Here is a 224,154-nt window from a genome sequence, read left to right on the forward strand (position 1 = left end):
CACATGGACCCGATCCTCCAGCCCTTCCACACCGCCATCAACACCCTCACCTACGCGCCACCAACGATCCCGATCATCTCCACCCGCACCGGACACGGATGTCGCGGGCCGACGCGAGCGGGTCCGGGTTGCCGTTCGGGCCCTCGGGGTTGACGTAGATGAGGCCCATCTGGACCGCGGCGAGGGGGGTTTCGAGATCGCGATCGCCGGTGTAGCGCTCGTCGCCGAGCCACGTGGTCTCGGGGCCCCAGTAGACGTCCTCGTCAGGCTCCCAGACGTCCGCACGGCCGCCGGCGTAGCCGAAGGTCGTGAAGCCCATCGACTCCAGGGCGACGTTGCCGGCCAGGATCATCAGGTCGGCCCACGAGATCTTCTGGCCGTACTTCTTCTTGACCGGCCACAGCAGACGGCGCGCCTTGTCCAGGTTGCCGTTGTCGGGCCAGCTGTTGAGGGGGGCGAAGCGCTGCTGCCCGGCGCCGGCGCCGCCGCGGCCGTCGCTGATCCGGTACGTGCCGGCGCTGTGCCAGGCCATCCGGATGATGAACGGGCCGTAGTGCCCGAAGTCGGCCGGCCACCAGTCCTGCGAGGTCGTGAGCACCTGCGCGATGTCCTGCTTCACGGCCGGAAGGTCAAGGGTCTTGAACGCCTCGGCGTAGTCGAAGCCCTCGCCGAGCGGGTTGGCCACGGCGGGGTTCTTGGCGAGGATCTTGACGTTGAGCCGCTCCGGCCACCATGTGCGGTTTCCGCCACCCTGCGTCGGATGCGGGGCGCGCTGGTGCGCCACCGGGCAGCCGCCTTCGCCCTCCGGCTTCGGGTCGGTGACGATCGCGTCATGGTTTTCAGACATGTAAATCCTTCCGGACTGTGTGATCGGGTCGTTCACGAGCTGCGGGCGAGGGAACAGCCGGGGCACAGGCCCCAGTAGATGACCTCGGCCTCTTCGATCGAGAAGCCGTGGTCGTCGGACGCGGTCAGGCAGGGCGCGTGGCCGACCGCGCAGTCGATGTCGGCGACGGCTCCGCACGAACGGCACACGGCGTGGTGGTGGTTGTCCCCGATGCGCCCCTCGAACCGGGCCGGGCTGCCGGCCGGTTCGATGCGCCGGACGAGTCCCGCCGCGGTGAGTGCGTGCAGGGCCTCGTACATGGCCTGCAGGGAGATGTGGCCGACACGGTCGCGCACCCCGGAGGTGATCGCCTCGACGTCGAGGTGGTCGCCGCCCCGGACGGTTTCGAGCAGCGCCACGCGGGCGGCCGTCACCCGCAGGCCGGCACCGCGCAACTCCTCGGCGGGGGTCGGGGTCCTGGCTGCGGTCATGCGTCGAACCTACCGCTAAACACGAACAGTACAAGATATTGAATGGCCCAAGTTCAAGGGGCGGTGGGCGACATCGTCCTGGTGGCCCGAGTGGGGCCGGTGGGACGCCTGGACACCTCTGTCGGTACTTTTGTGAGCTTTATCCAGAAATCTGTGAGGTGTGTAGGGTGCGGCGGTCCAGGTGGATGGTGGGTGGCGTGATGACGGGATGCCTGCTGGCAGGCTGTTCCGCCCTGCCCGGCCTGGGCGCGAAGGAAGCGCCGGTGCCCGCCGCGAGCAGCACGCCGAAGCCGTCGCCTCCTGTCTCCGCCCAGGAGACCGCATCGGTGATCGAGGACTACATCGAGCGCAACAACGTGGCCAACGCGGCCATGAGCGACAAGCTGCTGGCGGGCTACGAGGGCGGCTCCAGCCTCGCCATCGACAAGGCGTCCTACGCCTCCGGCCGGAAGCTGGGCGAGGACCCCGGCAGGGGTCGGAGCGCAACTACGTCTTCCAGCAGGACAACGGGTTGCTGCCCGGCAAGTACTACAAGTCCATGAAGGTCGCCGAGTTGATCCAGGTGGCGGCGCACATCCCGCCGAAGGACGCCGAGCTCGCACAGATCAAGGTGCTGGGCTCGTACAGCGGCATCACCGCCGGCAGCGGTCGCTGACGCGGCGCCGCTCGCGCGCGGCCTGGGAGGATTCGCGCATGACGATGGATGGCGGGCGGCGGTTCGTTCAGTTCGATGCGGAGTTGGCCGGTCTGGCCGGTGCGGTCTTCGGCAAGGGGAGGCGGCTCGTCGCCGTGGATCGGCTGCGGGGTGGTTCGAAGAAGGGCGTCTATCGGCTGGCGTTCGAGGACGGGTTCAGCGCCGTGCTGTACGCCTGGAACGACGAAGAGGACTTCTGGCCCGCCGACTCCCACGGGAGCGCGGACGACCCGTTCGGCCACGCCAGCGGGTTGCGCCTGTTCGAGGCGAGTCATACCCGTCTGAGCGCTCTCGGGGTCCGAGTCCCCGCGATCTACCATCTCGACCCGGACGCGGACCTCGTGCTGATCGAGGACGTTCGCGGCGCGAACCTGGAGACGCTGCTCCAGGACGACCCGGCGCGCGGTGAGCAAGTGCTGGAGCGGCTCGCGGTCGTCCTGGAGGCGATGGCCGGGCACCGGGCCCCACTGCTCGGCAGGGTCGCCGACGCCGGGGTGCGGCGGCCGGCCGTTGACGTGGTGCTGGAGCGGGCGCTGGCGGATCTCGCCGAGGCGGCGGTGCGGGTCGAGCGCATCGGGCACGTCCGCGACGGATTCGAGGCCGCCCTCAGGGAGCTGGCCGCCCTGGTGGAGCCGCGCGGCGACTACGGGCTCATCCATGGGGAGCTCGGGCCTGATCACGTGCTGGTGGGCGCGGACGGCGAGCCCGTGCTCATCGACATCGAAGGGACGATGTTCTTCGACGTCGAGTGGGAGCACGTCTTCCTGGGGCTGCGGTTCGCCGCGCGGCACTACGCGCGGTTGCGGCCGGCCGGGCTGGACGAGCGCCGGATGCGGCTGTACCGGCTGGCCCAGCATCTGTCGCTCGTCGCGGGTCCGCTGCGGCTGCTGGATGGCGACTTCCCGGATCGGAGGTTCATGATGGAGATCGCCACGACGCACACGGAGCGCGCGCTGCGGTTCCTGCGGGAGGGGCCCTTGCGTTGATCGGGGAAATCGTCAACTCTTAGTAAGGTTTCCTATTAATAAGGGAGTGAGGCGGGTGCGCGGAAGACAGGCCCTGACGGCGCTGATCCTCCTGTTATGCGCCGCCTGCGGGACGGCCGCGTCGCAGCAGATCCCGGTCAACGCCGACGACGTGATGTTCGTGCAGATGATGATGCAGCACCACCGGCAGGGCATCGAGATCGCCAGGGTCGGCACGGCCCGCGCGACCACGCCGCAAATCAAGACGCTGACGGCGGCCATCGAGAGCACGCAGCAGACCGAGGTCGAGATGATGTTGCGCTGGCTGCACTCCTGGGATCAGCCGCTCACCCCGGCCACGGCCGCGCACGACCACCACGGCGGCATGCCGGAGACCGACCTCAAGCAGATCCAGGCGTTGCGGGAGTCCAAGGCGTTCGAGCGCGACCTGCTCACCCTGCTGATCGCGCATCAGGACGACGCCATGCAGATGGCCGGGATGGAGGTCTTCAACGGGGCCAACCCGACGGTCAAGGAGTGGGCCGGTCAGGTCAAGGTCTCGCGCAAGGGGCAGATCGACATGATGAGCGACCTGCTCAAGCGCTGACGCGGGTGACGAAGGCGCGCAGTGCCTGCTCGTACCGGCCGGTGTCGACGTTCCACGAGCCCACGTGGCCGCCGCGCGTGCGTACGAGCGTGGCGTCGGTGTCGTCGGCGAACAGCAGGATCGGCTGCTTGAACTCCCGGTGGTGGCGCACGTGATCCACGTCGTCCAGCGAGATCCCCGTGCGCCGCTCGACCACGAACGTGCCGACGGAGGCCAGCCAGAGCGGCACACCCTGCTGCCGGGCGCCCTGCTCGATGGGGCCGTGCCAGTCCAGGACGGGGCTGTCCAGGATCAGGCCCTTGATCGGCTCGCCGGGCAGGTGGCGGGCCGCCATCGGCACGATGCCGCCGCCCATCGAGAAGCCGTAGAGGATCACCCCGGTCGCGCCCTGGCCACGGGCGTAGGCGATGGCGCCGGCCACCTCCTCCCACTCGGAGGCGCCGAGGTGGAACAGGCCGTCCTGGGACGCCGGAGCTCCCTTGTCGTTACGGTAGCTGATCGCCAGCACGGGCATCCCCATCGAGTGGAGCAGCGGCATGAAGCGCAGCGCCTCCGACGGGTTCGCGTTGCGGCCGTGTACGGCGATCACCCACGTCTTGGAGGTGCCGGGGGTCAGCCAGGCGGGGAAGTCGCCTAAGGCGTCCCTGATCGACACCGCCGAGTACGGCAGGCCGAGGGCGGAGCGCGGGTCCTCGTGTCCCCACATCCACCGGTCGAAGTAGGCGCGGGTCCCGGGGGTGAGCGTGCCGCGCCGTACCTTGTCCACCTTGCGCGTGACGACGGCGGTGACCCGGGCCGGCACACGTTTCATGTCGCGAAAAATACACTCCTCATGGACGCCCATGGGATTAAGTGATTAGATCACTTGATATGTCCGAGGTAACGCGCCCCTCGCTTTCCGACGCTCTGACCGAGCGGATGCTGGAGCTCATCCGTACGGGAGGACACCGGCCGGGCGACAGGCTCCCCTCGACCAGGGAGCTCTCCCAGCGCTTCGCCGTCACCACCCCGACACTGCGTGAGGCGCTCCGCAGGCTGGAGGCCACCGGGGCCATCGAGATGCGGCACGGCTCCGGCATCTACGTCGGAGCCGACATCGAGCGGCTGGTCCTGCCCAACCCGAACATGCGCGACATCCACGCCGCCCAGCTCCTGGAGCTGCTCGGCGCGCGCATCGTGATCGAGCCGCCGCTGGCCGCGCTGGCCGCCCAGCACGCCGGCCGCGAGGAGCTGACCACGCTCAGGCGGGTGCTCGACGAGGCGGGCCGGCACCTGCGCGGCGAGGACGCCGAGCTGCACGACGCCAACATGACCTTCCATCGGGCGACCGCCCGGATGGCCGGCAACAGCGTGCTGCACGAGGTCGTCGACTCGCTGCTCACGGTGCACGGGCCCGAGCAGCGGGAGATCCTGCAGATCTTCGACGACCGGCGCCGCGACTACGACGAGCACCTGGCGATTCTGCAGGCCATCGAAGCACGTGACGCGGCGCAGGCCGAGGAGCGCATGCGGGCCCACCTGGTGGATGTGAAGACGGTAATAGAGCACAGGTCGCAAACCCCCCGATGAGAACCGAGGAGGCCGGTCCATGTTCCGGTCACGTGTGGCCACGCTCGGCGTGGTGGCGCTGGTCCTGACCGCTTGCGGCGGCAACGGCGCCGAGGCGCCGCAGAAGAAGACCGAGCTGACGCTGTACAACGACAAGGGCGCGTGGTCGAAGTACTTCGACGAGATGGGCGCCCTGTCCAAGCAGCGGATCGGCCTGGGCATGAAGCCGACGGGATACACGGACTCGGCGCAGTACCAGGCGTTCGTCAAAGCCTCGTTCCGCACCGACGTCAAGCCTGACCTGTTCACCTGGCAGACCGGGGGGATGCTGGCGGAGATCGTCAAGCAGAAACAGGTGGCCGACACCTCGGCCGTCTGGCAGGAGGCGATCAAGGCGGGCGACCTGTCGCAGGATCTCCTGCCTTATTACACGGTCGGCGGCAAGCAGTACTGCGTGCCGATGAACGTCGCCTACTGGGGCATGTTCTACAACAAGCAGATCTTCGACAAGTACGGACTGCGGCCCCCGGCCACGTGGGACGACCTGGTCACCACCGCCGGCACCCTGAAGAAGAACGGTGTGCAGGCCTTCTACCAGACCAGCGTGTTGTTCTCCTTCGTCTGGTTCGAGCAGCTCATGGCGGGCACCGACCCCGACCTGTACGACCGCCTGTCCACCGGCAAGGCGAAGTACACCGATCCGGGTGTGGTCCAGGTGATGGAGAAGTGGAAGCAGCTCATCGACGCCGGATATTTCATCAATCCTGGTGACAAGACGGATCCCGGGGACGTGCTGAAGAACGGCAAGGCGGCGATGGTCTCCTTCGGCACCTGGTTCAACACCAGCATGGCCTCGCGCAGCATGAAGCCGGGCACCGACTACGGCTTCTTCGTCATCCCCAACGTCAACGCCGCGCTCCCCAAGACGTCGATGATCTTCGAGAGCGGGCCGCTCTGCTCCCTCGCCAAGGCGGCCGACCCCGACGCCAGCATGAAGTACCTCAAGTGGTGGACCACCGCCGAGGCCCAGGAGAAGTGGGCCACGAGCAGGGGCGACGTGAGCGCCAACCCGAAGGTGGCCATCAAGGACGAGGCGCTCGGCGCGGTCACCAAGGACGCGGGCAGCGGGAAGTACCGCCTGGTCAACCGCTACTTCGAGGCCACGCCGCCGCCGATCCTGACGGCCGCACTCGACGGGTTCAGCAAGTTCGTCACCGAGCCGGCCACGTACAAGGAGGTTCTGGAGACCATCCAGCAGGCCGCCGACGAGTACTGGAGCACGCATCAGTGACGCGAGGGAGCGCCGTCGCCTGGAGGAGCGGCGGGAGCGAAGCGACCAGAGCGGGGGAAGGCGGCGGCGTTGGGCGACCGAGCCCGCCTCACGGAGTGAGGCCATGAGCACGCTCGGGCGGTTCAGGCACGGATACGTGGCTCCCGCAGCCTTGCTGGTCGCGGGTCTTCTATACGCGCCGTTCCTGTGGACGGCCTACCTGAGCCTCACCCGGTATGACGGCCTGGAGCCGGCGGCCTGGATCGGGCTGGGGAACTTCGGCAAGCTCGCCGAGGACCCGGCGCTGCTCACCTCGATCCGCAACACGCTGATCTGGGTGATCGGCACGATGGTGCTGCCGGTCGGGCTCGGCCTGCTGGTGGCGGTGTTGTCCTATGACATCAGGGGCGGCGCCTGGTACCGGTTGCCGTTCATGTTGCCGTACGCGCTGAGCGGCGCCGGCCTGGCCATGGTGTGGAGCCCGATCCTGTCGCACGACGGCATCGCCAATCTGCTGCTCGGCGTGGACACCGCGTTCCTGCAGAAGGCGCCGCACAACACCCTGGCCATGTTGCTCGTCTGGACCTGGCAGCAGCTCGGCGTGAACACGTTGTTGTTCGTGGTCGGGCTGCAGTCCATCCCGAAGGAGCCGATCGAGGCGGCCAGGATCGACGGGGCCTCGGGATGGGGGCTGTTCCGGCACGTGATCTGGCCGCTGATGAGGCCGCTGACGGCGGTCGTGGTGGGGCTCGCGCTGGTGGCCGGCCTGAAGACGTTCGACATCGTGTGGGTGCTGACGCAGGGCGGGCCGGGGCGCAACTCCGAGACGCTGGCGGTGACGATGTACAAGGAGACGTTCGTGGCCAGCGACTACGGCTACGGCTCGGCCGTCGCGGTGTTGCTGACCGTGGTCACGGGGCTGGCCTCCTACCTCTATCTCCGGAGGCAGGTGAGCTCCGCGTGATCCGGCGTGCCGTGCTGATCGTGCTCGGGCTGATCTGGCTCGGGCCGACTTACCTGCTGCTCGTCAACGCCGCGCGGCCCGCCGACGCCTACGATCCCTCCGGCGCGTGGGTGCCCTCGGGCGACTTCGCGCTGCTGGAGAACTTCGGGCGGGCCCTCGACAGCGCCGACCTGACGCGGAGCCTGGCCAGCACCGCGCTCTACAGCCTCCTCTCGCCGCTGCTCGGCGTGCTGATCGGGGCGCTGGCCGGCTACACGATCGTGGTGTTGCGGTTGCGGCACGGGTTCTGGTGGTTCCTGCTGATCTTCGGGGGCACGATCTTCCCCTCGCAGATGTTGCTCGTGCCGCTCTTCGTCGGCTACAGCGACGCCGGCCTGTACGACAGCCGCCTCGGCCTGATCCTCATCTACACGGCGATCAACGTGCCGCTGGCCGCGTTCGTGTTGCGGAACTTCTACTCCGGGGTGGCGTTCTCGATCTTCGAGGCCGCCCGGATGGACGGCGCCTCCACCTGGCGCATCTTCTGGCGCATCTACCTGCCGATCTCGTTCAGCGCGCTGACGGCCGTCTACATCCTGGAGTTCACCTTCATCTGGAACGACCTCGTCTTCGGCCTGACCTTGAGCCAGACGGAGGAGGTGCGCCCCGTGATGACCGCCATCGCCGGCCTCATGACCGACGTGTACGCCGGCACCCCGGTCCCCGTCGGCCTGGCCGCCGGCCTGGTGGTCTCGCTGCCGACCGTCGTGTTGTTCCTCGCCACCCAGCGCCTGTTCGCCAGGGGCCTGTCACTAGGGAGTGTTCAATGACCAGCCGGTTGCTCCAGCGCAGCCTGGGGAGCCCTGACTACGACGGCATCAGGCAGGCGTTGCGCGACGACACCTCGACGCCGGTCATCAGCGCCCGGGGGCTGGACGTGCGGGTCGCGGTGTTGCCGCTGTTCACCCATGACGGCCGTCAGGCGGTCAGGGTGTCCAGCACCGTGCCGCTGACGCACGTGCTGGTGGGCGTCGACAGCGCGACGGGCGCCGACGTGACGCTGCTGGTCCCCGAGGTGGACGAGCCGCGCGTGCTCACGCTGGAGTGCCGCGACGACGCCGGCGTGGTCGGCGTCGCGCAGATCACGGTGACTCCGCAGCGCAAGTGGCGCGTGTTCGTCGTGCACCACTCGCACCTGGACATCGGCTACACCGATCCGCAGGGCACCGTGCTCCGCCACCACCTCGACTACCTCGACGCGGCGGTGCGGCTGGCGGAGGAGACCGCGTCCTGGCCGGACGACGCCAAATTCCGCTGGTCGGTCGAGTCGTCGATGCCCGCGCTGAAGTGGCTCGACGCGCGGCCCGCCGAGCTGGTCGAGTCGTTCGCGCGGCGCGCCCGCGAGGGCGTGATCGAGGTGACCGCGCTGCCGTTCCAGCTGCACACGGAGGCGTGCTCGACCGAGGAGTTGCACCGGCAGCTCCGCTTCACCTCCCAGCTGCGGCAGCGGTACGGTTTCGCCACCAAGTCCGCCATGCACACCGACGTCCCCGGCGCGGTCGTCGGCCTGGTGGACGCGCTCGACGCGGCCGGCGTGCGCTACCTGGCCGCGGCCCACAACTGGGCCGGGCGGTCGGTGCCCTACCTGCACGGCGGCGACAAGCTGACCAGGCCGTTCCGCTGGCGGGCGCCGAGCGGGAACGAGTTGCTCGTGTGGTTCACCGACACGCCGCACGGGATGGCGTACATGGAGGGGAACACGGTCGGCCTGACCGACTCCTACGAGCTGGCCGGCGACCTGCTGCCGCGTTACCTGTCGGCGCTGGCCACGCGCGGGTATCCGTACGGGCCGGGGACCTTCGGCTGGCAGGGGCCGGACGCGCCGCGGGAGCCGTACGAGCTGGATGTGCTGCACCTGCGGGTGCAGGGCGCGCACGCCGACAACGCGGGGCCGTCGATCGTGCCCGCGTCGATCGCCCGCCGGTGGAACGAGGAGTGGGCCTATCCGCGCCTGCGCTCGGCGGTCAACAGCGACTTCTTCGAGCACGTCGAGGAGCACTATCTCGACCGGCTGGCCGTGCACGAGGGCGACTGGACCGACTGGTGGGCCGACGGGCTCGGCTCGGGGGCGCGCCCGCTCGGCTACGTCCGCAGGGCGCAGTCGGCGCTGCGGGTGGCCGAGACGTTGCACACGATCGCCGGGGTGGACGCCACCGAGCGGATCGACGCGGCCTACGACAAGGTCGCGCTCTTCAACGAGCACACCTGGGGCGCGGCCAACCCGTGGGAGGACGCCGAGGAGGCGGGCGACTCGGGCGGCCTGCAGTGGACGCGCAAGTCGTCCGGCGCCTACTCCGCTCAGGACGACGCGGCGGACCTGCTGCACGCAGGGGCCCGCAGGTTCGCCGCGGCCCTGTCGGAGTCGGGCACCGAGGGCGGCGCGCTGGCCTCCTTCGCGGTCTTCAATCCCGGCACCGGGACGCGGACCGACGTCGTGCGCGCGTTCCTGCCCCGGGACGTGGTGGGGGTGGACGTGCCGATCGTGCTGGTGGACTCGCGGACCGGGGCGACGTTGCGGCACCACGAGGAGTTCGTGGACCCGGTGGACTGGCCGACGCGGCCGATCGGCCGGCATCTGCACGCCATCGTGCCGGATATTTCGGGATACAGCTATGTCCGGGTCGACGTCGTCCCCGGCCGGAGCGCGGCCCCCGGGCCGGTCGAGCCCGACCTGCCCGGCGTGATCGAGAACGAGTTCTACCGGGTTGCCTACGACGTGCGCGAAGGTTACATCGGCTCGATCTTCGACAAGCGGGCGGGCCGCGAGCTGGTCAACGGGGACGCCGCGGCGGGCTTCGGCCAGTACGTCTACGACCAGTACGCGACCGCCCCCCACTTCAACCACCTGTCGGGACACATCGGGGCGCAGGACCGCACCCTCCTCGGTGACCGCGCCATCGGCACGAACGCCACCGTCGTCACGGCCGAGCGCACGGCCGTCGGCGAGAAGCTGGTCGTGGAGCTGCGCGGCAAGGGCGTCGACTGGCTGCGCACCACGATCGAGCTGCACGACGGCGTGCCCCGGCTGGACCTGACCTACCGGCTCGCCAAGCAGGGCACCCCGGCCAAGGAGGCCGTCTTCCTGGCCTTCCCGTTCGCCGCCGGCCAGCCCGCCGCCTGGGAGCTGACCGGCGGAGTCGGCGGGCCCGGCGTGCCCCGGGTGCCCGGCTCGGCCGAGTACATGTTGCCGATCAGGCACTGGATCGCCTTCGAGGACCCCGAGCTGACCATCGCCTGGGCCACCCTGGAGGCGCCGCTGGTGCAGCTCGGCACCATCCACATGCCGTACGCGCCGTTCCCGCCGACCCTCGACCAGGAGGACGGCACGGTGTACTCGTGGGCGCTCAACAACATCTGGGACACCAACTTCCCCTCGCAGCAGCAGGGCGAGACCACGTTCCGCTACGCGGTCATGTCGGAGGCGGGTGTGCCCGGCAGGCGGCTGGGCGCGGCGGCCGCCGCCGGGCTGACCGAGCCGTTCGTCGGCGCGCTGATCACCGACAGCCCGGCCGCCACCGAGTCGTACGCGTCCGTCGACCATCCCGACGTGCTGATCACCTCGATCGGCCGGTCGGGCGACGAGCGCGTGGTGCGGCTGCAGTCGCTGGCCGCCGAGCCGGTCGAGGTTACGGTGGGCCTGCCGGGCCTGCGTGCGGCCCGTGGGCTGGACGTGGTGGACGAGACGGTCAAGGTCCGGCTGCCCGCCTGCGGAGTCGCCGTCGTTTGGGGGACGTGCTCGTGAAGATCGTTGACATCAGGGCCACGACGGTCGCCGTGCCCCTGGAAGCGCCGCTGCGGCACAGCAACGGCGCCCACTGGGGCCGGTTCGTCCGCACGATCGTCGAGGTCGAGGCCGACAACGGGCTGGTCGGCCTGGGGGAGATGGGGGGCGGGGGCGAGAGCGCCGAGTCGGCCTTCCGCGCGCTGACGCCGTACCTGCTGGGTCATGATCCCTTTCAGCTGGAGGCGCTGCGCTTCAAGATCGCCAATCCGACGGCCTCGCTCTACAACAACAGGACGCAACTCCTGGCCGCCGTCGAGTTCGCCTGCCTGGACCTGGTCGGGCAGCACCTCGGCGTGCCGGTCTGCGACCTGCTCGGCGGGCGGGTCCGCGACGCCGTGCCGTTCGCCTCCTACCTGTTCTTCCGCTACGCCTCCGACGGGTACGCCGAGATCCGCACGCCAGGGCAGCTCGTCGAGCACGCCGCGGAGCTCAAGGCGGCGCACGGGTTCACCGTGCACAAGCTCAAGGGCGGCGTCTTCCCGCCCGACTACGAGCTGGAGTGTTACCGGGCGCTGGCGGAGGCGTTCCCGGACGACCGGCTCAGGTACGACCCGAACGCCGTGTTGTCGGTGGCCGAGGGTCTGCGTTTCGGCCGGGCCATCGAGCACCTGAACAACGACTACCTGGAGGACCCCGTCTGGGGGCTCGAAGGGCTCCGGCTGGTGCGCGAGCAGGTGCGGGTGCCGCTGGCGACGAACACCGTCGTGGTCAACTTCGAGCAGCTCGCCTCCAACGTCCTGCGCAGGGGCGCCGACGTGGTGCTGCTGGACACGACGTTCTGGGGCGGCATCAGGCCGTGCCTGAAGGCGGCGGCGGTGTGCGAGACGTTCCAGCTCGGGGTGGCGGTGCACTCGTCGGGGGAGCTGGGCATCCAGCTCGCGACCATGCTGCATCTCGGGGCGGTGCTGCCCAACCTCACCTACGCCGCCGACGCGCACTACCACCAGCTCAGGGACGACGTGATCGAGGGCGGCAAGATGCTGTACGCGGGGGGCGCCATCGCCGTGCCGACCGGCCCGGGGCTGGGCGTGCGCCTGGACCCGAAGAAGGTCGCCCACTACGCCGACTTTTATCGCGAAATAGGCGGCTATCCCTACGATCGCGACCCCGGGCGGCCCGGCTGGTACGCCACCGTGCCCAACGAGCGCTTCGCCGACCCCACCGTGTCGCTCGATGTCACGCCATAATCGGGCGATATGTCTGAAGTTACACAATCTGCCCCACCCGCCGACCACCTCGTCACCACGTCGCACAAGCTGCCGGACGGCCAGGCGTACACCGCCGTCACCGGCACGATGGTGCTGCGCGAAGAGGGCTTCACGGACGGGAAGTTCGACGGCCTGCGCCCGAAGGCCGAGATGTTCATCACCTCCTACACCCTCGACGGGGCCGACCCGCGCGGCAGGCCGGTCACCTTCGCCTTCAACGGCGGGCCAGGATCGTCGAGCGTGTGGCTGCACCTGGGCGTGCTCGGGCCGCGCCGGGTCGTGATGGGGGACGCGGGCGCCCTGCTGCCGCCCCCGTACGACCTGATCGACAACGAGGAGAGCCTGCTGGCCGTGAGCGACCTGGTCTTCATCGACCCGGTCTCGACCGGTTTCTCGCGGGCGGCCGAGGGGGAGCAGGCGGAGCCGTTCCACGGCTTCACCGGCGACCTGGAGTCGGTCGGCGAGATCGTCCGGCTGTGGACCACGCGGAACGGGCGGTGGATGTCGCCGAAGTTCCTGGCGGGGGAGTCGTACGGGACGGTCAGGGCGGCCGGGCTGGCCGATCACCTGCAGTCGCGGTACGGCATGTACCTCAACGGCGTGATGCTGATCTCCTCGGTGCTCGACTTCATCACCGGTGAGTTCAACGAGGGCAACGACCTGGCCTACGCCCTCTATCTGCCGACATATGCGGCCATCGCGCATTATCACGGCTTGCATGGCGACCGGCCGCTGGCCGAGGTGCTGCGGGAGGCGGAGCAGTTCGCCGAGCGCGACTACCTGTGGGCACTGGCCCGCGGCAACCGCCTCAGCGCCGCCGACCGCGCGGCCGCGGTCGCCAGGATCGCCGCGCTGTCGGGGCTGAGCGAGGACTACGTCGACCGGGTGAACCTGCGGATCGAGCACGTGCGGTTCTTCACCGAGCTGCTGCGCTCGCGCCGCCTGACGGTGGGCCGTCTGGACGGCCGGTTCACCGGCTGGGACCCGGACGCCGGGCGCGAGCACTTCTCCGCCGACCCCAGCATGAACGCGATCATGGGGCCCTACAGCTCCGCGCTCAACCATTACCTGCGCGCCGAGCTGGGCTACGCCAACGACCTGCCGTACGAGGTGCTCACCGGCCGCGTGCAGCCGTGGTCGTACAAGGAGTTCGAGGGCGCGCACGTCACGGTGGTCGACAAGCTGAGCGCCGCCATGCGGGCCAACCCGCACCTGCGCGTGCACGTGGCCTGCGGGTACCACGACGGCGCGACGCCCTACTACGCCGCCGAGCACACGCTGGCCCACCTGCCCGTGCCGGCCGAGCTGGCCCGCAACGTCGAGTTCCGGTACTACGAGGCCGGGCACATGATGTACGTGCACGAGCCCAGCAGGTTGCGCCAGTCAGCGGACCTGGCCGCCTTCGTGCTGGCCGAGCAGACGTGAGGCGCGGCGCAGGCGTTGCTGGAGGTTGACGCGCAGGGCGTCGAAGCGCTCGGAGTTGTCGCGGATGACGGCCCGCTGCAGCTCCGCGTCGGCCGCGTACCAGGCGGCGATCAGGCCCGACGACCACTTGCACACCGTGTCGGCGGTCGCGATCTGCTTCTCCTCCTCGCTCACGGCCGGCTTGTCCAGGTCCCAGCGGTTGTCGGCGATGGCCGCCTCGGGAGCCGGATAGGAGTGACCCGCCTGGCTCATGCAGGACCGCCAGCGCTCGATGGCGCCGGTGACGGCCGGATGTTTGGCCGCCTGCTCCAGCGTGAGGGAGTCCTGAAGGCCCAGCCAGGGCCAGTCCGCCTTGCGCGCGCCCTTGTCCAGGGCCAGCGTCGCGCGGTCCAGGCAGCCCCGGTCGGCGGCGCTGCCGTACAGGCGGTGGCGGGCGGGTTTGGGCAGCTTGCCCGCCCAGGCGCCGGTGGTGTCGGGCGCGGGCGGCTGAGCCAGGTGATAGCCGTACCGGCCCGCCGACGCGGTGTCGGCGACGCCGTAGCGGCGGGTGTTGCCGGGATCGATCGCGGCGATGGCGGTCGCTTCCTCGGCGGGCGGGCGGACGGTGATGCCCAGCTTGCGCATGCACCGTACGACGAGGTGGTTGTGGGCGTTGCCCAGGACGGCCCGCTGCTCGGGAGTGGTCTTGTACGCGTCGAACGGCAGCACCAGGTGGGACACCGAGGTGATGCCCGGGGTCTGGCGCGCAGGCTCTTCCGCGGCGCAGGCGGCGGCGGACATCAGCAGCAGCGCGCCCGCGAGCAGTCCGCGACAGCCGGTTTCCGGCGGCCAAGCCCGGAAACCGGCACTCCCGTTAATGCTCAGTGGCACCAGATGTCGATCGCGCTGGTGCGGTTGTTGCCGACAGCGTTGTTGGTCAGGAAACCGTCGTTCGAGTTGTGCGTGAACGTGCTGTGGGCGCCGGTGTAACCGGGGTGCTGCCAGAGGGTCGCGCTGCAGCCGACCCTGTTCCTGACCGAGCTGGTCTCGTTGTTCATGCTGTGCCAGGAGTTGCTGAAGTCCCAGTTCAGCCAGTTGTTGTCCGCCAGGTTGGAGTCGTCGGCGACGAAGTCGCGCCAGTGGTCGACCTGGCCGCGGTTGTAGTCGAAGCCGGCGTACAGGCAGACCCGGCCGCCGTAGCACGTCGAGCGGGGGCTGGCCGCCGCGGCGGCGGCGGGGACGACCACGCAGAACATCGCGGCCGCGGCGACGAAGCCGGCGGCCTTCTTGGATAGCCTCACTGTCTCTCCTCGATCGGTGAGTCGTTTTCGACCTCGTAACTTAGCGTGCCGAATCGAACACGAGTCGTTATGACTCGCCGATCCCCGAGGGGGCTGCGCGCCCGGAGCGGGTCGCGTGCCCGGCACGCCGCACCCACTGCTATCAGGGTCGCGAGGAGAGTCTTCGTGGCATTGACGCAACTGTTGCCAGCCTTGGAACCGGCCAGAGGAACTTGTGGGCTACTCGGGAAGTACGGCGGGGTTGCGCGCCAGCAGACCGCCGTCCACGCGGTGCTCCGCGCCGGTGATGAACGACGAGCGCGGCCCCGCCAGGAACGCCACCATCTCGGCCACCTCCTCGGGCCGTCCGACCCGCCCCAGCGGATGCGCGCGGCCCCACTGCCGGACCTGCTCCTCCTGGGTCAGGTCGCCCCGCCACAGGTCCGCCGCCCAGCGCAACATCGGCGTGTCCACCGAGCCCGGGCACACCACGTTGACCCGGATGCCGTCGGCGGCGTGGTCGAGGGCCATGGCCCTGGTCAGGCCGTTGAGCGCGGCCTTGCTCGCGGTGTAGGCGGCCACCTGCGCCTGTGAGGAGAACGCCTGCACCGACGACATGACCACGATCGAGCCGCCGCCGCGGGCCTTGAGCCGCGGGATGGCCGCCTTGCAGGTGAGGTAGACGCCCTTGAGGTTGACGTCGAGCACCTCGTCCCAGACCTCCTCGGGGGTGTCCACGACGGTTCCGTACCGCTGCACGCCCGCGCAGGTCACCACGACGTCGAGCCCGCCGTGCCGGGCCACGGCCAGGTCCACCAGGTCGCGCATGTCGCCTGCCCGGCGCACGTCGGCGACCACCCCCGTGACGTGCTCGCTGTCGAACGCCGCGTCCTGGCCGACCCCGCAGAACACCACGGACGCCCCGGCGCCGGCCAGCCGGTCCACCACCGCCCGCCCGATGCCCATCGAGCCGCCCGTGACCAGCGCCACCTTGCCGCTGAACTCACTCACGCCAGCACCTCCGCGCGCAACCTCGACACCTTCGTCTCATGCGGGCCCAGGACGAGGGCCGTGCCGTTGGGGACCGCGGCCGCGGGCCCGTCGGTCGTGACGTGCCGCAGGCGAGCCGCCCAGTTGCGCCTCACCGGAAGGTCACGTCCAGAAATCTCGGCCGGTAGATGGAGACGTCGCGGTAGTGGTCGGTGTTGACGAAGCTGTTGACGTTGTAGGAGACCACCAGCCCGTCGCCCGAGATGTCGGGATGGGCGTGCGCGTTGTAGGTGAAGATGTTCCCGCCGGTCTCGGGGGTCGTGTAGACGTGCTGCCTGCCGGTGAACGGGCCGGTCGGCGAGCACGAGGAGTAGGCCACGATGTTCGCGCTGAGCGCCTCGGTCGTGTCATGCGTGATCAGGACATATCCGGATCCGATCTTGCTGACGCTGTACTCGTTCGCCACCCCGCTCATCACCCGCGCCGAGTCGGCCTCGTTCCGCGACCAGGTGCCGTCGGCCGTGCGGAACTCCCAGGCGCCCAGCAGGCTCTGTCCCTTGATCCGGGCGATGTGCATGTACTTGGGCGAGCCGAGGTCCTCGACGCCGTAGACGTAGGTGTAGCCGCCGTCCTTGAGGAGGCCCGAGGCCCAGGCGACGCCGTGCCCCGACGGCAGCTCCCGCACGCTGATCGGCCGCTCCAGCCGCCCGGGGGCGAACCTGGCGACCACGTTCCGGTGCCAGCGCCAGTCCCAGGCGCCGGTGCCGTACCGCTCGTACTCCTGGTAGGTGACCTCGACGATCCCGCCGGCCAGCGTCGCGTCGCCGGCCCAGTACCAGTGGTTGCCGTCACGCGGCGGCATGACGGCGGTGGGCTTCGCGGCGGTGCCGTCGTGGATCGTGGACAGCCGGCCGTCGCGCTCGACGGCGAAGGAGTTGTTCAGGAAGACCGTCGTGCCGCCCTCCTCGACGACGGGCGGCCGCGAGCCGTCGGGGTTGACCCGGCCGAGGAAGGTGTCGGAGAACACCCACAACTCCCGCCCGCTGGGCAGCTTGATCGAGTAGGTGCCGTCGGCGCCCGTCCAGTCGTCCAGCTTGCCGTTGTCGTTGCCGTAGGCGGTGAACAGGCCGGTGAGCCGGGCGTCCGTGGTCGCGCCCGCGACCGCCGGCGCGCAGGCGGAGGCCGCGCCGGCCTGTTTTTCCTGCGGCGCCGCCGTCGGGACGGGCTTCGGCGGGGCCGCCCAGGCGGGCTGTGGCACGGCCGTGAGACCGAGCAACGCGATGGCGAGGGGTGCGAGTGCGGAGCTGAATCGCGTCATCACCTGGTCCTAAGGGAGGGATTCCCTACAGTTCTAGTCATTAGATCACTTGCTGTCCAGGGCCGCCGAGCCCGCCTCCGGCCCGGATATTGGGATGCCGTTCCAGGAACGCGGCAGATACCCTGCCCAGATGGGCCACGTCGAAGTAGGACATCTCACGTACGTGCTGCCCGACGGGCGGCCGCTGCTCAACGACGTGTCCTTCAGGGTCGGCGAGGGCGTCAAGGCCGCGCTCGTCGGGCCCAACGGCGCGGGCAAGACCACGCTCATGCGCCTGATCGCCGGTGACGTCCAGGCCACCGACGGCAGCGTGACGAGCTCCGGCGGGCTGGGCGTGATGCGGCAGTTCGTCGGCAGTGTGCGCGACGACAGCACCGTGCGCGACCTGCTGCTGAGCGTCGCCCCGCCCGCCGTGCGGCAGGCGGCCGAGCGGCTGGACGCGGCTGAGCTGATCATGATGGAGCGCGACGACGAGAAGACGCAGCTCCGATACGCGCAGGCCATCAGCGACTACACCGACGCCGGCGGCTACGACATCGAGGTGCTCTGGGACACCTGTACGGTCGCCGCGCTCGGCGTGTCCTACGACAGGCTGAAATATCGGGAAGTGTCGACGCTGTCGGGCGGCGAGCAGAAGCGGCTCGTCCTGGAGGCCCTGCTCCGCGGCCCCGACCAGACCCTGCTGCTCGACGAGCCCGACAACTACCTCGACGTGCCCGGCAAGGAGTGGCTGGAGCAGCAGCTCAGGGAGACGCCCAAGACCGTCCTGCTGGTCAGCCACGACCGCCAGCTCCTCGCCAACTCCGCCGACCGCATCGTCACCGTCGAGTCGGGCGGCATCTGGATCCACGGCGCCGGGTTCGCCACCTACGCCGAGGCCCGCAGGGCCCGCAACGAGCGCCTCGACGAGCTGCGCCGGCGCTGGGACGAGGAGCACGCCAAGATCAAGACCCTGGTCAACATGCTGAAGAACAAGGCCAGGTACAACGACGGCATGGCCGCCCCCTACCACGCGGCCCAGACGCGGCTGCGCAAGTTCGAGGAGGCCGGGCCGCCCGAGGTGGCTCCGAGCGAGCAGAACATCAAGATGCGCCTGCGCGGCGGGCGCACCGGCAAGCGCGCGGTCATCTGCGAGGCGCTGGAGCTCAGCGGCCTCATGCGCCCCTTCGACCTGGAGGTCTGGTACGCCGAGCGCGTCGCGGTGCTCGGCTCCAACGGCTCGGGCAAGTCCCACTTCCTGCGCCTGCTGGCCGGCGAGCCGGTCGCCCACGAGGGCGTCGCCAGGCTGGGCGCCCGCGTCGTCCCCGGGCACTTCGCCCAGACCCACGCCCGGCCCGACCTGCTCGGCCGCACCCCGGTCGAGATCGTCATGTCCGAGCACGCCCGGCTCAAGAACGAGGCGATGAAGACGCTGGCCCGCTACGAGCTGGCCGGGCTGATCGCCGAGCAGCGCTTCGACACGCTCTCGGGCGGTCAGCAGGCCCGCCTGCAGATCCTGCTGCTGGAGTTGTCGGGGGCCACGCTGCTGCTGCTCGACGAGCCGACCGACAACCTCGACCTGGCCAGCGCGGAGGCGCTGCAGGTGGGCCTCGACGCGTTCGACGGCACGGTGGTGGCGGTCACCCACGATCGCTGGTTCGCCGCTGACTTCGACCGCTACCTCGTCTTCGGCTCCGACGGCACGGTCTACGAGTCGCCGGAGCCCGTCTGGGACGAGACCAGGGTGGCGCGCCCCCGTTAAAGAATTGGTACGCCTGGCGCGTGTCCCCTGCCAGTCGTGCCCATGCACGGGTTATCACGGCAAAGTGATCCCGCGTAGCCGAACCGTCAGCCTCCTCGCACTCGGGGCGATCTGCCTCTCCGGGTGCGCGAGCGAGGAACAGCCCGTCCAAGAGCTCAAGCCTCTCGCTCTCAAGGAGCAGGTCTCTCATATCGTCAAATCAACCGACGGGTACGCCGTCAGTTGGGCCGGCGTGCTCGCCAACGCCAACCCGTGGCACTTCGGCGAGCACGTGGTGGCCACCATCGTGGGCCGTGACGCCAAGGGCACCGAGGTGGTGCGGATGGACCAGCCGCTCGACGCCGTGCCGCCGGGCGGCTCGCTGGCCTTCACCGGCCAGGCCAGCGCCGCCGAGAAGCCGGCCAAGGTGACGATCCAGTACCGTCCGGCGCGCTGGCGTCCCGCGGCCCGCATCGCCTCGGCCTTCCAGACCTTTCCCATCACGCGTGTGCAGACGCTGCGCCAGAAAGATGGCTCGTACCTTATTACTGGTTATGTGGGGAATCCGTATCAATTGTCGGCCAGTAGTCTCGTCGTGAACGCGTTGCTGCGTGACAAGGCCGGCAAGTTGCTCGGCGGTGGCAGCACGTTCGTGGACGACGTCAAGGCGGGCAGCCCGCCGCGGTTCATCCTGACCGTGGGCGGGCTGCCCGCGGGCGCGCAGGTGGCCAGGACCGAGGTCACGGGCCGGACCTGGGGCTCGACCGGCCGACCGTTCGAGGATCTGGCGCTCGGCGGGGCGCTGCCGATGCACACGGTCAAGCCGACGACCGATCCGTTCGCGGTGGACCGCAGCACTCAGATCGTTTCCGAGCATAAAGAGTAATACGCCAGCCTGAACCTCGAAAAAGTGGGTTTTGGGGGAGGATTTCGTGGCTTGTCGGTACGATATTCGAGCCGCCTGGCAGACAAGCGAGAGCATCAGCCGAGAATAGGTAGAACTACAAGTTACCGATCCATTACGCTCGGTCACATGGATGACCGCATGCTGGTGGAAGCACTCCGCGCCCGTGACCCAGGCGCCCTGGCCGCGCTCTACGACGCGTACGCGGAGAACGTCTACCGCTACTGCTGGTCCCTGCTCCTGAGCGCCGACGGCGCCCAGGTGGCGCTCCGCGACACGCTGATCGCCGCCGAGGCCCACGCGAGCGCGCTCGTAGACCCCGACCGCCTGGGCGCCTGGCTCTACGCGCTGGCCCGCGTCGAGTGCCTGCGCCGCAGGGCCGCCGCGGCGCCCGGCGCCGCGGAGGCCCTGGCGGAGGCGCCGCCGCTCGGCGAGCCCGCCGACGCCGACCTGCGGATCATGGCGTGGAACGCCGTGCGGAGCCTGCCCCTCGCCGACCGGGAGGTCCTGGAGCTGACCCACCGGCACGACCTGCCGGGCCCCGAGCTGTCCCAGGTGCTCGGCGTCCCCGCGCGCCAGGTGGAGCAGGCGCTGGAGGAGGCGCGCGAGCGCCTGGGTCACGCGATCACCGCCGAGGTCCTGGCCAGGAAGGGCCCCTACGACTGCCCGCGCCGGGCCCGCATCCTGGCCGGGTTCTCCGGCGAGCTGACCCAGGAGATGCGCGAGCACCTGGTCAGGCACCTGCCGGGCTGTGAGGTCTGCGCGCCGCACCGCGACCGCGAGGTGTCGCCGGCCAAGGTCTTCGAGCTGCTGCCGGCGGCGGTGCTGCCCGACTCGTTGCGGATCAGGGTGATGAGCTGCTTCATCGATCCCGAGCTGATGCCCTACCGCCGCTATGTCGCCCGGCGCACGGGCACTCTGGGAGCCGCCGGGTTTCCCGTTCCCACCGGTAAGGGCCTTCAGAAGTGGCCTCAGGCGCTGGCGGGCGCGCTGGCGGCGGTCGCGACCGTGGTGGCGATAGCGGTGATCTTCCAGCAGTTCGGAAAGGAGGGCGGTGGCGTGTCGGCGGTCGCGACGGCCGCGTTCCCCGCGACGGGGGAGCCTCCCGGCTTCCGGTTGCCCTGGCAGCCGGAGCCCGAGGACGTTCCGCTGACCGTGGAGCCCGTCCTGGACAGCACGGTCATCCAGCCCATCGGGGTGACGGGGGTGCCGACGCAGGCGCCGCCGCTCCTGGTGCCCGCCCACCTTCCCGTCCGGACCGGGCCGGCCGGCCGCCCGGGGCTGTCGCGCGGGCCCTCGTCACCGGCGGAGCCACCGGTCTGGCCCCCGAACGAGCCCACGCCCGCCGACCCGCCCGGCGAGGAGCCGGGCCCCGGCCCCGAGCCGCAGCCCGCCCCCATCACGCCCCCGCCGCGTCCCACTCCCACTCCGACGCCCGCCCCGCCGCCACCGCAGACGCCCTCGCCGACGGCCACGCCGACCCAGACCGCCACGCCGACCCCGACCGAGGAGCCCTCCGCCACACCGGCGGAAACCACCTGACCGGCACCTTCCGCCACACCGGCGGAGACCTGACCTGCCTCGATCACGTTACGTAAGCGAATTGCCGGGAACTGTGTGCATAGAGTTACCATCTGTTGCCAGGGGGACCAATGCGCACAATACGGGCCGGTCTGCTCGCGTGCTGCCTGATCGTCGCCCTGTGCCCGCCGGTCGGGGCCGACCCCCGCCACCCGTCCTCGCGGGACGTGGAACGGGCCCGCCAGGCCGCGCGCGAACGTTCGAAGGAGCTCGCGGTGACGACCACGCGGCTGGTCACCGCCCAGTCGCGGCTGGACGAGCTGGCGGCCGAGGTGGAGCGGCTGGTGGAGGCATACAACGGCGAGCTCGTCCGGCTCCGGCACGCCCAGCAGGCGCATGAGCAGGCCAGGACCCGACTGGCGGCGGCCGACGCCGAGGCCGAGCGGGCCCGGCAGGACGTCGCGCTGGTGGCGGCCGAGACCTACGGCGGATCGATGCTGGTGGACCCGATCATCGGGATGCTCATCGACCAGGGCGACGATGAGGGCTTCCTGCATCGGGCCGGCGTGCTCGGGCAACTCGGCGGGGAACGCGCGGCGATCCTCGGCAAGATGCGGGACGCTCAGCAGGTGGCGGCCATCCTGCGGACGCAGGCGGTCAACGCGTACGCGGCCCGGCAGGCGGTCTCCGAACGAGCCGAGCGGGCCAAGGCCGCCGCCGAGGCCGCCGTGGCCAGGCAGCGCGGCGACACCAGGCAGCTCAGGGCCCGCAAGGTGAGCCTCCAGCACCGGGTGGACGCGGCGCGGACCCGGGTGGAGCTGCTGGCCAGGCGGCGGGCGGCGGCGGCCGCGGTCGCCGGGCTCATCTCGGCGGGTTCCACGATGGGGGACGTCGCGGCCAACTGGGCGCTCACCCAGCTCGGCAAGCCGTACGTGTGGGCGGCCGCCGGGCCGGGCACCTACGACTGCTCGGGCCTGACGATGCGGGCCTGGGAGAAGGTGGGCGTACAGATGGACCACTGGACCGGCACGCAGTGGACGGCGGGCCCCCACGTGCCGACGGACCAGCTGCGCCGCGGCGACCTGCTCTTCTTCGGCCACGTCAGCAGCGACCCCGGCACCATCCACCACGTCGGCATCTACGTCGGCCGGGGGCAGATGGTGCACGCGCCGCAGACCGGCGACGTGGTGCGGGTCGCCTCGATCTGGCGGGGGGACCTGGTGGGCGCCACCAGGCCCCGATGACGGTCAGCGCTGATGGTGTCAGTGCTGGTAGTAGCCCTCGTCCTTGGCCCGCCTGAAGGAGCGCTCGATCTCGGCCTCGGCCTCGATGCGCCCCACCCAGTTGGCGCCCTCGACGGACTTGCCGGGCTCCAGATCCTTGTAGACCTCGAAGAAGTGCTGGATCTCCAGCCGGTCGAACTCCGACACGTGATGGATGTCCTGAATGTGGTGCATCCGCGGGTCCGTGGACGGCACGCAGAGGACCTTGTCGTCCCCGCCCTTCTCATCGGTCATCCGGAACATGCCCACCGCCCGGCACGTGATGTAACAACCCGGGAACGTCGGCTCCTGCAGCAACACCAGCGCGTCCAGCGGGTCTCCGTCTTCACCGAGGGTGTGCTCGATGAAGCCGTAGTCGGCGGGGTACTGCGTGGAGGTGAACAACAGCCGGTCAAGCCTGATCTTCCCGGTCTCATGGTCCACTTCGTACTTGTTCCGTTGTCCCTTGGGAATCTCAACGACAACGTCGAACTCCACCGCGGTTCCTCCGCTCACGCCCCCGGGCACCCCGGTCTGGCGTTAATGTCTCGTAGGCGAACACAGCAGAGAGGGCAGGCGACGTGGCGCGGCACGATCGGTTGGTGATGCTGACCACGCTCGCCGTGCTCCAGGTGCTGACGGTCGTCATCGGCGTATACGCGATGACCACCGGCTTCAGCCTGGGCGCGTTGACAAGCGGGCCTGCACCGACCGAGCCGGCGGCGTCCCGGCCGGAAGGATCTCCCTCCGCCTCCGTGGTCACCGCAGGACCAGTGCTGGCCCAGCTTGCGGCGAAGTCAGAAGACGGACCTCTCCCTACCAAGGGTACTTTGACGCAGCAGCTCACCCGCGCCCTGGGTGACGATGCGCTCGGCGATCGGGTGGGCGCGGTCGTGCTCGACACGGTCACCGGCGAACGCGTCTTCGCCTCCAACGCCGACACCCCCATCGTCCCGGCCTCCACGACGAAGATCGTCACCTGCGCCGCGGCCCTGGCCTCACTCGGCCCTGACACCCGCCTGTCCACCAGGGTCGTCCAGGGCACGCAGCCCGGCGGCGTGGTCCTCGTGGGTGGCGGCGACCCGTTCCTGGCGGGCCCGTCGGCCCGGCAGGGATACCCGAAGCAGGCCAGCCTCACCACGCTGGCCGCCCGCACGGCGGCCGCGCTGAAGGCCAAGGGCGTGAAGAAAGTCACCCTTTCCTACGACGCCTCGCTCTTCGCCGGCACCCCGATCGCGCCGGGCTGGAAGCCGAACTACATCCCCGACGGCGAGGTCGCCCCCACCTATGCCCTGACCATGGACGAGGGCCGCCAGAACCCGCGCTACAACGCGCCCCGCGTCGCCAACCCGCCCCAGCACGCCGCCACCGCCTTCGCCGGACTCCTCGCCAAGCAGGGCATCGCCGTGTCGAGGTCCGTCCGCGCGGCCAAGGCCCCCGCGGGCGCCGCCGAGCTGGCCAGGGTCGACTCGGCCCCCCTCTACGCCCTGGTCGAGCACACGCTGACCCGCAGCGACAACGACCTCGCCGAGGCCCTGGCCAGGCACGTCGCCATCAAGGAGGGCCAGGAGGCGTCGTACGCCGGATGGTCCAAGGCGGTCACCGGGGTGCTCCAGCGGCTCGGCGCCGCCCAGGGCGTCGCGCTCTCCGACGGCAGCGGCCTGTCCCCCCGCAACCGCATCAGCCCCAGCGCCCTGGCCAAGCTCATCGCCATGTCCGGCTCCGCCGACCACCCCGGCCTGCACGCCATCGCCTCCGGCATGCCGGTCGCGGGCTTCTCCGGCACGCTCGGCAACGGCCGGCGCTTCACCGCGAGCGACAGCAGGGGGCAGGTGGGCCTCGTCCGCGCCAAGACCGGCACCCTGAACAACGTCAACACGCTGGCGGGCATGGCCACGACGAAGGACGGGCGGCTGGTCACGTTCGCGTTCATGGCCGACCACGTGCCCGGCACCGCCGAGCCCGTGCTCGACCGGCTCGCGGCCCTCGTCGCGCGGTCCTGATCGTGCTTCTTCGCAGCCTCGACCAGAACCACGTACGGTGGACGGTATGCAGGTGATCGACTGGGATCTGGCCGTCACGACCGGTACGCGCCTGGTGCGCCCCGGTCCTCAGGTGAGCCGGGAGGAGGCCAGGCAGGCCGTCACCGAGCTCCGCACCCTGTCGCGTGAGGCCGAGGGCCACGTGCGCGAGTTCACGAAAATCCATACAGAGGCGGCGCCGCAGCCCGCGAGCATCGTCGACCGGCCGGGCTGGATCAAGGCCAACGTCGAGGGCTTCCGCGTGGTGCTGGAGCCGCTGACGCAGCGCATAGGCAGTGGCCCCAACCAGCCGCCGGCCATCGTCACGGCCGTGGGCTCCCGCATCACGGGCGTGGAGGTCGGGGCGGTCCTGGCCTTCCTGTCCTCGCGGGTGCTGGGGCAGTACGAGCTGTTCCTCCCGCCCGACCCGACGGGTCAGGAGGCGGCCGGCCGGCTGACCCTCGTGGCCCCCAACATCGTCCACGCCGAGCGCGAGATGGGCGTCGACCCGCACGACTTCCGCCTGTGGGTCTGCCTCCACGAGGAGACGCACCGGGTGCAGTTCACCGGGGTGCCGTGGTTGCGCGAATACGTGCGCTCGCAGATGACCGAGTTCCTGCTCGCCTCCGACCTCGACCTGCCCACCCTGCTCGAACGCCTTCGCACCGCCGCCGACACGGTGGCCGAGGTGGTGCGCGGCGGCGAGGGCAGCCTGATCGACGCCATCCAGTCGCCGCAGCAGAAGGAGATCCTCGACCGCCTGACGGCCGTGATGACCCTCGTGGAAGGCCACGGCGACTACGTCATGGACGCGGTGGGCCCGTCGGTGGTGCCCTCGGTGGCCGACATCCGCGCCAAGTTCGCCCACCGGCGCGAGGGCGGCTCCCGGCTCGACCGCACGGTGCGGCGGCTGCTGGGGATCGAGGTCAAGATGAAGCAGTACGCCGAGGGCTCCGCCTTCGTGCGCACCGTGGTCGAGCGGGTGGGGATGGACGGCTTCAACAAGATCTGGACCTCTCCCGAGTCGTTGCCCACGATCTCGGAGATCGCCGACCCGGACGCCTGGATCAGCCGCGTCATCGGCACCCCGGCGCTCCCGGCCTGACCCTTCCGAGCGCCCGCCACCTGGGCGCTCTCCCGCCGCCCCGGCCGGGCGCGCCCAGAAAGGGCCGCCCGTCGGGGGCGCTGGCCGCGCGAGCGGCGGGGACCCGCGACAATGGCATCCGTGGGCCCACATCCAGCCGTAGCCGACGTCCGCCGGGCAGTGCGCGAAGCCCTGGGGGACCTGGACCACGACGCGCTGGTCCTGGCCGCCTGCAGCGGCGGAGCCGACTCCCTGGCCCTGGCGGCGGCCCTGGCGTTCGTGGCCCCCAGGATGGGACTGCGCGCCGGCCTGCTCACCGTGGACCACCGGCTCCAGCCCGGCTCGGCCGGCCGGGCGGGCACGGTGCTCGCCCAGGCGTCCGGACTCGGCCTCACCCCGGCGGAGATCCTCACCGTCACGGTCGGCACGGCGGGCGGCCCGGAAGCCGCGGCGAGAGACGCCAGATACGCCGCACTGGCGCAGGCCGCCGACCGGCTCCAGGCGGTCACGGTCCTCCTCGGCCACACCAGGGACGACCAGGCCGAGACGGTCCTCCTCGGCCTGGCCCGAGGCAGCGGCCCCCGTTCGCTCTCCGGCATGGCCGCGCGGGCCGGCCGCTACCGCCGCCCGTTCCTCGCCATCCCCAGGTCCACCACGGTCCAGGTCTGCGAGGCGCTCGGCCTCACGCCCTGGGACGACCCGCACAACGCGGACCCCCGCTACACGCGGGTCCGCGTGCGCGGCAGGGTCCTGCCCGTCCTGGAGGAGGAGCTCGGCCCGGGGGTGGCGCAGGCGCTCGCGAGGACCGCGGGGATGGCCCGCGAGGATGCCGACGCCCTCGATCAGTGGGCCGAATCGGCATTCCAGGATTGCGCTCTTAGCGATATCGACGGCCCGACGACCCTCGCCGTACCGGAGCTGGAGAAGCTGCCCGACGCCGTCAGGCGGCGGGTGCTGCGGCGAGCCGCCATCGCCGCCGGAGCCCCGTCCGGAGCCCTCTCGGCCACGCACGTGCTGGCCGTGGATCGGCTGGTCACGCGGTGGCACGGGCAGAAGGCGGTCGACCTGCCGGGGGGTCTGACCGCTGTCCGGCGGTATGGCACCCTGATACTCGCCATCAGTCCTATCGCGTAAGGAACCACACGTGGACGCTGCCGACATGGGCAAGGACCTTGAGCGGGTTCTCATTCCGGAGGACGAGCTCCAGGCCAAGATCAAAGAGCTTGCCGGGCGGATCGACGAGGATTACGCGGGCCAGGACGTCCTGCTCGTGGGCGTGTTGAAGGGCGCCGTCATGGTGATGGCCGACATGGCCAGGGCCTTGCACGTGCCTGTGCAGATGGACTGGATGGCGGTGTCGTCCTACGGCGCGGGCACCAAGTCCTCCGGCGTGGTGCGCGTGCTGAAAGACCTGGACACCGACATCCTCAACCGCCACGTGCTGATCGTCGAGGACATCATCGATTCGGGCCTGACGCTGCACTGGCTGCTGGAAAACCTGAAGTCCCGCAATCCGGCCTCGCTGGAGATCTGCACCGCGCTCCGCAAACCCGACGCGCTCAAGGTGCCGATCGAGGTGAAATACGTCGGGTTCGACATTCCCAACGAGTTCGTCATCGGTTACGGGCTCGACTACGCGGAGCGATACCGCAACCTGCCGTTCATCGGCACTCTCGCGCCGCACGTATATAAGTAGCGTTTCCGGGCTGGCCGGGAACATCGCCCTACGTGACGTACGTTGATAGGGCAAGACCGGTGTAGCGGGCGGGTCCCTCCGTCTCCTGTGCCGGTGTACCTTCAGACTTCGGGAGGGTGACCTAGCGTCCCCTTCGGGTAGTCAGAAGTCGCGGTGTCGGATGCCGCGGCCCCGGGGTTTCCCGGGGTTTCCAGGCCATGGTCAGGAAGGGACGGGCCCGCAAGGGGTTCCGCATCGGATGGATCTCAAGCGATTTACACGTGGGCCACTGCTGTGGATCCTGGGCATCGTCGTGCTGCTCCTGCTCGTCACTCAGCTCTGGAGTGGTGGCGGCAATTACAAGCAGGCCGACACGTCCCTGGTTCTTCAGCAGATTCGCGCCGGAAATGTCAGCAACGCCGTGGTCACGGACAAGGACAACCGGATCCAGTTGACGCTCGTCAACCCGGTCACGGTCAAGCCCGGTGACACGCCGACCAAGATGATCCAGTCTGATTGGGTCACCGGTTATGGCAGCAAGCTGACCGATGAGCTGCAGGCACAGGTCGAGGCAGGCAAGACCAAGAGCTTCAACACCGAGGTGCCGAAGGAAAACTTCCTGGTCAGCATCCTGATCAGCTTCCTTCCCATCGTCATCATCGTCCTCATCTTCCTGTTCATCATGAACCAGATGCAGGGCGGCGGCTCCCGGGTGATGAACTTCGGCAAGTCGAAGGCCAAACTCATCACCAAGGACACCCCCAAGACGACGTTCGCCGACGTCGCGGGCGCTGACGAGGCCATCGAGGAGCTCCAGGAGATCAAGGAGTTCCTGCAGGCCCCGGCCAAGTTCCAGGCGATCGGCGCCAAGATCCCCAAGGGCGTGCTGCTGTACGGCCCGCCCGGCACCGGCAAGACCCTGCTGGCCCGCGCGGTCGCGGGTGAGGCCGGCGTGCCGTTCTACTCGATCTCCGGTTCCGACTTCGTCGAGATGTTCGTCGGCGTCGGCGCCTCGCGGGTCCGCGACCTGTTCGAGCAGGCGAAGGCCAACGCTCCGGCGATCATCTTCATCGACGAGATCGACGCCGTCGGCCGTCACCGCGGCGCCGGCCTGGGCGGCGGTCACGACGAGCGTGAGCAGACCCTCAACCAGCTCCTCGTCGAGATGGACGGCTTCGACGTCAAGGGCGGCGTGATCCTCATCGCCGCGACCAACCGGCCCGACATCCTCGACCCGGCGCTGCTGCGTCCGGGCCGGTTCGACCGGCAGGTCACCGTCGACCGTCCCGACCTGGAGGGCCGTAAGGGCATCCTCAAGGTCCACGGCCGCGGCAAGCCGTTCGCGCCCGACGTCGACCTCGACGTCATCGCGCGCCGGACCCCTGGGTTCACCGGCGCCGACCTGGCCAACGTGATCAACGAGGCCGCCCTGCTCACCGCGCGGGCCGACCAGAAGCTGATCTCGATGGAGCTCCTCGAGGAGTCGATCGACCGTGTCATGGCCGGGCCCGAGCGCAAGTCGCGGGTCATGTCGGACAAGGAAAAGAAGATGATCGCCTACCACGAGGGCGGTCACGCGCTGGTGGCGCACGCGCTGCCCAACTCCGACCCGGTTCACAAGATCACGATCCTGTCCCGCGGCCGCGCCCTCGGTTACACGATGACGTTGCCGATGGAGGACAAGTTCCTGGCCACCAGGTCGGAGATGATGGACCAGCTCGCGATGTTGCTCGGCGGCCGCGCGGCGGAGGAGCTCGTCTTCCACGAGCCCACCACCGGCGCCTCCAACGACATCGAGAAGGCCACGGCCGTCGCCCGCCGCATGGTGGTCGAATACGGCATGAGCGAGCAGCTGGGCGCGCGCAAGTTCGGCAGCGGCAACGCCGAGGTGTTCCTGGGCCGTGAGATGGGCCACGAGCGCGACTACTCCGAGAAGATCGCCTCCACGATCGACGAGGAGGTCCGCCGGATGATCGAGACGGCGCACGACCAGGCGTGGGACATCCTGGTCGAATACCGCGACGTGCTCGACAACCTGGTCCTGGAGCTCATGGAGAAGGAGACCCTCTCCCGCGACCAGGTGCTGGGCATCTTCGAGCCCGTGGTGATCAGGGCGCACCGCCCGTCCTACGCGGGTTACGGCAAGCGCCTCCCCTCCGACCGCCCGCCCATCCTGACCCCGAAGGAGCAGTCGGCCAACGGCTCGCTCGGCATGGGACATCAGGACGCTCTTCCCTCGGGGGACCCTGCGTGACGCATTACGACGTGGATTCGGGACGGATCGAGAAGGCCGTGCGCGAGATCCTCTACGCCATCGGCGAGGATCCCGACCGCGACGGCCTCCTCGACACGCCCTCCCGCGTCGCCAGGGCGATGGCCGAGCAGTTCTCCGGGCTCGGCCAGACCCCTGAAGACGTGCTCAACAAGGTGTTCGACGTCGATCACGACGAGATGGTGCTGATCAGGGACATCGAGGTCTACTCGACCTGCGAGCACCACCTGGTCCCGTTCCACGGGGTGGCCCACGTCGGCTACATCCCCAACGAGCGCGGCCAGGTGACGGGTCTGTCCAAGCTGGCCCGCCTGGTCGACGTGTTCGCCCGCCGGCCCCAGGTCCAGGAGCGCATGACGTCCCAGATCGCGGACGCGCTCATGCGGGTGCTGGAGCCGCGCGGGGTGATCGTGGTGGTCGAGGCCGAGCATCTGTGCATGACGATGCGGGGCGTCCGCAAACCGGGCGCCAAGACCGTGACCTCGGCGGTCCGCGGCGACTTCCGGACCAGCGACAAGACCCGCTCCGAGGCGATGGCGCTGATCATCCGCCGGTGAGGATCGTTATCTCCAACTGGGGACCCGAGATGTCAGCAGGTGTGGGGGAGCGCCTAGGCTTGGCCCATGACTAGCGTGCCCATCAACGTGCCGGGTGGTGCGGAGCGGTGCCTTGTCATGGGTGTGGTCAATGTGACCCCGGACTCGTTCTCCGACGGCGGCCTGTGGTTCGACGAGGCGGCCGCGATCAGGCATGGCCTCGCGCTCGTCGAGGAGGGCGCCGACATCGTCGACGTGGGCGGTGAGTCCACCCGCCCCGGCTCGGCCCGCGTGTCGCTGGAGGAGGAGCTGGCCCGGGTCGTCCCGGTGATCGCGGCGCTCGACGCCGAGGGCGTGGCGGTCAGCGTCGACACGATGCGGGCCGAGGTCGCCAAGGCGGCGGTCGAGGCGGGAGCCCGGCTGGTCAACGACGTGAGCGGCGGCTTGGCCGACCCCGAGATGCCGCGCGTGGTCGCGGCCACCGGCGTCCGTTATGTGGTCATGCACTGGCGGGGCCACAGCCATGACATGTATTCCCGCGCGGTCTACGCCGACGTGGTCACCGAGGTGCGCGAGGAGCTGGGCAAACGCGTCGATCTGGTGCTGGCCGAAGGCGTCACGGAGGAGCAGATCGTGCTCGACCCGGGCCTCGGCTTCGCCAAGAACGCCGAGCACAACTGGGCGCTGCTGGCCGGGATCCCGCAGCTCACCGAGATGGGCTTCCCGTTGCTCATCGGGGCGTCGCGCAAGCGGTTCCTGGGGCGGCTGCTGGCCGATCCCGACGGCACACCACGGCCGTTCAGCCGCAGCGACGACGCCACGCTGGCCGTGACCGCGCTGGCCGCGCACGCGGGGGCCTGGTGCGTGCGCGTCCACGAGGTAGGTCCCAACGCCGATGCCGTGCGCGTGGCGGCCGCATGGAAAAGAGCCGGAGCCAACACATGAGCGTCGACACGTCCGCGATCGAGACGGTCAACCAGGAGTTCTACACGGCGATAGAGAACGCCAATCTCGACAAGATGACCGAGATCTGGGCCGAGGACGCCGCCGACGAGCAGGTGAGCTGCGTACATCCGGGCTGGACGCTGCTGACGGGCCGGTCGGAGGTGTTGCGGTCGTGGGCGCTGATCATGGCCAACACCACCTACATCCAGTTCGTGCTGACCGACGTCAACACGACCGTGCTGGGCGACGTGGCCGTCCTCACCTGTGTGGAGAACATCCTCACGGCCGGCGAGGAGGGTGAGTCCAGCTTCGCCGCGGGCAAGGTGGTGGCCAGCAACGTCTACCTCCGCACGTCGCAGGGCTGGCGGTTGTGGATGCACCACGGCTCGCCGGTGCTCCAGGGAGACGACGACGAGGAGGAGGAAGGCGAGCTTGAGCACTGATCGCATCGTCCTCAAGGGCCTGCGGGCCAGGGGGAGACACGGTGTGCTCGCGGCCGAGCGGGAGCTCGGGCAGGAGTTCGTGGTGGACGCGACGCTTTACCTCGACACCGCGCCGGCGGCGGCCACCGACGACCTCTCCAAGACCGTGCACTACGGCGAGCTGGCGCAGGCGCTGGCCGACGTGGTCGCGGGCGAGCCCGTGGAGCTGATCGAGACGCTCGCGCAGCGCCTGGCCGACGTGTGCCTGGCCAGCGAGCTGGTGCGCAAGGCCGAGGTGAGCGTGCACAAACCGGCGGCGCCCATCCCGCTGCCGTTCGACGACGTGGTCGTGACTATCGAGCGGAGCCGCGCATGAAGGTCGTCCTCGCTCTGGGCAGCAATCTCGGGCAACGGTTCCAGACGCTGCAGGGCGCCGTGGACACGCTGTTCGACGCGCCCGGGCTGGAGTTCGTCAAGGCGTCCCCCGTCTATGAGACCGATCCGGTCGGCGGGCCCCCCGGCCAGGACCCCTATCTGAACGCGGTCGTGATCGCCGAGTCCGCCCTCCCCCCGCGCACGCTGCTGGAGCGGGCCCTGAGCGTCGAGAACGCCTTCGGGCGGGTCCGCGCCGAGTTGTGGGGGCCGCGCACCCTCGACGTCGACCTGATCGTCGTGGGCGACACCTTCTGCACCGACCTCGACCTGACGCTGCCGCATCCGCGCGCGCACGAACGCGCCTTCGTGCTCGTGCCGTGGTCAGACGTCGATCCCGAGGGCGCGGTACCCGGTCGCGGCGTGGTCACCGAGCTGCTCGAAGGGCTCGACAGGCACGGCGTGCGCCGCCGCGACGACCTGAGACTGCAGAGGCCCGATTGAGGCCCACCCACCCCGGCCGCCTGGCCGGCATCCTCGTCATCGTCGCGCTGCTGACGTGGGCGCTGCTCACGCGCGTCTACTCCGACCTGCCGCTCATGCCGTGGACCGCGATCCCGACCGTGCTGCTGCTGGCCATCGGCGAGGGCTACAGCGCCTGGGCGACCAAGGCCAGGATCGCCAGAAAGCCGGACACCAAGCCGGTGGAGCCGCTGGCCGTGGCCCGGCTGGCGGCCCTGGCGAAGGCGTCGGCCTACGCGGGGGCGGCGTTCGGCGGGGTGTTCGCCGGATTCGCCCTCTACACGGTGCAGATCCTCGACCGGGAGACGCCACGGCAGGAGTTCTTCATCGCGACGGGCTCCTTCGTGTCCTGCGTGGTGCTGATCTGCGCCGCCCTCTACCTGGAGAACGCCTGCCGCATCCCGAAGGACCCCGACGAGCCCCGGTCCGACTAGCCGCGCTCCGAAGCCGCCGGCTCGGGCGTCCGGCGCCGGCCGAAGAGGTAGATGACCGGCAGGGTGCAGATCAGCGGGCCGACGATGGCGATGGGCCGCTCCAGCCACCAGGTGAGGTCCGGCGGGATCTTGGTGTCCAGTGAGCCCAGCAGCCACCACGACAACCCCAGGGCGATGGCCATGCCGGTGGTGTGGAAGAGGAACAACGGCAGCGCGTACCGGTTGATGAAGGCGTTCACCCGGCGCCAGCGGGGCCGCTCCAGCACCCGCTCCATCGACGGGCGCAGCACCTCCACCAGCCCGATCTGGAACAGCAGCAGGGCCACGATCACGAACGTGGGCGGCGCCATGTTGGACCACTTGTCGCCGGGCACGCCCACCATCGAGCCCGGGTAGACGCCGGAGTAGACCAGCCCGAACAGCGCGAACAGGCCGGTCCAGAGCAGGGCGACGTCATAGCGCCTGGGCAGGATGACGACCCGCTCGTAGAAGAAGCCGGCCTGGTGGGCCAGGCCCCAGATGAGGATCATGTTGAGCCAGCCCGCCCCGTCGAGCCCGTACCGGAAGCGCAGGACGTCGACCACCAGGGACGCGCCGCCGAGCCAGATCAGGGCCAGGACGTCGTAGCGCCGGTGCAGCCACAGGGCCACCGGCAGCAGCGCGATCAGCACCAGGTAGACGCCGAGGAACCAGAGCGGGCTGAGGACGAGCAGCACGACCCGCCACATCCAGTCGACGCCGGACACGTACGTGACCACGGCCCCGATGGCGACCCACACGCCGGACAGGAAGAGCGCGGGTAACGACAACGCGCGGATGCGCCGCCAGACGAACGCCCCGATGCCGACCCCGCGCTGCTTGGCCCGGTGCCAGGACAGCAGGTGCACGTGGCCGCCGACGTAGAAGAACAGCGGCAGCACCTGCAGCAGCCAGGTGAGGATCCACAGGCCCGAGGTGAAGCCCAGCGGGCTGGTGGGCTCGGGGCCGTGGTCCTTCCACTCCAGGATCGTGAACGCCCAGTGCCAGACGACCACGACGATCAGGCTCAGGGCGCGGAGCCAGTCGACGTACTTGTCGCGTTCGGCGGTCACTTGTCGATGTCACCCACGACGAAGAACATCGAGCCGAGGATGGCCACCATGTCGGCGACCAGATGGCCGGGCAACATCTCGCGCAGCACCTGGATGTTGTTGTAGGAGGCCGAGCGGAGCTTGAGCCGCCACGGGGTCTTGTCGCCCTTGGAGACGAGGTAGTAGCCGTTGATGCCGAGCGGGTTCTCGGTCCACGCGTACGTGTGCCCCTCGGGCACCTTGAGCACCTTCGGCAACCGCTGGTTGATCGGCCCAGGAGGCAGCGAGCGCAGGCGTTCGACGCAGGCGTCGGCCAGGTCGAGCGAGACCTTGAGCTGCTCCATGAGCACCTCGAAGCGGGAATGGCAGTCGCCGGCGCTCCGGGTGACGACCCTGACCGGCAACTCGGAGTAGGCGAGGTAGGGGTCGTCGCGGCGCAGGTCGAAGTCGACGCCGGAGGCACGGGCGATGGGGCCGCTGGCGCCGTACTGCATGATCTGCTCGCGGGAGAGCACGCCCACGCCCTTCGTCCTGGCGACGAAGATCTCGTTGTGCAGGATGAGGTTCTCGATGTCGGGCACGCGGCGGCGGGTCTCCGCGACCGCCTCCGCCACCCGGTCGAGCCAGCCCAGCGGCAGGTCCTCCTTGAGCCCCCCGACGCGGTTGAACATGTAGTGCATGCGCCCGCCGGAGATCTCCTCCATGACGGCCTGGATGCGCTCACGCTCGTTGAAGGAGTAGAACAGCGGCGTGATCGCGCCCAGCTCCAGGGGATAGGAGCCGAGGAACATCAGGTGGTTGAGCACCCGGTTGAGCTCGGCCAGCAGCGTACGCGCCCACACGGCCCGCACCGGCGGCTCCATGCCCAGCAGACGCTCGGCGGCCAGCACCACGCCCAGCTCGTTCGCGAACCCCGACAACCAGTCGTGCCGGTTGGCCAGCATGATGATCTGACGGTAGTCGCGGACCTCGAACAACTTCTCCGCGCCGCGGTGCATGTAGCCGATGATCGGCTCCGCACTGGCGATGCGCTCGCCGTCGAGGGTCAGCCGGAGCCGCAGCACGCCGTGCGTCGACGGGTGTTGCGGGCCGATGTTGAGGATCATGTCCTCGGTGGCCAGCTCTTTCGCGCCCGCCCCGATTCCGACCACACGTTCCGTCATAGCGGCCATGCTGCCACCGTCGCGGGTGGTGATCCAGTACGGGGCATGGTCAAGGAATGTTATGGCAGCGCATCCCGAAGCCGGACAGGGGGAGGAATACCTGGAACGGGGGGAGAAAACACCATGAAGAGAGTTCTGTTTGATATCGCGGCCCTGATCGCGCGAATCGTGACAGGCGTGATCTTCGTTGCGCACGGCTGGCAGAAGTGGCAGGGCGGTCTGGGGGCCACGACGCAGGGGTTCAGGGAGATGGGGATCCCGATGCCCGAGCTCGCCGCCGGGTTCGCGACCGTGGTCGAGACCGTCGGCGGCATCTTCTTGATCCTCGGGCTGCTGGTCCGGCCGGTGGCCTTGCTGCTGCTGATCAACATGCTCGGGGCGATCGCGTTCGTGCACTGGGGGCACGGCTTGCTGGCCGCTGACAACGGCTGGGAGTTCCCCGGCGCGCTGGCGGCGCTCAGCCTGCTGTTCCTGGCGCTCGGCGGCGGACGGATCGGGCTCGACGGCCTCTTCCGCTCGGTCTTCCGGCGGCGCGCCGAGCGCAGGGCGGCCGAGGAGGACCTGGCCGCCCACGCGCCACGCACGTCGGCGCACACCGGCGGTCCCATGACGCCGGCGCGGCCGGCCACGGCGGAGGCGACACCGGAGGTGCCGAGGCAGCCGACGGAGCCCAGGTCGTCCGGCAAGCTCAACGACGAGGACATGCGGGACATCGACGCCCTGGTGTCCGACGAGCCGCAGAAGCCTCCGAAGCCGCCGAACCGCTGATAAAAGCTCGGGCTCAGCGGGCGACGAGGTCGCGCAGTGCCTCGATCAGCCGGTCCACGTGCTCCTGCGTGCTCCCGATGCCGATCGAGGCCCGGACCGCGGAGGCGGTGTCGTCCTCGCAACCCCCATCGCTCTCACCGAGCAGGTGCCGGACGAACGGATGCGCGCAGAACTTCCCGTCCCGCACGCCGATGCCGTACTCGCCGGACAACACCTCGGCCACCGCGCGGGCCGAGTGCCCGTCCACCGTGAACGAGACGATGCCGACCCGCGGATGGTCGTCCCCCCACAACGACAGCTCGTGCACACCCTCGATCGAGGCCAGCCCTGACCGCAGCCGGGCGATCAGCCGCTCCTCCTCGCGCACCAGCTCGGTCCAGCCGGTGGCGGTGAGGGCGTCGCAGGCGGCGGCCAGCGCGATGGCGCCCAGGACGTTCGGGGTGCCCGCCTCGTGCCGCGGCTCGGGGTCGTCGTGCCACTCGACGGTGTCGGTCACGGCCCGCACGGCGCCGCCGCCCTTGAGGTACGGCTCGCCGTCGGCCAGCCAGTCCCGCCGCCCGATCAGCACTCCCGCCCCGAAGGGCGCGTACAGCTTGTGGCCGGAGAAGGCCACGTAGTCGAGGTCGAGCGCGGTCAGGTTGAGCCGCCGGTGCGGTACGAGCTGCGCGGCGTCCACCAGGATCCTGGCCCCGTGCCGATGCGCGATGTGGGCCAGGGCGGCGATGGGCCACAACTCGCCGGTGACGTTGGAGGCGGCGGTGACCACGAGCAGCTTCGGCCCGTCGATCCCGGCCAGCGCCTCGTCGGCGGCGCGCACGGCCTCGCCGGGGAAGGCGGGCGGCGCCAGGCGCACGGACGTGCCCCAGGGCAGCAGCGAGGCATGGTGCTCGGTGTCGAAGACCACGGCCGTCGTGCCCTCGGGCAGGCAGCGGGCCAGGAGGTTCGTGGCGTCGGTGGTGTTGCGGGTGAAGATGACGGCGTCGTCGGGGCGGGCGCCGACGAAGGCCCTGACCGTGTGGCGGGCCTGCTCGTACCGGGCGGTGGTGAGCTGGGAGGCGTAGCCCGCGCCGCGGTGGACGCTGGAGTAGGCCGGGAGCGCGGCGGCGACGGCGGCGCTGACCGGCTCCAGACAGGGGGCGCTGGCGGCGTAGTCGAGGTTGGCGTAGCCGACCAGCCTGCCGCCCTTGACCGGGACCTCCAGGTCGGCGCCGAGCACGGCCGGGATCGGCCGGCTCGTGACGGCGGAGGTCTCTTCCGCGGCCTGGGCGGGAGCGGAGCTGAAGATCGTCAGAGTGGACACGGCGCATCTCCTCGGGGGTCATCGGACCCCTGGTGCAGCCATGGGCCCGCGCTTGCCCGCCGCATCGCACGACGGACCAGGTCCTCACCCGGGGCACCCCGCCGCGGACGCGAGGGTTGCCGGCCAGCTAGCCGGGGCTTGTCGCTGGCACTCATGACCTACGACGGCACTATAACCCGACGTCTGGGACAAAAAGCAAGTCGGCGAACTTATGTGTCTTCTGGCTCGTTGCTACCGGGAAACCGCCCGGCCACATGTCATGGAGGTACGCAGATGCTGGATTGGGTGACCGACCCACAGATCTGGATCGGTTTCTTCACCCTGGTCGCCCTGGAGATCGTGCTGGGGATCGACAACATCATCTTCATCTCCATCCTGGCCGGGAAGCTCCCTCCAGAGCAGCGGGACAGGGCCCGCGTCATGGGACTGGCCGCCGCGCTCGTCAGCCGGCTGCTCCTGCTGCTCGCCCTGTCGTGGGTGGTGCGGCTCACCGAGCCCCTCTTCGGGGTCTTCGGCCACGAGATATCGGGACGCGACCTGATCCTGCTGCTCGGCGGCCTGTTCCTGCTGGCCAAGAGCGTCACGGAGATCGGCCACAGCATGGACGCCCCGCAGGGCAAGGACGGCGCGAAGGCCGCCGCCGCCTCGTTCGTCTCGGTGATCCTGCAGATCATGGTGCTGGACGTCGTCTTCTCGCTCGACTCGGTCATCACCGCCGTGGGCATGGTGGACGAGCTCGGCGTGATGATCGCGGCCGTCGTGGTGGCGGTCGTGGTGATGTTGTTCGCCTCCGGCCCGATCAGCAGGTTCGTGGACGCGCATCCGAGCATCAAGATGCTGGCGCTGGCGTTCCTGGTGCTGATCGGCGTGGTCCTCATCGCCGAGGGCCTGGACCAGCACATCCCCAAGGGCTACATCTACTTCGCGATGGCCTTCTCGGTCATCGTGGAGCTGCTGAACATCCGGATGCGCGGCAGGCATGCCCAACCACAGGATGACCCTCCTACTATGAAATAGTGCGCTTCGACCCCTGGAATCCGGATTTTGCTGCTCACCCGTACCGGATCTATGACGAGTTGCGGCGCGAGGCGCCGGTTAGCTACTTCGAGCCGTCGAACCAGTGGCTGATCTCGCGCCACGCCGACGTGAACGCCCTGCTCAGGGACCGCCGCCTGGGCAGGTCCTACCTGCACGTGGCCACCCACGAGGAGTTCGGCCGGGAGCCTGAGCCGGACTTCCAGGAGCCGTTCTGGCGGGTGAGCAGGACGGGCATGCTCGACGTCGAGCCGCCCCTGCACACCAGGCTGCGCAGGCTGGTCTCCAAGGCCTTCACGCCGCGCATGGTCGAGTCGCTTCGCCCGCGCGTGCGCGCCATCGCCGAGGGCCTGATCGACGCGTACGTCGAGAAGGGCGGCGGCGACCTCATCGCCGAGGTCGCCGAGCCGCTGCCGGTGACGGTGATCGCCGAGATGCTCGGCATCCCCGACCAGGACCGCCATCTGCTGCGCCCCTGGTCGGCGGACATGTGCGGCATGTACGAGCTCAACCCGCCCCTGGAGGCCCAGCACAAGGCGGTCCGCGCGGCCTCGGAGTTCTCCGACTACCTCAAGGTCCTGGCCAGGGAGCGGGCCGCGAGCCCGGGCGAGGACCTGATCAGCGCGCTGACCCAGATCGACGAGCTGACCGAGGACGAGCTGTCGGGCACCTGCGTGCTGCTGCTCAACGCCGGCCACGAGGCCACTGTGAACGTGACGGGCAACGGCTGGTGGGGCCTGCTCAGGAACCCCGCCGAGCTCGCCCGGCTGCGCGCGGACCGCTCGCTGCTGCCGACGGCGATCGAGGAGCTGATGCGCTGGGACACGCCGCTGCAGATGTTCGAGCGCTGGGTGCTGGAGGACATCGAGGTCCACGGCGTGCCGATCCCGCGTGGCTCGGAGGTGGCGCTGCTGTTCGGCTCGGCAAACCGGGACCCGGCGGCCTTCGACGACCCGGACCGGCTCGACGTGGGCCGGGCCGACAATCCGCACATCTCCTTCGGAGCCGGCATTCACTTCTGCCTCGGGGCGCCGCTGGCCAGGATCGAGCTCATGGAGTCGTTCGGCGCGCTGCTGGACCGGGCGCCCAAGCTGGAGCTCCGGCAGCAGCCCGCCTGGAAGCCCAACTACGTCATCCGGGGCCTGCAGGCGCTGGAGCTCACCGTCGCTGGCTGAGCCAGCCGAAGCCGCCGAGCCCCGCCGGATCGATCAGCTCGCCCTCCTCCGAGGCTCGGGCGAGGGCCCGCAGATAGCCCCGCGGATCGGTGCGCGCCAGCTCGATGGGCGGGCGCGCGCCGAAGAGCCCCAGAGCCCGGAGCGCGTCACGCTGTGTGGACAAGGTTGTGGATATCGCACCGGCCCGCCGCCCGGCCTCCGCGCACGCGTCGAGCGCCACATGAGCGGTGATGTCGCAGGTCCCGTCGGGTACGGCGGCGACGACCGACCCGTCGCGGTATCCGGTGACCGTCCCGTGGCGCGGCCGGTTATCCACAGGGTGTGCATAATCCACGGCGATCGCCCGCCCCCTGGTGAGGCGGCCGAGGACCGAGGCCCACGCCTCGTCGCGCGGCCGGCCGATCTCCGCGCGCGAGCCCACGCAGGACAGCGGCCACCACCGGTCGAGCCAGGCCCGGTCGCCCGGCCGTGGCGGCTCGCCGAGGCGCTCCGCGCCCGTGCGGGCGTCGACCATCACCAGCCGGGGCCCGTCGGGCGTCTGCTCCACCACGTCGAGCGGCACGTTGTCGAGCCACTCGTTGGCGATGGCCAGCCCGGTGATCTCGGCGGGCAGGCTCGCCGTCCAGTCGATCCGCTCGGGCAGCCCCTCGGGCCTGGGGGAGAGGTCCACGGCGGTGACGCGCAGCCGCTCGCGCAGCGCGGGCGCGGCGGCGGCCAGCACCTGGGCGATCAGCAGGCCGTCGCCCGCGCCGATGTCGACCAGGTCGAGCGTCTCGGGACCGCCGAGCTCGGCGTCCACCTCCGCCAGCAGCGCCAGGACCGCGCCGGCGAACGCGGACGAGGCGCTGACCGAGGTCCTGAAGTGGCCTGACGGGCGTTCGCGAAGGTAGAAACCGGTCTCGCCGTACAGCGCGCGCTCCGTCGCGGCGCGCCAGGTGAGCCACATCCCAGGACTATCTCACGTCTCCGGACGGGCACGCACCGTCATCGCTTGGCTACTCTTTGTCGTCAACATGGGATAACGTTGACTCAGTGTCATCGACTGGTCGCTTTCCGCCAACCCCCAAGTAGCGGACCCCGATCAAGCCGAGCACCTGCGACAACAAGGTCGCACACACGGAGAGGAGCCCCTCGTGCTCAAGAAGGCCATGGTCATCACCGGAGCCGTCGCCATGCTCGCGCTGGCCGCCCCTGCTCACGCCGACATCACCAGCGGCAACGGAAGCATCGCGGGCGGCAACCAGGTCCACGTCCCCGTCAACCTCCCGGTCAACGCCTGCGGCGTCGGCGTCGGCGTCATCGGCGCCGGTGTGGCCGGCTGCCGGGGCGGTGCCAGCGTTTACGCGCCCAGCCACCACTGACGTGATTGAGCCCGGGCCGACGCAGGTCGGCCCGGGCTCGGATCCCGGCTGGTCAGACGGCGGCTGACCGGCCTGCGCACCTCCAAGAGGTCACACTCGGTGCGGGCGTCGGGTCCTGGCGGAGAACTCGGCGCCCGCTTCGATGCGGTGAACCCCTCTCCTCATCTCTCCGACAGGGGGTGCACGATTTGTATGCCCTTGTCGGTTTTGTCGTTAACTCAACGCGCGGCAAAACACCGGTCACATATGCAACCCTGAGAGGCCGTTACGCTGGTCGACGGGGTGAGACGTCATGGACGCAGGTGATCGCCCGGCACGCCTGACTGTCGGCGTGCTCGGGTCCGGCAAGGTCGGTTCGGCTCTCGGCGCGGCGCTGGCGCAGGCCGGGCACCGGATCGTGGCCGCGAGCGGCGTGTCGGACGACTCGCGGCGCTGGGCGGCCGAGCGGCTCCGGGTGACGCCGGCACGGCCCGACGAAGTGGTCTCGGCGGCCGAGCTCATCCTGCTCACCGTGCCCGACGACGCGCTGCCCGACCTCGTCAACGGGCTGGCCACCACCGGTGCCGACCTCCAGGGCAAGCTGCTGGTGCACACCAGCGGGGCATACGGGCTGTCCGTGCTCGATCCGGCGGCCAAGGCGGGCGCGCTGCCACTCGCCCTGCACCCCGTGATGACCTTCACCGGCCGGGACGACGACCTCAACAAGCTCACCGGCATCTCCTACGGCGTGACCTCGCCCGAGGGCCTGCGGCCGATCGCCGAGGCCCTGGTGATCGAGATGGGCGGCGAGCCGGTCTGGATCGCCGAAGCCGACCGCGCGCTCTACCACGCGGCGCTGGCCGGGGCGGCCAACCACATGGTGACCCTCATCGCCGAGTCCTCCGACCTGCTGGGGCGCATCGGCGTCGAGCATCCGGGCCGGATGCTGGGGCCGCTGCTCGGGGCCGCGCTCGACAACGTGTTGCGGCTGGGTATCGCCGGTCTCACCGGCCCCGTCGTCCGCGGTGACGCGGGCACCGTGCGCAAACACGTCGACGCGCTGATCCTGGCGGCTCCCGAGGCGGCCGACGCCTACATCGCGCTGGCCAGGCTCACGGCCGACCGCGCGCTGGCGGCCGGGTTGCTCAAACCGGAGGAGGCGGAGCGGCTGCTCGACGCGCTGGGGGGCAATATATGGACCTGACCGTCGCGTTCGGAGGGCAGTTATGGAGTTGATCGTCGCCAGGAGCCGGGAAGACCTGGTCAAGGCGCATCGGGGTGGCGAGGTGGCGCTGGTGCCGACCATGGGCGCGCTGCACGAGGGCCACCGGTCGCTGATCAGGCAGGCCCGTGCCCGCGCCGATCAGGTCGTGGTCAGCATCTTCGTCAACCCCCTGCAGTTCGGGCCTGATGAGGATTTTTCGCGCTATCCCCGGACCTTTGATGCCGACCTGGACGTGTGCCGGGCCGAGGGCGCGGACGTCGTCTTCCATCCCGCCGTCGAGGACATGTATCCCCCCGACCGCCAGGTGAGCGTCTCAGCGGGAGCGATGGGCACCCTGGCCGAGGGCGCCTTCAGGCCGGGACACTTCGACGGCATGCTCACCGTCGTGCTCAAGCTCTTCAACCTGGTCCGGCCGGATCTCGCGGTCTTCGGGCAGAAGGACGCCCAGCAACTCGCCCTCATCCGCCGCATGGTCGCCGACCTCGACCTGCCGATCGAGATCCTGGGCGCGCCCACCGTGCGCGAGCCCGACGGCCTGGCCCTGTCGAGCCGCAACCGCTACCTGTCGGAGGACGACCGGCGGGTGGCGCTGGCTTTGTCGCGCGCCCTGCGGGCCGGCGCGGCCGAGCCGACCCCGTCCGGGATCAGGGCCGCCGCGCGGGCGGTGCTCGACGCGGCGGGCCCGCAGCTCGAAGTGGACTATCTCGCCCTGGTCGACCCGGCCACGTTCGCGGAGGCGAGCGAGTCGTACACGGGGCCGGCGGTGCTCGCGGTGGCCGCCAGGGTGGGCCGGACGCGGCTGATCGACAACGTCATCCTCACCGTCAGCCCTGCCTGAGACGCGCGCACCCGGATAAACCGAACCCGGGGCATGCGCACTCCGCGCGGAGCGTTATCGTCATACTGACGAAATCACCTCAGCGAGGAGATCCCCATGAGCGCACCGGCCCTTCCCCTGCGGCTGACCGCTCCCGACCCCGGCTGGACCGTCGAAGCGGACGTGGTGGTCGTGGGCTCGGGCATCGCGGGCCTGACCGTGGCCCTGAGGTACGCCGAGCTGGAGCCGGCGGCCAAGGTCCTGGTCGTCACCAAGGACGTGTTGTCCTCGGGCTCCACCCGCTGGGCGCAAGGGGGCATCGCGGCCGTGCTCGATCCCCACGACACCCCCGAGGAGCACCTGAGCGACACCCTGCTGGCGGGGGTCGGCCTGTGCGACGTGCGGGCCGTGCGCACGCTGGTGACCGAGGGGCCGGGCGCGCTGCGGCGGCTCATGGACCGCGGCGCCCGCTTCGACCGCACGCCCGACGGGCAACTCCAGCTCACCAGGGAGGGCGGGCACCGGCGGCACCGCATCGTGCACGCCGGCGGCGACGCCACGGGAGCCGAGGTGCAGCGGGCGCTCGTCGAGGCGGTCCACGCCTCCTCGATCGAGGTGATCGAGCACGCGCTGGTGCTCGACCTGCTCAAGGACGCCGGCGGCCGGGCCACCGGCGTGACGCTGCACGTCATGGGCGAGGGCGCGCGTGACGGGGTCGGCGCCGTGCGCGCCAGGGCGGTGGTGCTGGCGACCGGCGGCATGGGCCAGGTCTACGCCGCCACCACCAACCCGGTCGTCTCCACCGGCGACGGGGTCGCGCTGGCCCTGCGCGCCGGGGCCGTGGTGCGCGACATCGAGTTCGTGCAGTTCCACCCGACCGTGCTCTGGCTGGGCGGCGACTCGACGGGCCAGCAGCCGCTGATCTCCGAGGCGGTCAGGGGCGAGGGCGCGTTCCTCACCGACCACGAGGACAACAGGTTCATGACGGGCGTGCACGAGCTGGCCGACCTGGCGCCGAGGGACGTCGTCGCCAAGGCGATCATGCGGACGATGCGCGAGACCGGCCGCGACCACGTCTACCTCGACGGCCGCCACTTCGGCCGGGAGAAGTGGGAGACCCGCTTCCCCACGATCTACGCCGTCTGCCGCGAGCACGGCATCGACCCGGCGACCGAGCCGATCCCGGTGTCGCCCGCCGCCCACTACGCCAGCGGCGGCGTACAGGCCGACCTGCGCGGCCGTACCTCGATCGAGGGCCTGTACGCCTGCGGCGAGGTCGCCTGCACGGGCGTGCACGGCGCGAACCGGCTCGCCTCCAACTCCCTGCTCGAAGGTCTCGTCTTCGCCGAGCGCATCGCCGGGGACGTGCACGCGGCGGCCCCCAGGCCCGGCGCGCCGGTCACCGGCCAGACCCCGGCCGGTCTGGTGGACCCGAGGGCGCGGTCGCGGATCCAGGCCCACATGAGCGCCGGAGCGAGCGTGCTGCGCAGCCGCGACTCGCTGCGCGCCACGGCCAAGGCGCTGCTCGACGCCCGCTGGACGCCCGTGCCGGTGCCCGCGTGCACCGAGTCCTGGGAGGCCGCGAACCTGCTCACCGTCGCCACCGTGCTCACCGGCGCGGCGGCGGCCCGGCTGGAGACCCGCGGCTCACACTGGCGCGAGGACCACGACGCCCGCGACGACAACGATTGGCTGGGCCACCTCGACGTGACCCTGACCGAGGAGGGCCTCCACATGACGTACACGCCCCATGGTGACGCCACGCCCCCGCGTCTGGCGCAGGAGCTGGCCGCGGCCGGGCTCGATCCGGCCGAGGTGGACGCCGTGATCGACCGCGCGCTGGCCGAGGACCTGCAGGAGGCGGGCGACGTGACGAGCCTGGCGACCATCCCGGCCGGGCAGCGCTCCGTGGCGGACGTGGTGGCGCGCAAGGACGGCGTCGTGGCGGGGCTGGCCGTGGCCGAGGCGGTGTTCGTCCGGCTGGGCGCCGGCCGTACCGAGCGGCGGGCCAAGGACGGCGAGCGCGTCCGGGCGGGGGACGTGCTGATGGTCGTCGAAGGGCCGACGCGGGATCTGCTGACGGCGGAGCGCACCGCGCTCAACCTGCTCACGCACCTGTCCGGGGTGGCCACGCTGACCGGCAGGTGGGTCGAGGCGCTCAGCGGCACGACGGCGCGGGTGCGTGACAGCCGCAAGACGCTGCCGGGGCTGCGGGCGCTGGAGAAGTACGCGGTGCGCTGCGGCGGCGGCGTCAACCACCGGATGTCGTTGTCGGACGCCGCGCTGATCAAGGACAACCACGTGGTCGCCGCCGGGGGTGTGGCCGAGGCGTTCAGGGCGGTGCGTGAGCGTTACCCGGAGCTGCCGATCGAGGTGGAGATCGACCGGCTCGACCAGCTGGACGCCGTGCTCGACGAGGGGGCCGAGGAGATCCTGCTGGACAACTTCACCATCGAGGACACCGCTCGTGCCGTACAAATCATTAAAAAGCGGGCGAAAAACAGGGTTGCGCTTGAGGCCAGCGGGGGATTGACCTTGGAATCGGCCCGTGATGTGGCCGAAACTGGCGTTGACTACCTTGCGGTGGGAGCCCTAACGCACTCTGCGCCGGCCCTGGACATCGCACTGGATCTGCGGGGGTAATTGATGCTGCTCACGATCGACGTCGGCAATACGCACACGGTGCTGGGCCTGTTCGAGGGCGAGGACGTCATCGAGCACTGGCGGCTGGCCACGGACGCCCGCCGCACCGCCGACGAGATCGCGGTCGTCCTGCAGGGGCTGCTGGCTCAGTCGCCGCTGCTCAAGGGGGCCGACGTCGACGGCATCGCCATTTGCTCCACGGTTCCGAGCGTGCTCAACGAGATGCGCGAGATGTGCCGCCGCTACTACGGCGACGTGACCGCGGTGATCGTGGAGCCGGGCATCCGCACCGGCGTGCCCGTCCGCATGGACAACCCCAAGGAGGTCGGCAGCGACCGCATCGTGAACGCGCTGGCGGCCATCGACCAGTACGGCGGCCCGTGCGTGATCGTCGACTTCGGCACCGCGACCTCGTTCGACGCGGTGTCGGCCAAGGGTGAGTACGTCGGGGCGGTGACCGCGCCCGGCATCGAGATCTCGGTGGACGCGCTGGCCGCCGCCGGAGCGCAACTGCACAAGGTCGAGCTGGTCAGGCCGCGCTCGGTGATCGCCAAGAACACCGTCGAAGCCCTGCAGGCCGGCATCATCTACGGCTTCGCCGGCCAGGTGGACGGCATCGTCGAGCGCATGGTGGCGGAGCTGGCCGACGACCCCGACGAGGTGACCGTGGTGGCCACCGGCGGGCACGCGGCCCTGGTCGTGGGGGAGTCGCGCTCGATCGACGTGCACGAGCCGTGGCTCACCCTCATCGGCCTGCGCCTGATCTACCACCGCAACGTCACATAGAACAAGCGGCCCCCGCCAGGTCAGGGGGCCGCTCGCGTGTAAGGGAGGTCCTGCCGGAGTTACTCGCTCTCGGCGGTGTAGAGGTACTGCCAAGGGCCGCACTTCGTCGGGTAGTTGCTGTGCTGGCCGATCTGGCACACCTTGGCCCGCACGCTGTACACGTCGTGCTCCTCGAAGTGGAACTTCTTGTAGCCGGGGTAGCCGCAGTACTTCTTGGCGTAGGCCGGCGACCAGTCGTGGTCGAAGTCACTGGTCTGGAACTTCACGTACGCGCACTTGCCGCCCTCGTCGTAGCTGCGGTTGTCCAGGTCGTAGAGCCGGCCGCTGACGTGGACCTCGTTGGACTCGCCGTCGTGGTCCCAGTTGACGGCGATGTGGCCCTGGGCCTTGGCGAGGTGATGCTTGGCGTAGACGGGGCCCCAGTACTCGGAGTAGTCGTCGTAGTCCGGGGCGGCGGCGTTGGCGGCGGTGGGGACCGACATGGCCAGCGCGGTGGTCGCGGCGACGGTGATGAAACCGATCGCGATCTTCTTGAGCATCTTCTCTCCTTGAGCTCCCCTTGGGCCGGCTCCCTGCCGACTCCCCCCTGAGCTCGTGAGATATTGGTAACGGAGAGTTCTTGCAGCACCCCTTCAGCGGGCCGACGAGTGCTTGCAGTTCGCCATATCCCCTACTCTTCTATGTTGTGAGCGACGAACTTCCCGAGCAGATGCGCATCCGGAGGGACAAGCTCGACCGCCTTCGCAGCGACGGCGTCGATCCTTACCCGGTGACCTTCCCCCGTACGGCGACCAACGCCGAGGTCAGGGAGAAATACCAGGGGCTGGAGCCCGACACCGCCACCGGCGACACGGTCGGTGTGGCGGGGCGCGTCATGCTCAACCGCGTGGGCGGCAAGCTCTGCTTCGCCACGCTGCGCGACGGCGGCGGCGACCTGCAGGTCATGATCTCGCTCGACAAGGTGGGCGAGGAGTCGCTGGCCGCGTGGAAGCACGACGTCGACCTGGGCGACCACGTCGGGGTGACCGGCGAGGTCATCACCTCGCGCCGCGGCGAGTTGTCGATCCTCGCCACCGAGTGGCAGATCACCGCCAAGTGCCTGCGCCCGCTGCCGGAGAAGCACGTCGGCCTCACCGACCCCGAGGCGCGGGTGCGCCAGCGTTACGTCGACCTGATCGTCAACGACGACGCCAGGAAGATGGCCCGCGTCCGCAGCGACACGGTGCGCGCGGTGCGCGAGTTCTGGCACGAGGAGGGCTACCTCGAGGTCGAGACGCCGATGTTGCAGCCCATTCACGGCGGCGCCGCGGCCAGGCCCTTCAAGACCCACATCAACGCCTACGACATGGACCTCTACCTCCGCATCGCGATCGAGCTCTACCTCAAGCGGCTCGTGGTCGGCGGCATCGAGAAGGTCTTCGAGATCAACCGCAACTTCCGCAACGAGGGCGCCGACTCCACGCACAACCCCGAGTTCACGATGCTCGAGGCCTACGGCACCTATCTCGACTACAACGGCATAGCCGACCTGACCCAGCGGATGTACCAGAAGGCCGTCCACGCCGCCCTGGGCACCTCCGTGGTCGTGCACGACGGCGTCGAGATCGACCTCGGCATCCCGGAGTGGCCGCGCGTCAGGCTGTACGACGCCGTCTCCAAGGCCGTCGGGGAGGAGATCACCACCGCCACCACGCTGGAGGAGGTGCGTAAGATCGCCGATCGGCGGGAGATCCACTGGGATCCCAAGTGGGGTGTGGGCAAGCTCGTCCAGGAGCTCTTCGAGGAGCTCGTGGAGCACACGATCGTCCAGCCCACCTTCGTCATGGACTATCCGCTGGAGACCTCGCCGCTGGCCCGCAACCACCGCGACGACCCGCTGGTGACGGAGAAGTGGGACCTGATCGGCTTCGGCACCGAGCTCGGCACGGGCTACTCGGAGCTGAACGACCCGATCGAGCAGCGGCGCCGGCTGGTGGAGCAGTCGCTGCTGGCGGCCGGCGGCGACCTGGAGGCCATGCAGCTCGACGAGGACTTCCTGCAGTCGCTGGAGTACGCCATGCCGCCCACGGGCGGCATGGGCGCCGGGATCGACCGGATGATCATGGCCTTCACCGGCAAGAACATCCGGGAGACCATCCTGTTCCCGCTGGTCAAGCCCACCAACTGAGCTCGCGGCCGGGCCCCCTGCGGGCCCGGCCCGTCAGGGCTTGAGCCGCACGGGCAGCTCGGCCAGTCCGCGCAGCACGACGTTCCCCTTGTACGCCGGCTCCGCCCCATCGGCGAACGACAACTCCGGAGCCGCCGCGGCGAGCGCGGACAGCGCGATCTCCCCTTCCATCCGGGCCAGCGTGGCACCCAGGCAGAAGTGCACACCGAGCCCGAAGGCGACATGCCGCCCGGGATCCCGGGTCACGTCGAAACGATCGGGATCGTCGAAGACCGCCGGGTCGCGATTGGCCGCGCCTATCAGCACGAGCACGGCCGACCCCTTGGGCACCGCCACGCCCCCCAGCTCCGTGTCCGCCAGCGCCACCCTGGAGGTGAGCTGCACCGGCGGATCGAAGCGCAGCACCTCCTCCACGACCTGCCGCGGCCGTAACGCGGCCTGTCGCCACACCCCGTGCCGGACGAGGTTGAGCACCCCGTTGCCGATCAGGTTGACGGTCGTCTCGTGCCCCGCCACGAGCAGCAGCACGCAGGTCGCCAGCAGCTCGGCCTCGGTCAGCTCCTCGACGAGCGCCAGCGCGCTCAGGAGGTCCGTTCCTGGCCGCGCGCGCCGGAGCACCAGGAGCTCCCGGAAGTAGGCGCGAAACTCACTTCTGGCCCGCTCGGTTTCCGATACGAGGTCATCTGTAAGCATCGGGTCAAGGCTGCGAGCGAGCGTCTCGCTCCACCCGCGGAAACGTTCATAGTCCTCAGGCGGCACGCCGAGCAACTCCGTGATGACCATGACCGGCAGCGGATAGGCGAAACCGGAAATGAGGTCGGCCTCCTCCGGCAGCGAGCCGATCAGCTCGGCGGTGATCGCCTCGATGCGCGGGCGGAGGCGTTCGAGCATGCGCGGGGTGAAGGCCCTGCTGACCAGGGCACGCAGCCTGGTGTGGTCGGGCGGGTCCATGAAGAGGAACGATTCCACCGGTTGACCAGCGCTTCTGTCGGCTATTGGGACCGTTCCATGGCCGAAGCGGGGGTCGCGGAGCACCGCCGTACACAGTTCGTGGGTGGTGACGGCGAGGAGCCCGCCGCGCGTAGGGAAGATGGGGCCGCGCGCGCTCATCTCGCGGTAGCGGGCGTAAGGATCACGCAGAAAATGCGGATTGAACGGATCGAAACCCAGAACGTCGGTGGCGCTCATTGGCGGCGGTTCCGGCGCGGGAGGAGCACCGTTGAGATCGTTCATCGCAGGCTTGGGTGTCCGGGCATATGGCGAGTACGTCATATATAAGGGATCATGTCAATAGCCCTCGTCAAGGGCGCAGATTGTCATGCTTGACGACCTTTCCACGATGCGTTTACCGTCTGCGAGGAGCGGCTTTGGCCCGGCGGAGAGGTCCAGGTCTTGCTGTTGGGGGGGAGGGCTCCCGATGGATGTGCTCACTGAAGGCGTTGATCTGAGCCATGCGGATTTGGCGTTGCTGGCGGAGCTGGCCAAGGGAGTGACGGTCGATCGGGTGGGCAGACGTCTGGATATCAGCGGCCGCACGGTACGCCGGCGCTTACGGGGCATCTGTGACCGTATCGGTGTCGCCACCGCCATCGAGGCCGTGGCGTGGGCGGCGCGCCGCCAGCTCATCTAGAGCGCCGGCCCATCCAAGGCCGGCCTTTCGGGGCCGGCTCATCCGGGGCCGGCTCACTCAGGGCCGGCGGCTCGCATGGCCCCTGCCTGGTGCCGGTGGCCGTCAGTCGGCGATGCGCACGGCGCCGGCGAACGGCCGCCTGTCCAGGGACGCGATGCGGACGACGTCACCCGTCTGAGGAGCGTGCACCATCATGCCGCCACCGATGTAGATGCCGACGTGGTGCAGGTCGCCGTAGAAGAACACCAGGTCGCCCGGCCGCATCTCCGCGCGCGAGATGTGCCGGCCCGCGGTCCACTGGTCGCCGGTGTAGTGCGGCAGTGAGATGCCCACTCGCTGGTAGGCGGCCATCACCAGGCCCGAGCAGTCGAAGGAGCTCGGGCCTTCGGCGCCCCAGACGTACGGCTTGAGCTGCTGGGTGAGGGCCCACCTCGCGGCCTGCGCGGCCTTGCCGGTGCCGATGATCGGCAGGTTGACCCGGACGGCCCGGGTGCCCGGCTGGCCGGCCTCGCCGATGGCCCGTCTGAACAGGTTGCTCTCGACCTTGGTGACCAGCTTGGTGATCTTGTCGCGCTTGGACTCGAGTTCGGTGACGAGCCCCTGGACCTCGTCGATGCGCGCCTTGGCTCCGGCGCGGGCGCGGGTGGCGGCGTCCATGGCCTTGGTGACCTGGTTGACCTCCTCGCCCTGCTGCTGCTCGATCGCGTACGTCGTCGCGGCGCGGTCGAGGAAACGCGCGGGGTCGTCGGTCGTGGCGAACGCCAGAGCCCGGTCCAGGCCGCCCGACATGTAGGCGTCCTGCGCGAGGAGGACGGCTTTGGCACGCTTGGTGGCGAGATCGGCCTCGCTGGCCGTCAGCGTCTTCTGTGCGGCCTCTGAGGACTTCTTGGCGGTCTTGAGCTTCTCCCGCTGGCCGTTGTACTGCTCGCTCAGCGTCTCGATCTCGGTGTGCATCTTCTCGACCTGGTTGGCGAGATCCTTCAGCGAGGGCTTCGGATCCGCGGACGCCGGGGCGAAAGGGATGGCGAACAGCAGCGTGGCGATGGTGATACTCACCACACCGAGGCGGTGCGACCGCCGCGCGCGTTCCGGAGGGCGGGCATGCCTGCCCGCGGACCTGCCCTCGCCGCTGAGCGTGCGCTTCACCAACCAGCTCCTCTCGTCGAACGCCTACCGGGTTAGCTGACGGGTTCGGGCCGGAGCAGCCCTACCGAGAGACTCGGATTCACCCCAATGGCGGCGCTGGCTGCGCCACCGGCGGTTCCCCGGCTTCCCTTGCGGGAATTGGGCGTGTTCCTCGCGCGACACGCGGGGAACATCGTCGCTGGACACTAATGCACTCCGGGTTCGTGCTCAACCAGAACTGCCGGATCTGTAGAGGTTTCACAACTGAAGGGTCACAAGGTGATCTCGTGATCACCTGTGCGGAAGGGGCTTTATGTCCTCTTTGTCGGCGGTTCCGCCGGAGGTCTGGGCCAGGTGCGGGTCCTGTGCTCGTCTGGCGACGAGATGTAACAGGATGGGCCGAGAGATGGGAGTTAGGGCTGAGCCGTAATGACATCTGTACCCTGGAGTGCCATGGAGCAGGTGGCCGAATCGATAGTGCCGGAGACCGCGGTGGTGGTCAGGCGTGCCCGCACGCCCGATGTGCGGGCGGTCAGGCGGCTGGTCGACACCTATGCGGGCGCGGGCCCGCGGCTTCTCGAGAAAGCGACGGTGACGCTGTACGAGGACGTACAGGAGTTCTGGGTGGCCGATCTGGGCGGGCAGGTGGTCGGCTGCGGCGCGCTCCACGTGTTGTGGGAGGATCTCGCCGAGGTCCGTACCGTGGCCGTGGACCCCGAGAGCCGGGGCATGGGCGTCGGCCACCGGATCGTCTCGGCTCTGATACAGCAGGCGAAAGATCTGGGTCTGCGGCGTGTATTCTGTCTGACTTTTGAGGTCGACTTCTTCGCGAGGCACGGGTTCCGGCCCATCCAGGGCACCCCGGTGTCCCCCGAGGTCTACGCCGAACTTCTGGCCTCGTACGACGAGGGTGTGGCGGAGTTCCTCGACCTGGAGCACGTCAAGCCGAACACCCTGGGCAACACCCGCATGCTGCTCCATCTGACATCGGGTGACGCAGACCTTGACCATCTGGAAAGGTGATTGTTGATACCTATGTCGATACGTTGGGCAGCACAGGCATGTGTCCTGACACGTGCCACATGCGCACTCGAAGCGAGGTGACACGGTGAGCACCGGACAGCCGCCGTATCCACAGGACGAATCCGGCGAGAATTCTGCACCTGGCACACCCCAATACGGGCAGCAGAACGCGGGCCGCCATCCCGGCGAGCCCGACCCCGATGTGACTGTGGTCGGCTACCGAACGGACGACGCCTACGGGCAGCAGCCCCAGTACGGCCAGCAGCAGGGCTACGGCCAGCAGCAGCAGTACGGGCAGCAGCCTCAGCAGGGCTATGGCCAGCAGCCCCAGCAGGGCTACGGCCAGCAGCAGCCCCAGTACGGGCAGCAGCCCCAATATGGCCAGCAGCAGGGCTACGGGCAGCAACAGCAGGCCCAGCCCGACTATGGCCAGCAGTACGGCCAGCAGCCGCAGTCCCAGCCGGACTACGGTCAGCAGCAGCAGTACAACCAGGGCCAGCAGGGCTACGGCCAGCAGCCGGCCTCCGGGCAGCAGTACGGTCAGCAGCAGCAGCCTGACTACGGCCAGCAGCAGGCGCAGCCTGACTACGGCCAGCAGCAGCAGTACGGGCAGCAGCCGGGCTACGGTCAGCAGCCGCAGTCGGGCCAGCAGGGCTACGGCCAGCAGCCGGCCTCCGGCCAGCAGTACGGTCAGCAGCCGCAGTCCCAGCCCGACTACGGGCAGCAGCAGGGCTACGGTCAGCAGCCGGGTTACGGGCAGCAGCAGCAGTCCCAGCCCGGTTACGCCCAGCCCGGCTACGGCCAGCAGCAGTACGGCGACCAGCAGCAGTACGGTCAGGCGTACGGGCAGCCGCAGCAGGCCTACGGTCAGCCCGGCTACGGGCAGCCTTACGGCAAGCCGGTCGGCGTGCAGCCGCCCGGCGCGCCGGCTCCGCTGGCGGAGTGGTGGCAGCGGCTGGTGGCTAGGCTCATCGATGGAGTCATCCTCTTCATCGTGAACCTCGTCATCGGCATCATCATGGTGGCGATCTTCGTGGCCAGCTACAACTCGCTGGACGGCAGCAGCAGCGGTCTGTTCTCGACGCTGGTGGTGGGCGTGATCACGTCCATCATCGTGACGATCCTCTGGGTGGCCTACGACTTCTTCCTGCTGAAGATGAACGGCCAGACCGTCGGCAAGATGGTCATGGGCATCAAGGTGGTCCCGGTCGGGCAGGGCATGCCTCCCAAGGGCCTGCCGACCGACCTGGCACTCAAGCGCGCCGGGGTGACCTGGGGCGGCTGGGTGCTCAACGCCCTCCCGTTCGGCTTCCTCAGCACACTGCTGGCGTACGCGGCAGTGGGCGTCAACGGCGCTTCCCAGCTCTGGGACAAGCCGCTGCAGCAGACGTTCGCGGACAAGTTCGCGGGCACCGTGGTGGTCAAGATCAAGTAGTCTGCGTCACCGCGAAACAGGGGTCGGCTTCCCGCCGGCCTCTGTTTTTGTGTGCGGGGGTCGTACCAAAATGGGAGGATCCGTGCTCCCGATTGGGTCCGCCGAAGATGTGAGGTGCAGGTTATGGCCGGGACGCCGCCGCGGACGGGCACGTTGCCCGCGGAATGGTGGGAACGGCTGGCCGCCCGCCTGATTGAGGGGCTCGTCTTCGGCGTCTTCTATTACATTCTGTTCATCGCCCTGTGGGGCGTCTTCCGGACTGTCGGGATGCTGGGGGCGTTCGACGGGCGCTTGCCGGGCGTGTTCGCCTGGCTGGCGGCCGGGCTGGCTTATGCGGCCTATGACTGGTGGGCGCATTCCCGGCAGGGCCGGACGTTCGGCAAAGCGATCATGAGGATTCGCCTGGCGCCGGGGGACGTGCGGCCGCGGGCGCTGCTGAAACGGGCCCTGGTCTATCCCGGCCCGATCATGCTGATGGGCATTCCGGTGGTCAATCTGCTAGCCGGAATGTTGCTGTTCGGCGTCGGCCTGCTCATCCTGATGGACAAGCCGCTGGAGCGGGGGCCGCATGACAGGCTCGCCGGAACGCGTGTGGTAAAAGATCTTCGTTGAGCCATCCGCACCTGCATGGATGTCTTTTCGCGAAATTTTCCCTTGATCCGGTAAGGAGTCTGGAGAGACTGGCATTAGGCTATGGGGCGTCCGGGTTGCCGGATGTTGGGGCCCCTGTGACACGCAGGGCATGTGTGTGCCGCTATGGTCGGGTGCGGGTGGTTGTGGCCTTGCACCTCCATGAGGGGCGCTGTGCTCCGCTCCCCCGGTCGCGCTGGTTCTGCGAAAAGCGCCCCCGAAACCCCGTCAGCCGTGGAGGCGAGGACGAATGGAAGCCGTAACAGACGTATTGTCAGCGCTCATCCCCCCCGTGGTGGTGGCCGGCGCCTTCATCTTTGGCGTAGTGAAGTTGGTCCGATCCGAGGCCGTGGGGGGCCGTCGAAACCGCGAGGATCCGGTCGAGCCGCAGAACTGATCGACCAGTCAGGCGAATCCCCGCACGCTGAATTGTCTCAGCGCCTTTCCGGGTATATGTTTGGGCAGGCGAATGAAACAATGCTCCGGGAAAGGATTGCGTAGATGGCCAAGCAGATCCAGGAGATTCTCATCGATGACCTCGATGGGGGCGAGGCCAATGAGACGGTCAGCTTCGCTATTGACGGCTCCTCCTATGAGATTGACCTCAGCGACCTTAACGCGAAGAAGCTGCGGGACGCGCTCACGCCTTTCGTGCAGCACGCACGCAGGGCGGGTGCGGTGTCCGCGCGCCGTCGTGGTCGCGGCGGCAACCGTGCGATGAGCCGCGAGAAGAGCTCGGAGATCCGGCAGTGGGCCAAGGCCCACGGCATGCCGGTCAGCGAGCGAGGCCGTATCGCCTCCACCGTCGTGGAGAAGTACGAAGCGGCTCACTGAGAGAGCCATCTCCTGACCATGCGCTTATGCCGTTCGCCTAGGACCCCGGCGGACGCCATAAGCGCATGATCGTTTTCTGGGGACCCCGAATGCCGGGCGCCCGGAGTGATGATCTTTCAACCACCCATATGTGGGCATTTTGGCCACCCCGCCGACGCTGATTCACCGGCGGGGTGTCCGTATATGCGGGGGTGCGGCGCGCCACGTGTCAATGCCGTGGCGGGCCACATACCTCATTCAACGTACGCTGCCGACCACGGGATTGCCTCGGGGTGGTCGGCATTAGCCCTTCCGGCGGCGGAACCGCAGGGTCTGGAACGGGCCATCGCGCAAATCGCCGCCCTGTGGCCCCGTAAAACCCGTAGCCGGTCTTCGGGATCCCGGGTTTTACGGAGATCTCCACTCGCGGGGGGCGGGCATAACCGGACTCGGGGGAGCGGGCATAACCGGGCCCGGCGCGCCGATGCGCACGCGTACCTTATGTCCGCCAGCTCATCCCATCGGGGCGGCCTAAACCTGGCGTGCGCCTCCCCTCAAGGGGCATATGCATCCGCAAGATCAGGGGAGCCGGTTTAAGCGTCGGCGAGGTTCCTTGGAGCCGGCATAACCGTCCGTGTGGGATCACGAGCACCTAGGCATAAGCCGTCTTCACGGGGATCTCAGGCGTTGCGCAAAACCCGGCCCCGGAGGGGAAGGGGGTCGTCCGCATAACGGTGGCGGCCCCATGTGAGGCGTACGCATATCGGTGGGTGTGGCGATGCGGGGCGTACGCATATCGGTGGGCTCGCGGCGATGCGGGCCCGTGGGCATATCGGTGGGCTCCCGTGATGCGGGGCGTACGCATAACGGTGGGCTCGCGGCGATGCGGACCCGTGGGCATATCGGTGGGCACCCGGCGATGGGGGCGTGCGCATATCGGTGAGCCCGGCGATGCGGGGCATGGGCATAACTGGGGGCCCTGCCATGCCGGCCGCACGCATAACAGTGGCCGCGGTGATGCGAACCGTGCGCATAACCCCCGGGCGAACCTGAGCAAGGGTCGCCCAATCTCACGTCCGCCGGCAAGTCCGCACAATGCGGTCTCTACGCAAGTGCGGTGCGGGCGCGGAATCCCGGCCGAAGACGTCGTCTCATCAGACGAGATGGATGGGTAACCGAGGTGACCGGAAGGCACTTTGCGGGGTCCGTGAGCCGGAGTGAGTGGCATGAGCGGTGTGTGCCGCGTTGTGCTCAGGGCGTAGCGCTCGCGCTTGGCCAAGCTTTGCTGCGCGACATAGGATGATTGCGTAACAGATACGGACGCGGCATCTGAGATGCGCGGACGAGGGGGCACCCCAGCGCCCGGTTCCATCCAACCGTCCGGTGGCCGATCCGTGTTGATCTGCCACGCCGCAGGCGGCATTTACTGCCGTCTCCCCGAGGCCGCCTAAACATCGTTCGCTTGCGGCGTATCGGGAACACGTCACCCCCGAACAGTAGTTGGATGGAGGGTGAACGCCCTGCTCTCGGGGAACGTCTCTGCTATAGAGCGTGTCAGCGGCAGTGGGCACGGTTCGCCGAGCCAGGGCTAACATGCGGGAGGACGGGACCGGATTTACCGGCCTGACTGACCGCTCTGTGAGGAGCGACGAGATGTTCGAGAGGTTCACCGACCGAGCGAGGCGTGTTGTCGTCTTGGCCCAAGAAGAGGCCAGGATGCTCAACCACAACTACATCGGCACTGAGCACATTCTTCTTGGTTTGATCCACGAAGGTGAAGGCGTAGCCGCCAAGGCTCTGGAGAGCCTCGGCATCAGCCTTGAGGGTGTGCGCCAGCAGGTCGAGGAGATCATCGGCCAGGGCCAGTCGGCTCCGTCGGGGCACATTCCGTTCACCCCGCGGGCCAAGAAGGTCCTCGAGCTGTCGCTCCGTGAGGCTTTGCAACTGGGTCACAACTACATCGGGACCGAGCACATCCTGCTCGGGCTCATCCGTGAGGGTGAGGGTGTGGCAGCCCAGGTGCTGGTCAAGCTTGGAGCTGATCTCAACCGTGTCAGGCAGCAGGTCATCCAGTTGCTCCACGGTTATCAGGGCAAGGAGCCGGCCGCGGCGGGCGGCCCGCAGGAGTCGGCCCCCTCGACTTCCCTGGTGCTCGACCAGTTCGGCCGCAACCTGACCCAGGCAGCCCGCGAGGGCAAGCTGGATCCGGTCATCGGCCGTGAGAAGGAGATCGAGCGGGTCATGCAGGTCCTCTCCAGGAGGACCAAGAACAACCCCGTTCTCATCGGCGAGCCCGGCGTCGGCAAGACCGCCGTCGTCGAGGGCCTGTCGCAGAAGATCGTCAGGGGCGAGGTGCCCGAGACGCTGAAGGACAAGCAGCTCTACACGCTTGACCTCGGCGCTTTGGTCGCCGGTTCGCGTTACCGCGGTGACTTCGAGGAGCGCCTGAAGAAGGTGCTCAAGGAGATCCGCACGCGCGGCGACATCATCCTGTTCATCGACGAGCTGCACACGCTCGTCGGCGCGGGTGCCGCGGAGGGCGCGATCGACGCCGCCAGCATCCTCAAGCCGATGCTGGCCCGCGGTGAGCTGCAGACGATCGGCGCGACCACGCTCGACGAGTACCGCAAGTACTTGGAGAAGGACGCGGCTCTGGAGCGGCGTTTCCAGCCGATCCAGGTGGCCGAGCCCTCGCTCAGCCACACGATCGAGATCCTCAAGGGTCTGCGCGACCGCTACGAGGCGCACCACCGCGTGTCCATCACCGACGACGCACTGGTGGCCGCGGCGCAGCTCGCCGACCGTTACATCAGCGACCGCTACCTGCCCGACAAGGCGATCGACCTCATCGACGAGGCCGGTTCCCGGATGCGCATCCGCAGGATGACCGCTCCGCCGGACCTGCGCGAGTATGACGAGAAGATCGCCAACGTCCGTCGCGACAAGGAGTCCGCGATCGACGCGCAGGACTTCGAGAAGGCGGCTGCCCTCCGCGACCAGGAGAAGCAGCTCCAGCTCAAGCGCGAGCGGCGGGAGAAGGAGTGGAAGGCCGGCGACATGGACGTCGTGGCCGAGGTCACTCAGGAGCTCATCGCCGAGGTCCTGGCGACCGCCACCGGCATCCCGGTCTTCAAGCTGACCGAGGAGGAGTCGCAGCGCCTGCTCCGCATGGAGGACGAGCTCCACAAGCGGATCATCGGCCAGGACGACGCCATCAAGGGTCTGTCGCGGTCCATCCGGCGTACCCGCGCCGGTCTGAAGGACCCGCGCCGTCCCGGCGGCTCGTTCATCTTCGCGGGTCCCTCCGGTGTCGGTAAGACGGAGCTGTCCAAGGCTCTGGCGGAGTTCCTCTTCGGTGACGAGGACGCGCTGATCAGCCTGGACATGTCGGAGTTCATGGAGAAGCACACCGTCTCCAGGCTGTTCGGCTCGCCTCCCGGCTATGTCGGCTACGAGGAGGGCGGCCAGCTCACGGAGAAGGTCCGGCGCAAGCCGTTCTCCGTGGTCTTGTTCGACGAGATCGAGAAGGCCCACCCCGACATCTTCAACTCGCTGCTGCAGATCCTGGAGGACGGTCGCCTGACCGACGCCCAGGGCCGGGTGGTCGACTTCAAGAACACGGTCATCATCATGACCACCAACCTCGGCACCCGGGACATCTCCAAGGGCATCGGGGTCGGGTTCGCGAAGTCCAACGACGCCGACTCCAACTACGACCGGATGAAGTCCAAGGTGCAGGAGGAGCTCAAGCAGCACTTCCGGCCCGAGTTCCTCAACCGCGTCGATGACATCGTGGTCTTCCACCAGCTCACCCGGGCCGAGATCATCAAGATCGTGGATCTGATGCTCGCCCAGGTCGACTCCAGGCTGAAGGACCGCGACATGGGGCTCGACGTCTCGACCGAGGCCAAGCAGTTGCTCGCCGAGCGCGGTTACGACCCGGTCATGGGCGCTCGGCCGCTGCGGCGGACGATCCAGCGCGAGCTGGAGGACTCCCTGTCGGAGAAGATCCTTTACGGTGAGCTCCGGCCGGGGCAGGTCGTGAAGGTGACGATCGAGGGCGAAGGCGAAAACGCCAAGTTCCTGTTCAAGGGCGAGTCGATCGACAAGGTGCCGGACTCGGCGGCTGAGATCGCCGCACCGATCCAGCACTGACGGATCACCGAAAAACCCCGCGTGGATGACCACGCGGGGTTTTTTCATGCGCCGGCTCTTGTTCGTGGGGTACGCCGGGCGGTCTGGTGGGGCGGCCATCCTGAGGCCGCCTGGCTGGGCAGCCACCCTTCTGAGGTGACCTGGTGGGGCAGGCGCTCTGGGGTGGTCTGGTAAATGGAGGGGTCGCCAGTCCACGTGTCCGTCAGTGGTCGGTCACTCCCGCTCCTGGTTACCCGTGATTCCGGGGCGTGGGAACGTGACATGCCGTGGAATGAGGCGCTGGATGTCGTGGTCGTTGCCGGATTGTTGGGTATGTGGGTATACCGCCACCGCGAGTAGTACTACACTGCGTAGAGCTTCGCCAGTTACATCCAAGTGAGCCACAAGAACGTGTTCCTAGGTTGGGCGCTGCTCCCTGGGGAGTAGCGCGAGATCAACTCGGGGCGGACGCGCGCGCCACCTGCGAGCAGTCATGCTCACAGGGCTCGCACGTCCCAAGGCGGGCGACGGGAACACCATCAAGCAAGCCGTGGAGGAAACCGATGCGCCTGCGTCACGATGACGGAACGCTCGTTCACCTCGCCTACAACGCAGGCGTCCACCCCGCTGAAGATCTGGAGAACTTGATCGCCCACCTGACCCGTTACGCCGTCCCCGTGCGCAAGCGCCTGGGCGTCGAGCGGATGGGCATCGGGCTGTGGCTCGCGCCGACTGTCGCCGACCACCTCACGGCCGACCGCATCGAGCTCGTACGCCTGCGCCGCTCCCTTGAGGAGCGCGGCCTGGAGGTCGTGAGCCTCAACGGCACCGGCGGGCGCAACCAGGAGGTGCCCGGCCCCGACTGGGCCAAGCCCGAGCGCTACCGCTACACCATGGCGCTGGCCAAGATCCTGGCGTTCCTGCTGCCGGAGGACGTACGGTTCGGCAGCATCTCGACCATTCCGATCGGCTGGCGCCGCGACTGGCCCGCCGACCTCCACTCCATCGCCACCCGCCGCCTCGAACGCCTGGCGCGCGAGCTGCGCGGCATCTACAGCGTGACCGGAAAGACGATCAGGGTCGGATTCGAGCCGTGGCCCGGATGCGTGCTGGAGACGACCGAGCAGGCGCTGGAGCGGGTGTGCGGCATCGACTCCGAGCACCTGGGCGTGTGCCTGGACGCCTGTCACCTCGCCTGCGGGGACGAGGAGACCGGCGCGGCCCTGAGGGGACTGGCCGCGGCCGGTGCGCCGGTGGTCAAGCTGGGGCACGTGCACAACCACACGGGGGAGACGTCGAGCACGGGTGCGGTGCTGCACGACACGCTGACGGCGATGTTGTCGGGAGCGGTGAGCGGCAGCGCGCACATCGAGGTCGAGACGCACAACCTGACCGTGCCCGGCCGGGCCAAGGGTCCTGGCGCGCTGGTGTCGCTGCTGGCCGAGGAGTTGGACTGGGCGCGTACGAACCTGACCAGCCTGGGCCTGCAACTGGCGGCCTGAGCCCGTTCGCTGGCTCAAGCGCGACCTCCGCCTCCGCCGTCCGCCGCCACCTCCTGCGTCCGCCGCCGCAGTCCGCAGTCCGCCTCTGCCGTCCGCCTCTGTCTCTACCTCCGCCGTCCGCCTCGGCCTCTGCCTCGCGCTTTCCGCGCTGCGTGTCTTGGTTGTAGCCCTGCTGGGGCCTCCGATCGCGGGTTGAGGCTTTGGCCGGCGTGCCGTCGGGGGGTTTGTCCCGGCGGCCGGACGTCCGCCGGGGCTCCGCGTCCGCGGGTCAGAGCGTGCCGAACCAGCCGGGGATGTCGAGCCGCCAGGGATTGGCCGGGGTCATTCTGCGCAGGTCCGCCTCCAGGGCGCGCAGGCGGTCCGCGCCCAGCTCCGCGGCCCAGCGGGCGCGCAGGTCGTCGAAGATGTGGGCCGAGCGGATCAGGGCGTCCACGCCGTGCGGGGTGAGCCGGACGAGCTTGCGTCTCGTGTCGTGGGGGTCGGCGGTGCGTTCCACGTAGCCGCAGCGTTCCAGGGTGTCGATGGTCTTGCCCGCGGCCTGTTTGGAGACGCCGAGCGTACGGCCGAGCTCGACGGCCGTGGTGCCGTTCTGGCCGATCGCCTGCATGACGAACCCGTGCATAGGGCGCATCTCCGGATGGCCTTGCCGCGCGAGCTCCACGTGGAGCTCGTCGATCAGCGTTCTGAACGCGAGCAGGAGGCGTAGCGGCAGTTCGAAGCCCGGGGCATCGCTTGACAAGATAGACAACCTGGTTCACTATATCGACAACGTAGTTGCCTATCTTAGGGGGTGCAGGGCGTGACTGTCATCCGTGACGCCGAGGCGCGGCGATCGGAGACTCCGACCGGGGTCATGACGACGTTCGCCTCGCCGACGCAGGGCGGGGCCACGCGGGCCCTGTGGCGGGTCGATGCGAAGCCGGGCGCCGAGGGGCCCGTGCACGACTTCGACAGCGAGCAGGTGTGGAGCTGGGTCGCCGGAGCGGCGACCGTGGAGCTGGGCGATCAGACGTACACGGTGGGCGCCGGCGACACCGTCGTCATGCCCGCGGGCGTGGTGCGGCGGGTGCTGGCCGATTCCGGGAGTGGGTACACCGCCGTCGTCACGGCTCCGGCCGGGGCGCGGGCGCTGGCCGTGGACGGTGGCGACTACGGCGTTCCGCCGTGGATCGCGTGATCGCGAGATGAGAAAGGGAATGCGGAGATGAGTGTTGTGTTGTCAGCCGATGCCCGTAAGACCGAGACACCCAACGGCGTGTTCACCACGCTGGCCTCTCCGACGCAGGGGGAGGCGGGGCAGGCCATGTGGCGGGTCGACGCCAAGCCGGGCATGGTGGGGCCGGTGCACGCGTTCGATGCCGAGCTGGTGTGGACGTGGCTCGACGGGGCCGCCGTGGTGGAGTTGGGCGGGCGGCGGTACGAGGTCGCGGCGGGGGACACCATGGTGCTGCCCGCGGATGTGAGCCGGCAGATGGTCGCCGATTCGGTGCGCGGGTTCGTCTCGATCGTGGTCGCGCCTTCGGGGACTGAGGTGTACAACCCGGGTGGTGTGTCGGAGCCTGACGCATGCGACCTGGCGCCCAAGGACGCGGAGCGCACTGTGCCACTTTGGGTCAGGTAGTAGCGCCGAGCCGAGGCCCTTCGTCGCGATTACTTTCTGTTGACTTCACATTACACAGAGTAGATAACTGGAGGTAGAGCCCCCCACTCGAGGGTGCCCCCCAACAAGGAGCACACCATGAAAACGGTCACGCGAGCGCTCAAGGCCGGCCTCTGTGCCCTGGCTGCCGGAGGAGTCCTCCTGGCCTCGGCTCCCGCCGCGTCGGCGGAGTCCTGGCACTGGCACTCACGCCACGACACCTTTGTGGGCTGCCACACCTACGCCCTCGTCACCTTCCCAAGCTGGCAAGCGGACCGGCTGAAGTGCGAGATCGAAGGCACCTGGCACCCGTTCCAGACCTACGCCCTCTACCTCTACTACTGACCTCACCCGCGGCCACGGGCCTGGCCCGTGGCCGCGCACGTCCCGCGGGCTGTGACCTCACCCTCAGATGACCCGGCTGTTGCGGCGGTGCGCGCGCAGGGCCCGGCGGCGAGATGTCGATCCATCCCTGCCCGGCGCCCCGACTTCACCTCCAGCGCTGTATTCGATCATCATGCCGTCACCGTCGGGCCATCAACATCCAGGATCTTGATGTTCGACCGTATTCCCCCGTTCCAGAGGTAGCACCCCAATGACCGGAAGACCGGATCGGCCGACGGCCCTCACATCAGCACCCATTGCCCTGCTGTTCGCTCTCACGACGGTGCTGCTTCCCCAGGCCGCCTCCGCGGCTTCTGCCGGAAGCTTGGCCGCCGCCCACAAGAGTCCGTTCACCTGCGGCAAGACTTTCAACGCCAACAACTGGTCCCCCGGGCACAACCCGTCGGGTTCCATCGACTGGCAGAACTATGGGAGCGATGGCACCAACGGTGAGACCGTTCGTGCCACCGCCGGCGGCACCGCGTACTTCCACGACGAGGGAAGCAAGAGCTACGGCAAGTGGGTGGAGGTCCGTCACGGTGATGGGACCAGAACCCGCTACGCCCACCTCGCGACCATGGTGCGGGCGGCCGGCGGGTCGTTGAGCGTCGGCCAGGGCACCACGATCGGGACGGTCGGTTCCACCGGCGGCTCCGAGGCTCCGCACCTGCACTACGAGCAGCGGACCTCCAGCGGAGCGATGGACACCAGCCCCACCGTGGAGGGCGTGACCGTGTCCTTGGGCCAGAAGAAGGCCGTCAGGAGCACCAACGGTTGCGGCGGCAGCAGCAGCAACCCCAACACGGCCACGCAGGTCTGCGGCTCCGGTTACGCGGTCATCGACTCGGCCGCCCTGACCGGCGGTCGCGCCTATCTGCTCTACAACTCGGGCAACGGCTTCAACTGCGTCGCGACGCTGAAGACGACGAACCTCGGGAAGGCGTCGCCGGTGTCGGCCTTCCTCGAACCGCAAGGGGCAAGCAGGACGACGAACTCAGGAGGTTTCAGCTACTACGCCGGGCCTGTCAAGCGGGCTGCGTCTGGCAAATGCGTCAAGTGGGGCGGCTCTGTCGGGAGCAGCTCGTACACCAGCCCCTTCGAACACTGCGGTTAGTGAGAACACTGCCCCCAGCGTGGGGGCAGCGGCTCGCGCCGTCATCCGCTCTGCTCCAGCGGGTGCTCCCGGGTCACCTTGCCGTCGGCGACCTCGATCACCCGGTCGGCACACCGCGTCGTCAGACGCTCGTCGCGCGTCACCATGAGCAGCGTCTGGCCGATCTGGCCTAGGTCGATCAGCAGGCCCATCACCTGCTCGCCGGAGCGGCTGTCCAGGGCCACATCGTCCAGCGCGGGTGGTGGTCCGGATCACGTGGCCGTTCTCCGAGTCGGTGGTGTCCTGGATCGGGGTGCCGTTCTCAAGGTCAGGTGGGTAGCCGGTATGTGCCGTCGTCGAGGGATTCGGCCAGGCCGTCGGCGATCAGGCCGTCCAGGGCGCGCTCGCGCTGCTCCGCCTCGTCCCACACCACGTCGAGTGCGGCCTTGGGCACCGGGCCGTGGGCCGAGCGCAGCACCTCCAGCAGGCGGCCCCGGCACTGGCGGTCCGTGCCCGCGTACGTCTGGCCCTTGCGCGCGGGGCCCGCGTGCGGTGGCTTGCCCGCCAGGCGCCAGGCGCATTGACGGGTGATCGGGCAGTCGGCGCAGCGCGGGGACCGGGCCGTGCAGACCAGGGCGCCCAGCTCCATCACGGCCACGCCCCAGCGGGCGGCGCCCAGCTCGGGCAGGAGGGTCTCCGCCAGCCGGCGCTCGGCCGCGGAGGTGGCCGTCGGAGGATACTCCTCGGCGCGCACCGCCCTGGCGAACACCCGGCGGACGTTGGTGTCGAGCACGGCGTGGCGTCCGCCGTAGGCGAAGCTGGCCACCGCGGCGGCGGTGTATTCGCCGATGCCGGGCAACTCCAGCAGGGTCGCGTGGTCGGACGGCACCTCGCCGCCGTGCTCGTCGGTGATGGCTCTGGCGCACGCGTGCAGGCGCAGTGCTCTGCGGGGGTAGCCGAGCCGGCCCCAGTGGCGTACGGCCTCGCCGGGTTGCTCGGCGGCCAGCGCTTCGGGGGTGGGCCAGCGTTCCATCCACTCGTGCCAGATGGGCAGGACGCGGATGACCGGGGTCTGCTGGAGCATGATCTCGCTGACGAGGACACCCCAGGGTGTCGCGTCGTCGGTGCGCCACGGGAGATCTCGGGCATTGTCCTCGTACCAGGCCAGAACGGCGGCGTGCAGGAGGTGGGGTTCAACCACGCGGTCAAGGGTATGCCTAGATTCCACATCCCGGCGTGTCATCACTCTTCGGCGCGCCGCGATTCCCATGCTGAGCGTATGGACCCGGATACGATGCGTGGGGACGGCGCGGACGTTTACTGGCGGCGGCGGATGAGCGTGCTGGTAGCGGTGCTCGTCGTGGTGGCCGTGGTGGCGTGGGCGTGCTCCACCGGGGGCAGCGGGCCTGAACGCACGTCGAGCGCGCAGGTCTCACCGAGCGCTACGCCTGCCGCAGATCCGCTGCTGGCAGGGCTGCGTACGCTGGCCATGGGCACTGCGAGCCCGTCCCCCACCCCCACCACCGCCAAAACGTCGCCGGCCGCGCAGCCGAAGCGGCCCGGCGGCCCTTGCACCGAGACAGACCTGGTGCTCAGCCTGCAGGGGGGCAAGGAGGAGATCTACGCGGGGGACTCGCGGCCTGCCTTCATGGTCACGCTGGTGAACACCGGCCCCGTGATGTGCACGGCCGACGTGGGCCCGCGCGCCATGGAGATCCGCATCACCTCGGGGGCGGACCGCATCTGGTCCACCGCCGACTGCGTGAGCGGGCCGGGCTCGGATGTCGAGCAACTGCAGCGTGGGGTGCCGTACGTGCGGTCGCTGGAATGGGATCGGCGCCGCTCCAGCACCGACTGCCGCGCCTCACCGGCGGCCGCGCTGCCGGGGACGTACGTGGCCACGGTGCGCATGGGCACGCTCCGCAGCGTCAAGGGCGTCTTCCACCTCCGCTGACGCCCGCCTGTCCGGGCCCGTTGCCGCGGCGCTGGGCCGACATCTGCGGAGCGGTGGTGGCTGGTCTACACGTAGCGTTCGAGGATGGAGGACTCGGCGAGGCGGGAGAGGCCCTCGCGGACGCTGCGGGCGCGGGACTCGCCGACGCCTCCGACCTCCTGGAGGTCGTCGATGCTGGCGGCCAGCAGCTTCTGCAGGCCGCCGAAGTGGTTGACCAGGCGGTCCACCACCGTGGCCGGCAGCCGGGGGACCTTGGCGAGCAGGCGGAAACCGCGCGGGCTGACGGGGCTGTCGAGCTTGTCGGACCCGTTGTGGCCCAGGACGTGGGACACCGTCGACAGGTCGAGGAGCTCGCTGCCCGACAGCTTGTCCAGGTCGTGCATGGCCTCGGCCAGGCGTCGCTGCCGGCGGCCGGCCGGCGCGGGGAGGTAGTCGCGGACGACCAGCTCGCGCTCCGAGTCGACGCCCGCGACCAGCTCGTCGAGCTGCAACGACAGCAGGCGGCCGTCCGTGCCGAGCTCCACCACGTAGCCCTTGATCTCGTCGGAGATGCGGCGGACCATCTCCAGGCGCTGCGCCACGGCCGCGACGTCTCTGACCGTGACCAGATCCTCGATCTCCAGGGCCGAGAGCGTGCCCGAGACCTCGTCGAGGCGGTGTTTGTAACGTTCGAGGGTGGCCAGGGCCTGGTTGGCCTTGGACAGGATCGCGGCGGACTCCTCCAGGACGTAGCGGATGCCGTCGAGGTAGAGGGCGATGATGCGCATCGACTTGCTGATCGCGATGATCGGCAGGCCCGTCTGCCTGGCCACGCGCTGGGCGGTGCGATGGCGGGTGCCGGACTCGTCGGTGACGATGGAGGGATCGGGCACCAGATGCACGGCGGCGCGGATGATCTTATGGTCGCCGCTCACCACGATGGCGCCGTCCATCTTGGCCAGCTCGCGCAGCCTGGTGGCCGAGAAGTCGACGTCGAGCTCGAACCCGCCGCTGCAGACCTCCTCGACGGCCCTGTTGTGGCCGAGCACGATCAGCCCGCCGGTCTGCCCGCGCAGGATCCGCTCAAGGCCGTCGCGCAGTGGTGTGCCCGGTGCCACAGCGGCCAGGGCTTCGCGACGGCGATCGTCAAGACTCCTGTCCACCTGACCCCCGTGTCGATCGGTCACGCTCAGCTTAGCCGTGCTATGTGACGTGTGTGAGTGCGTCCCATACGTTCTCCGCCTGGAACACTTCGAACCCGGCCGCGAACGCCACCGGGCCCACCGGCACCAGGGCACGCTGCCCGTCACGCCGTCGCCCGGCTTCTTCGAGGCTGCCGGCCGGCACGAGGGCCCGCTTGAAACCGAGCCTGGCGGCCTCGGTCAGCCGCCGGCGTACGTCCTTGACCGGGCGCAACTCGCCGGCCAGCCCGACCTCGCCGAGCGCCACCAGGCCGGGGGGCAGCGGCTTGTCGCCGGCCGCGCTGGCCACCGCGAGCATGACCGACAGGTCGACGGCCGGATCGGCCAGCTTGAGCCCTCCGACGGTCGCGGTGAAGACGTCGCAGCCGCCGAGGCGGGCGTTGAGCCGGCGCTCCAGGACCGCGAGGATCATCTGCACGCGGTAGGTGTCGAGCCCTGATGAGGTGCGTCTGGGCTGCTGGGCCTCGGTGCGGGCCACCAGCGCCTGGACCTCGGCGGGCAGCGGGCGGGTGCCCTCGACCGTGACCGTGACGCAGGTGCCGGGCACCGGCTCGCTGCGCCGGGAGACGAACAGGCCGCTCGGGTCGCTGATGCCCTCGATGCCCCGCTCGTGCAGATCGAAGCAGCCGATCTCGTCGGTGGGGCCGAACCGGTTTTTGATCGCGCGCACCATGCGCAGCCTGGAGTGGCGGTCGCCCTCGAAGCTGAGCACCACGTCGACCAGGTGCTCCAGCGTGCGGGGGCCGGCGATCGAGCCCTCCTTGGTGACGTGACCGACCAGCACGGTGGCCATGTTGCGCTCTTTGGCCAGGCGGACGAGGTTGGCCGCCACCTCGCGCACCTGCGTCACCCCGCCGGGCACGCCTGTGGTCTGCGCGGAGCCGATCGTCTGGACCGAGTCGACCACCAGGAGCTTGGGCTGCACCTTCTCCACGTGGGCCACCAGGGCCGACAGGTCGGTCTCGGCGGCGAGATAGAGCTGGTCCTGGATGGCGTCGATGCGGTCGGCCCGCAGGCGCACCTGGGCCGCCGACTCCTCGCCTGTCACGTAGAGGACCATGTCGCGCTCGGCGATGCGGGCCGCCGCCTGCAGCAGCAGCGTGGACTTGCCGATGCCCGGCTCGCCCGCCAGCAGCACGACCGCGCCCGGCACCAGACCGCCGCCCAGGACGCGGTCGAGCTCGGCCACGCCCGTCGTGCGCGCGGCCGCCACCTCGGCCCTGACCTGGCCGATCGGGACCGCCGGGGTGGTGGTGGCACCGGCCTGGACGACGTTGACGCCGCCCCGCGCGCCCTCCTCGTCGACCGTGCCCCACGCCTGGCACTCGCCGCACCGGCCCACCCACTTCGTGGTGCGCCAGCCGCACTCGGCACAGCGGTATCCGGGCTTCTGGGCAGTCTTGGCCATGCGGAGCAGGCTAGCGGTAGGAACCGACAATCTGGGACTACGCCAGGCCCAGCTCCGAGACGAGCATGCGCTTGGGCTTGGCGCCCACGATCTGCTTGACGGGCTCGCCGTTCTCGAACAACAACATCGTCGGCACGGCCATGACGCCGTAGCGGGCCATGATCTCCGGGTTCTCGTCGGTGTTGAGCTTGCCGATGGTCAGGCCGTGCTCGGCCTCGATCTGCTCCAGCACGGGACCCACCATGCGGCACGGCCCGCACCACTCGGCCCAGAACTCGACCAGCACCGGCTTGTCGTTCTTGAGCACCTGCTCCTCGTAGTTGGCGGTGGTCAGTGTGATCATCTTCATCCCCTCACGAAGCAACCCGGGCACGACTGCGCGAGCTGGGCGGCGACCTCGGCGCGGCGGGCGAGCAGGACGCGGATCTCCGCGTCGATCTCGGTGAGCTTGCGCTCGTAGACCTCGACCGACTCGGCGCACGATCCGCCTGTGCTGTGCCCCTTGCGCAGGCAGTCGACGAACGGCCGGGTGTCCTCCAGCGTGAACCCGACGCTCAGCAGGGCCCGGATCTCGGACACCAGCTTGACGTCGGCCTCGTCGTAGTCCCGGTAACCGTTGGAGCTGCGCCGGGCGTCGAGCAGCCCGGCCTGCTCGTAGTAGCGGAGTGAGCGGGTGCTCACCCCGGTCCGTTCCGCCAGCTCCCCGATGCGCATGCCACCACCGTAAACCTTGACACTTACGTCAATGTCAAGCCTCAGTAGTGGCGCCAGCGCAGCACGTTCGGATAGAAGAGCTCCAGGCCCGGCGTCTCGGCGATGGCCTGCTCGGCCACCTCGGGCGTGAACTCGATGCGCAGCACCGCCTCCAGGTCGGCCCGCCGCTCGAAGGCCATGCGGAGGTCGAGCGGGCGCCGCTGCCAGCCCTGGCGGTCCCAGAACGCCTCGACCTCCCGCGCGGAGTAGGACGGCACCGTGCGGGAGAACCAGCGGCCGAAGGATCCCCGTGTGGCGTCGAGGTCGACGACGAAGGCCGTGCCGCCGCGGCGGACGACCCGGGACAACTCGCGCAGTCCGGGTTCGCACCCGGGCCCGAAGAAGTACGCCCAGCGCGCCATCGCCACGTCCACACTCGCGCCGGGCAGCGGCAGCTCCTGGGCCGCGGCCGCGTGCACGCTCACGTTGGCCAGTCCCGCGCAGCGGCGGCGGGCCAGCACGGCCAGGTCGCCGTGCGGCTCCACGCCGATCACCTGGGACGCCTCACGGGCGAGCACCGGCAGGTGGTAGCCGGTGCCGCAGCCGATGTCGAGCACGGCGGCGCCGTCCCAGGACCGGAGCTCGCGCATCGCCGCGTCGGCCGCGCCCTCGGGGTCGGCGGCGCGGTTCTCCAGCTCGTAGATCTGGGGGGTGTTCCAGATATTCGGGCTCGGGATCGCACCTTTCGCTATCCGTGGCATGCCCTAACGGTAGGTGCGGCGAACCGCCGGACGCGACGCACCCTGGGGGGCTCGCGCGCCAGATCCGCTTCACCGGCTTAGGCTGGCAACGTGGCTGATGTCATCCGCGTGCCCAATGCGAAGATCGCATTGTCCACCGCTTCGGTATATCCGGAACGCACTCCTGACGCGTTCGAGCTGGCAGCGCGCCTGGGTTATGACGGCGTGGAGATCATGGTGGGCGCCGATCCGGTGAGTCAGGACATCGACGTGATCGAGCGGCTCTCCGAGCACTACGAGGTTCCCGTCCTGGCCATCCACGCGCCCTGCCTGCTGGTCACGCAGCGCGTCTGGGGTCGCGATCCCTGGGCCAAACTGGTCAAGGCGCAGAAGGCGGCCGAACGGCTCGGCGCCTCCACGGTCGTGGTCCATCCGCCGTTCCGCTGGCAGCGCGACTACGCCCGCGACTTCGAGACCGGGCTGGCCAGGATGCGGGAGGAGACGAATGTCCTGTTCGCGGTCGAGAACATGTTCCCGCTGCGCGCCCGGGCCAACGACGTGGTCCCCTACTCGCCCGACTGGAATCCGATCGACTACGACTTCCCGCACGTCACGCTGGACCTGTCGCACACCGCCGTCTCCGGCTCCGACGCCATGGAGATGGCCGTCAAGCTCGGCGACAGGCTCTCCCACCTGCACCTGGCCGACGGCATGGGGGTGACCAACAAGGACGAGCACCTGGTGCCGGGCCGGGGCAACCAGCCGTGCGCCCAGATGCTGGAGCGCCTGGCGGGCACCGGCTACACCAAACTGGTGGTGCTGGAGATCAACACCCGCAAGGCGGCCAGCCGCACGGAGCGGATCGACGATCTGGCCGAGGGGCTGGCCTTCGCCAGGCTGCACCTGGCGGCGTCCACATGAACATAGGACCGATCAGGGATCTCGGCAGGGTGTTCGACAGCGTGGCGGACGCCTACGACGCGGGCCGGCCCGCCTATCCCGACGAGATGTACCGCGCGCTGACGGAGGTGTCGGGCGTCGACCTCGACGGCGCCACGACGGTCGACGTCGGCGCCGGCACGGGCATCCTGACGCACGCGCTGAGGGCGCGCGGCTCGCAGGTGATCGCGGTCGATCCGGGCGTGGAGATGCTGGCCCGCCTGATCTCCAGGTCCGACGACGGCCCGCCGGTCGTCGCCGCCGTGCTGGCGGACGGCAACGCGCTGCCGCTGGCCGACGACGTGGCCGATCTCGTGACGTACGCCCAGTCGTGGCACTGGCTCGACCCCGTGGTCTCGATCGCCGAGGCCCGGCGGGTGTTGCGCCCGGAGGGCGCGATCGTGGGCTGCTGGAACCTGCACCACGCCGCGCAGGCCGAATGGCTGGCCGCCTACGAGTCCCGCCTGGCCGAGGCGGTGCCGGCCTACTGGGGCCCGGCGGTGGAGCAGTGGTCGGTGCCGCCGATCGCCGCCGCCTTCGAGGTGATCGAGGAGCGCTGGATCCCCTGGACGCGCCTGGTCGGCATCGACGACTTCCTGCTCGACCTGCGCTCGCACTCCTACATGGCGGCGCTGTCGCCCGGGGCGGCCGACCGGCTCGTCGAGTGGCAGCGGTCGGAGCTGCGCGCGGAGTTCCCCGAGGGCGTGCTCTCGGTGCCGATGCGCGTCTACCTGGCGGTGGGCCGGTGACGCATCCAGGCGAGCGGGCCGCCGCACGGAGTGAGGCCGTGAGCGCGAAGCGCCGCCCCGGCCGCCGGCCGGGCTCGGCCGACACGCGCGGGGAGATCCTCACGGCGGCCAGGAAGGTGTTCGCCGAGAAGGGCTTCGACAAGGCCACCGTGCGCGGCATCGCCAGGGAGGCCCAGGTCGACCCCGCGCTGGTGCACCACTATTTCGACACCAAGGAAGGCATGTTCGCGGCGGCCATGCAGTTGCCGATCACGCCGGAAGCGGTCATCCCGCTGCTGCTCGACGGGCCTCGGGAGGAGATCGGGGAGCGGCTGGTGCGCATGATCCTGCGGGTCACGTCGGAGCCGGAGACCCGCGAGCCGATGGTGGCGCTGATCCGCTCGGCGATGACCAACGACCAGGCGGTCACGATGTTCCGTGAGTTCATCTCCAACGCGCTGCTCTTCCAGGTGGCCGACCGGCTCGAAGTGCCGCATCTGCGGATCGAGGCGGCGTTCGCGCAGATGTTCGGCGTGATCATGGGGCGTTATGTGATCAAACTGGAGCCGCTGGCCAGCGCCGGTCACGATGAGCTGGTGGAGCTGCTCGCGCCGACGATTCAGCGTTACTTCACGGGGTAGAGCATTGTTCTGTAATAGGCGGTGACCTTAGGGTATGTCGCGTACGCCAGTGATGTTACTCGTTAGTAGGATCAACAACGTACGCTGGCAGCCGACGTCTTGGGAGGGACCCCGTGCTCTGGGTAGCCATCATCGGGCTTGTCATGACCGTCGCGGCCGTGGCCGTGGCCGGTCGCAGGACGCAGTTCCTGTACAAGCTCGCGACCGTGGGGCCTCCGGCGCCCGAACGCGTCGAATACGCCAGGACGCATGCGGCCGATGAGGTGAAAGCGCAGATCGTCGAGGTGTTCGGGCAGAAGAAGCTGCTCAAGTGGACACCGTCGGGCGTCGCGCACTTCTTCGTCATGTGGGCGTTCTTCATCCTGCTGACCGTCTACATCGAGGCGTACGGCGCGATCGTCCAGGGGGCGATCACCGGCACTCCCGACTTCCACATCCCGCTCATCGGGACGTGGGGGGTGCTCGGCCTCCTGCAGGACTTCATCGCGGTGGCCTGCGTGCTCGGCCTGATCGCCTTCGCGGTCATCCGGATCAAGAACTCGCCGGACAAGCTCGGCCGCCGCTCCCGCTTCTCGGGCTCGCACCTCGGCGGCGCGTGGCTCGTCCTGTTCATGATCTTCAACATCATCTGGACGCTCTTCCTCGCCCGCGGCGCCGCCGCCGCCAACGGCAACTTCCCGTACTCCTCCGGCGCCTTCGTCTCCCTCGCGATCGGCGACGCGCTGCCCGCCAGCTCGCTGCTGGAGGAGATCGCGCTGCTCCTGCACATCGGCTTCATGCTGGTGTTCCTGGTCATCGTGGTGCACTCCAAGCACCTGCACATCTTCACCGCGCCGCTCAACGTGCTCTTCTCGCGCCGCCCCGACGGCCTCGGCGCCGCGCCGGAGATGCGGGTGGACGGCAAGCCGGTCGACTTCGAGGACGAGGACCTCGACCCTGAGCGGCTCGGGCGCGGCAAGATCGGTGACACGACCTGGAAGGGCTTCCTCGACTTCTACTCCTGCACGGAGTGCGGCCGCTGCCAGTCGCAGTGCCCGGCGTGGAACACCGACAAGCCCCTGTCGCCGAAGATGCTCATCCTCGACCAGCGCGACCACGCCTTCAAGGTGGCCCCGTACCTGATGGCGGCCGCGGGCGGCGTGGAGCACACGGACACCGACGTGCTCGCGCTGCTGGAGAAGCCGCTCGTGGGCGAGGACGGCGTGATCCACCCCGACGTGCTCTGGTCCTGCACCAACTGCGGAGCCTGCGTCGAGCAGTGCCCCGTGGACATCGAGCACATCGACCACATCCTCGACATGCGCCGCTACCAGGTGATGGTGGAGTCGTCGTTCCCGTCCGAGGCGGGAGTGATGGTGAAGAACCTGGAGAACAAGGGCAACCCGTGGGGCATGGCCGAGACGAAGCGGGCCGACTGGATCGAGGAGCTCGACTTCGAGGTCGAGATCGTCGAGGAGAAGATGCCCGAGGACGCCGAATACCTCTTCTGGGTCGGCTGCGCGGGCGCGCTCGAAGACCGGGCCAAGAAGACCACCAAGGCCGTGGCCGAGCTGTTGCACATCGCGGGCGTGAAGTTCGCGGTGCTCGGCCCGATGGAGGCGTGCACCGGTGACCCGGCCCGCCGCCTGGGCATGGAATACCTGTTCAACATGCTCGCCCAGCAGAACATCGAGACGCTGAACGAGGCCGGCGTCAAGAAGATCGTCGCCACCTGCCCGCACTGCTTCAACACGCTCGCCAACGAATATCCGCAACTCGGCGGCACCTTCGAGGTCGTGCACCACACGCAGTTGTTGTCGAAGCTGGTCGACGAGGGGCTGCTCACCCCGATCACCCCGATCGAGGAGAAGATCACCTATCACGACCCGTGCTTCCTCGGCCGCCACAACAAGGTCTACTCCCAGCCCCGCGACATCATGTCCAAGGTGCCCGGCGTGCAGACCCAGGAGATGCACCGCCACAAGGACCGCGGCTTCTGCTGCGGGGCCGGCGGCGCGCGCATGTGGATGGAGGAGCGCATCGGCAAGCGCATCAACACCGAGCGCGTGGACGAGGCGCTGACCACCGATCCCGACACCGTCTCCACCGCGTGCCCGTTCTGCATGGTGATGCTCGGTGACGCCATCAACGAGAAGAAGAACAGCGGAGAGGCCAAGGAGTCGCTCGAAGTCGTGGACGTGGCGCAGCTCTTGATCAAATCAGTCAAAGGTGCTACCTGACCGCTGAAAGTCGGACTCCTCCACACAAGATGTGGAGGAGTTCCGCATGTCAACGGATGTGGTCGCAAGAAATCTGGCATCCACATAACGGGAAAATCACGGTAACCTCAACGTCGCATGGCTCTATTCGACGGGGAGGGGGGTCGTGATGGGCGTCGTTGTCACGGACGCCGAGGTCACCCTGGCCGACGTGCTCTCCCTACGACTCGCCATCGACGAACCACTGGAATCCGGCACCGAGCTCGTGCTGCGGCACCGCACGACGGGTGTCGAACGTGACGTGCTGCTCGGCACGCCGGGCGCCAGGTCCCGCGAGGCCTCGCTGACGGTGTCGCTGGCGCCGCTGGAGCTCACCGCCGGGCGCTGGGACGCCTACCTGCGCCGTGACGGCAGGCGCAGCAGGCTGATCAGCGTCGATCCGGGCTTCTCCCTCGACCACCTCGACGCGTACGCCCTGTGCAAGCGCACCCTCGCCTACCGCTCCTACCGCACCCGCAACGGCTTCCTCGCGCTGAAGATCTCCGACGCGGAGCCGGCCGCCGAGGTGCGCTCCGTCTGGTTCAGGGAGGGCCGCTTCGAGGTGATGGGGCTGCTGGCCTTCACCGGGCTGGAGGACGACGACTCCCGGCACGAGGCCCAGCTCACCCTCGACCGCAGGCAGATCAGCGCCCGCGTGTCGGTCACGGCCACCGTCCAGGGCGTGCGTTTCCACGCCGCCGTGTCGCTGGTCGACGTGGTCGCGGCCGACCCCGACACGACGGGCGTCTGGGAGCCCGCGCTGGAGGTCGAGGGCGTGCCCACGGCGCTCAAGCTGGGCGCCAGGCTCGACGACGTCGACGGCAAGCGCCGCAGGCTGCACTATCCCTCGTTCAAGGTGGACGGCGTGCCCATCAGGCCCTGTTACACCGCCGACGACGAGCTCAGGATCGAGGTGGGCGGATGAAGGTCAGCCTCCTTCTCACCTCCGCCTACGGCATGCGGGGCGACGCCCGCGCCACGCTCAACCTCGCCACCGCTCTGTCGGAGCGGCATGACGTCGAGGTGATCAGCGTCAGGCGGCAGCGGGAGAAGCCGTTCTTCCCCGTCGGCCCCAAGGTGGCCCTGCGCAGCGTGGTCGACGCCAGGCCGGGGGTGCGGCACCTGCTCCCGCGCGGGCAGGTGCGCACCGAGGTGGCGCTCTGGCGGGTGCTGCGCAACCTCAAGTCGGACGTGCTGATCACCACCAGGCCGGGGCTCGGCGTCCAGGCCGCCAGGCACGCGCCGCGCGAAACTCTGAAGATCGCCAGGGAGTGGGGCCGGCCGGCCGTGCCGGGCCCGGTCAAACGTTTCTATCCGCGCCTGAGCGCCGTCGTGACGGCCACGGAGTCCGCTCAGGAGGAGTGGGCCAGGCTCCTGGGCGGCGAGCCCGTCGTGCACTCCGTGCTGGACGCGCTGCCGGGCGGCCCCTGGCCGCGCTCGCGGATGGACAACAGGATCGTGGCCGCCGGCGGGCGCTGGGTGCCGACCAAGGCCTACGACCGGCTGATCGAGGCGTTCGCGCTCGTCGCGGACAAGCGCCCCGACTGGCGGCTGAGACTGTACGGCGGCGGCCCCGAGGAGCGGCGGCTGCGCTCGCTGGTGCGCGAGCTCGATCTGCACAACCACGTCTACTTCATGGGCACGACGCCGGACCTGGCGGGCGAGTTCGCCAAGGCGTCGATCGTGGCCACCACCTCGCGCACCGAGGACCTGGGGATGACGGTGCTGGAGGCCATGGGCTGCGGGGTGCCCGTGGTGGCCTTCGACGGGGCCAGGGGGCCGAGGGAGTTCGTGGCGACGGGCTACAACGGGGTGCTGGTGCCGGAGACGGACGACGACCTGCGGCTCTTCGCGGCGGCGCTGCTGGCGCTGATCGACGACGAGCGCAGGCGGCGCTCCCTCGCGGCCGGGGCGCGGGACACGGCGGTGCGCCATTCGGCCGGCGAGGTGGCCGAGCAGTGGGAGAAGCTCATCGCCGGCCTCCGCTGATCGCGCTGTGTGCGGGGCTCCCTATACGGGTTACGGGTACCGTAGAAGCATGCATGGGTACAGCGGAGACAAGCAGGCCTATCTGACGCGCCTCAGGCGAATCGAAGGACAGATCCGGGGCCTGCAGCGCATGGTCGAGGACGACGCCTACTGCATCGACGTGCTCACCCAGGTCTCCGCGGCCACGCGCGCGTTGCAGGCGGTGGCGCTGGGGCTGCTGGAGGAGCACATCTCGCACTGCGTCGCCGAGGCGATCAACACGGGCGGGCCGGAGGCCGAGGCGAAGGTCAAGGAGGCGTCGGCGGCCATCGCGCGCCTCGTCCGCTCATAGCGGTAGCCGGTGCGCATTGACTAGTTATGTGAAACCCCGGAAACCGTCGTTCCTGACCCCTTTGGAGTCGGGAACTAGGTCCCCGGGGCTAGTAATCGTTGATGGTCTTCAGCGGCTCGCCGAAGTCCGCAATCCGAGCGCGTCGTCGAGTTCGTCCAAGGTCAGCCGCCGCTCGCTGACAGCCACGGCCGTGAGCACCTCGGCGTAGAGCGCAATCTCGTCCAACGCGACACGGTCGTGGACCCGAGAGTCCAGGTCGTCGTGCCCCACCGCGTCGTCCTTCCTTCCGCAGCCCACACCCTCTACGAGGTTACGGCGCAGGGCCCTTCCGGCGACATGGCCCATCGGAGTCATTCCTTTCCGCGCCCCAGGGCCCCAGTGGGATCATTTCCCGAATCCGAGATCACAATTCAGCGAATTTGCAGTCGCTCGCCGATTGGAACGATATGGGAGGGGTTATGGTGAAATAGAGGTATTAGTGCGTTAGGTGTGCCATGTGTGGTCATCGTCGCGTTCATGGACGATCTTGCGGACGAGCGCCGACTGTCCCGCCAGCCCCCGTTCCGGCACCTTCGCCCCCGTCAGGCGACCCCATGCCAGACCCATGGCGTACGCGGCGCCCAGCACCGCCGCGGCCCCGCCCCGATCCGGCGGCTCCAGCACCGGTGTGGCAGCCGCGGGCGCCTCATCCGGACGAGCCTGTACGGGAAAGCCCTCCGGCTGCGTCGACTCGGCCGCCGAGGTGCCGGTCAGCCCCGCCCGCTCCAGCTCCGCGTAGACCGGCCGCAGCCGGTGGTCGAGCCGGCCGGGCAACGTCTTCCTGGAGTCGGACAGATCGGCCAGGAACGTGGCCGCCGCCCGCCGCGGATCGGGCGTGAAGGCCAGCGCCTCGACCAGGTCGTAGACGGAGTGGGCGAAATGCGCCTCGGGGTCGTTCTCCACGAGCAGGGCCCGGCACAGGCGCGACGGGCAGCGCGCCAGCCACGTCCGGCGCATCGCCTCGTCGTCCTGGTGCGCTTCGCCGAGCTCCGGGCGGCGTAGCACGGGCTCGACCATCGTAAGCAGCGCGAGCGCCCGTGGCCTGAAGCGGATGTCGGACATCAGGATCTGCGCGGTGTCCGCCATCACGGCGGCGAGCCTGAGCGCCTGGCGCGTCTGACCGGCCCGCGAGCGCTCGGCCACGAGCGTGACGAGGTCGAGCAGCGGCGGCGCGGGCAGCCAGCGCACCCATTCGTCGCCGGGCAGCGAGCGGCGCAGGTATTCGCCGAAGATGGTGATCATCCGCTCGTTGCCGTCGAAGGCGGGCGCGTACGCGCACCACATGATCGTCCCCCACATGGCGGCCACCGTGCTCGGGACGTCGGAGGCGAAGATCTGGTCGAAGGCGGTCAGCGGATAGTCCAGCTCCGACTTGCGCCCGGCGGCCCGCAGCGACACTCTGAGCCGCTCGGTGAGTGCCTCGGAGACGTCGGGGCCGATGAACGCCTGGGTGGAGCCGGGCTCGGCGTGGAAGTCGAAGCCGTCCGGCACCACGGCGTCGGGGAGCGCGGCCGCGGCGTGCCGGCCCTGGCGCGCCCGCGTCCCCCTCGGCGGCGGCGCCAGATGCCAGCGGCCGTCGGCGGGATCGTGCAGGTGCCAGCGCGCGTGCGCGCCGAAGAGCCACCGATCGCCGTCGGAGGTCACGAGCATTCTGGCGGCCAGGACGTGGGCGCGATCGGGCACGGAGAGGCCCTGCCACCGCGGGTCCGCGACCATCGCGCGGACCTCCGCCTCGGTGGCGGTGAACGCATCCCAGGGTCGCACGGCCGTCATCGTACTGGGCGTATTCGGATCATCCATCGGCATTTCACGGCAGAATGACCGCTATGAGGGCGAAGGTAGCAGGGACGTTGGCGGTCGTAAGCGTGCTCGCCGGGTGCGGCACGACTACGGCGGCACCACCCTCTCCCACGGGAGCGGGCGTGCTCACCCTCGCCAACGCCACGCCGCCAAGGCCGGGCGGTGAGGTCGGCGCGGCCTCGACCGAGTTCGCCGAGACGACCGACCTGTCCATGTGGACCAAGCTCAGCAAGACCGAGAAGGACGTCGACAGGCTCAGCAAGTACGACGTGAACAAGACCGCCAAGGGCTCGATGTACCTGGAGCCCAACACGTCGGCGTGGTTCGACGGCTTCCGGGGGCCCTTCGTGTATCAGGAGCTGGCCGGCGACATCGTCATGCACGCGCGGGTCAAGGTCGAGGGCAAGAAGGGCGGCCTGCCCAAGCGGAAGTTCTCCCTGGGCGGGCTGATGGCCAGGCAGCCCGGCTCGTACGCCAAGCCCAACTGGGTGTCGGTCACCACCGGCACCGCGGAGAAGAGCGGCCAGGTCGAGGCCAAGTACACCGCGGACGGCAGCTCCAAACCGGTGGAGCTGGCCGTCAAGGCCGGCTGGGTGGACCTCGTCCTGGCCAGGGTGGGCCGCGTCTTCGTCGCGCTGTACAAGGAGGACGACGGAATGTGGAAGGTCGCCCAGCGCTGGCCCTCGACCCTGCCCGACGTTCTGCAATGGGGTGTCACCGCCTATTCCGATTGGGAGAGCTACAACGCCCTCGCGAAGGACGCGACGAAGGGCAACGCCAAGCAGGTCAAGGGCCGGCCCGACGTCAAGCTGACCGTCGACTTCGTCCGTTTCCTGCGGCCGGAGCTGCCGGAGTACGCCGATCCGCTCAACAACGCCTCGGTGTCGGACGAGGTCCTGATCAAAGCGATGACGCCTGCCGGTGCCTGAGCGCCTTGGCCTGGTAGGTGTCCGGCGTGCGGGCGAAGGAGGCCCGGTCGTCGTCGGTGAGCTCGCGCACGATCTTCCCGGGCACGCCGGCGACCAGCACGCCGGACGGGATCTTCTTGCCCGGGCCGACGAGCGCGCCGGCCGCCACCAGCGTGCCGGCTCCGACGCGGGCGCCGCCGAGCACGATCGCGCCGATGCCGATCAACGCGCCGGACTCCACATGGGCGCCGTGCACCATGGCCTTGTGGCCCAGGCTGACCCGGTCCTCCAGGGTCGCCGGCTCGCCGGCGTCGGCGTGCAGGCAGCACAGATCCTGTACGTTGCACTCCTCGCCGACCTCGATCCGCTCATCGTCCCCCCGGAGAACGGAGCCGTACCAGATGCTGGACGCCCGGCCCACGCGTACGTCGCCGACGACGACGGCGGTCGGCGCGATGTACGACTCGGGATGTATGTCGGGGACTGCTCCGTTGTCCAACGCTGCTATGTACATTCGAGACATCGTAATTCCCGGTCCGGGTATGGCGTTCGGGTTGCGGACGTGGGCAGATGGCAGGAAAGTCGTTTCCTGACGTCTCGCTGTCAGACCCTCACAACCCGCAGCTTTCCCCCGCCGCACGCAAACCACCTTTAGGTAACCCCCATGACAAACCAGCACGAGAGCATTCCCGATCTGATGCAAGAGGACACCTTCGAAGTCGTGATGCGCGGCTACAACCGCCGCCAGGTCCACGACTACATGATCCGGACCCGTAACCAAGTGAGAGATCTGGAAGAGCGGCTGGCACGGGCGATCGACCAGGCGGAGCAGGGCCGCGTCGAGCTGGCCGAGGCCAGGCGGCGCATGGTCGAGACGCCGCAGAGCTACGAGGACCTCAGCCCCAGGCTCGCCCAGATCCTGCGCCTCGGCGAGGAGGAGGCCACGGCCAACAGGGAGGACGCGGTGGCCGAGGCCGCCAGCGTGCGCGAGGCGGCCAAGACGGAGGCCGAGCGGCTCGTGTCGTCCTCCCGTGAGACCTCCGACAAGATCCTCACCTCCGCGCAGTCGGAGGCCGAGCGGCGGGTCGGCGAGGCGACGCAGGCGGCGGAGCGGATGCTGGCCCAGGCCGGCGCGGACGCGGAGGAGCAGCTCACCTCCGCCCGCACCGAGGCGGAGGACGTCCTGCGCGAGTCGCGGACCGAGGCCGAGCGGGTCTTCGCGGCCGCGCAGTCGGAGTCGGAGCAGCTCCTGCAGGGCGCTCACACGCAGGCCGAGCAGCTCGTGTCGCAGGCTTCAGCGGAGGCCGAGTCGATGCTCACCAACGCGCGCCAGCGCACCGCCGTGCTCGACGAGCAGGCCGGCCGCAGGGTCGACTACCTGAGCAACACGCACACCGAGGTCGTGCGGCGGCTGACGGAGATCGGCTCGGTGCTCGGCGACCTCATGCGCACCGAGTCGGCGGCCGGGTCGCTGGTCCCCGACTCCGCCATGCCCCCGGTCGCGCCCCAGGAGGACGTGCGGGTCATCCTCGACGAGGACGACCGGCCGCGGCACGCCCCGGACGCCTCCGGCGACGCGCCCGAGCAGACGCGCGGCCAGTCCGAGGACGCGCCCACCCAGGGATTCGAGAACACGCCCGATCAGGGACTTGAAGACGCGCCCACCCAGAGACTTGGGGACGCGCCCGCTGAGGGACTTGGGGACGCGCCCGCCCAGGACCCTGAGGACGCGCCCGCTCAGGGACGTGAGGACGCGCCCCCGCAGGGACGGAGCCTGTCCGACGACACCGACGTGACCCTCGTCCGGCTGTCCGAGATTCGCAAGTAACTCACGCACGAAAGAGCCTTCGCCGCCGGCGGGGGCTCTTTCGTGTCCCGGCCGCCAGATAGATCTGGCCTCGTGGTGAGTGAGACGCGATGGCCGGTGCTGACCGTCAGGCCGGGCTGAGCCCGCCGGCAGGACGTCCAGGAGGGACGCACGATCGAGTGACCGGCCGCGACGGCGTGGGTTTCCGTCACGTCCGGGCACCGCCGCCGCGATCACGCGACCGTTCGGGGCGGAAGCCCCCGCCCCCGATAGGGTCGGAGGCTTCCGCGATCGTGGCCCCTCCTGCTTGGGGGCCCGGTACCGGGGCCGCCGAGACGCTGGACCCGGCACCGGGCTGCTTGGGGGACGCCTGCCGCGGAACACGCCCACGGCCTGCGTCACGACGGTGCGGGACCGGCGCGCCACTGGTGCTGCTCGCCGGCCCTTCTCTCCTGGTCCCGGAGATGGTCGCGCAGACCGTCCGGGTCGTCCGCATCGATGGTCATCGCACATCCGGCGTCGCGCTGCGCCGCGCTCAGCGGATGGTGCCGCGTGGCCCACCAGCGGCCCGCGTCGCTCCGCCAGATGGTCCACTGGGGGTACTCCCGGGCGATCTCGGCAAGATGCCGATCAAAGGACATCGCTGTCCACCTTTCCCGGGCCCCCAGGCGAGGTTCCATCTCCTTCGACGATGCGGTACCTCTCTAGAGAATTCAATGATCGTGATGGACAGGTCAACCTATCGCTTGACAGATCGGGTTGAACTACGCGTCGAAGTCGTACTGGAGTACGTATGCGGCCGAGTCCAGCACCATCTCGTTGACCTCGATCGGCATCCCGCCCGCCGTGTACGCGGTCCGCGCGATGACGATCACCGGTGTACCGCCCGGCAGATCGAGCAGCGCGCTCTCGCGCGGCCCGGGCATGCGGGCCCGCACCTCCTCGGTGAAGTGGGCCGGGGGCAGCCCCAGGTCGCCGAGCCTGGCGTAGACGCCGCCGGGCCCGGTGTCGGCGAGGGTGATCGCGCTGCCCTCCACCAGGTGGGCGGGGAAGTAGGACGTGGCCAGTTGCACGGGTCTGGCGTCCACCGAGTAGCGGCGCCGGCGCACCCAGACCTCACCGCTGTCGAGCACCGCGGCCACGTCCTCGGTGGCTCGCTCCAGCACCACCTCCATCCGGTCCACCGTGAAGGGCCTGCCGCGCGTGTCGGCGTCCCAGATGGCCCGCCCCTGACCCCACTGCTCTCGTGACAGGCGGCGCGAGCCGTGCCTGCGTATCGGTTTGAACAGCCGCACATAAACCCCCGAACCTCGTTTGGGTACCGCCAGCCCTTCATTGATCAGTACGGCAAGCGCCTGCCTGGCGGTGGCTCGTGCGATTGCGTAGTCGGCCATCAGTGCGTTCTCGCCCGGTAGTCGGTCCCCGTCGCGCAGTTCGCCGGAGAGAATCCGGGCGCGGAGGCCGTCGGCGATGCGTCGATAGATAGGGGGTTCATGGGGTACCGGGGATTCAGACACGTTATGATCACCCTCTGTCACCAACCAGGTTCTGGCGTCTCCAGAGAACTTGCCCCGTCTTGTCCACGATCGCACAGATACAGGCGATGGTCGCGGGCAGATTTTGAGCGGATCGTGCCTATGTGGTGAATTCCGCAGTGTTTTAGCGGGCCGTTACCGTGGAACGGTCCTGGCCGGTACCCGACCGGCCCACCAGCGGCGAGTAACCAGACCGGCGAGCGCCGCCCCCGCTGTGTTGAGGATGACGTCGTCGACGGAGGAGAGACGGCCCAGGTGCAGGGCGTGCTGGAGCACTTCGACCAGGACCGAAAAGGCCGCCGCGATGGCCGCAACGCGGGCGGTGGAGGACAAGCGGGCACTGCGTACCGGCAGCAGCGCCCCGAGCGCGGCGAACACCAGCAGGTTGCCTCCCACCTGCACCGACACCTCCTGCCATGGCGCCCAGAGCAGGTCCGCGAGATCGCTGAACGGAACGAGAACGACTCCGCTCTGACCGCTGGACGGCGTCAGGATCATCCAGATCCACGGAGCGGTCCCGGCCACGATGCCGATGTCGGCGATCGAGGTGCGCAGAGGCGCGGGATGGCCGCCGCGAGAGCGGTGGCGGAAGAGGAGCACGATGGCCGGCCAGGCCAGGGGGAGCGCAAAGGTACCAGCAATAATGACGTTTCCCCACAATTCCCACGTCCGCGCCATAAGACGATGATGGCGTTGATCTAGGGGTACCGGAAGCTGTCCATTCGGACAGGTCTCCAGGGGGCGCGCGGGGTCACGGGCGGACGGGCAGATGCTCGTCCAGGAAGCCGAGCGCCACCTGCCAGGCACGCTCCGCCGCCCCCGGCTCATGGAACATCGGTGACTCGCTGTTGTGGAAGGCGTGCCCGGCCGCCTCCTCGACGTGCGTGACCACGTTCGGCCTGGACCGGGCGGCCTGCTCGACGACGGCCACCCGGTCGCGCGGGATGTAGGGGTCGCTGCCGCCGAAGACCAGCAGGAGCGGCGCCGAGATGCGCTCCATGAGGCCCGTCGCGTCCGGTACGGCGGAGCCGTAGAAGGACAACACCGCGCCCAGCTCGACCTGGGTGGCGAGCATGTAGCCGAGGGAGCCGCCCAGGCAGAATCCGAGGGCGCCGGCACCGCCGCGCACCTGAGGCAGGGCGCTCAGATGGGCGACGGTGAGCGCGCAGTCGGCCACGCCCTGCGCGAAGTCGAAGCCGTCGGCCAGGGCGATCGCCGCCGCCGTGCCCTCCGGGGTGTGCTCGCCCAGCCAGCGCGGGCGCAGCCGCCAGAACAGGTCGGGCGCGGCCACCACGTAACCGCGCGCGGCCAGCTCCACCGCGACCTTCTCGATGTAGGGCCCGACGCCGTAGATCTCCTGGATCAGCAGGAGCCCCGGGCCGCCGTCGTTGTCGGGCAGCCACAGGTTGACGTCGAAGGAGCCGTCGTGGGCGGTGATCTGGTCTACGCGCGTGTGCATGTTCACCAGCATCGCTCATGGCGCGTGCCGCGTTCGAGGGAGACGATGCGATCGAGGGTTCCGTGTCCCGGGAGTCCCTGTTGTCCGCCGATCACTTCACGATCTATACAGGGGAGATGAGGAGAGTGTCGTGCTGACCCATTTCATCGGTGGCGAGCCGGTGGCCGCGGGGAAGGTGTTCCCCGTCCACGACCCGGTGACGGGCGCGGTGGTCAGGCAGGCCTACGAGGCCGATCCCGAGATCGTCGACAGGGCGGTGCGCGCGGCCAGGGAGGCGGCGCGCGACTGGGCGGCGATGCCCGTCGGCGAGCGCGCCGGGTGGATGCGGCGCCTGGCGGAAGGGGTGGAGGAGCGCTTCGACGACCTGGTGGCGGCCGAGATCGCCGACACGGGCAAGCCGCTCGACCAGACCCGTACGCTCGACATCCCCCGCGGCATCGCCAACTTCCGCGCCTTCGCCGAGATCGCCGCCCAGCGCCCCGACGACGCCTTCCACCTGTCGGGGGTGCTCAGCTACACCGTGCGCCGGCCGCTCGGCGTGGTCGCGGTGGTCGTCCCGTGGAACCTGCCGTTCCTGCTCATGACCTGGAAGCTCGCCCCGGCGCTGGTGTCGGGGAACACCGTGGTGGTCAAGCCGTCGGAGCACACGCCCGGCTCGGCCGCGGTGTTCGCGGAGATCTGCGCCGCCGCCGGGCTGCCCGCGGGCGTCGTCAACATCATCTTCGGCCACGGTTCCGCCGGCCGGCTCCTGGTCGAGCATCCGGGCGTGGACGCCGTGACGTTCACCGGGTCCACCGCCACGGGCACGGCGATCATGAAGTCGGTGGCCGACCGGGTCAAGCCGATCTCGTTCGAGCTGGGCGGCAAGAACGCCGGCCTGGTCTTCGAGGACTGCGATCTCGACCGGGCGGTCGAGGGCGCGGTGAAGTCGGTCTTCACCAACGGCGGGCAGGTCTGCCTGTGCACCGAGCGGCTGTACGTGCAGCGGACGATCTTCGAGGAGTTCTGCGACCGGCTCGCCGTCCGCGCCCAGACGGTGGAGCCCCAGCCCATGATCTCCGCGGAGCACCGCGAGAAGGTGCTCTCCTATTACGCCTTGGCCCGCTCGGAGGGAGCCAAGGTGCTCACAGGAGGCAGTGTCCCCGCGTTCGGTGATCATCGCGATTCCGGTTATTTCGTGGAACCAACGGTGGTGGCAGGCTTGTCGGAATGGTCGAGGTTCAACAGAGAGGAGATCTTCGGTCCCGTGTGCCACGTCGCCCCCTTCGACAGCGAGGCCGAAGCCGTCGACCTGGCCAACGGCAGCGAGTACGGCCTGGCCGCCACGCTCTGGACCACGAACCTCGACCGCGCCCACCGCGTGGCGCAGCGGCTGGAGGCCGGACTCGTCTGGGTCAACACCTGGTACGTGCGCGACCTGCGGACCCCGTTCGGCGGCGTGAAGTTGTCGGGGATCGGCAGGGAGGGCGGCCTCCAGTCCCTCGACTTCTACTCTGAACCCACGACGATCACCATCAAACTGGAGCAACCCGATGCATGACGAATGGTCCCAAGCCGTGGACGCGCGGACCCAGGCCGCCGACCGGCTGGCCGAGGCAGCGCGTTCCGGCAAACCATGTACGCCGATCAGGGACCTGGTCAGCACGGCGGCCGACGGGTACGCCGTACAGGAGATCAACACCCGGCGGGCGCTGGACGCGGGGCGGCGGCTGATCGGCCGGAAGATCGGCATGACCAACCCGGCGATGCGGCAGCGCTTCGGGATGGACGAGCCCGACTACGGCATGCTCTTCGCCGACGCGTCCTACTGCGACGGCCTGCCCATCCCGCTGGAGGGGCTCCTGCAGCCGCAGGCGGAGGCGGAGGTCGCGCTGGTGTTCGGCAAGGATCTGACGGGCGGCCCCTTCACCGTGGTCGACGTGCTCAGGGCGGTGGAGTTCGCGCTGCCCGCCATCGAGATCGCCGACTCGCGGATCGCCGACTGGGACATCACGCCGGCCGACACGATCGCGGACAACGCCTCGGCCGGGGTCTTCGTGCTGGGCAACACGCCCGTCTCGCTGGCGGGGGCCGACCTGCGCGCGGCCGGGATGACGATGACCCGCGACGGGCAGGAGGTGTCGGCGGGCTCCGGGGCCGCGTGCCTGGGCAACCCGCTCAACGCCGCCGTCTGGCTGGCCTCCGTGCTCGGCCCCACCGGCTACGCGCTGCGCGCCGGAGACGTGGTGCTGACCGGCGCGCTCGGCCCGGTGGTGCCCGTGGGTCCCGGAGACGTGTTCGAGGCGCGCATCGACGGACTCGGCTCCGTGCAGGCGGTGTTCTCGAAGTGAGAGAAAGGGGCAAGGCTCTTCGCGTGCCCGGCAAGGCAACTCCCCGAGGCCGCTTTCCGCATGTCAAGCGGGCCGGCGACTTCCTCTATGTCTCGGGCACCAGCTCCCGGCGGCCGGACGACACGTTCGTCGGCGTGGAGGTGGACAAGCACGGGTCGACGAACCTGGACATCCGTGCCCAGACCAGGGCGGTCATCGAGAACATCGGCGACATTCTCAAGGCCGCCGGCGGATCCCTCGCCGATCTTGTTCAAATCACCACATATTTGGTGAACATGAACGACTTCAAGGGCTATAACGAGGTCTACGCCGAGTTCTTCGACGAGGAGGGGCCGACCAGGGCGACGGTCGCGGTGCACCAGCTCCCGCATCCCCACCTCCTCATCGAGATGCAGGCCGTCGCCTATCATCCCCAGGAGCGATCATGATTCCCCCTCTTGACTTCACCAAGTGGATCGACGAGCACGCTCACCTGCTCAAGCCGCCCGTCGGCAACAAGGTGGTCTTCGAAGGGGCGGACGACTTCATCGTGATGGTGGTCGGCGGGCCCAACTCCAGGACCGACTTCCACGTGGATCCGTACGAGGAGCTGTTCTACCAGGTACGCGGCAACATGCACGTGAACGTCATGACCGAGGACGGCCCGCAGACCGTGCACGTGCGCGAGGGTCAGATGTGGTTGCTCCCGCCGCGCCTGCCGCACTCGCCGCAGCGGCCGGAGGAAGGGTCCGTCGGGCTGGTGATCGAACGGATCCGGCCGGAGGGCGAGCTGGAGAGGTTCCAGTGGTACTGCGCCGAGTGCGGCCATCAGGTGCACGAGGTCGAGCTGCAGGTGCGCGACATCGTCAAGGACCTGCCGCCGGTCTTCGAGGCGTTCTACGGCGACGAGAAGGCCCGCACCTGCGGCCGGTGCGGCGCGCTCCACCCCGGCAAGGGCTGAATGGTCATCGACGTACACACGAGCGCGCGCTGCGGCTGCTCGCAGCCGACGCAGAGGCGTTCCTGGGCTGAAGGGAGCTCCCCATGCGCGCTCCCGTGCTGGGGCTGCCGGTGGTCGGCCTGGCCGTGCTGATGGTCGCCGGCTGCGGTGGCTCGCTGCCGCCGCCCGACGAGGACCACCCGTTGGTCAAGGTCGGCGCGATCATCTCGCAGACCGGCGTGTACGCCGTGCTCGGCGACGACATGGAGGCCGCCATGCGCCTCTACCTGGACGACCACGGAGGCCGCCTGGGCGGCAGGCCGGCCGAGCTGATCGTGGCCGACGACACCGGCAGCCCGGAGCAGGGCCAGAAGGAGGCCGTGCGGCTCGTCGGGGACGAGGGCGTGGAGGTGATCACCGGGCTGATCGCCTCGCCCGTCGCCGTGTCGGTGGTCAAGGCCGCGGGCTCGACGCCGGTGGTGATCGCCAACGCGGGCGCCGACGGGCTGGGCGGCCCGAACGTCTTCCGCGTGTCGTACACCAACTACGCCCACGGCTACGCGGCCGGCCGCTACGCCGCGCGGACGTACGGCAGGCAGGGCGTCGTGCTCATGGCCTCCGACTACTCCGCGGGCGAGGAGACGCTCAGCGGCTTCACCGCGGGCTTCGGCGCCGAGCCGCTCAAGCGCATCCTCACGCCGTTCGGGCAGCAGGCCGACCTGGAGCCGTACCTCGCGCAGATCCCCGCGCGGGCCCGGCTCCTGTACGCCTTCTACGCCGGCGGCGACGCGGCCGCGTTCGTCACGGCGTTCAAGCGACTGGGCTACGACACCAGGATCAGGCTGCTGGCCTGCCAGAACCTCACGGACGAGGACGTGCTGCGGGCCGTCACCACCGACGCGGAGGGCATCACGAGCGTCGGCATGTACTCTCCCGCGCTGGACAACCCGGACAACATCGCCTTCGTGGCCCGATGGCGGGCCAGGACCGGCCGGAACCCGTCCACGGTGGCCCTGCAGAGCTGGGACGCGATGCGGCTGATCGACACGGCCCTGGCCAGGGGCGGCGATCTGACGCGGGAGCTGGCCGAGGTGGGGGAGCTGGGCGGGCCGCGCGGCAGGTTCCGGCTGGACGCTGCGCACGACCCGGTGCAGAACTGGTATGCACGTACGTACCAGAATGGCATAAACCGGGTCATAGCGACCATCCCGCCACAACAGGAGTGAACGTTGGACCGTGACCGCTACCTCGCCCTCGACGCCGCCGATCCGCTGCGGGCCCGCAAAGACGAGTTCGTGCTGCCGGAGGGCGTCGTCTACCTGGTCGGCAACTCCCTCGGGGCGCTGCCCCGCCGTACCGCGGAGCGGGTCCGGCGGGCGGTCGAGGACGAATGGGGCGAGCAACTCGTCGGCGGCTGGAACCACGCCGGCTGGTACGAGCAGCCCCTGACAGTGGGCGACCGGCTGGCGCCGCTGATCGGCGCGGGCCCGGGACAGGTCGTCGCGGGCAACACGACCTCGATCGCGATCTACCAGGCGGTGGCCGCCGCGCTCAGGCTGCGCCCGGAGCGCCGGGTGATCGTCTCCGACGTGACGAACTTCCCCACCGACCACTACATGGTGCAGGGCCTGGCCCGGCTGCTCGGCGGCTACGAGGTGCGCGACTTCGCCGAGGGGCGCTTCGACGACGCCGCGGTGGTGCTGCTCTCCGAGGTGGACTACCGCACCGGCGCCCGGCACGACGTGCCGTCGGTCACCGCGCGGGTGCACGAGGCGGGCGCGCTGATGGTGTGGGACGTGTGCCACAGCGTGGGGGCCATGGAGGTGGACGTCTCGCAGGCGGACTTCGCGGTCGGCTGCACGTACAAGTACCTGAACGCGGGCCCGGGTGCGCCGGCCTTCCTCTACGTCAACCCGCGCCACCACGCCACCGCCGAGAACGCCCTGTCCGGCTGGAACGGGCACGCCGAGCCGTTCGCGTTCGAGCAGGACTTCCGGCCGGCCCCGAGCATCCGGCGCTTCGCGGTCAGCACGCCGCACGTGTTGTCGTTCGCGGCGCTGGAGGCCGCGCTCGACGTGTGGGAGCAGGTGCCGATGGCCGCCGTGCGGGCCAAGAGCATGGCCCTGACCTCGCTCTTCATCGAGCTGGTCGGCGACGCCCTGGAGCTGGCCTCGCCCGCCGACCCGGCCGCGCGCGGCAGCCAGGTGAGCTTCCGCCACCCGGACGGCTATCCCGTCATGCGGGCGCTGATCGACCGGGGCGTGCACGGCGACTTCCGGGCGCCGGACATCCTGCGGTTCGGGTTCGCGCCGCTCTACATCGGCTACACCGACGTCTACGACGCGGCCACCACGCTGCTGGAGGTGCTGGACAAGGAGCTCTGGCGGGAGGAGGCGTACGCCAGGCGGCTCGCGGTCACCTGAGGCCGTCGAGCTCCTTGACCGCCCGCTTGGGGGCGATCGCCCGGTAGCTCTCCTCCACCCATTCGAGCAGCACCTCGGTCTCGGGCAGCTCCGACAGGAACGGCACGGTCACCCAGCCCGCCTTGCCGAGCCCGTAGCCGCTGGGCGCGGCCCCCTCGACGGTCAGCGCGTGACCGTGCGCCCCCGACAGCAGCTTCACGTTGAAGGAGGGCTGCCACTTCTCGGTCTGCTCGTCCATGCCGAGGAAGAGGAAGACCTTCTTGTTGACCTTGATGACCGTCTCGCCCCACGGATGGTCCTCATGCGTCTCGGGCAGGCCGAGGGCGAAGTCACGCAGCTCATCGCGAACGGTGTGCCAGTCGTTCATCGGCGGAACTCCTCCAGCTTGCGCTCGATGCGGTCCTTGATCCGGTCGCGGGCCTCCATACGGGGGACACCCGACATGAGCAGACTGTCATAGTCGGTGTCGAGGTGCCGGATCGAGGCGATCACGGCCAGGGTGATGGCGTTCTCGTCGAGCGCCCTGGCCGCCGCCGTCCTGCCGACCCGGCCGCTGCCGCGCAATCCCGCGTGCTCGGCGATCTCCTTGGCCCGGCTCTCGGGGCAGCCGGGGAACAACCGGGCGATCGCGGCCGCCATGGCGGCCTGGAACTCCACGTCCTGCTCCGCCCGGCGCTCCCGATCGCGGTCGCGGCGCCGCAGGCGCAGCTCCTCGTCGGCCAGGCAGCGCTCCTCGGCCGCCTCCAGCGCGCCCTGCTCCACCAGCACGCCCAGGCGCTGGTAGACCTTGCGCCGCCGGTTGTAGCGCACCACCACCGCGGCCAGGCCACTCTCCTGCTTGGCCCGCCGGCTGAGCGCCGCGTTGCCGGCCGGAAGGAACGCCAGATGGTCGAGATCGGCGCACGTCAGGCAGTGCGGCCGGTCGTCCTCCATGATCAGGTAGGGGCCGGTGTCGCCGCATCCGGCGCACGTCCAGGCGTCCAGCGGTGACACCGCCACCAGGTCGGGCGCCTTGCTCTGCGCCTCGGTGAGCCGCCGCACCCTGGCCTCGCTGAGGTCCGGCGAGAGCCAGTGCACCCGGAAGGCGTCCTGCCCGTCGTGGGAGATGAAGCGCAGCTCGCGGCGGTCGCGGGTGCCGGCCACGTAGGGCGTCTCCACCGGCCTCAGCCCCTTGGCCAGCGCCCAGTCCCGCAGCAGGCCGGCCGCGGCGAGCAGGCGCTCCTCGTCGACGGCCGCCAGCTCGGCCAGCGTGGCCGCCCGGCCCTGCCGCCAGACGTCCACGTGCCGGGAGTGCAGCCAGCGCAGGCCCGTCACCACGTCGATGAACGTCACGTACTTGCGCGTGGTCAGCGCGATCTCCGCTGTCTCGGCGACCCTTCGCGCCAGGTTCGGCTTGCTCACCCGTCCATCCTCCCGCGCCTTTGTCGTGAGATGGCGAGCCCCGCAGCATTCCTTTCCGCCTTTGCGGCTAGAACCCCTTCGGACCTGCGCCCTGGAGGAAATCGTGCGTCTGATCTGGCCGGCCCTGCTCATGCTCGCCACCTCGTGTGGCGTCGCCGAGGACGGCACGCAACCCATCGTCACCGGGACGTTCGGCAGCAAGCCGATCGTCGCCATCCCCAAGGGCAAACCCGGGCGGGTGCCGCGCATCACCGTGTTGTCGGTGGGCAGCGGGCGGCGCACGCTGCCCGGCGACGTGGTCCTCGCGGACGTCGACATCCGCCGGTGGACCGGCAACGAGCCCTACCTGAACACCTACGACGGCAACCAGCCCACCACGGTCGTCTTCGACGGCAGGCAGGTGTCGGAGACCTGGCGGCAGTCGCTGATCGGCAGAGCGGCGGGCAGCCGGGTCATGCTGGTCAGCCCGGCCGCCGAGGCGCTGGGGCCCAACCTGCCGCTGACCGGCGTCTCACCGGCGGACACGCTGGTGCTGGTCTTCGACATCCTGGGCGGCTACCCGCCCGACGCCCGTCTCGTCGGGCGTACCCTGCCGGCCGTCCCCGGCGATCTCACGCCGTCCTCGCCGGCCCGTACGATCATCGACGGCTCCGGCCGGGACGTCGTGGCGGGCGCGAAGGTGGTCGTCCAGTACGTGGCGGCGAGCTGGCCGTCGAGGACGGTCGTGGACTCGTCGTACCGGCGGGGCGGGCCGAGCGCGTTCACGCTGAAGCCGGGCTTCGTGCCCGACGCCTGGCCGGCCGCGCTCGTCGGGCGTCGGGTCGGCAGCCGCGTCGCCGTGCCCGCGCCGGGCGAGCAGCCGCTGCTCTACGTCATCGACATCCTCGACACCATCACGCAGGAGGGCTGAGGTCGGAGCGGATCACGCTGTACATCACGCCGTCGTGCCACTCGCCCGCGCGGAAGCCGGCGCCGCGCATGACGCCCTCGCGGGTGAACCCGGCCTTCTCCAGCGCCCGCTGCTCGGCCAGGTTGGTGATCTCGGTGGTCGCCTCGACCCGGTTGACCGTCGAGTGATCGAACAGATAGCGCACGAGCAGCTTCTGCGCCTCGGTCCCGTGGCCCTTGCCGCGCGACTCCGGCGCCACGATGACCCCCATCGCCCAGCCGTAGACGACCCTGCCGGTGAAGGCCTTGCGCCACGACACGAGGCCGGCGTCGTCGCCGTCCGCCACGATGATCAGTAAGCCGTCCTCGTCGCCGAGCAGGCCGTCGACCTCCCAGCGCCTGCGCAGGCGGTGCGGGTCCTGCCAGCCGTACCACTGGAAGTCGCCCGTGCTCTCGGGGTCGCTGGTGAGCCGGTACAAGAAGGGCAGGTCGCTCTCCCCGGCCGGGCGCAGCGTGACGGTCATGAGCCGGACACTATGCGACGGACGAGCCGGCTCAGCCTGGACGGCCGCGCGGGCGGCGTCTCCAGGACGAGCAGCGCCTCAGCGGCGGTCGGCCGCTTGGCGGGGGAGTGGTCGAGCATCCTGCGCACCACCTCCGGCACGTCGGGCCCGTGCGCGTCGGCGCTGGTCGGAAGGTGCCCGGTGAGCAACTGATAGGCGATGGCGCCGGCCGCGTAGACGTCGGAGGAGGTCGTCATCCGGTCGGGCCGCTCCTGGCACTCCGGCGCCACGTAATGGGCGTCGAGCACGTTGCCCAGCTCGTGGGCCACGGTGTAGTTGCGCGGCCCCGGCTTGGCGTAGTCGAATCCGGAGAGCACGGCGTGCCCGTCGTCGGTGACCAGCACCGAGGCGGGGGTCAGCGCGCGGTGGACGACGCCGTGCGCGTGCGCGTGCGCCAGCCCGCGCAGCAGGTCCTGGATCACGCCCAGCCGGGCGCCGGCGCCCAGCGACAGGTGCAGCGCCTGCCCGTGCACGTCGTCGAGCACCAGCACGAACCGGCTCTCGTCGTCGATGGCGAAGAAGTCGCGCGAGCGCACCACGCACGGATGCGGCGGGATCCTGATCAGCGTCTGATAGGCGTTGGCGATGCGCTGCCGCTCGGCCGCCCGCGACTCGTGGTCGGCCAGCGGATCGGCCTGGTAGACCCGCAACAACACGGTCTCGCTGCCCGGCAGCGTCACGTTGAACGCGCGGTATTCGGTGACCTTGGTGTCGCCGCCGAGCTGCTCCTCGACCTCCCAGTTGCCGAACCTGGGCGGCGCGGTGCTGCGCCGCACCGTCTGGTTGAGCGCGTCGAGGATCGCGGTCAGGTACGGCTTCGCGTCCGGGCTGCACCCGCGCCTGACCCGCGAGACGTCGCTCAGCGTGGCCAGCAGGCCGGGCAGGTCGGTGACGTTGACGGCGTCGCGCCCGGCGTGGTCGACGAGCACGGCGTCGGGCGAGGTGAGGACGACCAGGCAGTCGACGTAGACCCGTTCGAGCTGGGTGGACCTCGACACCAGCAGGCCCTTCAGCGCCTTCGCGGTGCCCCGGAGCTTGGCCACCGGAGAGCCGAACGCCTCCCTGCGCGGCGGGAACCAGCGGGTGCCCGACACCTCGATGCGCCCCCGGGTTCCCTTGACGTCGACGACGACCAGCGAGTGGCCGGTGAGCACGAGCAGGTCCACCTCGAAGACGTCATGGCCGCGCGGGACCTCGACGTTGTGCAGCAGCAGCCACTCGGCGGGGGCGTGGTCGCGCAGGTAGGCGATCACGCGCCGCTCGGCGTCGTTGACTGGACGTCCTCCGCCGACGATCTCTGCCATGGGTGCCATCCTTGCACGGGAATCAATTGACAACACGCTGTCGTAACGACAGCATGCTGTCATGAAGCCCATCGTGCACCACGCCGTCTACGACACGCTCGCCGACTGGGAGACCGGTCACCTGACCGCGCATCTGCGCAGCGGGCGCTACCACCGCGAGCCGGGCGGCTACGAGATCGTCACGGTCGGCCTGACCACCGATCCGGTGGTGACCATGGGAGGGTTGCGCATCACGCCGGACCGCACGCTCGACCGGCTCTCGCCGGCGGACAGCGCGCTGCTCATCCTGCCCGGCGCCGACCTGTGGGACATGGGGGAGGAGCTGGCGCCGTTCGCCCGCAAGGCCCGGGAGTTCCTGGACGCGGGGGTGCCGGTCGCGGCCATCTGCGGCGCCACGGCGGGGCTGGCCCGCGAGGGCCTGCTGGACGACCGCGACCACACCAGCGCCGTGGCGCGATATCTGGCGGCGCAGGCGGGCTACGCGGGGGCCGGGCGCTACCTCGACGAGGACGCGGTGCTCGGGGGCGACCTCATCACGGCCGGGCCGACCGAGCAGGTGGCGTTCGCCAGGGAGGTCTTCCGGCGGCTCGGCGTCTACCGCCCCGAGGTGCTCGACGCGTGGTTCCGGCTGTTCGCCGAGAGCGACGCGTCGGCCTTCGAGGTGCTGATGGCGGCATGAGCGAGTCGGCCGACCTGCTCTCGGGGCTGGCCTTGGGGTCGTTCCGGCTCAACGGGCAGTTCATGGAGGTGGCCGAGGGGCTGGCCAGGCCGTCGGGCATGACGGCGGCGTGGTGGCAGGTCCTCGGGGCCGTCCTGGGCGAGCCGCTGCCCGTGGCCGGCATCGCCAGGGTGATGGGGATGACCAGGCAGGGGGTGCAGCGGATCGCGGACCTGCTGGTCGAGCGGGGCCTGGCCGAATACCGTCCCAACCCGGCGCACCGGCGCGCCAAGCTGCTGCGGCCGACGGCGGCCGGCCGGGAGGCCGTCGCCAAGATCACCCCTGGGCACCAGGAGCTCGCCGACCGGCTGGTGGGCGAGCTGGGGTTCGACGATGCGAGGGCCTGTCTGGAGGCGCTGCGGCGCCTGTCGGCCGCCCTGGACCGTCTCAACGACTGACGTGCATGGCCGGGGCTTGCCCGCCTGCCAAAACATTCTCGCCGTTTTGTACGCCCCGGGCGTCCGCGCGTGCTAAGGCCGCACCGGCTTACGCGGGGGCGATTCTCAAGTTTCGGGTGATCGTTGCCTAAACGGCGGTGAACGGCTGTCCCATCGGCCGCGCGGTCAACCAAAATAAATGTCGTTCGCCGACCTTCGCGTAGTTGCTTTCAGACGTGCGTCGTCGATGAACACGAAAACCGAGCACCAAGAAACCGGGGTTCCTCCTTGACTCCGGATTGGGCTCTTCGGGTTGCGGATTTCGCGGGCTGCCGCGATTGTTATTGGCGGCACCTCACAGCCCTGCACAAACGACTATGGCGCCGGGAATTCCGCGCCGATCCATGGAGGAAAGAAATCATGATCCGTCGCATTCTGGCCGGTGCAGCAATCGCAGCCGCCGCTCTGAGCTTCACGGCCACCGGCGCCTCTGCCGACGTCGGCCCCAACCCGCACAACAACGGGCAGAGCATCCTGAGCCAGCTCAGCGCCCTCGATGACCTGACCGCGCTGAACGACGTCCTCAACGACTCGGTCAAGTACATCGACATTCTCACGCTGCTGCACCTGAACGACATCGACGCCGACATCCTCAACAACGAAGAGGACACGGGCGACAACAACTGACGGCTCCTCGCGTGGCGTAGGCAGGAAGCTGATCGGCGGCCCCCGTTCCGGTGGGGGAGCTCGCCCGGCCAAGATCTGTTTCCTGGTGCCTTGAGGTGAACCAGAAGAACGGGCCGTGGCAGATCGCGAGACCACGGCGCCAGGCTCGGTGCGCACCGAGCTGACAGCGGCACGCGGCCCAGGTCGATCACTGCAGGACGACCTGGGCCGCGTGGCCGTTCGCGGCCGCCTCGCTCGGCCGGACCACCCCCAGGAAAGTCGGCCGGTCCAGCGGGTCCAGCCGGACCAGTTGCCCGGTGTACGGCGCGTGCACCATCCGCGTCGCGTCCACGGCCACGGCCACGTGCTCGGGTCCCGGATCGTCCGCGTCGTTGTCGTAGAAGACCAGATCCCCCGGCTCCACCGCCTCCTTCGGTATCCGGATTCCCGACCTCCACTGCTCCTGCGTCGTCGAGCCGATCGTCACCCCGGCCCGCGCCCAGGCGTACTCCGCCAGCCCCGAGCAGTCGAACCCCCAGGTCGCAGCCCCTTTCCCGATCCCGAATCCGGGCCCGCCCGGCCCGCCCCCGCCCCATGAGTACGGGATGCCGATCATCTCCATCGCCGTTCGCGCCGCGATGGCACCGCCTCCCGACCTGTGGGCCTGGCCGGCGGCCTGCCCGCACATTCCCGCAGGGCAGCCATTCGCCGCCGACGCGGGTGTGGAATGCGCGCCCAGGATAATCGGCAGCGCCATTATCAACAGTGGCCTCAGTCCATTCATGGCATATTCAGCGCTCCCGCGACTTGTCCGTGCCCCGGCGTCGCCCAGATGCGCGGCCGGCCGTTCCTGTCGCTAGCATTCCTCCTTCTCTATGGCAATAAAACGGACTTTGGCCATGCGTGATGCTCGTATGGCCATAAGATGAAAAATAACTGCGATGCCACCTGCGGCAAATGGTGACTTAGCCGACATGTCAGGAACCGTCGTTTGCGGTGGCCAAGAGATTACGGCGGGTATTTGACTTTGACTTAGCACGACCGGGTTGCGGCAATCGAAAGCCCGCGAGATTGTTATCCATGGAATCTCGCAGCTCTGTGCGAGTGATTTTCGATGACGCGCATCCCGCGCCGATTCCAACGAAGGAGAAGTAGACAAATGATGCGTCGCATCTTTGCCGGTGCAGCAATCGCGGGTTTCCTGTTCGGCTTCTCGGCCACGAGCGCGTCGGCCGACGTCGGCCCCAACGCCTACAACAAGGACAAGCAGATTCTGAGCCAGCTCAGCCTCCTCGACGACCTGACCGCGCTGAACGACGTGCTCAACGACTCGGTCAAGTACGTCGACGTCCTCACGCTGCTGCACCTGCAGGACATCGACCTCGACGTCCTCAACAACGAGGAGAACACGGGCGACAACAACTGACCCGCCCAGGCGGTGGCTCCCGCCCCGCGTACGCGCCCCTGACCTGGGGGCACTCCGGTACCCACGACCCCTCGTGGCGGCACCTTACCGGAGGGTCACCCCAGGTCGGCCGCGGCCGCTGAGGCGCGGGAAGCCCGGCCACGCAGGCAGATCAGATCACCGACCGAGTCCGCAGCCGGCGCGGGCTCGGTCAGATCAACTGAATGTGGTGAACTTTCATATTTTCCCCGCAACTCGGTCATTTCACGGCGAAAATTACATAGCGGAACATACCTCGTGTAGCCTGGTTTTCAGGTCAATCGCCATATCACTGGCGATCTTCCTCTGAAGTGCAGGTCCGGCCGACAAACCCCCGCAGTGTGTTGTGTTGGGGGGTGCAGGGAGCATGAGCGGCGTCGAAGAGCGGCTGCTCTATCAGGACGAGCAGCTCAGGATCATGATGCGCGCGGCGTCAGGGACGCCGGCCGTCACGCTGGTGGGTGAGATCGACGCGACCAACAGCCGGGCGCTGGCCAGCACGCTGGCGAGTTGCCGGCAGGGCGCCCACGTCGTCGTCGACACCGGGGCGCTGACCTTCATCGACGTCTCGGGGCTACGCGTGCTGGCGATGCCCGCACTTCCGCCGGCGCAACGCTGGATCCACCTGCACAACATCACGCCGTACCAACGTCGGCTGCTGCTCATGATGGGCTGGTATCACGACGCCGACGCGCAGCACCTGCCCATCTAACGCCCGCCCGTATGCAGCGGGAAGGCCGTGACCGCCGAGGTGCCCAGCCCGGTGGGGCCGCCGAGCCGCCACTGCGGCGGCCGGTGATGGCGGCGCAGCGACGCCTCGTCGTAGCGGAAGCAGTTCAGATGCCAGTGGCGAATCCCGGCCAGCCAGTCGCGCAGCTCCGTCACGAACGCCTCGACGTCCTGCCTGGCCACCTCGTCGAGCCCGAAGTCGTCGCACACGATCGGCAGCTCGTTCGCCACGAGATGCTCGAACTCCCGCACCCGCCCCGTCAGCAGATCGTTGACGATGGTGAGCGCCGCCGCCCGGTCGCAGTCGAAGAAGTTCTGCACCACCAGCACGCAGTTGTGCACCTCGCCCTGGAACTCGATCTCCTTCTGGTAGGAGAAGATGTCGTTGATCAGCAGGCCGGCGTCCATCATCGCGTTCTCCAGCGCCCGCACCGGGCCGCTGCGGTAGAACGCCTCCGGGATGCCCTTGGAGTGCCGCAGCCTGGTCAGGCTCATCGTCAGCTCGCAGCCGAAGGTCAGCCGGCGCATCTCCAGATAGTCCACCGGGTCGGGGACATGGCGGGCCAGCTCGTTGGCCAGCTCCCACAACCATCCCTCGCACATCGTCTCGACCGCCCGGCGCAGCTTGCGGCGGTCCGCCGGCGGCATCGGCGCGACCGTACGCGCCCAGACGTCGGCCAGCCCGCGCTCCAGCGCGCTCGCGGGCGGTGGCGGAGGCGAGCCGTCCAGCGGCATGAACAACGAGAAGCGGTCAACGGTGATCTTGGCGGCGGCCAGGTTGCGTGAGCGGCCGAAGACGACCGGGAAGTAGTCGTCGCCGTAGGTGCCCCAGGCCAGCCAGAACGAGGCCAGGTCCAGCTCCTCGGCAGAGGCGTCGGGATGCAGCCCCGCCGCGCACAACGACAGGTCGTAGTCGATCAGCTTGTCCCGGTCCCACACCGCCGAGCCTGCCACGCCCGGCTGGGACTCCAGCAAGCCCATCGCCTGGCACCAGTCCACGATGTTGCGGCGGGCGGCGTCCAGATGCGGGGACAACCGGAGCGGGAAGGGCACGTACAGGTCGGGAATGCGGGTGGCCCCCACCCGCTGGTACGGCACGTGCGTGAAGGTGCGCAGCCGCTTGGCGCCGAGCAGGTTCACCATCGACGACATGCCCAGCGGCTTGCTCACCTTCGCCCGCGCGTTCATGTAGCGGCTGGAGACCATGTGCCACTCGTGGCCGCCCGACTGCCAGTCCTGCAGGCCCTTGACGTAGGCCAGCACACCGGCGGCCGTCAGCGGGTCGATCGCCCGCTCGACGAAGAGCGGCCCCAGCTCGGTGAGCGCGGTGTGCTCGAACTGCTGCAGGCGCGAGGTGAGCAGGTCGTTGACGGCGTCGGCGGCCTCCTGCGTGCCGCAGCCCAGGAACGTCTCCAGCACCAGCACGCCGTTGCTCAGCTCGCCCTCGTCCGCGACCTCCCGCTGGTAGGAGAACAGGTCGTTACGCAGGTGGACCGCGTCGGAGAAGGTGTCCTTGAGCACCCGCAGCGGCCGGGTTGCGGCCAGCCGCGCGGGCACCTCGGCGCCCACGGCGTGCTCGACGAGCCCGGCCGACCACGGGGCCCCGCCCACCTTGCGGCGCATCTCGATGTACTCGACCGGGTTGGCGACCCGGCCCCTGTTGATGTTGGCCAGCTCCCAGAGCGACTCGTTGAGCAGGTTGCGGGTGCTTTCGGCGAACCGTTCGCGCCAGTCGAGTGACATGCGGGGCACGGTCCGCACCCACAGATCGGCCAGCCCCGCCTCCACCGGATTGGTCGGCTCCGGCATGGTCAGATCCACGCCCATCGGCATGAAGGACGCCAGCCTGGCCAGGTAGGCCCTGCTGCCCTTCAGGTCACCGGTGCGCTTGTACACCTCAAGGAAGTGGTCGTCGAAGAAGAAGACCCACACGTACCAGTCGGTGATCAGGCAGAGCTCGGCGCCGTCGCAGTCAGGATGGGTGTAGGCGCACATCAGCGAGTAGTCGTGGGCGTCGAGGTCGTCCTCCTCCCAGACGCCGGAGCCTTCGAGCATGCCCAGGTCACGCGCCCACTTCTTGGAGTGCGCGCGCGCCTCTTCCAGATGCGGGTTGAGCCGCGCCGGGTACGGCATGTAGAAGTCCGGCAGTTCGAACGGCTGAGACGACATGCTCACTCCTTGGGTGGGGCCGATCAGCGTGCCATCTCGACGGCAGAGCTGGACCGCAGCGCCGGCGACTGCGTGCTCACCGCGTGAAACTCCTCCCGCGACAATCCCTGGGACCGGACGAGGAGAAAGTGCCGGCTAGCAGTTCCTGCCGAGTTCGACGTCCTCCAGCACGCCGAGCGCGTCGGGCACCAGGACCGAGGCCGAGTAGTAGGCGCTGACCAGGTAGGAGATGACGGCCTTCTCGTTGATGTTCATGAACCGGACCGAGAGGCTGGGCTGGTACTCGTCGGGGATGCCGGTCTGGTGCAGCCCGACGACACCCTGGTTCTCCTGGCCGGTCCGCATGAGCAGGACCGACGACGTGCGCGCGCCGGTGACCGGGATCTTGTTGCACGGGAAGATCGGCACACCCCGCCAGGCCGGCACCCGGTGCCCGTTGACCTCGCTGGACTGCGGGTAGACGCCGCGCTTGCTGCACTCCCTGCCGAACGCCGCGATGGCCTGCGGATGCGCCAGGAAGAACGCCGGCTCCTTCCACACCACGGCCAGCAGGTCGTCGAGGTCGTCAGGGGTCGGCGGGCCGGAGCGGGTGCGGATGCGCTGGCTGAAGTCGGCGTTGTGGAGCAGGCCGAACTCCCTGTTGTTGACCAGCTCGTGCTCCTGGCGCTCGCGCAGGGCCTCGATCGTCAGGCGGAGCTGCTGGTCGAGCTGGCTCATCGGCTGGTTGTACAGGTCGGAGACCCGGCTGTGCACGCGCAGCACGGTCTGGGCCACGCTCAGCTCGTATTCGCGCGGGCTCTGCTCATAGTCCACGAACGTGCCGGGCAGCACGGCCTCACCGGCGTGGCCGGAGGACATGTCGATGGCGGCCTCGCCGTAGGCGTTCTGGGCGCGGTCACCGCTGGCGCGCCAGCCCTCCAGGTGCTCGCGCAGCGCGGGCGACTGGTCGGCGACCTCGTCGAAGTCCTGCTTGGACAGGATGAGCAGGGTGGTCGCCGTCTTGGTGCGCCAGCTGTACTCGAACGCGCCGCCGCCGACCAAGGACTGCTCACCGAGGTGGTCGCCGTCGGCCAGGACCCCGAGGTTCTGCTCGTCGCCGTACGCGCCGCGGCCGACCTTGCCCACGCGGCCATGGGCGATCAGCACGAGCTGGTCCGCGGCGCTGCCCTCGGCGACGATCTCCTCATCGGCCTCGGCCTCGCGCTGGACGAAGCGGTCGGCCAGCGCTTCGAGCACGTCCATGTCCTCGAAACCGCGCAGCATGGGCAGCTCGGTCAGCTCGGCCGGGATCACGCGCACGTTCGAGCCCGTCGTGCTGAACGTGATGCGGCCGTCCCCGAGCGTGTACGTCAGCCGCCGGTTGACCCTGAACACGCCGCCGGAGCACTGCACCCACGGCAGCAGCCGCAACAACCAGCGGGAGGTGATCTCCTGCATCTGCGGCGGCGTCTTGGTCGTGGTCGAGAGCTGCCTGGCGGCATCGGTACTGAGGCTGAGCTGGCCGTTGCCGTTCTCAGAAGTTGTCGAGTTGGTCGTTTCGGTCATGTGCTGCACCGCCTATCTCAGGGTGGGGCCTAGCCGTGGTGGCGAGAGGTTCGGAGTTCGGGGGGGAGGGAGAAGGTCAGGGTCTCCTCGGTCAGGGTCACGGACTCCACGTCCGCGTAGCCGTGGCCGGCGAGCCAGGCGAGGACCTCCTCGACCAGCCGCTCGGGAGCGGAGGCGCCGGAGCTGACCCCGACGGTCGTCACTCCGGCCAGCCACCGCTCGTCGGCGTCGCCGGCCCGGTCGACCAGGTAGGCCGCGCCGGCGCCGGCGTTCAGCGCGACCTCCACCATCCGCTGGGAGTTGGAGGAGTTGGCCGAGCCGACGACGATCACCAGCTCGCAGCGCGGGGCGATCGCGGCGACCGCCTCCTGGCGGTTCTGGCTGGCGTAGCAGATGTCGTCGCTGGGCGGGTCGATCAACTGGGGGAAGCGCTCGCGCAGGCGGGCGACCGCGCCCAGCGTCTCGTCCACGGCCAGCGTGGTCTGCGACAACCAGCTCATCCGGCCGGAGCCGCCGGTCGTCAGCTCGTCCGGGCGGGCCGGGTCGACGACGTGGATGCGGCCGGGGGCCTCGCCCAGCGTGCCCTCGACCTCCTCGTGCTCGGCGTGGCCGATGAGCACGATCTCGTAGCCCTCGTCCGCCAGGCGCGCGGCCTCCTTGTGCACCTTCGTCACCAGCGGGCAGGTCGCGTCGATCGTCGGCAGCCCGCGCCGGGCCGCCTCCCGCTTGACCGCCGGGGAGACGCCGTGGGCGGAGAAGACCACCAGCGCGCCATCGGGAACCTCGTCGAGCTCGTCGACGAAGATCGCGCCGCGCCGGGTGAGGTCGCCGACCACGGAGGTGTTGTGCACGATCTGCTTGCGGACGTAGACCGGCGCTCCGAAGCGTCTCAGCGCCTCCTCGACCGTGACGATCGCGCGATCCACGCCCGCGCAGTAGCCGCGCGGGGCAGCGAGAAGTACACGTCCCATGATGGGAGACCCCTTACTTGGTGCGGTGGGCGAGCTGATCGGCCAGCACGGCCAGCGCGCCGGCGGCCTCCGGCTCGATCGGCGCCTCGGCCAGAGCCGTCACGGCCTCGCGCACCCGGACCTCGATCATCGCCTCGACCTCGGCCAGCGCGCCGGTCTCCCGCAGGATCTGGCGCAGCTCGGCGGCGCGCTCCTCGGTCAGCTCCGGATTGCCGTGCCAGCTCCGCAGATGGGCGAGCTGCGCGGGCGAGGCCCGCTGCACGGCGTGCGCGAACATCACCGTGTGCTTGCCCTCCCTGAGGTCGTCGAGCGCCGACTTGCCCGTCTCCGACTCCGTCCCGAACGTGCCCAGCACGTCGTCGCGGAGCTGGAACGCCTCGCCGAGCGGCACGCCGAAGCGGGAGTAGGACTCCATCAGCCCACCGGAGGCGCCGGCCAGGGCGCCGCCGATCTGCAACGGGCGCTCGACGGTGTACTTGGCGCTCTTGTAGCGGATCACGGTGAGCGCCTCGTCGACGCTCGCGCCCGCGCGGAGCTGGGCCAGGACGTCGAGATACTGGCCGCTGATCACCTCGGTGCGCATGGCGTCGAAGATGTGGTGCGCGGCCCGCAGCCGGGGCTGCTCCACCTGGCAGGACGACAACAACGTGTCGGACCAGGCCAGGCTGAGCGTGCCCAGCAGGATGCCGCCCGCCTGGCCGAACGCCTCCGCGCCCGGCCCCTGGTGCAGTCGCGCGAGGCTCCGGTGCACGGTGGCCCGCCCCCTGCGCGTGTCACTGCCGTCCATGATGTCGTCGTGGACCAGCAGCCCCGCGTGGCACAACTCCAGCGCGGCGGCCGCGCTGATGATCTGCTCGCTGTCGTTGCCCCCCGCGCCGCGCCAGCCCCAGTAACACAGCTGGGGCCGCACCCGCTTGCCGCCGCCCAGGATGAAGTCGCTCAGCAACTGGTACGCGGCCTCGACGTCGGGATCGGATACGGGGGCCCGCCAGGTCTGCAGGAACCCGGCCAGGCGTTCTTCGACGCGTGGCCCCACGTGGTGCTGAGTGAACCTCACCGGCATCCGCACGGCTCCTGTCAATCGACGGCTACCAAAAGTTACTCTTTGAATACGGAGCGTGTAAAGTGTCTTTAGTAGCTGCGCTCTGTTTTGCCTCACCGATCCCACGGCCGCAGGAGGCCGTCGTTTGCTGTTTCCTGTGGGGGTAGGCGCCTGTCATGAAGGCAGTCACCTGGCACGGCAAGCGGGACGTCCGCGTCGAGGAGGTCCCCGACCCGGCCATCAAGGAGCCCAACGACGCGATCATCAAGGTGACCAGCACCGGGATCTGCGGCTCGGACCTGCACCTGTACGAGGTGCTCGGGCCGTTCATGGCCGAGGGCGACATCCTCGGGCACGAGGCCATGGGGATCGTCGAGGAGGTGGGCTCCGGCCTCACCAACCTCAAGCGCGGCGACCGCGTGGTCATCCCGTTCAACATCTCCTGCGGCCACTGCCACATGTGCGGGATGGAGCTCTACGCGCAGTGCGAGACCACGCAGGTGCGCGAGCAGGGCATGGGCGCCGCGCTGTTCGGCTACACCAGGCTCTACGGCCAGGTGCCCGGCGGGCAGGCCGAGTACCTGCGGGTGCCGGAGGCCCAGTTCGGGCCGATCAGGGTGCCGGCCGGGCCGCCCGACGAGCGCTTCGTGTACCTGTCCGACGTGCTGCCGACCTCCTGGCAGGCGGTCGCCTTCGCGCACATCCCCGCCGGGGGCAGCGTCACCGTCTTCGGCCTCGGCCCCATCGGGCAGATGAGCGCCCGCATCGCGCGCCACCTCGGCCACCGGGTGATCGGCGTGGACGGCGTCAGGGACCGCCTGGAGATGGCCCGCCGGCACGGCATCGAGGTTGTCGACGCGAGCGAGGTGTCCGACGTGCCGGCGGAGATCCGCGGCCTGACCGCGGGCCGTGGCACGGACTCGGCCATCGACGCCGTCGGCATGGAGGCGCACGGCTCGCCCGCCGCCAAGCTCGCCCAGACGCTCACGGGGCTGCTGCCCGGCGCGCTCGCCGCACCGCTGATGACGAACGCGGGCGTCGACCGCCTGGCCGCGCTCAACCAGGCCATCGACTCGGTACGCCGCGGGGGCGTCATCTCCGTCGTCGGCGTCTACGGCGGCATGACGGATCCGCTGCCCATGTTGCGCATGTTCGACAAGGGCATCACGTTGCGCATGGGCCAGGCGCACGTCCGCCGGTGGACCAGCGCGCTCATGCCGCTGGTGACCGACGAGGCCGATCCGCTCGGAGTGCTGGACCTGACGACGCACCGGCTGCCGCTGGAGCAGGCGCCGATGGCGTACGAGATGTTCCAGAAAAAGGCGGATGGTGCGGTGAAGATCCTGCTCCAGCCGTAAGACACCAGGTCAGCGGGGTTTCGCGGCCCGGAGGGCGGGCAGCGGTGCGGACATGAGAGTCGTTGTGGTGGGGGCTACCGGCAACGTCGGCACCGGCCTGATACGCGCGCTGGCCGCCGACGAAAGCGTGACCTCGATCGTCGGGGTCGCCCGCCGGCTTCCGGGATGGCGGATCGACCGCACCGACTGGCGGCAGGCCGACGTCGCCACCGCCGACCTGGCGCGGATCTTCGACGGCGCGGACGCCGTGGTGCATCTCGCCTGGTTGTTCCAGCCGACCAGGGATCCGGCGGTCACCTGGCGGGCCAACGTGCTGGGCAGCATGCGCGTCTTCCGGGCGGTGGCCGAGGCGGGGGTGCCCGCGCTGATCCACGCCTCCTCCGTGGGGGCCTACTCCCCGGGGCCCAAGGACCGGCCCGTGGACGAGAGCTGGCCGACGCACGGCTGGCCGGGGGCGGCCTACGGGCGGGAGAAGGCGTACGTCGAGCGGGTGCTCGACGTCTTCGAGCACGACCATCCGCTGATCCGCGTGGTGCGGATGCGGCCCGGGTTCATCTTCCAGCGGGCGGCGGCGACCGAGCAGCGCAGGTTGTTCGGCGGGCCGTTCGTGCCGCGGCGGCTGATCAGGCCCGGGCGGATCCCGTTCGTGCCCGACATCCCGGGGTTGCGGATGCAGGTGCTGCACGCGGACGACGCCGCCGAGGCTTACCGGCTGGCCGTCACCAAGGAGGTGCGGGGGCCGTTCAACCTGGCCGCCGAGCCGGTGCTCGATGCGCAGGACCTGGCCAGGCTGCTCGACGCGCGCACGGTGCGGGTGCCCAGGGGGATGGCCAAGGCGGCCGTGGCGGCCGGCTGGCACCTGCGGCTGGTGGCCGCCGCGCCGGGGCTGCTCGAACTGTTCCTGCGGATCCCGGTCATGAAGGTCGAGCGGGCCAGGGAGGTGCTGGGCTGGACGCCGCGGCACTCGTCGTGGGAGGCCCTGCGCGAGTTGTTCGACGGTCTGCACGACGGCGCGGGCATGGACACCCCGCCGCTGGCTCCCGACGGTGGCCCGATGGATCGGGTCAAGGAGCTGGTCACGGGCGTCGGCGGGCACTCATAAGGGATGACTCATAAGGGATGAAGGGTGTAATTCCTCCATGTAAGGGAAGGGGAGGAATTAACGTAGGTCCTGAAGCGCGGCCTTGGTGTCAAATCGACACGGAGGTAAGACATGGACCTTTTCATCCGGCAACGTCTACTTCCCCGGTTTTCTCAGTCCGAAGGCGGCCGTGCCTTCGGACTTCGTGTTTCTGCGTATCCAGGCCAGGGGTGGAGGAGCCTGCAATGCGCACTTTAATGATCCAGCCCTTCGCCCTCCACGATGTGACGAAGCTGCGTCGCGCGGTGGCCGAAGAGGCCGAGCGCTGCGGACTGAGCGGTCCCCGGCTGGACGACTTCGTCCTGGCCGTGCACGAGAGCGTCGTCAACGCCGTCGAGCACGCGGGCGGGCACGGGCACTTCAAGTTGTGGACGGTCGACGGCGTCATCCGCTCCGAGACCACGGATCGGGGGACGGGCATTCCCGACGGATACGTCAACGGGCGGCGCAGGCCGTCCGACCTCTCCTACACCGGCAGAGGGATCTACCTGATCCGGCGGCTGTGCGACGCCGCCGACTTCCACACCGGTCCGGCCGGCACCACGGTCATGCTCACGATGCGTCTGCCGAGAGGGCCTGATCGTGGTCTCCACGCGGTCATGAAACGCATCAGGGTCACCACCGGGGGGCACTCGCCGGGCCGTTTCACCGCATGATCCACCCCTGACGCGGGCCGCCTGATCCACGCGTCTGACCTGGACCTGGGCCGGGTAGTCTCGGGAGGGACGGAAAGGGATCACCACGTGCGCGGCGAAATCGGGATCAGCTCTCCTGTGCGGCGGATCGGGCGGCGGGAGTTCGATTTCGAGCGCCAGGTCGCCATCATGGCCATCGTCAACAGGACCCCCAACTCCTTTCACGACCAGGGCAGCACCTACGCGCTCGGCAGCGCCGTGGCGGCCGCCCGCGGGGCCGTCGAGGCCGGCGCCGACTGGGTCGACATCGGCGGCTTCGCCTTCAGCGCGGCCCAGGCGCAGATCGGCCCGCAGGAGGAGATCGACCGGGTCGTCCCGGTCATCGCCGAGGTCAGGGCCGTCACCGACGCCGTCATCTCCGTGGACACCCACCGCCCCGAGGTGGCGCGGGCGGCCATCGAGGCCGGCGCCGACGTCCTCAACGACACCAACGGCCTGCGCGAGCCCGGCATCGCCGAGGTCGCGGCGGAGACCGGGGTCAGCGTGGTCGTCACGCACAGCCTGGGCGGCCCAGGCAGGCGGGTCTTCCGGCCCAGCTACGCCGACGTCGTCTGCGAGGTGGCCGACTTCCTGCGGGAGCGGGTCGCGTTCGCGCTGAAGGCGGGCATCGCCGCCGAAAAAATCATCATCGACCCCGGGCACGACCTGAACAAGAACACCTTCCATTCCCTGGAGCTGACCCGCCGGCTGGAGGAGATCACCGCGATCGGCTACCCGACGCTGGTGGCCCTGTCCAACAAGGACTTCATCGGAGAGACGCTCGACCGCCCGCAGGGGGAGCGGCGGGAGGGCACGATCGCCGCCAACGTCTTCGCCATCCTCAAGGGCGCCCGCATCCTGCGCGTCCACGACGTGGCCGCGACGGTCGCGTCCGTCCGCATGACGGAGGCCATGCTCGGCTGGCGCGGCCCCCTCACCCCGAGTCACAACCTGGCCTGAAGGAGCGAAGGTGACCGAGCGCAAACCCCCCGGCATGCCTTTCGAGAGCTGGATCGACAGGCAGATCCGCGAAGCGGAGGAGCGCGGCGAGTTCGATGACCTGCCCGGCAAGGGCAAGCCGCTGCCAGGGCTCGACCGGCACCACGACGACCTGTGGTGGATCAAGCAGAAGCTCGACAGCGAGGGATTGTCGATGCCCCTGCCGCCGACGCTGGCTTTGCGCAAGGATGCGGAGCAGGCGCTGTTCGAGGCCCGCGGTGCCAGGACCGAGCACGAGGCCCGGCGGATCGTCGAGGAGATCAACCTTCGGATCCGCGAGGCGATCAGGACGGGACTGTCCGGGCCGCCGCTCAACCTGACGCCCTTCGACGTCGACCAGATCGTGTCGGAGTGGCGCAGGGCGCGATAGCGAAGGGGCCCTGGCTCGCGGCCAGGACCCCTCCGGTTGGTGAGGGGCCCGGGTCAGGCGGGCCTCTCCGGCTGGTCAGGGGCCCGGGTCAGGCGGGTCCCTGGTCAGGGGCCGTGCGGCCCCCGCGGCCGAAGGGTCGGGTGACCCTCCGGCCGGCCAGGTCTCAGTTGATGGGCGGGTAGGCGTTGGCGAGCAGCTGGCGGAACTGTGCCGAGAACCACTGGCCCGACAGCGGTGCGTTGGCCAGCGCCCCCGACATGTTGTTGCCGTTGAGGCTGTTGCCGGTGTAGGTCGGGTCGCACATCCGGTCGAACTTCTTGCCCTCGTCGTTCGGGATGTCCGTGCTCGCGCCGTCGGACTCACCCGGAGGCTTGATCCAGACGTAGGCGTCCAGACCGGTCTCCGGGTTGGCCGTCGGCCGCGCGCCCATGCCGGCGCCGCTCTGGTTGCACCAGTTGCCGGCGTGGATGCGGCGGTCGATGCGCGACTCGTTGACGAACGTGTCCATGAGCGTCGAGGTGCTCGCCCCGGTCGGGCGGGCGCTGCCGCCCCAGCCGTTGCGCGAGGTGTCGACCAGCATGCCGAGGCCCTGCCGGAAGCCCTTGCTGATGAGCGCGGTGCGCAGCGCCTGGACGAAGGTGACCTCGTCCACGTAGTAGTTCCAGTCGACCCACTTGGACTGCCGGACCGACTGGCCGTTCACCGTGGTGTTGATGTTGAAGTAGAGCTCCTTGGACGCGGAGGTGTTGGCGGTGTTGCTGATGAAGCCGTCCACGCTGTCCACGCCCGCCGTGGCGCCCGCGGCGGTGGTGTAGAACAGGTTGACCGCCGGGTTGAAGTTCGAGTCCCAGCCCAGCCAGGCGTGGTGGGCGGCGTCGATGTAGGTGTAGACGTTGCTGATGGCGTGCAGCTTGTTCAGCGCGTACTGGACGCCCTGGACGTAGGCGCCGGTCGAGTTGGCCTCGGCGCACTTGGCGAAGCTGAGGTTGGTGATCAGGTTCGGCAGCGAGTCGGGCTCGATGATCGTGACGATGCGCAGGTTCGCGTATGCGGAGTTGTTGACGATCGTCGCGATCGGGTCGATGTACTCGGTCTTGTAGCGGTTGAGCCCGTTCTCGGCGATGAGCAGCTCACCGTTGGAGGCCAGCGCCGAGCAGTCGCGGTTGGGCAGGTCGTAGATGACGAACTGGATGGTCAGCGGGCTGGAGCCGTTGGCGGCGTCCTGCCTGACGGCCTCGTCCAGGTGCGCCTGCAGTCCCATGCTCGTGGAGGAGCCGGCGATGGCCGCGATGCGGTCCAGCCACACGGCCGTGGAGGTGTTGGCCACCGCGGAGCCGCCGGGCTCGGCCGCGGCCTTGGTGCGCCAGTTCGGGTTCACGTAGCCGGTGGCGCCGGCGTACGGGTTCTCGACGTGCGGGCCGGGGTTGGTGCCGCCGTCGTCGTCGGCCTCGGTCGCGGTGACCGTCCTGGACGTCAGGCCGCTGGCGGCGACGGTGATCGGCCGGGTGCCGTTGGTGTTGTCGGAGTCCTGCGCGGCGGCCAGGGTCACCGTCTGCGCGGTGTTCCAGTTGGCCGAGGTGAAGGTGAGGCTGGCGCCGGAGGAGACGGTGATGTTCGTGTCGCCGCTGCCCGCCGTCGAGGTGACGGTCACGTTCGAGGTGGGCTGGATGGCCAGGCGCACGGTGTACGAGGCGGTGCCGCCCTCGGGCACGGTCACCGAGGTCGGTGTCACGGTGATCGACTGCACCGCGGTGGCGTCGTCGTCCACCTCGTTCGCGGTGACCGTGGCGCCGGTCACGCCGGTGCCGCCGACGCTGAACGCGGCGGTGCCCGCGGCGGTGTCGGAGTCCTGCGCCGCGGCCAGGGTCACCGTCTGGGCGGTGTTCCAGTTGGCCGGGGTGAAGGTGAGCGAGCCGCCCGAGCTGACGGACAGGTCGGTGTCACCGCTGCTGCGTGTGGTGGCGACGGTCACGTTGGCGGAGGGGGCCGAGGAGAGCCTGGCGGTGAACGTCGCCGTGCCGCCCTCGCTGACCGCGACCGTGCCGGCCGAGGTGACCACCGACGGGGTCGTCGGCGTCGTGCCGCCACAGGTGGTGCCGTTGACGCTGAACGTGGCCGGGTTCGGGTTCGTGCTCGACCAGGTGCCGTTGTAGCCGACCGAGACGGAGGCGCCGGTGGCCAGACTGCCGTTGTACGGCATGTTGGTCCCGGTCACCCGGGTCCCGGACTGACTCCAGTTCGCACCCCAGCCGGTGGGGGTGTATTTCTGCGTGGTGGTCGGATAGTCGAAGGCCAGCGACCATGAGGTCAGCGGGTCGCCGGTGTTCTTCAACGTGATGCTCGCGGTGAAACCGCCCTGACCCGGGCTGCTCGTCCACGAGTTGGCTGTGTAGGTCACGTCGCAGGCGACGGCGGCGTTCGCGGCCGTGCCCTGGCCGACGACGAGCCCTAATGCCGCGAGGCTCGCGGCGGTCATGGTCACGGCCCATTTGCGAAGGCCGCGGTGGAGTCTCACGAGCGATCATCTCCAGGATGCTAGATGGCTGGGAGCGCTCCCATGGTGTGCCGGACTCGGGGCGCTGTACAGAGGGCGGCTTTTCCGGAGGTGTCCGTCAGGCCGCATGCTCGTTGAATGCCCCGGAACGAGGATGAAACTTTCATCCCCGGCAGCCTGGTGAGAGGAAACACGGGGGTTACCGCGACGCCATTCCGTTGACATACGCCGAAGGTCACCCACAATCCCTTTTGGGAGCGCTCCCATACCCCTACTCCCATGGAGACCCCGTGAAGTACAGACCTCCTTCCCTTTTGACACGCTTATCGAGGCGGCTCGCCGGAGCCACGACCCTCGTCCTCCTGGCCGGCGTGACCACGGCTTTGGCGGCAGGTCCCGCCCAGGCGGCCGTGGCGTGCGACGTGACCTACACCGCCAACTCGTGGACGAGCAGCCCCGGCCAGGGCGGGTTCACGGCGAGCATCACGTTGAAGAACACCGGCGACCCCATCACGTCGTGGTCGCTGGCGTTCGACTATCCGACGACCACGCAGAAGTACACCCCCACCGGCTGGGGTGCGAACTGGAGTCAGTCCGGGACCCGGGTGACCGGGACCAACATGCCGTACAACGGCAGTCTGGCCACCGGCGCCTCCGTCTCGGTCGGCTACAACGGCACCTGGTCGAGCACGAACCCGAACCCGACCACGTTCAGCGTCAACGGCACCACCTGTGGCGCCGCGAACCCGGCCCCCACCGTGTCGCTGACCTCGCCGACCGCCGGCCAGACGTTCACCGCGCCGGCCACCGTGCCGATCGCGGCGACCGCGGCCGACTCGGGCGGCACCGTTGCCAAGGTCGACTTCTACCAGGGCAGCACGCTGCTGGGCACCGACACCTCGTCGCCGTACAGCTACAGCTGGACGAACGTGGCCGCGGGCAGCTACTCGATCACCGCCAGGGCCACCGACAACGGCGGCGCGACCACGACCTCGGCACCGGTCGGGATCACGGTCACCCAGGCCACGGGCCCCGCGCTCGTGGTGAGCCCGACGACCCTGTCCGTGCCCGAGGCGGGGAGCGCGACCTTCGGGGTGCGGTTGTCGCAGGCGCCGACGGCGAGCGTGAGCGTCACCTCGGCCCGCGCCAGCGGTGACACCGACCTCACGGTCGCAGGTGGCGGCAGCCTGACCTTCACGACGGCCAACTGGAACACCGCGCAGAACGTGACGGTGGCCGCGGCCAACGACACCGACACCGCGAGCGGCTCGGCCGTGTTCAGAGTGAGCGCCACCGGCTACACCGCGGTCGACGTCAGCGTCAGCGAGGCGGACGACGACGTCGGCGGGAACAACCAGTACATCCAGCGCTTCGTCGAGATGTACAACGAGCTGCACGACCCGGCCAACGGCTACTTCTCGCCCGAGGGCGTGCCGTACCACTCGGTCGAGACGTTCATGGTGGAGGCGCCGGACCACGGGCACGAGACCACGTCCGAGGCCTACAGCTACTACCTGTGGCTGGAGGCGACCTACGGGCAGGTCACCGGCGACTGGACGAAGTTCAACAACGCCTGGGCCTCGATGGAGAGGTACATCATCCCGGCCACGGCCGACCAGCCGACGAACTCCTTCTACAACGCGTCGAAGCCGGCCACGTACGCGGCCGAGTACAACACGATCAACAGCTACCCGACGCAGATCGACTCCGGCGTCTCGGTGGGCACCGACCCGATCGCCGGTGAGCTGCAGACCGCGTACGGCACCCGCGACATCTACGGCATGCACTGGCTGCTGGACGTCGACAACACCTACGGCTTCGGCCGCTGCGGCGACGGCACCACCAAGCCCGCCTACATCAACACCTACCAGCGCGGCCCGGAGGAGTCCGTCTTCGAGACGATCCCGCAGCCGTCCTGCGACACCTTCGCCCACGGCGGCACCAACGGCTACCTGGACCTGTTCATCAAGGACAGCTCCTACGCCAAGCAGTGGAAGTACACCAACGCCCCCGACGCCGACGCGCGCGCGGTGCAGGTGGCGTACTGGGCGCAGACCTGGGCCGCGGCGCAGGGCAAGCAGTCGCAGATCTCCGCGACGGTGGCCAAGGCCGCCAAGATGGGCGACTACCTGCGCTACGCGATGTACGACAAGTACTTCAAGCAGCCGGGCTGCACCAGTCCGTCGTGCGCGGCGGGCACCGGCAAGAACGCCTCCAACTACCTGATGTCCTGGTATTACGCCTGGGGCGGCGCGACCGACTCCAACGCCGGCTGGGCCTGGCGCATCGGCTCCAGCCACAACCACTCCGGCTACCAGAACCCGTTCGCGGCCTGGGCGCTGGCGAACGTGACCGAGCTCAAGCCGAAGAGCGCGACCGGCGCGGCCGACTGGAGCACCAGCCTCACCCGCCAGCTCCAGTTCTACACCTGGCTGCAGTCGTCCGAGGGCGCCATCGCCGGCGGCGCGACCAACAGCTGGGAGGGCCACTACGCGGCTCCGCCGTCGAACCTGCCGAAGTTCCACGGCATGGCCTACGACTGGCAGCCCGTCTACCATGACCCGCCGTCGAACCAGTGGTTCGGCTTCCAGGCGTGGACGATGGAGCGGGTGGCCGAGCTCTACTACGCCACCGGCAACGCCGACGCCAAGGCGCTGCTCGACAAGTGGGTGACGTGGGCGCTGGCCAACACCACGGTCAACGCCGACGGCAGCTACCAGATCCCGTCCACGCTGCGCTGGACCGGCCAGCCCGCGGGCAACTTCACCGCCACCAGCGGCATGCCGCCGGCCAACCCGGGCCTGCACGTGACCGTCGTGGACCACACGCAGGACGTCGGCGTCGCCGGCTCCTACGCCAAGGCCCTGATGTACTACGCGGCCAAGGCCAACCACACCGCGGCGCGCACCACCGCCAAGGCGCTGCTCGACGGCGTCTGGGCCAAGCGCGACGCCAAGGGCGTGTCCGTGCCGGAGACCAAGACCGACTACAACCGCGTCGACGACGCGGTGTACGTGCCCTCCGGCTGGACCGGTGAGATGCCGAACGGCGACACCGTCAACTCCAGCTCGACCTTCATCTCCATCAGGTCCTTCTACCGCAACGACCCCGACTGGCCGAGGGTCAACGCGTTCCTGAGCGGCACGGGCCCCGCGCCGGTCTTCAACTACCACCGATTCTGGGCGCAGGTGGACGTCGCCGTCGCCCTGGCCGAGTACGGGCGGCTCTTCCCGTGAGAAAAGCAGCACTGATCGCCGTGGCGTCGCTGGTCCTGCCCCTGTCCCTCGGGACGGGGGCGGGGCCGGCGGCCCACGCCGCCGCCGCACCGGCCTTCGCCTACGGCGAGGCGCTGCAGAAGTCGTTGTGGTTCTACGAGGCCCAGCAGTCGGGCGCGAAGCCCGCCTGGAACCGGGTCTCCTGGCGCGGCGACTCGGGCCTGAACGACGGCAAGGACGTCGGCGTCGACCTCACGGGCGGCTGGTACGACGCGGGCGACCACGTCAAGTTCGGCTTCCCGATGGCGTTCTCCGCCACCATGCTGGCCTGGGGCGCGGTCGAGTACCGCGACGCCTATGCCTCGTCGGGCCAGCTCACGCACCTGCTGAACAACCTCAAGTTCGTCAACGACTACTTCATCAAGGCCCACCCGTCGGCCAGTGTGCTCTACGGGCAGGTCGGCAACGGCGGCACGGACCACGCCTGGTGGGGTCCCGCCGAGGCGATGGCGATGGCGCGGCCGGCGTACAAGATCGACGCGTCGTGTGGCGGGTCGGATCTGGCCGGTGAGACGGCGGCGGCGATGGCGGCCTCGTCGATCGTCTTCCGCCCGACAAATCCGTCATATGCCGACACGCTGGTCACGCACGCCAAGCAGCTCTACTCCTTCGCCGACACCGTCAGGAAGAAGTACAGCGACTGCATCACCGACGCCGGGAGCTACTACAACTCCTGGAGCGGCTACAACGACGAGCTGGTGTGGGGCGCGATCTGGCTCTACCGGGCCACGAACGACGCCTCCTACCTGGCCAAGGCCGAGACGGGCTACGACAGCCTGGGCACCGAGCCGCAGAGCACCACGAAGTCGTACAAGTGGACGATCGCCTGGGACGACAAGTCCTACGGCGCGTACGTGCTGCTGCACAAGCTGACCGGCAAGCAGCGCTACCTCGACGACGCCAACCGCTGGCTCGACTGGTGGACGGTGGGCGTGGACGGCGCCAAGGTGCGGTATTCGCCCGGCGGCCAGGCGGTGCTGGACCGGTGGGGGTCGCTGCGATACGCGGCCAACACCTCGTTCGCCGCGCTCGTGCACAGCGACACGATCACCGACGCCACCCGCAAGGCCCGCTACCACGACTTCGCGGTCCGGCAGATCGGCTACGCGCTCGGCGACAACCCGCGCAACTCCTCCTACCTCATCGGCTTCGGCGCCAACCCGCCGAAGAACCCGCACCACCGCACGGCCCACGGCTCGTGGACCGACCAGATCCAGCTTCCCGAGCAGACCCGTCACACGTTGTACGGAGCGCTCGTCGGCGGCCCGCCCGACCCGGACGACGCCTACACCGACAAGCGCGACGACTACGTCATGAACGAGGTCGCCACCGACTACAACGCCGGCTTCACCAGCGCGCTGGCCCGGCTCTACCGCGAGTACGGGGGCGCCCCGGCGACGAACTTCCCGGTGGCCGAGACCCCAGACGGGCCCGAGCTCTTCGTCGAGGCGGGCGTGAACGCCTCGGGCACGGGCTTCACGGAGATCAAGGCGATCGTCCGCAACCAGTCGGCCTGGCCCGCCAGGGTCCTGTCCGACGGGTCCTTCCGCTACTACTTCACCCTCGACGGCACCACGACCGCGTCGCAGATCAGCGTGTCGTCGGCCTACACGCAGTGCGCGGCTCCGACGCTGCACCAGGCGAGCGGCAGCACGTACTACGTGAACATCGGCTGCTCGGGCCAGGCCATCGCGCCCGCCGGGCAGTCGCAACACCGCAGGGAGGTGCAGTTCAGGATCACCAGCGCGGGCTCGTGGGATCCGGCCAACGACTGGTCGTACCGGAACATCCCCACCACCCCGGGAACGACGCCGGTGCGCACCCCGAACATCACCCTCTACAGCGGCGCCACCAAGATCTGGGGTGAGCCCCCGGGTCCGGAGGAGCAGGACGGCACCGCGCCCAGCACACCGGGCAAGCCCGTGGCATCCGGGATCACGGGCTCCACCGCGAAGCTGGGCTGGACCGCCTCCACGGACAACGTGGGCGTGATCGGCTATGACGTCTACCTGGGGTCCACCAAGGCAGGCACGGCCACCAGCGCCTCCTTCGAGCTGAGCGGGCTCACTCCAGCCACGTCCTACACCGCCCACGTGGTGGCGAAGGACGCGGCAGGCAACACCTCGGCGCCGTCGGAAAGCACGACGTTCACGACGTCGAGCACACCACCACCGCCAGGCGGCTGCACGGCCGCCTTCAAGCTGGTCGGCTCCTGGAACGGCGGGTTCCAGGGCGAGGTGACGGTGAAGAACGCCGGCACCGCCGCGACCAGCACCTGGACGGTCTCCTGGACGTCCCAGGGCACGATCACCCAGCTCTGGGGCGGTAAGCACACGGTGTCGGGCTCCACCGTCACCGTCAGGAACGAAGCCTGGAACGGCGCGCTCGCCCCGGGCGCGACCACCACCTTCGGCTTCATCGCGGGCGGCTCGTCCACCACGCCCGACCCCATCACCTGCACCCCCGCCTGAGCGAAGACTCCGCCCCCGCCGCAGGCGCGGCGGGGGCGGCTCCACAGCTCAGTGAAAGGCAGCCCATGAGATCACTGTTCACCGCGCTGGCGTGCCTGCTGGCACTGCTCGTCGCCCCCGCCCTGCCGGCGAACGCCGCCGTCGGCCTGCACGTCAGCGGCACGAAGATCCTGGAGGCCGGCGGCCAGGAGTTCGTCATCCGCGGCACCAGCCACGCGCACACCTGGTACGCCTCGCAGACCAAAGCCTTCGCCGACATCAAGTCGCTGAAGGCCAACACCGTCAGGGTGGTGCTCAGCGGCGGTCGCTGGACCGCCAACACCGTCTCCGACGTGGCCAACGTCGTCGCCCTGTGCAAGCAGAACAAGCTCATCTGCGTCCTGGAGAACCACGACACCACCGGGTACGGCGAGCAGAGCGGCGCCTACACCCTGGACCAGGCCGCCAACTACTGGATCAGCGTCAAGTCCGCCCTGGTCGGCCAGGAGGACTACATCATCGTCAACATCGGCAACGAGCCGGTCGGCAACAACGCCATCACCCCGAGCTGGGCCGCCGCCACCACGGCCGCCATCCAGAAGCTGCGCAGCAACGGCTTCCAGCACGCGCTGATGGTGGACGCCCCCAACTGGGGCCAGGACTGGCAGTTCGGCATGCGTGACAACGCGCGGGCCGTCTTCGACAGCGACCCCGCCAAGAACACGATCTTCGCCATCCACATGTACGGCGTCTTCGACACGGCCGCGGAGATCACCGCGTACATGGACGCGTTCAGGACCGCCGGGCTGCCGCTGGTGGTCGGCGAGTTCGGGTTCGACCACTCCGACGGCAACCCCGACGAGGACACGATCATGGCGCAGTCCGTGAGCCGCGGCCTCGGCTACCTGGGCTGGTCCTGGAGCGGCAACGGCGGCGGCGTCGAGTACCTCGACCAGGTCACCAACTTCGACGTCACCCAGCTCACGTCGTGGGGCCAGCGGCTGTTCAACGGCGCCAACGGCATCGCCGCGACCGCCAAGCAGGCCGCGATCTACGGCGGCGGCACCACCGACCCGACCCCGCCGAGCACGCCGGGCACCCCGGCCGCCTCGAACATCACCTCGTCGGGCGCCACCCTCACCTGGACGGCGTCCACCGACAACGTGGGCGTGGCCGGGTACAACGTCTCCACCTCGTCGGGCACCCTGCTCGGCACGACGGCCACCAACTCGATCGTGCTGACCGGACTGTCGGCGGCGACCGCGTACCAGGTGTACGTGAAGGCCAGGGACGCGGCGGGCAACCAGTCGGCCCAGTCCCCGACGGCCTCCTTCACGACGCTGAGCGGTGGCGGCACCGGCGGCGGCTGCACGGCCGCCGGCACGGTGCAGAGCCAGTGGAGCGGCGGCTACGTGGCGCAGCCCGTGACCGTGACGAACACCAGCACGTCGACCAAGACGAGCTGGACGGTGACGTTCACGCTGCCCGCCGGGCACACGCTCACCGGCTCGTGGAACGCCGCGGTGACGGTCAGCGGCCAGACCGTGACGGTGAAGAACGCGGGCTACAACGGCACGCTCGCCCCGAACGCCAGCACCAGCTTCGGCTTCCAGGCGAGCCGCCCGGGCGGCAACACCGCCGTCCCCTCCGGTTACACCTGCGCCAACTGAACACCAGGCCCGTCGGCCGCGTATGAGGAGGTGAGGCCAGAAACGCAATACCCTGCCCCAACACCATCCCCGCCCGGATGGGACGGACGTGGCCGGCGCTTTCAGCCGGCCGCGTCCGTTTGCCGTGCGCGACATGCGCTTCATGCGACATGAACTACTTGGCGGAGATGATCTGCGCGAACCTCTCGCGCGCCGCCTCGATCGCGTCGTCGCTCTCGAAGTCGGCGAACGCCTGCGCGTGGTAGCGCGCGGGGATGAGCTGCCGGACGCGGTCCGGGAAGCCCGCTCCGGGGGTCGGCACCCTGATCTGGGGTGGAATGTCGATCTTGACGGCGATGGGGCCCGAGGCCCGCACGGAGGCCGCCCAGTCGCTGCTCTGGCCGGTGATCGCGCACATGTGGCGGGCGTAGACCCACCGCACCTGCACGAGGGAGGTCGCGTCCGCCGGCTCGGTTCCGAAGGGCTCCACGGCGCAGACGACGCGCGAGTCGAAGCTGTGGCCGTGGGCGTGGTGCTCGTCGGGTGAGGCCTGTTCGAGAATCAGGGTCACCTGGGCGGCGAGCTCTTGGTTCAGCTGTGACGACGGCTGCCGGGCAACGAAGAACATCACCCCGGCCAGGGTCAGGCTGGCCGAGGTGACGATTGCCGCGACAAGCCCGCGACGCGTTCTGATCACGGGCTGGTGCAGGTCAGGGTGGGTGCGGGGCTCGGAATCGAGCCGGTGGCGTTGAAGCCGAACGTGGTCGTTCCGTTCGGTGAGAGTTGTCCGTTGTAGGTGGCGTTCTTGACCGTCACATTCGGGGGTTGACCGGTCAGGACGCCGTTCCACGGTGATCCGTCGAAGCCCTGGCCGCCGCTGTAGGCCCACTTGACCGTCCAGCCGTTCAGCGACGAGGTGCTCGTGTTCTTCACGGTCACCTCACCCTGGAAGTGGCCGGCCCAGCCGGTGTTGGTGGCCTTCCACGTGGCGGTGCAGGCACCGGTCGGCACCGGGTCGGTCGGGGTGACCGTCGGGGTGACCGTCGGGGTGGCTGTGGGGGTGCTGCCGCCGGGGCCGACCCCGGTGACCTGGCCGTTGCCGCCGTCGAAGACGACGTCGGAGCAGCTGTAGAAGTTCTCGTTGCTGTCCGAGCGGATCCAGTGCGTGTAGATGATGTGCCGTCCGGTCTTGCCGGACGGGAGCTGGGCGTTCCAGTAGTAGTAGTTGAGCCCGCCGGCGCCGCCGTTGGCGGGCGGGTTCGTGGCGCTGCCGAACGGCTCCAGGTCGGACCACTTCAGCGGCCCGTTCGCGTTCCAGCCGTTCTTGGTGACGTAGTAGTTGAAGGCTCCGGGGTGCTGGGCCCAGTTGCTGTGACGCATCTGGATGGACGCGCCTGAGGTCAAGTGGGTCAGCGGCCAGTCGGAGCGGACCGCGTTGTAGGCCGAGAAGTCGTAGGGCCCGCCGGAGCCGCCGCTGCAGAGCTGCCCGTCGGGGATGAATCCGCTGGTCCGGCCCGCGCCGTCGGAGCGCAGCACCGCGAACCAGTTGTACAGGGGGGTCGCGCCGCTCTGGTTGACGGCAGCCGCACATGCGGGGTTGTAGGGGAGGATCTGCCCGTTGTCTCGCAGGCCGTCCTGCCAGCACAGGAACGTGCGGGCACCGGGGAACATCGACACCCCGTGGGCCTGTGCCTGCGTGGGCACCATGAGAACAGTGGTGATGAGAACCATGACGGCGGTGATCGCCGCCGACTTGAACAACTTCATGGGGATTCCCTTGCACTGACGACAGAGGAAACCTGCCCACGATCAGCCCGCCCGGCCAGCGCATTGAATCACGGGCGGGAGGCATCCGACAACGCGCGGTGAAACTTTCAGCCGATCTTGGTCACGGTTTCCGCTGGTCGCCAGGCCACCGCAGGTGGTGCGCGGGCACGCCCGCTTGCCGTCCTGGGCCGTCGCCTGGAGTCTTACGCTGGGAGCGCTCCCAGCTATCCTTCGGTTCCATAGGCGGGAGCAACATGCCATGAGGCACGCGCACATCTACCTGATCGTCATCGGGGCCTTATTGGCCACCGGCCTGTTCGCCGTCCCGGCTCAGGCCGCCCCGGTGCTGTGCGAGAAGTACGGCTCGACCACCGTCCAGAGCGGCCGCTACGTCGTCATCAACAACGTCTGGGGCGCCGACACCGCCCAGTGCATCGACGTCGACCAGGGCGGTGGCTTCACGATCACCCAGGCCGCGCACAACAAGCCGACCAACGGCGCCCCGGCCTCCTACCCGACCATCTACGCGGGCTGCCACTACGCCACCTGCAGCACGGGCAGCAACCTGCCGATGCAGGCCAGCGCGTCGGGGTTCGGCGCACTGCGGACCAGCGTGAGCATGAGCTATCCGAGCAGCGGCACCTGGGACGCCGCCTACGACATCTGGTTCGACCCCACGCCGCGCACCGACGGGCAGAACACCGGCGCCGAGATCATGATCTGGCTCAACAAGCAGGGCTCGATCCAGCCGGTCGGCTCGCAGGTCGGCACCGTGAACCTGGCGGGCGGCACCTGGCAGGTCTGGTTCGGCAACATCGGCTGGAACGTCATCTCCTACGTGCGCACCTCGGCCGCCTCCTCGCTCGACTTCACGATCGACACCTTCTACGCCGACGCGATCAGCCGCGGCCACGCCCAGCGGTCGTGGTACCTCACCAGCGTGCAGGCCGGCTTCGAGCCCTGGGTCGGCGGCGCCGGCCTGACAGCCCGCTCCTTCTCGTTCACCTCGTCGGGCGGCGGCGGCGGTGGCGGCGGGGGCGGCGGCGGAGGCGGAGCCTGCACGGCCACCGCCACCACGCAGAACGCCTGGAACAACGGTTACGTCATCCAGCCGGTCAACGTCACCAGCACCACCGCGCGCAGCTCCTGGACGATCACGTTCCCGCTTCCCGCCGGCCACACCATCACCGGCATCTGGAACGCGAGCTACAGCGTCAGCGGCGGCACGGTGACCATCAGGAACCTGGGCCACAACGGCAACATCGGTCCCGGCGGCGGGACGAGCTTCGGCTTCCAGGCGAGCCGGCCCAACGGGAACACGCAGGTGCCCAGCGGATACACCTGCGCATGAGGCTCGCGCGGCCGTGCTTTGCGAGGGGCCCGGACCGCGCGATCCGAGGGGTACGGCTGGTGCAGCCGTACCCCTCCTCAATCCTTCTGCAGCGCCATGTCGATCTCGTCGAGCCTGGCCTCCAGCTCGCTCAGGCAGGCGGGCGCGAGCCGGCCTTCCCGCAGCCGGTCGGAGAGCTTGCGGCGAAGCGTGTCGGTCCGGGAGTCCGCCGGGCCGTGCGGCGCCACGGCGGCGCGCAGCACCTGCTGAAGGTCCAGGACGACGTCGGCCTCGGTCGCGCCGCACGGCGTCTTGGCCACCAGCACGGCCTTGAAGTCGTCCACGGCATCCTCGACGGTGCCCGCCGTGGACGGCGTGCTCTCCAGCAGCCTGGCCGTGTGGTGCGCGCTCGGTTTCACCGGCGGCCCCCGCTCCGGCAGCGGGAGGCCCGTCTGCTGGAACCAGAACAGGGCGGACAGCGCGATGGCCGCCGATCCGGCCACCGTGAGCCCGCGCCTGACGTGCCGGCCCAGGGTGGCCGTGCCCAGCGCCGAGGTCAGCTCCAGCACGATCCCGGCCGCCGTGGGCCGCTGCGCCGGCTCGTGCGCCAGGCAGCGCTGGCAGAGCGAGGCGACGGCGTGCGGCACGCCAGGAGCCCGGGGAGGGGGCTCCGTCCTGCTGACGGTCTCGATCTCCTCCCACGTGGTCTCCGGGTACGGTGTGCGCCCGGTGAGCATGGCGTGCAGCAGCACGCCGAGGGCGTACACGTCGACCGCGGGATGGGTGGGCACGCCGAGCAGCCGCTCGGGGGCGACGTAGGGAGGGGTGCCGCGGTCGTCGTCGGGGTCGCCGGCCCAGGCCGCGATGCCGAAGTCGAGCAGTTTGGGGCCGTCGGCGGTGAGCAGCACGTTCTCCGCCGTGACGTCCCGGTGGACCAGGCCGCGGGCGTGCCCGGCCATCAGCACCCTGGCCAGCCGGAGCGCGATGGCCGCCGCCTCCGTCCACGGCAGCGGCCCCCGCTCGATCCGCTCGGCCAGCGGCGTGCCGTCGAGCAGCGGCATCACCACGTAGGCCGCGACGCCGCCGCTCGTGGTGACGGTTTCGCCGTAGTCGTAGATCTCGATGGTGTCCGGATGGATGAACCTGGCGGCGGCGCGGGCCTCGCTGCGTACGCTGATGCGCTCGCCGGCGTCGGCGTGCAGCGAGGCGGTGAGCACCTTGACCGCGATCATGCGGTGCAGGGACTGGTCGAAGGCACGCCAGATGACCGACATGCCCCCTCTGGCCAGCGGATCCAGGAGCAGATACCGCCGGGCCAGCACATCTCCGGGCTCAAGCCGACTCACGGACGACCAGTTCCGTGGGGAGGACGGGGTCGATTCCCGTTGATCCGGTCAGGAGCAGCCGGGTGGCCACGGTGGCGAGTTCTTCGACGGGCTGGCGGATGGTGGTGAGTGCGGGTGAGGTGTGCCTGGCGACCGGTGCGTCGTCGAACCCGATCACCGCGACGTCCGCGGGAACCTTGCGCCCGGCTCTGCGCAGGGCCTGGATCGCGCCTGCCGCCATCAGGTCCGAGGCGACGAAGACGGCGTCCAGTCCTGGGGCGTGGCGTAACAACCACTGCATGGCGTGGGTGCCCGAGGCTGCGGTGAAGTCGCCGTAGGCCACGGGCACGTCGGGTGCGCCCGCCGCCTGGAGGGTGCGTACCAGGCCCTCCAGGCGGTCGCGGGCTGCTGGGAGTGAGGGTGGGCCGCCGATGGCCGCGACGTTGCGCCGGCCGGTCAGCAGGAAGTGCTCCGCGGCCTGCCTGCCGCCGTCGATGTTGTCGACGTCGGCGTACGGGAGCTTGAGGTCGTGCGGCGGGCGGCCGATGTTGCGCACGGGGATGCCCGAGGTCGATAACTTGATCGCCAAGGGATGGCGCTCTCTGGCGCCCACGATGAGCACCGCGCCGGAGAGCACGGGCAACGTGGATGACGTCGGGGTAACGGTCGTCACCATCAGATGGGTGCCGTGTTCGGCGATCACGGCGCCGGCGGCGGACAGGAGCCTGGCGTAGTAGGGCTCGGAGAAGAGCCGGGGAAGGTGGTCGCAGATGACGGCGGTGACGCCGTCGGCCATGGTCTTGGCGGCGGTCCCCCGGGGGGCACGCTGCCGGACGTATCCCATACGGGAGACGGCGTCGTACACTTGCCGGCGGGTCGAGGTACTGACCCGCACCGAGCCTGTGAGGACTCGAGACGCGGTCGCGGGGGAGACCCCGGCAGCGGCCGCGACCTGTGCCAGTGTGGGCTGCTCGGTCATGGAGCACCTCGCGGGAAAGATCCTGGGAGCGCTCCCACGTTACCAATGTTTCGCCGCTGTTAATAGGGCCTTTGCAAGGAGTCCGGCCCTCAGTGCGGACGCACTCCGAATCTGCTCAGCTAGAGGCGCTGGAAGGCCCCAGGGGTTTTTGTGCCGGATGTGGATCACGCCATATTGACGTGCCTCATTCGCCCAATCCGGCTCTCCCAGACGGGATCAGTTGCCCCCGGCGGTGGTCACGTCCGCGTCCTCCAGCACCCCGTCGCTGTCGTCGTCCGGCTGCACCTGCCGCACCGGCGCGCAGCTTGAGCCGCAGCCGCCGAAGCGGGCGGAGTTGACCGGGGTGAAGTCCGTCGCCGGGGTGCCCTTCAGCGCGGACATCATGGTGTCCTTCCAGATCGGGCCCGGCACCGAGGCGCCGAAGACCGAGCCGTAGTAGCGCCCGCCGATGTAGATGTTGTTGAGCTTGTGCGTGGTCGCGCCCCGCGGGTCGCCGATGCTGACCGCGCCCGCCAGGTCGGGGGTGAACCCGGCGAACCAGGCGGTGGCCTGGTCGTCCGTGGTGCCGGTCTTGCCGGCGGCCGGCCGGCCGATGCCGCCGACCCCGCGCATGGTGCCCTTGGTGAACACGCCGGACAGGATGTTGGCCGCGGCGTCGGCGACCTCGGGGTCGAGCGCCTGCTTGCACTCCGGCTTGTAGGTGGTGGCCTTGCCGTCACGGTCGGTGATCTTGGTGATCGCCATGGGCGCGCAGTACTTGCCGCGCCCGCCGATGGCGGCGTAGGCGTTGGCGACGGTCACCGGGTCCATCTCGTTGATGCCGAGCGTGAACGTCTCGTACTCCTGCAGCTTCAGGCCGTCGGAGCGCTTGATGCCCAGCGACTGGGCCGTCTTGACCACGCTGCAGAGGCCGACCTTCTGCTCCAGCGTCAGGAAGAAGGTGTTGACCGAGCCCCAGGTGCCGGTGGCCAGCGACTTGAAGCCGCCGCCGCCCTCGTCGTTGGTGACGGTGTGGGACGGGTCGCCGATGTTCTCGCCCTTGCAGTTCTTGAACGAGGAGTAGTAGGGGGCGCGGAAGCCGCTGCCGACCGTGAAGCCGTCGTTGATCTTCATGCCCTTGCCGAGGGCGGTGAGCAGGGTGAACGTCTTGAACGTCGAGCCGGCCTGGAAGCCGACGCCGCCGCCGTGCGCGGCGTCCGCGACCACGTTGTACGACATCTCGTTCTTGCGCTTGTTGCTGCCGTACTTGCGGCTGGCGGCCATGGCCTTGATCTCGCCCGTGCCCGGCTTGATCAGGGCCTCGGAGGCGACCGGGTTGTCGGAAGCCTTCACGTGCTTCTTGATGGCCTGCTCGGCGGCCTGCTGCATCTTCGGGTCGAGCGTGGTCTGGATCGTCAGGCCGCCCCGGCTGAGGAAGTTGCTCCTGGCCTTGGCCGTCTTGCCGCCGTAGAGCTTGTTGCTGAGGATCTCGTTGCGCACGTACATGCAGAAGTACGGATAGTCGCTGGTCCCGCAACCGCCGGGGATGTCGACGCCCTTGTAGCCGAGCTTCTTGGCCTTGGCCGCGGCGGCCTCCTCAGGCGTGATCTTGCCGAGCTTGGCCATCGTGTCGAGCACGAGGTTGCGCCGCTTCAGCAGCCGTTCCCGCTGGGCCTTGCCGATGTTGGGGTCGGTCGCGTTGGGGTCCTGCACCGCGCCGGCCAGGGTCGCCGCCTGCGCGAGGCTCAGGTCGGCGGCGTTGACGCCGAAGAAACGTTTGGCCGCGGCCTCGACGCCGTAGGCGCTGGCGCCGAAGTAGGCGATGTTGAGGTATTTCCCGAGGATCTCGTCCTTGGTGTACTTCTCCTCGACCGCCATGGCGTAGCGCAGCTCTTTGAGCTTGCGGGCGTAGCTGGCCTCCAGCGCCGCGTTCTTCTCCTTGTCGGTGGTCGCCGAGTTGAGCAGCACCTGCTTGACGTACTGCTGGGTGATCGACGAGCCGCCCTGGGCGATGCCGCCGGAGCTGAGGTTCTTGGCGAGGGCCCGCATGGTGCCCTCGATGTCGATCGCGCCGTGCTCGTAGAAGCGGTAGTCCTCGATGGAGATGATGGCGGTCTTCATGACCTCGGCCACCTTGTCGAGGTCGACGTTCTCGCGGTACTCCTCGTAGAACCAGGCGATCTCGTTGCCCTTGGCGTCGAGGACCGTGGTGCGCTCCGCCAGCGGGGGCTCCTTGAGCGCCTCGGGCTTGATGCCGAGATCCTCCGAAGCCGAGACGAACGCCGCTCCGGTGCCTCCGACGGCCGGCAGGGCGATGGCCGCGGCCACGACGCCGGCCGCCACCGCTGCCCCGGTCAGGCGCGCGATACTCGACATACGGGAACCCATGCGGAAATTCCTCCCCCTTGTGGCAATAGGGTGCATCCTAAACCCCGCCATGACGTGCTCTCTGTAAAACCTTGGACCCCGCGAGCAGCGGAATTGTTCGGTCGCGTCACGGGGTTTCTAGATTATCTGGGTGCTTAGCCCGGTTTGTGCGGCGGGGGACGCGTGCGCCACCGGCTGAGATTCTGCCAGCCACCGGCAAAGAAGCGTGTCGGCCGCCGGGCCCGCGCCCGCCGTTCTGGCAACGTCTGACGGGTGGCGGGTCTCACCCGCGCACCAGGATCTCGCCGGCACTCTCACCCCGCTAGGAGCACCTCATGACCAGCGCTGGCTCCGCCACCGACTTCGACCGGGTGATCCTGCCCGCCATCCCGCCCGTGCACCTGCTCAGCGGTCAGGTCGCCGCGTTGCAGGTGACCGACCGGCTGCACCGGGGGACCCAGATCGTGGGCCGGTTCGAGACCTCGGGGCTGGCCGGCTTCAAGGTCTCCGCGCAGGGCCGCCCGCTGCGGGTGCGGTTGTCGTTGTCGGCCGACGAGAGGTCCGTCAGCGGCTGGCACACGGGCCGGACGGAGGAGACGGCGCCGCTGCCCCGGTTCGTACAGGTCCGCTCGCAGGGCCTGCTGCGCCAGTGCGTGCTGCTGAGGGGCCGCAAGGCGCACGCCCAGGTGGCCTTCGACCTGTCGCCGGAGGAGATCCCCGACGACGGCCTCATCTGCGTCGAGCTGCTCGACGTCACCGAGGGCGACGGCGTCTGCGCGGAGGTGCGCGCGGCGGTGTCAGGCCGCGTCCTGCCCGACGGGGTGGCGGGGCTGCGCCTGGACAAGATCGTGTTCGAGGAGCCCCCGGCGGTCGACTTCGACCCCGACACGCTCGACGGCTCCCGCTGCGAGTTGTCGTCGCTGATCAGCGCCGGCGGCCTGGCCAACCTCGGCAGGCAGGGCGTCCGCGTCATGCGCTCGGGCATGTTCGTGGTCAATCCCGTGCTGAAGGACACCTTCGGCTCGGGCGAGAGCGTCCTGCTCAGGCTGGGCACCAAGGCCGAGCCCGCGAGCGTCATCCCGGCCACGTGGCGGCGGGTGAACAGTGAGCTGCGCTGGCTGCGCCAGGCGACGAAGCGGCTCCTGCGCACGGCGGCGCCGACGGTGGCGCGGGTGCTCGACGTCAGCGAGGGTGACGTGGGCACGATCCAGCAACGCGTGCGCGGCAACGTGACGGAGCTGGCGCTGCCGAGCCCGGCCCGCTCGCCACTATTGGTGATCATGGTTACCGACCCGGGCGCCCTGCCGACGCTGGAGTCCGGCAGCTCGCGTTAGTCCGTGGCTGACCCGGGCATCGCCAGGCCGGGTTCGACGTGCCGGCCGCGGACGAAATAGCGAAAAGTACCCGTCGGTCGTGATAGCGCCGCTCAGTGGGCAGTGAACATATGTGGGTAGCATCGGATTGCACATCGAGACGACCCGGCACCTCCACTGCACGGTTCTGCGCGCCGACGGCGAGCTCGACCACGTGGGCAGGGTCCGGTTCAGCGCCTGCATCAATGCCGTATGGGACTGGTCGCCAGGGCCCGTGCTCGTGTTCGACCTGGCCGACCTGGACTTCTACGACTCCTCGGTCATCGGGGTGCTGGCGATGGTGATGCAGCGGATGGAGGAGGAGGGCGATGGGCGCATCGTCGTGGTCCGTCCTTCAGAACACCTGCTCAGCGTGTTGCGGCTGACAGACCTGCTGTCGCACGTGGAGCTGCGCGCGAGCGCCGAGGAGATCGTCGCCGAGCTGATGGTGGAGCGGGAAGGCCGCTCCACCGGCCGCGCGTTCAGCGTGCGTGCGGACGGGCCGGGACATCCCGGCTGAACGCGGCTCTCAGAGCCCGTACGCCTCCAGCAGCCGCAGCCACACCTCGCTGACCGTCGGGAAGGACGGCACGGCGTGCCACAGCCGGTCGAGCGGCACCTCGGCGGTCACCGCGATCGTGGCGGCATGCAGCAGCTCGGCCACGCCAGGCCCGGCGAAGGTCACGCCGAGCAGCACCTTCCTGTCCTCGTCCACGACGGCCTTGGCCCGGCCCCGGTAGCCGTCGCCCAGCAGATAGGCGCCGGTGACCGAACCCAGGTCGTAGTCGACCGCGCGCACCCGGAAGCCCTCCGCGACGGCCGCGTCCTCGGTGCGGCCGACCGCGCAGATCTGCGGATCGGTGAAGACGACCTGCGGCGCTCCGTAGCCGCCGGCGAGGTCGCGCATCGCGGGCAGCTCGTCACCACGGGCCCGCGCGGCGATCACGTCGCCGCAGATCCTGGCCTGATACTTGCCCATGTGGGTGAGGAGCACACGGCCGTTGACGTCGCCCACGGCATACAGCCAGCCGCCGGACACACCGGTGGCCCGCATGCTGTCGTCGACCTCGACGGGGGCGCCTTCCGGCAGCCCCACCGAGCCGAGCCCCAGGTCTCGGCTGGCGGGCCGGCGGCCGGTGGCCACGAGCAACTCGTCGGCCTCCAGCGGCGGGCCCTCGGCCAGGTGCACCGTCACCTTGCCGCCGGGCTCGGGCCGCTCGACCCGGACGACGTCGGTGTGGGTGCGCACGTCGATGCCGCTGTCCGCGAACGACTGCGCGAGCAGCTCACCGGCGAACGGCTCCATCTTGCCGAGCAGGCCGTCGCCGCGCACCAGCACGGTGGTCTGGCGCGCGCCGAGGCCGTGCATGGCCTGCGCCATCTCACAGGCGACCACGCCGCCGCCGAGCACGGCCAGCCGCTCGGGGATCGTGCCGGTGGCGGTCACCTCGTGGCTGGTCCACGGGGCGGCCTCCGCCATCCCGGGCACCGGCGGCACCAGGGGGGTGCTGCCGGTGGCCAGCACCACGGCCTGCCTGGCCGTCAGCACCCGCTCGCCGCCGTCCTCGGTGGTGACGATCACCCGCTTGGGGCCGTCCAGCCGGCCGCGCCCGCGGACGAACTCGACCGGGACGCGTCCGATCCACCGCACCTGGCCGGAGTCGTCGAAGTGCGAGACGGCCTCGTCGCGCCTGGCCAGCACGGCGGCCACGTCGATCGGGCCGAGCGCGAGCCCGGGGACCCGGGCCACCTCGCCCGCCAGGTCGACCGGCCGCAGCAGCGCCTTGCTCGGGACGCAGGCCCAGTAGGAGCACTCGCCACCGGCCAGCCGCTCCTCGACGATCGCCGCGCTCAGTCCTCCGCGTACGGCCCGGTCCGCGACGTTCTCGCCGGCGGGACCCGCGCCGACCACGATGACGTCGAACTCCTCAGCCACGCCTGCCTCCAGCACTCGTCTATGCAGAGCACTCTTTCATGCCGGTGCGCCGGACACGGTGACCGGATCAGGGCACGGCGGCACCCGTTTCGCCGCCCTCGTCTTCACGTCCGGCTCAGGTCCCGTTAACCCCGGCCACGTAGCGTGCCCCGCATGGCGGATCAGCACCCCACGTCGGTCCCGTACCGGCAGTCGACGCACGGCTACAACACGTTCCGGATCCCCGCGGTCGTGGTGACCCGGGCGGGCACGGTGCTGGCGTTCGCCGAGGGGCGGCACACGTCGGCGGGCGACTCCGGCCACATCGACCTGGTGCTCAAGCGGTCGGCCGACGGCGGCGCGACCTGGGGCGATCTCCAGGTGGTCGCCGCGGAGCCGCGCCGCGGCGCCGCGGGCAACCCGGCGCCTGTGGTGCTCGGCGACGGCCGGATCGTCCTGGTGTTCGTCCGCCAGGGCCCGTCCGCGACCGAGGACAAGATCCGCCGCGGCCAGGTGGCCGCGGCCGACGGGCGGCGGGTGTTCGTGCGGGTCAGCGCGGACGACGGGGTGACCTGGTCGCAGCCGCGCGAGATCACCGCCGACGTGAAGCGTGCCGGATGGCGCTGGTACGCGACCACTCCAGGGCACGCGATCGAGTTGCGCCACGGGCCGCACGCCGGCCGGATCGTGGTGCCGGCCAACCACTCGCTGCCCCCCGCAGGGACCGACAACGGGACCGAGGGCAAGTACAACGGCGGCCACGCGCTGCTCAGCGACGACGGCGGCCAGAGCTGGCGCGTCGGCTACGTCGACGACAACCCCGACGGCTACGTCAACGTCAACGAGACCACCGGCGCCGAGCTGCCCGGCGGGCGCGTCTACCTCAACACGCGCACCGACTCCACCGCGCCCGGCACCCGGGCCGACGCCTGCTCCGCCGACGGCGGCCAGACGTTGGAGCTGCCCTTCCGCCCTCAGGCCGGGCTGAGCGGCCCCGTGGTGGAGGGCAGCGTGTTGTGGTGCGACGGGCCGGACGTGCTGCTGTTCGCGGGCCCGGCGCTGCCCGACGCGCGGGCGCTGATGACCGTACGCGCCAGCGACGACCTCGGCGTCACCTGGCGGACCGCGTACACGGTGTCGGGGCTGCCCGCCGCCTACTCCGACCTGGTCAGGCTGGACGCGGACACGGTGGGGCTGCTCTACGAGACCGGTGACTTCGGCCCGTACGAGAGCATCGCCTTCCGCCGCGTCCCCGTGGCGGAGCTCAGTCGCGGGGCGCGTCGGGATTGACGATGTTCAACACCATGATGAGGCCCTGCACGGTGTCGTCGTCCATGCGCAGGTGGGCAAGCTGCACGGTGAGCGGTGTCGGCCGGCCTCTGCGGTTGACCGCGTCGACCACTGTCCGCGGCACCTGATCGAGCCGCCTGGAATCGTCGGTCAGCGCGCTGTGCAGGTGGGGCGTGAGCTCATCCAGCGGCAGGCCGATGTCGAGGTCGGCAAGCCGGGCGCCCACCGCCTCATCGGCCCGCACGCCCCACAACTCCTCGGCCCCCGGGCCCCAGACCGTCACCCGCAGCTCGTTGTCGAGCACCACCACGGTGTCGCCGAGGCTGCGGATCACCGACGAGACGAACCGGTTGACCTCGTCGAGCTCGATCGTCCGGGTCATCAGGGTTTCGTTGATCTGCTGCAGCTCGTCGTTGGTCGACTGCAGCTCCTCGTTCATCGTCTCCAGTTCTTCGTTGGTGGACTGCAGCTCTTCGTTGGTGGTCTCCAGTTCTTCGTTGGTGGACTGCAGTTCCTCGTTGGTGGTCTCCAGCTCCTCGTTGAGCGACTGCAGCTCCTCGTAGGCCTGCTCCAGTTGCCTGTTGGCCTGCGTCAGCTCGTCTCGCAGCCGGCGATAGCGCGTGACATCGTGGAAGTGGATGCCCGTCCCGATCACGTCGCCCGAAACCAGCAGGGGGATGACGGAGATGTCGAAGACACCGCTCTCCGACAGGCCGATGCGGTGCCAGACCACCTCCTGCACCTCGATCGAGCGCAGGTCGTTGCGGGCCTGCTCGATGACCGAGCGCAGCTCGACGGGCCGGTAGGAGATCTCCAGGTCCTGGAAGGGGCGGCCGATGTCGCGCGGGCTGAGGTTGAACAGGGCCTCGGCCTTGGAGTTGGCCAGGGCCAGATTGCCATCATCGTCGATGACGATCTGGGCCACCGGCCCCGAGGTCAGCGCCACGGAAGCGAGCATGGGCAGACGCACGGCCAGATCGGGAGCCGTGTCCGCGACGGACCGCGCCGCGCGCTTGTTGTGATTGGTGCTCCTGAGCTTCCTGAACAGGCGCATGCGCAGATCCATGGGCTCGAACTTGTCGTTGTGGTTGAGCAGCATCTCGGCCTTGCCGAGGAACAGGAAGCCGAGGTCCGACAGCGCGAAGTGGAAGCGCCGGATGACGTTGAGCTGCATCTCGGTGTTGAAGTACATCAACGTGTTACGGGCCACCAGAAGATCCACGCGGGAAATGGGCGCGTCCTGAGTGAGGTCGTTACGCCCGAAAATCAATTGCCGGCGAAGGTCACGGCGGAAGGTGAAGCCGCCCTCGAACGGCTCGAAGTAGGTCTCGCGGAAATCGAACGGCACACCAGAGAGCGTTTTGGTGGGGTAAACCCCCGCCCTGGCGACCTGCAGGGACTTGTCGTCGAGATCGGTGCCGTAGATCTTCACTCGCTCGCGGAACTCGTCGGCGCCGAGCTCGTGGGCCAATATCATGGCCACGCTGTAAGTCTCTTCGCCGGTCGCGCAGCCGGCGCTCCACACCCGGATGGACTGGTCCGGCGATTTCTGACCGAGCAGAGCCGGGATCACCAGCTCGCGCAGCCGCTGCCACGCGGTCGCGTCCCGGAAGAAACTGGTGACATTGATCAGCAGGCTGTCGAAGAGCCGGGTGAACTCTTCCGGCTCCAGCTCCAGGAAGTCGCGATATTCACCGTAGTCCTGCAGCTTCAATGCCTCGAGCCGGCGTGCGATGCGCCGGACGAGCGTGTTGCGCTTGTATCCGGTGAAATCGAAACCGCGTGTTTCCTTGAGCAGAAGCAGCAGGTTCTCGAATTCGCGCTCATCTCCTGAGGTCACAACGGCAGACTACGCCGCCATGGCGTGTTCAGCCCGACAATAAGGTGTCATCGTTGCGACCGATGCGTGCTTGCAACGCGCGGATGGTCTCCAGCGCCTCGCTGGTGCGCTGCTCCTCCTCGCGGAAGTATTGCGAGGAAAGCCGTTGTTCCCGATCCTCGGCGTAGCGGCGCATGCGGTCGAGCACCCGCAGCCGCTCCTCCAGGCGCTGAATGGCCACCCAGAGGGCGCGCTCCACCGCGTCCGACTGTGCGCTCATCATGCTCTCCCTCGACCAGGCGTGACCGACTCGGCAGACGAACCGGGGGCCGTCCTGCTCGTAAGTAAGACCATTGCACTCCGGGCATTTAACGGCAATAAGCTTTCCCTCCGGCTCGCTCGGAGCCGAGGACCCGCGCAGGAAATGCGTGATCTCCTGCCGCATCCCGTTGTCGGGTATGTGGCCCTCTATGCGTACCTGGGTACGGCTCTGCCGAAGCATCCACCCCGCGATCTCGCGGACGGGCAGTTGCCTGGCCGCCGGCACCGCGGAGACGGCGGCGCCGGGCATACCGGGGAAGGCGCACTCCGCGAGATCCTGCACCACGACGGCGCCCCCGTGCCGGTGGATCGCCTGGCATCCCTTGGCCCCATCGTCCAGTGCGCCGCTCAGCACGACGCCCCCCACGCGTGGCCCGGCGTCGAGCGCCGCGCTCATGAACAGCGGGTCGGCGGCCGGTCGGTGCCCGTTCTGCCGCGGGCCCCGGGACAGGCGCAGCGCGCCCTCGTGCAGGAGCAGGTGGTGGTCCGGGCGCGCGACATAGACGCGACCCGGTCGCACGTTCTCCTCGTCCTCAGCCGGCGCCACCTGGAGCGGGCCGGCCCGGTCGAGAATGCTGGCCAGCGCGCTGCCGCCCTGCGGCGGTATGTGCAGGACGACGAGCAGTGCGGCAGGCAGAGTCGCGGACGCCTCGCTCAAGAGCGCACGCAGCGCTTCGACACCTCCCGCGGAGGCCGCGACCACGAAGATGTCACGTCGTGCCATGCACATTCCGCTCCTCGCCCGGGGATCGCGGCCATCATGCGTGACACCCGCGATCACTCTCGTGGACCGTGGTCACCGGCACTCTTTGCCCATCGCCGATTGGGCGTTGACGAGGCTGATGAGCATGGTCTGCAGGCTTTCGCCGCAGCGGTTCCGGGTGGAGATCAGTTGAATGCGGGCGGCTCTCGTGGCGTCGCGGCGGCTGGTCAGCGTATGCCTCTGGTCGGCGTTCTGCTCACGGAGCGTGCGCGACCGGGAGATGACCGGCGGCAGCGGAGCGTCTTCGGGCTCGACGGGCGGCTGCTCAGACTGCGGTCGTCGCCGGTCGTGGCCGGGGGCCCGCACGCGTCGCACGTTGCGCATGCTCGGCAGGTGACGGCGCAGCGGCCGGGGCGGGGCCGCCGTCTCGTAAATCTCGACGTCGGTGTCCGCGAGGGCCTCCGGCATGGTCGTGTAGACCGGAATCGCGGTGTGGGCCTGCTCCGCCATCAGCGCGATGAGCCGGAGCAGCGGCGGTTGCGCCTCGGCCACGGCCAGGTAGCCGCCCTTGCTCTCCAGGGCGTGGTGCGTGATCGAGAACTGCTTGAGCCCGTTGAGGTCGCAGAACCAGAGGTCGCCGGCCGCCACGATCACGTATTTCACGCGTGACTGCGGCAGCGGGTCGAGGAAGGCCGCGAGCACAGGTCTGGTCGTCGAGTCGAGCTCACCGGTCAAGGCGACGACCAGCGTGCTCACGCCGACGGGAACGAGCCGTACCGATAGCTGCATCACCGCACGTCCTCCTCCGCTCGTCTCTGCGCCCATCGTCCTCTTCCCCAGGGCAAAGAGCCAGGTACTCGGTGAATGGAACCGGAACGCTCACAGCGGGTTGGGCAGCCTGGTCCAGCTATCCCCTGGCGGGGCGCTCGCCAGCCGGGCGCGGAGGTGCGCCTTCACCGTGATGTGCGGCCCGAAAAGGGCATCGCGGTCAGCGCGCGCGTCGCCGGGCAAGTCGTCGAACGCCTGCCGCGCGGCTGCGGCCACGAGCCCCCACATACGGGACTCCGCGGCCCGGTCACCCTGGCAGAACAGGGAGATCAGGCTGCCGAAAGTGGTGCCCACGAGCGAGCCGAAAAGCTTGGCGCGCAGGACGTCCGGGTCGTCGCTGAGCAGTCTGGCGCTGACCGGCGGGACCTCGATCCCGTGGCGGGCCAGCCTGGCCGGGCTGATCCGGACGTCGGCCAGGTCCCGGTAGTGCAGCCGGGCCGGGCGGCCGTCCGGGCCCAGCTCGACCAGCAGGTTCTGGCCGTGTGCCTCCATCGCCACGCCGAGCGCGAGCAGGCTCATGGCGTCCGTCATGGCCAGGCGGGCGAAGGCGGCCAGCCATCCGGCGGGATCGGGCGCCATCGCCCGGGTGACCGCCGCGACGGGCAGCACGGTCGCGCCCGGGGGCGTCGGCTCGCGCAGCATGGCAGACAGGTCGGCGCTGTGCCCGCCGTCCGCCGCGCCCGCGGTGCTGCGCCCGCCGTCCGCCGCACCCGCCGCACCCGCGGCGCCGGCCAGGTAGCGGGCGATGCGGAGCCGGCCGCCCAGCCGCGTGGACAGGCCGGTGAGCAGGTCCGACAGGGGCACGCAGTCGCGTACGGAGCCGGGGGAGATGTCCCTGATCCCCGAGGTCATCCGGGTGCTGAACGCCGTCTTGACGTGCGGGCCGCCGTCGAGCGGGGCGAGGGTGCGCGCGGACATGAGCGGGCGGGCCGGGATCGCCCCCGTGGCGTGCGGGCGCAGGCCGAGGCGCCGGGTCTGCCAGGGGTGCATGGGGAGCAGGAGCCGGTCGCCGTCCCTGAGGGCGGCCGGCCACGGTCCCGAGACCAGGCAGTCCGCGGCGGGCAGCGCGAGCAGGTCCAGCCGGACGATCGGGCGGTGCTCCGGCATGTACGCGAGCTGCTCGGCCACGGAGACGCCCGGGCGGTTACGGCAGCCGGGATGGTACGGATGACCGTCCACGACACTCTGCTCATACGCCTCCGGAGTCGTGGTGGCCTCCGTGCCCTCCGGAGTCGCGGTGGGCGTGCCCTCCGGAGTCGTGGTGTATCCGCCCGCCGGAGTCGCGGTGGGCGGGCTCGCGGCGGCGCCCGCGCGTGACAGCGCCAGCGAGGCGACGCTGTTGTCGAGGTCCTCGACCAGCGCGTCCGTGCCGGGCAGGCCGAGGGCGGCCAGCAGTTCGGCGGGGTGCGCGTGGGGCCGCCCGTCCAGCCAGAGGGCCGGCTCGTCCCGGATGTCGTACGGCTCCCGCGCCCGCCCCCGCACCCGCCGCCCGTCGGCCAGCACGATCAGCTCCCGGCCGCGCTCCACCACGCCAGGGAGCGGCTCGTGCAGCAGCCCCCGCCACAACCTGCCGAGCACGGCGGCGCGCGCCCCCGGCAGCGCCGCGGCGTAGGCGGCGGACAGGCCGGGACGCACGAGGGCCAGCTCAGCCGCGAACTCGGCTTCCAACCGCCTCATATTTCCCAATATTTCCAGGAACATGGCTGGTAGCCCCCTGTGGGGCCCCCATAGGGGCACAGGGTAGGACTAGGTCGCGATGGCAACTTCCCACGAGCTCCTCCCGGACGGCGATGCCGAGCTCCTCGCGACGACAGCGCTCCTCAACTGCCTGGTCCGCGAAGTGGCCCGGCCCTGTCCGGAGCCCGAGACCTTTCTGCTGCCCGCGACCGGCCACGTGCTGAGGGCCGGCGGCGGGCGCTACCCCGCCAGGCCCGCGGTGCGTACGCCCGGCGCCTGGTGCCCGCTGTCGCTGGATGAGCTGGTCGCCCTGACGGCGGCTGAGCTGCGCGCGGACACGGGGGTGACCAACGACGTGCTGGCGGCCGAGATCGCCCACAGCAGGGACGTGATGGCCGCGCTGCTGACGGTCAGGCGGACCACGGCGGCGCCCGCGGACCTGTACCTGCGCTCGGAGCAGGCGCTCGTCGCGGGCCACCGCTACCATCCGGCGCCCAAGGCCCGTGGCGGGTCCGGGCCGGGGGCCTGGCTGCCCTACGCGCCGGAGGCGCACGCGCGCTTCGTGCTGCCGTTGCTCGGCGTGCCCGTGGCGGACCTGGTGGAGCAGGGCGACACGAGCGCCCTCGACCCGCTCGGGGCGGCAGGGGGCGCCGGTCTGCCGGACCCGCTCGGCGACGGCCTGGTCCTGCTGCCGGCCCATCCCTGGCAGGTCGAGCTGCTGGGCGGCCTTCCCGGGCTGCGCCAGGTGGGCGTCACGGCGGCCACGGCCTGGCCGACCTCGTCGATCCGCACCGTGTACCTGCCGGAGGCGGACCTGTTCTGCAAGTTCAGCCTGGACGTGCGGATCACGAACGACGTCCGCCGGTTGTGGCTGCGCGACCTGCGCCGCCTGCCGATGGTGGCCGACCTGCTGGACGGCGCCTTCGACGACCTGCCCGAGCACCTGCCGCGCCCGGCCGTGCTGCGCGACCGCGGCTACCGCAGCGCCGAGCTGGGCGGGGACGGCGGCGAGGCGCTGGCGGTGATCGTCCGCGACGGGCTCAGGCAACATCTGCGCCCCGGGCTGACCGCGCTGCTGGCGGCGGGGGTCAGCGAGGGCTTCCCCGGCAATCCGCTCGACGGGCTGGACGAGGACACGGCGCTCGTGTGGTGGGAGCGGTATCTCGACCACGTGGTGCCGCCGGTGCTGCACGCGTACCTGCGGCATGGCGTCGTCCTCGAATGCCACCTGCAGAACGTGCTGATCGCGGTGGACGAGCACGGCATGCCCGCGCAGGCCGTCTTCCGCGACCACGAGGGCGTCAAGCTCGTCGCGGAGCGGCACGCCACGCGGGCGCCGGTGATGAGCGCCGCGCAGGCGTGGGAGCGGCTGGTGTACTGCCTGCTGATCAACAACCTGTGCGAGATCGCCGGCGCGGTCGTCACCCGCCATCCGGGATTGCGGGCCGAGGTGTGGGCCAGGGCCAGGGCCGTGTTCACCGCCCTGGGCAAGGATTATGACGATCCGGAGGAGCTGCGCTCGCTGCTGGCCGACAGCCGCGTTCCGGCCAAGGCGAATCTGCGGCTGCGCTGGCTGGACGCCGGCGGCGGCGACATGCGGTGGGTGCCCATCCCCAATCCGTTGAGACTCTTTACGCCATAAGCTATTCTCGCGTTATCACTTTACGGTGTATCGAGACAGGACGGCACGATGATCGAGGCAACGCTGCACGACGGCGCCACGATCGAGGTGGAGGTGCACGGCTCAGGGCCGGTCGTGCTGCTCCCCGTCGATCCCCGCCCGGCCGAGGGCGAGCGCGCCGAGGAGCTGCGCAAGTGGGGCATGGACCCGGCGCTGGGGCGCTCGCTCATCGACGGGCTAGCCGACGCCTTCCAGGTCGTGGCCTTCGACTACCAGGGGCAGGTCATGGGCACGCCCAAGCCGGACACGCTCACGCCCGCCAACGTCGCCGCCGACCTGCTGGCCGTGGCGGACGCGGCGGGGGCCGGGCGGTTCGCGTACTACGGCTACTCGTGGCTGGCGCTCAGCGGGCTGCAGCTCGCCATCAGGACCGACCGGCTCTCGGCGCTCGTCATGGGCGGCTATCCGCCGTACGCGGGGCCGTACGCGGAGATGTTGCGGGTGACCATGGCCACGCACGAGATGGCGATCGCCCCCGCCCCCGCCCCCGCGCCCGCGCAGGACGGCGAGTACGACTGGTCGTCGGCCGAGGTGCGGACGAGCGAGGCGCAGGCCCGGCAGTTCGTCACGCTCTACCAGGCGTTGCGGGACTTCGACGACCGTGCCGTACGGCTGACCTGCCCCCGGTTGTGCTTCGCGGGGTCGGCCGACGAGATCGACTACGACGAGCGGTGGGGCGGCGTGCGGGTCGGCATCGCGGGGCCGCTGATCCGGCACCGCGCCGAGATCGAGGCGCTCGGCTGGGACGTGGCGGTGCTCGACGGGCTCGACCACATGTCCGCCATGCAGGCGGGCAACGTGCTGCCGATCCTGCGCCCATGGCTGGCCCGCGCACTGGCCTGACGGGGAGGCTGAGCCGGGCTCAGTGATCCTGGTGCGGGCGGGGTGCGGCGCCGACCACGACTCCGTACAGCACGTGGTCGCCCAGCAGGGCCATGCTCTCCATGACGGTCCTGCGATGGCGTGGCAGGCCGAGCGCGGGCGCGATCAGCGCCTCGAAGCCGGCCCAGATCAGCACGCCGTAGACCGGTCCGGCCCAGCGGCGCTCGCGCACCACGCGCGGCAGGACGCCGAAGACCACGCCGAAGGCCGCCCCGTACGACCAGTGCACCGCCTCGATCACGGCCCCGCGCCGCTCTGCCGGGAGGTTGTGGAGCGCCTTGGGCGCGGTCCGCTCCAGCATGGCCTCCGGCGGCACCTTCCTGACCAGGCCGAGCGCGGTCGTGAACTGTCTCATCCCCGACATCGCCATGGACGCGATCACACCACGGGCGGCGGCACGGACGACCGGCCGGCGCTTCTCGTGCCGATCGTGCCGGGCGTCTTGGCCGTCCTGTTCGTTCCGGACGTTTTCGGATCGGTCGGATCGGGTCGGCCGGGTCTGCGTCATGCTCTTCCGCCTACCGAACGGCACGACGGCTAAACCTGCGGCCACCACGACGCCACAACCGGCGAATGCCCAGCTCAAACCCGGTGAGCGACGTTAAGGGGGGCAGGTCGCGGGTAGCCGGTCGGCTATGCGCGGCCCTTTTGGAGGAGAAGACATGACCGGCGGAACTGTGCTCGACGAGCTGCGACAGGCCATCGACGAAGCCTTCAGGCAGCGGGACAGGGTCGCGGTGCGGGATGTGTACGTGGAGGCTTCCGAACACGTCAACCTGCCCGCCAACGTGCTCGCGTTCCTCAACGAGGTGCCCGAGGGCGACTACGACCGGCAGGAGTTCGTCCAGGCGATCAACGAGGTCATCAGGCACCGGGGCGCGCAGGACAGTCTCGGACTGTTGTCCGGCGAGCCGGGATCCGGCGGAGAATCCTCCGGGTAGACGCATAGCGGGCCGCGGGCGTCGCCGGTAGTACCTTCTCCCCATGCCGACCCATGAGCGGGAGATCACCGAGCCCGTCGACCTGTGCCTGCCCGGCGGCCGCCTCAATCCGGCGGCCGTCGGCTGGACCCGGCGCCCGCTGCACCACGCCAACCTGCGCGGCTGGGGCCGGGCCAAACGCTGGGAATACTGGGGGATCGTCACCCCCTCCCACGTGATCGGGCTGGTGGCCTCCTCGCTCGACTACGCGGGCGTGCACAGCGTCTACGTGCTCGACCGGGCCTCGGGCGCCGAGACCGCCCACGACGCCGTGGTGCCGCTGGCCCGCGGGACCGCCTTCCCTGCGCGCAGCGGCGCGGGCACGGTCCGGGCCGCCGGCGGCGGTGTGCGCATCGACATCGACCAGCAACCCGGCGGCACCTCGCTGCGGGCCCGCGCGCCGGGCGTGACCGTGGAGCTGGAGGTGCCGCTGCCTGCCGGGCACGAGTCGCTGGGCGTGGTGATCCCCTGGGGCCCGCGCCGCTTTCAGTACACGGTCAAGGACGTCGGCCGTCCGGTGCACGGGCGTCTGGTGCTGGGCGCGACAGAGCACGAGGTCGGTACGGGCGCCTTCGCCGTGCTCGACCACGGGCGCGGCAAGTGGCCCTACTCCGTCACCTGGAACTGGGCCGCGGGTTGCGCCCCCGGGCTGGCCGTCCAGCTCGGCGGCAAGTGGACCGACGGCACCGGCCTGACGGAGAACGCCCTGTTCGTGGACGGGCGGCTGCACAAGATCGGGGCGGAACTGGAGTGGGTGTACGACCGCTCCGACTGGTTGCGGCCGTGGCGCATCAGCGGGGACGGGGTCGAGGCCGAGTTCACGCCCTTCCACGAGAAGGTCTCCCGTACGGAGCTGGGTTTGGTCGGCAGTGAGACGCACCAGTGCTTCGGGCACTTCGCCGGCCGGGCGCGGACCGGCGACGGGACCTGGGTGGACCTCGGCGGCCTGACCGGCTGGGCGGAGGAGGCCCGCAACCGCTGGTGACTTTTTTGGACCGACCGTTCTCGATTGTGCTAGCTTGAGTGCGTGGCACGGAACAAGGAGTTCGATCCCGACGTCGCCCTGCGCAAGGCTCTGGAGCTGTTCTGGGAGCGCGGCTACGAGGCGACGTCCATGGCGGACCTCGTGGCGGGGCTCGGCATCGCGCGGGCGAGCATCTACGGCACCTTCGGCGGCAAGCACGACCTCTACCTGAAGGCGCTGGAGCTCTACCTGGCCGACCGCGACGTGGTCGGGCCGCTCTCCCAGCCCGGCCCCGCGGTGCCGGCGCTGCGGGCCTTCCTCGACGCCTACGTCGCGGAATGCCTGGCCGACGAGTCGCGGCGGGGCTGCATGGTGGTCAACACGGCCGTGGAGTTCGCCTCACGCGACGCGGCGGTGTCGCGCCGGGTCGCGGCGAGCTGGGCGGAGCTGGAGACCGCGATGGCCTCCGCCCTCATCAGGGCGCGGGCCCAGGGGGAGATCCCGGCGGGCAAGGATCCGCACGCGCTGGCCCGGTTCCTGCTCGTCCTGCTGCAGGGGATCCGGGTGCTCGGCCGGGCCGACCCCGATCCGCGCCGGCTGCGTGACGCGGTCGATCAGGCCATGACAGCCGTCCAAATTTGAGAACGATTGGTATGGAATGATGACAGGTCGCTTTGCGGGAAAGGTCGCGCTCGTCACCGGCGCGACGGGGGTGCTGGGCCGGGCGGCCGCGCTCGCGTACGCCAGGGAGGGCGCGGCGGTGCTGGCCGCCGGACGGGACGCGGCCCGGCTCGCCGAGGTCGTGAAGCTGATCGAGGAGGCAGGCGGGCAGGCCAGCGCGTTCGCCGTGGACGTCACCGACTCGGCGCAGGTCGCCGCCATGGTCGAGGCGGCCGTCACGCGGCACGGCGGACTGCACGTCGCCCTGAACGCGGCCGGGATCTTCGGCAGGGTGGCGCCGCTGGCCGACTACGACGAGGACATCTGGGACGACGTGGTCGCGGTCAACCTGAAGGGGGTGTTCCTGGCGATGAAGCACGAGATCGGCCACATGCGCGCGCACGGCGGCGGCGTCATCGTGAACGTCTCCTCCAACCTCGGCGCGCACTGGCGGCTGGCCGGGGCCGCCGCCTACGCCGCCTCGAAGGCGGGGGTGAGCCACCTGACCCGCACGGCGGCCCGCGATCACATCGCCGACGGTGTGCGGATCAACTCCATCAGCCCCGGTCCCATCGACTCGCCGATGGCCACCCGCCCCGGCGAGACGCGCGCGGCGCGGGACGAGCGGATGCGGAGCGCGCTGCCGATCGGCCGCGTCGGTGCTCCTGAGGAGATCGCGGCGGCGGCGTTGTGGTTGTCGTCGGCGGATTCGAGCTTCGTCGTGGGCGAGGACCACGTGATCGACGGCGGCGCGACCGCCTGACCGGACAGGACCACGGCCCGCGCCGTCAAGAGACGGGGATCCGGATACTGCTTGTGCCGTCAGGAGACGGGGATACGGCCCGCGCCCCAGGAGGTGGGCGCGGGCCGTAAGCGTGCTCAGGCCCGGCTGATGCGGACGGCGTCCGCGATGACCAGGCCCGTACCTCCCGTCCATCGGCTCACGCCGACGACGTTGTAGGTGCCGGCGTTGAGCGAGAAGCTGCCTAGACTGCGCCAGGCCCCGCCACCGGCACGCTGGTCGACGTAGACGGTCTGGTTGCCGCTCGACGTCGCCACGATGTACGGCGCCGAGCTGTTGTATCCGGGATCAGCCGGATACCAGACCTCGACCTGGTAGGTGCCCGCCGTGGGGATCGCGGCCGAGTACCAGGCTCCGTCGCTGGCGGAGACGGGGTCGGCGAAGCGGTAGTCGGCGCCGTGACGCTGGCTGGAGTAGGCGGAGGTGCCCCAGTTGGCGCTGGCGGTGAACTGGCCGGAGGTGGCGTTGTCCACCGTGGTGGTCCACGACGGGGTGCCGCCGCCACCGGTCACGTAGTTCATGTACGTGGTCCAGTTCCAGTGCGAACCCGGGTCGGTGTGGGTCGCGCCGGGCACCTCGTTGTGGCCGATGATGCCGGTCCGGGTCTTCGGGATGCCGTACTTGTCGCACAGGGCGCGGGTCAGCGCGGCCGAGGCCCGGTACATCGCGTCGGTGAACCACGAGGCGTCGGCGACGAAGCCCTCGTGCTCGATGCCGATGGAACGGTTGTTGTAGGAGGAGTTCCCGGCGTGCCAGGCGACGTCCTTGTCCCGCACCATCTGGGTGATGGCACCGTTGGACGACTTGACCACGTAGTGCGCGGAGACCTGGGCGCTGGCGTTCTGGAACCAGGAGATGGTGCCCGCGTACGAGCCCTGGGTGACGTGGATGACCACCCGGTCGATGTTGTAGCTCGTCTCGCGGCTGGAGACGCGGTAGTTGCTGGTGCTGGCGGCCACCCAGGCGGCCGGCGGGTAGTCGGGGCTGGCCACCGCGGCCTGGGCGTTCAGGTCGCGGGCCTTGGCGTACTCGCCGCGGTCGGCGGTGATCTCCTGCGGCTTGACCTGTACGCCGCGGGCGTCGATGCCGAGGCCGAGCTGCTCGTAGACCGCGTCGGCGTACAGGCGGGCCACCTCGGGCGAGGCGGCATTGGAGTACTTGGCCACGGCCGTGTACCAGCGGCCGGGGTCCTTCCTGGCGGTCTCGTCGAGGCCGAGGGCATCGGCTTGGGCGCGCAGGACGGCCGCGCCGCCGAGGATGTTGGCCTCGTCGTCGGCGCGCAGCTTCTCGACCGGGAGCTTGGTGAGCTCGGCGGCCTTCTCCAGTGAGTGGTTGGTGGGGTTGCTGACCAGGTGCATCACACCGTAGCCGCCGCTGGCGCTGGGCTCGCCGTTGTGGCCGTCGAGGTGGGTCTCGGCGTAGGCGAGGGCGACGAGCAGTTCGCGGGGCACGTCGTGGTCGGCCGCGGCCTTGGCGAACGCGGCGGGCAGTGGGGCGTCCGCGGCGCCGGCCGGCAGGGGCTGGCCTGCGGTGACGACGAGTGCGGCGAGGATCGAGGTGGCGAGGGCGGCTAATCGCGTGCGGGCGAGAGTCATGGGTGCTCCTCGTTGAGGGTAACGGGTGCACCGTACGGCACTCCTTGACACAATGTCGATAATTGACATTACTCATCTGTTAGGTGAAACTTTCCGCCCGCACCTTCCCGGAGTCCCCTGAGATTGGGCCCCCTGGGAAGTGGTGAAAACTATTGCGCTTTGTCTTGTTCGCGCTGAAACTTCCTTTCGTGACCGCGCTCCTGCGTACCGTCCTGGCGGCGCTGACCGCCGCAGTCCTCGGCATCGTGGCCCCGGCCTCCGCCTTCGCCGCCGCGTGCGCGACCGACCCCGCCACCCCGAAGCGCCAGCTCAGGGCCATGTGGATCTCCTCGGTGGCGAACATCGACTGGCCGAGCCGCACCGGGCTGAGCGTGTCCGCGCAGCAGGCCGAGTTCCGCGCGTGGCTGGACCTGGCCGTGGCCAAACGTATGAACGCCGTGATGGTGCAGGTCAGGCCGACGGCCGACGCGTTCTGGCCCTCGCCGTACGAGCCGTGGTCGCAGTGGCTGACCGGCACCCAGGGCGGCAACCCGGGCTATGACCCGCTGGCGTTCATGGTCGCGGAGGCCCACGCCCGCAACCTGGAGTTTCACGCCTGGTTCAACCCGTACCGGGTCGCGAACCACGACGACCCGAGCAAGCTCGTCGCCACGCACCCCGCGCGCCAGCACCCTGACTGGCGCTTCGCCTACGGCGGCAAGCTGTACTACAACCCGGGCCTGCCCGTGGTCCGCGACTTCATCGAGGACGCGATCATGGACGCCGTCTCCCGCTACGACGTGGACGGCGTGCATCTGGACGACTACTTCTACCCCTATCCGGTCAGCGGCCAGGCCATCCCCGACTCCGCCGCGTACGCCGCGCACGGCGGCTCGTTCGGCAACGTCGCCGACTGGCGGCGCGACAACGTCAACCAGCTCGTCCGCGAGCTGGACCAGCGCATCCACACCGCCAAGGCGCACGTGTCGTTCGGCATCAGCCCGTTCGGCATCTGGCGCAACTCCGGCACCGACCCGCTCGGCTCGCGCACCACGGGGCTGCAGTCCTACGACGCGATCTACGCCGACAGCCGGCAGTGGGTGAAGCAGGGCTGGGTCGACTACCTGGCGCCGCAGATCTACTGGCACATCGGCTTCTCCACCGCCGCCTACGAGGTGCTCACCGCCTGGTGGTCCGACGTGGTCCGCGACAGCGGCGTGCAGCTCGTGGTCGGGCAGGCCGCCTACCGGGCGGGCGCCTCAGGGCAGGAGGCCGCCTGGCAGGACCCGGCCGAGCTCAGCGACCACCTGACCGACAACAGGAAACATCCCGAGGTGGTCGGGGACGTGTTCTTCAGCGCCAAGGACGTCAAGGCCGACCGGATCGGCGCCTTCACCCGGGTCCTGAACGCCCACTACACCAAGCCCGCGCTGCTGCCCGCCCGCGGCTCCGCCGCCGCCCCGGCAGCGCCCTCGCTCACCTCGGCCACCCGCGGCTCGAACGGCGTGCAGCTCGCCTGGACCGGCTCGGCCACCTCGTACGCGGTCTACCGGGTGACCGGCGCGCAGGCCGCCGCGGACCCGTGCTTCTTCGCCGACGCCCGCAACCTGGTCACCACGACCCGGCAGAAGACGTTCACCGACACCACGGCGACCGGATCGGCCTACACCTACTACGTGAGCGCGCTCAACCGCACGCACCAGGAGAGCGCGCCGAGCGCCGGCAAGGTCGTGACCGGGTCGGGCGGCGACACGTTCAGCGTGACGGTCGACAACGCCGGATCCGGCTTCACCGCCGGCTCGGCCTGGGGCACCTCCACCTACTCGGCGCAGCTCCACGGCACCGACTACCGCTTCGCCGACCCGGTCGCGGCCAGCGATCCGGCGTGGTTCCAGACGACCGTTCCGAGCACGGGCTCCTACCGGGTGGAGGTCTGGTATCCGGCCAACGCCGGCTACAACAGCGCCACGCCGCACATCGTGGCGGCCTCGGGCGGCAACCAGACCGTCACCGTGGACCAGCGGACGGGCGGGGGGCAGTGGCGGGTGCTCGGGACGTACACACTGGCGGCCGGGACCTACAACGTGGTCGGGGTGAGCCGCTGGACCTCCGCGACCGGTTACGTCATCGCGGACGCCGTCCGGATCACGAAGGTCTGAGTCCGGCCGCTGGGCAGGGTGAGCGGGCGATCGTACGATAATCATGTGGACGGTGTCCGTCCGCGACCGGTCGACGCCGTCGCGGTCCTGGTCTCGGGAGGCTTGACGCTGGCGACCGGCCACACGGGCCCGGTCCTGGTGATCCTGCTGGCGGCGGCGCTGCCGGTGCTCTGGTTGCGCAGGGCGCCGCTCACCGTCGCCTGGATCAGCGCCGGCACGGCCGTCGCGCTGCTCGTGCTCCGCGTGCTCGCCCCGGACGTCGGGCCGGTCCCCACCGACCTGCTGATCTGGCCGCCCACCTGTGCCTTCGCCGTCTACGGCGCGACGGCGTTCGCGGCGGAGCGGCATCGCGGGGTCCCGCAGTGGCTGCCGGTGATCATCCTGGCGCTGGCCGCGCTCGCCCTCGCCGACTGGCTGCCGCTGGTCCTGCGCACCGAGACGGTGATCGTGATCGCGGCCCTGTACGGCATGTACACGGCCGCCGGCGCACGCCTGCGGCGCGAGCTGGCCGAACGGTCCGAGCGGGTGGAGCGCGAGCGGCTGGCGGGCGAGCTGCACGACGTGGTCACCCACCGGGTGAGCCGGATGGTGCTCCAGGCAGGGGTGCTGGCCATGGCCGCGGGCGACGAGCGCAGCCGGGCGGCGGCCGAGGAGTTACGCGCGGCAGGCTGCGAGACGCTCGACGAGTTGCGGCACATGGTGGCGTTGTTGCGGCGCGGCACCGGGGAGGGGTTCGACCTGGGTCTGCCGCTGCCCGACCTGCGGCCGCTGATCACTGATTCGGCCCGCGCGGGAGTGCCGGTGAAGCTGCTGGTGGACGGGACGGCGCAGCCGGTCTCGGGTCTGGTGGGGCGCACCGCGTACCTGGTGGTGCGGGAGGCTCTCGTCAACGTCGGCAAGCACGCGCCCGGGGCCGACGCGCGGGTGGGGGTGCGCTATCGGCCGGGGTCGGTCCTGGTCAGCGTGCACAACGGTCCCGGCCTGCCGGGGGCCTGGGTCGCCGTCAACGGTCCCGGCATGAGCCTGTCCGACGTGCGGCAGCGGGTGGAGCTGGCCGGGGGCACGCTGGAGACCGCCGAGGACGCGGACGGCGGCTTCCGCGTCGAGGCCACCCTTCCCACGAGCTGAAAGCGGTCACTGCCAATCGTCGCCCAGCAGGCGGCGCAGCTCGGCTTCCGCCGCGACGGGGTCGTAGCCGGGCAGGGCCTCGCGCATCAGGTCCTGGGTCCTGCGCGCGGCGTCCGCGCTCGCCGCGCGCACCGCCGCGAGGGTCTCCTCCGCCAGCTCGTGGCTGCTCAGGCGCAGGGCGCGCGGGCCGTAGGCGATGTCGAGGACGAGGCCGTCGACGTTCACGGTCGCCCGGATCTGCCCGGAGGCCGCCTCGCCCATTCCGACGATCTTGTCCAGCTCTTCCTGTCCCGTTTCCAGCCAGGCCAGCATCCGCTCACCCTGACGGGCGGCATCGTCGAGATCCTGGTCCCTGATGTTGGCGGGGTCGATGGGCGGGCCGTACACACGTGCCTCCAGCTCAGAGAAGATCGCGGGCCGCCTGCTCGACGCGCTCGCGCACGAACGTCTCGTCGAGCGGCTCCGGCAGGCCGGGAGAGCCGCTCGCGGCATCGTCGGCGATCTCCTGAGCCTGACGCCGCGCGTCCTCCTGAGCCGCCCTGAGCACCGCCGTCACCGTCGCGCCGAGTTTGGCCTCGCCGAGCCGCAACGCCCGCGGGTCGAGGCGCAGCCGGGTGAGCTCACCCTGACCGCCGGCGGACGCCTCGACCAGCCCGTCACCGCTCTTGGCCCGGCCCTCCACCTGCTGGATGGCCGCGCGCGCCGCCCGCAGGTCACGCATGACCCGGCGGCTCTGGTCGATGTACCGGGCGAGGAACTCGGCGTCGTCTTCCGGCGCAGGTGACCGCATGCCGACCTCCGGCAGTCATGGAGCGGATCGAGCCGTCCCGTGTAGACACACCTCATCGTGATCTTGAGGCGTTGGTCTCATGAACATCACAAGTCAACATATATAACGAAATGTCCGTATATGGTACGTGGGCATGACGGGATTTGAGCTCGCACCGGGGGCGGTGGGGCGCGAGGCCGCTCGTGTCAGCACGCACGGGTCGGACTATGACGCCGCGCTGCACCGGCTCAGGGAGCGCGGGAACGGCGCCTCCTCGTGGGGCGACGACGGGCTGTTCAGCGGCATCACCGCCGCGTACGGGGAATGCCTCCAAACCGGTCTCGCGGCGCTCACCGGGGTCGCAGGGGAGATCGACGGCACGGGTGAAGGGCTGATGGCGGTGTCCAAAATCGGCCGCGAGGCGGAAGCGGTCAACGCCGAGAACGTGGACCACACATGGGTGTGATGCTTCCGCCCGAGCTGAGCGGGTTCATGAATGCGGTCGGTATGCCGTGGCCGAACATCGACGAGGACATGATCAGGGGGGACGCCACTGCCTGGCGTACCGTCCTGGCCGGGGCCGATACGGCGGGTGCGGAGGCCGATGCGTCGGTGCGCCGGACGCAGCAGGTTTATCGCGGTGATTCCGCCACGTCGTTTGCCGGCCAGTGGAACAAGCTGAGCGGGGAGGACGGTCATCTCCTCGTGGCCGCGGCCGCCACGAGACTGGCGCCGGTGGCGCTGGACGGTACGGCGGCTGTTGTCAGCGCGGTGAAGGTGGCCGTCGGCACGCAGGCGGCGGCGGGGCTGGCCGCTGTCACGCAGATGCTGGCGTTCGGCGGCGCGGCGGGGGTGACGATGGCCACCGCCCGCATGCTCATGACCCGGCAGGCCATGGGGAAGGCGATGCGCGAGGGCGGCGAGGGCACCGCCAAGGTGCTGGCTCCGGCGCTGTCCCGGCGGGTGACCGCTCCGATGCGCCGCATCCTGGACAACCTGCGCCGCCCGGGAGGCCCCGGCGGCGGCCCGGCGCTGGCCGGCGCGGGCGGGCGCACCGTACCCATGCGTCCCTCAGGCTTGCGGACGTCGTCCGGCCCGCGCTCCGCCGAGGACGGCATGGCCAAAATGGGCCGCCAGCGGAACAGAGACGGCGACGCCGACGGCACCGGTGACAACGGGCTCAACCAGTCGAATCGCAAGCCGCACAGAAAGGGCGGCAGCAAAAGCAGCAGAGACAGGCATCAGAACGCCGATGCCCACGGCGGAAAGCGTAGGATCCCGCGGAACAAGAACAAGAAACAACAAGAATAGGGGTGGACGTGAGCGCCGACGATCTGATCGCAGAGGCCGATCGCCTGGCCGAGGCGGAGGACTACGAGGCCGCGGCCGCCCTGTTCGCCGAGGCCGCCGGGCAGGGCGTGCCCGGAGCCGCGACGCGTCACGGCGAGATGTTGTTCCTCGCCGGTGACGACGACGCGGCCGAGCCCGTGCTCCGTGACGCCCTGGCCAAGGGGGAGAAGGACGCCCGCGACCGGCTCTCCGACCTGCTCGTCGAGACGGACCGCGCCACGGAGGCCGCGGAGCTGATGGAGCAGGCCGGGGACCATCCGGTGGGCGCGCTGCGCGCGGCGACCATCTGGGCCGACGCCGTGGGCGACCGCGAGCGCGCCGAGCAGTGGTACCGGAAGGCGGTCGAGCGCGGTGAGGCGGGCGCGCTCAACGACTTCGGCTCCTTCCTCAGCGAGGACGGCTCCCGTCAGGAGGAGGCCGAGCGGCTGTTCCTCCAGGCGGCCGACCAGGGGGACGCGCTGGCGTTCAGCAACCTGGGCGGCATGGAGCTCGACCGCGGCGACCCGGAGGCGGCCGCGGCCTGGCTGCGCCAGGGGCTTGAGCTGGAGGACCAGACCGACTCCACCGCGCTGCTGAAACTGGCCGACGCGGAGGAGCGGATGGGCAACATCGAGGCGGCCCGCGCCCTTTACGACCGCGCCGTGGTCGACGGGCTCGCGGACGCGCATGTCGCGCGGGCCGGGCTCCTCGTGGCCTCGGGCGACGCCGAGGCGGCGGAGGCGGACTTCCAGGCGGCCGTGGCCGGCGGCGAGGAGGGCGCCCGCTACTACTACGGCGAGTTCCTCGTGGCCAGCGGCCGGCCGGAGGAGGCGGTCGCCCATCTCGACCAGGCGGTCGAGGACGGCTCGGACGCCGCCCACGAGGTGCTGGCGCAGATCTACCTGAGCAGCGGCGCCACGGGGGCGGCCGAGGAACATTTCAAGGAGAGCATCGACGCGGGCTGGCTGAGCGCCGTCTTCTCCTACGCCGAGATGTTGCGCCAGGAAGGCCGCGGCGACGAGGTCGCGGCGCTGGTCCCGGCGGCCGAGCAGCTCGGCGCCACCCCGGACCGCCTTCGGGAGCTGACCGGCCAGGCGTCACCCGGGACCGACTCCGGGAGCTGACCGGCTAGGAACGCGCCGTCTTCCAGGTGGGGCTGTCGAGGAAATGGTTGTCGTAGAGTTCCTGGGACTCCAGCAGCTCCTCCAACGTGGCCTCGCCCGCCTTGAGCCGCGCCAGCAGCCGGAAATACTCGAAGCGCTCGACCCCCGGCGTGATCACGATCAGCAGATCGGCCTCGGCGCCGGGGGCGGCCCCGAAGGCGTGGGCCACGTCGGGCGGCACCACGGCCACGTCCCCCTGCTCCAGGGTCAGCACCTCCTCGCCGGCGAGCACCTGCACCCGGCCGTCGAGCACGTAGAACATCTCGGAAGCCGTGGTGTGGGTGTGCGGGACCGCGCCGTCGGCGCCCTCGCCCAGCGTGATGCGCATGGTGCTCAGGGCGCCGCCGGTCGCGCTGGAGTCGAGCAGCATGCGGCCCGTGCTCGGCGGCCCGCCGATGACCTCGGCGTCCACCGAACGGATGACGGCGGTGCCCGGGTTGACGATCGACATGATGGTTACCTTCTCTCTCGGATGGCACCGCGCAGGGCGGTGTCGGCAAGTCGTTCCGCGTAGGCCCGGTCGACGGGCAGACCGGTGATCAGCACGCGGTAGTACAGGGCGCCGGCGAGCTGGTCGAACAGCACCTCGACGTCGAGGTCCGCGCGCAGCTCGCCGCGCTCCACGGCCCGCTCCAGCAGGGCGCGGGCCAGGGTGTTGCGGCGGGCGTACATGAGGCGTTCGAGCTCGCCGACGTCGGCGTGGCGGGCGGCGGCGGCCACCAGCTCGGCCACCGTGCCCGCGGACGGGTCGTCGTGGCTCCTGCCGGCGGCGCGCATGCGGTTGAGCCCCGCGGCGATCTTCTCCAGGTAGCCGGTCAGATCGCGGCGGATGTCGCCGGTGTCGGTGATCTCGTCGCTGTCCTGCAGCCTGTTGACCACCGCCAGGGCCAGGTGGTCCTTGGTGGGCCAGCGGCGGTAGAGCGTGGTCTTGGCGATCCCGGCCCGCTCGGCCACCTCGTCGGTCGACAGGCCGCCGTAGCCGTGGGCGAGCAGCAGCTCGGTGGCTGCCCGGAGCACGCTCTCGTCCACGTCCGCCCGGCGTGGCCGTCCGCGCCTGACATTTTCGCTACCCATGTAGCGAAAGTAGCAGACTTTTCGCTACATGGGTAGCGAAAAGCTGGGGCCTCATTCCAGCGGAGGAAACGGGTACGTCCTGGGGAAGGATGCCGGGCGCCGTCCGGAGGGTCAGTGTGGACTCATGGACCGACATCTCCGGACGGCCGCCCTGCTCGTCGTGGCCGTCCTGCTCGCCTCCTGCGGCACCGCCCCTGCTGCCCCTGGCGCTTCTGGCGCTCCTGGTGTTTCTGGCTCCCATTCCGCCCACGCCGGTGTTCCCGCCCCCGCGGCGTCTCCCTTGCGGTCCGGTGAGCGGTTCGCCTCGCTGACGATGGCGGAGCCGTACGCGCCGGCCCCGCCCAACGGCGGCACGGACGACTATCGCTGCTTCCTCATCGATCCCCAGCTCGCGAGCCGGGCGTTCCTGACCGGCGCGCTGTTCCAGCCGCAGAACACCGAGCTCGTCCACCACGCGATCTTCTTCAGACTCGGCCCCGACCAGGCCGCCGAGGCGCGCCGGCTCGACGACGCCACCCCTGGCTAGGGCTGGACCTGCTTCGGCGACGCGGGCGTGGACAACGCCTCATGGGTGGCGCACTGGGCACCCGGCACCCAGGAGGCGCTGCACGGCTCTGAATACGGCTACGAGCTGCCGCCGGGCAGCCGGCTCGTCATGCAGGTCCACTACAACCTGCTGGGCGTCGAGGGCAAGGCGGGCACCGACCGCTCCGGCATCCGGCTGCGGCTCACCGACCGGGCGCTCAAGCCGCTGGAGACCGCGCTCCTTCCCGGGCCGGTCGAGCTGCCCTGCACGGCGCGGGAGTCGGGCCCGCTGTGCGACCGGGCCGCCGCCGTACAGGATGTGGGCCGCCGGTTCGGCGGGGAGGCCGCGGGCGAGCTGGAGCAGCTACGGGAGAGGTGCGGGCCGCCCAATCCCGGGCCGACCCAGCACTGCGACATGCCCGTCCAAGGCCCCGCCACCATCCACGCCATGGCCGGCCACATGCACCTGCTCGGCCGCGCGATCAAGGTCCAGCTCAACCCCGGCACCGCCAAGGCGCGCACGCTGCTGGACGTCCCGGAGTACAACTTCGACGACCAGTCGATGCGGCGCCTGCCCAAGCCCGTTCAGATCAAGGACGGGGACGTGTTGCGGGTGACGTGCACCCACGACGCCGGCCTGCGCGCCATGCTCCCGGAGCTGCAGAAGACGCCGCCGCGCTATGTGGTGTGGGGCGCCGGAACGAGCGACGAGATGTGCCTGGGCATCGCCATCATCTCCCTCACCTGACAGCGACGACGAAGGGTGTCGCTTTCTGAAGTCGCTCAGGTAACTGCTTCACCTGGTCGATCACGGCTCTCCATGCCTTGATCAAGGAGTGTGAAGTGGGCCTTCGTCGCCAGTTGACGGAACGCGCGATCGGGCGTGCGTTCCAGCGCCAAGGGTCAGGTGCCGAAGCGATGATCTGTGTTAACTCGTTCCTCCACCAGGCGGGTGACACGTGCGAAGCGTGCCAGTTCCTCTTGAGGAAGTGTCCTGCCCAGGCCTTCCAAGAGAGCCGAGGTGGCCAGCCGGAAGATCAGGGCCCTGACCAGCATCTGGAGCCCATCGCGGCCGGGAAGCACGCTGTCGACGAGTTCTGGCTCCGCATGGTGATAAAGGAGGCCGTCAGCGACGACGATGGCTTCGGCATACCCAACCGGCCGCCAATACGGCGAGAAGTCGATCACGGCAGGCGGTTGCCCAGGCAGCAACAGCATGTTCCCACCAAGATCCCCGTGCACGAGCTGGCTGGGCGCGTCCACGGGACGCTGGAGATCCTGCAACGTCGCCAGTAGCCCGTCGGTGCGTGCCGCTGTCACCGAACTGATCTCACCCCACGCTATGCGGTCGGCTATCGCCCAGGGATGCCGGCGCCGGTCAAGCAGGCCGGGCCGGGGCAGATGACGCAATGCCCGGTGAAAGGCCCTGCTGGCGGCTATCAGCGTCGCCCACTCACCGGCCGGCCCCTCTTGGCCGTCCACGAATTCGAAGGCCGTCCACCCGGCTACGACGTGAGTTCCGTCATTTGCACGACAGGGCCGGGGAACTCTGAACTCAGTCGAGGAAGTCAGGCCTGCGAACACCTCCGCGCACCATTCGGCCTCCTCCGTGTCGTCCGCCGGCTTCAAGACCGCGTTCCCGACGCGAAAGCTCTGCCCCTGGCCACCAGCAAGCTGGTGAGGTGCTCCCGTCAGGCGGAAGGCTGCGAGCACGCTTGCCGGGGGCTCGGTCGTCGTTCTCAAGGTCATAGCGGACAGAGTGTCGGATCGCTAACTCGTCAGGCACCTGAATTTCGAGTGCACGACGTGAGTCATCTGGTTGACCAGTTGGGCGAAGTGCAGATAAGCCTGTACGAATGTCCGCACTCGCGTGCGCAGGCCAAGAGGCTAGAGAGCGCGCGGGCTCAAACGAAGTTCCCGGTTCACGCTGCGCGGCTGATCCCGTTCACGCGCGGGCGGCGGTTGCCTGCTCGGCCAGCACCCGGGCCAGGTCCATCACGGCCGCGCGGCGGCGCGCGACGGCCCGCTCGGGGTCGGGCTCGTCGAGGATGAGCCGGCGCAGTTGCGGCACCGAGAAGTTCCACGCGACCAGCCCCAGGATGGTGAACAACCAGTCCTGGGCCGTCGCCTGTTCCGGCAGGCCCGCGCCCATCAGCCCGTCCACGTGGCCGCGATAGGACTCCTCGCGTTCCTCCTCGCCCTCGACCTGGCCGTCGCCGACCTCCAGGGCCTCCCACAGCAGCAGGCGGATCAGCTCCGGGTGCTCGTGGTACCAGTCGAAGAGCCGGCCCACCGACTCGGGCAGCGCGCGCGGATCCAAGCTCACCGTGTGGCAGATCTCGTCCACCTTGGCCCGCACGACCACGCCGAACAGCTTCTCCTTGCCGCCGAAGTAGAGGTAGATGGCCTGCTTGTTGGCCTGCGCGGCGGCGGCGATGCGGTCGATCCTGGCGCCGGCCAGCCCGTGCTCGGCGAACTCGGCGGTGGCAGCGTCGAAGATCCGCTGCCGAGTCGCGTCCGCGTCGTACGTCATGCCGCAAGTAAACCATCTAGTTGACTTTTTCGCCCAGTCACGCCAGGGTTCTAAACCAACCGGATGGTTTATTGCTGAGGAGAGACACCATGTCCATGACCACCCTTGCCCCCGTGCCGATCAGCTCCCCGCTGCCCGGCACGCTCGCCGGCCGCACCGTGGCGATTGTCGGAGGCAGCTCCGGCATCGGGTTGGCCGCCGGCGCGCTGCTGGCCGCGCTCGGAGCGCGCGTCGTCCTGGTGGCGCGCGACCCCGCCCGCCTGGCCGCCGCCGTGGAGCGCGTGCGTGCAACGCCCGGAGCCTCAGTGCTCGGGATCGCCGCCGACGGGACCGACGAGGGCGAGATCGACCGGGCCTTCGGCGAGGCAGGCGAGCTCGACCACGTCCTGGTGACAGCGGGCGGCTTCGGCGTCGGGCCGCTGCTGGACACGCCGAGCGGTCAGGTGCGCGACGCCGTGGAGGGCCGGATCTGGGGCGCATACGGCGCCGCCCGCGCCGCCGCGCGCCGCCTGCCCGCAGGCGGGTCGATCACGTTCAGCTCCGGGCTCTACCTGGTCCGCCCCATCCCGGGGGCGTCGGCGTCCATCGCCGGGATCGGCGCGGTCGAGGGACTCACCAAGGCACTGGCGGTGGAACTGGCTCCGCGCCGGCTGCGGGTCAACGCCGTCCGGTACGGGGTGGTGGACACGCCGCTGTCGCGCGGGGCGATGGGCCTGTCCGACGACACGGCCGTGGCCGCCGCCGGTCAGGGCGCGCCGCTCGGCCGCTTCGGTACGGCGGAGGAGGCGGCCTCGGCGGCGTTGTTCCTGATGGCGAACAACTTCGTGACGGGCACGGTGCTCACCGTGGACGGCGGCCAGAGCCTCGTGTGAGGTCCCGCGACGCCTGTGCGAGCACGGTGGTGTTCGCACAGGGGTCGTGAACGGCCGACTAGAAGTCGAATTCGCCGAGTTTGGCACCGCCGACGAAGGCGCGGAAGACGCCGCCGCGCAGAATCATCGGCTCGACATCGGGCTGCTCGGAGTCGCGGACCGCGTATCGGTCGCCGCTCAGCTTGGCCGCATAGAGGCAGTCACCGCCGCTGGAACCGGAAAGAGTTGATTTAGTCCACTGCGCGGCTTCCAATTCGGCGTGCAACTCGTCACTGATGCTCATACTTCGCTGCCACCTCACGTAGTAGTCGCCTGCTCACATGTATGGGATGTGCCCATTTGTGAATCACGTCATATCGGAGACTAACGCGCCGCACCGCCTCGTCGTGAGCGGATACGGAGCCCAGCGCAGCGTCTTCGAGCGAGATGTGGTCTGGTATGCCTTCACCTTGGGCGTAAGAGAAGCCTCCCAGCAGACCTGCGGTGGCTCCCACATCGAGCGGCACGATCTGAATGGAGATGTTGGGTCGTTCGGCCATCTTCAGCAGGTGCTCTAGCTGCTCTCGCATCACTCCCGGCCCACCGATAGGCCGAAGAAGAACGCACTCGTCGAGCAGCGCCCAGAACATGGGCGGATCCTTGCGCTCGAACACCGCCTGTCGCCGCAGTCTTGTCATGACCGCCTCTTCGATCCACTGCTCAGTGGCCCCCGGTTCGGCGGCGAGGATGGCACTTGCGTAGCGTGGCGTCTGGAGGAGCCCCGGCACCACAAGTGGCTGCCACGTCCGGATGGTGTGTGCGTTCTCTTCCACCCCTGGCCATTCTCTGAACCACTTCGGCACGGACATGGCTCTGGTGTTGGGCAGCAGTTGGAAGAGTTCCCCCTTCAAGCCCAGGGCGGCTTCTGCTGCGATGGTGAAGTCCTTGGTCGGCTTCCGTTTGCCGCGCTCGATCAACCCGACCAAGCTCTCGCTGCACGAGAGGGCCTCTCCCAAAGCCGTTTGGGAGAGGCCTACGGCGTTTCGCGCGTTCTTCAGCACAGCGCCATATGCGAGTGCTTGTCCCACTTGGGTTTTGAGTTGATCGTCCACAGTTATGCCCTCACCCTTTCGAGAAGCATCCGTACGGACAACGGGTGCACAGTCTGTCTGAATACGGACAGTTGCCTATCGCTTACAAAATACCTCTGACTTGGCACTCTGGAAAGGCATTCTGAGATGCAGAACGCGTTCCCGACTTGGGCTCATGTCTTTGTCTGGATCGAGGAACGCGTTATGAGACCAAGGTGGTGATCACGTGTCGGCGAGAAGCACACGGGTGGAGCAATCAGACGTCGTCCGATGGAAGGGCACGACGCTGCGTCGAAGCGACAGGACGTCATGGCAGGCCCGGCAGGCGATCGGACTGTGGCTTGCCGACGCTCCAGCCCCAGTGCGGGGGGACGCGCTTCAGATCATCGCCGAGTTCGTGGCCAACGTCGTCCAGCATGTGCCAGGAGGCCGACGGAGCGACTGGGTGACGGTCCGACTGGGCTTCGGCGGTGGCTTCGTCCGACTGCAGGTCATCGACCCCGGCACCCGGAAGTCGGAGCCCAACTTCGTGCCCGTCCACATGGGATCTGTGGCGGAGTCGGGCCGGGGTCTGGGCATAGTGGCTCAGCTGAGCATCCGGTGCGGCACGTACGTCATGCCCGACGGCCATCGCGTCGTCTGGGCCGATCTGGCGGTGGCCTGATCTCCGTGCCCGCGATCAGGCAGTTTCCCGGCTGGCACATCATGGACGGCGCCGGCGGCGGCTACATCGCGTACCGCACCGTCTTGGTGCCGGAAGGCAGCAGGCTCTCCAACGTACGGTGCGCCGCAACCCTGCCCGAGCTTTACCAGCACCTTGAGCAGGAATCGCGCACCCGGAACCGTGCCGCTTAGAAGTCGAAATCGCCAGCCGGGAGCGTGCGGGGATCTGCGGCACCTGCTCGCTGCTGCCCATCACCTGCGGCGACGACCTTCATGATGGTCACCCTGTCCAGGCCGAGCAGCAGCGTCGCATCGTTGACCATGCTCGCGAAACTCGTGTATGCGCGCCGGACCGGCCACATCAGGCGATCTCGACGAAGTCCAGCTCGGCGGCGAACAGTCCGCCGTCGTGCTGGAATCGCAGCTTGTTCCATCCGTGGTTCAGCGTCAGCTTGATCGACAGATCCGACCAGTTACTCCACTTGTGATCGTCATCGTGATCGGGATAGTCCACTAGACGCTTGGCGCCGCCATTCACCGTCAGGGACTGTCGCGCGTCGCCATCGCCGACGCGATACCGCAGGTTCACCGTGTGAGTACCGGCCCGGGACGCGTACACCCTGATCTCGACCCAGCTCTCCGGGAAGTTGATATGGCCCATCACGGCGTTGTTCGATGTGCCGCCGATATGAATGATTTCGGCCTTGTTATGAGCGTACGCGTCCTCGGCCTCGTAGCGGACCGGCGCATTCCATACGACGGCCAGGACGATCAGCGCCACCACGACAGTAGGCACGGCCGCGATCAGCAGGACCCTGCGATGTCGCGGGCCACGGGCGTGGGCGGGCTCCGCCTGGCCGGGTCCGGGTGACCCCGTGGTGGATACGATGTCATCGATGGGCTGGCTCCGCTTTTGCACGCGCAACCCCAGTATCGCGACGATCAGCCCGCCCGCGCCCGTGAACATGCCGATCACGCTGGCCCGTTGATTCAGCCCCTCCAGCAAGTCCCCCGGCAGATCGAATGGGTCGACGAGGAACCAGATCAGCAGCGAGACCACCAACACCACGATCGCGGTGATCCGCACTGCCCGCCACACCCACGAACCGGGCGCTCGCTCCCGCCTTTCCACCGCCTTCGACATAGTTCCAGGGTGCCTCTCTCGATCACCCCAGACGAACACCGGTAGGGAAATTGTTACCCTCGTACTTAGACCACATGATGGTGGAGGTAACGGGACACTTGTTTGGGCCGATCTGGAGGTGGCCTGATCTCCGTGCCCGTGATCAGGCAGTTTCCCGGCTGGCACATCACGGACGGCGCCGGCGGCGGTGAAATCGCGTATCGCACGGTCCTGGTGCCGGAGCGCAGCAGGCTCTCCAACGTACGGTGCGTCGCGACCCTGCCTGAGCTGTACCAGCGCCTGGAGCAGGAATCGCGCCCGGAACCGTGCCGCACAGTAACTGCAGTTATCCGGCATGACCTATGCAGACGAGTAATTTCGAAATTTAGACGCAAACCCGCCTCTAATCGATCAAATCAAGATACATCACTGGCTGACTGGACATGCCCAACCTCCTGAGGCGAGAGTCTTGGTGGGGAATCGTTGCAGTTCAGAAACGGATGAGAGTTCTTTGGTGGGGTTCCCTATAGTCCGGAGAACCAGGTTCGTCGCATAGGGAGTGGGTGCCTTGGGCTTCCGGACCATTGTCACTGTGCTGGATGACTATCAGCGTGCCCAGCAGCGGCAACTGGCCGCTGAAAGGCGGATCTGGCAAGAACACCACAGAGCGCAGTCTGCGGCCATGCGGGCAGAGGCCCGGCAGCAACGGGAGACGTGGAGGGCTTATCAGCAGTGGCGGGAGCAGGAAGCGACCCGGGCGACCGCCGAACTGGAGTCGCGGGTCGGCTTGCTGCGGGGGGTCCTTCAGAAGGTTGCGGGGAGTCGTCCGTTGGACGGATCCGTGCTTCAGCTCAGCCCGGTGGTACCACCGTTCGAGCCGGGAACTCTTGCCCAACGCTTGATCGCGCCGGACCAGCGCGCCTACGCGGTGGCACCGCTCACAGGACTTCAGATAGTGCTGCCTGCCGCACGCCGGCAGCACGAGCAGGCTGTCAGCTCCGCGCGAGAGCGCTACGAACATGATTGGTACGCCTACCAGCGCCTTGAGAACGATCGGCAGCTCAGGATGGCTTCCGCTGAGCGTGAGTACGCGATCTGGGCACAGAACGAGGGCCGCCGCATCGCGGAGTACAACGCGGATGTCGCTGACCTTGAACAACGGGCCCGGCGCGGTGACGTGGCTGCGATCTCGGGACTGTTCGCAGCGCTGCTGATGGGCTCTCCATCCTGGCCTGCGGACTTTCCGAGGTCCGCAGAGGTCGCTTGGGACAGTGCTGCGGGGCAACTGGTGGTCAACCGCGCGCTACCTGCAGTCGACCTCGTGCCGGCTGTGAGCCGGATTCGGTACATCAAGGCCAGTGATCGGGAGAGCGAAGTCGCCAGGCCCGTTGCCGAGCGTCGGGCCCTGTACCGTGAAGTTGTCGCGCAGTGTGTGCTGGGGAACCTCCACGAGATCTTCGGTGTATGGCTCACGGACCGGGCGGGACGTCCGATGGTCCAGTCAGTGGTCTTCAACGGCTACGTCTTCGCGACCGACCCCGCGACAGGACTTCCTCGGCCAATGTTCGTTTCGACAGTCGCTACCGATCGGGCAGCGATGGAGCGGATGAATCTTGGGCAGGTCGACCCGATCAGCTGTGTCGAGGGCCTCGGCGGAAGCATCTCGTCAAGGCCGGAAAAGCCGGTCGAGATCCGACCGATCCGCCGGCCGGAGACTCTTCACAGCGCCGCAACCGATCGGGACGGATCGGATCTGCTGGAGATGGACCCCCTTCAATTCGAGGTGCTGGTCGCCGATCTTTTCGCGGCGATGGGATTTCAGACGGAGATGACAGTCCGCTCCGGAGACGGTGGGGTCGATGTGCTCGCGACGGACCCCGATCCAATTCGAGGCGGACGGATCATCATCCAGGCGAAGCGCTATTCGGCGACGATCCAGCCGAGTGTCGTCCGAGACCTGTACGGCACACTGGTCCACGAAGGGGCGTCCAAAGGAATCCTGATCACTACCTCGGGCTTCGGGCCAGGAAGCCGGGAATTCGCGGAGAACAAGCCACTCACTTTGATTGACGGCGTGGAGCTGGGGCGCCTTCTTGCCACACATGGCATAGGCCCAAGCCGCAGATGAGTTCGGCCGAGCTTCCGTCTGGTGTCCACGCCGAGGCTGTTTCTCTGCGCGATTCCGGTGATGTCCTTCAGACTGATGTCTGTCGTGACGACTTCGCCAGGGATCGTGGAGGTGGCTTGTTGTTGATGTTCGGTAGGGACGAGGAGACGTGGGATCTGCTGGTCGATAAGGGGCTGGAGTTCTTGATCGAACAGGCGCGATTGGAGCGGACCACTACTTACACGGAGTTGAATGTGGTGCTTGCTCGGCGGACAGGTTTGCGGGAGTTCGATTTCTCGCGGCAGGACGAACGGGCGGCAATGGGGCATTTGCTAGGGCTGATCGTGGAGAAGAACCTGCCGGAAGCTGGGTTCATGATCTCTGCGCTGGTCCAATATCTCGGTGTCAACGATGCCGGTCCCGGCTTCTACCACCTGGCTGCGGAGAAGGCGTTGTTGCCCGCTCGTGCGTCTCGAAGCGTCAAAACGGACTTCTGGGTGTCTCAGGTATCCGCTGCCTACCGGCGTTATGGCCGCGGGCCTCGCCCCTGAGGGCCTCCGCGACACGATCAGGGACGAGTGCGCCCACCTCCTACGAGCCGTAGATGACCGACAGGAAGCGGATCAGGACCGCCTCCCTGGCCGGTGCCGGGAGGGCGTCCAGGACCGTGTTGACCACTGCCATCTCCGGTTGTCCCGCCCCCGGCCGCAGGTCCACGCCCACCGAGGCGGCCAGTTCCGCGAACTGCGCGTCGTCGAGCACATCCAGGTCCAGGCCCGCGACCAGCTCCACCAGCCCGTCCGGCAGGGTGACCGGGCCACGCGCGGCGGCGGACTCGGCCGATTCGGCGATGACCTTGAGCATGGCCTCCACCCCGTTCAGCGTCACGCCGGTGACCGTGATGTGCAGGTTGGCCGGGATGCCGGCGTACGAGAGTTGCGGCTGCAGGAACCAGCCGCGCGCCCTGGCCTCGTCCGCCAGCACGAACACGTCGATCCCGTCCCCGGCGAAGGCCACCAGCGACGACTCCGGCGCCCCGAGCACCCGCAGCCCGGGGATCGCGGCGATGCCCGCGCGCAGCCGGGCGGTGGCCTCCAGGGTGGCGCGGCCCAGGTCGACGTAGCCCTGGCGGCCGAGTACCTGGAGGGTGGCCCAGGCGCCGCCGAGCGGCCCGGCCGACCGGGAGCTCTGCACGGTCGCGTTGATGATCGTGTAGCCGGGCCAGGCCGCCGAGGCGAAATATGCCTTACGGCGCATGGCGGGGTCGGCGAAGAGCACGACCGAGGCGCCCTTGGGGGCGTACCCGAACTTGTGCAGGTCGCAGGAGATCGACGTGACACCGGGCACGGACAGGTCGAACGGCGGGATGTCCGCGCCGGCCTCGCGCAACCAGGGCAGCAGCCAGCCGCCCACGCACGCGTCCACGTGGCACGGCACGCCCGCCCCGGCCGCGACGGCGGCGATCTCCTCGATCGGGTCGATCACGCCCTGCGGGTAGGACGGCGCCGAGGCGACGACCAGGATGGTGCTCTCGTCGATCGCTGCCGCCAGGTCCGCCGCCCGCACCTTGTACGTCTCCAGGTCCACCGGCACGGCCACGACCTCGACGCCCAGGTAGTGGGCGGCCTTGTGGAAGGCGGGATGGGCGGTGACCGGCAGCACCAGGTTCGGTCTGGCGCGGGGGGAGGCGTCGCGGGCGGCCTTCACCGCCAGCGTGATCGACTCGGTGCCGCCGCTGGTGAAGATGCCGTGGCCGCCGCCGAGCTGGTCCGCGACCGCGCCCACGACCTGCCGCTCCATCTCGACCACGCTGGGGAACGCGGTCGGGTCGAGGCAGTTGACCTCCAGCATCTCGAAGTACGCCCGCGCGGCGGCGTCGTTGACCTCGGCCCGCCCGGTGTCGTACACGTAGGCGGTCACCTGTCCGCCGCGCACGGGCAGGTCGTGCTCCTTGAGCCGGGCCACTTCGGCCAGCAGGTCGCCGGTGGTCCGGCCGGTCAGGGGGAGGTTCACGCGGGTTCCTTCTGAGCGAGTCGGCCGTACCAGAGGATGAACGGCAGGCTGATGAGCATGAGCAGCGCGGGCAGGGCGGTGAAGCCGAGCAGCAGCGCGGTGCGGGCACCGGACGGCTGGGCGACGGGCGACTCGACCGGCGCGGAGACGAACCCCGACACCGCCAGCACCAGCGCGAACAACCCCGGCCCGAGCGCCAGTCCGGCGGTCTCGCCGGCCGTCCACAACCCGGTGAACGCACCCGCCTGCGCGTGCCCCGTACGGGCGGTGTCGGCGTGCACGGTGTCGGGCAGCAGCGACAGCGGCAACAACTGCAACGCCGCGTAGCAGACCCCGGCCAGCGCGGTCAGCGCCAGCGTGGCGGCCAGGCCGCCCGTCGCGATGGCGGGCACCAGCGCGACCGCGACCACGCAGAAGCCGATCGACGCGGCCAGGTAGCAGCGCACGGGCCCGTGCCGGCGGGCCAGCCAGGCCCACCCGGGCACGGCGAGCATGCTCGGCCCGACGAGACAGACGAACATCACCGAGGTCAGCCCGTAGTCACCCAGGCGGTACGAGGCCACGTACGGCGCCCCGGCGAGCATCACCGCCACCGCGAGCGCCTGCGTCACGAACGCCGCCAGCAGCGCGAAGAACGGCACGTTCCCCCTGGCCAGGCGGAACGCGGCCACCGGCCCGAGCGGGGCGGGACCGGGCGCGGACGGCACCCAGCGGGTGGCCAGCGTCGCGGCGACCAGCGCGGCCGCCATCACCGCGCCGATCACGACGCCCATGACGGCGTAGCCGGGCCGTCCGCCGCCGGCCAGATCGACCACGACGGGGGCCAGGCCGCCCGCGACGAGGATGCCGACGGTCAGGCAGACCACCCGCCACGACATGATCCTGGTCCGCTCGCCCCGGCTCGCCGACATCTCGGCGGGCAGCGCCACGTACGGCACCTGGAAACACGCGAACGCGCTGGCCGCCAGCAGGAACGCGGCCCCGGCCCAGACGGCGCCGGGCACGTCGCCCGGCACGGCGAACATCAGCGCGAACGCCACCGGCAACGCGACCGCCCCGATCGTCAGCAGCTTCGTCCTGCGGCCCGTGCGCACCGCCTCGCGGTCGCTGGCGGCGCCGACGAGCGGGTTGAGCAGCACGGCCCAGATCTTGGGGGCGACGAGCACGGCCCCGGCGACGGCGGCGGGCACGCCGAGCATGTCGGTCAGGTAGTAGAGGAGGAGCAGGCCGGGCACGGCCGAGAACACGCCGGTGCCGATCGAGCCGACACCGTAGCCCAGCAACCGGCCGCGCCCGAGCGGCGACCCGGCGCCAAGCTGGGTGGCGTCCGGCTGGGTGGCGGTCATCGGGGGTCGCCGGGGAGGCCGAGCGTGCGGTGCAGGCTCCGGTGCAGGTGCGTGCGGAAGCGGCGCAGCGCGGCCCGGTCGCCGGCCCCCCTGCGGCGGCCCTCCGCGTCGAGCACCCCGCCCTTGGCGAACCCGTGCACCGACCAGATGACCGTCCACATGGCGTATTCGAGGTCCACGTCCCCGTCGATCAGCCCCGCCTCGACGGCGGGCCGCAGCGCGCCGGTCACCGAGGTGACCAGCGGCTGGACGTACTGCCGCTCCAGCTCGGTGATGTCACTGGCGTCGGAGAGCCAGCGGTGCATCCACAGGGCCGGCACTTCGGGGTTGTCCACGCAGAAGTCGAGATAGTCGTCGATCAGCCGGTGGATGGCGGTCACGGGGTCATCGCCGGGCAGCCGGTCGAGTGCCCGGTCGAGGGCGGCCTTCTCGGCCTGGTGCGCGTGCTCCATGACGGCGAGGTAGAGCTCGCGCTTGCCGCCCACGTGGTAGCTGACGGTGGCGATGTTGAGCCCGGCCGCCTCGGCGATCTGGCGGGTGGAGGTGCCGTCATAGCCGAGCGCGGCGAAGAGCTGTGTCGCCACCTTGAGGATCAGAGCGGCCTGTCCGCCCTCCGCAGGGGTCATGTGACCGAAGGTAGTTCGACCGCCCCCTCCCGGTCAATCGCTTGATGGAGTCTCTTCGGTCCCGCGAAAGAATGATCTGGGAACACGGACGGCCGCCGTCAGCTGATCAGCGCGCCAGGAGGGCGGGCGGCCCAACCCGGGTCACACCCGGGCGGCGCCGAGTTCGGCGAGCAGAGCGTCGAGCACGTGCATGGCGCGCCATGCCTTGGTCATACCGAACTGCGCGGAGAACCGTACGACGCCACGGGCCTCCTCCGGTGTGGCGCCGGCGCCGAGGGCGCGCGTCAGGTGGGCGCGGAAGCTCTCCTGCAAGGTCTGGAAGAGCACCGACGGTCATCGTGATGAACGCGCGCTCACGAACCGACAACAGCCGCATGTCGGCGCGCATCCGCGACTGCAGGTCCATGTAGCTCCCGAACGGCGCATCGAGGGCGGCCACGGCCTGCCGCATCGGCTTGGGGATCGGGCTGCCCGTGCCGTTGGCGTTCACCTCGTGGCCCTGGCCGGTGGGGGCGGGCAGGGCGTGCTCCCGTTCCAGATCGGTCAGGCGGGCGAGCGCCGCCAGAGCGGCGGGGTAGCCGCTGTCGTAGGCGATGAAGCGGAGCAGTTCGCGCAGTGGGTTCCACCGCGAGCTCCTGGAGGCCGTCGATCAGGCCGAGACCGGTGCCGCCGATCCGGCGGGGAAGCTGCGTGCCCGCGTCCTGCTGCTGGGCAGGTGGGTTCAACGGCACCCCGGCCTGTACAAGGTGCTGCATGAGAGCACGCTCAACCAGCGGGTGGCCATGTCGTTCAAGCAGGAGCTGGCCGAGCGCACCACCGCCGCCGTGCAGCGGTGCATCGACGCCGGGCTCGCCCCGGCCGACGACGCCGCAGTGGTCTCACTGGACCTGAGGGCGGCGGTTCACGGGGCCGTGTCGATGCGGGTCAATCAGCCCGACCTGCCATGGCCGCCGCTGGAGGAGCAGGTCGATCGTTTCCTGGCCAAGCTCGTCGGCCTCACGTTCGCCGAACCCTGATCATTCTGTCAGGAGTCGTCAGTCCGGTGCCCAGTACTTCTCCATGATCTTGTCCAGGTGCCGCACCACCGGCTGCCAGCTTCCGGGCAGCGTGTAGCGGCTGGCGCGCCGCCGGTCGTAGGCCAGCGTGTACTTGATGAAGTCGGCCCCCTGCGGCTGGGCCTCCGAGCGGCCGATCCGCAACTTCTTCAGGTACGTCCGCAGCGTCCGCCGCTCCTTGCCGGTCAGGCACTTGTCGATCGTCGGCCCGGTGCGCCGGCTGAGCCGGACGCAGCCGTTGCCGTAGACGATCACGCGGTCGTTCAGCCCGGCGAACCCGCCCTCCTTGCGGAAGTCGACCAGCGTCTTCTTCTGCTGCGCGGTCGAGGCTTGGACGGGCGGCATGGACGCGGTGGTCAGGGCCAGCAGGAGCAGCGGCAGGAGCACGATTCGCCAGATCCTCATGCTCCTTGGACGTATCAGCGCGCCGAACGGCTCATTCCGTCTTCGGGCCGGGCGGTCGCAACACCAGGGCGGCCGCCGCCCGCATCCGCCTGGCCTCGGCCTCCACCAGCGCCTGCCCCTCGTCGGTGATCCGGAAGTAGCGCCGGTCGCGGCCGTTGACCGTCTCCTCGCGGTCCACGGCGATAAGGCCGCGCTCGTTCAGGCGCTCCAGGATGCCGTAAAGGGTGCCGACCGAGGGCTGGACCCGGCCCTCGGACAGCTCTTTGATCGACTTGCTGATCCCGTGGCCGTGCAGCGGGCCCGCGCGCAGCGCGGTGAGCACGAAGTACATCGGCTCGCTGACTTCTGAGGTACCCCTGGGCATGCGCCGAGATTATTCCGTTGAACGGAGCGTCCGCAACGCCCGGCGGCCCCGATGAGGCCGCCGGGCGAGGTGGTCACGCGCAGCGGTCGCCGTTCAGGTGGAAGACCTCGGGGGCCTGGTTGGGGCCGGAGGCGTTCAGGGCGGTGAAGCCGAAGCTCACCGACCTGCCCGGCCTGATCTTGCCGGTGCCCTTCGCCGTCACGACCGGGCCCGACTGGGACAACGTCGCGCCCCAGCCGTCCCGGATCTTCTGCCCGCCCGGGAACGACCAGCGCAGGCTCCAGTCGTCCACCGTGGCCTTGCCGGTGTTCTCGATCACGACGTGACCGGCGAACCCGTGCGAGCCGTGCGCCGAGTAGCGCACCCGGCAGCCGGAGCGCCCGCTCTTGTCGGCCAGGAACGCCGAGACCCAGGCCAGCGGGGAGTTCCAGTTGATGGTCAGCTCGTTGGTCGCCCACGACTCGATGTCGTCGATGTAGCAGAACTGCGGCTTGCAGCCCTGGAGCAGCCGCTGGGCGAGCGGGTCCTGGATGCTGGAGTTCGGGCCGCCCGACAGGGTGCCGCGCGGCGGGTTGGGCAGGGCGGGGTCGAGCTGGTGGGAGTACCAGCGGCTGTGCTGGTTCTTCGAGGCCACCTCGCCGTAGCCCGTGACGTAGGACTGGTTGAGCGCGTTGCGGCCGAGGAGGTAGTCCATGCCCTCGCGGACGGCCGCGCGATACTTCTCCTGGCCGGTCAGGTCGTACGCCGTCGCCATGACGACCATGTTGTTCAGCACCAGGTTGTTGGAGCCCCAGTCGAAGTCCGGCGGGTTGTACGGCAGCCCGTACGGATGCGCCCGCTGGATCGCCAGATACTTCTCGGCCCCTTCGACCACCGACTGCCGCACCCGGGCCCGGCCGGGCAGCGCGTTGGGCACGGTCGCCAGGTCGAGCCGCCCGAGCTGGGCGGTGTTGCCCCAGTCGAAGCCGCGATCACGCCAGACGTCGCCGGTGTGGTGCGGCGAGGCCAGCACGAAGTCCTCGAACTCCTTCTCGCCCGTCGTGATGAACAGCTCGGCCGCCGCCCAGTAGAACTCGTCCGTCACGTCGGCGTCGTTGTAGGCGCCGCCGCCCACGCCGTCGGCCGGGTCGGCGTACCTGCCGGGCTCGGCCTTGGCCGCCGCCCACGCCTTGCGGGCCGCCTTGAGGTTCCTGGCGGCGAACTCCGCGTCGTACGGAGCGAACAGCCGGGCCGCCTGCGCCGCCGTCGCGGCCAGGTTCAGCGTGGCCGCCGTGGAGGGCGGGTGCAGCTCGCGGAGTTGCGGGTCCAGGTGCGGCAGCAGCGGCAGCCCGGTCCAGTTCTGGTCGTGGATCTTGTGGTGCGCCATGCCCGCGAGCGGCTTGCCGTCCGGCACCTGCATGCTGAGCAGGAACTCCTGCTCCCAGCGGGCCTCGTCCAGGATGTCCGGCCGGCCGTTGCCGCTCTCCGGGATGGCGAGCTGGCCGTCCGTGAAGGCCGCCTTGTCCCGTTCGTACGTGGCCATGAGCTGGTAGACCGAGATGCCGCCGTTGACGACGTACTTGCCGTGGTCGCCGGCGTCGTACCAGCCGCCCTTGACGTTCAGCGTGTAGTCGCAGACGCCGGGCTGGCACGGCACGCTCACGTCGCCCTGGTTCGGCGGCACGCCGACATGCCCGGCCGGCCTGGCGTAGCCGGGCCGCAGGCTGTCGAGGATCTCGATGCCGCTGCGCTGGGTGTAGTAGAACTTCAGCGCGTCGGCGGGCAGCGCGTCGTAGATGCCGGCCGCGATGTCGAACGGCCTGCTCGTCTCGCCGTCCGCCGTCAGCGTGTAGCCCTGGCCCGGCGTGCGGAAGGCGCCGAAGTCCAGGGTGTGCACGTTCTGTCCCGAGCTGGCGTCCACGCCCCGGGGCGTCGTCCTGCCGCCGGCGACCGTGCGCCCGCCGGCGTTCTTGAGCTCCCAGTTCAGGGCGGTGGTCGCGGTGGTGACCACGGTGGCCTTCTTCGGGCCCGCCGGGAGGTAGCCGACCATGTTCACGCGGACGCGCGGGCCCGTGTCCGGTTCGTAGACCTCGGGCTCGGCGCCGCCCTTGAGCGACACGTCGTCCATGCAGAACCTCCATGGCTCGGCGCTGCCGCCCAGTTGGAAGGCGACCTGGGCGTTCGGCAGCGACACGGGGGCGGTGAACGTGTAGGCGTAGTCGTTGCCGGAGACGCTCAGCTCGGGGCTGGCGGACAGATACTGCGTGTACGGGTCCACCGGGAGCTGGATCAGCGCCCTGCCGACCTTGGCCGGCGTCGCAATGGCGAAGAACCGATAGGCGTACGTCTCGCCGGCCACCAGCGGGATGTCGTTCTGGCCGATGATGGCGTCCCACGGGTTGGTGGTCCCGCCGGGGATGTCGGCGCACAGGCGCCCTGCGTCCGTGGCGATGGTGAGGTTGCCGGTGCTCCACCAGGGGGCGGTGCCGGCGTCGAAGGTGCCGTTCACGATCTGCTCGGGCCCCTCGTCGGCGGCGTGCGCCGTCGCGATGGGGGACAGGGCGACCATGGTGAGGAGGGCCAGTAAGGCGGCCCGGCATCGGGTCATGGAGGTCCTTCGGGGGGTTGGGAGCGCTCCCATGAGGAGCCTCTCGATCCTCCTTTCCCGCGTGCCCGCCCGTCAACGGGCGCGCACAGGTCGCTCGTGAAGAGGGTGAAACTTTCATGCCGGGCCGCCTTCACCAACGCGTGGTGTTCTGGGATGGTTCGAGCGTGGTCCGCGCCCTCACCCTGGCCGGGTGCCCCGTGCACACCCTGCTCGACCGCCAGGCCGCCAAGCTGGCCAGGCGGCTCGTACGCGGCTTCGCCGAGCAGATCCCGCTCTACCGCCGGCTGCCCAAGGAGGAGCTCGACGGCGAAATCACCGAGATCACCGAGCACAATCTGCGCCTGATCGCGCGGATCTTCCGCGACCGCCGCCCGCCGGGCCGGGCGGAGCTGGCGCCGCTGCGCGCGTCGGCGGCCCGCCGCGCCCAGGAGGGCGTGCCGCTGGAGGCCCTGCTCGCGGCCTACCACCTGGGGGCGCGCATGGTGGGGGAGCAGCTGTTCGCCGCCGCCGGGCCCGCCGACTTCGACGACGTGGTGGAGGCCAACCGGATCATCCTCGGCTACATGGAGGCGGTGACGGCCGCCGTGTGCACGGCGTACCTGGAGGAGCGCGAGAGCATGCTCAGCCAGGAGCAGCACACGATGCACGCCACCGTCACCGCGCTGCTCGGCGGCGACCGGGCGGCGCTGGCGGGTGTCCGGCTCGCGCCCCGCTACCTGATCCTGGCCCTGGCGGCCGGGCGGCATCCGGACGAGGAGTCCGACGAGCCCGGCGGGTCCATCGCGGGACGCCGCAAGCTGCACCGGATCAGGAGCGCGCTCCAGCGGCACGCGGCCGAGCCGGTGTTGTCGGCGCTCGACACCACCGGCGGCCTCGTGCTCGTGCCGCTCCCCGGCGAGGAGCCCGGCTGGTGCGCGGTCGGCGAGATGGCCGCCGCGGCGGAGAAGGCGGCGGGTGTGCCGGTGTGGGCGGCGGCCGAGCTCGCGGGCCTCGCCGGCGTGCCCGCCGCCGCCAAGCTGGCCGAGGAGGTGCTGGAGGTGGTCCGGATCTTCGAGCAGCCGCCGGGCGCCTACCGGCTGGCCGACGTGCTGCTCGAATACCAGCTCACCCGGTCGAGCGAGGCCACGGCGGTGCTCGCGGGGCTGCTCGACCCGCTGCTGGACAACCCCGACCTGCTCAGGACGCTCACGGCGTACCTGGAGACCGGGCTGGACCGGCGGCGGACGGCCGAGCTGCTCCACGTGCATCCGAACACCGTCGACTACCGCCTGCGCAGAGCCGCCGGCCTGACGGGACTCGATCCCATGGACCCGGCCCATCTGCAGCGGATCGGCGCGGCGCTGGCCGCCCGCCGTCTCGCGGGACCCCGCTGACGGCGGCCAGCGCCGCACCGGTTCACAGGGCCGCGCTGCCCCCGCTGACCGCGCCGATGACCACGGTGGCGAACCCCCGCATGCCGAGCGCGTTCGGGTGGAAGGGGGCGGCGGGCGCGGCCGGGACGTACGGCTCGATCCACCGCACGCCGGGCGAGGTGCACGGGTCGTGTCCGACGCTCGGCGTCTGCAGGTCGATGAAGCCGACCCCGGCGCCGGCCGCCTGCTCGGCCAGCATCTGGTTGAAGTAGATCAGCGTGGCCCGGATGTAGTTGGCGTCGGCTCTGATGATCGGGACGCGCGGGTAGCAGCCGTTCGGCCGCGCGTACGTGGCGTAGCCGACCACGAAGATCCTGGCCTGCGGGGCGCGGGCCCGGATGTCGGCGGCCAGCGTGGTCAGCTTGGGCCGCAGCGCGTCGGTCTCCCGCCGCCAGGTGTCCTGGCCGCCCTCGATGTAGTCGTCGTTGCAGGCGTCGCCGATGGGCGGGGGCAGCAGGTTCAGGCAGTCCTCGATGAAGCCGGTCAGGCCGACGTCGTTGGCCCCGATCTGCACCGTGACCAGCGTGGTGTCCTGGCTGAGCGCGTCGAGCTGGGGCGCCACGCTGCCGAGCTCGGTGCTCTGCCGCTGGTACATGTCCTCGGTCTCGGCGCCCGAGCAGGTGACGTCCTTGAACGTGCGCGCGCCGATGGCCTGGGCGGTCAGGTGGGCGTAGTTCCGGTCGGACCGCAGGCAGCCGAGGGCGGGCAGGACCTGGTTGGGCACCAGCGGCCCCGAGGCGGCCGAGTCGCCGAGCGCCACGTACGCCTCGCCCGCCGCCGCGTGCGCGGGTGGGGTGAGGGCGAGCAGCAGGGTGGCGGCGGCGAGCAGGGTGAGCGTCCGTCGGACCATGAGGACTCCTTCCGGCAGGGGTGGGGGGTGCGGAATCCGTGGCCGGTCAGCGGCGGAACGGGCCGGTCACCTCGTAGGTGATGCCTCCGGTGCCCGCGGTCTCGCCGCTGGTGCCGCGCTGGGAGGAGAAGTAGAGCCGCGTGCCGTCCGGCGAGAACGCGGGCCCGGTGATCTCCGACTTGCTCTGGCCGTCGAGCCGCATGACGGGTGCGACCACGCCGTCCGGTGTGATGATGTTGATCTCCATGTTGCCGCCGTCCTCGGCCACGTACAGGTCGCCGGACGGGCGTCCCGTGATGTTGTCGACGCCGTCGAGCGTGCCGGTGCCGTCATAGACGGCGCGGACGGTCTGGCTCGCGGTGTCGTACGCCCAGACCTTGCGGTCGCCCTTCGCGGTGAAGTAGCAGACGCCGGCGGCGTAGTGGCAGCCTTCGCCGCCGCTGAAGTGCCGCGCCGCGGACACCTGCTTCCGGGTCTGGCGCTCCAGCGTGCCCGGCGTCGGATCGGGGACGGGCCGCCATTCGACGGCGTCGCCGCCGAGGCCGCAGAGCACGTCGAGCCGGCCGGCGGACAGGTCGCCCCAGGTCGTGGGCGTGAAACGGTAGAAGCAGCCGTCGCTCTCGTCCTCGGTCAGATAGACGGCCCGGTGGTCGGGGTCGCAGGCGGCGGCCTCGTGCTTGAAGCGGCCCATGGCCGGGCGCGGCTGGGCCGCGCGCACGCCGTACGGGTCGGTCTCGTGGACCCGGCCGCGGAAGATCTCCTCGCAGGACAACCAGGTGTTCCATGGGGTGGCGCCGCCGGCGCAGTTGAGGTTCGTGCCGTTCAGTACGCGGTAGGCGCGGGTGATCGAGCCGTCGGCCGCGAACCTGATCGCCGACGCCCCGCCGATCAGCGGCACCTCGGAGTTGCTCACGTAGATCCAGCCGGCGCCGTCGGGGAAGCAGGCGCCGCCGTCGGGGGCCGGATGCCAGAGGGTGCCGCCGACGACGCGGCCGGTCCTGGCCACGATCCGGCTGGTGAAGCCGGCGGGCAACGCCATGCCGTTCGCGTCGGGGGCGAGCAGCGGCCCGTACGGGCTCACGCCCGCCGACACGGACGCCGCCGCGGCCTCGTGCCACATGGCACCCGAGAACGCGACAGCTGCGGTGATGAAGGTACGGCGGCGCATCGTGACTCCACTGGTCGCGGTTCATTCGCAGACAAACGATGAGCCATGCTCGTCATTCTGTGAACTGGACAGCGGAGTAAAGATGACCGGTCAATTCTGTGACGCCTCACAAAAGCGTCAGGGAGTCGCCGGCCGCCACATCGGCCAGTACATGGGGCCGTCCGGCAGCGCGAACGTCTCCCGTGCCTGGTAGCCGTGGCGCGCGTACAGGTCGCGGCTGCCCGTGCTACTGGCCTCCAGGTAGACGGGCGCGCCGCCCAGCCGGGCGTGATGGTGACGCAGCAGCGCCGAGCCGAGCCCCTCGCCCTGACAATCGGGGTGCACCGCCAGGAAGGCGAGGTAGTGGTGCGGCTCCGCCGGATGGTTCCGCGCGAACAGCGCGTCCAGCGCGCGGAAGCGCTCGGCCGCCGCGCCGGTGATCGCCGCTGACCGGCTGTCGTAGTCCTTGATCTCGGGCAGCGGCGGGTCCGGGAACCAGACGGCCACCGCCGGGCCGTCGTCGATGAGGTGCACCTCGCCGTGCTCGATGGCGTGGTCCACGAGGATCCGGTAGGTGCCCGCCATGATCGCGTGCCGTCCCCTGGGCTCCGGCACGAGGTAGGAGGTCACCCTCAGCTCGGCGAACGCGGTCGCGATGAGCTCCGCCACCTGCTCGGCGTCGTCGGCCGTCGCGGGCCGGACGGACGGCCTCATCGTCCAAGTGCGCTGCTGCATCGCTCAGGCTCCTCTCCCTCGTCGTCGTCGCGTCAAGCGGTGTCCGTCCACCACGTTCTCCCGATCTCCGCCACCCGGGTAGGCCCCATTTGCGGCGAGCGCCGCCGGGCCTGGAACGCGACACGAATTCCCAGGTCAGAGGGGTCTTGGGGTTGACGGCCCACGCCCGGTAGCGTCAGGTTCATGCGCGTTCACCTCATGGCACTCACCGCGATCGCCGTGCTGTCCACCGCGTGCGGCGGCGCGGCCGTGCCGGGCGTGCACGAGGCGGCGCTGCCCGCCTCGCCCTCTCCCGGCAGCGAGCCGGTCACGGCGCCGCCGCCCGCGCTGGCCGGCAAGACCGTGGTGATCGATCCGGGCCACAACGGCGGCAACGCCGCGCATCCCGAGGAGATCAACCGCCCGGTCGACATCATCACCGGGACCAAGCCCTGCAACACGACCGGCACCGAGACCGCCGCCGGATTCCCGGAGCACGCCTTCACCTGGGACGTCGCCAATCGGCTCAAGCCGATCCTGGAGCGGATGGGCGCCAAGGTGGTGCTGACCAGGCCCAACGACACAGGCGTGGGCCCCTGCGTCACCGAGCGGGCCGCCATCGGCAACGAGGCCAGGGCGGACGCCGTCGTGTCCGTGCACGCCGACGGCGCCGCGCCGAGCGGGCACGGGTTCCACGTGATCATGCCGGGGCTGCTGCGCGGGCACAACGAGGCCGTCATCAAGCCGTCGCGGCGGCTCGGGGTGCGGGTCCGCGACGCCTTCGCCAAGGGCACCGGCCTCTCCTACGCCAACTACGTCGCCAAGGCCGGCCTGCAGACCCGCACCGACCTGGGCGGGCTCAACCTGTCGCAGCGGCCGGCCATCTTCATCGAGTGCGGCAACATGCGCAATCCCGGCGACGCCGCCAAGATGACCAGCCCCGCCTTCCGCCAGCGCATGGCCGCCGCCCTGGCCAACGGGGTCAAGGGCTATCTGGCCTAGCGACCCCGTACGCGCGCAGGAACGCCGCCACGGCCGCCTGGGAGAGCCGTTCGAGGTCGGCCTCGGTGTAGTGGTCGCCGCCGCCCGAGAACATCACCTTGTTCAGCGGGATCCACAACAGCAGGCCCACGAAGTGCTGGGCGGTGAGCTGCGGATCGTCCGGGCGCAGCAGCCCGCGCTCGGCCAGGCGCTCGAAGGCGGTCGCCAGGGTGTGCAGCGAGCGCTCGAAGCCCTGCTGGTACCAGGTGCGGCCGAGCTCGGGGAAGCGATCGGCCTCGGCGATCACCAGCCGCCGCAGGCGTAGCGTGTCGGGCCGCATGAGCGCGCCGAGGAACTGGCGGGCCAGGTCGCCGAGGTCCCGCTCCAGGTCGTCGCTGTCGTCGAGCGCCGCCGTGATGAGCTTGGCCAGCCCCTCCACCTGGCTGGTGGTGTCCATGATGATGCTGGTGAAGAGCTGCTCCTTGTCGGTGAAGTGCTTGTAGACGGTCTGCTTCGAGACCGCGGCCAGCGCGGCCACCTCGTCCATGCTCGCGCCGACGTAGCCGTTGCGCAGGAAGACCGGCCGCGCCGCCTCCATGATCTGCCTGCGCTTGCGCGCCGTCCGGCCGTCCTCTTCCGCCATGACCGCCCTCTCTAGTCCGGAAAAGACAGAGTACTAGACAGTTCCGTACTAATTTGAGTACTGTACCGTCTAGTTCTAGAGGCGAAAGTAGGAGCGGTCAATGAGCGATCTTCAGAAGCAGGTGCAGGAAGCCGCGGACGGGCTCGTCGAGTCCGGTGCTGAGCAGGGCTTGCAGGTGGCCGTCTATCGCGACGGCGAGCAGATCGTGGACGTGGTCGCGGGCGTGGCCGACCCGGGGACCGGGCGGCCCGTCACCGTGGACACGCCGTTCTACAACTTCTCGATCGGCAAGGGCGCCACCGCGACCGTCGCGCACGTCCTGGCCGAGCGGGGCCTGTTCGGCTACGACACCCCCGTCGCGGAGTTGTGGCCGGAGTTCGCCCGGCACGGCAAGCAGGGCGTGACCGTGCGCCACGTGTTGTCGCACACGGCGGGGGTGCCGGGCGTGCCGCTGGACACCACGCCGGAGGACGTGTGCGACTGGGCGCGGATGGTGGCCGCGCTGGAGGACGCCGAGTTGTGGTGGGAGCCGGGCACCAAGGTGGGCTACCACGCCTACACGTTCGGGTTCCTGGTCGGCGAGATCGTCCGGCGGGCCACCGGCAAGCCGATCTCGCAGGTGCTGCTGGAGGAGGTCACGACGCCGCTGGGCGTGGCCCGCGAGCTGTACTTCGGGATGCCGGAGGAGGAGCACCACCGCCTGGCCAAGCTGGAGGACGTGCCGATGGACATGTCGGCGTTCGGGGAGATGCCGGCGGATCTGCCGATGTTCAGGGCGGGGCCGATGACGCTGATGCCGAACGCGGAGCTGGGCAGCCGCTCCGACTACCTGTCCGCCGACATCCCCGCGGGCGGCAAGACCACCGCCAGGGCCATCGCGCGGATGTACGCGGCGCTGCTCGGCGAGGTGGACGGGACGCGGCTGATCGCGGCCGGGCGGTTGCGCGAGGTGACGGAGGTGGCGTCGAGCGGTCTCGACGAGGTGTTCGGCATGCCGACGGCCTGGGGGCTCGGATACGGCATCGGCGGTCCCGGCTCCACCCATGAGGAGAGCCCGACGGTCTTCGGGGTGCCGGGGGCGGGCGGCAGCGCGGCCTGGGCCGACACGGCGACCGGCGTCGCCTTCGCGCTCACCAAGAACCGGCTGACGAACGACTTCGCGGCGGCCGAGCTGCTCGGCGGCATCGTCACGCGCGGCTGACCCCGGTCATCGGGATCGGCACGCGGCTGACCTTCGCAGGTCAGCCGTCCCGGCACAGGGGTGTGCCGCCGACCACGCAGGCGATGTCGTCCAGCTGGCAGCTCAGCAACGTCCCGTCCATGCCGAGCACGAGCACGAGATCGCGCCGGGACGAATGTGCCAGCATGACCCTGCCGACGACACCGTTGTCCAAGATCACGGTCGGGCGTGCTGCCGCATAGTCCATCCGTCGTGGCTCCTCTCAGCCACGGAACGGGCCCGCGCCCGATCCGTACACACCAGGATGCACAGGCGAGTGCCTCCAGCGCATCGGTCATGCGGCTCTATTTCCGATCCGGCTTCCGAAGGACGGCCGGAGGTAGCGCCATATCCCCATCGTGCCGTGATCTCCCATCAATATTTCCCCCGCATTCTCTTGTTTTATGACTAATCAGGCTTTGACTCCTTCGCACTTTAAAACCTCCCTACCTGTGTCGCCGGTGAGCAGGGGAAGCGTCCTTGAGGTGCTGGAGAAGGTGGGCACGGTCGTGGTGCCGGTCGCCGTCGCCGTGTACGGGCTGCTCTACATGGGTTTCGAGAGCGTCTACGACACCTTCGGCATCACTCCCGAGCAGGCCGGGCTCACGCAGGCCAGCATCTTCGCGCATCTGGTCAGCACGCTGGTGCTGCTCTTCCTGGTGCTGCTGCCGCTGCTCGGACTGGCGGTCGGCGCCGGCTGGCTGGTCGACAGGGTCACCCGGGGGGCGGCCGGGCGGGCCTACCGCTGGTCGCGGGAGACGCCGTGGCTGGCCGCCGCGGTGGCGGCGGGATTGTCCGGCATCGCGTACTGGGGGCTGCTCGGCGTCGTGGACGTCACCGGCACACCGGTGCTGATCACGGTGGTGCTCCTGGGGCTGTTCTGCCTGCTGGTGCCCTATCGGCTGCTGCGCGGGCAGCCCACCGGGCGGGCGATCTCGCGGGTGCTGACGGCCTCGCTCGTGGGGATGGGCCTGGGGTTCGTGCTCGTCGGCTGGATGACCCAGGCCGCGGAGGACGTGCACGATCACGGTTCTGGGAGCCTGGTGCTGGAGCTCACCGGATTCCAGAACCAGTGGGCGAAGGTCGCGGACGTCGACGGCAAGGCGGTCTCGCACGGCGAGCGCTGGCTGGTGCTCGGTCAGGACGGCGGGGCGTACGTGTTCTACGACTGCGCCGACGCCGAGACCGTCCGCCGCCCCATCGAGGCGACCATCCTGACCAGGATCGAGCTCGACCCCGAGGACGTGAGCGCGCGGCCCTGCGGCTGGCGCACTAAGTGAGAACGCGTTCTGTTTTGCCTGCCGGACGGGCCGAAGCCACTTCTTCAGTATGTCTGGCAGCGCGGAGTAGTATGACGTCCACGTAAACCGCGGTGAAGGGGACGGTCGCTGGTGGCCGAGCTAGAACGCGTTCCGCCTGGGGTGGATCCGAGCGTGCCGAGCTCCGCCCGGGTCTACGACTACCTGCTCGGCGGCAAGGACAACGTCGCCGTCGACCGCGCGGTGGCCGAGAAGCTGCTCGCGGTCGCCCCCGACACGCGCCTGGTGGTCAGGGCCAACCGCAAGTTTCAGATCGCCGCCGTCCGCCATCTGGCCGAGCAGGGCGTACGGCAGTTCATCGACCTCGGCACCGGCATCCCGACCTCGCCCAGCATCCACGAGGCCGCCCGCGCGGTGAGCCCCGCCTGCCGGGTGGTCTACGTCGACAACGACCCGGTGGTGCGGCTGCACGCCCAGGTGCTGCTGGCCGACGCCCCCGGGCTGGCCGGCATCCAGGCCGACCTGCGCCGCCCCGCCGAGGTGTTCGCCGATCCGCACGTGAGCGGCCTCATCGACTTCGACCAGCCGCTCTGCGTGCTGATGGTCGGCGTGCTGCACTACGTGATGGACGAGGAGGATCCGGCCGGCATCGTGGCCGCCTTCAGGAAGCGCATGGCGCCGGGCAGCCATCTGGTGTTCTCCCACGCGATGGCGGAGAGCGATCCCGAGACGATCGCCCAGCTCGCGATGGCCACGGACGGCACGCCCGCGCAGGCCAGGTTCCGGGCGCGGAAGGAGGTGCTGGAGCTGCTGGACGGGTTCGACCTGATCGGGCCTGGCCTGGTGCCCGTCCAGGACTGGCGCCTCGGCGACGACGGCCCGCCGCTGCTCGACAGCGTGCCGCGCCTGCGCATCGACGGGGGTGTCGGCCGCGTCAGAGCCTAGTAGTCCTTGAGCGTGATGTCGGTGGCGAACTTGTCGGTCACCCGCATCATCCAGGCGAGCAGGACCGGATACTTGAACGTCCAGTTGCGCCTCCTCATCTTGGCCCGGGTCGCGGGGGCGAGAAAAGGCCCGGCGTTGACGCGCTCGGCCACCTTGGCGTAGCCGCGGAGCTGCCGCTCGTACTCCGCGAAGGCCACGTGGTGATCGCCGTCCGCCACGGCCAGCTCGCTCGCCAGCACGTACGCGCCCACCGTGGCCAGCCCGGTGCCGAAGCCGCCCAGCGTGTTGCCGTACGCCGCGTCGCCCAGCAGCACCACCCGGCCCTTCGCGTAGCGGTCGATGCTGACCTTGCTGATCGAGTCGAGATAGACCTCCTCCGAGTGGCGGACGGCCTCCATGACGGCCGGGACCTGCCAGCCCATGCCCGCGTACGCCTTGGCCAGGATCTCCTTCTGCCGGCTCGGGTCATAACGGTCGTAGTCGAGGCGTTCGGAGGCGAAGACGAAGAACGCCGCCGCCTTCGGCCCGCCGACGGTGACCATCCGGCCCGGCTCGTTGTACATCCTCGACACCGGGCCGAACGACGCGGGGACGTCCGCCAGGGCGTAGTAGTGGCCCAGGTGCTGGACGTAGTCGTTCTCGGGGCCGAAGGCGAGGCGGCGGACGTTGGAGTGGATGCCGTCCGCCCCCACGACCAGGTCGAACGTGCGCGGCACGGAGCGCTCGAAGGTCACGTGCACGCCGGTCGCGGTCTCGGTGAGCGAGGTGATCGAGTCGCCGAAGACGTACTCGCAGGTGGTGGCCGTGGACTCGTACAGGATCGTGGACAGGTCGCCGCGGGCGATCTCCACGTCGCCGCCGGTGAACTCACCGGGGATGACCGCCAGGCGGCGGCCGTCCGCGTCGACGATCTCCTGGTCGGAGCCGCCGGTCTGGCGCCTGCGCACCTCGTCCAGGATGCCCATGCGGGTCAGGACGGTGCGGTGGGTCGCGCCCTTGAAGTCGACCGCCTGACCGCCCTGGCGCAGGGCCGGCGCCCGCTCGACGACGGTGACCTTGAAGCCGTGGCGGGCGAGGCAGAGGGCGAGGGCGGGGCCGCCGATACTGGCGCCGGAGATGAGGATGGTGGTGTTCCGCATGTCCGTCAGCTTCGGCGAACGCGCTGACAACGGGGCGACCACCGGCTGACAACGCCGCCGGCGACTGTCAGTGGGTGTCGTCCGCTTGCCGGGGCGGCTGCTCGGGCCGCCGGGCGGCCGGGGTGTCGCGGGTCAGGGTCGCGATGGCCTCGTCCCTGCGCATCGCCGCTCCTCCGGAGAACGCCGCCGCGAACGCCTCGGGACCGAGGACCTCGGTGGCGGCGGTGGCGATCCTGGCGACGTCGCGATCACCGGTCACGGCCATGCCGCGCAGCGCCACCCCCACCCCGAGCAGCAACGCCGCCCGCCCCGCAGCGCCCGTCCGCTCCGGCGGGGTCGCGGCGAAGAGGGCGTGGCCGGCCAGGCCCTCGACGGCGTCGGCGAGGTCCGTGACGAGCGGCGACGCCAGCGCGGTCACCAGCGCCTCGCGATGCCGGCGCGCGGCCGATTCGGTGTCGCCCCTCGCCTCGGCGAGCCGCCCGAGGGCCGTCAGCACGTGCGACCGGGTCCCACCCCCGGCGAGCCCGAAGCTCTCCGTGGCCGACAGCGCGGTGCCGAGCCGCCGCCCGGCCTCGGCGAGGTCGCCTTCGGCCAGGGCGATCTCACCCAGCGCGAGCTGGACCCCGGTCACCACCTCCGGCCGGCCCAGCCGGCGCTCCAGCTCGCCGGCCCGTTCGTAGTCGGCGTGCGCGGCCTGATCGTCGCCGGCCCGCCAGTGCGCGTCGGCCCGTCTGCACAGCACGTCCACGAGCTCGTCCAGCGCCCCCAGCTCCTCCAGCATGCGCAGCGCGTCCTCCCACAACCGCATGGCCCGCGGCCAGTCGCCGCGCCGGCCGGCGATCAGCGCGAGCCAGTCGAGGGCCTGCGCCATGCCCCACCGCTCGCCCACCGCGCCGAAGTCGGCCAGCACGAACTCCAGCTCCTCCTCCGCCTCGTTGACCGAGCCGTTGAGCAGCGTCACCAGGGCGAAGCTGAGCCGGCCGAGCGCCCTGCTCCACGGATCGGAGCCGATCACCAGTCGCCGCCGTTCGGTCAGCTCCGGCTCGGGCGGGCCCGACACCATGCCCCACAGGGCGGGCCCGAAGCGGTGGCGCATCGGCCGGTCGAGCGAGTCGACGATCGCCCGGGCCCGCGCCCAGTGCGGCGACTCGGGGCCGGGCACGGCGTGCAACACGGCCAGCACATACTCCTCGGCCAGCTCGTCGGCGGGTTCGGGGGCGTCGAGGATGCGTCCGGTCGGGTCGGGGGCGTCGGGGAGACGTCCGGTCGCGTCGGCGGCGGGCTCCGGGGCGTCGAGGAGGCGTACGGCGTGCCGGGTGGCCTGCCCGCGCCGCCCGCTCAGCCACCAGTACATGGCCAGCGCCGCCACCAGCCGCAGCGCCGTGGGCCTGTCGTGCGCCACGCTCCAGCCCAGCGCCGCCTGCAGGTTCGCGTTGTCGGCCGACAGCTTGGCCAGCCACTGGAGCTGCTCAGCACGGAAGAGGTGGTCGTCGGCGCGCCGTGCGAGGTCCAGGAACCAGGCGGCGTGGGCCCGCCGCAGCCGTTCCTCCTCGCCGGCCTCCGCCAGCCGCTCCGCGCAGAACAGCCGGATCGTGTCGAGCATCTGGTAACGCTCGCCGTCGGTCTCGACCAGCGACTTGTCCACCAGGTCGGCCAGCGGCCCGGCGGCGTCCACGCCGCAGACCCGTTCGACCGCCTCCAGCGTGGCGCCCCCGGCGAACACCGACAACCTGGCGGCCAGCGTCTGCTCCTCGGCGCCGAGCAGGCTCCAGCTCCACTCGACGACGGCGTGCAGCGTCTGGTGGCGGGCGGCGGCGGTGCGGTCGCCGCGCGAGAGCAGGCTGAACCTGCCGTGCTCGGCCAGCCGGACGGCGATCTCCTCGACGCCGAACGTCCGCACCCTGGCCGCCGCCAGCTCGATCGCCAGCGGCAGGCCGTCGAGCGCCACGCAGATGCGCAGGACCGCGTCCAGGGTGGCGGGATCGAGGGAGAAGCCGTGGCGTACGGCCGCGGCCCGGTCGGTGAAGAGCCTGATCGCCGGGTAGCCGAGCGGATCGCCGGCACCACCGGGCGGCGGGGTGGCCAGGGGAGCGAGCGGGACCAGGTGCTCGCCGGTGATGCCCAGCGGCTCCCTGCTGGTGGCCAGGATGGTCAGGCCGGGACAGGCGGCCAGCAGACGGCGGGCCAGGGCGGCGGCCTCGGCGATCACGTGCTCGCAGTTGTCGAGGAGGAGCAGGAGGCGCTGTCCGGCCAGCGCGGCCACCACGCGCTCGGCGGGGTCGGCGGCGGGTGGGCGGAGCACCGGCTCGCGCAGGCCGAGCGCCCCGAGCACGGCCCGCGCCACCTGCCCCCCACCGTCCGCCAACACCCCGCCCAAGCCACCGCCCGAACCGCCGCCCGCGCCACTGCCCAAGCCGCCGCCCGCGCCACTGCCCAAGCCGCCGTCGACCAGTGACAGGTCTACGAAGCAGGCCGGGCCCGTCTCCGTGGTGCGGCGGGCGGCGGCCTCGATGGCGAGGCGGGTCTTGCCGGTGCCGCCCGGCCCGACGATCGTGACCAGCCGGGTGCCGCTCAGCGCGTCGAGGCGGCCCAGCTCCTCCTCCCGCCCGACGAAGCTGGTGAGCTGCGCCGGCGGCCCGGCCCGCGCCGTCTCCTGCCGCTGCTCTGCCCCCCGGAGGATGCGCAGGTGCACGGCCGCCAGCTCGGGCGACGGATCCGCGCCGAGCTCGTCGGCGAGCAGCCGCCGCGTGTCCTCGAACACCGCGAGCGCCTCCGCCTGCCGCCCGGCCGCGTGCAGCGCCCGCATCAGCAGCCCGCGCGCCCGCTCGCGCAGCGGATGGGCGGCCACCAGCTCCTGCAGCGCGGGCACCGGGGCCGCCTCGGGCAGCGCCAGCTCGGCCTCCAGCAGGTCCTCCGTGGCCGCCAGCCGCAACTCTTCGAGCCGCCGCGCGGCGGGCTCGGCGAACGGCGCGTCCACGATGTCCGCCAGCGCCGGCCCGCGCCACAGGTCGAGGCCCTCCCTGAGCAGGGCGGCCGCGCCCGCGCCCTGGCCGGCCGCCAGCAGCCGCCGCCCCTCGCGGGCGAGCCGCTCGAACCGGTAGGCGTCCACGTCGTCGGGTGAGACCGCCAGCCGGTAACCGGCCCCGTGGAACTCGATCAGCTCGGCGGGCAGGCGCCGCCTGAGCCGCGAGATCTGCGCCTGGACGGCGTTGGCGGCGCCGGCGGGCGGGCGGTCGCCGTACTGGCCGTCGATGAGGCGGTCGGTGCTGACCGTCCGGCCCGCGTCGAGCAGCAGCAGCGCGAGCAGAGCACGCGGACGCGGACCCCCGACGACGACCGGCTCGCCATCGGGCGATCGCACCATGAGCGGGCCCAGAACGCCGAACTGCACGTGACCGATTGTCCACCATGCCCGCGTGAACAGGCGAAACGGAATTATCGGTATGAGCTACCGATGTACCTACGTATTTTCGCGGCGCGAGCCAACGCTTAGCCTCTGGCGGCAACAAGGCGAAACGGTCCGCTCGCTTCCTCGTCACCCTCCCTCACCCCCCCCATTTCCCTGTTGTCCGCGTGGCCCAGGCGATCCCGGGCGCGTGGTGGCCGCTGCGTGCTCACAAGCGCGGGGCGGCCCGGGGAAAGCCGAAAGGAGCACCACGCGTGAAACGCCAAGCCTTACTCGCGGCGGTCGTGGGCATCGCCACGGCCGCGACGCTGGCCTCGCCGGCGCAGTCCGCGGCGGCCAGACCACCCGGCGCCGTCCCTGAGCAGCAGAGCTCGGTCAAGCAGGTCGCGGCCGACCCGGCGTCGCTCGCGGCGGCGGTCGCCGACAAGGCCGTCTCCAGCCAGCTCGACGAGCTCACCCGGGGTCCCGACGAGGCCTACAGCCGCGTCGGCGTCACGCCGGGCGCGAGCGAGATGTTCTACGTCGCGTACGAGCGCACGTACAAGGGCCTGCCGATGGTCGGCGGCGACGCCGTCGTGGTCACCGACGCGCTCGGGAACGTCAGGGACACCGTCGCGGCGGCGGGCCCGAGCCCGCGCGACGTGCCGACCAGGGCCACGATCAGCGCCGAGCGGGCGACCGAGACGGCCAGGACCACGTTGTCGCGGGTGGACGACACCGCCGCGCCGCGCCTGGTCGTGCTGGCCTGGGGCGAGCGGCCGAAGCTGGCCTGGGAGGCCGTGGTCAGCGGCATCGCCCAAGGCAAGCCGAGCATCCAGCACGTGTTCGTGGACGCGCGGACCGGCAAGATCGCCGACTCCTACGACCTCGTCCGCGCGGGCACCGGCAACGGCTTCTACTACGGCCAGGTCACCATCAACACGAGCGGCTCCGGCAGCTCGTACGCGATGACCGACACGACCAGGCCCGGCGTCCAGTGCGGCGGCCAGGGCGGCACCGCCTACACCGGCACGGACGACGCGTGGGGCACCGGCTCCGGCACCAACCTGGAGACGGCCTGCGTGGACGCGCTCTACGGCGTGCAGCGCGAATGGGACATGCTGCGTGACTGGCTGGGCCGCAACGGCATCAACGGCAGCGGCCGGGGCTTCCCCGCGCGGGTGGGCCTCGCGGACGTCAACGCCTACTGGAACGGCAGCTACACCAACTTCGGCCACAACCAGGCCAACACCCAGCAGGCGACCCCGATCGACGTCGTGGCCCACGAGTTCGGCCACGCCATCTTCCAGACCACCCCGGGCGGCGCCGGCTCCGGCAACGAGAACGGCGGCCTGAACGAGGCGACGGGCGACATCTTCGGCGCGCTCACCGAGGCGTTCGCCGCCAATGCCAACGACCCGGCCGACTACCTGGTCGGCGAGGAGGTCAATCTGGTCGGGCAGGGGCCGATCAGGAACATGTACAACCCGAGCGCGCTCGGCGACCCGAACTGCTGGTCCTCCTCGATCCCGAGCACCGAGGTGCACGCGGCGGCGGGCCCGCTGAACCACTGGTTCTACCTGCTGGCCGAGGGCAGCGCCCCGGGCGGCGGCAAGCCGTCCAGCCCGATCTGCTCCGGAGGCCCCTCGTCGGTGACCGGCATCGGCATCCAGAAGGCCGGCAAGATCTTCATGGGCGCGCTCGGCCGCAAGACCTCGGCCTGGCGCTACACCAACGTCCGCGCGGCTTCAGTCGCGGCCGTGATCGAGCTGTACGGCGCCGCCAGCGCCGAGTGCAACACCACCAAGGCGGCGTGGAGCGCGGTCAGCGTGGCGGCGGCGTCGGGCGAGCCCGCGTGCGGCACGGCGGGCAACGACTTCTCGCTCACGCTCAACCCGGCGTCCGGCAGCACCCAGCCGGGCACGCAGGTGACGGCCACCGTCAACACGCAGACCACCTCCGGCAGCGCCCAGACCGTGAGCCTGACCGCGTCCGGACTGCCCGGCGGCACCACGGCCGGCTTCAGCCCGTCCTCGGTGACCTCGGGCAACTCCTCGACGCTGACACTGACGGTCGGCTCATCGACCGCGCAGGGCCAGTACGCGATCACCGTCACCGGAGCCGGCTCGACGTCGCACTCCGCCACCTACACCCTCACGGTCGGGCAGGCCCCCGGCGGCGGCGACCCGCCCGACATCAGCCTGACCAACATCAAGACGCACCTGGCGCAGTTCCAGTCGATCGCGACCGCCAACGGCGGCAACCGCAGGTCCACGACCAGCGGCTACCTCGCGTCGGTCACCTACATCGAGGACAAGCTGCGCGCCGCCGGCTACACCGTCGTCCGGCAGAGCTGCACCACCACGTTCTGCACCAGCGGCGCCGGCCCGAACCTGATCGCGGACTGGCCGGGCGGCGACGCCAACCAGGTCATCATGTCCGGCGCCCACCTCGACAGCGTCGCGGCCGGCCCCGGCATCAACGACAACGGCTCGGGCTCGGCCAACCTGCTCGAAGTCGCGCTCACCCTGGCGCAGCGGAACCCGGCGATGAGCAAGCACGTCAGGTTCGGCTGGTGGACGGACGAGGAGCAGGGGCTGAACGGCTCCGAGTTCTACGTCAACTCGCTCAGCGCCACCGAGCGGTCGCGGATCCAGGTCTACTACAACTACGACATGACGGGCTCGACCAACGGCGGCTACTTCATCAACAACATCACCACCACCGGGGCCGCCTACCTCAAGGAGTTCTACGACCGGCTGAGCCTGCAGCCCGAGGAGAACGTCGAGGGCGCCAACCGCTCCGACGACGCCTCCTTCCGCAACGCCGGCATCGCCAGCTCCGGCGTGGCGGCGGGTGCCAGCGCGACGAAGACGTCGGCGCAGGCGGCCAAGTGGGGTGGCACGGCGGGACGCGCGTACGACTCCTGCTACCACGCCTCCTGCGACACCACCACCAACATCAACGACACCGTCCTGGACCGGGCGGCGGACGCGGCGGCGTACGCGGTCTGGAAGCAGGCGGTCGGCGGCACGCCGCCCGCGCGTGACTTCTCGATCTCGGCGAGCCCGGCCTCCGGCACGGTGCAGGCCGGCTCGCCGGCCACGTCCACGATCGGCACGAGCACCACGGCCGGCACGGCGCAGACCGTGAACCTGTCGGCCGGCGGCCTGCCGACCGGCGCCACGGCCACGTTCTCCCCGGCCTCGGTGACCACGGGCGGCTCGTCGACGCTGACGATCGCGACCTCGCCCACCACGCCGGCCGGCGGCTACACCGTCACGGTGACCGGCACCGGTGAGACGGCGACGCGCACGACGACGTACGCGCTGACCGTCCAGGGCACCTCCGGCGGCCGGACGTTCACCAACGACACCAACTATCCGATCTACGACTACAGCAACACCCAGAGCTCGATCACGTCCACGGCGAGCGGCACGGCCGTCACGCCGGTGCGGCTGTCCATCACGATCAGCCACACCTGCGCCGAGGACCTCGACATCTGGGTACGCGGCCCGAACGGCACCTGGTACGCCGTCGACAGGTACGGCGGCACGACCTGCACGCAGTACGGCACCAGGACGTTCTCCGTCCCGGTGAGCCAGCAGGCGGCCGGCACCTGGGTGCTCGACATCGAGGACGTCTACTCCGGTGACACCGGGGTCCTCGACTCCTGGAGCATCACCGTCTGACCCGCCACCCCAGGGAGCCCCGCCCGCTCGTCCGGACGGGGCTCCCGCACGTGTGCCACTAGCGCGGCGGCTCCCGCACGTCCGCCCTGGTGCTCCTAGCGCGGCGGCTCCCGCACGTCCGCCCTGGTGCTCCTAGTGCGGCGGCTCGCGCACGTCCGCCCTGGTGCGCACGCCGAGCTTCTGCAGCACCCGGGCCACGTGCGTGTCCACCGTGCGGCGGGACAGGAACAGCACCTCGGCGATCTCCCTGTTCGTCCGCCCGAGCACGACCAGCCTGGCCACCTCGCTCTCCCTCGGCGACAACACGCCGCCGTGGCCCTTCCGGCCCCGGCGCGGCGCGCTGGAGGGACCGATCTCGCGCAGCCGCCGCCGGCATCGGGCCGCGTCGTGGGTGGCCCCCAGCGCGGCGTACCGCTCGCCCGCGTCGGCCACCAGATCGGCGGCGCCCGTCCGGTCCCCGAGCGCGAGCCGCGCGCCGGCCTCGGACTCCACCGCCTGCGCCGCGCCGTACGGCCTGGACATCGCCTCGTACGCCCGCCGCGCCCCTGCGTAGCACCGCGCCGACTCCTCGAACCGGCCGGCGTGCCCGGCCAGCGCGCCCCGGGCGGCGTCCAGCCCCGCGTGCGCGGACGGCGCGTTCCTGCCCTCGATCCCGGCCGCGAACTCGGCCACCAGGTCGGCCGCCTCCCCGGACCGCCCGGCCCGCAGCAGCGCGACGACGGCGGCCGGCACGAGCTGGTCGCCCCACACCCACACGCCCTTGCGGCGCAGCCTGCTCACCGCCAGGTCCGCCTCCAGCAGCGCGCTCTCCAGGGAGTCACGCGTCAGGTGCAGCTCGATCAGCCCGCCGGAGCCCGAGAGGGCCACGGGCAGGAAGCCCGAGTCCATGTCCTGAACCCCGGCCGCCTCCAGATGTTCGCCGGCCTCGTCCCACTCGCCCCTGGCCCTGGCCAGCACGCCGAGCGCCAGCCGGGCCTCCACCGCCAGCAGCGGCGCCTCGAAGGTCATCTCCAGGGCGGCGAGTGCCCGCTCGCGCAGGCCGTCCCAGCGGCCGGTCAGCAGGTCCAGCCGGATCGACGACATCTCCACCAGGAACACCGGGTAGAGCGCGCCGGTCTCCTCGGCGATCCGCCTGCTCTGGTCGCCGAACCGCGCGGCCGCCGCGTAGTGCCCCAGCGCGAGCGCGGCGTCGTACAGGTTGGAGTAGGCGCGGGCCACCTGCCGGCGCACCGCCGTGCAGGGGTCGTTGACCGGCAGCGTGGCCACCAGCTCGAACGCGTCGGGGGAGCCGATGAGCATGGCGAGGCTGACCTTGTTGGCGAGCACGGCGGCGGTCAGCTCGGGATCCTGGTCCTCGACGAGCAGTTTCTCCGCGCGGGCCATCCACTCCTCGTGCATGGTGAGCGGCTCGCCGCCCCACACCGGCATCGCCAGCAGGGCCAGGCCGCGGGCGGCGAGGCTGGGGCTGTCGTCCAGGTCGGGGAGCGCGGCGAGGATCTCCTGGCGGCCGGCGGTGATCGCGCCGGCCTGGTTCGACAGGAGCACGCCGAGGTTGAGCCTGGCCTCGCCGCGTACCCGCCGGGACAGGAAGTCGTCGGACAGCAGGTGGCGCAGGATGCGGACGACCCGCCGGTGCGACAGGCCGATGGCGGCGACCCGGCTCAGCCGGAGCGTGAGCGGGCCGCGGGCGTCACGCGGGAGCTTCGGGTCGGCGAGCAGCCCTTCGAGCACCTCGACCGCGAGCGGGATGTCGCCGAGCGCGGCGGCGTGGTCGGCTGCAGCGCTGCCGTGCCGCTGCCACGCCGCGAAGTCGCCCGCGCGGCGGGCGTGGTAAGCGAGCTGGACCAGCGGCGGCGGGTCGAGGACGGCCAGCGCGGCCATGGCCCGCTGGTGGGTGCGGCGGCGGTCGGGGCCGGGGATCGCGTCGTAGACGGCCTGCTGGGCGAGGGCGTGGCGGAAGGCGTACTGGCCGTCGCGGTCTTCCAGCAACACGCCCGCCTTGAGCGCCTCGCTCAGCCCCGGCTGCGCGGTGCCGGACACGGCGGCGATCAGCGGTTCGTCGGCGGGCAGGCCCAGGACGGCGGCGGCGTGCACGGCGCGCAGCGCGGCGGGGGAGAGCCCGGTGAGCTGCTCGGCCATCGCCTCGCGCAGCAGCAGCGGCACGGCCATGCGGTCGAGCACGTCGGGCTCGTCGGGTAATCGGCCCTCGTCATCGAGCAACGAGCGCACCACCTCCTCGATCACGAACGGCACCCCGGCGGTGCGTTCGTGCAGCTTCGCGGCGAAGCCGGTGGAGGGAGCGGGCCGGCCGAGCAGCGCGCCGGTCAGGCTGCGCACCCCTTCGACGTCGAGGGGCGTCAGCGAGATCACCTCGCTGCGCACACCGGGCGGACGCCGGTAGGCGTGCCCGAACGGCAGGCCGGGCACCGGAAGGTCCTCCCGGCGGAACGTCACCACCAGCGCCAGCCCCTCAGGCGGCTGGTCGGTGAGGAAGCGCAGCAGGTCCCGTGTGCCATCGTCGGCCCAGTGCAGGTCTTCGACCACCAGTACGACGGGGCCGGCGGCGGCCAGCAGCGCGTGCACCGCGCGGAAGAGGCGGTGCCGCTGGGCCCGCGGATCGTCGTGCGGCGGCGGCGACGGGTCCGGTGGCAGATGGCCCGACAACTCGGGCAGGTAGCCGCGCAGCGCGCCGGTGACCGGGCTGAGCCGGTCCGAGCCCGGCAGCGCGGGGCCGGCGTGCCGCAGCGCGTCGAACACCGGCCCGTACGGGAACGGCTCGCGGATCTGGTGGCAGTGGCCGAGCAGCACCGTGCGCTCGCCGTGGCGCAGCCGGTCGATCGCCGCCCGGACGATGCGGGTCTTGCCGATGCCGGCCTCGCCCTGCACCTGGGTCACGGCGGGCGGGCTGGTGATGGCGCCGATGAGCGAGCGTAACTGGGCGTCACGTCCGACCAACGCGGGAGAAGCCAGGCTTGTCATCGGGGTCTCCGTAACAGTGCAGGTTTACTCCCCCTGTCGGAATACTGTTATCCACTAAGGGTCAGCGGCGGTCAAGGTGGCGGCGTCAGAAGGCGTGCGAGCCCGCCCGCGACCAGGGTTCGCACACCTTCGGGTGTGCGGACCCCGCCCGCGACCAGGCTCGCACGCGTTCGACGCCGTCCAGGGACGCCCGCGCGGCTTACGCCGAAGCCGTCGCCTTCTCCGCGGACGGGGCCGGCCCGGCGGGCAGGTCGATGCTGTCGCGGAGCTTGACCGGCTTGAGGAACAGCGTGGCCAGCACGCCCGCCGCCGCGATGAACGCCGAGACGAGGAAGATGTGCCCGGTGGCGTCGCCGTAGGCCGCGCGCACGATGGTCAGGAACGGCTCCGGCAACGAGGCGATGTCCAGGTTGCCGGTGCTCGCGCCCGCCTTGTCGGGGTCGATGCCGACCTTGGTCAGCCCTTCGTTGATGCCGGCGGTGACCTGGTTGGCCAGCACCGCGCCCAGCACGGACACGCCGATGGTGCCGCCGAGCGAGCGGAAGAAGGTGACAGCGCCACTGGCCGCGCCCAGTTCGCGCAGCGGGACGGTGTTCTGGATGGCCAGCACGAGGTTCTGCATCGACATGCCGACGCCGATGCCGACCAGCAACATCGCGCCCATCATGAGCGGGATGGGGGTCAGGTGGTCGGTCGTGGACAGGATGAAGAAGCCGATGGTGAGCACGACCGAGCCGGTCACGATGTACGGCTTGACGTTGCCGCTCTTGGAGATCATCCGCCCGGTGATCGTCGAGGACAGCAGCACGCCGAGCATCAGCGGGATCGTGAGCAGTCCCGCCTGGGTCGGGCTGAAGCCGCGGCCGGTCTGGAAGTACTGGCCGAGGAAGACCGAGCCGCCGAACATGGCCATGCCGACCGCCAGGCTGGCCACGATGGCCAGGGCGGGGGTGCGCCGCCGGATGACGTGCAGCGGCACGACCGGCTCCTTGGCCACGGACTCGACCCAGGTCGCCAGTGCCAGGAGCACCACGCCGCCGCCGGCCATCGCGGCGGTCTGCCAGGAGGCCCACTCGAAGGAGTTGCCCACGAAGGTGACCCAGATGAGCAGCACGCTGACGCCCGCGGCGATCAGGGTGGCGCCCAGGTAGTCGATCTTGACGTCGGGGCGGCGGACGGTGACCACCTTCAGCGTCTTCTGCAGCAGGAAGAAGGCGACCACGGTGAACGGCAGCGCGATGAAGAAGCACCAGCGCCAGCCCAGCCACGAGGTGTCGGCGATCAGGCCGCCGAGCAGCGGCCCGCCCACGGTGGCGACGGCCATGACGCCGCCCAGGTAGCCGTTGTACTTGCCGCGGTCCTTGGGGCTGATCATCGCGGCGATGATCACCTGTACGAGGACCTGCAGCGCGCCCATGCCGAGGCCCTGGAACGCGCGGAAGGTGATCAACATAGCGGTGTTCTGTGCGAAACCGCAGGCCAGCGAGCTGACCGCGAAGATCACGATAGAGATCTGGAGCAACAACTTCTTGCTGAACAGGTCGGCCAGCTTGCCCCAGATCGGGGTCGAAGCCGTGGAGGCCAGCAAGGACGCCGTGACCACCCAGGTGTACTGCGACTGCGTGCCCTTGAGCGCGCCGACGATCTGTGGCAGCGCCACCGAGACGATGGTGCTGCTGATCATCGCGACGAACAGGACGAGCAGCAGCCCGCTCAGGGCCTCCATGATCTGGCGCGTGGACATCGATTGCGAGTCCTGGGCCGTGGGTGCGCTCACGCGCGGACCTCCCCTAAGGGTCTTGAGTAAAGATGTGCTCATTGGGCAACTTTTCCCACTGAGCATATATTCCCCAAAGGTAGGATGAACCACATCATGGACACCACGGTTGGTCTGCGCGAGCGCAAGAAGGCCGAGACGCGGCAGGCGGTGCACGAGGCGGCGCTGCGGCTCGTCGTCGAGCACGGCCTCGACGACGTCACCGTGGAGGCGATCGCCGACGCGGCCAACATCTCGCGCCGGACGTTCTCCAACTACTTCGCGGGCAAGGAGGACGCGCTGCTCTACGGGGAGGAGCAGCGCGTGCGGCAGCTCGTGGGCCAGGTCCGCGCCCAGCCCGCCGAGCAGACGGCCTGGCAGGCGCTCTGCGCGGCCGTGAAGTTGCTCGTCGAGGACGTGGGCGAGCCCGAGCGCGAGTGGTCCCAGCGCACCCGGCTGGCCAAGCGCCACCCCTCGTTGATGGCCAGGCAGCTCGCCAACCTCGCGGCGCTGGAGCGCGACCTGGCCGAGGTCATCGCCGAGCGCGAGAGCCCCGTCCCGCCCCGGGTGCTGGCGGCGGCCTTCATGACCGCGATGCGCCTGGCCATGCACCTGTGGACCGAGGAGGAGCAGGAGCGCACCATGCGCGAGGTCGTCCTGGAGACACTGGAGCATTTCGCGCGGCCGTTCGCCTGACGGGCGCCTGACGGGCGCCGTTAGATCGTGGCGGGGCGGCCGTCGTTCGCTTCCCGGGCTGACGCCGCTAGATCGTGGCGGGGCGGCCGTCGCTGACCAGGCGGCGTACGCCGGTCGCGATCCAGATCGTGGCCAGCCCCGCGTAGACCGGCAGCAGCGCGAGGACGGGCGCGGCCAGCAGCAGCGCGGCGGCGATGGCGACGACCAGCAGTCCCGCCCAGCCGTAGAGGATCCTGCGCCCGGCGGCCGAGCCCGTGTGCGCGGCCTCCTGCACGGGCGTGACCAGCGCCAGCACGGCCACCCCCGCGGTGCCCGCGGCCTCCTGCCCGAGCGCGATGCCCAGGGCGAGCAGCGCCGCGCCCGCGACCACGAGCGCGCAGCAGGCCACGGCGACGCGGGCCTCGCCGCCCTCGAAGAGCAGCCGGGTGGACTTGGCGCGGACCAGCCGCACCATCGTGCCCGCCTCGGCCACCCACGCCGCCCAGTGCAGCACCGCGATGAGGATGAAGACCACGATGAACGGCGGCGCGGCGGGCAGCAGGAACACCATCCGCCAGCCCCCGAGGAACCTGCGCTGGAACCTGCTCAGCAACCGGTAGAGCGGGTTGCGCTCCTTGAGCGCCGTCACGAGCAGATCCCTGGCCGACCCGAAGCCGGGGTCGAGCCGGAGCACCTCGCGGAAGGACTCCGCGGCCCGCCGGGGCTCACCGAAGGCCAGCGCCGCCCGGCCGGACACCAGGTGCGCGGTGGCACTCTCCGGATCGAGCTGGACGGCATGCGCCGCGGCGGCCTTGGCCGGCTCCGCCTCGCCCAGCTCCGTGTGCGCCAGCGACAGCAGGCTCACCAGGTCGGACTCCTGCGGATCGATGGCCAGCCCGCGCCGGGCCGCCCCGGCCGTCAGGTGCCACTCGCCCTTCAGCAGGTGGGCGCGGGCCAGCAACTCCCAGGTCGACGCCTCCTCGGGGGCGTGCGCGAGTGAGCTCCGGGCGGCGGCGATCGCCTGGTCGGCCTGACGGAGGCGGAGGTATACCTGCCCGGCCATGTAGTGCGGGTACCAGTGCTCGGGCGAGAGCCGTACCGCCTCGTGCGCCGCCTCGACCGCCTCCCGCGCGCGGCCCTGCTGGACCAGGGCGAGGGCCAGCAGGGCGTGCGCGGTGTCGTGCTGCGGCTGCTCGGTGAGCACGCCGCGCAGCTCCCGCTCGGCGTCGGCCGGGCGGCGCATCGACAGCAGCGTGCCGGCCCGCTGGATCGCGTCGCCGGTCTTCACCACTTGCCCTTGATCCAGGGCATCAGCTCGTCCCACGCGCCGGACTCGTTGGCGTGCAGCACGTAGTTGCGCGCGGTGGCCAGCCATTCGCGGACGGCGGTGGGCCTGGCGTCCTTGGCGACGGCCAGCAGGTCGGAGGTGGACATGGGGATGGGACGGCCCGCGCTGATCGACTGGCGCAGCTTGACCTCCACCGCGCGGTCCACCAGCCCCTTCAGGTCCGCGCCGACGAACTGGTCGGTGACCTTCGCCACCGCGTCGAAGTCCATCTCGGCCAGCGGCTTGTCGCGGCAGAGGATGCGCAGGATGGCCGCGCGGGCCGAGGCGTCGGGCGGCGGCACGAACACGAGCTGGTCGAACCGGCCGGGGCGGCGGAAGGCCACGTCGATGTACCAGGGCGCGTTCGTGGCCGCCAGCACCAGGACGCCCTCGTTGGCGCTCTCGTCCACCCCGTCGAGCTCGGCCAGGAACTGGTTGACGAGCTGGCGGGTGTGCGCCTGGCGCATGTCGGAGCGGCGGGCGGCGAGCGCGTCCACCTCGTCGAAGAAGAGCACGCACGGGCGGTTGCGCCGGGCCAGCTCGAACGTGGCGCGCAGGTTGCGCTCGCTGGAGCCGACGTACATGTCGAGGATGTCGGCCAGGCCGACGTTGACGAACGCCGCGCCGAGCTCGCCGGCGGCGGCCCTGGCCAGGTGGGTCTTGCCCGCCCCTGGAGGGCCGTAGAGCAGGACGCCGCCGCCGGCCCGCTTGCCGTACGCGGCGAAGAGCTCGGGCTGCTGGATCGGCAGCAGGAGCTTGACCCGCAGCGCCTCCTTGACCGCCTCCATGCCGGCCACGTCGGCGAAGGTGAACTTCGACCGTTCCACCTCCGCGCTGCTCGGCGCGGGGTCCGCCGGCGCGGGCGCCGCGTACGCGGGCTGCGTCTGGGGCGGCCCCGACAGCCGGGCGGCCAGTTCGGGGTCGGCGACGGACGGATCGCGCGAGATCGCCTCGTGATAGCGGTAGCCGGCCTTGCCCGTCTCGGCCTCGCCGAGCAGCGCCCTGGCCGCGAGCACGCCGAGCCGCGGCGGGTAGCCGGGCGTGGCCAGGAACGGTTCGAGCGCCGCCAGCGCCGCGCCGTACGCGCTCTGCCGGACGAACGCCTCCGCCAGCCCCGCCGTGATGTCCACGTCCTTGGGCGCGAGCAGCAGCGCGGCGCGGAACTCCGCCTCGGCGTCGGCCAGGTAGCCCCTGGTCAGGAGCTGCTCGGCGAGATGCCGCCGGAGGGGGAGATTGTCCGGAGACAGGCGGGCCGCCTCGCGGAGCGCCTGGAGGCCGGCATCGTCGGGCACGGGCTTGATCCCTTCTGTCACGGAAGTCGATGGGTACCAAAAGTACGCAGGCTATCGGAATCTGGTTCAAAGATCCCTGGTAGTGCTGGGTATGCCTGCGAGCTCGCGGCACCGCGGACTCAGGTCCCGAGCAGCCGGGAGGGCGCCGGGCGGGGGAGCGCGCGCTTGAGAATCTTGCCCGTGGGGCTCATCGGCAGCTCGTCCACGAACGACAGGTGCCGGGGATACTTGTAGGCGGCCATCCGCTCGCGGGCGAACTCCCTGAGCTCCTCGCCGGTCACGGGCGCGCGCAGGGCCACCACGGCCTCGATCTCCTCGCCGAGCTCCGGATGCGGCACCCCGAAGACGGCCGCCTGCCGCACGGCCGGGTGCTCGTACAGGACCTCCTCGACCTCGCGCGGGTAGACCGTGTAGCCGCCGCGGATGATCACATCGCGGCGGCGGTCGACCAGGAAGAAGAAGCCCTCCTCGTTGACCCGGCCGAGGTCGCCGGTGTGGAACCAGCCGTCGCGGATGACCTCGGCCGTGGCCTCGGGGTCGTTCCAGTAGCCCTTCATGACGTTGGGTCCGCGCACGACGATCTCGCCGATCTGGCCGAGCGGCGTCTCGCCGCCGTCCTCGTCCACGACCCGCATCTCCACGCCCCTGATCGGCCAGCCGATCGAGCCCGCCCGGCGGTGGGGGCCGCCCCGGTTGGCGGCGATCACCGGGGAGGTCTCGCTGAGGCCGTAGCCTTCGACGATCTCGCAGCCGAAGCGGGTCTCGTACGCGCGCAGCACGTCCAGCGGCAGCGCCGCGCCGCCGGAGGCGCAGACCCGCAACATGGACAGGTCGGAGGCCCCCGGATGGTCGAGCAGCGCGATGAACATCGTCGGCACGCCCTGGAACACCGTGACCCCGTCGCGCCTGATGACCTCCAGCGCCCGCCCGGCCTCGAACCGCCGCAGCAGCGTCAGCCGCGCGCCCGCCTGCACGGTCGCGTTGAGCGAGCAGGTCTGGCCGAAGGTGTGATAGAGCGGCAGCGCGCCCAGCACCACGTCGTCCACGCCGAGCGCGTGCATGCGGGCCACCGTGTCGGCGTTGCCGCCCAGGTTCGCGTGGGTCAGCTCGATGCCCTTGGGGCGGCCGGTCGTCCCCGAGGTGTAGTGGATGACCGCGGTGTCGCCGGCGGCCATGGAGGCGATCTCGGGGTCGGCCGGCACGGCCCGCAGCAGCCGCCGGAACTCCCCCGGCACCACGAAGAAGCAGTCGGTCCCGGCCGAGCCGGCCTCGGCCGTCTCCGCGAACGCGTGCCAGGCGATCAGCAGCCGCGCGCCGCAGTCCCCGAGGTAGGCGGTGATCTCCCGCTTCTTCAGCAGCGGATCCAGCGGTACGAGCACGGCTCCGGACCGCAACACCCCGTAGTAGACGACGCCGAACTCGGGCACGTTCGGCAACATGATCGCGACCCGGTCGCCGGCGCCGATCCCGCGGGCCCGCAGCAGGCCCGCCAGCCGGGCGCTCAGCTCGTCGAGCGCGCCGTAGGTGAGCACCGCGTCGTCCAGCGTGAGCACCGCTCTGCCACCGAGCCGCTGGGCGGCGGTCGCGAGCCGGTCAGCCAGGTTCATGGAAAGACCGTACGTCCGCTCTCCCACGCCCCTCATTGGTCGCGGTGGCCAGTCTTTCCCGCCCGGCTTTGGTCGGCCCGCCAAGAGTCGGCTGGGCGTCTTGGAGTGCGATCGCCACCAGTAGCTCGACGAGGTCGTTGATCGAGCGCAGGCTCCGCCCGGTGCGCTCCTGGATGCGCCGCAACCGGTATTGGGCGGTGTTGGGGTGGATCTGCAACTTCTCGGCCGCCGCCCGCAGGTTCAGGTCGGCGGCGGCGAACGCCCTGATCGTGGCGGTGAGCACGCCGCCGCGCTCGCGGTCCTCGCCGAGCAGCGCGGTGATGCGCGGATCCACCAGGTGGCGGGCGGTGTCGTCGGCCTTCAGCGCCAGATACTGGAACGGCGTGATCCGGGGCAGCGCCGCGACCCCGCCCTCCTCGGGCACGAAGTCCAGCACGGCCCTGGCCTCCTGGTAGGCCTGCGGAAGCTGGGCGGCGCCGGCGGCGACCGTGCTGACGCCCATGGCCAGCCGGATGCCCTCGGTGGCCAGGCTCTCCAGCACGGCCTGCAGCCGGTCGCACAACTCCTCGGGGCCGGAGCCCAGGCCGAGCACGGGGATGGCCACGATCTCCGACTGGCGCACGACCGACAACGTGCGGACGCCGTTGCCGCCGGTCCTGGCGATGGCGGCGCAGGCGGCGTGGCGGGCGTCGGCGCCCTGGTCGGGCCCGGTCGCCACGGCGGCCGGCGATCGGACGAGCACCGCGATCACGACGAGCAGCGGCAGGCGGGCCTCGGGGGCGAGCCCGTGCGCCTGCGCGGCGGCCAGCTCCCTGCCCCGCGTCGGCACGCCGCCGGCCAGCAGCGTCTCCAGCAGGTCCCGGCTCTCGCGGACCGCCTCGGCGGCGGCGTACTGCTGGAACTCCATGTACGCGTTCGCCGCGTGCGTGCTGGCGAAGTCGCAATAACGCATCAGCGGGGCCGCCAGCGCCAGCGCCGCCTCGCGCCCCGCGAAGGTGTGCCCCGCCCGTTCGACCACCGACTCCCAGAAGACCTGCTGCCCGACCCTGAACGCGTTGATGTAGTCGGCCAGCGCGATCCCGGCCCTGGCCCGGCGCATGGCGGCCTGCCGGGTGAAGGAGGAGATGTCCTCGAAGGCGACCGTGCGCTCCTCCAGCAGCACGGCCAGCTTGGCGCGGTAGTGCTTGACGACCTGGTCGCGCACGTCGGCCTGGAACTCGGGCCCCTGCGCGGCGTAGGCGGGGATCTCCTCGCGCATGGTCACGACCGCCGCGTCGGCCAGCCCGCGCAGGTCGCCTAGCAGCTCGGAAAGGATGCGGGCGCGCTGGGCGCGGACGGCTTCCACGGTGCTCGAACCAGTGGACATGCCGGGATGATCCATGGCAATGGCCGGGCGGTCAACGGATCGTAACCGGTCCGAGACCCAGGCTGTGCTCAGCGGACAACTTGCCTGAAACATCTTGGGTGACCGTGCCCAATGCGGCCGTTGACGAGCGGCTCCTACGCTGAGGCCAGTTTCAGAACATTGTTCTCCAGGAGGCCCGATGCTGGAGGTACACGATCTGACCGTTCGCTTCGGTGGCATCACGGCGCTGGACGGCGTCGGCTTCGAGGTGGCGCGCGGCGAGATGGTGGGGCTCATCGGGCCGAACGGCGCCGGCAAGACCACCCTGTTCAACTGCCTGACCAGGAGCTACGACGCCGGCTCGGGAACGATCGTCTACGAGGGCGCGGACCTGACCTCGGTGGCCCCGCACGCCATCGCCCGGCTCGGCATCGCGCGTACCTTCCAGAACCTGGGCCTGTTCCCGCGCCTGTCCGTCCGTGACAACGTGCTGGTGGGCGCGCATCCCCGGGGCCGCGCCGGTTTCGTCACGGCGGCGCTGCGGCTGCCGGGCGTCCGGCGTGAGGAGCGCGCCCTGCGCGCCGACGCCGACGGCGTCCTCGCCCGCCTCGGCCTGAGCGAGGTCGCCGGCCACCCGGCCGCCGGGCTGCCCTTCGGCACGCTCAAACGGGTCGAGCTGGCCCGCGCGCTCGTCGGCCGCCCCCGGCTGCTGCTGCTGGACGAGCCGGTGAACGGGCTGAACGCGGCCGAGGTGGCGGAGTTCGCGGGCACGCTGGGCGCGATCCGCGACGAGTACGACCTGACCGTGATCGTCGTCGAGCACCACATGGGCTTCGTCATGGGGATCTGCGAGCGGATCGTCTGCCTGGACTTCGGCCGCAAGATCGCCGAAGGGCCGCCGGCGGCGGTGCAGCGCGATCCCGGCGTCATCGAGGCCTACCTGGGGACGGCGGTATGACCGAGCTGGTGGTCGAAGACCTGGTGGCCGGATACGGCGCCGCCCGCGTCCTGCACGGCGTGAGCCTCACCGTCCGCGAGGGCGAGGTCTGCGCGATCCTCGGCCCCAACGGCGCGGGCAAGACGACGTTGTTGCGGGCCCTGTCCGGCATGGTCAAGGCGCGCGGCCGGATCGTACTCGGCGGCACCGGCCTGGCGGGCCGCTCGCCCGACGCGGTCGCCCGGCAGGGCGTGGCGCACGTGCCCGAGGGCCGTGGCACGTTCATGTCGCTCACCGTCGAGGAGAACCTGCGGCTCGGCGCGTTCGTGCGGCGCGGCAAGGACGGCGTGGCGGCCGACCTCGATCGGATCCACGGCTACTTCCCGGTGCTGAAGACGCGGCTCAAGCAGACCGCGGGCAGCCTCAGCGGCGGCGAGCAGCAGATGCTCGCCATCGGCCGGGCCCTCATGTTGCGGCCCCGGCTGCTCCTGCTGGACGAGCCGTCGCTCGGCCTGGCCCCGCTGGTCACCCGGGAGTTGTTCCGCATCGTCCAGGCCATCAACGCAGAGGAGCGCACCACCGTGGTCGTCGTCGAGCAGAACGCCCACCTCGCTCTGGGCATCGCCCAGCAGGCGCACGTCCTGGAGACCGGGCGGATCGTCCTGTCGGGCACGGCCGAGCAGATCAGGGCGGACGAGCAGGTCGCGCAGTCCTATCTCGGATACCGGGTGTAGGCCATGGCCGGATTCCTGCAGCAGGTCGTCGTGGGGCTCGGCGCGGGCGCCATCTACGCCAGCCTGGCCCTGGCCCTGGTGCTGATCTACCGGTTCACCGGGATCGTCAACTTCGCGCAGGGCGAGCTGGCCATGTTCTCCACGTACGTGGCCTGGCAGTGCGTGGCCGCCGGGCTGCCGTTCTGGGCGGCGCTGGCGCTGACGCTGGTGGTGTCGTTCGCCGGCGGGATGCTCATCGAACGGGTGATCATCCGGCCGGTCGAGGGCGCGCCGGAGCTGACGCTGGTGATCGTCACCGTGGGCCTGTTCATCTTCGTCAACGCCGCCGCCGGCTGGATCTGGACGTTCCTCATCAAGGACTTCCCGAACCCGTTCCCCGGCGGCGGGCTGGAGCTGGGCGGGGTCACGCTCAGCTTCTCCACGCTGGGCGTGCTGGGCGTGGTGGCGCTGGTCATGGGGCTGCTCTACCTGCTCTTCCAGCACACCAAGATCGGGCTGGGGATGCGCGCGGTGGCGACGAACCCCGACTCGGCGCGGCTGGTCGGCATCCGGGTGGGCTGGACGCTGGCGCTCGGCTGGGGCCTGGCGGCCACCGTCGGCGCGGTGTCGGGGGTGCTGGTCGCGCCGCTGTTGTTCCTGGAGCCCAACATGATGGGCGGCGTCCTCATCTACGCCTTCGCGGCGGCCACGCTCGGCGGGTTCGACAGCCCGGTCGGGGCGGTCGTGGGCGGCGTGATCGTCGGGGTCGCGGAGACGCTCGCGGGCGCCTACGCCGGGTTCGTCGGGTCCGATCTGAAGATCGGGGTGCCGCTGGTGATCATCCTGGGCGTGCTGCTCCTGCGGCCTCAGGGCCTGTTCGGGCGAGCGGTGGTGGAGCGGGCATGAGCGGTCCGGCGGAGACGAACTCGGCGCCGGTCAGGCAGGCGCCCCCCGCGCCCGTCCCCGTGGCCGCGCCGGCCGCGTGGTGGACGGCGCGCCGCCGGTGGGGCGCGGCGGCGCTGCTCGTCGCGGCGGCCTGCTACGCGCCCTTCCAGCTCGTCCCGTTCCACGTCTTCCAGCTCACGATGGTGCTGGTCTACGCGGTGGCGCTGCTCGGGCTGAACCTGCTCGTCGGGCACGCGGGCCAGATCTCCCTCGGTCACGGCGCCTTCTTCGCCGTCGGCGCGTACGCGACGGCCATCCTCCTCGACCGGTGGGCGTTGCCGTACCCGCTGACCCTGCCGATCGCGGCGGCCGTCGCCTTCCTGGTGGGCCTGGCGCTCGGCGTGCCCGCCATGCGCCTGCGCGGCCTGTACCTGGCGCTGGTCACCCTCTCCATCGCGATCTTCCTGGTGCCGCTGCTCAAGCGGTTCGAGACGGTGACCGGCGGCTCGATGGGCCTGACGCTGGCCAAGCCGCAGGCGCCCGCCTGGACGGGGCTGGCCGAGGACCAGTGGCTGTACTTCCTCGTCCTGGCCGTCGCCGTCACCGCGTTCCTGCTGGCCGGCAGCCTGCTGCGGTCGCGCGTGGGCCGCGCGCTGCACGCCGTCAGGGACAACGAGGGCGCGGCCGAGGTCATGGGCGTGCGCCTGTCGTTCTACAAGACGCTGGCGTTCGCGTGGAGCGCCATGTTCGCCGGCGTGGCCGGCTGCGTCTACACGTGGGTGATCGGCTTCGTCTCCCCGGACTCCTTCACCGTCAACCTGTCGATCACCCTGCTGGCCGGCCTGGTCGTCGGCGGGCTCGGCTCGCTCTTCGGGCCCGTCCTGGGCGCGCTGTTCGTGATGTTCGTCCCCACCATCTCGCAGAACGTCAACGACGCCGCCCCAGGCGTCATCTTCGGCCTGCTGATCATCGCGGTGATGTACGTGGCCCCCACCGGGCTCGCCGGGCTGGCCGCTCGCTTGATCAGGAAAATTCCCCGGAAGGAGTAAAGGGATGCGTGTATCCGCGATCGGCGCTGCGGCGCTGCTCCTGCTCGCCGTCACCGCCTGCGGGGGGCGGGACGACGCAGGCGGCACCGGCACGGCCGCGTCGGGCCAGTGCCAGGGTCAGCAGACCACCGGCATCACCGACAAGAGCATCAAACTGGGGGGCATCTACCCGCTCTCGGGGCCCGCCTCCGCCTACGGTGCCATCCCCAAGGGCATCAAGGCGTACTTCGACTACGTCAACGCCGAGAAGAACGGCATCGGCGGGCGCAAGGTCGAGTTCGTCGTGCGTGACGACGGCTACTCGCCGCCCAAGGCCGTGGAGGAGGCCCGCAGGCTGGTCGAGCAGGAGCAGGTGTTCGCGCTGTTCCAGACGCTGGGCACCCCCTCGACGACGGCCACCTGGGACTACACGAACCAGCGCAAGGTGCCGCAGATCTTCGTCGCCACCGGCGCCTCCAAGTGGGGCACCGACACCGCCCACCCGTGGACGATCGGCTGGCAGCCCAACTACGTCTCCGAGGCCCGCGTCTACGCGGCCTACCTCAAGAAGGAGAAGCCCGAGGCCAAGGTCGCCGTGCTCTACCAGAACGACGACTTCGGCAAGGACCTGCTGGGCGGGTTCAAGCGGGCCCTGGAGGGCGGCAAGATCCAGGTCGTGGCCGAGCAGAGCTACGAGGTCTCCGACCCGAGCGTCGAGCCGCAGATGGGCACCCTGGCGGAGTCGAAGGCCGACGTGCTGCTCAACATCACCACGCCGAAGTTCGGCTCGCAGGCGCTGGCCGCCGACGCCAAGAACACGAAGTGGAACCCGCTGCACATCGTCAACAACGTGGCCGCCTCGATCACCGTGCTCAAGCCCGTCGGCTTCGAGAACGTCCAGGGCGTCGTGTCCGCGACCTACTACAAGGACCCCAACGACCCCATGTGGCAGAGCGACCCGGAGATGACGCTCTACCGCCAGAAGATGCAGCAGTACGCGCCGGGCGCCGACCCGAACGTCCCCTACCACACCTTCGGCTGGGCGGTGGCGAGCAGCTTCCACAAGGCCATGGAGGCGGCCGCGTGCCCGACCCGCGAGGGGCTGCGCGACTCCATGCGCAACCTCAAGGGCGTGCAGGTCGACATGTTGCTGCCCGGGGTGAAGATGGACACCGCGCAGGGAGACGGCTTCCCGATCGAGTCGATGCAGCTCATGACCTTCAAGGGCACCCGGTGGGAGCTGTTCGGGCAGGTCATCGACACGCGTAAGGAGTTCGGGCCGCTGACCGGCTGATCCGCGCTAGGCGGAGTGGCGGGCGAGGGCACCCGTCTCGGTCAGCCGGACGACCGCCTCGGCGATCGCCTCCAGCGAGGTGTACCGGGGCCGGTGCCCGAGCAGCCGCTCCGCCTTCTCCATGCTGCAGTGCGGGCTGTGCGCGATGTGGTCGTAGGTGATCAGGGCGTCCTCCTCGGAGACCGTGTCCCGCCACTGCTCCCAGGGCAGGTACGCCAGCCGCGCGTCCCGCCCGAACCAGCCCGCCACCGCCTCGGCGTAGCCGCGCAGCGTCAGGGCGGTGGTGGCCACGGAGTGGAAGCTCTCCCCGATGGCCGCCGACGGGCTCGCCAGCGCGTCCATGAACAGCTTGGCCACGTCGTCGGCGTGCACGTGCTGGACGGTCTCCATGCCCAGGTTGGGCAGCGTCAGCTCGTCGCCGTCGGCCAGCGCCTGGAACACGGCGGGATTGACGTTGCCGGCCGGGTTGACCGGCACCCAGCCGGGGCCGGTGATGTGGCCGGGGTGGATGATCGTGACGGGGAAGCCGGCCCGCTGGGCGCGCTCCAGCAGGTAGGTCTCGATGGCGGCCTTCTGGCGGCCGTACTCGCCGATCGGCCGCTTCGGCCGGTCCTCGGTCGTCGGCACCTGGGCGCTCGGGCCGTGCGTCCAGATCGTCCCGCAGTGCAGGAAGTGCCGGACCTGACCGGTCAGCGCCTCGGTGAGCGCGCGGGCGCTGGACTCCGTGAAGCAGATCAGGTCGATGACGACGTCGGCTTCCAGCTCCGCGATCCGCCGCCCGAACGTGCCGTCGGCGTCCTCCGCGTCCCGGTCGGCGGTGACCTGGGCGACGCGCTGCCAGGCGCCGTGCGGGCTGTAGGGCCCGCGCTTGCCCCGGCTCACCGCGATCACGTCGTGACCCGCGTCCACCAGCCGGGGGATGAGATACGTGCCGATATGACCGCTCGCGCCAATCACCGCTACTCGCATGCGCTCAGCGTAGACCCGGGGTCCCCCGCCGACGGAGACCCGATACCCTGCTAAACGTCCGATTTCGGAGGGTTTGGGTTGTCAGGGGTCGTCGCGGCGTTCGCCGCACTGGTGTCCATCGCCCTGCTCGGCTACCTCATCGGCCTGGGGGGCCTGCTGCGCGCCGCCGACGAGCTGGTGTTGTCGCGGCTGGCGTTCTACGTGGCGACGCCCGCGCTGATGTTCCTCACCGTGTCGCGGGCCGACCTCGGCACGCTGTTCTCGCCGGTGCTGCTGACCGAGGTGGTCGCGGTGCTGTTCGTCCAGGTCGTCTACGTCCTGGTGGCCGTGCTGGTCTGGCGGCGGGACCGCAGGCAGGCCACGATGGGCGCGCTGGCCAGCTCCTACGTCAACGCGGGCAACCTCGGCGTGCCCATCTCGATCTACGTGCTCGGCGACGGCGCCCTGGTCGCGCCCATCCTGCTCTTCCAGCTCATCGTGCTCACACCGGTCTCCTTCCTGATCCTCGCCAAGGGGGCCAGGTCGGTGCGGACGGCGCTGCTCGTCCCGGTGAAGAACCCGCTCACGGTCGCCTCGCTGCTCGGGCTCGCGTTCGCGGTGAGCGGGATCTCCCTGCCGGACACGGTCCTGCGCCCGGTCGAGCTGCTCGGGGGCGCGGCCGTGCCCGTCGCGCTGCTCGCCTACGGCCTCAGCCTGTACGGCTCCCAGCACGCCCCCAAGGAGCCCGTCGGCAACGACGCCCGCTGGGACGTCACGCTCGTGGTCGTGCTCAAGGCGCTGGTCCAGCCGGCCATCGCCTACCTGGTGGCCCGCTTCGCCATCGGCCTCGACGGCAGCGCGCTGCTGGCCGCCACGCTGCTCGCCGCGCTGCCGACGGCGCAGAACATCTACGTGTACGCGGTGAACTACGACACCGGCCGGAAGCTGGCCCGCAGCGCCGTGCTGCTGACCACGATGGCGTCCATTCCGATCATGACGGCGATCGGCGCGTTCCTGGGCTGACCCGGCCCTTCGCCGGGGTTGTCAGGTCCGGCCCTTAGCGGGGCTGGTCAGGAGGGCATCCCCAGTGCGCGGCGCAGGGCGCCCGCCGGGTGCTCGCCGCGCCAGGCGACGTGCTGGTCGGGCCGGACCAGCGTCAGGGGCTCGTCCGGCAGATCGACGACGCGCAGGGGCAGGCCCAGGTCGCGCGCCTGCTCGATCAGCACGGCGGCGTCCAGCGTGCTCTGGTCCCCGACCAGGCTGAACACCGGCCCCAGCCGGTCATAGAGCGAGTCGCCAGGCGCCAGCCACCGGTGCGGCAGCCGCCCGCCCCCGCCCTCCGAGACGATCGGCGAGCCCGCGTAGCTGTAGCCGAGCACCAGGTCCAGGCTGTGGAACTCGCTGTCCTTGGTCCTCAGCACGGCCTCCGCCACGGCGGGCCGCACCTTCTCGAACTCGGTCGCGTCGCCCATGAGCGCCGGGTCGGCCAGTTCGGGGGCGAGGGTGGCCATGTTCGCGGCGGCGGCCGCGATGGTGTCGGCGGCGATCGGGCGGCGCTCGGCCTCGTAGCTGGCCAGCAGGGTCGCGGGCGCCCAGCCGTGCAGGACGGCGGCCAGCTTCCAGCCGATGTTGACCGCGTCGCCGATGCCGGTGTTGAACCCGTGCCCGCCGTAGGGCGGGTTCTGGTGGGCCGCGTCGCCGGCCAGGAACACCCGGTCGCTCGCATACCGGTCGGCCAGCAACATCCGCGCGGTCCACGGGTCGGTGGCCAGCACCTCCACGTCGATCTCGGCGCCCGCCAGGTTGTGGACCAGGCGCACCGGGTCCGCGTCCGGACCGACGCCCTGGGCGATGCACCACCAGGTGTCCTTCAGGTCGAGGCGGCCGACGAGTCCCGGCTGGGCGGGGTTCAGCACCCAGTAGTGCACGGCCGGGCCGTGCGGGACGAGGTCGGCCAGGCCGGGGGCGCGGAAGACGACGTTGAAGTTGGGCCGGCCGTCCTGGCGGCCCTCGTACCGGGCGCCGATGGCCGCCCTGGTCACGCTGCGCGGGCCGTCGCAGCCGACCACGTACTGGGCGCGTACCTCGCGCTCGTCGCCGTCGGCGGACGTGATCCGCACGGTCACGCCGCCCGCGTCCTCACGCAGTCCGGCCACCTGCCAGCCGGTGAGCAGCGCGTCACCGGCCGCCTCGCGCAGGACCTCCTCGATCAGCGGTTGCGGCACCTGCTGCCCCGGCTCGGCCGCCAGGTCGGAGCCCACCAGGTCGAGGCCGAAGCAGCCGCCGATCCTGGCGATCTCCCTGCCGAGCAGGCTGGTGACGAACACCGCCTCGTCCGACCAGGAGACCGCCAGGGGCGCGCGGGCGCGTACCGTCTCGGCCAGCCCCCACCTGCGCAGCAACTCCATCGACCGCGCCGACGTCGTCTTGGCTCTGGGCCGCAACCACGACACCGTCTCGCGCGGCTCGACCACCAAACTCTGAATCCCGTGATGGGCCAGCTCCACAGCGGTGGCGAGCCCCACGGGCCCGCCCCCTGCGATCAGCACCGGCACGGAGTCGGGAATGTGCGCCACCAAATCCATCGAAACCGTCCTATTTCCTGATAACGATCAGGGGAATGGTCCTGGTGTCGCGTCACCCGCGTCAAGCGAACCGGGATTTAGTTGAAGATCACACTAGAGCAGGGCGTGTTGCGTTGTTACCGTTTACGCCAACGACGATCATCTAGGGGTTCCCATGACCGAGTCCTCGCCGATGCCGCTGCACATGCGACGGGTGGAGTTCGACCCGACTCCGGAGCTGGCGGTGGCGCGCGAGGAGGGACTCAAGCGCATCCCGACCGTGTTCGGAACGGACGCCTGGCTCGCGACCCGCTACGCGGACGTGCGCGAGGTGCTGGGGGACGCCGAGCGCTTCAGGATCGCCCGCCAGACCATCGCGCGGCTGCCCGGCGCGCCGCCCCTGACCGACGAGCAGCTCGCCAAGATGAACGCGGGCAACCTGCTCGGCCAGGACCCGCCGGAGCACACCCGGCTGCGCCGCCTGCTCACCCCCGAGTTCACCATCCGGCGGATGCGCCGCCTGGAGCCGCGCATCAGAGCCATCGTGGACGAGCACCTGGACGCCATGGAGGCCGCCGGCTCGCCGGGCGACCTGGTGACGTCGTTCGGGCTGCCGATCCCGTCGCTGGTGATCTGCGAGCTGCTCGGCGTTCCGTACGAGGACCGCGACGGCTTCCAGAAGCGGACCAGCCGCATGCTCGACCTGACGGCGCCGCCGGAGCAGCGGGTGGCGCTGCAGTTCGAGGCGCGGGCGTACATGGACGACCTGGTCACGCGGATCCAGGCGGACCCGGGCGAGGACCTGCTCGGCATGCTCGTGCGCGAGCACGGCGACGAGCTGACCAAGGACGAGCTGGTCGGGATCGGCAGCCTGCTGCTGTTCGCCGGCCACGAGACCACCTCGAACATGCTCACCCTGGGCACGTACGCGCTGCTCCGCCATCCCGGCCAGCTCGACCTCCTGCGCAAGGAGCCGGAGCGGATCGACGGCGCGGTGGAGGAGCTGCTGCGCTGGCTCAGCATCGTCGCCGGCGGCACCACCAAGGCCGCCACGAAGGACACCGAGATCGGCGGCCATCCCGTCGCGGCCGGGGATCTGGTGATCTGCGCCCTGCCCGCCGCGAACCGGGACCCGGAGCTGATGTCCGACGCCGACACCTTCGACCTCAGCCGGGAGGCGGCCGGCCACATCGCCTTCGGCCACGGCATCCACCACTGCCTGGGCGCTCCGCTCGCCCGCATGGAGTTGCGGATCGCCTTCCCCGCGCTGCTCCAGCGCTTCCCCGAGCTGCGCCTGACCGACCACGAGCCGCAGTTCCGCCCCTACAGCATCGTGCACGGCCTGACCACCATGGAGGTGGCCTGGTAACGCGGCGCGGATGGGAAATGTCGGTCCTGGCGGATAGCGTGCGAACGTCATGCCTATCGACGTCGCGGCGCGTGAGCTCATCGGCAGGGAGCACCCGGCCGCGCTGCTGCGTGCCGAGATCGCGCGGGTGATCGGCAGCCACGGCGGGCTGGTGCTGGTCACCGGCGAGGCGGGCATCGGCAAGACCACGCTCGTCACCAGCGCGGCCGGTGCGGCCCGGCGGCAGGGCGCGATGGTGGTCGGCGGGGCGTGCTGGGATTCCGGCAGCGCCCCCGGCTACTGGCCGTGGGTGCAGGTCATCCGGGCGCTGCGCCGGGCCGCCGGGCCGGCGGAGTGGGCCACGGCCGAGGAGACGGCGGGCGGCGACCTGTCCGCCCTGCTCGGCGAGGCTTCGGGCGCGGGTTCGGGTGCGGGTTCGGGTGCGGGTGCGGGTTCGGGTGCGGGTGCGGCGTCGGGTGTTTCGCGGGCGGCCGGGGAGGGGGGCGGCGAGGTCCCCGACGCGTTCCGGATCTACGACGCCGTCACCTCCGCGCTGGTCTCGCTGTCCCAGCGGCGGCCGGTCGTGATCGTCATCGACGACCTGCACGCCGCCGACCCCGCCTCCTTGCGGCTGCTGGAGTTCGCGGCGCGGCAGACGTGGTTCGAGCGGCTGCTGCTGATCGGCACCTACCGCGACACCGAGGTCGAGCCGGTCGACCATCCGCTGCGTGACCTGCTGTCCCCGCTCGTCGCGAAGGCCACCACCATCACGCTCAGCGGCCTCGACGAGGCGGGCGTGGGCGCGCTCATGGCCCGCACGACCGGGCACGATCCGCCGCCCGGCCTGGTCGCGGAGGTTCACCTGCGCACGGGCGGCAATCCGTTCTTCGTCGAGCAGACCGCCAGGCTCTGGCGCAGCGGCGGCTCGGCCAGCGCCGTCGCGCCCGGCGTGCGCGACGCGCTGCTGCGCCGCCTGTCCCTGCTGCCGCAGCCGGTGGCCGAGGTGCTGCCGGCGGCGGCGGTGCTCGGGCGCGAGTTCCACCGGCGCCTGCTCGCCGCCGTCGTCGCCGCCCCCGTCGCGCACGTCGACCGGCTGCTGGAGCTGGCCGTGGTCGCCAAGCTCGTGGTGACCAGGGGCGGCGGTGTGTTCGCCTTCGCGCACGACCTGGTGCGCGAGACCCTCTACGACGCGCTGGACGACCCGCGCGACCTGCACGCCGCGGTCGTCACCGCGGTGGACCGCTCGCCCGACCTCGCCGCCAAGGTGCTGCCGAGCGACCTGGCCAGGCACGCCTACCTCGCGGGCGACCGCCTGGCCCCGGATCGCCTGATCGACCTGCTGCTCGCCGCGGCCCGTCACGCGCGGAGCCGGCTGGCCAACGAGGAGCACTTCGGCCACCTGCGCAGGGCCCACGAGGTCAGCGCGGCCCGGCCGCGCCGGCGCGCCATGATCGCGCTCGACCTGGGCCGCGACCTGCTGCGCCACAACGGCGATCCCGACGAGGCGCGCCGCTACTTCGACGAGGCCGCCGCCATCGCCCGCGAGCTCGACGACCCCGAGCTGCCCGCCCGCGTCGCGCTGACCTTCCACTCCCACTACGGCTTCGGCCAGGCGCTCGACCGGCTCAAGGAGGCGCACGGCAGGCTGGTGGGCAGCGCGGTGCCCGACGAGCGGCTGGCGCTCGACCTGGTCCTCCACCTCGCCAGGCTGGCCAGGCAGGGCGGCGACGACGACGCGCTGGCGTTCAGCCTCTGGGCGCACCACGACATCATCTGGGGGCCTGGCACGGCGGAGGAGCGGGTGGCGCTGACCGGCGAGCTGATGGCCGTGGCCCGGCGCACCGCCGACTCGGAGCTGGCCCACTTCGCGGGCGCGCTGCGCTGGGTCGCCATGATCGAGCAGGGCGATCCGCGTTACCTCGACGCGTTCGACGACTACGCAGCCCGGGGCCGGCGCAGCGACCAGCCGCAGCTCACCATGTCCACGTCCATCGACGCGAGCATCCTGGCCACACTCGCCGGACGCTTCGCCGAGGCCGAGTCGCTGATGGCGGAGCTCCACCTGGACGCGGGACACCCGGAATACGCGTTCATGATGGAGCACCACCGGTGGGCGCTCCGGTCGCTCCAGGGCAGGACCGCCGAGCAGCAGGAGTCGCTGCGCGAGCTGAGGTCCACCGCCCATCCGTGCGCCGAGCTGCTGGCGGCCCTGACGGCTCTGCAGGCCGGCGACCTCGACACCGTGCTGCGCCACCTCGGCGACGTCGAGCCGCGCGAGCGCATGGTCAAGCCGTTGTGGTTGCGGTTCCAGGCGGAGCTGGCCGCGTTCACCCAGGACCCGGAGCTCTGCGCCAAGGCCAGGGCCGCGCTGACGCCGCATCGGGGGCGGTGGGCGGTGTCGTTGTACGGCTGGGACGTCAGCGGGCCCTACGACCTCTGGCTCGCCATGGTCGACGCGGCTGAGGAGCGCTGGGCGGAGGCCGTGGCGGGCTTCACGGCCGCCTACCGCTCGGCCGACCTGATGCGGGCGCGGCCGTGGTCGGTCATGGCGCGGGCCCACCTGGCCGAGACCTTGCTCGCCCGAGCCGGGCCCGGGGACGCGAAGACGGCTGCGGAGCTGCTCGACGGGGTGCGCCGGGAGGCGGCCGAGCTGGGCATGCGCCACATCCTGGCATCCGTGGCAAGCAGCGCTTCACAGATGGCTGGGGGAGCGACGAGCGGGGGCGTGACGGCCGATGGCGCGACGCTTGGTGACGCGACGGGCGGCGGCCCGGTGGTTGGCGGCCCGGTGGTTGGCAGCCCGGTGGGCGGCGGACCAGTGGCCGGCAGGCCGGCCGTCGGCAGTCCGGCCACCAGCAGCGGGGCCGCCGACAGGCCGACCGGCGGTGATCCCGGCACCGTTGCCGGTGGTCCGGGCGGGGGAGTGTTCAGGAGAGACGGTGCGGTGTGGATGCTCGCGTTCGCGGAGCGGGTCGCCCACCTGCCGGACGCCAAGGGTCTGCGCGACCTGCACACCCTGCTGAGCCGCCCGGGCGACGACCTGCCGGCCGTTCTGCTGCTCGATCCCGAAGGCGGCGAGGTGGTGGTCGCGGCCCGCAGGATGGGCGGGGACGACGTGCTCGACGAGGAGGCCAAGAGCCGTTTCCGCCACCGCCTGGCCCTGCTCGACGAGGAGATCGACCGGGCCGCCGAGCTGGGCGACGATCTGCGGGCGGCCGAGTTCGACCGGGAGCGGGCGGCGTTGCTGGAGGAGTTGCGGGCGGCGGCCGGGCTCGGCGGGCGTACGCGCCGCCTGGGCGACGAGGCGGAGCGGGCCCGCAAGACCGTCACCGCCCGGATCCGCGACGTGCTCCGCAAGCTCGACCGCGCCCACCCCGAGCTGGCCGCCCACCTACGCGCCACGATCTCCACCGGCGCCACGTGCCGCTACCAGCCGACGGACCAGACCACCTGGCGCCTCTGACGACACCCGGGCGGTCGACCGGCGCCGCGCGGCATCCGAGCCGGTCGCGAAATCACCTTGGCACGTCCTCAGGGCGGTCCCAGCCGGAGACGAACCAGCGGGCCTCGCCGGTGGCGAGGTCGTACGACCGCCGTCTCATCGTGCCGATGTTGCCGCCGTAGACGTGGATGCCGATGGTGGGTTCGCTGCCGACGGCCGCGACGGCATGGACATCGTCGTCGGTGGTGCAGCAGACGGTCACCTGCCCCGGCACCCACCGCGTTTCGCCGGCCGGTGTCAGTGGCGCGTTCGCGGTGGACGTCGCCGGCTTGAGGTAGCGGCTCTCGTGTTCGGCTCCCGCGTAGACGGCGGCGACGCCCCACGTCTCGTGCGAATGCACGCCGGTCCGCTGACCCACGTCCCAGACCACGGACGCCATCGACCAGCTGCCGTCGGGAGCGATGTGGAGCGGATACGTCACGTGCCGTCCGGACGATGGCCGGGTGACCTCCGGGGGAAGCCGGTAACCGCCGGCCAGGAGAGCGGACAGCCGATCGGCCACCCGTGCCGTGATCTCGTGCTCGTCGTCGGTTTCGCGCACCACGAGTCCCACGTCGTCGATGAAGGTCCGCAGGCGATCAGGCTCCATGGTGCTCTCCTCCGCGCAGTGCCGTCAGCGCGGCGCCCCAGGCGATGACCTGGCCCAGCAGGTGTCCTCGTGGCGTCCGGCCGGGTGGAAGTCCGCGGCTCATGAGGGAGCACCCGGCAGGATCCGGTACTTGAGGTGGGTGACGCCGGGCGCCTCGACGGCCCGGATCTGCTCAAGCCGCACATCCGCGTCCCCGAGGTCGTCGAGAAGGCGGGAACCGCCACCGAGCAGCACCGGAACGACGTGCAGTTCGAGCTCGTCCAGCAGTCCCGCCGCCAGGTACTGCCGGGCGACGTGGCCGCCGCCCCACAACATGACGTCCTTGCCGCCGGCGGCCTTCTTGGCCTGCTCCAGCGCGGACTCGATGCCGTCGGTGACGAAGTGGTAGGTGGTTCCTCCCTCCATCTTCACCGGCTCACGCGCGTGATGGGTGAGGATGAACACGGGGTAGTGGTAGGGCGGGTTGTCACCCCACCAGCCCGTCCATTGCCCGTCGCCCCAGGCGCCACCGCCGATGGGGCCGAACATGTTCCTGCCCATCATCCCGGCGCCGATGTTGCCGATCGACTCCTCGAACACCGGTGTGCTCGCGTTCACCTCGCCACCCGGCTCGCCGTGGGCTCGGCGGAAGGCGGCCAGCGGAACCACCCAGTCGTGGAGCTGATCGCCACCCTCGCCGAGCGGGTTCTCCTCGCTCTGGTCGGGGCCGGCGACGAAACCGTCCAGCGAGATCGAGATATGACACCTGAGCTTGCTCATCGTGCTCCCTCAGCCGGCTCGGCGCCGTTGTCCGGCGCCCTCACCCGAGAGCATGGCCGCATGAATAAATGACGTCTAATGCCAATCCTTCGACATTTACATCGATATCTTCTATCTATGCTGAACCTGATCCATCTGAAGGTTCTGGCCGCGGTGGCGCGACACGGGTCCGTGACCGAGGCAGCCAGGGAGCTGCACTACACGCAGCCGTCGGTGAGTCATCACCTGTCTCGCTTGGAAGCGGCCACCGGGGTCAAGCTCGTCCAGCGGGTGGGTCGCGGGATCCGGCTGACCCCGGAAGGGCGACTGCTGGCCGGCCGGGCCACCGAGATCGTGGGACGGGTCGACGCGGCGACCAACGAGCTGGCCGCGCAGGTCGGTCTGCGGACGGGGCGGGTTCGCCTGGCCGCCAACGCGTCGCCGCTGAGCACGATCGTGCCGAAAGCGGCCATCGCCCTGGACCTGGCGCACCCGGGACTTGAGCTGATCCTGATCGAGCGGCACCCGGTCGAAGCGCTCCAGATGTTGCGACAGGGCGAGATCGACGTCGCACTCATCTTCCGGTACGCCGACGCCCCGGTCGAGGAGGAGGGATTTCGCCTGGTCCACATCGGCTACGACCCGATCTACCTGGTGAGCCGGCAACCCGGCGACACCATCGCGAACCATCGCCACTCCGCCTGGATCGGCGGTTGCGAACGGTGCCAGAACGAGCTGGTCACGCTGTGCCGGCAAGAAGGCTTCACGCCACGCATCGCATCACTCAGCGACGACATGGTCGTCGTGCAGGCCCTCGTCGCCGCCGGCAAAGGCGTCACCACCCTGCCCGGACTCGCGCTGCAGGCCCACCGCCGGCCCGACATCCACACCACCGAACTCACCAGCTTCACCCGCCGGCTCTACGCCGTCACCTACGGCGATCCCCCCGACCCGCCCGCCACTCTCGCGCTGATCCAAGCCATCCAGGACGCAGCCCGCTAAGGAAGTCGGTCCGGCAAGAGCTCGAATGCTTGTCAGTGTCTTTTCTATTTCTTTATGCTGGATCGGGCAGCTATGTCGTACCGCTATTGATCCCCGCGCAAGGAATTCAGAGGAGACCTCATGGATGCGTCCCTGCTTGCCGAGATCGACGCCATGGCCGCGTACGGAAAGATCGTGGTCTCGGCGGACGACGAGAATGTCATCGCCCTGATCAAGGATGCGATCGAGAATGACAGATCAGTCGCGTTCTACTTGACCCGCGCGCAAGCGAATGCGATCACGGAGTGGTACTGGACGCCCGATCGGGTCAGGGAAAAGGGGCTCCAGGAGGTGCCGGGCGAAGAGCTGGAGCGGATCAGGTCGGAGCTGGGGATCGAGGGCATCACCAGTTTCCGCTTCGCCCCGATCTCGTGTGCGTGCGGACATGACTACGGGGCATTCGACTTCTTGCAGCAGGGAGCCCGCGAGCATGGCCTGGACGCGGTCAATGCGATATTCGCGCTGAAGAACACGAAGCTCTTCCAGGTCAATCCGCCGATTGTCCCGATTTGCCCGGAATGCGAAAGCGCCATTGCCAGCAGCCCCGACGACGGAATCACGTACGAGAGTCCCGACTACGGGGGCTGCTCCTGCTGCGCGCAGCAATAGACGGCGCCTGGTCAGACCACGATGGCCGGATAGGGACTCCTCATCGCGCCGAAGTAGGCCTCGGGCGCTCCTTCGATGTGCTCGGACAGTTCGTCCAGGAAGGCGCGCATCAGCGGGGTCGCGTTGTGCCGGTCGAGGTCCTCCTGCGAACGCCAGACCTCATAGAGGAAGAACCGGCCGTCCTCCTGCTCGTGGAGGTGGTACTGAAGGCTGCCCTCGTGTCCACGGGACGGCTCGACGAGGTCCATCAGGAGCTTCCTGAACTCGTCGGCGTGTCCGGGCTTGGGGGGCAGGAATCCGTAGAGCGAAACGGGCGCTGGTGTGGTCGAAGTCGTCGTCATGTGAGCAACGCTAGGATGTGACATAGGTGTCAGATTCAAGTCGTTGCCGTATGAGGTGGGTCACATGAAGATCGGGGGCCTGTCCCGCGAAACGGGCGTGGCCGTACGCCTCCCCAGTACGCCGACCTGGACTCCCGCATAGCCGACCGCACCCGAGCCCGCACCGCTCCGGGCGACATTCTCGAAGCCTCCACGCGAGCACTCACCCACGTCTGAGGCCGCGAGCTACTTCCGGTTGTACAGCCGCATCGTGAGCGCACCGAACACCACGATGAGCGCCGCCGAGGAGCCCAGCACCCACACGATCTGCCCGGCGTCCGGCGTGCCCGCCATCAGGGAGCGCACGGAGGCCACCAGATGCGTGATCGGGTTGGCGTTCACGAACACCTGCAGCCACCCGGGCATCGTCGAGGGCTCGACATAGACGTTGCTCAGGAAGGTCAGCGGGAACAACACCAGCATGCTGACCCCCATCACCGACTTCTCGCTCCGCAGCAGCAGCCCGAACATCGTCCAGATCCACGAGAACGCGAACGAGAACACCAGGAGCAGCAGGATCCCGCTCACCACCCCCACGAGGCCGCCTGCCGGGCGGAAGCCCATCACCAGGCCGACCAGCAGGATGACCGTCGAGGCCATCGTGTAGCGCAGGATGTCGCCGAGCAGGTAGCCGACCATGGTCGACGGCCGCCAGATCGGCAGGGTGCGGAAACGGTCGAAGACCCCCTTCTCGATGTCCTTGTTGACCTCCACGCCGGTGTACATGGTGATCATCACGACGCTCGTCACCATGATGCCCGGCAGCAGGAACTGCAGGTACTCAGTCGGCGAGCCGGCCAGCGCGCCACCGAACAGGTAGGTGAACATCAGCGTCATCATCAGCGGGAACGCCGTCACGTCGAACAACTGCTCCGGCACATGCTTGATCTTCAACATGGAGCGCCAGCCGAACGTCATGGACGCCGACCAGGCGCTCGGCCGCGGTGGCCGCGTCCCCGGGGCCAGGACGGCGCCGAGGGTGTCGGCCGCGGGGGCGTAGCCGGTGGTGGTGGTGTCGGTGGTCGTGCTCATGCTGCTGCCTCCTCAGTGGCGGGGTGATCGGTGAGGGCGAGGAAGACCTCGTCCAGGCTGGGCTGCCCCAGGGAGAAGTCGTCGACGACGATTCCCGCCTCGGCCAGCCGCCCGAGGGCGCGTGCGGCCAGTTGCGCCTCGTTGCCGTCCCCGGTGACGCGGGCGGTGAGCGCCACGGGATCGGCCTCCAGATAGACGGGGGCGTCCAGCGCCTCGGCGAGCAGGCGCTCGGCGTCGTGGCGGGCGGCGGGGTCGCGCAGCCGTACGTGGACGGAGCCGGAGCCGACGGACGACTTCAGCTCGCCGGGTGTGCCCTCGGCGATGACCTTGCCGTGGTCGATGACCGCGATGCGGCTCGCGAGGCGGTCGGCCTCCTCCAGGTACTGGGTGGTCAGCAGCACCGTGGTGCCGTGGGCGACGACGATGCGGATGATGTCCCAGACCTGGTTGCGGCTGCGCGGGTCGAGGCCGGTCGTGGGCTCGTCCAGGAAGAGGAGCTCGGGTGTGTTGAGGATGCTGGCCGCGATGTCGATCCGGCGCCGCATGCCGCCCGAGTACGTCTTGACCTGCCGCCCCGCCGCGTCCGTCAGCCCGAACGCCTCCAGCAGCTCCGCGGCCCGCGCCCTGGCGGCCGGCTTGCGGTGGCCGAGGAGGCGGCCGAGCAGGATCAGGTTCTCCGCGCCGGTCATCTCCTCGTCCACGGAGGCGTACTGGCCGGTCAGGCTGACGCGGCTGCGTACGGCGTCCGCCTCGCGCACCACGTCGTGGCCGAACACGGTCGCCTCGCCGGCGTCGGGCCGCAGCAGCGTGGCCAGCACGCGTACCGCGGTCGTCTTGCCGGCGCCGTTGGGTCCCAGCACGCCGTACACGGCGCCGGTGGGGATTTCGAGGTCGAGGCCGTCCACGGCACGGGTTTCGCCGAAGAGTTTGACCAGGCCGGAGGTGCGTATCGCGATATCTCGCATGATGTTCCCTTTCATGAGACGTACGGCTGGGCGCGCCGGCCGTCGCGCAGCGCCCGGCCCCACCAGGTGAGCTGGTCGAGCATGGCTCCGATGGCCCGCAGGCGGTCGTCGGTGTCGCAGGGCCGACCGGCCCCGTGGACGTCCGGGCCGAGCAGGTCGAGCCCGACCCAGTCGCGCATGGTCGTGGCGTGCAGGGCGGTGAAGACCGTACGGAGCTGCTCGACCGCGTAGAAGCCGGCAGATCCCGCGCCATAGGCCACGAACCCGACAGGCTTGGCCTGCCACTCGTCGTAGGCGAAGTCGATCGCCTGCTTGAGCGAGGCGGGGAAGCTGCGGTTGTACTCGGGGGTGACGACGACGAACGCCTCCGCCGCGCCGATCGCGGCGGCGAAGCCGGACATGGACGGCGTCGCCTCCTGCGGATAGCAGGTGGGGAAGTCGTAGCCGGCCAGGTCGAGGACCTCGATCGCGAGGTCCTCGCGGCGGCGGGCACGCTCGGCGAACCAGCCGCCGACGGTGTCGCAGACGCGCCCGGCCCGGGTGCTGCCGATGATCACCGCAACCCGCAGCAGGCCGCCGTCGCCGTCGCGACCACCGTCGCGGCTGCTGTTGCGGTCGTGTTCGCGGTCGCGGTCGCTGTCGCCCGCCATGCTCCCGCCCCCTCCCGCGCGCCGTCATCTGATAGGCGCTAGAAGGGTCGCTAGATCCGATCTAGCGGCAGCCGGTACGCCTCCCCGGCCGGTCCGACGGTGAGCCCTGTCTCCCAGCTCTCGGCCGGTATCTCGTCGAACGCGCAGGACGGCAGTAGCGTGCGAGCCATGGATCCGGTGATCGAGGTGTCCGGTCTGGTCAAGTCGTTCGGCCGGACCCGTGCGTTGGACGGGCTGGACCTGCGGGTCGAGGCCGGCGAGATCCACGGTTGTCTCGGGCCGAACGGGGCGGGGAAGACGACCACGCTGCGCGTTCTGCTCGGCATGTTGCGTGCCGACGCGGGCGAGGTGCGGCTGCTGGGCGGGCATCCGTGGCGCGACGCCGTACGCCTGCACCGCCGCCTGGCGTACGTGCCCGGCGACGTCACCCTGTGGGACGACCTGACCGGCGGCGAGATCATCGACCTGCTCGGCCGGCTGCACGGCCGCATCGACCCGGGCCGCCGCGACGAGCTGATCGGCAGGTTCGAGCTGGATCCGGGCAAGAAGGCCCGCGTCTACTCCAAGGGCAACAGGCAGAAGGTGGCGCTGATCGCCGCGCTGGCCGCCGAGGTCGAGCTGCTGCTGCTGGACGAGCCGACGTCGGGGCTCGACCCGCTGATGGAGGCGGAGTTCCGGCGCTGTCTGGCGGAACGGCGGGCCCAGGGGGTCGCCATCCTGCTGTCCAGCCACATCCTGGCCGAGGTCGAAGCCCTGTGTGATCAGGTGAGCATCGTTCGGGCAGGGCGTGTCGTCGAGTCGGGCACCCTGGCCGAGCTGCGCCGTCTCACCTGGACATCGATCACCGCCGAACTGGAACGGCCTCCGGACAAGCTGGACGGCGTGGCGGGGTTCGAGGTGCACGGCACGCGGGTGAGCTTCCGGGTCGACGCGGGCAGGGTCGGTGAGGTGCTCGATCGGCTGAGCCCGTTCGGCGTGCGCGACATCACGGCTCAGCCGGCCACGCTGGAGGAGCTGTTCCTGCGGCACTACCGCCAGGGCGACGGTGAGCACACGAGCCAGGGCGACGGTGAGCACACGAGCCAGGGCGACCGTCCGTGAGGGCGCGGGGTCCTGGCGATGCCTTCGCCGGCGTCGGTGCGCTGATCAGGCTCATCGTGCGGCGGGACCGGCTGCTGCTCCTCACCTGGATCGCCGTCGCGGTCGCACTCCCGCTCTTCAACGCCTACTCCCTCGCAGCCCTCCTCCCCACCCCCGAGGCGCGCACCCACTTCGCCGAGGTCACCAGCGCCAACCCCGTCACCGAAGCCCTCCTGGGCCCCCTCCGCGACACGTCGATCGAGGGCATCGTCGCCTGGCGGTCGAGCCTGCAGTGCCTGCTCGTCATGGGCCTGGCCGGGTTGCTGTTCGCCATCAGGCACACCCGCGCCGAGGAGGACGCGGGCCGCCGCGAGCTCACGGCGGCGGGCGCGGTGGGCAGGCACGCGTCCATCACCGCCGTGGTCACCGTGGTCGCCGCCGTGAGCGTCGCCGTGACGGTCCTGCCGGCCGCGGCCCTGACCCTCGGCCCCGGCTACGACCTGGCCGGATCTGCGCTGTTCGGGCTGACGCCGGCGGCGAGCGGCGTGCTGTTCGCCGCCTGCGGCCTGGTGACGGCGCAGCTCGCCCAGAGCGCCGCCCTGGCGCGGACGACGGCCGTGGGCATGCTGGCCGCGGGCGTCCTGCCGGGCTTCGCGGTGCCCGTGGACGAGATCGTGTTCCTGCCCGCCAACTGGCCGCGCCTGGCCGCCCCCTACGCCGCCGGCCGGTGGTGGGTGCCGCTCGTGCCGCTGGCCCTGGCCGCCGTCCTCATCCTGGTCGCCTGTGCCCTGTCGGCCCGCCGCGATCTGGGCGCGGGCCTGCTGCCCGACCGCGCGGGCAGCACCGGCCCGGTACGCGCGGGCGCCCGGCTCGGCAGCCCGATGGCGCTGATCTGGAGGCTGTACGGCGGCACCGCGATCACCTGGAGCGTCACCCTGGCCACGATCTCGGTGGCGGTCGGCTGGGTGTCCGCCTCCGTCGGCGCCGTTTTCGGGGGCCTGCTGACGATCGAGGTCTACACGTACGTCCTCTGCCTGGTCGTCGCCCCCCTGACCGCGGTGAGCGCCCTGCGTCCGCACGCCGAGGAGCGCGCGGGCCGGGCGAGCCCGCTGCTGGCCACCCCCACCGGCAGAGTGCGGTGGCTGGCGGGCCATGTCACGCTCGCCCTCGCCGCCCCGGCCGGCATGTTGCTGGCCGTCGGCGCCGGCACCGGGCTGGGCCACGGCCTCACGATGGGCCGTCCTGGCGCGATCCTCACCCAGGTGGGCGCGGCCTTGCTCTTCCTGCCCGCCGCCTGGACGATCACCGGCGTCACGATCGCCGTGTACGGCCTGCGTCCCCGCCTGGCCACACCCGCGGGCTGGGTGACGGTCGCCGGCTCGGTCGCGTTCGTGGCGTTGTGGGAGGCCGGGACGATCGGGCGCACGGCGTTCCTGCTGACCCCGTTCGGCTACGGCTATCCGGCGATCTCACCTGGCCCGGCGGCCCCGGCCGCGTTCGCCCTGGTGGCGGCGGCGCTCATCGTCACCGGCGGCGCCACGTTCGCCAGACGCGACCTGCTCGCGTGAGGCGGGCGGGGCGTCCTGCTCGCGTGAGGCGGGCGGGGCGTCCTGCTCGCGTGAGAAGGGCAGGGAGTCCTGCTCGCGTGAGAAGGGCAGGCTGAGGGTGAAGACCGTGTTCCCGGGGGTGCTGCGCGCCTCGACCCGCCCGTCGTGGGCCGCCGCCACCGCCGAGACGATCGCCAGCCCCAGCCCGCTGCCCCCCGCCACCCGGGACCGGGACCCGTCCCCCCGCGCGAACCTGCCGAACACGCGCGGCAGCACATGTCCGGGAATCCCGGGGCCGTCGTCCGCGACCTCGACGCACACCCGCTCACCGAGGCGGACCGTCGTGGTGACGGTGGTGCCGGGCGGGGTGTGGGTGCGGGCGTTCGCGAGCAGGTTGGTGATCACCTGGTGCAGGCGGTCGGCGTCCCCGACGACGAGGGCGGGCTGGTCGGGCAGGCTGATCAGCCAGCGGTGGCGGGGCGCGGCCGCGTAGGCGTCGCCGACGGCGTTCACCACGATCGGCGACAGGTCCAGCTCCAGCCGCTCCAGCGGCCGGCCCGCGTCCAGCCTGGCCAGCAGCAGGTCCTCGACCAGCGTGGTCATCCGGCCTGCCTCGGAGCCGATGCGGCCGAGCGCGTGCGCGGTCTGCGGCCCGTGCGGCTCGCCGCTGCGCGTGGTGAGCTGCGCGTAGCCGACGATGGAGGCGAGCGGCGTGCGCAGCTCGTGGCTGGCGTCCGCGACGAACTGCCGCAGCCTCGTCTCGCTCTCGCGTCGCACGGCGAAGGCGGTCTCGACGTGCCCGAGCATGCGGTTCAGCGCGCCGCCCACCTGCCCGGCCTCGGTGCGCGGGTCGGTGTCCACCTCGGGCACGCGCGACAGGCGTACGGCGTCGCCGGTGGCGAGCGGCAGCTCCGACACCCGGGCGGCGGTGGCGGCCAGGCGTCCGAGCGGGCGTACGGCACGGCGTACGAGCAGGGTGCAGGCGACGGCCGTCAGCGCGACGCCCGCCAGCGTGACCGCGGCCTCCACCACGACGAGCCGGGTCAGCGTGTCCTGCATGCCGAGGACGGGCAGGCCGGTGACGAGCAGGTCGCCGTCGCGGGCACGGGCGCCGACCATGCGGTACTCGCCGAGCGGCCCCAGGTCCACGGTGACGGGCCGGTCGGTGACGCGGGCGAGTGGCGGCGGCGCGGGCACGTCGCGCAGGGTGCCCGCCCCGGTCAGCACGGCGGCCCTGCGCACCTCGCCCTGGTGGACCCGCGCGCCGAACGTGCCTTCCGGCTGCCCGGGGAAGAGCAGGAACGACACGTCGCGCGACTGCGGCGGCGCGATGCCGACCGCGCTGGTGGAGCGGCGCGCGGCCGAGCTGACCTGGCTGTCCAGCCGGTCGGTGAGGAAGTCGTTGAACAGCAGGGTCGTCGCGGTCGCGATGACGGCGGAGACCGTGGCGAGCAGCGCGATCGAGGAGACCACGAGCTTGGTCTCCAGGGACAGCGTCATGGGGCGGGTCTGAGCGTGTAGCCCACGCCGCGCACCGTGTGGATCATCGGCTTGCGGTGTGCGTCGATCTTGCGGCGGAGGTAGGAGATGTACAGCTCGACGACGTTGCTCTGGCCGCCGAAGTCGTAGGCCCAGACCCGGTCCAGGATCTGCGCCTTGCTGAGCACCCGTCCAGGATTGTGCATGAGGAACCGGAGCAGCTCGAACTCGGTGGGCGTCAGCCGGATCTCCTTCTCCTCCCGCCGTACCACGTGGGTCTCCTGGTCCAGCGTGAGGTCGCCGACGGTGAGCGCGGCGTCGGGCCGCTGCTGGGCCGCGCCGGAGCGGCGCAGCAGGCCGCGCAGCCGGATGACGACCTCCTCCAGACTGAACGGCTTCGTCACGTAGTCGTCGGCGCCGGCGCGCAGGCCGATGAGGCGGTCCTGCATCGAGTCCCGCGCGGTCAGGAAGAGCACCGGCACGCCGGGCAGCACCGCGCGCAGCCGGGGCAGCAGCTCGATCCCGTCCATGTCGGGCAGCATGACGTCGAGGACGATCGCGTCGGGACGGAACCCGCGGGCGGCGCGGATGGCCTCGCTGCCGTTGTGGGCGCTGCGGACGTCCCAGGACTCCTGGCGCATGACCATGGAGAGGAGTTCGGTCAGGGAGGGCTCGTCATCCACGACGAGGATGTTGATCGAGCTGCCGTCCGGTCGGCGCACGGGCTCGGACCGGAAGTTCGGGCTGGTCGTGTGCATGATGTGACGATGGCCGCCGCGGATGAGGGTGGGATGACGACCGGGTATGAATCACCTGTGAGCAGCGGAAGGACCCGGCGGTTCGCCGGGTCCTTCCTATCCCTTTAAAGCGCGTTCAGTGCTACCCAGAGCGATGGTCCCCTTCCCTCAAAAAAGCTTTCCAGACCAGACGGCGGACGCGGATGCGTAGACGCTGTAGGTCTCGGCGTCGAAGTACGGCGAGCTGATGTAGTCCACGCGGTCGTTCTCGTCCTGGTCGTAGAAGGCGCTGGTGATGCCGTTCAGGTAGCCGAGCCGCTTGGTGCTGCTGTACTTCGCCAGCCACGGGCCGCCGTCGGCGCCGGCGGTCATGGAGCACTTGAGTCCCACGTGCTCCTCGATCTTCTTGGCGGCCGACCCGACGGTCTTGCTGGTCGTCGTGCCGTAGCACCACTTCGGCGTGACACCGGTGAACGGCTTGTTGCCGTCGGGCTGCGCGGCCTGCGGGTAGCCGAAGACGTAGTGCGCCTTCTTCAGCGGCTGGTTCCAGGAGATGCCCTGCCCGCCGACGTTGTCGCCCAGGCGGCCCGCGTCCGCGGCCTCCAGCACGTGGTAGGTGTTGGCGCTGCGGTCGTAGTAGCCGAGGTCGGCCTTGGTGGTGTCGGTGCCCTTCTTGGCGCGGTCGGTGTCGTACTCGGACCTGGTGACGGTCGAGTCCTTGACCGTCACGCCGTTGTAGACCGAGACGAAGCCGTAGTCGCGGTCGTAGTCCTCGTACACGCTGTAGTCGTAGTGTACGAACGCCTGCTTGCCGACGTAGATGCCCCACGGGGTCTTGCCCTGGTAGTAGCCGGGGACGAAGACCCAGTTGTCCAGGAGCTGCTCGTCATCGGCGGTGTCGTACACGCAGTGGCCGGCGGTGGCCACCACGTTGGCGTACTTGCCCTGGATCGAGGAGGCCGAGCACCAGCGCTTGTCGCCGTCCGCGTCGACGAAGAAGACCTTGCCGATGGTCTTCGGCAGGTTGACGTTCTTCGACTTCGTGGTGGCCGTGGTGGTGCTGGTCGGGGCGACCGAGCCGGCCTTGGTGTCGGTGGAGGCGGTGCCGGTCGACTTGAGCTTGTCGACCTCGGTGGTGTCCTCCTCGACGTAGGTGGCCGCCTTCAGCGCCTCGGCGTTGTTCTGCAGCCAGAAGGCGGCGATGCCCTTGGCGCTGGTGATGCTGACGCTCTCGGACGGCTTCACGTGCGGGGCCGCCTGGGCGGCGCGGGACAGGGCGGAGCCGAGCAGCGCCGCGGCGGCGACACCGCTACCGAGGGGAACGAGGGTGTGCTTGATCTTCAAGGGGATGTTCTCCTTGTTCGTCGCGGGAACGCCAGGAGCGTTCGGTGCGTCTATGAGGCAGGAAGGTATCCCTGTTGGCCGTGCCTCCATGTCCGTTATGTCCGGATTTAGCGGAGGCACAGGTTCCCGTGGCCGCGCCGTGATCGACCGGCCGCCGTCCGCCCGTACGACGTTCTCCGAGGCCGGGGTCAATCCTGAACATGAAAAAGGTAAAAGGCTGAGAACCGTATGAGAGAAGTTATGTGTTGCAGATCACTGACGCCTGGTCAGGGCCACTACCTGCACTTATCCAATACATAAGCGGGTAACAGGTGCTTCTCAGGTTCGGTGTGCAGAGTTCATGGCGTGGGGATGACCCGCAGGGCTGAATTCCGATGTTCGGCCAGGTCTGCCCCGGAATGGATTTCTCTCTAGTGCGCTTCTCGAAGCCCCTCACCGTGACCCTCGCCGGCGCGGCCCTCATCGTCCTGCCCCTCTCCGGCGCGGCCTTCGCCGACGACGCCCGGCCGCACCCGGCCGCGACCGCCAAGGCGCCGCAGCCGACGCACCCGGCCCCGGCTCACGCCAAGGACGCCAAGGACGCCAAGGACGTCAAGCACCAGGCCGTCAAGCACCAGGCCGCCAAGCCGATCTCGCTCAAGGTCGCCGTGAACCAGAGCCGCGTGCGCGCCGGCGCCTCGTACGGCGTGACGATCGTCGTCAAGGGCGCCTCCTCCGGCCAGGCCACTGTGACGAGCCCGGAGGGCAAGAGCTACCGGGTCTCGCTCTCCGGCGGACGCGCCACCAAGACCCTGACCGTGCCGTCGCGGACGAAGAGCGGCAGCAAGACCGTCAGCGTCAAGGTCGGCAACAAGGTCGCCACCGCCTCGTTCACGGTCGTCGGCGCCAGGAAGGCGCAGCACGACGAGCCCCGCCACGGTCACAAGTAGGAGCAGACGTCACGCTGCCACGATCGCCGGCAGCGGGAGACGTCACGCCGGCGCGGTGCTGGAGCGTACGACGAGAGTCGTGGGGAGCTCCGTCCGCGCCGGCGGCCTGTCGGAGAGCAGGGCGGCCAGCGCCGCCGCGCCCAGCTCGGGCCAGGGCTGGCGGACCGTCGTGAGCGCCGGCGTGACATGGGCCGCCGCCCACGAGTCGTCGTAGCCCACCACGCTCACGTCGTCGGGCACCCGGTGGCCGTGCTCGCTCAGCGCCTGGTAGACGCCCACCGCCATCGCGTCGGAGCAGGCGAAGACGGCGGTCGGCGGCTCGGGCAGCGCGGCCAGCAACGCCCGGGTCGCCCGCAGGGCGCCGTCCTTCTGGAAGTAGCCGCACGTCTCCCACCGCGGGTCCACCGGCAGCCCCGCCGCGGCCATGGCCTGGCGGTAGCCGGTCAGCCGCTCGGCGGCGCACGGCACCCCCGGCCGGCCGGTGACGATGGCGATGCGCTCGTGACCGAGGCCGATGAGGTGCTCGGTGGCCCCTCTGGCTCCGGCCAGGTTGGCGGAGACGACGACGGAGAGCCCGGACGGCGGCTTGCGGCGCGGGTCGACGATCACGGACCGGAGGCCGTGGTCGGTCAGCCAGGTCCGCTGCGTGGCGGTCGGCGCGGTGCGCACCAGCAACACGCCCGCGCTGTCGCGGGCGCTGATCCGGTCCAGCCAGGCGGGCGGTGGCTGGCCGTTCTTGGTGCGGTCGAGCACGGCGGAGACGACCAGGTCCACGCCCAGCCGCCAGGCCGCGTCCTCCACGCCGCCGAGGATGGCCAGCGCGTACGGCGAGTCCAGCCCCTGCAGCATGACGTCCACCATGCTGCCCTTGGCCGGCTTGACCCGCTGGCGGGGATAGCCGCGCCGCTCCAGCACCTCGGCCACCAGGCGCCGGGTGTGCGCGGAGACGTCGGATCTGCCGTTGAGCGCTTTGGAAACGGTTGCAACCGACACCCCCGCCTCGCGGGCGATCACTGCCAGTTTTGGCAGCGGCGGGGGCGTCTCGGGGGCCGTCATGCCCCCACTTAACTCCGGTCGGC

At 70.2% G+C, this 224,154-nt stretch carries 212 protein-coding genes, 1 pseudogene and 2 riboswitches; of the genes and pseudogenes, 118 read left to right on the forward strand and 95 right to left on the reverse strand.

The genetic code is table 11. From position 1 onward, the window contains the following. Window positions 1-82: 82 nt before the first annotated feature. Together ACWD0F_RS03880 and ACWD0F_RS03885 are read right to left on the reverse strand one after the other, a co-directional pair. Window positions 83-847 (reverse strand): annotated as a pseudogene (locus tag ACWD0F_RS03880) (peroxidase family protein); the annotation flags it as partial. A 32-nt stretch (window positions 848-879) separates the two neighbouring features. Beyond that, window positions 880-1,317 carry a Fur family transcriptional regulator gene (locus ACWD0F_RS03885; protein WP_449872384.1) on the reverse strand — a complete coding sequence of 146 codons (438 nt, stop codon included), beginning with the start codon at window positions 1,315-1,317 and terminating at the stop codon, window positions 880-882. Between the two features lie 197 nt (window positions 1,318-1,514). On the opposite strand from ACWD0F_RS03885, the gene ACWD0F_RS03890 reads away from it, so the two are divergent. The 3 genes from ACWD0F_RS03890 (at window position 1,515) to ACWD0F_RS03900 (ending at window position 3,583) form a co-directional block, all read left to right on the forward strand. Further along, the gene (locus tag ACWD0F_RS03890) at window positions 1,515-1,859 is read left to right on the forward strand and encodes a hypothetical protein (protein WP_449872385.1); all 345 of its coding nucleotides are present in this window, start codon (window positions 1,515-1,517) and stop codon (window positions 1,857-1,859) included. 151 nt (window positions 1,860-2,010) lie between these two features. Then, on the forward strand, window positions 2,011-2,997 hold the full coding sequence (locus tag ACWD0F_RS03895; protein WP_449872386.1) for a phosphotransferase: 987 nt from the start codon (window positions 2,011-2,013) through the stop codon (window positions 2,995-2,997). Window positions 2,998-3,052: 55 nt separating this feature from the next. Then, complete coding sequence (locus tag ACWD0F_RS03900; RefSeq protein ID WP_449872387.1) at window positions 3,053-3,583, forward strand: DUF305 domain-containing protein; 531 nt, start codon at window positions 3,053-3,055, stop codon at window positions 3,581-3,583. On the opposite strand, the gene ACWD0F_RS03905 is transcribed toward ACWD0F_RS03900, so the two are convergent. Continuing rightward, window positions 3,573-4,394, reverse strand: coding sequence for a hypothetical protein (locus tag ACWD0F_RS03905; protein WP_449872388.1), 822 nt, complete (start codon window positions 4,392-4,394; stop codon window positions 3,573-3,575). The genes ACWD0F_RS03900 and ACWD0F_RS03905 overlap by 11 nt on opposite strands. A gap of 59 nt (window positions 4,395-4,453) precedes the next feature. Here ACWD0F_RS03905 and ACWD0F_RS03910 point away from each other — a divergent pair, with 59 nt between their 5' ends. The 7 genes from ACWD0F_RS03910 to ACWD0F_RS03940 all read left to right on the forward strand — a co-directional run bounded on the left by ACWD0F_RS03910 (window position 4,454) and on the right by ACWD0F_RS03940 (window position 13,821). Further along, a complete protein-coding gene (locus ACWD0F_RS03910; RefSeq protein WP_449872389.1) occupies window positions 4,454-5,152 on the forward strand; it encodes a FadR/GntR family transcriptional regulator in 699 nt (232 codons plus the stop codon). A gap of 19 nt (window positions 5,153-5,171) precedes the next feature. Beyond that, window positions 5,172-6,422: an ABC transporter substrate-binding protein gene (locus ACWD0F_RS03915; RefSeq protein ID WP_449872390.1), complete on the forward strand. Its 1,251-nt coding sequence runs from the start codon at window positions 5,172-5,174 to the stop codon at window positions 6,420-6,422. Window positions 6,423-6,525: 103 nt separating this feature from the next. Beyond that, window positions 6,526-7,365, forward strand: coding sequence for a carbohydrate ABC transporter permease (locus ACWD0F_RS03920; RefSeq protein ID WP_449872391.1), 840 nt, complete (start codon window positions 6,526-6,528; stop codon window positions 7,363-7,365). Beyond that, window positions 7,362-8,174, forward strand: a complete 813-nt coding sequence (locus tag ACWD0F_RS03925) for a carbohydrate ABC transporter permease (protein WP_449872392.1) — start codon at window positions 7,362-7,364, stop codon at window positions 8,172-8,174. Before ACWD0F_RS03920 ends, ACWD0F_RS03925 begins: the two co-directional genes overlap by 4 nt. Beyond that, window positions 8,171-11,146: a glycoside hydrolase family 38 N-terminal domain-containing protein gene (locus tag ACWD0F_RS03930; RefSeq protein WP_449872393.1), complete on the forward strand. Its 2,976-nt coding sequence runs from the start codon at window positions 8,171-8,173 to the stop codon at window positions 11,144-11,146. Before ACWD0F_RS03925 ends, ACWD0F_RS03930 begins: the two co-directional genes overlap by 4 nt. Further along, on the forward strand, window positions 11,143-12,375 hold the full coding sequence (locus tag ACWD0F_RS03935) for an enolase C-terminal domain-like protein (RefSeq protein ID WP_449872394.1): 1,233 nt from the start codon (window positions 11,143-11,145) through the stop codon (window positions 12,373-12,375). Before ACWD0F_RS03930 ends, ACWD0F_RS03935 begins: the two co-directional genes overlap by 4 nt. A gap of 9 nt (window positions 12,376-12,384) precedes the next feature. Further along, window positions 12,385-13,821, forward strand: a complete 1,437-nt coding sequence (locus ACWD0F_RS03940) for a S10 family peptidase (protein ID WP_449872395.1) — start codon at window positions 12,385-12,387, stop codon at window positions 13,819-13,821. Here the strand turns inward: ACWD0F_RS03940 and ACWD0F_RS03945 are convergent. The 5 genes from ACWD0F_RS03945 to ACWD0F_RS03965 all read right to left on the reverse strand — a co-directional run bounded on the left by ACWD0F_RS03945 (window position 13,780) and on the right by ACWD0F_RS03965 (window position 17,388). After that, window positions 13,780-14,691 (reverse strand): hypothetical protein, encoded by a 912-nt coding sequence (locus ACWD0F_RS03945; protein WP_449872396.1) that lies wholly within the window; start codon window positions 14,689-14,691, stop codon window positions 13,780-13,782. The genes ACWD0F_RS03940 and ACWD0F_RS03945 overlap by 42 nt on opposite strands. Next, window positions 14,682-15,101: a peptidase inhibitor family I36 protein gene (locus ACWD0F_RS03950; RefSeq protein WP_449872397.1), complete on the reverse strand. Its 420-nt coding sequence runs from the start codon at window positions 15,099-15,101 to the stop codon at window positions 14,682-14,684. The genes ACWD0F_RS03945 and ACWD0F_RS03950 overlap by 10 nt, the downstream gene beginning before the upstream one ends. A gap of 219 nt (window positions 15,102-15,320) precedes the next feature. Continuing rightward, the gene (locus ACWD0F_RS03955) at window positions 15,321-16,091 is read right to left on the reverse strand and encodes an SDR family NAD(P)-dependent oxidoreductase (RefSeq protein WP_449872398.1); all 771 of its coding nucleotides are present in this window, start codon (window positions 16,089-16,091) and stop codon (window positions 15,321-15,323) included. After that, complete coding sequence (locus ACWD0F_RS03960) at window positions 16,088-16,225, reverse strand: hypothetical protein (RefSeq protein WP_449872399.1); 138 nt, start codon at window positions 16,223-16,225, stop codon at window positions 16,088-16,090. The genes ACWD0F_RS03955 and ACWD0F_RS03960 overlap by 4 nt, the downstream gene beginning before the upstream one ends. Then, complete coding sequence (locus ACWD0F_RS03965; protein WP_449872400.1) at window positions 16,222-17,388, reverse strand: DUF4185 domain-containing protein; 1,167 nt, start codon at window positions 17,386-17,388, stop codon at window positions 16,222-16,224. The genes ACWD0F_RS03960 and ACWD0F_RS03965 overlap by 4 nt, the downstream gene beginning before the upstream one ends. Window positions 17,389-17,518: 130 nt before the next feature. Here ACWD0F_RS03965 and ACWD0F_RS03970 point away from each other — a divergent pair, with 130 nt between their 5' ends. The 4 genes from ACWD0F_RS03970 (at window position 17,519) to ACWD0F_RS03985 (ending at window position 22,777) form a co-directional block, all read left to right on the forward strand. Continuing rightward, the gene (locus tag ACWD0F_RS03970; protein WP_449872401.1) at window positions 17,519-19,129 is read left to right on the forward strand and encodes an ABC-F family ATP-binding cassette domain-containing protein; all 1,611 of its coding nucleotides are present in this window, start codon (window positions 17,519-17,521) and stop codon (window positions 19,127-19,129) included. 64 nt (window positions 19,130-19,193) lie between these two features. Next, complete coding sequence (locus ACWD0F_RS03975) at window positions 19,194-19,994, forward strand: hypothetical protein (protein WP_449872402.1); 801 nt, start codon at window positions 19,194-19,196, stop codon at window positions 19,992-19,994. 147 nt (window positions 19,995-20,141) lie between these two features. Then, window positions 20,142-21,554 (forward strand): RNA polymerase sigma factor, encoded by a 1,413-nt coding sequence (locus tag ACWD0F_RS03980; protein ID WP_449872403.1) that lies wholly within the window; start codon window positions 20,142-20,144, stop codon window positions 21,552-21,554. A gap of 110 nt (window positions 21,555-21,664) precedes the next feature. Next, complete coding sequence (locus ACWD0F_RS03985) at window positions 21,665-22,777, forward strand: NlpC/P60 family protein (RefSeq protein WP_449872404.1); 1,113 nt, start codon at window positions 21,665-21,667, stop codon at window positions 22,775-22,777. 18 nt (window positions 22,778-22,795) lie between these two features. Here the strand turns inward: ACWD0F_RS03985 and ACWD0F_RS03990 are convergent, their stop codons facing one another. Beyond that, a complete protein-coding gene (locus tag ACWD0F_RS03990; RefSeq protein ID WP_449872405.1) occupies window positions 22,796-23,293 on the reverse strand; it encodes an inorganic diphosphatase in 498 nt (165 codons plus the stop codon). Between the two features lie 332 nt (window positions 23,294-23,625). On the opposite strand from ACWD0F_RS03990, the gene dacB reads away from it, so the two are divergent. From dacB to ACWD0F_RS04045, 11 genes are all read left to right on the forward strand, one after another. Beyond that, on the forward strand, window positions 23,626-24,798 hold the full coding sequence (gene dacB / locus ACWD0F_RS03995) for a D-alanyl-D-alanine carboxypeptidase/D-alanyl-D-alanine endopeptidase (protein WP_449872406.1): 1,173 nt from the start codon (window positions 23,626-23,628) through the stop codon (window positions 24,796-24,798). Between the two features lie 46 nt (window positions 24,799-24,844). Continuing rightward, entirely contained in the window at window positions 24,845-25,921 is a 1,077-nt protein-coding gene (locus tag ACWD0F_RS04000) for a zinc-dependent metalloprotease (protein WP_449872407.1), read from the forward strand. Between the two features lie 111 nt (window positions 25,922-26,032). Beyond that, window positions 26,033-27,034 (forward strand): tRNA lysidine(34) synthetase TilS, encoded by a 1,002-nt coding sequence (tilS, locus tag ACWD0F_RS04005; protein WP_449872408.1) that lies wholly within the window; start codon window positions 26,033-26,035, stop codon window positions 27,032-27,034. Between the two features lie 10 nt (window positions 27,035-27,044). Then, entirely contained in the window at window positions 27,045-27,596 is a 552-nt protein-coding gene (gene hpt, locus ACWD0F_RS04010; RefSeq protein ID WP_449872409.1) for a hypoxanthine phosphoribosyltransferase, read from the forward strand. 238 nt (window positions 27,597-27,834) lie between these two features. Continuing rightward, on the forward strand, window positions 27,835-29,829 hold the full coding sequence (gene ftsH / locus ACWD0F_RS04015) for an ATP-dependent zinc metalloprotease FtsH (RefSeq protein ID WP_449872410.1): 1,995 nt from the start codon (window positions 27,835-27,837) through the stop codon (window positions 29,827-29,829). Further along, window positions 29,826-30,404, forward strand: coding sequence for a GTP cyclohydrolase I FolE (gene folE, locus ACWD0F_RS04020; protein WP_449872411.1), 579 nt, complete (start codon window positions 29,826-29,828; stop codon window positions 30,402-30,404). Before ftsH ends, folE begins: the two co-directional genes overlap by 4 nt. A gap of 66 nt (window positions 30,405-30,470) precedes the next feature. Next, a complete protein-coding gene (gene folP / locus ACWD0F_RS04025; RefSeq protein ID WP_449872412.1) occupies window positions 30,471-31,328 on the forward strand; it encodes a dihydropteroate synthase in 858 nt (285 codons plus the stop codon). Then, on the forward strand, window positions 31,325-31,771 hold the full coding sequence (locus tag ACWD0F_RS04030) for a nuclear transport factor 2 family protein (RefSeq protein WP_449872413.1): 447 nt from the start codon (window positions 31,325-31,327) through the stop codon (window positions 31,769-31,771). Before folP (ACWD0F_RS04025) ends, ACWD0F_RS04030 begins: the two co-directional genes overlap by 4 nt. Next, window positions 31,761-32,126, forward strand: coding sequence for a dihydroneopterin aldolase (folB, locus tag ACWD0F_RS04035; protein ID WP_449872414.1), 366 nt, complete (start codon window positions 31,761-31,763; stop codon window positions 32,124-32,126). The genes ACWD0F_RS04030 and folB overlap by 11 nt, the downstream gene beginning before the upstream one ends. Further along, entirely contained in the window at window positions 32,123-32,626 is a 504-nt protein-coding gene (folK, locus tag ACWD0F_RS04040; RefSeq protein ID WP_449872415.1) for a 2-amino-4-hydroxy-6-hydroxymethyldihydropteridine diphosphokinase, read from the forward strand. The genes folB and folK overlap by 4 nt, the downstream gene beginning before the upstream one ends. Beyond that, a complete protein-coding gene (locus ACWD0F_RS04045) occupies window positions 32,623-33,078 on the forward strand; it encodes a DUF3180 domain-containing protein (RefSeq protein WP_449872416.1) in 456 nt (151 codons plus the stop codon). Before folK ends, ACWD0F_RS04045 begins: the two co-directional genes overlap by 4 nt. Here ACWD0F_RS04045 and ACWD0F_RS04050 read toward each other — a convergent pair. After that, window positions 33,075-34,169, reverse strand: a complete 1,095-nt coding sequence (locus ACWD0F_RS04050; RefSeq protein WP_449872417.1) for an acyltransferase family protein — start codon at window positions 34,167-34,169, stop codon at window positions 33,075-33,077. The two genes, ACWD0F_RS04045 and ACWD0F_RS04050, sit on opposite strands and share 4 nt — an antisense overlap. Further along, window positions 34,166-35,311 (reverse strand): NADH-quinone oxidoreductase subunit D, encoded by a 1,146-nt coding sequence (locus tag ACWD0F_RS04055; RefSeq protein ID WP_449872418.1) that lies wholly within the window; start codon window positions 35,309-35,311, stop codon window positions 34,166-34,168. Before ACWD0F_RS04055 ends, ACWD0F_RS04050 begins: the two co-directional genes overlap by 4 nt. A 123-nt stretch (window positions 35,312-35,434) precedes the next feature. Between ACWD0F_RS04055 and ACWD0F_RS04060 the strand changes: the two genes are divergently transcribed. Beyond that, window positions 35,435-36,079 carry a DoxX family protein gene (locus ACWD0F_RS04060; protein WP_449872419.1) on the forward strand — a complete coding sequence of 215 codons (645 nt, stop codon included), beginning with the start codon at window positions 35,435-35,437 and terminating at the stop codon, window positions 36,077-36,079. A gap of 13 nt (window positions 36,080-36,092) precedes the next feature. Here the strand turns inward: ACWD0F_RS04060 and ACWD0F_RS04065 are convergent, their stop codons facing one another. Next, window positions 36,093-37,379, reverse strand: coding sequence for an aminotransferase class V-fold PLP-dependent enzyme (locus ACWD0F_RS04065; RefSeq protein ID WP_449872420.1), 1,287 nt, complete (start codon window positions 37,377-37,379; stop codon window positions 36,093-36,095). A gap of 43 nt (window positions 37,380-37,422) precedes the next feature. After that, window positions 37,423-37,538: riboswitch (SAM riboswitch) on the reverse strand. 126 nt (window positions 37,539-37,664) lie between these two features. Between ACWD0F_RS04065 and ACWD0F_RS04070 the strand changes: the two genes are divergently transcribed. Together ACWD0F_RS04070 and ACWD0F_RS04075 are read left to right on the forward strand one after the other, a co-directional pair. Continuing rightward, entirely contained in the window at window positions 37,665-38,396 is a 732-nt protein-coding gene (locus ACWD0F_RS04070; protein WP_449872421.1) for a TerC family protein, read from the forward strand. Beyond that, window positions 38,396-39,589: a cytochrome P450 gene (locus ACWD0F_RS04075; RefSeq protein WP_449872422.1), complete on the forward strand. Its 1,194-nt coding sequence runs from the start codon at window positions 38,396-38,398 to the stop codon at window positions 39,587-39,589. The genes ACWD0F_RS04070 and ACWD0F_RS04075 overlap by 1 nt, the downstream gene beginning before the upstream one ends. Here the strand turns inward: ACWD0F_RS04075 and ACWD0F_RS04080 are convergent. Beyond that, window positions 39,573-40,535 (reverse strand): SAM-dependent methyltransferase, encoded by a 963-nt coding sequence (locus ACWD0F_RS04080; protein WP_449872423.1) that lies wholly within the window; start codon window positions 40,533-40,535, stop codon window positions 39,573-39,575. The genes ACWD0F_RS04075 and ACWD0F_RS04080 overlap by 17 nt on opposite strands. Before the next feature lie 187 nt (window positions 40,536-40,722). Here ACWD0F_RS04080 and ACWD0F_RS04085 point away from each other — a divergent pair, with 187 nt between their 5' ends. The 5 genes from ACWD0F_RS04085 to ACWD0F_RS04105 all read left to right on the forward strand — a co-directional run bounded on the left by ACWD0F_RS04085 (window position 40,723) and on the right by ACWD0F_RS04105 (window position 46,400). Next, window positions 40,723-40,950, forward strand: coding sequence for a chaplin family protein (locus tag ACWD0F_RS04085; protein WP_449872424.1), 228 nt, complete (start codon window positions 40,723-40,725; stop codon window positions 40,948-40,950). Window positions 40,951-41,242: 292 nt separating this feature from the next. Then, window positions 41,243-42,133, forward strand: coding sequence for a Rossmann-like and DUF2520 domain-containing protein (locus ACWD0F_RS04090; RefSeq protein ID WP_449872425.1), 891 nt, complete (start codon window positions 41,243-41,245; stop codon window positions 42,131-42,133). Between the two features lie 22 nt (window positions 42,134-42,155). Then, window positions 42,156-42,992 carry a pantoate--beta-alanine ligase gene (gene panC, locus ACWD0F_RS04095; protein ID WP_449872426.1) on the forward strand — a complete coding sequence of 279 codons (837 nt, stop codon included), beginning with the start codon at window positions 42,156-42,158 and terminating at the stop codon, window positions 42,990-42,992. A 96-nt stretch (window positions 42,993-43,088) separates the two neighbouring features. Further along, entirely contained in the window at window positions 43,089-45,614 is a 2,526-nt protein-coding gene (locus tag ACWD0F_RS04100) for an L-aspartate oxidase (protein ID WP_449872427.1), read from the forward strand. A gap of 3 nt (window positions 45,615-45,617) precedes the next feature. Continuing rightward, window positions 45,618-46,400, forward strand: coding sequence for a type III pantothenate kinase (locus ACWD0F_RS04105; RefSeq protein ID WP_449872428.1), 783 nt, complete (start codon window positions 45,618-45,620; stop codon window positions 46,398-46,400). Between the two features lie 59 nt (window positions 46,401-46,459). Here the strand turns inward: ACWD0F_RS04105 and ACWD0F_RS04110 are convergent, their stop codons facing one another. Further along, a complete protein-coding gene (locus ACWD0F_RS04110) occupies window positions 46,460-46,939 on the reverse strand; it encodes a hypothetical protein (protein WP_449872429.1) in 480 nt (159 codons plus the stop codon). A 170-nt stretch (window positions 46,940-47,109) separates the two neighbouring features. On the opposite strand from ACWD0F_RS04110, the gene lysX reads away from it, so the two are divergent. Continuing rightward, a complete protein-coding gene (gene lysX, locus ACWD0F_RS04115) occupies window positions 47,110-48,567 on the forward strand; it encodes a bifunctional lysylphosphatidylglycerol synthetase/lysine--tRNA ligase LysX (protein ID WP_449872932.1) in 1,458 nt (485 codons plus the stop codon). A gap of 33 nt (window positions 48,568-48,600) precedes the next feature. On the opposite strand, the gene ACWD0F_RS04120 is transcribed toward lysX, so the two are convergent. Next, complete coding sequence (locus ACWD0F_RS04120) at window positions 48,601-49,536, reverse strand: cytochrome P450 (protein ID WP_449872430.1); 936 nt, start codon at window positions 49,534-49,536, stop codon at window positions 48,601-48,603. A 448-nt stretch (window positions 49,537-49,984) separates the two neighbouring features. On the opposite strand from ACWD0F_RS04120, the gene ACWD0F_RS04125 reads away from it, so the two are divergent. After that, window positions 49,985-50,197 (forward strand): LuxR C-terminal-related transcriptional regulator, encoded by a 213-nt coding sequence (locus tag ACWD0F_RS04125; protein ID WP_449872431.1) that lies wholly within the window; start codon window positions 49,985-49,987, stop codon window positions 50,195-50,197. A 102-nt stretch (window positions 50,198-50,299) separates the two neighbouring features. Here the strand turns inward: ACWD0F_RS04125 and ACWD0F_RS04130 are convergent, their stop codons facing one another. Beyond that, window positions 50,300-51,253, reverse strand: a complete 954-nt coding sequence (locus ACWD0F_RS04130) for an NlpC/P60 family protein (protein ID WP_449872432.1) — start codon at window positions 51,251-51,253, stop codon at window positions 50,300-50,302. Window positions 51,254-51,348: 95 nt separating this feature from the next. Next, window positions 51,349-51,498: riboswitch (cyclic di-AMP (ydaO/yuaA leader) on the reverse strand. A 277-nt stretch (window positions 51,499-51,775) separates the two neighbouring features. Between ACWD0F_RS04130 and ACWD0F_RS04135 the strand changes: the two genes are divergently transcribed. From ACWD0F_RS04135 to ACWD0F_RS04160, 6 genes are all read left to right on the forward strand, one after another. Next, window positions 51,776-52,345 (forward strand): amino-acid N-acetyltransferase, encoded by a 570-nt coding sequence (locus ACWD0F_RS04135; RefSeq protein WP_449872433.1) that lies wholly within the window; start codon window positions 51,776-51,778, stop codon window positions 52,343-52,345. Between the two features lie 85 nt (window positions 52,346-52,430). Then, a complete protein-coding gene (locus ACWD0F_RS04140) occupies window positions 52,431-53,780 on the forward strand; it encodes an RDD family protein (protein WP_449872434.1) in 1,350 nt (449 codons plus the stop codon). 123 nt (window positions 53,781-53,903) lie between these two features. Further along, on the forward strand, window positions 53,904-54,392 hold the full coding sequence (locus ACWD0F_RS04145) for an RDD family protein (protein WP_449872435.1): 489 nt from the start codon (window positions 53,904-53,906) through the stop codon (window positions 54,390-54,392). A 519-nt stretch (window positions 54,393-54,911) separates the two neighbouring features. After that, window positions 54,912-55,244, forward strand: coding sequence for a histone-like nucleoid-structuring protein Lsr2 (locus ACWD0F_RS04150; protein WP_449872436.1), 333 nt, complete (start codon window positions 54,912-54,914; stop codon window positions 55,242-55,244). 1,632 nt (window positions 55,245-56,876) lie between these two features. Continuing rightward, window positions 56,877-59,378: an ATP-dependent Clp protease ATP-binding subunit gene (locus ACWD0F_RS04155; RefSeq protein ID WP_449872437.1), complete on the forward strand. Its 2,502-nt coding sequence runs from the start codon at window positions 56,877-56,879 to the stop codon at window positions 59,376-59,378. A gap of 542 nt (window positions 59,379-59,920) precedes the next feature. Next, window positions 59,921-60,859: a TIM barrel protein gene (locus tag ACWD0F_RS04160; RefSeq protein ID WP_449872438.1), complete on the forward strand. Its 939-nt coding sequence runs from the start codon at window positions 59,921-59,923 to the stop codon at window positions 60,857-60,859. Window positions 60,860-61,127: 268 nt separating this feature from the next. Here the strand turns inward: ACWD0F_RS04160 and ACWD0F_RS04165 are convergent, their stop codons facing one another. Further along, on the reverse strand, window positions 61,128-61,598 hold the full coding sequence (locus ACWD0F_RS04165; RefSeq protein WP_449872439.1) for a MarR family winged helix-turn-helix transcriptional regulator: 471 nt from the start codon (window positions 61,596-61,598) through the stop codon (window positions 61,128-61,130). Window positions 61,599-61,658: 60 nt separating this feature from the next. Between ACWD0F_RS04165 and ACWD0F_RS04170 the strand changes: the two genes are divergently transcribed. From ACWD0F_RS04170 to ACWD0F_RS04185, 4 genes are all read left to right on the forward strand, one after another. Then, entirely contained in the window at window positions 61,659-62,036 is a 378-nt protein-coding gene (locus tag ACWD0F_RS04170; protein WP_449872440.1) for a cupin domain-containing protein, read from the forward strand. Window positions 62,037-62,063: 27 nt separating this feature from the next. Further along, window positions 62,064-62,480, forward strand: coding sequence for a cupin domain-containing protein (locus ACWD0F_RS04175; RefSeq protein WP_449872441.1), 417 nt, complete (start codon window positions 62,064-62,066; stop codon window positions 62,478-62,480). 117 nt (window positions 62,481-62,597) lie between these two features. Continuing rightward, a complete protein-coding gene (locus ACWD0F_RS04180) occupies window positions 62,598-62,843 on the forward strand; it encodes a hypothetical protein (protein WP_449872442.1) in 246 nt (81 codons plus the stop codon). Between the two features lie 322 nt (window positions 62,844-63,165). Beyond that, window positions 63,166-63,996 carry a M23 family metallopeptidase gene (locus ACWD0F_RS04185; protein ID WP_449872443.1) on the forward strand — a complete coding sequence of 277 codons (831 nt, stop codon included), beginning with the start codon at window positions 63,166-63,168 and terminating at the stop codon, window positions 63,994-63,996. A gap of 41 nt (window positions 63,997-64,037) precedes the next feature. On the opposite strand, the gene ACWD0F_RS04190 is transcribed toward ACWD0F_RS04185, so the two are convergent. Together ACWD0F_RS04190 and ACWD0F_RS04195 are read right to left on the reverse strand one after the other, a co-directional pair. Continuing rightward, window positions 64,038-64,220, reverse strand: coding sequence for a hypothetical protein (locus ACWD0F_RS04190; protein WP_449872444.1), 183 nt, complete (start codon window positions 64,218-64,220; stop codon window positions 64,038-64,040). Window positions 64,221-64,303: 83 nt separating this feature from the next. Further along, the gene (locus ACWD0F_RS04195; RefSeq protein WP_449872933.1) at window positions 64,304-65,059 is read right to left on the reverse strand and encodes an A/G-specific adenine glycosylase; all 756 of its coding nucleotides are present in this window, start codon (window positions 65,057-65,059) and stop codon (window positions 64,304-64,306) included. Between the two features lie 195 nt (window positions 65,060-65,254). Between ACWD0F_RS04195 and ACWD0F_RS04200 the strand changes: the two genes are divergently transcribed. Continuing rightward, window positions 65,255-65,929: a hypothetical protein gene (locus tag ACWD0F_RS04200; RefSeq protein ID WP_449872445.1), complete on the forward strand. Its 675-nt coding sequence runs from the start codon at window positions 65,255-65,257 to the stop codon at window positions 65,927-65,929. Window positions 65,930-65,994: 65 nt separating this feature from the next. Here ACWD0F_RS04200 and disA read toward each other — a convergent pair whose 3' ends face one another. The 5 genes from disA to ACWD0F_RS04225 are packed head-to-tail and all read right to left on the reverse strand — an operon-like array spanning window position 65,995 to window position 69,972. After that, the gene (gene disA, locus ACWD0F_RS04205) at window positions 65,995-67,071 is read right to left on the reverse strand and encodes a DNA integrity scanning diadenylate cyclase DisA (RefSeq protein ID WP_449872446.1); all 1,077 of its coding nucleotides are present in this window, start codon (window positions 67,069-67,071) and stop codon (window positions 65,995-65,997) included. 40 nt (window positions 67,072-67,111) lie between these two features. Next, window positions 67,112-68,518, reverse strand: coding sequence for a DNA repair protein RadA (radA, locus tag ACWD0F_RS04210; RefSeq protein ID WP_449872447.1), 1,407 nt, complete (start codon window positions 68,516-68,518; stop codon window positions 67,112-67,114). Between the two features lie 37 nt (window positions 68,519-68,555). Further along, a complete protein-coding gene (trxA, locus tag ACWD0F_RS04215; protein WP_449872448.1) occupies window positions 68,556-68,861 on the reverse strand; it encodes a thioredoxin in 306 nt (101 codons plus the stop codon). A 2-nt stretch (window positions 68,862-68,863) separates the two neighbouring features. Beyond that, window positions 68,864-69,232, reverse strand: coding sequence for a MerR family transcriptional regulator (locus ACWD0F_RS04220; RefSeq protein ID WP_449872449.1), 369 nt, complete (start codon window positions 69,230-69,232; stop codon window positions 68,864-68,866). 41 nt (window positions 69,233-69,273) lie between these two features. Further along, window positions 69,274-69,972, reverse strand: coding sequence for a class I SAM-dependent methyltransferase (locus ACWD0F_RS04225; RefSeq protein WP_449872450.1), 699 nt, complete (start codon window positions 69,970-69,972; stop codon window positions 69,274-69,276). Between the two features lie 90 nt (window positions 69,973-70,062). Here ACWD0F_RS04225 and ACWD0F_RS04230 point away from each other — a divergent pair, with 90 nt between their 5' ends. The 7 genes from ACWD0F_RS04230 to ACWD0F_RS04260 all read left to right on the forward strand — a co-directional run bounded on the left by ACWD0F_RS04230 (window position 70,063) and on the right by ACWD0F_RS04260 (window position 76,816). After that, window positions 70,063-70,872: a sugar phosphate isomerase/epimerase family protein gene (locus ACWD0F_RS04230; protein ID WP_449872451.1), complete on the forward strand. Its 810-nt coding sequence runs from the start codon at window positions 70,063-70,065 to the stop codon at window positions 70,870-70,872. Continuing rightward, a complete protein-coding gene (locus ACWD0F_RS04235) occupies window positions 70,869-71,639 on the forward strand; it encodes a class I SAM-dependent methyltransferase (protein WP_449872452.1) in 771 nt (256 codons plus the stop codon). Before ACWD0F_RS04230 ends, ACWD0F_RS04235 begins: the two co-directional genes overlap by 4 nt. A 38-nt stretch (window positions 71,640-71,677) precedes the next feature. Continuing rightward, entirely contained in the window at window positions 71,678-72,259 is a 582-nt protein-coding gene (locus tag ACWD0F_RS04240; protein WP_449872453.1) for a TetR/AcrR family transcriptional regulator, read from the forward strand. A 113-nt stretch (window positions 72,260-72,372) separates the two neighbouring features. After that, window positions 72,373-74,478: a (Fe-S)-binding protein gene (locus ACWD0F_RS04245; protein WP_449872454.1), complete on the forward strand. Its 2,106-nt coding sequence runs from the start codon at window positions 72,373-72,375 to the stop codon at window positions 74,476-74,478. Window positions 74,479-74,626: 148 nt separating this feature from the next. Further along, complete coding sequence (locus ACWD0F_RS04250) at window positions 74,627-75,421, forward strand: hypothetical protein (protein WP_449872934.1); 795 nt, start codon at window positions 74,627-74,629, stop codon at window positions 75,419-75,421. Beyond that, on the forward strand, window positions 75,418-76,485 hold the full coding sequence (locus ACWD0F_RS04255; RefSeq protein WP_449872455.1) for a glycosyltransferase: 1,068 nt from the start codon (window positions 75,418-75,420) through the stop codon (window positions 76,483-76,485). The genes ACWD0F_RS04250 and ACWD0F_RS04255 overlap by 4 nt, the downstream gene beginning before the upstream one ends. Before the next feature lie 49 nt (window positions 76,486-76,534). After that, on the forward strand, window positions 76,535-76,816 hold the full coding sequence (locus tag ACWD0F_RS04260; protein ID WP_449872456.1) for a metal-sensitive transcriptional regulator: 282 nt from the start codon (window positions 76,535-76,537) through the stop codon (window positions 76,814-76,816). Window positions 76,817-76,924: 108 nt separating this feature from the next. Here ACWD0F_RS04260 and ACWD0F_RS04265 read toward each other — a convergent pair whose 3' ends face one another. Beyond that, complete coding sequence (locus tag ACWD0F_RS04265) at window positions 76,925-77,161, reverse strand: hypothetical protein (protein ID WP_449872457.1); 237 nt, start codon at window positions 77,159-77,161, stop codon at window positions 76,925-76,927. 138 nt (window positions 77,162-77,299) lie between these two features. Further along, window positions 77,300-78,628: a hypothetical protein gene (locus tag ACWD0F_RS04270; protein WP_449872458.1), complete on the reverse strand. Its 1,329-nt coding sequence runs from the start codon at window positions 78,626-78,628 to the stop codon at window positions 77,300-77,302. 149 nt (window positions 78,629-78,777) lie between these two features. Here ACWD0F_RS04270 and ACWD0F_RS04275 point away from each other — a divergent pair, with 149 nt between their 5' ends. Beyond that, window positions 78,778-79,584 (forward strand): hypothetical protein, encoded by an 807-nt coding sequence (locus ACWD0F_RS04275; protein ID WP_449872459.1) that lies wholly within the window; start codon window positions 78,778-78,780, stop codon window positions 79,582-79,584. On the opposite strand, the gene ACWD0F_RS04280 is transcribed toward ACWD0F_RS04275, so the two are convergent. Next, window positions 79,556-80,077: a gamma carbonic anhydrase family protein gene (locus ACWD0F_RS04280; RefSeq protein ID WP_449872460.1), complete on the reverse strand. Its 522-nt coding sequence runs from the start codon at window positions 80,075-80,077 to the stop codon at window positions 79,556-79,558. The genes ACWD0F_RS04275 and ACWD0F_RS04280 overlap by 29 nt on opposite strands. A gap of 150 nt (window positions 80,078-80,227) precedes the next feature. Between ACWD0F_RS04280 and ACWD0F_RS04285 the strand changes: the two genes are divergently transcribed. Next, entirely contained in the window at window positions 80,228-81,391 is a 1,164-nt protein-coding gene (locus ACWD0F_RS04285; protein ID WP_449872461.1) for a hypothetical protein, read from the forward strand. Between the two features lie 377 nt (window positions 81,392-81,768). Here the strand turns inward: ACWD0F_RS04285 and ACWD0F_RS04290 are convergent, their stop codons facing one another. From ACWD0F_RS04290 to ACWD0F_RS04305, 4 genes are all read right to left on the reverse strand, one after another. After that, window positions 81,769-82,011, reverse strand: a complete 243-nt coding sequence (locus ACWD0F_RS04290) for a hypothetical protein (protein ID WP_449872462.1) — start codon at window positions 82,009-82,011, stop codon at window positions 81,769-81,771. Window positions 82,012-82,134: 123 nt separating this feature from the next. Further along, the gene (locus ACWD0F_RS04295; protein ID WP_449872463.1) at window positions 82,135-82,887 is read right to left on the reverse strand and encodes a GntR family transcriptional regulator; all 753 of its coding nucleotides are present in this window, start codon (window positions 82,885-82,887) and stop codon (window positions 82,135-82,137) included. Between the two features lie 153 nt (window positions 82,888-83,040). Further along, on the reverse strand, window positions 83,041-83,583 hold the full coding sequence (locus tag ACWD0F_RS04300; RefSeq protein ID WP_449872464.1) for a VanZ family protein: 543 nt from the start codon (window positions 83,581-83,583) through the stop codon (window positions 83,041-83,043). Between the two features lie 73 nt (window positions 83,584-83,656). Beyond that, a complete protein-coding gene (locus tag ACWD0F_RS04305; protein ID WP_449872465.1) occupies window positions 83,657-84,364 on the reverse strand; it encodes a dienelactone hydrolase family protein in 708 nt (235 codons plus the stop codon). Between the two features lie 130 nt (window positions 84,365-84,494). Between ACWD0F_RS04305 and ACWD0F_RS04310 the strand changes: the two genes are divergently transcribed. The 6 genes from ACWD0F_RS04310 to kynU all read left to right on the forward strand — a co-directional run bounded on the left by ACWD0F_RS04310 (window position 84,495) and on the right by kynU (window position 90,036). After that, window positions 84,495-85,904, forward strand: coding sequence for an aldehyde dehydrogenase family protein (locus ACWD0F_RS04310; RefSeq protein WP_449872466.1), 1,410 nt, complete (start codon window positions 84,495-84,497; stop codon window positions 85,902-85,904). Further along, window positions 85,897-86,694, forward strand: a complete 798-nt coding sequence (locus tag ACWD0F_RS04315; protein WP_449872467.1) for a 2-keto-4-pentenoate hydratase — start codon at window positions 85,897-85,899, stop codon at window positions 86,692-86,694. The genes ACWD0F_RS04310 and ACWD0F_RS04315 overlap by 8 nt, the downstream gene beginning before the upstream one ends. 23 nt (window positions 86,695-86,717) lie before the next feature. Beyond that, the gene (locus ACWD0F_RS04320; RefSeq protein WP_449872468.1) at window positions 86,718-87,122 is read left to right on the forward strand and encodes a RidA family protein; all 405 of its coding nucleotides are present in this window, start codon (window positions 86,718-86,720) and stop codon (window positions 87,120-87,122) included. Further along, window positions 87,119-87,634: a 3-hydroxyanthranilate 3,4-dioxygenase gene (locus ACWD0F_RS04325; protein WP_449872469.1), complete on the forward strand. Its 516-nt coding sequence runs from the start codon at window positions 87,119-87,121 to the stop codon at window positions 87,632-87,634. The genes ACWD0F_RS04320 and ACWD0F_RS04325 overlap by 4 nt, the downstream gene beginning before the upstream one ends. Before the next feature lie 83 nt (window positions 87,635-87,717). Further along, complete coding sequence (locus tag ACWD0F_RS04330) at window positions 87,718-88,839, forward strand: ABC transporter substrate-binding protein (RefSeq protein WP_449872470.1); 1,122 nt, start codon at window positions 87,718-87,720, stop codon at window positions 88,837-88,839. Window positions 88,840-88,842: 3 nt separating this feature from the next. After that, window positions 88,843-90,036: a kynureninase gene (kynU, locus tag ACWD0F_RS04335; protein ID WP_449872471.1), complete on the forward strand. Its 1,194-nt coding sequence runs from the start codon at window positions 88,843-88,845 to the stop codon at window positions 90,034-90,036. Here the strand turns inward: kynU and ACWD0F_RS04340 are convergent. Both ACWD0F_RS04340 and ACWD0F_RS04345 read right to left on the reverse strand, forming a co-directional pair. Beyond that, a complete protein-coding gene (locus ACWD0F_RS04340) occupies window positions 90,029-90,403 on the reverse strand; it encodes an MmcQ/YjbR family DNA-binding protein (RefSeq protein WP_449872472.1) in 375 nt (124 codons plus the stop codon). The two genes, kynU and ACWD0F_RS04340, sit on opposite strands and share 8 nt — an antisense overlap. Next, window positions 90,400-91,437: a DUF2293 domain-containing protein gene (locus ACWD0F_RS04345; protein WP_449872473.1), complete on the reverse strand. Its 1,038-nt coding sequence runs from the start codon at window positions 91,435-91,437 to the stop codon at window positions 90,400-90,402. Before ACWD0F_RS04345 ends, ACWD0F_RS04340 begins: the two co-directional genes overlap by 4 nt. A gap of 103 nt (window positions 91,438-91,540) precedes the next feature. Here ACWD0F_RS04345 and ACWD0F_RS04350 point away from each other — a divergent pair, with 103 nt between their 5' ends. Next, window positions 91,541-92,347, forward strand: a complete 807-nt coding sequence (locus tag ACWD0F_RS04350; protein WP_449872474.1) for an FKBP-type peptidyl-prolyl cis-trans isomerase — start codon at window positions 91,541-91,543, stop codon at window positions 92,345-92,347. On the opposite strand, the gene ACWD0F_RS04355 is transcribed toward ACWD0F_RS04350, so the two are convergent. Beyond that, on the reverse strand, window positions 92,331-92,849 hold the full coding sequence (locus ACWD0F_RS04355; protein WP_449872475.1) for a GNAT family N-acetyltransferase: 519 nt from the start codon (window positions 92,847-92,849) through the stop codon (window positions 92,331-92,333). The genes ACWD0F_RS04350 and ACWD0F_RS04355 overlap by 17 nt on opposite strands. Next, window positions 92,846-94,192 (reverse strand): methylation-associated defense system protein kinase MAD6, encoded by a 1,347-nt coding sequence (gene mads6 / locus ACWD0F_RS04360; protein WP_449872476.1) that lies wholly within the window; start codon window positions 94,190-94,192, stop codon window positions 92,846-92,848. Before mads6 ends, ACWD0F_RS04355 begins: the two co-directional genes overlap by 4 nt. Window positions 94,193-94,253: 61 nt before the next feature. On the opposite strand from mads6, the gene ACWD0F_RS04365 reads away from it, so the two are divergent. The 3 genes from ACWD0F_RS04365 to ACWD0F_RS04375 all read left to right on the forward strand — a co-directional run bounded on the left by ACWD0F_RS04365 (window position 94,254) and on the right by ACWD0F_RS04375 (window position 95,974). After that, window positions 94,254-94,871, forward strand: a complete 618-nt coding sequence (locus ACWD0F_RS04365; protein WP_449872477.1) for a DJ-1/PfpI family protein — start codon at window positions 94,254-94,256, stop codon at window positions 94,869-94,871. Beyond that, window positions 94,868-95,308, forward strand: coding sequence for a MarR family winged helix-turn-helix transcriptional regulator (locus ACWD0F_RS04370; protein ID WP_449872478.1), 441 nt, complete (start codon window positions 94,868-94,870; stop codon window positions 95,306-95,308). The genes ACWD0F_RS04365 and ACWD0F_RS04370 overlap by 4 nt, the downstream gene beginning before the upstream one ends. A 399-nt stretch (window positions 95,309-95,707) precedes the next feature. Continuing rightward, the gene (locus ACWD0F_RS04375; RefSeq protein WP_449872479.1) at window positions 95,708-95,974 is read left to right on the forward strand and encodes a hypothetical protein; all 267 of its coding nucleotides are present in this window, start codon (window positions 95,708-95,710) and stop codon (window positions 95,972-95,974) included. A gap of 187 nt (window positions 95,975-96,161) precedes the next feature. Here the strand turns inward: ACWD0F_RS04375 and ACWD0F_RS04380 are convergent, their stop codons facing one another. Further along, entirely contained in the window at window positions 96,162-96,569 is a 408-nt protein-coding gene (locus ACWD0F_RS04380) for a C40 family peptidase (RefSeq protein ID WP_449872480.1), read from the reverse strand. Window positions 96,570-97,112: 543 nt separating this feature from the next. On the opposite strand from ACWD0F_RS04380, the gene ACWD0F_RS04385 reads away from it, so the two are divergent. Beyond that, complete coding sequence (locus tag ACWD0F_RS04385; protein WP_449872481.1) at window positions 97,113-97,379, forward strand: hypothetical protein; 267 nt, start codon at window positions 97,113-97,115, stop codon at window positions 97,377-97,379. Window positions 97,380-97,764: 385 nt separating this feature from the next. Continuing rightward, window positions 97,765-98,109, forward strand: a complete 345-nt coding sequence (locus tag ACWD0F_RS04390) for an STAS domain-containing protein (protein WP_449872482.1) — start codon at window positions 97,765-97,767, stop codon at window positions 98,107-98,109. Here ACWD0F_RS04390 and ACWD0F_RS04395 read toward each other — a convergent pair. The 4 genes from ACWD0F_RS04395 to ACWD0F_RS04410 all read right to left on the reverse strand — a co-directional run bounded on the left by ACWD0F_RS04395 (window position 98,106) and on the right by ACWD0F_RS04410 (window position 103,874). After that, complete coding sequence (locus ACWD0F_RS04395) at window positions 98,106-100,295, reverse strand: terpene synthase family protein (RefSeq protein ID WP_449872483.1); 2,190 nt, start codon at window positions 100,293-100,295, stop codon at window positions 98,106-98,108. The two genes, ACWD0F_RS04390 and ACWD0F_RS04395, sit on opposite strands and share 4 nt — an antisense overlap. A gap of 135 nt (window positions 100,296-100,430) precedes the next feature. Further along, complete coding sequence (locus ACWD0F_RS04400; protein ID WP_449872484.1) at window positions 100,431-101,840, reverse strand: family 2B encapsulin nanocompartment shell protein; 1,410 nt, start codon at window positions 101,838-101,840, stop codon at window positions 100,431-100,433. A 29-nt stretch (window positions 101,841-101,869) separates the two neighbouring features. Next, window positions 101,870-102,811 carry a 4-hydroxy-3-methylbut-2-enyl diphosphate reductase gene (locus tag ACWD0F_RS04405; RefSeq protein WP_449872485.1) on the reverse strand — a complete coding sequence of 314 codons (942 nt, stop codon included), beginning with the start codon at window positions 102,809-102,811 and terminating at the stop codon, window positions 101,870-101,872. Window positions 102,812-102,824: 13 nt separating this feature from the next. Continuing rightward, on the reverse strand, window positions 102,825-103,874 hold the full coding sequence (locus ACWD0F_RS04410; protein ID WP_449872486.1) for a polyprenyl synthetase family protein: 1,050 nt from the start codon (window positions 103,872-103,874) through the stop codon (window positions 102,825-102,827). A gap of 155 nt (window positions 103,875-104,029) precedes the next feature. Here ACWD0F_RS04410 and ACWD0F_RS04415 point away from each other — a divergent pair, with 155 nt between their 5' ends. The 5 genes from ACWD0F_RS04415 to ACWD0F_RS04435 all read left to right on the forward strand — a co-directional run bounded on the left by ACWD0F_RS04415 (window position 104,030) and on the right by ACWD0F_RS04435 (window position 108,395). Further along, window positions 104,030-105,211, forward strand: coding sequence for a zinc-dependent alcohol dehydrogenase (locus tag ACWD0F_RS04415; protein WP_449872487.1), 1,182 nt, complete (start codon window positions 104,030-104,032; stop codon window positions 105,209-105,211). 52 nt (window positions 105,212-105,263) lie between these two features. After that, window positions 105,264-106,313 carry an NAD-dependent epimerase/dehydratase family protein gene (locus ACWD0F_RS04420; protein ID WP_449872488.1) on the forward strand — a complete coding sequence of 350 codons (1,050 nt, stop codon included), beginning with the start codon at window positions 105,264-105,266 and terminating at the stop codon, window positions 106,311-106,313. A gap of 224 nt (window positions 106,314-106,537) precedes the next feature. Next, complete coding sequence (locus tag ACWD0F_RS04425) at window positions 106,538-107,008, forward strand: ATP-binding protein (protein WP_449872489.1); 471 nt, start codon at window positions 106,538-106,540, stop codon at window positions 107,006-107,008. Between the two features lie 87 nt (window positions 107,009-107,095). Further along, window positions 107,096-107,986: a dihydropteroate synthase gene (gene folP / locus ACWD0F_RS04430; RefSeq protein ID WP_449872490.1), complete on the forward strand. Its 891-nt coding sequence runs from the start codon at window positions 107,096-107,098 to the stop codon at window positions 107,984-107,986. 10 nt (window positions 107,987-107,996) lie between these two features. Next, a complete protein-coding gene (locus ACWD0F_RS04435; RefSeq protein ID WP_449872491.1) occupies window positions 107,997-108,395 on the forward strand; it encodes a DnaJ family domain-containing protein in 399 nt (132 codons plus the stop codon). A 163-nt stretch (window positions 108,396-108,558) separates the two neighbouring features. Here the strand turns inward: ACWD0F_RS04435 and ACWD0F_RS04440 are convergent, their stop codons facing one another. Continuing rightward, window positions 108,559-110,871 carry a glycoside hydrolase family 6 protein gene (locus ACWD0F_RS04440; protein WP_449872492.1) on the reverse strand — a complete coding sequence of 771 codons (2,313 nt, stop codon included), beginning with the start codon at window positions 110,869-110,871 and terminating at the stop codon, window positions 108,559-108,561. 332 nt (window positions 110,872-111,203) lie between these two features. Here ACWD0F_RS04440 and ACWD0F_RS04445 point away from each other — a divergent pair, with 332 nt between their 5' ends. From ACWD0F_RS04445 to ACWD0F_RS04455, 3 genes are all read left to right on the forward strand, one after another. Further along, window positions 111,204-114,125, forward strand: a complete 2,922-nt coding sequence (locus ACWD0F_RS04445) for a glycoside hydrolase family 48 protein (protein ID WP_449872493.1) — start codon at window positions 111,204-111,206, stop codon at window positions 114,123-114,125. Next, window positions 114,068-116,635 (forward strand): glycoside hydrolase family 9 protein, encoded by a 2,568-nt coding sequence (locus tag ACWD0F_RS04450; protein WP_449872935.1) that lies wholly within the window; start codon window positions 114,068-114,070, stop codon window positions 116,633-116,635. Before ACWD0F_RS04445 ends, ACWD0F_RS04450 begins: the two co-directional genes overlap by 58 nt. A gap of 65 nt (window positions 116,636-116,700) precedes the next feature. Continuing rightward, window positions 116,701-118,284 (forward strand): cellulase family glycosylhydrolase, encoded by a 1,584-nt coding sequence (locus ACWD0F_RS04455; protein WP_449872494.1) that lies wholly within the window; start codon window positions 116,701-116,703, stop codon window positions 118,282-118,284. 154 nt (window positions 118,285-118,438) lie between these two features. Here the strand turns inward: ACWD0F_RS04455 and ACWD0F_RS04460 are convergent, their stop codons facing one another. Then, window positions 118,439-118,960, reverse strand: a complete 522-nt coding sequence (locus tag ACWD0F_RS04460; RefSeq protein ID WP_449872495.1) for a hypothetical protein — start codon at window positions 118,958-118,960, stop codon at window positions 118,439-118,441. Continuing rightward, entirely contained in the window at window positions 118,957-120,030 is a 1,074-nt protein-coding gene (locus ACWD0F_RS04465) for a lytic polysaccharide monooxygenase (protein WP_449872496.1), read from the reverse strand. The genes ACWD0F_RS04460 and ACWD0F_RS04465 overlap by 4 nt, the downstream gene beginning before the upstream one ends. A 259-nt stretch (window positions 120,031-120,289) precedes the next feature. Here ACWD0F_RS04465 and ACWD0F_RS04470 point away from each other — a divergent pair, with 259 nt between their 5' ends. Then, a complete protein-coding gene (locus ACWD0F_RS04470) occupies window positions 120,290-121,381 on the forward strand; it encodes a GH12 family glycosyl hydrolase domain-containing protein (protein WP_449872497.1) in 1,092 nt (363 codons plus the stop codon). Between the two features lie 77 nt (window positions 121,382-121,458). Here ACWD0F_RS04470 and ACWD0F_RS04475 read toward each other — a convergent pair whose 3' ends face one another. The 3 genes from ACWD0F_RS04475 to ACWD0F_RS04485 all read right to left on the reverse strand — a co-directional run bounded on the left by ACWD0F_RS04475 (window position 121,459) and on the right by ACWD0F_RS04485 (window position 126,019). Beyond that, a complete protein-coding gene (locus ACWD0F_RS04475; RefSeq protein ID WP_449872498.1) occupies window positions 121,459-122,706 on the reverse strand; it encodes a serine/threonine-protein kinase in 1,248 nt (415 codons plus the stop codon). Further along, entirely contained in the window at window positions 122,693-123,664 is a 972-nt protein-coding gene (locus tag ACWD0F_RS04480; protein ID WP_449872499.1) for a LacI family DNA-binding transcriptional regulator, read from the reverse strand. Before ACWD0F_RS04480 ends, ACWD0F_RS04475 begins: the two co-directional genes overlap by 14 nt. Window positions 123,665-123,880: 216 nt before the next feature. Then, window positions 123,881-126,019: a transglycosylase domain-containing protein gene (locus ACWD0F_RS04485; protein ID WP_449872500.1), complete on the reverse strand. Its 2,139-nt coding sequence runs from the start codon at window positions 126,017-126,019 to the stop codon at window positions 123,881-123,883. A 326-nt stretch (window positions 126,020-126,345) separates the two neighbouring features. On the opposite strand from ACWD0F_RS04485, the gene ACWD0F_RS04490 reads away from it, so the two are divergent. Beyond that, window positions 126,346-127,344, forward strand: coding sequence for a hypothetical protein (locus ACWD0F_RS04490; protein ID WP_449872501.1), 999 nt, complete (start codon window positions 126,346-126,348; stop codon window positions 127,342-127,344). 112 nt (window positions 127,345-127,456) lie between these two features. Then, window positions 127,457-127,882: an STAS domain-containing protein gene (locus tag ACWD0F_RS04495; RefSeq protein ID WP_449872502.1), complete on the forward strand. Its 426-nt coding sequence runs from the start codon at window positions 127,457-127,459 to the stop codon at window positions 127,880-127,882. 9 nt (window positions 127,883-127,891) lie between these two features. On the opposite strand, the gene ACWD0F_RS04500 is transcribed toward ACWD0F_RS04495, so the two are convergent. After that, window positions 127,892-129,298, reverse strand: a complete 1,407-nt coding sequence (locus ACWD0F_RS04500) for a dihydrolipoyl dehydrogenase family protein (protein WP_449872503.1) — start codon at window positions 129,296-129,298, stop codon at window positions 127,892-127,894. A 153-nt stretch (window positions 129,299-129,451) separates the two neighbouring features. Here ACWD0F_RS04500 and ACWD0F_RS04505 point away from each other — a divergent pair, with 153 nt between their 5' ends. Next, a complete protein-coding gene (locus tag ACWD0F_RS04505; protein ID WP_449872504.1) occupies window positions 129,452-130,567 on the forward strand; it encodes a sialidase family protein in 1,116 nt (371 codons plus the stop codon). On the opposite strand, the gene ACWD0F_RS04510 is transcribed toward ACWD0F_RS04505, so the two are convergent. The 4 genes from ACWD0F_RS04510 to ACWD0F_RS04525 all read right to left on the reverse strand — a co-directional run bounded on the left by ACWD0F_RS04510 (window position 130,542) and on the right by ACWD0F_RS04525 (window position 135,915). Then, on the reverse strand, window positions 130,542-132,407 hold the full coding sequence (locus ACWD0F_RS04510) for a CheR family methyltransferase (RefSeq protein WP_449872505.1): 1,866 nt from the start codon (window positions 132,405-132,407) through the stop codon (window positions 130,542-130,544). The two genes, ACWD0F_RS04505 and ACWD0F_RS04510, sit on opposite strands and share 26 nt — an antisense overlap. Before the next feature lie 28 nt (window positions 132,408-132,435). Next, window positions 132,436-133,431 carry a chemotaxis protein CheB gene (locus ACWD0F_RS04515; protein ID WP_449872506.1) on the reverse strand — a complete coding sequence of 332 codons (996 nt, stop codon included), beginning with the start codon at window positions 133,429-133,431 and terminating at the stop codon, window positions 132,436-132,438. Between the two features lie 72 nt (window positions 133,432-133,503). Further along, window positions 133,504-134,202, reverse strand: coding sequence for an STAS domain-containing protein (locus tag ACWD0F_RS04520; protein WP_449872507.1), 699 nt, complete (start codon window positions 134,200-134,202; stop codon window positions 133,504-133,506). An 87-nt stretch (window positions 134,203-134,289) separates the two neighbouring features. Further along, window positions 134,290-135,915, reverse strand: a complete 1,626-nt coding sequence (locus tag ACWD0F_RS04525) for an IucA/IucC family C-terminal-domain containing protein (protein WP_449872508.1) — start codon at window positions 135,913-135,915, stop codon at window positions 134,290-134,292. A 79-nt stretch (window positions 135,916-135,994) separates the two neighbouring features. Here ACWD0F_RS04525 and ACWD0F_RS04530 point away from each other — a divergent pair, with 79 nt between their 5' ends. Together ACWD0F_RS04530 and ACWD0F_RS04535 are read left to right on the forward strand one after the other, a co-directional pair. Then, window positions 135,995-137,557, forward strand: a complete 1,563-nt coding sequence (locus tag ACWD0F_RS04530) for an IucA/IucC family protein (RefSeq protein ID WP_449872509.1) — start codon at window positions 135,995-135,997, stop codon at window positions 137,555-137,557. 48 nt (window positions 137,558-137,605) lie between these two features. Further along, the gene (locus ACWD0F_RS04535; RefSeq protein ID WP_449872510.1) at window positions 137,606-138,439 is read left to right on the forward strand and encodes an alpha/beta fold hydrolase; all 834 of its coding nucleotides are present in this window, start codon (window positions 137,606-137,608) and stop codon (window positions 138,437-138,439) included. A gap of 19 nt (window positions 138,440-138,458) precedes the next feature. Here the strand turns inward: ACWD0F_RS04535 and ACWD0F_RS04540 are convergent, their stop codons facing one another. Beyond that, on the reverse strand, window positions 138,459-138,833 hold the full coding sequence (locus tag ACWD0F_RS04540; RefSeq protein WP_449872511.1) for a hypothetical protein: 375 nt from the start codon (window positions 138,831-138,833) through the stop codon (window positions 138,459-138,461). A 307-nt stretch (window positions 138,834-139,140) separates the two neighbouring features. On the opposite strand from ACWD0F_RS04540, the gene ACWD0F_RS04545 reads away from it, so the two are divergent. From ACWD0F_RS04545 to ACWD0F_RS04560, 4 genes are read left to right on the forward strand one after another with little or no spacing between them, the layout of a single operon-like run. Continuing rightward, the gene (locus tag ACWD0F_RS04545) at window positions 139,141-139,419 is read left to right on the forward strand and encodes a hypothetical protein (protein WP_449872512.1); all 279 of its coding nucleotides are present in this window, start codon (window positions 139,141-139,143) and stop codon (window positions 139,417-139,419) included. A gap of 43 nt (window positions 139,420-139,462) precedes the next feature. Then, window positions 139,463-140,443: a DUF2804 domain-containing protein gene (locus ACWD0F_RS04550; RefSeq protein ID WP_449872513.1), complete on the forward strand. Its 981-nt coding sequence runs from the start codon at window positions 139,463-139,465 to the stop codon at window positions 140,441-140,443. Window positions 140,444-140,485: 42 nt separating this feature from the next. After that, a complete protein-coding gene (locus tag ACWD0F_RS04555; RefSeq protein ID WP_449872514.1) occupies window positions 140,486-141,064 on the forward strand; it encodes a TetR/AcrR family transcriptional regulator in 579 nt (192 codons plus the stop codon). A 19-nt stretch (window positions 141,065-141,083) separates the two neighbouring features. After that, window positions 141,084-141,845 carry an SDR family NAD(P)-dependent oxidoreductase gene (locus ACWD0F_RS04560; RefSeq protein WP_449872515.1) on the forward strand — a complete coding sequence of 254 codons (762 nt, stop codon included), beginning with the start codon at window positions 141,084-141,086 and terminating at the stop codon, window positions 141,843-141,845. Window positions 141,846-141,961: 116 nt separating this feature from the next. Here the strand turns inward: ACWD0F_RS04560 and ACWD0F_RS04565 are convergent, their stop codons facing one another. Continuing rightward, on the reverse strand, window positions 141,962-143,479 hold the full coding sequence (locus tag ACWD0F_RS04565; protein WP_449872516.1) for a golvesin C-terminal-like domain-containing protein: 1,518 nt from the start codon (window positions 143,477-143,479) through the stop codon (window positions 141,962-141,964). 188 nt (window positions 143,480-143,667) lie between these two features. On the opposite strand from ACWD0F_RS04565, the gene ACWD0F_RS04570 reads away from it, so the two are divergent. Both ACWD0F_RS04570 and ACWD0F_RS04575 read left to right on the forward strand, forming a co-directional pair. Next, entirely contained in the window at window positions 143,668-145,617 is a 1,950-nt protein-coding gene (locus ACWD0F_RS04570) for a family 10 glycosylhydrolase (protein WP_449872517.1), read from the forward strand. A gap of 45 nt (window positions 145,618-145,662) precedes the next feature. Further along, entirely contained in the window at window positions 145,663-146,745 is a 1,083-nt protein-coding gene (locus tag ACWD0F_RS04575; RefSeq protein WP_449872518.1) for a sensor histidine kinase, read from the forward strand. Window positions 146,746-146,751: 6 nt separating this feature from the next. Here the strand turns inward: ACWD0F_RS04575 and ACWD0F_RS04580 are convergent, their stop codons facing one another. Beyond that, the gene (locus ACWD0F_RS04580; RefSeq protein ID WP_449872519.1) at window positions 146,752-147,132 is read right to left on the reverse strand and encodes a YbaB/EbfC family nucleoid-associated protein; all 381 of its coding nucleotides are present in this window, start codon (window positions 147,130-147,132) and stop codon (window positions 146,752-146,754) included. A gap of 13 nt (window positions 147,133-147,145) precedes the next feature. After that, window positions 147,146-147,535, reverse strand: coding sequence for a YbaB/EbfC family nucleoid-associated protein (locus ACWD0F_RS04585; RefSeq protein WP_449872520.1), 390 nt, complete (start codon window positions 147,533-147,535; stop codon window positions 147,146-147,148). A gap of 133 nt (window positions 147,536-147,668) precedes the next feature. Here ACWD0F_RS04585 and ACWD0F_RS04590 point away from each other — a divergent pair, with 133 nt between their 5' ends. Genes ACWD0F_RS04590 through ACWD0F_RS04600 form a run of 3 tightly spaced genes read left to right on the forward strand, consistent with a single transcriptional unit; the run spans window position 147,669 to window position 149,967 of the window. Further along, window positions 147,669-147,980, forward strand: coding sequence for a hypothetical protein (locus ACWD0F_RS04590; protein WP_449872521.1), 312 nt, complete (start codon window positions 147,669-147,671; stop codon window positions 147,978-147,980). After that, the gene (locus tag ACWD0F_RS04595) at window positions 147,980-148,825 is read left to right on the forward strand and encodes a WXG100-like domain-containing protein (RefSeq protein ID WP_449872522.1); all 846 of its coding nucleotides are present in this window, start codon (window positions 147,980-147,982) and stop codon (window positions 148,823-148,825) included. The genes ACWD0F_RS04590 and ACWD0F_RS04595 overlap by 1 nt, the downstream gene beginning before the upstream one ends. An 8-nt stretch (window positions 148,826-148,833) precedes the next feature. Further along, window positions 148,834-149,967 carry a tetratricopeptide repeat protein gene (locus tag ACWD0F_RS04600; RefSeq protein ID WP_449872523.1) on the forward strand — a complete coding sequence of 378 codons (1,134 nt, stop codon included), beginning with the start codon at window positions 148,834-148,836 and terminating at the stop codon, window positions 149,965-149,967. A 4-nt stretch (window positions 149,968-149,971) separates the two neighbouring features. On the opposite strand, the gene ACWD0F_RS04605 is transcribed toward ACWD0F_RS04600, so the two are convergent. Both ACWD0F_RS04605 and ACWD0F_RS04610 read right to left on the reverse strand, forming a co-directional pair. Then, a complete protein-coding gene (locus ACWD0F_RS04605) occupies window positions 149,972-150,457 on the reverse strand; it encodes a cupin domain-containing protein (protein ID WP_449872524.1) in 486 nt (161 codons plus the stop codon). A 5-nt stretch (window positions 150,458-150,462) separates the two neighbouring features. Further along, the gene (locus tag ACWD0F_RS04610) at window positions 150,463-151,080 is read right to left on the reverse strand and encodes a TetR/AcrR family transcriptional regulator (protein ID WP_449872525.1); all 618 of its coding nucleotides are present in this window, start codon (window positions 151,078-151,080) and stop codon (window positions 150,463-150,465) included. 124 nt (window positions 151,081-151,204) lie between these two features. On the opposite strand from ACWD0F_RS04610, the gene ACWD0F_RS04615 reads away from it, so the two are divergent. Together ACWD0F_RS04615 and ACWD0F_RS04620 are read left to right on the forward strand one after the other, a co-directional pair. After that, on the forward strand, window positions 151,205-151,606 hold the full coding sequence (locus tag ACWD0F_RS04615) for a hypothetical protein (RefSeq protein WP_449872526.1): 402 nt from the start codon (window positions 151,205-151,207) through the stop codon (window positions 151,604-151,606). 27 nt (window positions 151,607-151,633) lie between these two features. Next, window positions 151,634-152,353 (forward strand): monooxygenase, encoded by a 720-nt coding sequence (locus ACWD0F_RS04620; RefSeq protein ID WP_449872527.1) that lies wholly within the window; start codon window positions 151,634-151,636, stop codon window positions 152,351-152,353. Window positions 152,354-152,508: 155 nt separating this feature from the next. On the opposite strand, the gene ACWD0F_RS04625 is transcribed toward ACWD0F_RS04620, so the two are convergent. After that, window positions 152,509-153,354, reverse strand: coding sequence for a hypothetical protein (locus ACWD0F_RS04625; RefSeq protein WP_449872528.1), 846 nt, complete (start codon window positions 153,352-153,354; stop codon window positions 152,509-152,511). A gap of 196 nt (window positions 153,355-153,550) precedes the next feature. Further along, window positions 153,551-154,138 carry a TetR family transcriptional regulator gene (locus ACWD0F_RS04630; RefSeq protein WP_449872529.1) on the reverse strand — a complete coding sequence of 196 codons (588 nt, stop codon included), beginning with the start codon at window positions 154,136-154,138 and terminating at the stop codon, window positions 153,551-153,553. 89 nt (window positions 154,139-154,227) lie between these two features. Here ACWD0F_RS04630 and ACWD0F_RS04635 point away from each other — a divergent pair, with 89 nt between their 5' ends. After that, window positions 154,228-155,010, forward strand: coding sequence for an SDR family oxidoreductase (locus ACWD0F_RS04635; protein ID WP_449872530.1), 783 nt, complete (start codon window positions 154,228-154,230; stop codon window positions 155,008-155,010). Between the two features lie 58 nt (window positions 155,011-155,068). On the opposite strand, the gene ACWD0F_RS04640 is transcribed toward ACWD0F_RS04635, so the two are convergent. Together ACWD0F_RS04640 and ACWD0F_RS04645 are read right to left on the reverse strand one after the other, a co-directional pair. Further along, complete coding sequence (locus tag ACWD0F_RS04640) at window positions 155,069-155,293, reverse strand: DUF397 domain-containing protein (protein WP_449872531.1); 225 nt, start codon at window positions 155,291-155,293, stop codon at window positions 155,069-155,071. Next, window positions 155,280-156,101 (reverse strand): helix-turn-helix domain-containing protein, encoded by an 822-nt coding sequence (locus ACWD0F_RS04645; RefSeq protein WP_449872532.1) that lies wholly within the window; start codon window positions 156,099-156,101, stop codon window positions 155,280-155,282. The genes ACWD0F_RS04640 and ACWD0F_RS04645 overlap by 14 nt, the downstream gene beginning before the upstream one ends. Before the next feature lie 226 nt (window positions 156,102-156,327). Between ACWD0F_RS04645 and ACWD0F_RS04650 the strand changes: the two genes are divergently transcribed. Continuing rightward, a complete protein-coding gene (locus ACWD0F_RS04650; protein WP_449872533.1) occupies window positions 156,328-156,744 on the forward strand; it encodes an ATP-binding protein in 417 nt (138 codons plus the stop codon). Window positions 156,745-156,749: 5 nt separating this feature from the next. Continuing rightward, on the forward strand, window positions 156,750-156,935 hold the full coding sequence (locus ACWD0F_RS04655; protein ID WP_449872534.1) for a hypothetical protein: 186 nt from the start codon (window positions 156,750-156,752) through the stop codon (window positions 156,933-156,935). On the opposite strand, the gene ACWD0F_RS04660 is transcribed toward ACWD0F_RS04655, so the two are convergent. Together ACWD0F_RS04660 and ACWD0F_RS04665 are read right to left on the reverse strand one after the other, a co-directional pair. Beyond that, window positions 156,932-157,066 carry a hypothetical protein gene (locus tag ACWD0F_RS04660; RefSeq protein ID WP_449872535.1) on the reverse strand — a complete coding sequence of 45 codons (135 nt, stop codon included), beginning with the start codon at window positions 157,064-157,066 and terminating at the stop codon, window positions 156,932-156,934. The two genes, ACWD0F_RS04655 and ACWD0F_RS04660, sit on opposite strands and share 4 nt — an antisense overlap. A 38-nt stretch (window positions 157,067-157,104) precedes the next feature. Next, window positions 157,105-157,887 carry a hypothetical protein gene (locus ACWD0F_RS04665; RefSeq protein ID WP_449872536.1) on the reverse strand — a complete coding sequence of 261 codons (783 nt, stop codon included), beginning with the start codon at window positions 157,885-157,887 and terminating at the stop codon, window positions 157,105-157,107. 571 nt (window positions 157,888-158,458) lie between these two features. Here ACWD0F_RS04665 and ACWD0F_RS04670 point away from each other — a divergent pair. Then, window positions 158,459-159,994: a restriction endonuclease gene (locus ACWD0F_RS04670; RefSeq protein WP_449872537.1), complete on the forward strand. Its 1,536-nt coding sequence runs from the start codon at window positions 158,459-158,461 to the stop codon at window positions 159,992-159,994. After that, window positions 159,991-160,524: a hypothetical protein gene (locus ACWD0F_RS04675; protein ID WP_449872538.1), complete on the forward strand. Its 534-nt coding sequence runs from the start codon at window positions 159,991-159,993 to the stop codon at window positions 160,522-160,524. Before ACWD0F_RS04670 ends, ACWD0F_RS04675 begins: the two co-directional genes overlap by 4 nt. Before the next feature lie 40 nt (window positions 160,525-160,564). On the opposite strand, the gene ACWD0F_RS04680 is transcribed toward ACWD0F_RS04675, so the two are convergent. The 4 genes from ACWD0F_RS04680 to ACWD0F_RS04695 form a co-directional block, all read right to left on the reverse strand. Then, window positions 160,565-161,986 carry a pyridoxal phosphate-dependent decarboxylase family protein gene (locus tag ACWD0F_RS04680; protein WP_449872539.1) on the reverse strand — a complete coding sequence of 474 codons (1,422 nt, stop codon included), beginning with the start codon at window positions 161,984-161,986 and terminating at the stop codon, window positions 160,565-160,567. Beyond that, on the reverse strand, window positions 161,983-163,332 hold the full coding sequence (locus ACWD0F_RS04685) for an MFS transporter (RefSeq protein WP_449872540.1): 1,350 nt from the start codon (window positions 163,330-163,332) through the stop codon (window positions 161,983-161,985). The genes ACWD0F_RS04680 and ACWD0F_RS04685 overlap by 4 nt, the downstream gene beginning before the upstream one ends. Beyond that, window positions 163,329-163,958, reverse strand: coding sequence for a TetR/AcrR family transcriptional regulator (locus ACWD0F_RS04690; RefSeq protein ID WP_449872541.1), 630 nt, complete (start codon window positions 163,956-163,958; stop codon window positions 163,329-163,331). The genes ACWD0F_RS04685 and ACWD0F_RS04690 overlap by 4 nt, the downstream gene beginning before the upstream one ends. A 141-nt stretch (window positions 163,959-164,099) precedes the next feature. Then, complete coding sequence (locus ACWD0F_RS04695) at window positions 164,100-164,285, reverse strand: hypothetical protein (RefSeq protein WP_449872542.1); 186 nt, start codon at window positions 164,283-164,285, stop codon at window positions 164,100-164,102. Window positions 164,286-164,551: 266 nt separating this feature from the next. Between ACWD0F_RS04695 and ACWD0F_RS04700 the strand changes: the two genes are divergently transcribed. Then, window positions 164,552-164,974 (forward strand): TetR-like C-terminal domain-containing protein, encoded by a 423-nt coding sequence (locus ACWD0F_RS04700; protein WP_449872543.1) that lies wholly within the window; start codon window positions 164,552-164,554, stop codon window positions 164,972-164,974. An 18-nt stretch (window positions 164,975-164,992) separates the two neighbouring features. On the opposite strand, the gene ACWD0F_RS04705 is transcribed toward ACWD0F_RS04700, so the two are convergent. From ACWD0F_RS04705 to ACWD0F_RS04715, 3 genes are all read right to left on the reverse strand, one after another. Further along, a complete protein-coding gene (locus ACWD0F_RS04705; RefSeq protein WP_449872544.1) occupies window positions 164,993-165,418 on the reverse strand; it encodes a hypothetical protein in 426 nt (141 codons plus the stop codon). 31 nt (window positions 165,419-165,449) lie between these two features. Next, on the reverse strand, window positions 165,450-165,782 hold the full coding sequence (locus tag ACWD0F_RS04710; RefSeq protein WP_449872545.1) for a PadR family transcriptional regulator: 333 nt from the start codon (window positions 165,780-165,782) through the stop codon (window positions 165,450-165,452). A 73-nt stretch (window positions 165,783-165,855) separates the two neighbouring features. Then, complete coding sequence (locus tag ACWD0F_RS04715) at window positions 165,856-168,369, reverse strand: glycoside hydrolase family 9 protein (protein WP_449872546.1); 2,514 nt, start codon at window positions 168,367-168,369, stop codon at window positions 165,856-165,858. 116 nt (window positions 168,370-168,485) lie between these two features. On the opposite strand from ACWD0F_RS04715, the gene ACWD0F_RS04720 reads away from it, so the two are divergent. Further along, window positions 168,486-169,742: a PucR family transcriptional regulator gene (locus ACWD0F_RS04720; RefSeq protein WP_449872547.1), complete on the forward strand. Its 1,257-nt coding sequence runs from the start codon at window positions 168,486-168,488 to the stop codon at window positions 169,740-169,742. Between the two features lie 22 nt (window positions 169,743-169,764). Here ACWD0F_RS04720 and ACWD0F_RS04725 read toward each other — a convergent pair whose 3' ends face one another. From ACWD0F_RS04725 to ACWD0F_RS04735, 3 genes are all read right to left on the reverse strand, one after another. Further along, window positions 169,765-170,631 (reverse strand): SGNH/GDSL hydrolase family protein, encoded by an 867-nt coding sequence (locus tag ACWD0F_RS04725; protein WP_449872548.1) that lies wholly within the window; start codon window positions 170,629-170,631, stop codon window positions 169,765-169,767. A 46-nt stretch (window positions 170,632-170,677) separates the two neighbouring features. Next, the gene (locus ACWD0F_RS04730; RefSeq protein WP_449872549.1) at window positions 170,678-171,799 is read right to left on the reverse strand and encodes an alkaline phosphatase PhoX; all 1,122 of its coding nucleotides are present in this window, start codon (window positions 171,797-171,799) and stop codon (window positions 170,678-170,680) included. Window positions 171,800-171,916: 117 nt separating this feature from the next. Further along, on the reverse strand, window positions 171,917-172,513 hold the full coding sequence (locus tag ACWD0F_RS04735; protein ID WP_449872550.1) for a GNAT family N-acetyltransferase: 597 nt from the start codon (window positions 172,511-172,513) through the stop codon (window positions 171,917-171,919). 183 nt (window positions 172,514-172,696) lie between these two features. Between ACWD0F_RS04735 and ACWD0F_RS04740 the strand changes: the two genes are divergently transcribed. Beyond that, window positions 172,697-173,494, forward strand: coding sequence for an N-acetylmuramoyl-L-alanine amidase (locus ACWD0F_RS04740; protein ID WP_449872551.1), 798 nt, complete (start codon window positions 172,697-172,699; stop codon window positions 173,492-173,494). On the opposite strand, the gene ACWD0F_RS04745 is transcribed toward ACWD0F_RS04740, so the two are convergent. Beyond that, entirely contained in the window at window positions 173,475-174,116 is a 642-nt protein-coding gene (locus ACWD0F_RS04745; RefSeq protein WP_449872552.1) for a TetR/AcrR family transcriptional regulator, read from the reverse strand. The two genes, ACWD0F_RS04740 and ACWD0F_RS04745, sit on opposite strands and share 20 nt — an antisense overlap. Before the next feature lie 100 nt (window positions 174,117-174,216). Between ACWD0F_RS04745 and ACWD0F_RS04750 the strand changes: the two genes are divergently transcribed. After that, window positions 174,217-175,317: a serine hydrolase domain-containing protein gene (locus ACWD0F_RS04750; RefSeq protein WP_449872553.1), complete on the forward strand. Its 1,101-nt coding sequence runs from the start codon at window positions 174,217-174,219 to the stop codon at window positions 175,315-175,317. A gap of 40 nt (window positions 175,318-175,357) precedes the next feature. Here the strand turns inward: ACWD0F_RS04750 and ACWD0F_RS04755 are convergent, their stop codons facing one another. After that, window positions 175,358-175,543, reverse strand: coding sequence for a hypothetical protein (locus tag ACWD0F_RS04755; protein ID WP_449872554.1), 186 nt, complete (start codon window positions 175,541-175,543; stop codon window positions 175,358-175,360). A gap of 253 nt (window positions 175,544-175,796) precedes the next feature. Between ACWD0F_RS04755 and ACWD0F_RS04760 the strand changes: the two genes are divergently transcribed. After that, on the forward strand, window positions 175,797-176,615 hold the full coding sequence (locus tag ACWD0F_RS04760) for a hypothetical protein (protein WP_449872555.1): 819 nt from the start codon (window positions 175,797-175,799) through the stop codon (window positions 176,613-176,615). Window positions 176,616-176,756: 141 nt separating this feature from the next. Then, window positions 176,757-177,539, forward strand: coding sequence for an SAM-dependent methyltransferase (locus tag ACWD0F_RS04765; RefSeq protein ID WP_449872936.1), 783 nt, complete (start codon window positions 176,757-176,759; stop codon window positions 177,537-177,539). Here the strand turns inward: ACWD0F_RS04765 and ACWD0F_RS04770 are convergent. Both ACWD0F_RS04770 and ACWD0F_RS04775 read right to left on the reverse strand, forming a co-directional pair. Further along, complete coding sequence (locus tag ACWD0F_RS04770) at window positions 177,536-178,678, reverse strand: FAD-dependent monooxygenase (RefSeq protein ID WP_449872556.1); 1,143 nt, start codon at window positions 178,676-178,678, stop codon at window positions 177,536-177,538. The two genes, ACWD0F_RS04765 and ACWD0F_RS04770, sit on opposite strands and share 4 nt — an antisense overlap. 67 nt (window positions 178,679-178,745) lie before the next feature. Further along, window positions 178,746-182,069, reverse strand: coding sequence for a BTAD domain-containing putative transcriptional regulator (locus ACWD0F_RS04775; RefSeq protein WP_449872557.1), 3,324 nt, complete (start codon window positions 182,067-182,069; stop codon window positions 178,746-178,748). A gap of 269 nt (window positions 182,070-182,338) precedes the next feature. Here ACWD0F_RS04775 and ACWD0F_RS04780 point away from each other — a divergent pair, with 269 nt between their 5' ends. Next, window positions 182,339-185,755, forward strand: coding sequence for a M28 family peptidase (locus tag ACWD0F_RS04780; RefSeq protein WP_449872558.1), 3,417 nt, complete (start codon window positions 182,339-182,341; stop codon window positions 185,753-185,755). Between the two features lie 132 nt (window positions 185,756-185,887). Here ACWD0F_RS04780 and ACWD0F_RS04785 read toward each other — a convergent pair whose 3' ends face one another. Both ACWD0F_RS04785 and ACWD0F_RS04790 read right to left on the reverse strand, forming a co-directional pair. Further along, window positions 185,888-188,734, reverse strand: a complete 2,847-nt coding sequence (locus ACWD0F_RS04785) for an ATP-binding protein (protein WP_449872559.1) — start codon at window positions 188,732-188,734, stop codon at window positions 185,888-185,890. A 199-nt stretch (window positions 188,735-188,933) separates the two neighbouring features. Continuing rightward, window positions 188,934-190,460 (reverse strand): MDR family MFS transporter, encoded by a 1,527-nt coding sequence (locus ACWD0F_RS04790; RefSeq protein ID WP_449872937.1) that lies wholly within the window; start codon window positions 190,458-190,460, stop codon window positions 188,934-188,936. Window positions 190,461-190,607: 147 nt separating this feature from the next. Between ACWD0F_RS04790 and ACWD0F_RS04795 the strand changes: the two genes are divergently transcribed. Beyond that, a complete protein-coding gene (locus ACWD0F_RS04795) occupies window positions 190,608-191,186 on the forward strand; it encodes a TetR/AcrR family transcriptional regulator (RefSeq protein ID WP_449872560.1) in 579 nt (192 codons plus the stop codon). A gap of 67 nt (window positions 191,187-191,253) precedes the next feature. Here ACWD0F_RS04795 and ACWD0F_RS04800 read toward each other — a convergent pair whose 3' ends face one another. From ACWD0F_RS04800 to ACWD0F_RS04815, 4 genes are all read right to left on the reverse strand, one after another. Then, on the reverse strand, window positions 191,254-192,453 hold the full coding sequence (locus tag ACWD0F_RS04800; protein WP_449872561.1) for a tetratricopeptide repeat protein: 1,200 nt from the start codon (window positions 192,451-192,453) through the stop codon (window positions 191,254-191,256). Continuing rightward, on the reverse strand, window positions 192,450-193,784 hold the full coding sequence (locus tag ACWD0F_RS04805) for an AAA family ATPase (protein WP_449872562.1): 1,335 nt from the start codon (window positions 193,782-193,784) through the stop codon (window positions 192,450-192,452). Before ACWD0F_RS04805 ends, ACWD0F_RS04800 begins: the two co-directional genes overlap by 4 nt. Window positions 193,785-193,903: 119 nt before the next feature. Then, the gene (locus ACWD0F_RS04810) at window positions 193,904-195,391 is read right to left on the reverse strand and encodes a long-chain-fatty-acid--CoA ligase (protein ID WP_449872563.1); all 1,488 of its coding nucleotides are present in this window, start codon (window positions 195,389-195,391) and stop codon (window positions 193,904-193,906) included. After that, window positions 195,378-196,757 carry a PucR family transcriptional regulator gene (locus ACWD0F_RS04815; RefSeq protein ID WP_449872564.1) on the reverse strand — a complete coding sequence of 460 codons (1,380 nt, stop codon included), beginning with the start codon at window positions 196,755-196,757 and terminating at the stop codon, window positions 195,378-195,380. Before ACWD0F_RS04815 ends, ACWD0F_RS04810 begins: the two co-directional genes overlap by 14 nt. A gap of 178 nt (window positions 196,758-196,935) precedes the next feature. On the opposite strand from ACWD0F_RS04815, the gene ACWD0F_RS04820 reads away from it, so the two are divergent. Genes ACWD0F_RS04820 through ACWD0F_RS04840 form a run of 5 tightly spaced genes read left to right on the forward strand, consistent with a single transcriptional unit; the run spans window position 196,936 to window position 201,593 of the window. Continuing rightward, window positions 196,936-197,694: an ABC transporter ATP-binding protein gene (locus ACWD0F_RS04820; RefSeq protein ID WP_449872565.1), complete on the forward strand. Its 759-nt coding sequence runs from the start codon at window positions 196,936-196,938 to the stop codon at window positions 197,692-197,694. Next, the gene (locus ACWD0F_RS04825) at window positions 197,691-198,407 is read left to right on the forward strand and encodes an ABC transporter ATP-binding protein (protein WP_449872566.1); all 717 of its coding nucleotides are present in this window, start codon (window positions 197,691-197,693) and stop codon (window positions 198,405-198,407) included. The genes ACWD0F_RS04820 and ACWD0F_RS04825 overlap by 4 nt, the downstream gene beginning before the upstream one ends. A 3-nt stretch (window positions 198,408-198,410) precedes the next feature. Further along, on the forward strand, window positions 198,411-199,292 hold the full coding sequence (locus ACWD0F_RS04830) for a branched-chain amino acid ABC transporter permease (RefSeq protein ID WP_449872567.1): 882 nt from the start codon (window positions 198,411-198,413) through the stop codon (window positions 199,290-199,292). Continuing rightward, window positions 199,289-200,320 carry a branched-chain amino acid ABC transporter permease gene (locus ACWD0F_RS04835; protein WP_449872568.1) on the forward strand — a complete coding sequence of 344 codons (1,032 nt, stop codon included), beginning with the start codon at window positions 199,289-199,291 and terminating at the stop codon, window positions 200,318-200,320. The genes ACWD0F_RS04830 and ACWD0F_RS04835 overlap by 4 nt, the downstream gene beginning before the upstream one ends. 4 nt (window positions 200,321-200,324) lie before the next feature. Next, window positions 200,325-201,593, forward strand: a complete 1,269-nt coding sequence (locus ACWD0F_RS04840) for an ABC transporter substrate-binding protein (protein WP_449872569.1) — start codon at window positions 200,325-200,327, stop codon at window positions 201,591-201,593. A 6-nt stretch (window positions 201,594-201,599) separates the two neighbouring features. Here ACWD0F_RS04840 and ACWD0F_RS04845 read toward each other — a convergent pair whose 3' ends face one another. Beyond that, the gene (locus ACWD0F_RS04845; protein ID WP_449872570.1) at window positions 201,600-202,562 is read right to left on the reverse strand and encodes an NAD-dependent epimerase/dehydratase family protein; all 963 of its coding nucleotides are present in this window, start codon (window positions 202,560-202,562) and stop codon (window positions 201,600-201,602) included. A 78-nt stretch (window positions 202,563-202,640) separates the two neighbouring features. Here ACWD0F_RS04845 and ACWD0F_RS04850 point away from each other — a divergent pair, with 78 nt between their 5' ends. Then, a complete protein-coding gene (locus ACWD0F_RS04850; RefSeq protein ID WP_449872571.1) occupies window positions 202,641-203,564 on the forward strand; it encodes an AEC family transporter in 924 nt (307 codons plus the stop codon). A gap of 47 nt (window positions 203,565-203,611) precedes the next feature. On the opposite strand, the gene ACWD0F_RS04855 is transcribed toward ACWD0F_RS04850, so the two are convergent. Then, window positions 203,612-205,126: an FAD-dependent monooxygenase gene (locus ACWD0F_RS04855; protein WP_449872572.1), complete on the reverse strand. Its 1,515-nt coding sequence runs from the start codon at window positions 205,124-205,126 to the stop codon at window positions 203,612-203,614. Window positions 205,127-205,280: 154 nt separating this feature from the next. Between ACWD0F_RS04855 and ACWD0F_RS04860 the strand changes: the two genes are divergently transcribed. Continuing rightward, the gene (locus ACWD0F_RS04860) at window positions 205,281-206,474 is read left to right on the forward strand and encodes a cytochrome P450 (RefSeq protein WP_449872573.1); all 1,194 of its coding nucleotides are present in this window, start codon (window positions 205,281-205,283) and stop codon (window positions 206,472-206,474) included. Window positions 206,475-206,523: 49 nt separating this feature from the next. After that, a complete protein-coding gene (locus ACWD0F_RS04865) occupies window positions 206,524-209,916 on the forward strand; it encodes an ATP-binding protein (protein WP_449872574.1) in 3,393 nt (1,130 codons plus the stop codon). 52 nt (window positions 209,917-209,968) lie between these two features. On the opposite strand, the gene ACWD0F_RS04870 is transcribed toward ACWD0F_RS04865, so the two are convergent. Together ACWD0F_RS04870 and ACWD0F_RS04875 are read right to left on the reverse strand one after the other, a co-directional pair. Continuing rightward, window positions 209,969-210,544, reverse strand: coding sequence for a hypothetical protein (locus ACWD0F_RS04870; protein ID WP_449872575.1), 576 nt, complete (start codon window positions 210,542-210,544; stop codon window positions 209,969-209,971). A gap of 99 nt (window positions 210,545-210,643) precedes the next feature. After that, entirely contained in the window at window positions 210,644-211,303 is a 660-nt protein-coding gene (locus ACWD0F_RS04875) for a dihydrofolate reductase family protein (RefSeq protein ID WP_449872576.1), read from the reverse strand. Window positions 211,304-211,420: 117 nt separating this feature from the next. On the opposite strand from ACWD0F_RS04875, the gene ACWD0F_RS04880 reads away from it, so the two are divergent. Continuing rightward, the gene (locus ACWD0F_RS04880; protein WP_449872577.1) at window positions 211,421-212,284 is read left to right on the forward strand and encodes a LysR family transcriptional regulator; all 864 of its coding nucleotides are present in this window, start codon (window positions 211,421-211,423) and stop codon (window positions 212,282-212,284) included. 120 nt (window positions 212,285-212,404) lie between these two features. Then, window positions 212,405-212,932 carry a hypothetical protein gene (locus ACWD0F_RS04885; protein WP_449872578.1) on the forward strand — a complete coding sequence of 176 codons (528 nt, stop codon included), beginning with the start codon at window positions 212,405-212,407 and terminating at the stop codon, window positions 212,930-212,932. An 11-nt stretch (window positions 212,933-212,943) separates the two neighbouring features. On the opposite strand, the gene ACWD0F_RS04890 is transcribed toward ACWD0F_RS04885, so the two are convergent. The 4 genes from ACWD0F_RS04890 to ACWD0F_RS04905 all read right to left on the reverse strand — a co-directional run bounded on the left by ACWD0F_RS04890 (window position 212,944) and on the right by ACWD0F_RS04905 (window position 215,959). After that, window positions 212,944-213,273 carry a putative quinol monooxygenase gene (locus ACWD0F_RS04890; protein WP_449872579.1) on the reverse strand — a complete coding sequence of 110 codons (330 nt, stop codon included), beginning with the start codon at window positions 213,271-213,273 and terminating at the stop codon, window positions 212,944-212,946. Window positions 213,274-213,498: 225 nt separating this feature from the next. Further along, window positions 213,499-214,344: an ABC transporter permease gene (locus ACWD0F_RS04895; protein ID WP_449872580.1), complete on the reverse strand. Its 846-nt coding sequence runs from the start codon at window positions 214,342-214,344 to the stop codon at window positions 213,499-213,501. Next, window positions 214,341-215,309, reverse strand: coding sequence for an ATP-binding cassette domain-containing protein (locus ACWD0F_RS04900; RefSeq protein WP_449872581.1), 969 nt, complete (start codon window positions 215,307-215,309; stop codon window positions 214,341-214,343). Before ACWD0F_RS04900 ends, ACWD0F_RS04895 begins: the two co-directional genes overlap by 4 nt. Before the next feature lie 11 nt (window positions 215,310-215,320). Continuing rightward, complete coding sequence (locus ACWD0F_RS04905; RefSeq protein WP_449872582.1) at window positions 215,321-215,959, reverse strand: NADPH-dependent FMN reductase; 639 nt, start codon at window positions 215,957-215,959, stop codon at window positions 215,321-215,323. 168 nt (window positions 215,960-216,127) lie between these two features. On the opposite strand from ACWD0F_RS04905, the gene ACWD0F_RS04910 reads away from it, so the two are divergent. Further along, window positions 216,128-217,060 (forward strand): ATP-binding cassette domain-containing protein, encoded by a 933-nt coding sequence (locus tag ACWD0F_RS04910; RefSeq protein WP_449872583.1) that lies wholly within the window; start codon window positions 216,128-216,130, stop codon window positions 217,058-217,060. Then, window positions 217,057-218,607: a hypothetical protein gene (locus ACWD0F_RS04915; RefSeq protein WP_449872584.1), complete on the forward strand. Its 1,551-nt coding sequence runs from the start codon at window positions 217,057-217,059 to the stop codon at window positions 218,605-218,607. Before ACWD0F_RS04910 ends, ACWD0F_RS04915 begins: the two co-directional genes overlap by 4 nt. Here the strand turns inward: ACWD0F_RS04915 and ACWD0F_RS04920 are convergent. From ACWD0F_RS04920 to ACWD0F_RS04930, 3 genes are all read right to left on the reverse strand, one after another. After that, window positions 218,509-220,086, reverse strand: a complete 1,578-nt coding sequence (locus ACWD0F_RS04920) for a sensor histidine kinase (RefSeq protein ID WP_449872585.1) — start codon at window positions 220,084-220,086, stop codon at window positions 218,509-218,511. The two genes, ACWD0F_RS04915 and ACWD0F_RS04920, sit on opposite strands and share 99 nt — an antisense overlap. Next, window positions 220,083-220,823 (reverse strand): response regulator transcription factor, encoded by a 741-nt coding sequence (locus ACWD0F_RS04925; protein ID WP_449872586.1) that lies wholly within the window; start codon window positions 220,821-220,823, stop codon window positions 220,083-220,085. Before ACWD0F_RS04925 ends, ACWD0F_RS04920 begins: the two co-directional genes overlap by 4 nt. Window positions 220,824-220,970: 147 nt before the next feature. After that, window positions 220,971-222,146 carry a trypsin-like serine peptidase gene (locus ACWD0F_RS04930; RefSeq protein WP_449872587.1) on the reverse strand — a complete coding sequence of 392 codons (1,176 nt, stop codon included), beginning with the start codon at window positions 222,144-222,146 and terminating at the stop codon, window positions 220,971-220,973. 413 nt (window positions 222,147-222,559) lie between these two features. Here ACWD0F_RS04930 and ACWD0F_RS04935 point away from each other — a divergent pair, with 413 nt between their 5' ends. Then, window positions 222,560-223,075, forward strand: a complete 516-nt coding sequence (locus tag ACWD0F_RS04935; protein WP_449872588.1) for a hypothetical protein — start codon at window positions 222,560-222,562, stop codon at window positions 223,073-223,075. Between the two features lie 42 nt (window positions 223,076-223,117). Here the strand turns inward: ACWD0F_RS04935 and ACWD0F_RS04940 are convergent, their stop codons facing one another. Next, window positions 223,118-224,131 (reverse strand): LacI family DNA-binding transcriptional regulator, encoded by a 1,014-nt coding sequence (locus ACWD0F_RS04940; protein ID WP_449872589.1) that lies wholly within the window; start codon window positions 224,129-224,131, stop codon window positions 223,118-223,120. Window positions 224,132-224,154: the final 23 nt, after the last annotated feature.

It is taken from the genome of Nonomuraea sp. NPDC002799 (assembly GCF_053592075.1).

Coding starts and splice junctions, on each gene's coding strand:
- ACWD0F_RS03885 (WP_449872384.1), bottom strand. CDS start 1,317: ATGACCGCAGCCAGGACCCCGACCCCCGCCGAGGAGTTGCGCGGTGCC.
- ACWD0F_RS03895 (WP_449872386.1), top strand. CDS start 2,011: ATGACGATGGATGGCGGGCGGCGGTTCGTTCAGTTCGATGCGGAGTTG.
- ACWD0F_RS03905 (WP_449872388.1), bottom strand. CDS start 4,394: ATGAAACGTGTGCCGGCCCGGGTCACCGCCGTCGTCACGCGCAAGGTG.
- ACWD0F_RS03910 (WP_449872389.1), top strand. CDS start 4,454: ATGTCCGAGGTAACGCGCCCCTCGCTTTCCGACGCTCTGACCGAGCGG.
- ACWD0F_RS03915 (WP_449872390.1), top strand. CDS start 5,172: ATGTTCCGGTCACGTGTGGCCACGCTCGGCGTGGTGGCGCTGGTCCTG.
- ACWD0F_RS03920 (WP_449872391.1), top strand. CDS start 6,526: ATGAGCACGCTCGGGCGGTTCAGGCACGGATACGTGGCTCCCGCAGCC.
- ACWD0F_RS03930 (WP_449872393.1), top strand. CDS start 8,171: ATGACCAGCCGGTTGCTCCAGCGCAGCCTGGGGAGCCCTGACTACGAC.
- ACWD0F_RS03940 (WP_449872395.1), top strand. CDS start 12,385: ATGTCTGAAGTTACACAATCTGCCCCACCCGCCGACCACCTCGTCACC.
- ACWD0F_RS03965 (WP_449872400.1), bottom strand. CDS start 17,388: ATGACGCGATTCAGCTCCGCACTCGCACCCCTCGCCATCGCGTTGCTC.
- ACWD0F_RS03970 (WP_449872401.1), top strand. CDS start 17,519: ATGGGCCACGTCGAAGTAGGACATCTCACGTACGTGCTGCCCGACGGG.
- ACWD0F_RS03980 (WP_449872403.1), top strand. CDS start 20,142: ATGGATGACCGCATGCTGGTGGAAGCACTCCGCGCCCGTGACCCAGGC.
- ACWD0F_RS03985 (WP_449872404.1), top strand. CDS start 21,665: ATGCGCACAATACGGGCCGGTCTGCTCGCGTGCTGCCTGATCGTCGCC.
- ACWD0F_RS04000 (WP_449872407.1), top strand. CDS start 24,845: ATGCAGGTGATCGACTGGGATCTGGCCGTCACGACCGGTACGCGCCTG.
- tilS (WP_449872408.1), top strand. CDS start 26,033: ATGGCATCCGTGGGCCCACATCCAGCCGTAGCCGACGTCCGCCGGGCA.
- ftsH (WP_449872410.1), top strand. CDS start 27,835: ATGGATCTCAAGCGATTTACACGTGGGCCACTGCTGTGGATCCTGGGC.
- folP (WP_449872412.1), top strand. CDS start 30,471: ATGACTAGCGTGCCCATCAACGTGCCGGGTGGTGCGGAGCGGTGCCTT.
- ACWD0F_RS04030 (WP_449872413.1), top strand. CDS start 31,325: ATGAGCGTCGACACGTCCGCGATCGAGACGGTCAACCAGGAGTTCTAC.
- folK (WP_449872415.1), top strand. CDS start 32,123: ATGAAGGTCGTCCTCGCTCTGGGCAGCAATCTCGGGCAACGGTTCCAG.
- ACWD0F_RS04055 (WP_449872418.1), bottom strand. CDS start 35,311: ATGACGGAACGTGTGGTCGGAATCGGGGCGGGCGCGAAAGAGCTGGCC.
- ACWD0F_RS04060 (WP_449872419.1), top strand. CDS start 35,435: ATGAAGAGAGTTCTGTTTGATATCGCGGCCCTGATCGCGCGAATCGTG.
- ACWD0F_RS04080 (WP_449872423.1), bottom strand. CDS start 40,535: ATGTGGCTCACCTGGCGCGCCGCGACGGAGCGCGCGCTGTACGGCGAG.
- ACWD0F_RS04090 (WP_449872425.1), top strand. CDS start 41,243: ATGGACGCAGGTGATCGCCCGGCACGCCTGACTGTCGGCGTGCTCGGG.
- panC (WP_449872426.1), top strand. CDS start 42,156: ATGGAGTTGATCGTCGCCAGGAGCCGGGAAGACCTGGTCAAGGCGCAT.
- ACWD0F_RS04100 (WP_449872427.1), top strand. CDS start 43,089: ATGAGCGCACCGGCCCTTCCCCTGCGGCTGACCGCTCCCGACCCCGGC.
- ACWD0F_RS04105 (WP_449872428.1), top strand. CDS start 45,618: ATGCTGCTCACGATCGACGTCGGCAATACGCACACGGTGCTGGGCCTG.
- ACWD0F_RS04110 (WP_449872429.1), bottom strand. CDS start 46,939: ATGCTCAAGAAGATCGCGATCGGTTTCATCACCGTCGCCGCGACCACC.
- lysX (WP_449872932.1), top strand. CDS start 47,110: ATGCGCATCCGGAGGGACAAGCTCGACCGCCTTCGCAGCGACGGCGTC.
- ACWD0F_RS04125 (WP_449872431.1), top strand. CDS start 49,985: ATGGATGTGCTCACTGAAGGCGTTGATCTGAGCCATGCGGATTTGGCG.
- ACWD0F_RS04135 (WP_449872433.1), top strand. CDS start 51,776: ATGGAGCAGGTGGCCGAATCGATAGTGCCGGAGACCGCGGTGGTGGTC.
- ACWD0F_RS04145 (WP_449872435.1), top strand. CDS start 53,904: ATGGCCGGGACGCCGCCGCGGACGGGCACGTTGCCCGCGGAATGGTGG.
- ACWD0F_RS04150 (WP_449872436.1), top strand. CDS start 54,912: ATGGCCAAGCAGATCCAGGAGATTCTCATCGATGACCTCGATGGGGGC.
- ACWD0F_RS04155 (WP_449872437.1), top strand. CDS start 56,877: ATGTTCGAGAGGTTCACCGACCGAGCGAGGCGTGTTGTCGTCTTGGCC.
- ACWD0F_RS04160 (WP_449872438.1), top strand. CDS start 59,921: ATGCGCCTGCGTCACGATGACGGAACGCTCGTTCACCTCGCCTACAAC.
- ACWD0F_RS04175 (WP_449872441.1), top strand. CDS start 62,064: ATGAGTGTTGTGTTGTCAGCCGATGCCCGTAAGACCGAGACACCCAAC.
- ACWD0F_RS04180 (WP_449872442.1), top strand. CDS start 62,598: ATGAAAACGGTCACGCGAGCGCTCAAGGCCGGCCTCTGTGCCCTGGCT.
- ACWD0F_RS04195 (WP_449872933.1), bottom strand. CDS start 65,059: ATGCTCCAGCAGACCCCGGTCATCCGCGTCCTGCCCATCTGGCACGAG.
- ACWD0F_RS04200 (WP_449872445.1), top strand. CDS start 65,255: ATGGACCCGGATACGATGCGTGGGGACGGCGCGGACGTTTACTGGCGG.
- radA (WP_449872447.1), bottom strand. CDS start 68,518: ATGGCCAAGACTGCCCAGAAGCCCGGATACCGCTGTGCCGAGTGCGGC.
- trxA (WP_449872448.1), bottom strand. CDS start 68,861: ATGATCACACTGACCACCGCCAACTACGAGGAGCAGGTGCTCAAGAAC.
- ACWD0F_RS04220 (WP_449872449.1), bottom strand. CDS start 69,232: ATGCGCATCGGGGAGCTGGCGGAACGGACCGGGGTGAGCACCCGCTCA.
- ACWD0F_RS04225 (WP_449872450.1), bottom strand. CDS start 69,972: ATGCCACGGATAGCGAAAGGTGCGATCCCGAGCCCGAATATCTGGAAC.
- ACWD0F_RS04235 (WP_449872452.1), top strand. CDS start 70,869: ATGAACATAGGACCGATCAGGGATCTCGGCAGGGTGTTCGACAGCGTG.
- ACWD0F_RS04250 (WP_449872934.1), top strand. CDS start 74,627: ATGGGCGTCGTTGTCACGGACGCCGAGGTCACCCTGGCCGACGTGCTC.
- ACWD0F_RS04255 (WP_449872455.1), top strand. CDS start 75,418: ATGAAGGTCAGCCTCCTTCTCACCTCCGCCTACGGCATGCGGGGCGAC.
- ACWD0F_RS04260 (WP_449872456.1), top strand. CDS start 76,535: ATGCATGGGTACAGCGGAGACAAGCAGGCCTATCTGACGCGCCTCAGG.
- ACWD0F_RS04265 (WP_449872457.1), bottom strand. CDS start 77,161: ATGGGCCATGTCGCCGGAAGGGCCCTGCGCCGTAACCTCGTAGAGGGT.
- ACWD0F_RS04270 (WP_449872458.1), bottom strand. CDS start 78,628: ATGACGGCCGTGCGACCCTGGGATGCGTTCACCGCCACCGAGGCGGAG.
- ACWD0F_RS04280 (WP_449872460.1), bottom strand. CDS start 80,077: ATGTACATAGCAGCGTTGGACAACGGAGCAGTCCCCGACATACATCCC.
- ACWD0F_RS04285 (WP_449872461.1), top strand. CDS start 80,228: ATGACAAACCAGCACGAGAGCATTCCCGATCTGATGCAAGAGGACACC.
- ACWD0F_RS04290 (WP_449872462.1), bottom strand. CDS start 82,011: ATGTCCTTTGATCGGCATCTTGCCGAGATCGCCCGGGAGTACCCCCAG.
- ACWD0F_RS04300 (WP_449872464.1), bottom strand. CDS start 83,583: ATGGCGCGGACGTGGGAATTGTGGGGAAACGTCATTATTGCTGGTACC.
- ACWD0F_RS04305 (WP_449872465.1), bottom strand. CDS start 84,364: ATGCACACGCGCGTAGACCAGATCACCGCCCACGACGGCTCCTTCGAC.
- ACWD0F_RS04315 (WP_449872467.1), top strand. CDS start 85,897: ATGCATGACGAATGGTCCCAAGCCGTGGACGCGCGGACCCAGGCCGCC.
- ACWD0F_RS04325 (WP_449872469.1), top strand. CDS start 87,119: ATGATTCCCCCTCTTGACTTCACCAAGTGGATCGACGAGCACGCTCAC.
- ACWD0F_RS04330 (WP_449872470.1), top strand. CDS start 87,718: ATGCGCGCTCCCGTGCTGGGGCTGCCGGTGGTCGGCCTGGCCGTGCTG.
- ACWD0F_RS04340 (WP_449872472.1), bottom strand. CDS start 90,403: ATGAACGACTGGCACACCGTTCGCGATGAGCTGCGTGACTTCGCCCTC.
- ACWD0F_RS04355 (WP_449872475.1), bottom strand. CDS start 92,849: ATGACCGTCACGCTGCGCCCGGCCGGGGAGAGCGACCTGCCCTTCTTG.
- mads6 (WP_449872476.1), bottom strand. CDS start 94,192: ATGGCAGAGATCGTCGGCGGAGGACGTCCAGTCAACGACGCCGAGCGG.
- ACWD0F_RS04365 (WP_449872477.1), top strand. CDS start 94,254: ATGAAGCCCATCGTGCACCACGCCGTCTACGACACGCTCGCCGACTGG.
- ACWD0F_RS04370 (WP_449872478.1), top strand. CDS start 94,868: ATGAGCGAGTCGGCCGACCTGCTCTCGGGGCTGGCCTTGGGGTCGTTC.
- ACWD0F_RS04375 (WP_449872479.1), top strand. CDS start 95,708: ATGATCCGTCGCATTCTGGCCGGTGCAGCAATCGCAGCCGCCGCTCTG.
- ACWD0F_RS04380 (WP_449872480.1), bottom strand. CDS start 96,569: ATGATCGGCATCCCGTACTCATGGGGCGGGGGCGGGCCGGGCGGGCCC.
- ACWD0F_RS04385 (WP_449872481.1), top strand. CDS start 97,113: ATGATGCGTCGCATCTTTGCCGGTGCAGCAATCGCGGGTTTCCTGTTC.
- ACWD0F_RS04390 (WP_449872482.1), top strand. CDS start 97,765: ATGAGCGGCGTCGAAGAGCGGCTGCTCTATCAGGACGAGCAGCTCAGG.
- ACWD0F_RS04395 (WP_449872483.1), bottom strand. CDS start 100,295: ATGTCGTCTCAGCCGTTCGAACTGCCGGACTTCTACATGCCGTACCCG.
- ACWD0F_RS04400 (WP_449872484.1), bottom strand. CDS start 101,840: ATGACCGAAACGACCAACTCGACAACTTCTGAGAACGGCAACGGCCAG.
- ACWD0F_RS04405 (WP_449872485.1), bottom strand. CDS start 102,811: ATGGGACGTGTACTTCTCGCTGCCCCGCGCGGCTACTGCGCGGGCGTG.
- ACWD0F_RS04410 (WP_449872486.1), bottom strand. CDS start 103,874: ATGCCGGTGAGGTTCACTCAGCACCACGTGGGGCCACGCGTCGAAGAA.
- ACWD0F_RS04415 (WP_449872487.1), top strand. CDS start 104,030: ATGAAGGCAGTCACCTGGCACGGCAAGCGGGACGTCCGCGTCGAGGAG.
- ACWD0F_RS04420 (WP_449872488.1), top strand. CDS start 105,264: ATGAGAGTCGTTGTGGTGGGGGCTACCGGCAACGTCGGCACCGGCCTG.
- ACWD0F_RS04425 (WP_449872489.1), top strand. CDS start 106,538: ATGCGCACTTTAATGATCCAGCCCTTCGCCCTCCACGATGTGACGAAG.
- ACWD0F_RS04440 (WP_449872492.1), bottom strand. CDS start 110,871: ATGACCGCCGCGAGCCTCGCGGCATTAGGGCTCGTCGTCGGCCAGGGC.
- ACWD0F_RS04455 (WP_449872494.1), top strand. CDS start 116,701: ATGAGATCACTGTTCACCGCGCTGGCGTGCCTGCTGGCACTGCTCGTC.
- ACWD0F_RS04465 (WP_449872496.1), bottom strand. CDS start 120,030: ATGAAGTTGTTCAAGTCGGCGGCGATCACCGCCGTCATGGTTCTCATC.
- ACWD0F_RS04470 (WP_449872497.1), top strand. CDS start 120,290: ATGAGGCACGCGCACATCTACCTGATCGTCATCGGGGCCTTATTGGCC.
- ACWD0F_RS04480 (WP_449872499.1), bottom strand. CDS start 123,664: ATGACCGAGCAGCCCACACTGGCACAGGTCGCGGCCGCTGCCGGGGTC.
- ACWD0F_RS04485 (WP_449872500.1), bottom strand. CDS start 126,019: ATGTCGAGTATCGCGCGCCTGACCGGGGCAGCGGTGGCGGCCGGCGTC.
- ACWD0F_RS04490 (WP_449872501.1), top strand. CDS start 126,346: ATGACCAGCGCTGGCTCCGCCACCGACTTCGACCGGGTGATCCTGCCC.
- ACWD0F_RS04505 (WP_449872504.1), top strand. CDS start 129,452: ATGGCGGATCAGCACCCCACGTCGGTCCCGTACCGGCAGTCGACGCAC.
- ACWD0F_RS04515 (WP_449872506.1), bottom strand. CDS start 133,431: ATGGCACGACGTGACATCTTCGTGGTCGCGGCCTCCGCGGGAGGTGTC.
- ACWD0F_RS04525 (WP_449872508.1), bottom strand. CDS start 135,915: ATGAGGCGGTTGGAAGCCGAGTTCGCGGCTGAGCTGGCCCTCGTGCGT.
- ACWD0F_RS04530 (WP_449872509.1), top strand. CDS start 135,995: ATGGCAACTTCCCACGAGCTCCTCCCGGACGGCGATGCCGAGCTCCTC.
- ACWD0F_RS04535 (WP_449872510.1), top strand. CDS start 137,606: ATGATCGAGGCAACGCTGCACGACGGCGCCACGATCGAGGTGGAGGTG.
- ACWD0F_RS04540 (WP_449872511.1), bottom strand. CDS start 138,833: ATGAGACAGTTCACGACCGCGCTCGGCCTGGTCAGGAAGGTGCCGCCG.
- ACWD0F_RS04545 (WP_449872512.1), top strand. CDS start 139,141: ATGACCGGCGGAACTGTGCTCGACGAGCTGCGACAGGCCATCGACGAA.
- ACWD0F_RS04550 (WP_449872513.1), top strand. CDS start 139,463: ATGCCGACCCATGAGCGGGAGATCACCGAGCCCGTCGACCTGTGCCTG.
- ACWD0F_RS04560 (WP_449872515.1), top strand. CDS start 141,084: ATGACAGGTCGCTTTGCGGGAAAGGTCGCGCTCGTCACCGGCGCGACG.
- ACWD0F_RS04565 (WP_449872516.1), bottom strand. CDS start 143,479: ATGACTCTCGCCCGCACGCGATTAGCCGCCCTCGCCACCTCGATCCTC.
- ACWD0F_RS04585 (WP_449872520.1), bottom strand. CDS start 147,535: ATGCGGTCACCTGCGCCGGAAGACGACGCCGAGTTCCTCGCCCGGTAC.
- ACWD0F_RS04590 (WP_449872521.1), top strand. CDS start 147,669: ATGACGGGATTTGAGCTCGCACCGGGGGCGGTGGGGCGCGAGGCCGCT.
- ACWD0F_RS04595 (WP_449872522.1), top strand. CDS start 147,980: ATGCTTCCGCCCGAGCTGAGCGGGTTCATGAATGCGGTCGGTATGCCG.
- ACWD0F_RS04605 (WP_449872524.1), bottom strand. CDS start 150,457: ATGTCGATCGTCAACCCGGGCACCGCCGTCATCCGTTCGGTGGACGCC.
- ACWD0F_RS04610 (WP_449872525.1), bottom strand. CDS start 151,080: ATGGGTAGCGAAAATGTCAGGCGCGGACGGCCACGCCGGGCGGACGTG.
- ACWD0F_RS04615 (WP_449872526.1), top strand. CDS start 151,205: ATGGACCGACATCTCCGGACGGCCGCCCTGCTCGTCGTGGCCGTCCTG.
- ACWD0F_RS04625 (WP_449872528.1), bottom strand. CDS start 153,354: ATGACCTTGAGAACGACGACCGAGCCCCCGGCAAGCGTGCTCGCAGCC.
- ACWD0F_RS04630 (WP_449872529.1), bottom strand. CDS start 154,138: ATGACGTACGACGCGGACGCGACTCGGCAGCGGATCTTCGACGCTGCC.
- ACWD0F_RS04635 (WP_449872530.1), top strand. CDS start 154,228: ATGTCCATGACCACCCTTGCCCCCGTGCCGATCAGCTCCCCGCTGCCC.
- ACWD0F_RS04640 (WP_449872531.1), bottom strand. CDS start 155,293: ATGAGCATCAGTGACGAGTTGCACGCCGAATTGGAAGCCGCGCAGTGG.
- ACWD0F_RS04660 (WP_449872535.1), bottom strand. CDS start 157,066: ATGGTCAACGATGCGACGCTGCTGCTCGGCCTGGACAGGGTGACCATC.
- ACWD0F_RS04665 (WP_449872536.1), bottom strand. CDS start 157,887: ATGTCGAAGGCGGTGGAAAGGCGGGAGCGAGCGCCCGGTTCGTGGGTG.
- ACWD0F_RS04675 (WP_449872538.1), top strand. CDS start 159,991: ATGAGTTCGGCCGAGCTTCCGTCTGGTGTCCACGCCGAGGCTGTTTCT.
- ACWD0F_RS04685 (WP_449872540.1), bottom strand. CDS start 163,332: ATGACCGCCACCCAGCCGGACGCCACCCAGCTTGGCGCCGGGTCGCCG.
- ACWD0F_RS04690 (WP_449872541.1), bottom strand. CDS start 163,958: ATGACCCCTGCGGAGGGCGGACAGGCCGCTCTGATCCTCAAGGTGGCG.
- ACWD0F_RS04700 (WP_449872543.1), top strand. CDS start 164,552: ATGAAGCGGAGCAGTTCGCGCAGTGGGTTCCACCGCGAGCTCCTGGAG.
- ACWD0F_RS04705 (WP_449872544.1), bottom strand. CDS start 165,418: ATGAGGATCTGGCGAATCGTGCTCCTGCCGCTGCTCCTGCTGGCCCTG.
- ACWD0F_RS04710 (WP_449872545.1), bottom strand. CDS start 165,782: ATGCCCAGGGGTACCTCAGAAGTCAGCGAGCCGATGTACTTCGTGCTC.
- ACWD0F_RS04715 (WP_449872546.1), bottom strand. CDS start 168,369: ATGACCCGATGCCGGGCCGCCTTACTGGCCCTCCTCACCATGGTCGCC.
- ACWD0F_RS04720 (WP_449872547.1), top strand. CDS start 168,486: ATGCCGGGCCGCCTTCACCAACGCGTGGTGTTCTGGGATGGTTCGAGC.
- ACWD0F_RS04725 (WP_449872548.1), bottom strand. CDS start 170,631: ATGGTCCGACGGACGCTCACCCTGCTCGCCGCCGCCACCCTGCTGCTC.
- ACWD0F_RS04730 (WP_449872549.1), bottom strand. CDS start 171,799: ATGCGCCGCCGTACCTTCATCACCGCAGCTGTCGCGTTCTCGGGTGCC.
- ACWD0F_RS04735 (WP_449872550.1), bottom strand. CDS start 172,513: ATGCAGCAGCGCACTTGGACGATGAGGCCGTCCGTCCGGCCCGCGACG.
- ACWD0F_RS04740 (WP_449872551.1), top strand. CDS start 172,697: ATGCGCGTTCACCTCATGGCACTCACCGCGATCGCCGTGCTGTCCACC.
- ACWD0F_RS04745 (WP_449872552.1), bottom strand. CDS start 174,116: ATGGCGGAAGAGGACGGCCGGACGGCGCGCAAGCGCAGGCAGATCATG.
- ACWD0F_RS04750 (WP_449872553.1), top strand. CDS start 174,217: ATGAGCGATCTTCAGAAGCAGGTGCAGGAAGCCGCGGACGGGCTCGTC.
- ACWD0F_RS04755 (WP_449872554.1), bottom strand. CDS start 175,543: ATGGACTATGCGGCAGCACGCCCGACCGTGATCTTGGACAACGGTGTC.
- ACWD0F_RS04770 (WP_449872556.1), bottom strand. CDS start 178,678: ATGCGGAACACCACCATCCTCATCTCCGGCGCCAGTATCGGCGGCCCC.
- ACWD0F_RS04785 (WP_449872559.1), bottom strand. CDS start 188,734: ATGACAAGCCTGGCTTCTCCCGCGTTGGTCGGACGTGACGCCCAGTTA.
- ACWD0F_RS04790 (WP_449872937.1), bottom strand. CDS start 190,460: ATGGAGGCCCTGAGCGGGCTGCTGCTCGTCCTGTTCGTCGCGATGATC.
- ACWD0F_RS04795 (WP_449872560.1), top strand. CDS start 190,608: ATGGACACCACGGTTGGTCTGCGCGAGCGCAAGAAGGCCGAGACGCGG.
- ACWD0F_RS04810 (WP_449872563.1), bottom strand. CDS start 195,391: ATGAACCTGGCTGACCGGCTCGCGACCGCCGCCCAGCGGCTCGGTGGC.
- ACWD0F_RS04815 (WP_449872564.1), bottom strand. CDS start 196,757: ATGTCCACTGGTTCGAGCACCGTGGAAGCCGTCCGCGCCCAGCGCGCC.
- ACWD0F_RS04820 (WP_449872565.1), top strand. CDS start 196,936: ATGCTGGAGGTACACGATCTGACCGTTCGCTTCGGTGGCATCACGGCG.
- ACWD0F_RS04825 (WP_449872566.1), top strand. CDS start 197,691: ATGACCGAGCTGGTGGTCGAAGACCTGGTGGCCGGATACGGCGCCGCC.
- ACWD0F_RS04830 (WP_449872567.1), top strand. CDS start 198,411: ATGGCCGGATTCCTGCAGCAGGTCGTCGTGGGGCTCGGCGCGGGCGCC.
- ACWD0F_RS04835 (WP_449872568.1), top strand. CDS start 199,289: ATGAGCGGTCCGGCGGAGACGAACTCGGCGCCGGTCAGGCAGGCGCCC.
- ACWD0F_RS04840 (WP_449872569.1), top strand. CDS start 200,325: ATGCGTGTATCCGCGATCGGCGCTGCGGCGCTGCTCCTGCTCGCCGTC.
- ACWD0F_RS04845 (WP_449872570.1), bottom strand. CDS start 202,562: ATGCGAGTAGCGGTGATTGGCGCGAGCGGTCATATCGGCACGTATCTC.
- ACWD0F_RS04855 (WP_449872572.1), bottom strand. CDS start 205,126: ATGGATTTGGTGGCGCACATTCCCGACTCCGTGCCGGTGCTGATCGCA.
- ACWD0F_RS04860 (WP_449872573.1), top strand. CDS start 205,281: ATGACCGAGTCCTCGCCGATGCCGCTGCACATGCGACGGGTGGAGTTC.
- ACWD0F_RS04865 (WP_449872574.1), top strand. CDS start 206,524: ATGCCTATCGACGTCGCGGCGCGTGAGCTCATCGGCAGGGAGCACCCG.
- ACWD0F_RS04870 (WP_449872575.1), bottom strand. CDS start 210,544: ATGGAGCCTGATCGCCTGCGGACCTTCATCGACGACGTGGGACTCGTG.
- ACWD0F_RS04875 (WP_449872576.1), bottom strand. CDS start 211,303: ATGAGCAAGCTCAGGTGTCATATCTCGATCTCGCTGGACGGTTTCGTC.
- ACWD0F_RS04880 (WP_449872577.1), top strand. CDS start 211,421: ATGCTGAACCTGATCCATCTGAAGGTTCTGGCCGCGGTGGCGCGACAC.
- ACWD0F_RS04885 (WP_449872578.1), top strand. CDS start 212,405: ATGGATGCGTCCCTGCTTGCCGAGATCGACGCCATGGCCGCGTACGGA.
- ACWD0F_RS04890 (WP_449872579.1), bottom strand. CDS start 213,273: ATGACGACGACTTCGACCACACCAGCGCCCGTTTCGCTCTACGGATTC.
- ACWD0F_RS04895 (WP_449872580.1), bottom strand. CDS start 214,344: ATGAGCACGACCACCGACACCACCACCACCGGCTACGCCCCCGCGGCC.
- ACWD0F_RS04900 (WP_449872581.1), bottom strand. CDS start 215,309: ATGCGAGATATCGCGATACGCACCTCCGGCCTGGTCAAACTCTTCGGC.
- ACWD0F_RS04905 (WP_449872582.1), bottom strand. CDS start 215,959: ATGGCGGGCGACAGCGACCGCGACCGCGAACACGACCGCAACAGCAGC.
- ACWD0F_RS04910 (WP_449872583.1), top strand. CDS start 216,128: ATGGATCCGGTGATCGAGGTGTCCGGTCTGGTCAAGTCGTTCGGCCGG.
- ACWD0F_RS04920 (WP_449872585.1), bottom strand. CDS start 220,086: ATGACGCTGTCCCTGGAGACCAAGCTCGTGGTCTCCTCGATCGCGCTG.
- ACWD0F_RS04925 (WP_449872586.1), bottom strand. CDS start 220,823: ATGCACACGACCAGCCCGAACTTCCGGTCCGAGCCCGTGCGCCGACCG.
- ACWD0F_RS04940 (WP_449872589.1), bottom strand. CDS start 224,131: ATGACGGCCCCCGAGACGCCCCCGCCGCTGCCAAAACTGGCAGTGATC.